Source organism: Jiangella sp. DSM 45060 (assembly GCF_900105175.1).
GTDB lineage: Bacteria > Actinomycetota > Actinomycetes > Jiangellales > Jiangellaceae > Jiangella.
In genome coordinates, this window is record NZ_LT629771.1 from 1306742 (window position 1) to 1537427 (window position 230686).

Genomic DNA, 230686 nt, shown 5'->3' on the forward strand with positions numbered 1-230686 from the left:
CAGCAGCGAGAGCGCCGCGGCCCGGCCGTAGTCGCCGGAGATGAACGCGTAGCGGTAGACGAGCATGAGGATGGTGACCGTGCGGTTCTCCGGGCCGCCGCCGGTCATGATGTACGGCTCGGTGAAGACCTGCATGGTCGAGATGACCTGGAGCAGCAGCAGGACGAGGATGACGCCGCGCAGCTGCGGCAGCGTGACGTGCCAGAGCCGGCGGAACAACCCCGCGCCGTCGGTCTCGGCGGCGTCGTAGAGATCGGTCTGCACGCTCATCAGCGTGGCCAGGTAGATGATCGTGGCCGTGCCGAACGTCGCCCACGTCACCTGCACGACGATGGCGGGCATGGCCAGGTCGCCGTCGTTGAGCCAGGCGATCGGGCCGAACCCGACCTTGCCCAGCAGCGAGTTGAAGAAGCCGTCCGCGCCGGGGTCGTAGAACGTCTTCCAGAGCAGCGTCGCGACCACCGGAGGCAGGATGACCGGCAGGTAGGCCAGCGCCGAGGCCAGCCCGCGGGTCCGGCGCAGCTCGGTGATCACGACGGCCAGCAGCAGCGGGAGCGGGAACCCGATGACCGCCGCGAGCAGGGCGTACCAGACCGTGTTGCGGGTGGCGGTGAGCAGCAGCGGGTCGTTCAGGACGGCCTGGAAGTTGTCCAGCCCGACCCACTCCGACGTCACGAAGTTGGTGCGCTGCAGGCTCAGCGCGAGCGAGCGCAGGATCGGCCACCAGGCGAAGAACCCGAAGCTGAGCAGCAGCGGCAGCACGAACAGCAGCCGGGACGGCCCGCCGTCGGTCAGCCAGCGGCGCACGGCCCCGGCCGGTGACGTGCGGCGCCCGCCCACGACGGGCCGGCGCGGGCCGGCGCCGGCGGGTTCGGCCGGCTCCGTCCCTCGCGGCGTCATGGCACCGGCGTCGGCGGGCGCACGCATGGCGGTCAGCCGGCGTCGAGCGCGGTCTGGGCGGACGCGTCCGCGTCGGACAGCAGCGCCTCGACGTCGGCGTCCTCGCGGGTCAGCACGGCCTGGACGACGGTGTCGAGCAGCGCGTACAGCTCCTGCGCCTTGACCGCCGGCTCCGTGACGAGCGGCAGCGCGTCGACCGACTCGAGATAGGCGGTGTAGTTCTCCCGCGGGACGTTGATCGAGTCGGCGATCCAGCCCAGGTACTGGTCGTAGGTCTCCCGGTCGACGACCGGCAGTTCCGGCTTGCCGACGGGGATGCCGTCGGCGGCCGACGCCGCGGCGTTGTCCTTGGCGATCTGCTCGTCGGTGTACTTCTCGAACCGCTGGAACTCGATCCAGCGGACGGCTGCCTCGATCTCGTCCTCGGACGCGTCGGGCTTGACGATGGCGACGGTGCCGCCGCTCAGGGTGCCGATGCCGTCGTCCTGCTGGGGGAGCGGCGCGACGCCGAACGCGGCCGGGTCCATGCCGTTGTTGGTGACCATCGTGTTGTAGGCATCGGCCCCGCCGACGTACATGCCGGCGCCGCCGCCGGCGAACAGCCGTGCGATGTCCTCGGCGTTGAGCAGGAAGTTGCTCCCCATGACGTTGTCGTCCCAGCGCAGCGTGCGCAGGAACTCCAGTGCCTCCACGGTGGCCGGGTTGTCGACGTCGGCCTCGGTACCGTCCTCGTTCACGATGGTGCCACCGAAGCCGTAGCTCATGGTGGTGAGCGACCAGCCGCCGTTGTTCTGCGTGGTCATCGCGGCGAAGCCCTGCGCGTCGGTGGCCGCCTCGATCGCCTGCGCGGCCGTGCGCACGTCGTCCCAGGTGCTCGGCGGGTCGTCGGGGTCGAGGCCGGCCTGCTCGAACAACTGGCGGTTGTAGATCAGCCCCATCGTGTAGGCGCCCCACGGGATGCCGTAGACGCGCTCGTCGTCCGTGACGATCTCGTTGACCACCGGGTTGATCGCCGACAGCGTCTCGCTCGACTCCAGGTGGTCGGTGAGGTCGGTGACCTGCTGGCGCGCGATGAGCCCGCGCATCTCGGTGAACGGCACGTTGAACACCGTGGGCAGCTGGCCGCCGGCGACCAGCGCGTTGAACGTGGTCGCGTCGAACGCGGTCTCCTCCGACTCGATGTCGATGTCGGGGTTGGCCGTCTCGAACTCCTCGACGCGGCGGTCCCACTCGGCCAGTTGCTCGGCCTTCTCCGCCGTCGGCATGCCGCCGACGGTCAGGACGACGGGGTCGTCGCCTGCGCCGTCGCCGCCGGTGCCGCCGCCGGAGTCGTCCGAACACGCGGTGAGGGTGAGCACGGCGGCGCCCGCCACGAGCACGGCCGCCGATCGGAGCTGGTGTCTCTTCATCGAAACTCCTTGCTGGGGACGAGAGTAGGGATGTGGCCGGGCCGGTGCGCCGAATGGATCGGGGCCCAGCCGAGGAGCTCACGGGCCCGGGTCGTGTCGACCAGGGCGGTCCGGTCGGGGAACTGCGCACGCGTCGGCACGTGCGGCGCGAACCGGGTCAGCAGCTCGTGGGTGGGGATGTCGGGCAGGACGTCGTCGGCGGACAGCAGTACCACGTGGGCACCGGTCAGCGGCGCGTCGAGGGCGGCGAGGAAGGCCTGGACGACGTCGTCGAGCACGATGTAGGACCAGCCCTCCCTGGCGACGCGGACCTCGGCGCCGGCGCCGGCCGTCAGCTTGGCCGACGCCTCCACGGCCTCCTCCATGGTGCGCACGTGGGCCAGCCGGAACGCGACCACGTCGATGCCCCAGCGGCTGTGCGCCATCCGTGCGGTGTGCTCGTCGGTGAACTTGGCCAGCGAGTACGGGTCGTCGTGCAGGACCGGCAACTCCTCGTCGAGGGGGAAGTAGGCCGGCCAGACGTCGTGCCGGTTCATCGGCACGCCGAACGCGTTGATGCTGCTGGCGATGGCCGCCCGGCGGATCCCGCGCCGGCCGGCCTGGTCGAGCACGTTGAACGTCGCGGTCGTGTTGACGCGGAACACCTCGTACGGCGTGCCGAGATTGGGGTGCGGGATCGCCGCCGTGTGCACGACCGCCGCGACGTCGTCGAGCGCCTCGGCGACGGCGTCGATGTCGCAGGCGTCGCCGGTGACGAGCCGGTCGGCGGCGCTCGGGCCGGTCCACTCCAGCGCGAGGCCGGTGACGGGACGTCCGGCGGCCGCCAGCGCGCTGGTGACCGCCCGGCCGATCCGCCCGTCGGCTCCGGTCACCAGCACGCGACCGGCGCCGTCGGATGTGCTCTGTGTCGACTGGCCCACGAACGAGTCTCCCGCTTCCTCGACCAATGCGAAACCGCTTTCGCATTGGGCATACAAGAGCAGACCTCGCGGGTGGTTGTCAAGGAGCTCCGGGCGGACTGTCCCGGTGACCGAGGAGCGGGGCGCGGCGTCAGGCGGTGGCGGTGCTGGGACCCTCGACGAGCACCGGGGTGACGACGCGGCGCTGGGGGTTGGCAGGCTCGGGTGCGTGGGTGTCGTCGGCGTCCTCGCCGAGGGCGAGTCGTCGCGCCGCGGCCGCGCCGAGCCGCTCCAGTCGCAGGTCGACGCTGGTCAGCCGCCGCGTGCCTTGGTCGAGCATGACGCCCTCCCAGTTGTCGACGCCGACGATGGCGATGTCGTCGGGCACGCGCACGCCGTGGGCCTCGAGCACGCGAAGGGCGCCGAAGGCGATGCTGTCGTTGCCGCAGAAGATCGCATCGAGCTGCACTCCGGCCGTGATCAGCTGCTCGGTGCCGGTCGCTCCCCAGTCCTGTGACCAGCCGCCGTACAGCGGCGGGTGTGCCGTCCGGAGCCCGGCCGCGGCCAGCGTCTCGGCCATGCCGGTCTCGCGGCCGCGCACGGACAGGCTGTCGCGGCCGCCGGTGACGTGGGCGATCCGCCGCCGCCCGGTGGCCAGCAGATGCTCGACCGCCAGCCGGCCGGCGCCGGCGCTGTCGATCTGGAAGACCGGATCGGCGGGGTCGTCGCTGTCGGTGAAGGCGTACACGACCGGCGAGTCGAACCGGTCGGTGACCGACCGGGAGACCAGCTCGTTGTTGGTGCCGACGACCAGCACGCCCTCGGCCTTGCGGGCCTGCAGCCGGCGCACGTCCTCGTCGCGCCAGCGGCCGCCGCGCACGTCGGCGTCGAAGACCAGGGTGGCGTGGCCCAGCAGGCCCAGTTCCTTGATCGCCCCGATCAGCACCGGGCGGGTGAACGGGGTCTGCGCGCGGTGCGTGAAGACGCCGATGGTCCGGCTGCGCCCGCTGGCGAAGGACTGGGCCAGTGCGTTGGGCGTGTAGTCGAGCCGGTCGGCGGTCGCCCGTACCCGCTCGCGGGTCGCCTCGGAGATGCGCCGGTCGCCGCGCAGCGCCTTCGAGGCGGTCGCCACCGACACCCCGGCGAGTACGGCGACGTCGCGGAGGGTGACCGGTGCTGCTGCGCGCATGACGGGAAGCATACGGCCCTTGACCCGGCTGGGCGCATGGCTGTATCAATGCCCACAGATGTGCGAAACCGGTTAACCAACGTCAACGGAGACACGGGAGTAGACATGCGCGTACCCCGCTTCGCGACCCTCCTCGCGGCGGCGCTGCTCGCCGCGCCCCTCATCGGCTCCGCGCCACCGCAAGCCGCCGCGGCGCCCGAAACCGCCTCCGCCGCTGACGCGCAGACGGAGGTCGTCGGCGACTTCGAGGTCGAGACCGCGCCGTGGTCGCCGGTCCAGTCCGGCACCGGCTCGGTCAGTACGCTGACCCGGACGACCGCTCAGCACCGCAGCGGCGGCGCGAGCGCCGAGTGGGACGCCGCGGTGCCGGCGGCCACCGGCGGCGCGCTCGCGGCGATCGGCCGCGACCTCGTCAACCTGGACGCCCAGGAGTTGCGGTTCTCGGTGCTGACCGAGTCGGTGGACGAGATCGTCCTGCGACTGCGCGACGTCACGGGCCAGACCCACCAGCAGGTCGTCGCGGTCACGCCGTCGGCGACGCAGTGGACCGACATCAGCATCACCGACTTCGCCGGAGGCACGAACAACAGCCACTTCGGCGGCGCGAACGACGGCCTCTGGCACGGGCCCATGACCCGCATCAGTCTGGTGCTCACGCACAGCCAGCTGGGCGACCAGCCCGGGACGGTCTACGTCGACGACGTCGCCGTGGACATCCCGCCGCCGGAGTTCCTGGTCAGCCCGACCGTCCTGGGCAACGTCTTCGACGAGGGGCAGCCGGTCACCGTCGGCTTCGCGACCGCCGCCGAGTCGCTGTCCTGGCAGGTCTACAACCACGACGGCGCGCGGGTGCGGACCGGATCGGGAGCGGTGGCCGACCTCGGCGACGCGTTCACCGTCGGCACCCTGCCGGTCGGCTGGTACGAGGTCGACATCACCGTGACCCGGCCCGACGGCACGTCGTTCGCCGCCGGCACCGATGTCGCCGTCCTGCCCGTCGCCGACCCGGTCAAGGACCCGCGCCGCGGCGTGGGCACTCACTTCGGTTCGTCCGGGCCCCGGCAGTGGTCGCCCGAGATCATCCCGCTGATCGCGCGGGCCGGCTTCGGCTTCGCCCGCGACGGCGCGTCGTGGCAGCAGGTGGAGACCACGAAGGGCCAGTACACGTTCCCCCAGAAGGTGCTCGACTACAAGGCGGCGTTCGAGGCCAACGGCCTGGACTTCCTCAGCCTGCTCGCCTACGGCAACACGCTGTACTTCCCCAACGAGGTGCCGACCGACCAGGCCGGCCGGGACGCGTACGCGGACTACGCGGCCGCCTCGGTGGCCCAGTTCGGCACCGAGGACACGGTCTACGAGGTGTGGAACGAGTGGAACTGGCGCAAGCTCGACGTCGAGCCGTTCGGCACCGCCGAGAGCTACGTCGAGCTGCTGCGCACCACCCATGACCGGGTCAGGGCGGAGCATCCGGACGCCTACCTGATGGGCCCGGCGATGACGGTGGCGCCGACGGACTGGGCCGACTGGGTCGACGACTTCATCGCCGCGGGCGGCCTGCAGTACATCGACGCGTTCTCGATCCACCCGTACAGCCAGGTCGGCGGGCCGGAGCTGACGGACGACCTGTTGACCATCGTCCGCGACAAGCTCGACGCCGCCGGCCGCGCCGACCTGCCGATCGTCGTCAGCGAGCAGGGCTGGAACACGTCGACGGGCACGCATCACGTCAGCGAGGACGTCCAGTCGGCGAACCTCGTGCGGGGCCAGCTGCTGGCACTCGGCGAAGGGGTCGAGCAGTACGCGATCTACGACTTCAAGGACGACGGCCTCGACCCGGTCGAACCGGAGCACCACTTCGGCATCATCGGCAACGACCAGGACCCGCGCGGCGCCTACCGGCCCAAGCCGGCCTACGTCGCCCAGGCGCTGATGTCGCGGCGGATCAACGGCAAGCCGGTCCAGGGCTGGAGCCAGCTCGGCGACGGCGTGCACGACGTGCGCTTCACCGCGGGCAACGCCGAGACCGTCCACGCCGTCTGGGCCGCCGCCGAGCCGGCCGTCGTGGCGTTCTCGACGAACGGGCCGGTCGACGTGCACGGCATCTACGGCTCGTACCAGGAGCTGGTCCCGGACGCGACCGGACGGGTCTACGTCACGGTGGGCGGCGACCCGGTCTTCGTCACGGGGCCGATCACGGCGGCCGACGTGTCGGCGGCGCACGCGCTCTCGGTGACCGAGGCGTTCGCCGGGACCGAGACCACCGGCACCTGGACGATCGACCGCACCGGCTCCGACACCGGCTTCGAGGGTTCCATCTCCGTGGACGGCGTGACGACGCAGGCCAGCGTCGCGGCCGGCGAGCGCGCGGAGATCCCGGTGGAGTTGCCGCCGGCCACCCGGGTCGGGACGCGGACCTGGCGGGCCACCGTCAGCGACGCGGACGGCGTGGTCGCGCAGCTCAGCACGGATGCCGCCGCCGAGGCGGCGGTCGAGGCCAGCGGCGTGCACGCCATCACCGCCGATGGTGACGACGTGCTGCGGCTGCGGGCCACGAACAACACCGACCAGCCGGTGACCGTCGGCGAGCTGCACTGGACCGCCGGGACCGAGTCAGGCGCCGCGCTGGCCGGGCAGCAGCTGGCCGCCGGCGAGTCGCGGGCGGTGGACGTGCCGGTCGACCTGGTCGGTCAGGTGGAGTGGAATGCGCTGCTGCAGGCCCCGACCGGCGACAGCACCGCCGAGGGCACACTGCGCCCGACCGGCGAGCTGCACGCGGCGCCGTCGGCACCGGTCGAGCTCGACGGCGAGGTCGAGGCCGTCGTCGGCGCCCTGACCCCGGCCGAGCTGCCCGAGCCCGACATCGACGACTGGGGTGGTGCGGCGGACCTGTCCGGGCGGCTGTGGTGGACCCACGACGCCGACACTCTCTATCTCACGGCCGAGGTCGCCGACGACGTCGCGTCCCAGACCGCGACCGGCGCGGACATCTGGCGGGGCGACTCGGTGCAGGTGGGCATCGTCGCCGGGGCGCCGGGGGAGGAGCCGCGCTCGCACGAGGTCGGCGTCGCGCTCACCGACGCCGGCGAGGTGGAGGTCTGGCGCTGGGGGCCGCGCGACCTCGGCGCCGACCTCGCCGGGGTACGTGGCGCCGCGGCCCGCGACGACGCCGCCGGGACGACCACGTACGAGCTGGCGATCCCGTTCGCCTCGCTGCCCGCGGCCCGCGACGACGGCATCGTGTCCGCGACCGTCGTCGTCAACGACGACGACGGCGCCGGCCGGCGGGGCTGGTCGACCTGGGGCGAGGGCGTCGCGGAGTCCAAGAACCCCGCGAAGTACAACGCGCTGCTGCTGGCCGGTCCCGTGCCGACCGGCCTGACGGCCGACCCCGGCACGCTGGAGCTGCCGATCGGCATCGCCGGCGCGGTGACGGTGGCCGAGCAGCTCAGCGACGGCACGACGCGCGCCGTCACGGGCTCCGTCGCCTGGTCGTCGTCGGACCCGGGGGTCGCCGCGGTGGCGGCGGACGGGCGGGTCACCGCGGTGGCGGCCGGCAGCGCCGTCGTCACGGCGACGTCGGACGCGGGCGCCCTGGAGATCCCAGTCACCGTCACCGACGCGACCCTGCGCTCGGTTTCCGTGACGCCGGATCGACGGCGGGTGCCGAAGGGCGCCGAGCTCACGTTCGCGGCCGCCGGCCTCTTCTCCGACGGCAGCACGCACGACCTCAGCGGCCAGGTGGCCTGGACGTCGTCGTCGAGCCGGGTCGCGACCGTCGACGCCGCCGGTGTCGCGACCGCGGTGGCGCCCGGGGCGACCACGATCGGCGCCGAGCTGGGCTCCGTCAGCGCGTCGACGACGCTGGTGGTCACGCCGCGATGACGCTGATCACCGAGATCGAGCCGCTGCCGGTCACGGCCGGCGGCGGCTCGTTCTTCCTCGTCGTCGTGCACACCGACGAAGGGCTGTACGGGCTGGGCGAGATCGGCATGCGGTCCCGCCCGGCCACCGTCGCCGGCGCCGTCCGCGACGTCGCCGAGCTGGTGGCGGGCGCGGACGCGAGCCGGATCGAGCACCTGTGGCAGACCCTCTACCGCGGCGGGTTCTTCCCGGCCGACCGCGACGTCGGGGCCGTGCTGGCGGCGCTGGACCTGGCGCTGTGGGACCTGCGCGGCAAGGCGCTGGGCGTGCCGGTGTACGACCTGCTCGGCGGGCGGGCCCGCGACTTCGTCCCGGCCTACGTCCACCTTCGTGGCGGCGACCCGCGCTCGACCGTCGAGGCGGCTCGGCGGCTGGTGGAGGAGGGCTGGACGCACCTGCGTCTCGGCCTCGGCGACCAACCCGGATCGCAGGCGTTCGAACCCCGCCGGGCCGTGCGCCGCACTCTCGACCTGGTGGCGGCGCTGCGCGCCGACCTCGGCGACGACATCGAGCTCATCGTCGACGTCCACACCCGCCTCGACCCGGCCGAGGCCGTCCTGTTCTGCGACGAGGTCCGGGCGGCCCGGCCGCTGTTCGTCGAGGACCCGCTGCGCAGCGAGAACCTGGACGCGTACCGGTCGCTGCGGGCCCGGACGACGGTGCCGCTGGCCGCCGGCGAGCAGCTGACCACGAAGTGGGCGTTCCGCCCGCTGCTCGAGGACGACCTCATCGACCACGCCCGCATCGACGTCGCGAACACCGGCATCACCGAGGGCCGCAAGATCGCCGCGATGGCCGAGGCCCACTACATCAACGTGGCCACGCACAACCCGCTCGGCCCCGTCTGCACCGCGGCCTCGACCCACCTCGGCCTCAGCCTGCCCAACGTCAGCGTCCAGGAGCAGCCCCGCCCCCACGGCTGGGACGACGCCGTCATCCTGGCCGCCCCGACGGTCTCCGCCGGCGCCGTCACCCCCGCCGACCTCCCCGGCCTCGGCGTCGACATCGACCTCACCGCCGCCCGCTCGGCGGCATCGTCCGTGCGGTTCGCGCCGCCGCCACGGTTCCACCGTCCGGACGGCGCGGTGACCAACTGGTGATGCTCACGCCCGTGGCGCCGCCGCGGGTGGTCGGGGGCGACCGAGTGCGGATTCCGCTGCGGCGGCGAGGTCGGTGGTCAGCGCCGCGACGTCGGTGATCGCGCGCCCGACCACGACGTTGGTGGCGCCGGCCGCGAACCCTGCGTGCACGTCCTCGGACGTGGCGTAGCGGCCTTCGGCGAGAATCCGTCGTTGCGGGTGTGCCTTGGCGAGGTCAGCCACCGCGGCGACGTTCGGCCCGCCACGGCGGCGGTCACCCGGACCCGGTGGCACGAGCGTCGTGCCGAGCCAGTCGGCGCCGGCGGTCTCGCGGGCGAACACCCGACCCCACCGCTCGAGCGGTCTGCCGACGCGTGGCTGTTCGACTCCTCTCAGGGCGACCGCGGCGTGCCGTCGCTGGCAGCGCCGTTGCCCATGTCGTCACGAGTATTGCATATGTCGCAACCAATCACAACGTTATAAATGTCCGGCCCGGATCTATTGACACCTTGGCGACGGCGCCGCCAGCATGGGCCCGCGGGCGAATTTGCCGACGTTGTAAATCAGCGAGAGGGGCTTCGCACGTCGCCGCAGCCCGCCCGAACAGCCCGAGGGTGATCGGCTCTCTCGGCGGTCGCGTCCACCGTCGCCGGCACGGCGCCGGGCGTCCGTGGACTCAGGACAGAGAGGATCAATGGTGATGGCATCTCGCCAGAGACGAACGCACCGCATGGGGATCCGCCGGCGTTTGGCGGCGCTCCTCGTCGTTGCGGCCACTGCAATGGGCGCCTTGGTGGCCGCACCACAGACGGTGGCGGCGGAGGCGCCGTGGGTCGCTGTCGATGACGACGGCTTCGTCACGTTCACGATCTCCCCCGACGAGGCTGAGGAGGCGTTCGGCGATTTCACGCAGCTCGTGGTCGAGGGGAACTTCGGCCCGTCGGCCAACTGGGCCCAGTGGGGCCTCGCCCAGCGCGGGGGCAACTGGACGTCCGTGATGGGCCCGCTCGAGCCCGGCCTGTACTACTACCAGTTCACCGCCGACGACACGAACGTGGCGAAGGACCCGACGAACCCCACGAGCGTCGCGTCGGAACCGGAGTGGAGCACGTTCTTCGTACCCGGTGACTCCGCGGACCTCCTGGCCGACGTGCCCGAGGGCGCCGGCGGAACCGTCGAGACGATGACGTATCGCAGCACGGTGACCCGGGGGGAGCGGTCCGCGCTCGTATGGACGCCGCCGGGCTACGACGCCGGCCGCAAGGAGCCGTACCCGGTGCTGTACCTGCAGCACGGCGGCGGGCAGGGCTACCGCGACTGGGTCGAGGTGGGCCGAGCCAAGCAGATCCTCGACAACCTCACGCTGCGGGGCGAGTTGGACCCGATGGTCGTCGTGATGGGCGACGGCAACGTGCCGGACTTCCAGAAGGAGCTGCTGCGCAACATCGTGCGGGAGGCCCGCCACGACTACAACATCTCGCACAGCCCGTCGCAGCAGGCGCTCGCCGGGCTCTCGATGGGTGGCTCCCAGACGTTGAGCACCCTGTTCGAGCACCCTGGCGAGTTCGCGTACCTCGGCGTGTTCGCCGGCGCCCGCGAGGCTCCCCGCCTCGACGCCCGGAAGATCAACGAGGGCACCGAGCTGCTGCGCCTGTACACCGGCAATGTCACCGACGGCGCGTACAACCGCACCCACCGCCTCATGCAGCAGCTCGACGCGGCCGGCGTCGAGTACCAGTTCGATGGCGTCAACCCCAACCGCGGCCACAACTGGAACGCGTGGCAGGAGAACCTGATCGACTTCGCCCCCCGCCTGTTCCAGGACGTCGAGGACGACGGCCCCAGCCCCGGTCACCTGCCGCTGGAGGGCGAGTTCACCCTGCCGCCGACCGGCACCACGCCGACGCCGTGGATCACCGAGGACCGGTTCGTCACCTTCGAGACGACCACGGACTTCAAGGACGCGGAGCACGTCACCGTGTGGGGCAACTGGGCGCCCGGCGGCAGCTGGATCCGCGTCGAGATGTCCCGCGTCGGCGACCGGTGGCGCGCCACCATCGGCCCGCTGAAGCCCGGCTTCCACCACTACCGGCTCATCGTCGACCGCGTGTCCACGAAGGACACGTCGAACCCGACCCGGGTGACCTCGGAGCCGACCTGGAGCACGTTCTTCATCCCCGGTGAGGAGGCGCGCCTCCTGGCCGACGTCCCCGAGGGGCAGGGTGGCACCGTCGAGACGATGACGTACCAGAGCACCGTCGCCGGCGCGGAGCGCAAGGCGTACGTGTGGACGCCGCCGGGTTACGACCCCGATCGCGCCGAGCCCTACCCCGTCTTCTACCTCCAGCACGGCGGTGGCCAGAACTACACCGACTGGATCGAGATGGGCCGGGCCAAGCAGATCCTCGACAACCACTTCCTCGACGGCAACCTCGAGCCGATGGTGGTGGTGATGGGCAACGGCAACTCGACGAACTTCACCCGCGAGCTGCTCGAGAACATCGTCCCCGTGTCGCTCGAGCGGTACAACGTGTCCGACGACCCGGCACGGCGCGCCCTCGCCGGTCTGTCGATGGGCGGCGGGCAGACCTTCACCCTGCTCAAGACGCATCCGGGGGAGTTCGCCTACATCGGGACGTTCTCGGCCGGGTTCGGCAGCGCGACGGGGGTCGACGCCCAGGCGATCAACGACGGGACCACGCTGCTCAAGGTGTACGTCGGTGACCCGACGGACTTCGTGTACCCCGGGTTCATGAACTCGCTCACGACCATGGACCAGCTGGGGATCGACTACGTGTACGACGGGCCGACGCCTGGACCGCACGGCTGGGACGCCTGGCAGCGGAACCTCATCGACTTCGCGCCGCTGCTGTTCCGGCAGGAGTGAGAAGTGTCGCGGGCGCCGGCCCTCCGCAGCAGGTGCCGGCGCCCGCGATCACCCGGGCCGGCCGGACCCGGTGGACTCGCGGGCGACGATCCGGAAGTCGGGCTTGACGAGGATGGGCGGAGGGTGTTCGCCGTCCTTCTCGTTGATGCGCTCGACGAGCAGCTCGACCGCGGTCTCGGCGATCTCCGTGCGGCCGGGGTCGACGCTGGACAGGGAGGGGATGGAGAACCGGGCTTCGTCGATGTCGTCGAACCCGATGACGGCGACGTCGTCGGGGACCCGGCGGCCGGCGTCGCCGAGAGCGCGCAGGGCGCCGAGAGCGAGGGTGTCGTTGAGCGCGAACAGGCCGTCGAACGCGACGCCGGACGCGATGAGCTCTCGCATGGCTTCCGCACCGTTCTCGCGGTGCCACGGCGCCACGGCGCGGACGAGCTGCGGATCGAGGGGGATGCCGGCCGCCTCGAGCGCGGCCTTGTAGCCGCGCACTCGCAGGTCGGACGAGCGGATCTCCTCGCGCTGATCCGGATGTGCGCCGATGAGCGCGATGCGGCGCCGGCCGATCCCGAGCAGATGCTCGACGGCGGCCTGAGCGGAGCTCACGTTGTGCATCGTCACGTGGTCCGTGGGGCCACCGAAGATCCGTTCGCCGAGCAACACGAAGGGGAACCTGGGGTGGATGAGATGCAGGTCGTCCTGGCCGAGGCGTTCCGGGCTGAAGAGCAGCCCGTCGGTGAGGCGCAGGCGCCCGGCGCCCGTGACCGCGGCGATCTCACGCTCGCGGTCGCCGCTGGTCTGCTCGACGAGGACGCCGAGGTCGTGCTTCTCGGCCGCACGGATGATCGCGTCGGCCAACTCGGCGAAGTAGTTCTGCCGCAGCTCCGGTACCGACAGCCCGATGACACCTGTGCGGCCGGACCGCAGCCCGCGCGCCGACAGGTTCGGCCGGTAGCCGAGCTCCTCGATGGCGGAGAGTACTCGCATGCGCGTCGACGGCCGGACGTGAGGGAAGTCGTTGATCACGTTCGAGACGGTCTTGATGGAGACTCCGGCCACCCGCGCGACGTCGTGCATCGTCGGGGCCACGCATTGCCTCCTCGCTCCGGCGGCGCGCCCACGCCGCCCCTGCATTGTAGGGGCCTACCCGCCCTCCGACGTGGCGGACAAGGGCTGGTCACATCGGTCTTGACAGCGGCGGCACCCGTTGCCATAGTCAGCTTTATCGCTAAATATACAACGTTATAAATACCTCGCGGTAACCGGGCCCGGCGCGGGTGGGCAGCAGTAGCACCTCGCCCTCGACCCCGGCCTCACCTGCACGGCGACGCGCCGATCTCGGCGTCCTACGCATCCCGAAGGGAACACGCAATGAAGCGGAAGCCATTCCTTGCCGCGGCGGCGACGCTCGTCCTCGCCGGCACGCTCGTCGCCTGCTCGTCCGGTGATGACGGCGCCACCAGCAGCGGTGGTGACGGCGGTGGCGGCGGGTCCGACGCCAGCTGCACGAACACCATTCCCAAGACCGACCTGCCCGTCGTGACGCTCTGGGCCTGGTACCCGAACATGGAGCTGGTCGTCGACAACTTCAACGAGCAGAACGACGACGTCCAGGTCTGCTGGACCAACGTCGGCGAGGGCGGTGACGAGTACGAGAAGTTCCAGACCGCCATCGCCGCCGGCACCGGCGCGCCCGACGTCGTCATGATCGAGGCCGACCGGATCCCGACCTTCCAGGTGCAGGACGCGCTGGTCGACATCAGCGACTACGGCTTCGAGGACGTTCGCGAGAACTACAGCGAGGGCGCCTGGCAGGACGTCTCGGTCGGCGACGCGGTTTACGGCGTGCCGGTCGACGGCGGCCCGATGGGGATGATCTACCGCAAGGACATCTTCGAGCAGTACGGCATCACGCCGCCCACCACCTGGGCGGAGTACGAGCAGGCGGCGCAGACGGTGCGCGACGCCGGCGGCCCGCTCTTCGGCGACCTCGGCGCCAATGTGCCGGCGGTGATGATGGCGCTGCAGATCCAGAACGGCGCCGACCCGTTCACCTACGACACCGACAACCCGGAGAACATCGGCATCGCGCTGAACGACGATGCGTCCAAGGAGGTGCTGGACTACTGGGGCGGCCTGGCCGAGAAGGGCCTCGTCGGCACACAGGACCAGTTCACGCCGGAGTACATCGCCGGTGTCATCAACGGCGACTACGCCACGTACATCTCCGCGGCCTGGGCACCGGGCTACCTCACCGGTGCCGGTGTCGGCGAGGGCGCGGACTCCGGCCAGTTCGCCGTCGCGCCGCTGCCGCAGTGGGACCCGGCCAACCCGGTGCAGGTCAACTGGGGCGGGTCGGCGTTCTCGGTGACCAGCCAGGCCTCGGACCCGGAGCTGGCGGCGCAGGCGGCCTTCGGCCTCTACGCCGACGAGGCGTCGCTCACCGACGGCTGGACCAACCAGGTCATCTTCCCGCTGAACCTCAACGCGCTCGAGGACCCGGCCTTCGCCGACCTCGCGGTGGAGTTCTTCGGCGGCCAGCAGGCGAACAAGGAGGTCTACGTCCCGGCGGCGAACGCCTACGAGGGCTTCACCTACAGCCCGCTGCAGCAGTACTACTACGACGCGATGACCGAGCAGCTCGCAGCGATCAACGAGGGCTCCATCACCGGCTCGGAGGCCGCGGACCGGCTGCAGGACGACGTCGCCGGCTACGCCGAGGAACAGGGGTTCACGGTTCAGTGACCTGACGAGCGGGGCCGGCGCGTCGCCGGACCGCCGGCCCCGTCCTCGACCTCACCCACCGACCTCGGAGCACGCGAATGACCCTGCAGACCGCGCCGACCGCGCCGCCGCGAGCCGACCAGCCCGTACCGAGGAAGGCCAAGGCGCCGCTGCGCGAGCAGCTGATCGGATGGCTCTTCATCGGGCCCTTCGGCGTCGTCTTCCTGGCCCTCCTCGTCGCACCCCTCGGCTACGCGCTCTACCTCAGCCTGTTCCGGAAGGCGATGATCGGCGGGACCAGCTTCGTCCTCCTGGACAACTACACCAAGGCGTTCACCGACCCGAGCTTCCTCGACGGCGCGTGGTTCGTCATCCGGTTCTCGCTCGTCCTGATCCCGGTGCAGATGCTGATCTCACTGGCGATGGCGCTCATCCTCGACATGGTCACCTCGCGGTTCGCGCGGTTCTCGCGGCTGATGATCTTCCTGCCGTACGCGATCCCCGCGGTCATCGGCGCGCTCATGTGGGGGTTCCTTTACAGCAAGAATTTCGGCCCGCTGGGTGACGTCTTCGGCCTGTTCGGCGCCACGGCGCCGGACTTCCTCAGCCGGGACCTGATCTTCTACGGGCTGCTCAACATCGTCACCTGGCAGTGGGCCGGGTATTACATGATCATCCTGTACGCCGCGCTGCAGGGCATCGACCCGACGCTGTACGAGGCCGCGCGCATCGACGGCGCCAGCACCTGGCAGATCACGCTGCGGATCAAGATCCCGCTGATCACCCCGGCGCTGCTGCTCATCCTGGTGTTCGCGCTGATCGGGACGCTGCAGTTCTTCAACGAGCCGAAGATCCTGCGTGACCTCGCCGCCGGCGCGATCGGGCCGGACTTCACGCCGAACATGTACGCCTACCAGCAGGCGTTCGGCCTGGCGAACTTCAACTACGGATCGGCGATCTCGTTCGCCCTCGGCGCCGTCGTCTTCGTCTGCGTCTACATCTTCCTGTTCGCGACCCGCAAGCGGGGGAGCTTCCTCTCATGACCGTGACCATCGACGCCGCCTCGCGACGCCGGCGGCCGCAGCGCCACCTGCCGCTGCAGATCCTCCTCGGCTTCCTGCTCGTCTACTTCCTCATCCCCTTCTGGTGGGTCGTCGTCAACAGCTCGAAGGACGCCGCCGGGCTCTTCGGCGGCGGCAACGCGCTCTGGTTCGCCGACGACGTCGACTTCATCGGCAACCTGCGGGAGCTGTTCACCTACAGCGACGGCATCTACACCCGCTGGCTGCTCAACTCCACGCTCTACGCCGTCGTCGGCGGTGTCGGCGCCACAGCGCTCGCGGTCCTCGCCGGCTACGGCTTCGCGAAGTACCGCTTCGCCGGCCGCCGGTTCAGCTTCGCCGTCCTGCTGGGCGCGGTGATGGTGCCCGCCACCGCGCTGGTGATCCCGACGTTCATCATGTTCTCCCGGCTCGGCCTGACGAACACGATCTGGGCGGTGATCCTGCCGTCGCTGCTCAATCCGTTCGGCGTGTACCTGATGCACGTCTACGTGCGCGACGCCGTCCCCGACGAGCTGCTGGACGCTGCTCGCGTCGACGGCGCGGGCGAGCTGCGCTTGTTCCTGCAGGTCGCGCTCCCGATGATGCGACCGGCGATGGTGACCGTCCTGCTGCTCTCGATCGTGGCCACCTGGAACAACTACTTCCTGCCGCTGGCGATGCTGTCGGACAACGACCTGTATCCCGTGACGGTCGGCATTGGGCAGTGGCAGGGCATCGCCTCGGCCAACAACTCCGGCGGCACGTCGCTGTGGAGCATCATCATCATGGGGTCCCTCGTCTCGGTCATCCCGCTGATCATCGCCTTCCTCACGCTGCAGCGGCATTGGCGCGGAGGCCTGGCCATCGGCAGCTTGAAGTAGGCCGGCGCTCCGTCGTTGCCCGTCGACCGATAAGAGGATCATGAACCGCGCTCACCTGACCATCGACCCCTACTTCACCGTCGGGCCGGTCAACCGCCGGCTCTTCGGCTCCTTCGTCGAACACCTCGGCCGCTGCGTCTACGACGGCATCTACGAACCCGGCCATCCCACCGCGGACCACCAGGGATACCGCGAGGACGTCATCGCGCTGGTCCGAGAGCTCGGCGTGACGACCGTCCGCTATCCGGGCGGCAACTTCGTCTCCGGCTACCGGTGGGAGGACGGCATCGGCCCCAGGGCACAGCGTCCGCGGCGTCTCGACCTGGCCTGGCACTCGACCGAGACGAACGAGGTCGGCCTCGACGAGTTCGCCGGCTGGCTGCGCAAGGTCGGCAGCGAGCTCATGTACGCCGTCAACCTGGGAACGCGTGGTGTCCACGCCGCCCTGGACGTCCTGGAGTACGCCAACGTCCCGTCGGGCACCCACTTCTCCGACCTGCGCATCGCGAACGGCACCCCGGCGCCGCACGACATCAGGATGTGGTGCCTGGGCAACGAGATGGACGGCCTGTGGCAGCTCGGGCACGGCACCGCGGAGGAGTACGCGAGCATCGCCGCCAAGACCGCCCGCGCCATGCGGCAGATCGACCCCGGCCTCGAACTGGTCGTCTGCGGCAGCTCGAGCGCGCAGATGGCGACGTTCGGCGGCTGGGAGCGGACGGTGCTCGAGGCGACCTACGACCACGTCGACTACATCTCCTGCCACGCCTACTACGAGCCGAAGGACGGCGACACCGCCAGCTTCCTCGCCTCCGCGGCGAACATGGACCGGTTCATCGAGTCGGTCGCGGCGACGGCCGACCACGTCAAGGCCGAACGCCGCAGCACGAAGACCATGTACATCTCCTTCGACGAGTGGAACGTCTGGTACCAGTCGCGCTACCGGGGCGAGCGCCACACCCGCATCGACGACTGGCCGGTCGCGCCCCGGCTGCTGGAGAACACCTACTCGGTCATGGACGCTGTCGTCGTCGGCAACCTGCTGATCTCGCTGATCAGGCACGCCGACCGCGTCACCTCGGCGAGCCTCGCCCAACTGGTCAACGTCATCGCGCCGATCATGACCGAGCCCGGTGGCCCGGCCTGGCGGCAGACCACGTTCTTCCCGTTCGCCCTCACCTCCCGCCTGGCGCGCGGCGAAGCGCTCGAGGTCAAGCTCGACAGCGCGACCTACACCTCGGCCCGGCACGGCGAGGTCACGGTGATCGACGCCGTCGCGACCCACGATGCTGCCGGCGGGGCGACCGCGGTCTTCCTCGTCAACCGCGACCAGGAGGCGGCGGCCGAGATCGAGATCGACGTCCGCATGCTCGGCCGGGTCGAGGTCGGCGACGCATGGACGTTGAGCGACAAGGATCCGCACGCCGCGAACACCCTGGAGCAGCAGGACCGGGTGCGCCCGGTGGTCAATCCCACGGCAGCGCTGAGCGACGGCACCGTGACGATCTCGCTGCCGCCCGTCTCCTGGACCGCACTCACCCTCGGATGAACGGAGTCACCATGCTCAGAGTCGACGGGAGCCGGATCGTCGCCGGCGACCAGCCGGTGGTGTTGCGAGGCGTCGGCCTCGGCGGCTGGATGAACATGGAGAACTTCATCACCGGTTATCCCGGTACGGAGTCGCAGCAGCGCAAGGCGCTGCGCCGGGTGCTCGGCGCCGACGGCTACACGCGGTTCTTCCAGCGGTTCCTCGACGTCTTCTTCACCGAGGACGACGCGGCCCTGCTCGCCGGACTCGGCCTCAACTCGGTGCGCATCCCCTTCAACTACCGGCACTTCGAGGACGACGCGGCGCCGTTCGAGCTCGAGCCCGAGGGCTTCGCCTTGCTCGACCGCGTGGTCGACGCCTGCGCGCGCCACGGCATCTACACGATCCTCGACCTGCACGCGGTGCCCGGCGCCCAGAACCAGCACTGGCACAGTGACAACCCCACCCAGTGGGCGCACTTCTGGACCCACCGGCAGTTCCAGGACCGGGTGGTGCACCTCTGGGAGCGGCTCGCCGACCACTACAAGGACAACCCCTGGGTCGCGGGATACAACCCGGTCAACGAACCGGCCGACGTCGAGGGCACGACCATCGGGCCGTTCTACCGCCGCCTCGAGGCCGCCATCCGCGCCGTCGACCCGGACCACATCCTCTTCCTCGACGGCAACCGCTACTCGACCCAGTTCGACCAGCTCGGCGACCCGCTGCCGAACTGCGTGTACACCGCCCACGACTACGCCAGGCCGGGGTTCGTCGACGGTGGCCCCTACCCGGGCGTCAGCAGGGGAGAGTACGTCGACCGCGACCGGGTGGAGGAGACCTTCCTCGTCCGCACCGAGTACATGCGTCAGACCGGCACGCCGATCTGGGTCGGCGAGTTCGGCCCCGTCTACACCAGCGACCCGGCGCGCGACGAGCAACGCTACCGGCTGCTCGAGGACCAGCTGGAGATCTACGCCCGCCACGAGGCGAGCTGGGCGCTCTGGACGTACAAGGACGTCGGCCTGCAGGGCCTGGTGACGGTCGATCCCGCCTCGCCGTACGCGCGGCGGGTGGAGCCGGTCATGGAGAAGAAGGCGCGTCTCGGCGTCGACTCGTGGGGCTCGACGGACGCGGGCATCCGTGACGTCATGCAGCCCATCGAGGACCTGTTCGAGCGCGAGTTCCCCGACTTCCAGCCGTACCCGTGGGGCGCGGCGCGGTGGATCCACGGGCACGTGCGCCACGTCATGCTCGCCGAGGCCATGGTGGGCGACTTCGCGAAGGCGTTCGAGGGCGTCACCCCGGACGAGGCGGAACGGCTCGCGGACTCCTTCGCGCTCGGCCAGTGCCACGTGCGCAAGAATCTCGCCGAGATCCTCCGTCAGGCGTCGGCCGCGGGGAGCCGGACCCGGTGACGCGCGACGACGCTCGCCGCAGCCGCAGTTGGTTCGGCGCGGCCGGCCGGTCGGGGATGATCTACCGGTCCTGGATGCGCAACCAGGGATTCGGCGCCGAGATGTTCGACGGGCGCCCGGTCATCGGCATCGCGTCGACGTGGTCGGAGCTGGCGCCGTGCAACGCGCACCTGGACCGCGTCGCCGAGGCGGTGAAGCGCGGCGTGTGGCAGGCCGGCGGGTTCCCGCTGGTGTTCCCGGTGATGGCGACCGGCGAGACGCTGCTGCGGCCGACGGCGATGTTCTACCGCAACCTGCTGGCCCTGCAGGCCGAGGAGTTGATCCGGGCGAACCCGCTCGACGGCGTCGTGCTGCTGTCCGGCTGCGACAAGACCACGCCGGGACTGCTGATGGGCGCGGCCAGCGTCGACCTGCCGGCCGTCATGGTGACCGGCGGCCCCATGCTCAACGGCAAGTTCCGCGGTCAGGACGTCGGCTCCGGCACGCACGTGTGGAGGTTCGAGGAGGAGCTGAAAGCCGGCCGGATGACCCAGGAGGAGGTCTTCGCCGCCGAGGGCTGCATGGCCCGGTCCAACGGGCACTGCATGACCATGGGGACGGCGTCGACGATGGCCTGCGTGGCCGAGGCGCTGGGCATGCAGCTGCCCGGGTCCGCGACCTGGCCGGCGGTGGACATGCGCCGGTTCGAGGTGGCCCAGGAGGCCGGACGGCGCATCGTCGCGATGGTCGAGGAGGACCTGCGGCCCAGCACGGTCATGACGCGGGCCGCGTTCGAGAACGCGATCCGGGCCAACGCGGCCATCGGCGGGTCGACGAACGCGATCATCCACCTGCTGGCGATCGCCGGCCGGCTGGGCGTCGAGCTGGCGCTGGACGACTTCGACGAGCTGGCCCGGCCGGTGCCCACCGTCGTCGACCTGATGCCGTCGGGCCGGTTCCTGATGGAGGACTTCTGCTACGCCGGCGGGCTGCCGGTGGTGCTGCGCGACCTGGACGAGGCCGGGCTGCTCGACGGCGACGCGCTGACCGTCACCGGACGGTCCATCGGGGCGAATGTGGCCGCGGCGCAGTGCTGGAATCGCGAGGTGATCCGGCCCATGAGTGAGCCGCTGCAGCCGGCGGGATCCGGCACCGCGGTGCTGCGCGGCAACCTCGCGCCCGGCGGCGCCGTGGTGAAGCAGTCGGCCGCGTCGCCGGAGCTGCTGCGGCACACCGGGCGCGCCGTCGTGTTCGACACGCCGGAGGCGTACCACGAGGTGTGCGACGACCCCGAGCTGGACGTCGCGGCCGACGACGTCATCGTCATCCGCGGCGCCGGCCCGCGCGGCTACCCCGGCATGCCCGAGGTGGCCAACGTCCCGATCCCGGCGAAGCTGCTGCGCGCCGGCGTCACCGACATGGTGCGCGTCTGCGACGGCCGGATGAGCGGCACCGGCTACGGCACCGTCGTGCTGCACGTCACGCCCGAGTCGGCGGCCGGCGGGCCGCTGGCGTTCGTGCGCACCGGCGACACCGTCACGCTCGACGTCGCGGCACGCACGCTCACCCTGGACGTCGACGACGACGAGCTCGATCGCCGGCGGGCGGCGTGGAAGCCACCGGCGCCGGCGCACGCCACGGGCTACGGCTGGCTGTACACCCAGCACGTGCTGCAGGCCGACCACGGCGCCGACTTCGATTTTCTCGTCGGCTCCCGCGGCGCCGCCGTGCCACGCGAATCACACTGAGAACCCGACGGGTCGTCGGGACCCGGCCGGAGAGGCGATGATGGTTCCGTGGTGCGCATGACGGATGTGGCGGACGCGGCCGGGGTGTCGGCCATGACGGTGTCGAACGTGATCAACGGCCGGCCCGGAGTGAGCGCGGACACCCGGCTGCGCGTGTTGCGGACGATCTCGAAGCTCGGCTACCAGGTGAACCACGCCGCACGTCACCTGCGGGCCGGCCGCACCGGCGCCGTCGGGCTGATCGTCCCGGACATCGACCGGCCCTACTACGCGCAACTCGCCAGCCGGCTCGCCAAGGGCGTGGAGAAGAGCGGCCTGCACCTCGTCGTCGAGCGCACCGGGGGCGACGCCGAGCGCGAGCTCGAGGCCATCTCGTTCGGCCGGCTGCGCATGTACGACGGCGTCGTCATCAGCCCGCTGCGGGTCGAGGCCGCCGACCTGGATCAGCTGCGGTTCGAGACCCCCGTCGTGTTCATCGGCGAGCGGCCGGTTCCGGCCACCTTCGACCACGTCATGATGGACAACGTGGGCGGTGCCCGGCAGGCCACGGAGCACCTGCTGAGGACGGGCTCGCGGCGCATCGCCATCATCGGCGGCCGGCACGACGACCACGTCGACGACATGCCGTCGCTGCGCACCCGGGGCTATCGCCAGGCCCACGCCGAGCTCGGCGTCGACGTCGACGAGCGGCTGGTGGTCGAGGTCGAGTCGTTCGACCCCGGCTCGGGATTCCACGCCGTCGAGCAGCTGCACGAGGCCGGTGTCTCCTTCGACGGCGTGTTCGCGCTCACCGACGCCGCCGCGATGGGCGTGTTGAGAGCCCTGGCGGACCTCCGGGTCGACGTGCCGGGCGACGTCCAGGTGATCGGGTTCGACAACGGCGCCGAGACCGAGTTCCTGGTGCCCCGGCTGTCGTCCGTCGAGCCGGGCAACGACACCATGGCCGACCGCGTCCTGGAACTGCTGCAGCGCCGGGTCAGCGCGTCCGGCGACGACAACGCGACGCCGGACGCGACGACGACCGTCGTGACCGCGCGACTGGAGCTGCGCGAGACGACCCGCTGAGCTCAGAGCAGGCCGCGGCGCGCGAGGTTGCCCATGAGCGCACGGACGCCGAAGTCCCACGGCGCGCAGTCCTCGGCGTGCTGGACCCGGTTGACCAGCGTGCCCAGCGCCGGCGAGCTGATCTCGACGACGTCGCCGCGTTTGTGGGTGAAGCCCTCGCCGGGACGGTCGCGGTCCTGGATGGGCGCGAACATGGTGCCGAGCATCAGGACCGCGCCGTCGGGATAGTGGTGATGACGACCGACCAGCTGGCGCACCAGCGCCTCCGGCTCGCGCGACATCCGCGACATCTCCGAGACCGCCTCGAGACGGAAACCGTCCTCGCCGTCGATGGCGAGACCCACCTCGAGCTCGCGCACGCGGTCCAGGCCGAACCGCTGATCGAAGAGGCGGATGAACGGGCCCAGCGCGCAGGACGCGTTGTTGTCCTTCGCCTTCGGCAGCAGGAGTGCCGACCTGCCCTCCACATCGCGCAGGTTCACGTCGTTGCCGAGGGTCGCTCCGACGATCCGGCCACTCGACTGGACGATGAGCGCCACCTCGGGCTCGGGATTGTTCCAGGTCGACGCGGCGAGCACGCCGACGGGCACGGCGGTGCCCACCGCGGACAGGACCTGGCCCTTCGTGAAGATCTCCGCGTCGGGCCCGATCCCGACCTCCAGATACTGGCTCCAGGCGCCCTCGGCCACCAGGAGCTCCTTCAGGCGCGATGCCTCCTCCGACCCCGGCGTCAGGTCGTGGAAGTCGTCGCCGACGTCGGCGAGCATCCGGTGGCGGATCTCGGCGGCGAGTGCGAGATCGCCGCGTGCTCGTTCCTCGATGACGCGCTCGATCATCGACACCGCGAACGTCACGCCCGCGGCCTTCAACGCCTGCAGGTCCACGGGCGCGAGCAGCCAGGGCCGGGTGGTGTCGCGTACCGCGGCCCCGGTGTTGGCCAGCACCTCCGCGACGCCCGCGACCGGCCTGCCGCCGAGGCCGGCGACGGCCGCGGCCGGGTCGGGCAGCTCGCAGAGGTCACTGACCGTCGGGAACCGGTCGCTGACGTCGAGGAGCTCGCCGTCGCGGACGATCACGGGCGACGGCCCTCCGGCGGCGGGGTCCCAGATCCGGCCGATCAGGACACTCTCGGCAACGTCGTCCGGCAGTGCGTCGGCGGCGGTTCCGTACCAGGCGCCGGCCGTTTCGGACGCGTGCAGGGTCATTCGTCGGCTCCCAGGTTGAAGAAGGAACGCTCGTCGTGGGGCCGGATGTCGTAGACGGCGTCGTCGAACAAGCGCATGGGGTGCGGGGTGAACGGATGGCGGGCGATCTCGTCCAGGTCGAGCTCGACGCCGAGCCCCACGCCGGCGGGGACGAGCAGATCGCCGTCAGCGGTCAGGATGAGGCGTTCGTCGGTGATGTCCGGGCGCCAGGGCACGTCGGTCGCCATGATCTCGAGGTAGCGGAAATTGGGCAGGGTGGCGCCCAGTTGCAGGGTCGCCGCCGTGCTCAGCGGCCCGCTCGGGTTGTGCGGCGCGAAGCCCACGTAGCTGGTGGCGGCGAGGGTGGAGATGAATGCCAGCTCGGCGAGCCCGCCCGCGTGGGTCACGTCGGGCTGCACGAAGTCGACCGCCTGGCGGGCGAGGGCGGGGACGAAGGCCTGGCGCCCGAACCAGCGCTCGCCGGCCGCGATCGGCACGGGCGACGCCCGGCGCACGTCGACGAGGGCGTCGAGGTTGTCCGGCGGGCACGGCTCCTCGAACCAGACGGGGTCGAACTGCGCGATCTCGCGGGCGACCTTGATCGCGTGGTGCACGTCGAAGCGGCCGTGGCCCTCGATGAACAGCTCGACGTCGGGGCCGACGGCCGAGCGCACGGCGTCGATCTGGGCCAGCACGCGGTCCAGCTGCCGGGAGTTGATGACGAGGTCGTAGTTCTCGAACGGATCCCACTTGAGTCCGCGGAACCCGGTGGCGACGGTGCGCGCGGCCGCGGCCGCGTAGTCCTCCGGCGTCGCGGCGCCGGAGAACCAGCCGTTGGCGTAGGCACGTACGCGATCGCGGGTGCTCCCGCCGAAGAGCCGGGAGACCGGTACGCCGAGGTCGCGGGCGGTGATGTCCCAGAGTGCCATCTCCAGCGAGCTCAGCGCCGTCATGATGACCGGGCCGCCGCGCCAGTACCAGTCGCGGGCGAGTTCGTGGATCGTGCCGGAGATGCGCGTGGGGTCGAGGCCGGTCACGGCCTCGGCGAGTTCGGCGATCGCGCCCTGGACGGCTCGCTCCTTGCCCTCGAGCGTCGCCTCGCCGAGCCCGGTGATGCCCTCGTCGGTCGACACTCGCACGATGACGAGGTTGGTGCGGTAGAAGTCGACGACGATGGTGTCGACCGAAGTGATCTTCATATCAACCCTTGACTGCGCCGGCGGTCATGCCGGCGACGACGTACTTCTGCGCGAACAGGTAGAACGCGACGGCGGGCAGCGTGAACATGAAGGCCACCGCCATCACCGTCTGGACCGGGGTCCCGACCTCGCCGATGAAGCTCGCGATGCCCACCGAGGCCGGCTGGGTCTCCGGCGCGTAGATGAACGTCACCGCGAACACGTACTCGTTCCAGGCGTGGAAGAACGCGATGACCGCGGCGGCCGCGATCGACGGCCCGATCAGGGGGACGTTGATGCGCACCAGCATGGTGAGCGGTCGCGCGCCGTCGACCCGGCCGGCCTCTTCGAGCTCGCGCGGGATGCCGTCGATCGCGCCCTTGAGGATGAGCGCGACGATCGGCAGCACGAAGGCCGAGTTGGCCAGGATCAGCCCGGTGAGGGAGTCGAGCAGGTCGAAGCGGTTGAAGAGCGAGAACAGCGGCACCACCATGAGCGCCTCGGGGAGCATCTGGGTGAGCAGCAGCACGACCGCCATCAGGGTCTTGCCGCGGAACGAGAACCGCGAGAGCGCGTACCCGAGCGGGATGCCCAGGCCGATCGACAGCACGGTCGTGCCGAGGGAGATCACCAGGCTGTTGCGCAGCCAGCCCAGGGCGTCGCCGTCGGCCAGCGCGTCGACGAAGACCCCGAACTGGGAGAAGTCGGGAAGCAGCCGGGCGTCGGAGGCGAACAGGTCGGCGTTGCTGGACAGCGCGGTGACGAACATCCAGTACAGGGGGAAGACCGCGATCCCCATGACCATGAGCACGGCGACGATGCGCAGCGTCAGGCCGATCCGCAACCGGCTCATCGCAGGCCCTCCTTCTCGGCGGCGCGGGTGACGAGCCTGCTGCCCGCGATGACGATCAGGGAGATGACGACGCCGACCATGCCGATGGCCGCCGCCGTGCCGAGCTGCTTGGAGTCGAACGCCTGCGCGTAGAGGTCGATGACCAGCGTCTCCGTCGAGCCCACCGGGCCGCCCTTGGTCATCAGCCAGATGAGCTCGAAGCGCCGGATCGACCAGATCGTCATCAGCAGCGCGAGCAGACCGACCGTCGGCTTGATGACCTGCCAGGTGACGGCGCGGAAGGTCCACCACCGCCCCGCGCCGTCCATCGTGGCCGCCTCGGTGAGATCCCGCGGGACCGCCTGGAGCGCGGAGAGCAGCACCACCGACGTGAGGGGGAAGAGCTGCCAGACGGTCGTCAGAAGGATCGCCGGGAGTGCGTAGGTCGAGCTGTCGAGGATCGCGCCGCCCGGAACGCCCAGCCCGACGGCGTCGAGGAACCGGTTCACGATGCCGTACTGGGGGTTGAGCATCCAGGTCGCGATCAGGGCGACCGCGATGCCGGGCGCGGCCCACGGCACGGTCACGAGAGCACGGACGACGCCCCGGCCGCGGAAGCTCCGGTTGAGGAGCAGCGCGACGAGCAGGCCGGCGCCCACGGAGCCGACCACGCACGCCACGACGTAGACGAACGTCGTGCGGAGCGTGCGGTGGAAGTCCTCGTCGGCGAAGATGTGGGCGTAGTTCTCCAGCCCCACCCAGGTGCTGTTCGTGGGATTGAGCAGCGATGTCCGGGTGAAGCTCAGGAAGATCTCCTGAGCGAGCGGAACACCCTGGAAGAGAACGATGAAGACGGCGGCGGGAGCGAGGAACAGATACGGCGTCCACCGGCTGCCGAGCGGGCTGCGCCGGCGTCCGGTCTCGGTGCGAGGCGCTCTCGTCTGCTCGAGCACGGTCATCGAGTGGTGTCCTTCGTGGCGGTGGGCCGGTGCCGGGCGAGCGCGTCCCGCCCGGCACCGTCGGGTCAGCCGACCAGGTCGGTCGCCTGCTCCTGGGCGGTGTCCAAGGCGGTCTGCAGATCGACGTTGCCCTGGAGGGCGGCGATGACGTTCTGCACGACGATCTTGCGGATGTCCGGGGTCTGGGCCTCGAAGCCGAGCACGATCTGCGGGAGGCTGGAGTCGGTGAGCTCGTCGAAGGCGGGCAGGAACGGCATGGCCTGCAGCGACTCCGCGCTGCGCTCGGTCGCCGTCGCGACGCTGCTCGCGCCGAGGATCTCCTGCAGCGCCACCTGGTTCTCGTCCTCCAGCGCCCACCGGATGAAGGTGGCCGCCTCGTCCTTCGCCTCGCTCGCCTCGTTGATCACGATGGGCGCGAGGATCGTGCCCTGGCTGCGTTCCGGGAAGGGGATGGGCGCGACGCTGAAGTTCAGGCCGGGGCTCTCGGCGAGCAGGTGCGTCGCGTAGCCGCCGTTGTTCAGCTCCATGGCGACCTTGCCCTCGGCGAACATGCGGCGGAAGGTCGCCGCGTCGGCGCCGCGCGGAATGACGTTCGCGTCGTAGAGGTCCTTGTAGGCCTGCAGGCCCTCGAGGTTCTCCGGTGCGTTGATGGTGAGGTTCTCGCCGTCGGACCAGGCGCCGCCGAAGCCGTAGACGTAGTTGAAGATGTCCTGCCAGACGCCGGCCTCCTCGGCCTCCGTCTGACGGAAGGCCAGCCCGAAGACGTCGCCACTGGTCAGCGACTGTGCGGTGGCGAAGAAGTCGTCGTAGGTCGTCGGCGGCTCGGGGATGAGGTCGGCGTTGTAGAACATCGCGTAGTTCGACGCCTCGAAGATGATGCCGTGGCGCACGTCGTCGTGGACCATGAACCGGTCGGGCTGTTCGAGCAGCTCGTATTCGCCGGCGTCGATGAGGTCGTCGAGGGGAGCGATCAGGCCGGCGTCCGCGGCGGCCTCGAACTCGGGCATGTCGAAGCGGACGAGGTCGGGCCCTTCGCCGCCGCCCATCTGGGTCAGCACCGTCTGCCCGAAGGTCGGGTAGGGGACGGAGGCGGCCTCGACCTTGATCTCGTCCTGGCTCGCGTTGAACTCGTCGAGCCATTCCTGCAGGTGCGGCCCGCGGCCGGGGTCGCCGAAGGTCGAGGCGGCGAAGGTGAGCGTCGTGACGCCGCCGTCCGAGCCGGAGTCGGAGCCGGAGTCGGAGCCGCAGCCGGTCGAGACGGCAAGGCCGGCGACGGCGGCCGCGGCGACCATGGCGCGGCGAACGCGAGGTGTCCTCATCGGGTGCTCCTCAAGGAATCGGGACTCTGCTTGAACGTTAAAGGTCTGCAACGATCGTAGGAACATATGCAACGCTGTCAAATCACGGTTGCGCATCGCTCTATTCACGTTGCGTATAGTGCAATCTGGAGGTGGTCGTGTCTCAGACGGTCCAGCGCGCGATCGAGCTCGTCAGGAGGGCCGCGGAGCATCCGCTCAGCCTCGCCGACGCCTCGGAGGTGCTCGGCGTGCACAAGTCGACGGCCCTCCGGATTCTCCAGACGCTCGAGGCGGCGCGGTTCGTCCGGAAGACCGGTGCGGGGACGTACGTGGTCGGTAGCGGTCTCATCGAGCTGTCCGAGCTGGCGCTCGGCTCGATGGACCTGCGCGAGTTCGCCTCCGCGCACCTGCGCCGGCTCCAGCGCGAGACCGGCCACACCGTGCACCTGGCGCAGCTGACCGGCGACGAGATCATCTACATCGACAAGGTCGACAGCCCGGCCTTCGATGCCGTCAAGCTGCCCTCGCGGGTCGGCCGGGCCGTCTCGATCTACGCCAGCGCCGTGGGCAAGGTGATCCTGGCGCACCTGCCGCGTGACGAGCGCGACCGCCTGCTCTCGCACGTCACGTTCGAGCGCTACACCGACACCACCTTCGCCGACCGTGCGTCGCTCGAGCTCGAGCTCATCGGGGTGCGCGAGCGGGGCTGGGCCGCCGACAACGGTGAGCACGACGCCTACGTGATGTGCGTGGCGGCGCCGATCAGGGACACCCGCGGCCGGGTCGTCGCCGCGGTGTCGATCACGGCGATCGAGGTGATCGCCACGTTGCCGCAGCTGGAGGCGCGCCTTCCGCTGCTGCTCGACACCGCGGCGACGATCTCGGCCGAGCTGGGCTACGCGGCGAGCGCGGTGCCGGCCGGCTGATCCGCACCTGGGCGGCGCCTCGCATCGCGAGAGCGCCGTCCCAGGGCGGTCCGGACGGTGGTCAGCCGAGGTCGACCGGTGCGCTCCTCGACCCGTTGAACAGGTCGTCGCCCCGGTAGTCGGCCGTCACCGGCTGGTCGAGCAGTGCGGCGTCGACCGGCCGGTGGAACCGGGCGACGCCGTCGCGGACCCTGGCGGAACCGAGGTACTGGTCACCCGCGTAGAAGTCCACCGTGCCCGACGGCTCGGTGACGCTGGTCGTCACGGGATCGACCGTGGCGACGGCGGTGAGGCGCACGTTGTGCGAGCGCCCGACCGGTTCGGCGTCGACGGCCAGTTCCGTCGTGGTCGCGCGGAACGCGAGGTCGCGCACGTAGTGGTTGAGCAACGGCCGCCAGACGTGCCAGGTGTGCACGCCCGGCACGTTGTACTCGTCGAGGACGACGCCGGCCGCCCGCAACGCGGCGGCGTTGCGCTGCGAGTTCTCGGCGATGTTGCCCAGGCGGTCCTGGAGTCCCGTGCCGATCATGATGCCGCCGGCCACGTCCTTCATGCGGTCGATCTGTTCCTGGCCGGCCTGGGGTCCGCCCGCGCTCCAGGCGGCGTGGTACCCGAACAGCTCCGTGTGGTCGTACATCAGTGTGTAGGCGCGGCTCCCGCCGGCGGAGAATCCGCCGAAGGCGCGGTCCTGCGCCCTGGTGGAGACGTTGTAGTTCTGCTCGACGAACGGGAAGACGTTGTTCCTGAGCTCGTCGACGTAGCCCTGGTTGCCACCCGGCAGGCCGTTGAAGTCGGTGGACACGATCACCATCGGCTGGACGGCGCCGTCCTGGATCGCGTTCTCCAGGATGTGGTGGGCGACCCCCTGCATCGTCCAGGCGGTCGAGTGGTCGCCGCCGCCGTGGCTCAGGTACAGCGTCGGGTACGGCGTCGCCCGGTCCGGGTCGTAGCCGTGCGGCAGGTACACGACGATGTCGTGGACGCCGGCCGGGTTGGTGGACAGCGGCGACGGGTAGCGCCGCGTCTCCAGGGTGCCGGCCTGGTGCGGCCGCGGCGGCGCCTGGTAGTCGGTGTCGTAGGTCGGGAACTTCTTGCTCTCCGGGACGTAGACGGTGCTGCGCACCGCTCCTGGCGCGCCGGGGTACTGCGGCTGGATCTGCCACGGGTTCGCCGGGTCGTCGTGCAACGTGCAGCCCGTGGCCAGCAGGTTGGTGCAGTCGTGCGTGAAGGCGTAGCGGAAGCTGCCCGCCGGCAGCGGCACGGTGATGGACCAGACGCCGTCATCGCCGCGTTCCATCGGCAGGATCTGCCACGGTGTCGCCGCGATGTCGCCGGGCAGCCACTCCGACGGCGGCCGGCCGTCGCCACAGTCCTGACAGGTCACCCTCTCGGGGCGGGAGTAGAACCAGTCGCCGTAGATGTGCACCGACTCGACGCCCTCGGGCGCCTCGTATCTGAAGGTGACGGCGTGCCCGGTCGGCGGCTGATCCGTGCGGACGACCTGCGGGCCGAGCGGTTCGGGCGGCGCGGCGGACGCGGATGGTGCTGCCGCGCCGGCCGTCATCGCCGCGGCGGCCGTCAGGCCCGCGAGCAGCGAGCGTAACCGTCGCCGGCCGGGCGGAGCTTCCGGTGAACGGTGGAGACGTGCGAGGTGCATGTAACTCTCCCTCCGTTGGGCGAGTCGATCGGACCGTTGACGGCCGATCGATTACATCGTTGGAACCCTCGTGGAGGCGGCGGCGTCATGTCAAGGGTGAATTGCATATTCCGAGAAGATTGGTTGCGATATCTGCAATACCGCCTAGGTCACTCCTGCCAGAACGCCTGACGGGCGACGGCGCCGCCGACGGTGCGGCGGTACCGGCCGGGGGACTGCCCGGTGTGCTTCTTGAAGACGACGCTCATGTACTCGGAGTGGCTGAAGTTCAGTCGTTCGGCGATCTGCTGCAGGGTCCAGTCCGTCGAGGAGAGCAGCTCGGCGACGTGGGCGAGGCGGACCCGGATGATCTCGCCGTGCACCGTGCGCCCCAGGGTCGCGGCGAAGCGGTAGTCGAGGGCGCGACGAGACAGGCCGACGTGGCGCAGGACGGCGGTGACGGCGAGGTTCTGGTCGGACCGGGCCCGGATGAACCGCAGTGCCTCGGAGACGAGCGGGTCGTCGACGGCGAGGATGTCGGAGGACTGGCGGGCGACGATGCGGGTCGGCTCGATGAGGCGCAGGCCCGGTTCGAGTGACCGGCCGTGCATCATCAGGTCGAGCAGGTGCGCCGCCAGGTACCCGGACGCGGTCGTGTTGGGCTCGATGCTCGACAGCGGGGGCGTGGTGAGGTTGCCGATCAGCTCGTCGTTGTCGACGCCGAGGACGGCGACGGCGTCGGGGACGGCGAGGCCGGCGATCTTGCAGGCCTCCAGGACCTCCTGGCCGGCGATGTCGTAGCAGGCGAGGACGCCGACGGGCTTGGGCAGCCCAGTGAGCCAGGTGGCGAGGCGCTCGCGGTCGGCGGCGCGCATGCCCGACGACTTCATCCGGAACTCGTGCGGGGTCGCGCCGTGCTGCCGGACGTGCCCGGCGAACCACTCGCTGCGGGTGATCGACCACGCGAAGCGCTCGTCGCCGCAGAAGGCGAAGTGGCGCAGCCCGCGTTCGGCGAAGTGCCCGACCGCCCAGCGGGCGATGGTGCCGTCGTCGGTCTCGACGCCGGGCAGCTCAGGGACCAGCCGGGCCGCGCTGAGGTCGACCGTCGGCAGGCCGAGCCGCCGGATGAACCGGGCGGTGCCCTCGTTCTCGATGCGGGCCAGGACGCCGTCGCCGTGCCAGCCCTCCAGCCAGGAGAAGTCGGTCTCGTGCCGGCTGTGCTCGGCGAGGTAGAGCGACCAGTGCGGGTGCTCCTCGACGTACTTCTTCACGCCGACGAGCAGACCGCGGGCGTAGGCGTTCGAGGTCTCGACCAGCAGCGCGACGTGCCGTGTCCCCGACATGTAAGAAATCTAAGGTCTGCTGCTGGATTGCGCATGGTTTGTCCCGTTGGGTCCTCCGTAGCCTTCACGACACAGGAGGTCAACGATGACGCAGAGAGTACGCGTGGCCATCGCCGGACTGGGATTCGGATCGGAGTTCATCCCGATTTACCAGGCCCATCCGGATGCCGAACTCGTCGCCGTGTGTCAACGCACCGAATCCGCTCTTCACGAGACCGCCGATCGATTCGGCGTTCCCGGACGCTACACCGACATCGCCGCGATGCTCGACGACCCGGACATCGACGCGGTGCACATCAACACCCCGATCCCGGACCACGCCGGCCAGACCGTCGCCGCGCTCCGAGCCGGCAAGCACGTCGCCTGCACCGTGCCGATGGCCACCACGCTCGAGGAGTGCCGGTCGATCGTCGAAGCGGTCCGGGAGTCCGGCAAGAACTACATGATGATGGAGACCGTCGTGTACTCGCGCGAGTTCCTGCACGTCAGGGAGCTCGCCGAGAACGGAACGCTGGGCCGCGTCCAGTTCCTGCGCGGGGCGCACCACCAGGAGATGGCCGGCTGGCCCGGCTACTGGGAGGGTCTGCCGCCCATGCACTACGCGACGCACGCGGTCAGCCCGGTGCTCTCGCTGGCCGGCGCGCTGGCCGAGAGCGTCGTCTGCGTCGGTTCCGGCCGCATCTCGCCCGAGCTGACCGCGAAGTACGGGTCGCCGTTCGCGGTGGAGAGCGCGCTCATCACCTTGCGCGACTCGCCGATCAGTGCGGAGATCGCCCGCTCGTTGTTCGAAACGGCCCGCGAATACGTCGAGAGTTTCACCGTCTTCGGTGAGCTCGCGACCTTCGAATGGGAACAGACGCAGGGCTCCGGTCATGTCCTGCACGTCGGAGAGATTCCGAAGACCGTCGAGATCCCGGATTTCGCCCACCGGCTGCCGCCGGAGATCGCGCCCTTCACGACCCGCGGCGTCTACGACGCCGAGAACGAGCACCTGTCCTTCGTCCAGGGCAGCGGCCACGGCGGATCGCACCCGCACCTGGCCCACGAGTTCGTCCGCAGCATCGTCGAGGGCCGGGCGCCCGCGATCAACGAGGTCACCGCGGCGAACTGGACCTCCGTCGGCATCTGCGCCCACGAGTCGGCCATGAACGGCGGCGCCCGGGTGGCCATCCCCGACTACACCGCCTGACCCACCTCGCGGCCGGCGCCCGACGTCACGCCGGCCGGTCACCACACGCACAGGTCGTCCCACGACGCTGCGCCGCTCGGCGCTGACCTGCGGAGGTACCGATGACACCTGCCCTGATCGACGCGGACCGGGGCGCGCCGGCGAGCCGGGCGGCGCAGCTGCGCCGGCCCGCGGTCTGGGTCGCCGCCGCCGTCGCGGTGGCCGTGGCCGCCTGGGTGCTGTTCCTCGCGGACGGCACGCCCGCCGGCGCCGCGGTCGACGACCCCGGGAAGTTCCTGGTCACGATCCTGGACGGGGTGACCTTCGCCGGGCTGTTGTTCGTCGCGGCGTCGGGGTTCACGCTGATCTTCGGGCTCATGCGCACGGTGAACATGGCGCACGGCTCGTTGTTCCTGCTGGCCGCCTACGTCGCCATCCGCGTGCAGGAGGCGATGGTCGGGCGGTCGCGCAACCTCGACCCGTCCGACGTCGGCCTGCTCGACTGGGTGGTCCCGATGCTGGCCGGCGCCGGTGTCGCCGCCGTGCTCGGCCTGCTGATCCAGCAGCTGTTCCTGCAGTGGAACGAGGGCCAGGAGCTGCGCCAGACGCTGCTGACGCTGGCCATCACGGTGGTGCTCGCCGACCAGATGCTGCGGGAGTTCGGCGGGCTGGCCCAGCGGGTGGTCTGGCCGGGCGCCGTGACGCGCTTCCTCACCGTCGGCGGCGAGCGGTACGCGGTCACGCGGCTGCTGCTGCTCGGCATCGCCCTGCTGGTCGGCCTGCTGCTGTGGCTGTGGCTGACCCGCACCGGCGTGGGTCTGATCATCCGGGCGGGCGTCGACGACCGGCAGATGGTGCGCGGCCTGGGGATCGACATCCGCCGGGTGTTCGCGCTCACCTTCCTCGTCGGCTCGTTCCTGGCCGGCCTGGGCGGAGTCCTCGGCGCGTCGTTCGCCGGCGCCGCGCCGGGCACGGACGGCAGCTGGCTGCTGAACGCGCTCGTCGTCGTGATCATCGGCGGGCTCGGCTCGCTCAAGGGCGCCGCGGCCGGCTCGCTGCTGTACGGCATGGTCGTCGCGTTGTCGCCCGCCTACCTGCCGAGTCAATACACCTACTACGCGATCATCATGACGTTCGGTCTCCTGGCGCTCGTGCTGGCCGTGCGTCCCTACGGGCTGTTCGGGAGGCCGGCATGAACCCGCGCGTACGGCTGCGGGGCGAGCCACTCGTCCTGGCCGCCCTGGTCCTGCTGCTGGCCGTCCTGCCCGCCCTGGCCACCGCGTTCTTCGTCAACTTCGTCATGACCCAGACGCTGATCCTGGGGCTGGCCGCGGCGACCATCGTGTTCCTCGCCAAGTACGGCGGCATGACCTCGCTGGCGCAGCTGCTGATGTTCGGGATCGCCGGCTTCATGTTCGGCAACGCCGCGCTGGACGGCGGCGCCCGCGGCCTGAACCTCGGCTGGCACCCATGGGCCGCCGTGCTTTTCGCGGTCGTCGTCACGACGCTGGCGGCGTTCGTCCTCGGCGCGATCGCGAGCCGGACGACTGGCATCTACTTCCTGATGCTGACGCTGGTGTACGGGGTCATCGGCTACTTCGTCTTCGCCCAGATCGTCGAGATCTCCGGGCCCGGCGGCATCACCAGCATCCAGCGGCCGGACCTCCTCGGCCCGCCGGTCCGGCTCTACTACGCCGGCCTGCTGCTGTCCGTCGTGGTCTACGTCGGCTTCCGGGCGATCCGGCGGACGGCGTTCGGGCTGGCGCTGCAGGGGGTGCGCGACGACCCGGTCCGGATGGCGTCGCTGGGGTTCGACGTGCCGCTGCACCGGACGCTGGCGTTCACCCTGGCCGGCTTCGTCGCCGGCCTGGCCGGACTGCTCAACGTGTGGTGGAACGGGCAGGTCGACCCCGCGTCCATCTCGATCGGGCCGACGCTGATCCTGCTGATCATCGCCGTCATCGGCGGCATCTCGTCACTGGAGGGCGCCTGGCTCGGCGCGTTCGTCTACGTCCTGGTCTTCACCTACCTGCGCGACCTCCCGCTCGTCGACCGCATCGGCATCACGGAGGCGCGGTTCAACACCGTCATCGGCGTCATCGTCCTGGTGATCATGGTCCTCTCGCCCGAGGGCCTGACCGGGATCGTCCGCCGGCTACCCGTACGCACCCAGAAGGAACTCGGAGGGACACGAGCATGAGCAGACAGAGGAGACGGGCATCGCTGGCGCTGTCCGTGACGGCCGGCCTGGCCCTGCTGGCCGCCGGCTGCGGCGGCGGGGACGACGACTCGACCGGGCTGCCCGCCGACGAGCAGTCCGCCGCCGGCGGTGGCGACGGCTCGCCGTCCGGCGACGGTATCCGGCTGGGCATTCTCGGCCAGTGCGAGGGCCCGTTCGGCGGCTTCCACGAGGACGTCGTCGCGGGCACCACGCTGGCCCTGGCCCGGTTCGCCGGTGCGACGCCCAACTCGGCGACCAGCGCGCTGGAGGGGTTCAGCGGCGCCGAGGTGGCCGGGACGCCGATCGAGCTGGTCGGCGTCGGCTGCGGCGACGACACCGCCGATCGCATCGTGCAGGAGGTGCGCCGGCTGGTCGAGCAGCTCGGCGCGAACGTCATCATCGGGCCGCTCTCCGGCGACGAGGGCATCGCGATCGCCGAGTACGCGAAGGCGAACCCCGAGCTGACGGTGTTCGCCGGCATCTCCGGGTCGCAGGAGCAGACGCTGCAGGTGCAGGCGCCGAACTACTTCCGCTTCTACGGCGACGGCGCGATCTGGAGCGCCGGGCTCGGCGACCTGCTGCACCACCAGGAAGGCTGGGACACCGTCGCCGTCATCGCCGACGACTACAGCTTCGGGCACACGTCGGCGGCCGGCTTCGTCGCGGACTTCTGCGCGGCCGGCGGGGAGGTCACGCACCGCGTCTTCCCCCCGCTGGGCACCACCGACTACTCGTCCTACGTCGCGCAGCTGCCGAACCCGGACGAGGTCGACGGCTACTTCTGGGCCGTCGGAGGCACCGGCACCCAGGCCGCGCTGGAGGCGTTCGTCAACGGCAAGGGCGACCTCACCGGCGACCAGCACGCGGGCAACCTGTTCTTCAACCCCGACCTCGCGCAGGCTCTCGGCACGGACATCGCCGGGGCGTACGTCGGCGGCTTCGCCACGCTGCCGGCCGACGTCGAGACGCCGGAGATCGAGGAGTACCTGGCCGCCGCGGACGAGACCTGGGAGACGATCCCGGGCTCGCTGAGCGGCAACGAGCCCGCGCCGCCGTCGGTGGCCGCCGAGTTCGGCTTCTTCTACGGCTACTACACGGCCGGCGTCGCGCTGGTCGAGGCGCTGGAGGCGGTCGGCGGCGACATCTCCGACCTCGACGCCTTCCACGCGGCGATCTCGGGCCTCACCCTGGAGCTGCCCTACGGCGACATCAGCCTGGACGAGAACCGCAGCGGCATCGTCGACGTCGGCCTGTCACGTCTCGTGCTCGACGACTCCGGCGAGGTCGTGCAGGAGACCGTGGCCATCGTCCCCGGCGTCGACCAGACCTTCGGCGGCACGTTCAGCCCCGACACCCCCTCGCCCGGCCGCGACTTCCCGGCGTGCGAGGAGCGTGAGCTGCCCTGGGAGGGCAACGCCATCCCGGTCGTCGACGGCGTCCCGCAGAGCTAGGGGACCGTCATGACGTCCGTCGTCCAGGTCAGCGGCGTCACGGTGGCGTTCGGAGGTCTGCGCGCCCTGCGCGGTGTCGATCTCGACATCGCGCAGGGCGAGCGACTGGCCGTCATCGGGCCGAACGGCGCGGGCAAGACCACGCTGTTCAACGTCATCGCCGGCGACATCGCCCCGACCACGGGCGCGGTGATCATCAGGGGACAGGACTGCACCTACCGGCCGTCGCGGCACCGGCCCCGCCTCGGCCTCGCGCGGACCTACCAGAAGGCACGCGCGTTCGCCGGGCTGACGGTGCGCGAGAACGTCTATCTCGCGCTCGCCGGCCACCGGGGCCGGCACCGGGCGCTCTGGCAGTCGCGCGCCGATCGCGCCATGCGGGCCGAGGCCGCCGAGGTGGCCGAGCGGGTGTGGCTGTCGCGGCAGGTCGACGCCGTGGCGGGCGAGCTCGCCCACGGCCAGCGCCGGCAGCTCGAACTGGCGATGGCGATCGCCACGGAACCGGACGTGCTGCTGCTCGACGAACCGGCCTCGGGCCTGTCCCGCGGCGAGCGGGAGCGCCTCGTCGAGCTGCTCGAGTCCTTCGACGAACGGCTGACCCTGCTGCTCATCGAGCACGACATGGACGTCGCGTTCCGCATCGCGCAGCGGGTCGTCGTGATGGCCGACGGCGAGCAGGTCACGGCCGGGACGCCCGAGCAGGTCCGCACGGACCCCCACGTCCACCAGATCTATCTCGGGACGGAGGCGGTGGCATGACGAACGACGACACGCTGCTCGACGTGCGCGACCTCCGCTCCGGCTACGGATCGTCGCTGGTCCTGGACGGTCTCGGCTTCAGCATGGGCGTCGAGGCGGTCGCCATCGTCGGACGCAACGGCATGGGCAAGACCACCTTGTGCGACACGCTGGTCGGCTTCGTTCCCCCGTCGGGCGGTGAGATCCGGCTGGCCGGCCGGAGACTCGACGGCTTGGCGCCGGAGGCGATCGCGATCGCCGGTCTCGCCTACGTCCCGCAGGGCCGCAGGCTGTTCCCGTCGCTCACCGTCGACGAGCACCTGGCCATGCTGGCCCGCAGAGCCCGGGGCAGACGGTGGACACCCGCAGCCGTCTACGAGCTGTTCCCCCGGTTGGCGCAGCGGCGGCGCCATGGCGGCGCCGAGCTGTCCGGCGGCGAGCAGCAGATGCTCGCCGTCGGCCGGGCGCTGCTGCTGAACGCGCCCCTGGTGGTGATGGACGAGCCGTCCGAAGGGCTCGCCCCGACGATCGTCGACGTGCTGGTGGACGCGGTCCATCACCTCGTGGCCGAGAACGTGGCCGTTCTCGTCGTCGAGCAGAACCTGCGCGCGGCGGTGCGGATGGCGGACCGGCAGCTGGTCATGGTCTCGGGCCGGATCGAAGCGGAGTTCACCGGTGACGAGCTGCTGGCCCGGCCGGACCTGCAGCACCGTTACCTCGGCGTCGGCGCGACGACAGGAGAGTACGCATGACGAAGAAGGACCGGGCGCTGGGCGCCAACACCTGGATCTGGACCTCGCCGCTGACCGACCAGCGCCTGGCCGAGCTGGCGCCACGGATCCGCGAGTGGGGCTTCGACGTGATCGAGCTGCCGGTCGAGAACGCCGGCGACTGGGATCCCGGCCGGGCGGCGACGCTGCTCGACGGGCTCGGCCTGTCGGCCACCGTCGTCGTCGCCATGGCGCCGGGACGGGAGCTGGTCGGCGCCGACCGGGAGACGATCGAGACGACGCGCGACTTCCTGCGGCACGTGGTCGACGTGGCGGCGGCCGTCTCGTCGCCGGTGATCGCCGGCCCGATCTACACGTCGGTCGGGCGGACGTGGCGCCTCGACGACGCGGAGCGGCGCGGCTGCTACGCGCAGTTGCGCGACAGTCTCGCACCGGTGGTCCAGCACGCGATGGACGCCGGCGTGACCGTCGCCGTCGAGCCGCTCAACCGGTTCGAGACCAGCCTGCTCAACACCGTCGACCAGGCGCTGGAGGCGCTGGACGGCCTGCCCGCCGAGGGCTGCGGCCTGGGCCTCGACACGTTCCACCTGAACATCGAGGAACGCAGCATCACCGAGGCGATCCGCCGGGCCGCCGGCCGGATCGCGCACGTGCAGGTCTGTGCGAACGACCGCGGCGCGCCGGGCGCGGACCACCTGAACTGGCCCGGCATCCTGGGCGCCCTGGACGCGGCCGGCTATCGGGGCCCGCTCGTGATCGAGTCGTTCACCGCCGACAACGCGACGATCGCCACCGCCGCGTCGATCTGGCGGCCGTTGGCGAAGACGCAGGACGCCATCGCGGTCGACGGGCTCGCGTTCCTCTCCGGTGTCGTGCGGGGAGGGGGTGTGTCCGCACCGATCTGAGCATGTCGGGCTGTCCCCATCCGCAACGAAGCGACGGTGAGAGGTCAATGCGACGACTTTATCGTTACATCCCATTCGCGCTGCTGACGGCCTTACTGGCCTCCCTGCTCCCGGGCCTGGCCATCAGTTCCGCGCACGTCCCCGAGGACGAGTACCAGGTCCTGTTCTTCCACAAGACGACCGGCTTCCGGCACGACTCCATCCCGGCTGCTCTCAACGCGGTCGAGGAACTCGGCGCGGAGCACGGCTTCACCGTGACCGAGACGCAGGACGCGTCGATCTTCACCGAGGACGGGCTGGCCGAGTTCGAGGCCATCGTCTTCTACACCGACGGCGAGAACACCCTCGACGCCGCCCAGCGCCAGGCGTTCGAGCGCTACATCCACAACGGCGGCGGGTTCGCGGGCCTGCACTCGACGTCGAACATGGACAAGACCGACTGGCCCTGGTGGTCGGACCTCATGGGCGGCGCGTTCTTCCGCAACCACCCCTCGGGCGCGGACCAGTTCCAGGACGCCACGGTCCGGATCGAGGACGCCACGCACCCGTCGACGGCCGGTCTGCCGGCGGAGTGGGTCCGCGAGGACGAGTGGTACAACTTCACCGCCAACCCGCGCGAGAAGGTGCACGTCCTGGCCACGCTCGACGAGTCGACCTACAACCCGGGATCCGGCGCCATGGGTGCGGACCACCCGATCACCTGGTGCGCCAACTTCGACGGCGGCCGCACCTGGTACACCGCGCTGGGCCACAGCTCGGCGTATTACGACGAACCGCTGATGCGCGAGCACCTCCTCGGCGGCATCGAGTGGGCCGCCGGAGCCGCCGAGGGCGACTGCGGCGAACCGCGCGACGGCATTCCCACCGAGGCCTCCTTCGAGAAGATCGCCCTCGACGACAACACCGCCAACCCGATGGAGCTCGCCGTCGCGCCCGACGGCCGGGTGTTCTACGTCGAACTGGGCGGCGCGGTGAAGATCTACGAACCCGAGACCGGCGCCGTGAAGGTCGCCGCGCAGATCCCGGTGCACCGCGGCAACGAGAACGGGTTGCTGGGCATCGCCCTCGACCCCGACTTCGAGACCAACCAGTGGCTCTACCTCTTCTACAGCGCGCCCTCGCCGGAGGTGCAGCACGTCTCCCGGTTCACCGTCGACGGCGACGAGCTCGACCTGGCGTCGGAGTCGGTGCTGCTCGAGATCCCGCACCAGCGGGAGGTCTGCTGCCACTCCGCCGGCTCGATGACGTTCGGGCCGGACGGCAACCTCTACATCTCCACCGGTGACGACACCGCCCACTTCGCCTCGCAGGGCTTCGCCCCCATCGACGGGCGCATCTACGACAACCAGGTGAGCGAGGACGCCAAGCGTTCCTACGACGCCCGGCGGACCTCGGGCAACACCAACGACCTGCGCGGCAAGATCATCCGGATCACCCCCGAGGACGACGGCACCTACTCGATCCCCGAGGGGAACCTGTTCCCGCCCGAGACCTCGGATCCGGACCTCACCCGGCCGGAGATCTACACGATGGGCCATCGCAACCCGTTCCGGATCGCCGTCGACGACGAGACGGGCTGGATCTACGCCGGCGAGGTCGGGCCGGACGCCGGCAGCGACAACCCGAACCGCGGCCCGCGCGGGTACGACGAGTGGAACCAGATCCGGGAAGCCGGCAATTACGGCTGGCCCTACTGCATCGGGAACAACCAGGCCTATCGGGAGTGGGACTTCGCGACCAGCACCCCGGGCGAGTTCTTCGACTGTGAGAACGGCCCGGCCAACGACTCGCCGTTCAACACGGGCCTGGACGTCGTGCCTCCGGCCAAGGACGCGTTCATCTGGTACCCGTACGGCGAGTCGCCGCAGTTCCCGGAGCTCCCCACGGGCGGCGGCCGCACGGCGTACGCCGGCGACGTCTACCACTACGAGGAGGGCCTGCTCGGCGACGGACAGTTCCCCGAGTACTACGACGGCGCCGTGTTCGTCATGGAGTGGTCGCGCAAGTGGATCGGCGCGCTGCGACTGGACGACAACGGCGCCTACGAGAGCTTCGAGCAGTTCATGCCGAGCACGCTGTTCCGCAGTCCGCACGACATGGAGTTCGGGCCGGACGGCGCGATGTACCTCATCGAGTGGGGCATGGACTTCAACTACGCCGGAGGCAACGTCAACCCCGACTCCGGGCTGTACAAGATCAACTACACCGAGGGCGCCCGCACCCCGGTCGCCGAGGCCAGTGCCGACAAGGACTCCGGGCCCACGCCGCTGGAGGTCACGTTCTCGAGCGAGGGCAGCAACGACCCGGACGGCGACGAGCTGACCTTCACCTGGGACTTCGGCGACGGCACCACCTCCGAGGAGCCGAACCCGACGCACACCTTCACCGAGCCCGGCGAGTACACGGTACGGCTGACCGCCACCGACCCCTCCGGACGTTCCGGCAACTCCAACCTGACCATCACCGCCGGCAACACCCGGCCCGAGGTGACGATCGAGCTGCCGGCGCACGGCCAGGTCTTCGACTGGGGCGACGAGATCCCGTACCGCGTCACCGTCGACGACGCCGAGGACGGGTCCGGGCCGGCGATCGACTGTGAGCGCGTCACCGTCCAGCAGGGGCTCTACCACGACGAGGGCGGCAACGCTCACGTCCACCCGGGCCAGCCGCAGACCGGCTGCGAGGGCGTCATCGTCACCCAGGAGGACGCGGAGCACGGCGACGCCGCGGACATCTCTCTCACGGTGACGGCCAGCTACACCGACGACGGCGGCGAGACCGGCGCGCCGGCGCTGACCGGCGGCGTCACGCATCTGCTGCAGCAGCGGCGCAAGGAGACGGAGCACTTCGCCGCGGCCGAAGGCATCGAGGCCGACGAGGCCGGCGACGAGGAGACCGGCGGCGGCGAGGCCATCAGCGGCCAGAACGGCGCCTGGGCCTCGTACGAGCCGTACAACCTCGCGGGCATCGGCGAGATGACCCTGCGGGTGGCGACGGCCGACGACACCACGGTCGAGGTGCGGCGCGACGGGCCGGATGGCGAGCTGCTGGGCACGGCCGCGATCGAGGGCAACGCCGAGATCGGCCGCACCGCCGGTCCGGAGGGCTTCCACAGCGCCGTCCGGCTCGGTGGCTCGAGCCAGCTCGAGTCCGTCGAGCTGCCCGACGGAGTGGTCAGCGGTCTGGAGGACTTCACCGCCTCGGCCTGGGTGAACTGGTCCGGAGGCCAGTCGTGGGCGCGGATCTTCGACTTCGGCTCCGGGACGGGCACCTACATGTTCCTCACCCCGGCCGCCGGAGGGACGAACAACCTCAGGTACGCCATCACGACCGGTTCCGGAGAGCAGATCATCAACGGGTCGCAGCCGCTGCCCAGCGATGGCTGGCACCATGTCGCCGTCACGCTCGCCGGCACCACCGGCACGTTGTACCTCGACGGCACGCCCATCGGGACCAACGCCAACATGACCCTCGACCCGTCCGACCTGGGGGAGACCACCCAGAACTGGATCGGCGACTCCCAGTACTCGGCGGACCCGCTGCTCAACGGTGCTGTCGACGACGTCAACCTCTTCGGCCGTGCGCTGTCCCAGAGCGAGATCCAGGCGCTGGTGGCGGCTCCGGGCGGCGGCGACGGAGGCGACGTCGCCTGGTACCGGTTCGACGAGGACGGCGGCACCACCGCCACGGACTCGTCCGGCCAGGGCAACGACGCGACGATCGTGATCGCCGACGACGCCGCGACCTGGCAGAACGTGACCGTCGACCTGAGCCCGGCCGAGGGCACGTTCCCGCTGTACCTCGTCTTCCCCGAGGGCCCGGTGCGGGTCAACTGGATGGAGCTCGCCGCCGGCGACGGCGGACCGGGCACCTGTCCGGCTCCGGATCAGCGTGAGACCGTGGTCGTCGGCGACGTCGACAGCGGCGTCACCAACCACGGCGTCGACGGCGGCTGCACCGTCAACGACCTGATCCTGGACGAGGAGCCATGGGCGGTGCGCGGCGAGTTCATCCGGCACGTTCGCGACGTGACCGGCCAACTCGTCGACCACGGTGTACTCAGCACGCGCGAGGCGCTGGCCGTGAACCTCGCCGCCGGCCGCAGTGACGTCGGCAAGGGCTGAGCCGGCTCGCTCCTGACAGAGGTGGCCCGGGGGACGCTGCGCGCCCCCGGGCCACCCTTCGTCACCGCCAGGCCACGCGCAGTGCCGTCGTCGCGGCGAAGGGGTCGTGGCCGCGGTGGGTGAGGAGGATCCCCTCGCCCTCAGGGGTGGCGGTGCGCACGGGGTCGCCGTCGCTGACCCAGCGGTTCCAGGCCGTGGCGAAGGCGCGCACCCGGCGCACGTTGGCGCCCAGAATCGACGGCACCGCGTGGTAGACCACCGGGTTCGGCGGGGCCTGGCCCGCGAGCCAGGCGCGGCCGGCCCGGCGCAGCGCCTCGGGCCGGTCCGGGATCGCCTCGACGAGGTAGCGCGGCACCACGTGGCGGGGCGAGACCAGCGGCGCGAGCAGCTCGTCCAGCGCGGCGACGAACAGGGCGGACGTCTCGGCGCTGACGTCGGCGAGGACCAGGCGATACGTGCCGTCGGGCTCGACGGCGGCGGTCACCGCGGCGGCGCCGGCCTCGGACAGGTCCGCCTCGTGCAGGGCGTCGGCGACGGCGCAGGCGAAGGCCAGCGGGTCCGGCCCGGGCGCCAGCCCGGCGAGGTCCCGTCCGGCGCGCAGCTGGGCGGCACGGACACGGCGGACCCGCGTCGCGCCGGCGGCCGCGCCGAGCGCCAGCGTCACGGCGGCCGGCCACCAGAGCGCCGCCACCGTCAGCACGGCCGTCAGCAGCGCCGTCAGCGCGACCGCGGCCCGCCACAGCGCCCGCCGGCCGTACGGCCGGGCGGGTGGCGGACCGGCGCCGCGCGCGGCCGGGACCAGAGGGGGCGGCCGGTGGGCCGGCCCGGCCACCATCCGGGCGACGCCGGTGTGCTGCGGCGTCACCCGGATGGTGTGCACCAGCTCGTCGCGGTACGGCGTGCCGACCTGCCACAGCGCCCGCACCCGCGCGCGGTCCTCGGCCCGGGCCAGCATCAGGGCGTTCTCGGCGGGGAACTCGGCGACCGGCGGCGGCGCGTAGGGCGAGAGCCGGGGGTCGACGTGGCCGACGCCGGCGGCGATCTCGCCGGAGTCGGTGACGGCGAAGTAGCCGTCGTGCTTGCGGACGAACCGGTCCCAGCTGCTCGTGCCGCCGGGATGCTCCTCGGAGACGCACACGACGCTCCAGGTGTGCGCGACCTTCTCGGGCCAGTCCGGGTCGACGCGCAGGGCCCGGCCGCGGGTCTGCACCACCGCGGCCGGGGTGGTGGCGGTCGTCAGGTCGACGAGCGTGTTGACGCCCCTGGCGTCCCAGCCCTCGCCGAGCAGCGCCCGCGTGCCGACCAGCGCTCGCGTCGCGCCGGTCTCGTAGAAGCGGGTGACCAGCGGCACCCAGTGCCGCGACCGCCAGCGGCCGGTGACGTCGACCGTCCCCGTGGCATGCTCCGGGACGTCGTCGAGGTCGAGGCCGGGCGCGTGCTCGCGGACGAACGACACCAGCTTGCGGGCCGTGGTCGCGTCAGTGGCCACCGCACGACCCGTGACCAGCACCGCGTTGAGCCCGGCGGTGCGTGGGTCGGACAGCAGCCGGGCGAGCACCAGCCGCGCCGACCCCGCGTCGGCGTCGAGGACGCCCCGCAGGCGGGCCGGTAGCGTGGCCGCGGCCCGCTCGTGGTCGCACAGCACCAGGGCCCGCAGCCGATCGCCGAGGTTCGCCGTCTCGGCGGCCAGGATCTCCACCGTGGCGTCGGTGGTCGCCTCGCTGCGGGCCAGCACCCGGTCGACGGGGGAGCGGCCGCGGCGGACGCCGCGCTTCGTGAGCTGGTACCCGATCCCCGGCAGAGCGCCCCTGATCGCCTCGACGGCGGCACGGTCGCGTGGGTCGTCCGAGGTCAGCAGCGCCGCCGATACCCAGTCGTGCAGCAGCGTCACCCAGTCCTGCGCGGTCGGGTCGTGCCGGTGCTCCTCGCGGACGACGGCGCCGTCGGGCAGGGCGAGCAGGCCGGCGTGGTGGAAGCGCAGCGCGGCCGCCGCCACCTCCGGCGCCTCGCCCTCGAGCCGGGACCACGCGAGCGGCGGCGCGGCGCCGGCGCCGGTCCGCCGCGCCACGAATCGCTCGTCCAGCCAGCTCAGCAGGCTGACACTGGCGAAGTCCGGTGCGAGCAGGTCGTTCTGGAGCTCCGCGAACCGCTCGGCCTCCGTGGCCAGCCATTGCGACTCCGTCGGCGACGGCGATGTGAACCAGGCCAGCTCGGCGAACGGCGCGAGATGCCCCTCCCGTACCACCGACGGGATCGACGTGCTGTAGAGCGGCGACCCGAACAGCCGGTCGACCAGGTCGGCCTGGCCGGCGGTCAGGGTGCTCGGCGGCGTCCCCGTCAGGCCGATGACGTGCGCCTCGGGCAGGTCGTCGAGCAGTTCGGCCAGCAGCCGGCCCCACACCTCGAGCAGGTGGTGACACTCGTCGAGGACGAGGGTGATCGGCCCGGCCGTCTCGAGCGCCTCGACCAGCGCGCGGCCGTTCTCGTGCAGGCGGCCGCGCAGGCCGCCCGTGCGCTCGTGCCCCTCCTCGTCGACCTCCGCGTCGGGGTCGAAGCTGGCCAGCGCCTGGTACGTCAGAGCCGTGACGGGCCGGCCCAGGTCGCGGCCGGTGCCCGCCGGGATGTGCGCCGGGGTGAACTCGCGCCACGCCGCGACCCACTGTCCCTGGATGGCCGTGTTCGGCCCGAACACCACCACCGGCTGCCCGAGGCGGCGGGCCGCCTCCAACCCGACGAGGGTCTTGCCGGCGCCCGGAGGCAGCACCACCCACGCCCGCCGCCGGCCCGCCGCGAACGCCTCGCCGAGCGCGTCGAGGGCCAGCCGCTGGTGCCGCCGGAACGGCCGCGGATACCCCGCCGCCGCCCACCCCTCCTCGTCGCGCATCGGCTCATCATGCCCGAGGACGCGAAGCGGCCGGCCGCGATTACGACTTCAGGCCGCCGGCCGTCAGACCCGCGACCACGTGCCGTTGCGCGAAGAAGAACACCAGCAGCACCGGGATGACCGAGAGCGTGGTCGCCGCCATCTGCACGCCCCAGAGCGGCCCCGCGAACGGGTCCTCGTAGTGCGTCAGGGCGACCGGCACGGTCAGCAGCGACGTGTCGCGGATGTAGACGAGTGGCTCGAGGAACTGGTTCCAGCTGTACCAGCAGCACAGGACGACGACGGCCGCGATCGAGGGACGGACGAGCGGCAGGTAGACCTGCAGCATGGTCCGCCACCGGCCCGAGCCGTCGAGCGTGGCCGCCTCCTCGAACTCCCGGGGGAGCGTGAGGAACGCCTGCCGCATCACGAACGTCGCGATCGGTGACGTCGTGAGGATCGCCGTGAAGACGACCAGCGGGAGGAGCGTGTTCGTCCAGCCCAGGTCGGACGCCAGCCGGAACAGGGGGATGATCGTCGCTTCCGGCGGGATGAAGATGCCGCTGAGCAGGATCACGAACGCCACACCGGCGCCGAGCGGCCGGACCCGGGCCAGCGCGTAGCCCGCCAGCACCGACAACACCAGCGTGACAGCGCAGACCGCCACCATGACGATCACGGAGTTCAGGAACTGCCGGCCGAACGGCTGCAGCTCGAACACCCGGGCGAAGTTGTCCCAGCGGACGTCGTCGGGGATCACCGACGGCGGATACCGCAGGATCTCGTTCGGCGACTTGAGCGATCCGCTGATCATCCAGAGGACGGGCGCGATGAACACGAGCGCGACGACGCTCAGCACCAGGTATCTCAGCCCGGTCCGCGCCCGGCGGGCGACGGCGGGATCAGTCCGACTCATGGAACACCACCCGCTTCCGCAGCTGCCAGATCACGCCGGTCAGCACCAGGATGATCGCGAACAGGAGCACCGACAGCGCGCTGGCGTAGCCGACGTCGTTGAGTTCGAAGGCCTGCTTGTAGATCTCGAACGACAGCACCGTGCTCTGCACGCCCGGGCCGCCCTCAGTCAACAGCAGCACGACCTCGAACACCTTGAACGAGCCGACGATCATGAGCATGAAGACCATGAGGATCGACGGCGAGATCTGCGGCACCACGACGTGCCGGAAGACGCCCTGCCGGGAGGCGCCGTCGATCCGGGCCGCGTCGACCAACTCGTCGGGCACGGCCTGGAGCGCCGCGAGGAAGATCATCATGTTGATGCCCACGTTCTTCATGAGCTGGATGACCGCGAACACGGCGAGGGTGAGCCAGCCACCGCGCAGCCACGCGAACGGACCGAGCCCGGCCACGCCCACGACGGCGTCGAGCAGCCCCTGCGGCTGCACGATGAAGCTCCACACCAGAGTCCAGGCCACCATCGTCACGAGCGCGGGAACGAAGATCATCGACCGGAAGAACCCGATGCCGCGCAGCTTCTGGTTGACCAGCATCGCCAGACCCAGCGAGACCACGGTGCCCGTGACGCTCAGGACGCAGACGAAGAACAGCGTGTTCGGCAGGATCGTCCGCATGTCCGGTTCGTCGAGGATCCGGGCATAGTTCTCCAGGCCCACGAACGTCTGACGGCCGGCCAGCACGTTGACCTCGTTGAGGCTCAGCCAGATCACCCAGCCGAGCGCGAGCACCCCGACCGCCGTGAACCCGACGAACTGCGGCGCCAGCAGCAGGTACCCGAAGCCGTTGCGGCCGCCGTCGCCGCGGAACGGCCGCCGTCCGCGTGCCGCCATCACTCTCCGGCGAGCAGCGGGTCGATGGCGTCGCACACCTCGGCGAGCGCCGCGGGCAGGTCGGCGGCCGGCTGCCAGACGTGCTCGTCGAGGCTGGAGTCGAGCGCGTCGGCCACGCCGGAGTTGTCGACGGCGACGGGGAAGATCTGCCCGGTGCTCTTCGTCGCCTCGATGATCGGCTGCACGACCTCCTCGGTCAGGATGGCTGACTCGCCGACCAGGACGCTCGGCTCCAGCAGGCTGGTGCGGGCCGGCGGCCAGAACTGGGCGAGGCTCGCCGCGTTCTCCTCGTTGGTCAGGAAGGCCAGGAACTCCTGGGCGGCTTCCTGGTGCCGGCTCGCCGACAGCACGGTGATCGCGGCCTGCCCGAGCGCCTGCACCTCTCCGGCCGGGCCGCCGGGCGTGGGCACGATGCCCCAGGCGAACGCCGCGTCCTCGAGCAGCGCGTTGCTGCTGAGGAACGCCGTCGTGGCGCCGGCCTGGCCGCTCCAGAAGTCGGCCTGCTCGCCCGGCACCGGCGACGAACCGTCGGTGTAGACCATGCCGTGGAACAGCGACATCGCCTCGACGAACTCGGGACTGTCCGCCGTGCATTCGGACGCGTCGTCGCTCCAGGGCGACGCGCCGTACGCGAAGAGGATCGGCAGCAGGCGGGTCCAGTTCTTGAACTCGAAATCGTTCACGACGTAGCCGGGCACGCCCGTGGCGTCGGCGAGCTCCTTCGACACCCGGCGGAACGACTCCCAGGTCCAGTCGCCGGCGGCGATCAGCTCGTCGGGGCTGGTCACGCCGGCCTGGGCGTAGAGGTCCTTGTTGTAGTACATGACCAGCGGGCCGGTCGAGAACGGCACGCCGTATTGGGCGTCGTCGACCCGCCACCGCTCGTGCAGGGCGGGCACGAGGTCGTCGTAGTCGTAGCCCTCGGTGTTCTGGAGGACGTCCGAGACGTCGACGAGCGCGCCGGCCTCGATGTACTCCAGGCTGCTCTCGACCGGAAGCCAGGTGAGGTCGGGGGAGTCGTCCGCGGAGATCCGGGTGGTCAGGACCGAGTCGAGCTGGTCGAGCGTCAGGCTCTCGAACTCGATCTCGGTGACGCCCGGGTGCTGCTCCATGAACGCGTCGCCGATCTCCTCGAACAGCGCGAGTTGATCCGGGTTCGACGTCCACATGGTCATGGTCAGCCGCACATCGGCGTCGTCGGACGACGAGTCCGAGGAGCAGCCGGCCGTCACGAGCACAGCGACGGCTGCGGCGCTGACCACCGTCAGGGATCTGGTGCGCACGAAGTCCTCCAGGATGTCGACGCGGGCTCCTGTGCCCGCCGCGATGTCGTCGTACGGTATAACGGTTTACCGAAGCAAGCAATCGGTCTAAGGTCAACGCTTGCAGGTGCGTCTGCCTTGTCACGTCGTTGTTGCTAGAAACGATTTACCAGGAGCTGGGATGAACCGGGTCATCGCCCATGATCGGCAACTCGAGCGGTTCCGGCCGCTGTCGCGCATCATCACGTTCGACGACTTCGACACAGGGTTCAACGGCTGGATGGACCTCACGCCGAACTACGTCGAGGAGAACTACGAGTCGTTCCCCAGCGCCGTCGACCTGTCGAGCTGGGCGCCCTCGATGCTGAGCTCGGCGTCGATGCGCTTCGCCGCCTCGCACGGCTCCATGGACGGCACCTACTCGCTCAAGCTGACCACGCGGCCGGTGTCCGCGCCGCACACCGAGCCGCCCGCCGACGGCAGCATGGGCGTCGTGCTGAAGCGGCTGTCGCGGTTCGGCGATCCGACGCTGATCCAGATCGAAGCCTGGTACGCGTACACGCCGGAGCAGGACCGCGAGGGGCACGGTGAGGAGGACATCCGCGCGTTCGGGTTCTACTTCGACATCCAGGACGGCGAGCACCGCTACATGCCCGGGGTGCGCTACGTGAACTCCCTCGGCGGCAGGCTGGTGAAGCGCTGGCAGTACTGGAAGGCGAGCGAGGGCGTCACGCACGAGGACTGGAACTTCGGGGTCGAGGGCGGGTGGTGCAAGCCCGGGATCGACAACCTCTGGTACGGCCGCCGGCACGAGGACGGATCGTCCGACGGGTACCAGTGGGTGCCGGGCGGCGACCAGGACCTGCTGTACAACGAGAGCCCGGACAAGATCAACTGGCTCTACTTCCGGCTCACCGTCGACGTCGCGAAGCGGGAGTACGTCGAGCTCCAGAGCATGGACCAGGTGTTCGACCTGCGCGGCATCCAGCCGACCCTGGCCGACCGGTACCGCGCCATCGACAACCTGATCAACCCGATCTTCTACGTCGAGACCGACGCCGACCGGTCGGTCCACCTCTTCCTCGACTCGGTCGTCTACTCGACCGAGTGACCCCGCCCCCTCTCACGGAAAGCGCTTCGATGCAGACGACCCACACCTCCGTGCTCGCCCGCCGGGTGCGCATCTCCTCCGACTTCCACACCATTCCCTACGAGGCGGGCTGGGCCACCGAGGCCGTCGTGTTCGTGCAGGCCGAGGGCGAGCACCCGCCGCTCACCGCGAGCACCGAGATCTCTCCCGACGGCATCACCTGGGTGCGGCGCGGTGAGCCGCGGGTGCTCGGCGCGGACGACGCCGTCGTCGACCTTCCGCTCGTGGCCTTCGGCAACTGGCTCCGCATCGCGATCACCGGTGCGACCGAGTCGAGTCAGGCACGGGTTCTCGTGCACGTCTCGCTCAAGGGGTAGCCGGTCCCGTACGGTGCTCTGGCCGATCAGCAGCCCGGAGGCAGCATGAGGAAGAAGGCGGCACGCATCACCGAGGTGGCGAGACTGGCCGGCGTCTCGCCCGGGCTGGTGTCGCGCATCATCAACAACGACGCGACCCTCAAGGTCCGCGCCGAGACCCGCGCCCGGGTCATGGACGCGATCGACAAGCTCGACTACGCCCCGGACTCCACGGCGCGGGCCCTGCGCAGCGCGCGGACCGGCCTGCTCGGCTTCGCGCTGCACCACGTCAACGACCCGGTCTACACCGACATGGTCGACGCCGCGCAGGTCGCGGCGACCAGCCGCAACCACTCGATCATGCTGCTGAACACGACGGAGTTGCTGGAGCGTGGCGACGCCTTCCGCGAGATCGTGCACGGACGCCGGGTGGACGGGCTGCTGATCCAGAGCGGCTTCGGCGACGCCGACGCCGACCTTCGCGCGCTCGCCGGGACGGTGCCGTCGATCCTCTTCAACGGCGCTCCGATGCCCGGCACCCGGACGCTCCGGCTCGACGACGGGGCGGCGGCCGCGGCGGCGACCGAGCACCTCGTCGCGCTGGGTCATCGCGACATCGCGTTCGTGGGCGCCGACGGCGCCGCGGCCGCCCGGCGCCTCGACGCCTATCGGGCAGCGATGGAACGCGCCGGGCTCGCGCCGCTGCCGCCGTTGCACGGCGGCTGGAGCCCGGACGAGGCCAAGGCCGCGGTGACGCGGTACCTCGCGGACCGGCCGAGCGCCACGGCCTTCGTGGTCGTCACGACGACCACGGCCATCGGCGTGCACTCCGCGATCGCCACCGCGGGCCTGCGCATCCCCGACGACATCGCACTGATCAGCGTCCACGACGCCTGGTTCGCGCCGCACCTGAACCCGCCCCTCACGGTCGTCGCGCTCCCGTTCGGCACGCTGGGCACGCGCGCCGTCGACCTGCTCATCCGCCAGATCCACGAACCGACGACCGGCGAGACGATCATCGCCGACGATCCGCCGCGCCTGATCGAGCGCGGCTCCACCGCACCTCCGCGCAGCCGGGAGACCCTGCCGTGATCGACCTGACCACCACCGGGCCCGGACGCAACTGGGCCGGCAACGTCGGCTACCGCGCGGCCCGGATCCTGACGCCGAGCGACACCGCGGAGGTCGCCGAGGTCGTCGCCTCGGCGCCCCCCGGCTCGGTGAAGGCGCTGGGCACGCGGCACTCGTTCAACCTCATGGCCGACACCTCCGGGACGCTGATCTCGACCGCGGGCCTGGGCGGCGCGGCGGACCTGGAGCTCGACGAGACCGCGGGCACCGCGACGGTCGCGGCGGGGGTGCGCTACGGCGACCTGAGCCGGGAACTCGCCCGGCGCGGCTGGTCGCTGCCGAACCTGGCGTCGCTGCCCCACATCAGCGTGGCCGGGGCGGTGGCCACGGGCACGCACGGCTCGGGCGACCGCAACCGGACGCTGGCGGCCACCGTCACGGCGATCGAGCTCGTCGACGGCACGGGAATCGTGACGACGCTGCGCCGGGGCAACCCGGACTTCGACGGTGTGGTCGTCTCGATCGGCGCACTCGGCGTCGTGACCCGGGTGACGCTCGAGGTCGAGCCGGCGTACGAGGTGGCCCAGACGGTGTACGAGCGGCTGCCGTTCGACGCCGTGCTGGCCGACTTCGACGCCGTGACGTCGCTCGGCTACAGCACCAGCCTGTTCACGACCTGGCACGACCCCGGCGTCGTCGACCAGTTCTGGCTCAAGCGCCGCGTGGACCGCGACCCCGAGGCCCCGGCGGACGTCCTCGGGGCGCGACCGGCGACGACGAAGCGGCATCCGATCACGGCGGCACTGGCCGAACCCTGCACCGACCAGCACGACGTCCCCGGTGCTCCGGGCGACCGACTGCCGCACTTCCGGCTGGAGTTCACCCCGTCCAGCGGCGCCGAGCTCCAGTCCGAGTACCTCGTCGCCCGGCCGCGTGCGACGGCCGCTCTCGCCGAGCTCCGCGCGATGGCGCATCGCCTCGCACCACTGGTCCAGGTGAGCGAGATCCGGACGATGGCCGCCGACGATCTCTGGCTGAGCCCGGCCTACGGGACCGACGCGGTCGGCATCCACTTCACCTGGGTGCCGGACCAGCCGGCCGTCGACGCGCTGCTGCCGGAGATCGAGGACCGCCTGGGCGGTCTCGCACCGCGGCCGCACTGGGGCAAGCGGTTCGCGATGGGCGCCGCGACGCTCGCCGAACGGTTCCCGCGGCACGGCGATTTCCGCCGGCTCGCCGACCGGTTCGATCCCGGGCGCCGCTTCCGCAACGACTACCTGGACGCGGTGCTCGGCTGAGCGCCGTCCGGTCAGAGCTGCCAGCCGCCGGAGACGGCGACGAGCCCGGCCTCGCCGTGCGGGCTGTAGCGGGCGACCACGCCGAGGTCGAGATCGCCGAGCTGTGCCGGCACGCGGTCGGCGCGCACCCACTCGGTGCCGGTCGCGGCGCCGGCCTCGGCCTCGAACGTGGCGACGGTCTCGGCCGGCAGCGCGAGCTGGTCGAGCACGGACCCGAGGAGTTCGACGGTCTCGTCGAGCGGTCTCGTGCCGGTCTTCACGTCGATGCTGACGGTGTCGTCGGTCGCGCGGAACGCGAGGTACCGGGCCGGCAGGCGCAGCTCGACCCCGTCGGGCAGCTGGAGCAGGATCGGTCGTTCGGGCCGCGTCTCGTAGACCGCCACCTCGTCGCCGACGATCCCGACGTCCTCGGGCGCGGGTGTGGAGCGCAGGTCCCAGACCTCGGTGCCGTCGGAGTCGGTGGCCGCCGGCGGCAGCGCGACGTCGTCGTCATCCCGCGTGATCGAGACGTCGCAACCGCTCAGCGGCAGCACCAGCGTGAGCAGGGAGATCCCGAGCGCCGCCGCGCGGGTCATGGGGCGTTCCCGAGGCCGTGGATCATCCTCCGGCCAGTCTGCCACCTGGCGGCGTGCGGCGGACGGTCATGATGGGGGCGTGTCCGAGCTGCTGTCCGTCGCGGGCGTCGAGCGGGATCGTCTGGTGGGTCTGGCGTATCGCCTGCTCGGGACCATCGCTGACGCCGAGGACGCCGTGCAGGAGGCGTTCGTGCGCTGGTACCGGCTCGACGAGCGGGCCCGGGCGGACGTGGCGAACCCCGTGGGGTGGTTCGCGAAGACGACGAGCCGGGTCTGCCTGGACGTGTTGAAGAGCGCGTCCCGGCGCCACGACCACTACGTCGGCCCGTGGCTGCCCGAGCCGATCCCCGGCGACCGCTTCCGCGTCACGGCGCCGCTCGGCGCGCGCGACCCCGCGGAGCATGCGGTCGCGGCGGAGTCGGTGAGCATGGCGCTGCTGGTCGTGATGGAGTCGATGACGCCGGCCGAGCGGGTCGCGTTCGTGCTGCGTGACGTGTTCGACTACCCCGTCGCGGACATCGCGGACGTGCTCGACCGGTCGCCCGGCGCCGTCCGGCAGCTCGCGTCGTCCGCCCGTGCACGGATCGGCGCGAGCGCCGCCGCGCCGAGTGCCCGCGGGGCGAGCGCGCGTCTCACGGAGGCGTTCCGGCACGCCGCGAACACCGGCGACGTGGCGGCCCTGGTGCGTCTGCTCGACCCCGGTGTGACGCTGCGCTCCGACGGCGGCGGCGTCGCCCGAGCCGCGCTGAACCCCGTGCACAGTCCGGACAAGGTCGCCCGCTTCATCGTGGGCGTCCTCGCCCGGCAGGCGCCGGCCGCGCTCGCGGTCCGGGTGGCCGGCGATGGTGTGGTGCTGACGTTCGAGCGCGACGGAACCGTCACCGGCGTCGTCGAACTGGTGACGCAGGCCGGGGTCGTGCGGGACGTGCTGATCCAGTGGAACCCGCACAAGCTGACCCTGTGGCGTGGCGACGACGCGCCGGCCTGACGCGGCCGGGGTGTGCGTCGTCTACGTGGTGAACCCGTCGACCAGGAGGACACCCCACCATGAAGGCCATCACCGTCACCGATCCGGACGCCGGCACCGCCGGCATGACGCTGACCGAGCAGCCCGAACCCCACCTGTCGGAGAACGACGTCATCGTCCGCGTCCACGCGTCCGGATTCACTCCGGGCGAGCTGACCTGGCCGGCGACGTGGATCGACCGCGCCGGCCGGGACCGCACGCCGAGCATCCCCGGACACGAGCTCGCCGGCGTCGTCACCGAGCTCGGGCTCGGTACCACCGGCCTCACCGTCGGACAGCGGGTGTTCGGCCTCGCCGACTGGACCCGCAACGGCACCCTCGCCGAGTTCGTGGCCGTCGAGGCCCGCAACCTCGCCCCGCTCCCGGCCGACATCGACTTCGTCACCGCCGCGAGCCTGCCGATCTCGGGCCTCACCGCCTGGCAGGGGCTGTTCGACCACGGCCGGCTCCGGTCCGGTGAGAGCGTGCTGGTGCACGGCGCGGCCGGCGGAGTCGGCTCCGTCGTGACGCAGCTCGCGCGCGAGGCCGGCGCCTACGTCATCGGCACCGGCCGGGCCGCGGACCGGGAGACCGCGCTCGGGTTCGGCGCGAACGAGTTCGTCGACCTGGGCGCCGACGACCTCGCCTCGGCCGGACCGGTGCAGCTCGTGTTCGACGTCATCGGCGGCGACATCGGGGACCGCTCCGTCGACCTCGTCCGGGCCGGCGGCACGCTCGTCACCATCGCCGCACCACCCACCCGGCAGCCCGACGGCGGCCGCTCGGTGTTCTTCGTCGTGGAGGCCGACCGCGACCAGCTCACGCAGCTCGCCGCGCGCGTCCGCGACGGCCGGCTGCGCACGAGCATCGGCGCCGTCCGGCCGCTCGGCGACGCCGTCGCGGCACTCAACCCTGTCGAACGACCCAAGGGCAAGACCATCATCACCCCCTGGCCGTAGGCGCGCCGGTCACGACGCACTGTCGGAGCGCGGCGGCGGGCAGGTGCCGCCGGGCTCCACCGTCAGCTCGTAGTGCCAGATCTCGTTGGCGAAGGTCTGACACAGTCCGTACTCGGAGCCGTACCGGCTCATCCAGTACGCGGCGTCGGTCGGCCCGACGTCCACGGCGTCGCCGGTGACGTGCGCGGACTCGTCAGGGGTCGAGACCCAGCGCAGCGCCTCCTCACGGCTGCCGTGCTCCTCGATCGCCTCGTCGAGCAGCCGGCTCTGGTAGTCGGCGTCGCGCCAGCCGCTGTTGATCTGGACCGTGATGCCGTCCTCGGCAGCGTCGTCAGTGGCGTCCTCCAGGGCGGCGAGGAGGTCCGGGTCGAGGTTGGCGACGGCCGGCTCGTCGGTGTCCTCGACGGTCACGACCCGCTCTCCGACGTCCCCGTCCGCGGCGACGTCGCGGCTGCGTCCGGGCTCGTCCGGGGCCGGGGCGGCGAGCAGCTCGGGCGCCGCGAGGCGCTCGGACGCCGCGGGTTCGGCGGGGTCGCCGCCGCAGGCGGAGACGGTGAGCAGGCACGCGACAGCGATGAGGGCGACCCGGGGGCCGTTGAAGTGCATCGTCATGCTCTGGACGCTACGAATGGCCGCCGGCCCGGGTCCTCCGTCGCAGGTGCCGGCGCACGGTCCCCGAGGACAAGAATCCTCGGCTCGAAGGACGAGTCCAGTCTCGGCCATCCCGGCTGGAGCGCCGGCGGGTGGGCCGGCCTGGACGCCACCTCGGTACTGTGGTTGCGCATGACCGGCACCGAGATCGCGATCACCGCGGACCTGGTCCGCGACCTGCTGCGGGAGCAGCACCCTGACCTCGCGGGGCTGGCCATCCGCGAGGTGGCGGGCGGCTGGGGCAACCAGATGTGGCGTCTCGGCGACGAGTTGGTCGTGCGCATGCAGCGGATGGACCCCACGCCGGAGCTCCAGCTCAAGGAGCGGCGCTGGCTGCCCGTGCTGGCCCCGCGACTGCCGCTCCCGGTGCCGGTCCCGGTGCGGTTCGGCGAACCGTCCGAGCGCTTCCCCAAGCACTGGACCGTGATGACGTGGGTCTCGGGCGAGCCGCTCGACCACGGCTCGATCAGCCGCGGCGCCCACGCGGCCGACACGCTGGCGGGATTCCTCCGGGCGCTGCACGTGCCGGCGCCCGCCGAGGCGCCGGGGCCGACGGACCGGGGCGCGCATCCCCGCGACTGCACGGACGGCTTCGAGAACTTCCTCCAGGCCGTCGGCCTCGACGACATCGCCGCCGACGTCCGCGCCGTCTGGGCCGATGCCGCCGGGGCCGGGGCGTGGGAGGGCCCGCCGGTGTGGGTGCACGGCGACCTCCATCCCGCGAACGTCGTCGTCTCGGAGGGGACGCTCTCGGGCATCGTCGACTTCGGTGACCTGTTCGCCGGCGACCCGGCGTGGGACCTCGCCGCCGCATGGGTGCTGCTGCCCGCGGGGACGGCCGCACGGTTCTTCGACGGGTACGCGCGGGCAGACGACGCGGCGATCCGGCGCGCCCGCGGGCTGGCCGCTCTCAAGAGCCTCTTCCTCGTGCTCATGGGGCAGAACGGCGACCGCGGTCTCCCCGGCGGCAAGCCGCACTGGGGACCCGTGGGCCGGGCGGCACTCGATCGCGTGCTGACGGGTGCGTGACGCACCCCCCCCGGTCGCTAGGGCGCCGGCCGCAGCGACCGGGCGATCAGCACGAGCGCACCCTCGATCGCGCCGTCAGCCGCACCGAGCCGCTTCTGCTCGAGGTAGACCTCCGGCGCGAGCGGGGCGAGGAGCGCTTCGGTGACGGCCTCGACGTCCGTGCGGCCGGCCTCGCGGACGAGGTGCCGGACGTGCGCTCGCCAGACCCCGTAGGCGCCGGTCTCGAACCGCGCCCGGCCGACCTCGCTGGCGAGCAGGAGCGGCGCATGGCGCCGCAGCAACCCGAGCATCGCGCGATAGAACGCGGTGAGCCGGTCGGCCGGATCGGCGCCCGGGCCGAGCGGCGGAGGCCCCGAGATGACCCCGGCCTGCAGCTCACGCTCGTGCTCGTCGAGCAACGCCTCTCCGAGCGCCCCGATGGACGCGTACCTGCGGTATAGCGTGGCGCGTCCGACCCCGGCGGCGCGGGCGACGTCGTCCATCGTGACGGACCGCGGATCGTGCTGGGCGAAGAGCTGGGCCGCAGCGTCGAGCACGCGCCGCCGGTTGCGTGCCGCGTCGGCCCGCTCCGGCGGGCGGACGGCGTCGGCCGCGCCGAGCAGATCGCGATGCGTCACCCGCCCATCGTAGCAACTGGACATAGTGTCCAGTTGTGTTATCGTCGTGTCTGAATCCGGACACGGTGACCACTTAGGGGTGGCTGATGCAGCTGAGCGCGTGGTCGTGGCTCCTGCTCGCGGGGGTGATCGAGATCGCCTTCTCGCAGAGCATCAAACCGACGGACGGCTTCACCCGCCCGGCGCCGACGCTGCTCTGCGTCGTCCTCGGGGCCGCCGCCGTCATGGCGCTGTCACGGGCGATGCAGGCCGTGTCGGTCGGCACGGCGTATGCGGTGTTCACCGGCATCGGCGCCGTCGGAGCGGTCACGCTCGGCATCCTCATCAGCCGCGACCCGCTGACGCCGGGTCGGCTCGCCGGTCTCGTCCTGATCATCGCCGGAGTACTCGTCTGCCACGTCACCGAGCCCGCGGCGAACGGATCGTGAACCGGCCTTTCCCGCCCGGCGGCGTGGGTGTTCGGCAGCCTCGCGCCGCCGGAACTGCTCGCCGGCGGGGCGCCGCTGGCGGAGCGGCTCGGCTTCGCCGAACTCTCGAACTCGCCGGCAGCGCCCGCATGTACCCGGGCCGCACCTCGGCGACGCGCACGCTCGGCAACACCGGCTGGCTCGATCAGCTGGGCCTGCTGCCGCGGCGGCCGCTGACTGCGCGCCGGCGGACTGCCGTGACGTGTGAGCGCTCCTCGCCGGCGAGGTGGTGACGAGCGACGGCGGACATCGCCACCGGGACGTCCAGCTCGGCGTTCCTCCGGCGCAGGTGCCACCGCTCTGGCTCGGTGCGGTCAACCGTGCGGCGCTGCGCGCGGCGAGCGCGATCGCCGACGGCGTGCTGCTGTCCGTGCTGACCGGGCCGGCCTGCCTGCGATGGGCGCGCGGGCGGATCCGCGCCGGCGCCGATCCTGCCGGCCGGCCGGCGCCGCCCGTCGTCGCCTTCGCTCTCACCTCCGTGCACCGCGACCCCGCCGTCGCCCGGGCCGGCGTCCGCGACGCCGTCGCGTTCTTCGCGGCCGCCGAGGCGCACACCGCGCTGATCGGGCGAATCGCCGTTCGGCCGCGACGACGTGTCCGCCCTCCTGGCCGGCGACCCCAGCCGTACGGTGGCGATGGTCGACGAGCCGGTGGTGGCGGGGAGCCCGGAGCAGGTCGTCGGCCGCCCCGACGCCCTCCTCGATGCCGGGGTCGACCGGATCGGGATCTGGCCGTTCCCCAGTGAGAGCTTCGCCGGCCAGCTGACCACCCTGGCCGACGACGTCCTGCCGCACCTGTGCCGGCGCTGACGGTCGTCCGGAGCACTATTGCGCTCGCGCACTGTGCATCATATGCTCACGATTGAGAAGACGTTTTCGATATTTCGAAACGTCAACTCTCTCCGCGTTCGCCAAGCGTGTCGTTGCCGGTACTCGTGCCTCGCAAGGAGCTGCTGATGTCGAACCTGTCCCGTCGGGGATTCCTGCAGATGAGCGGTGCTGCCGTCGGCGGCACGGTGGTCGGCGGTCCGGCGCTCGCCGCGCCCGCCGCCCACGCCGCCGGCACGCCGTCCGCCCCGGTCGCCTCGCCTGCCCTGACGCCGGCGGCGAGCCGGCCGGGAGTGGAGCCCGACGCCGCCACGGCCGCGACCTGGTGGCCGCCGCAGCGTCAGGTCTGGACGCCGATCGGCTGGAAGGGGCACCTGTTCCGGTTCAACGTGTTCTACAACGGCATGCTCATGTGCGAGCCGGGACCGGCCTGGATGACCAAGGACAACGTCGCGGGCTACCAGGGGCGGGGCATGCAGCTGCAGTTCCTGCCGCCGGACTTCCACGGCAACATCGCGAGCCCGCCCACCCATCGCCGGTACCTGTGGCAGGACGACCTCGGCATCGGCGAGCAGCGATGGAACGCCGACTCGGCCGCGCCGTTGCTGGAGACGTACTGGCGGCTGCCGCAGGGCGTCGTCGTCCGGCAGTCGGTCTTCGGCCACCTCGGTGGCGGCGGCGACTACCAGCAGGAGAGCGACCCGCTGTACGCCTGGGTCCGCCTCGACGTGGTGCACGTCGACGAGGTCCGGGCACCTCAGACGCTGCCGTTCGTGGTGCGGATGGCGCGGCGGCACCTGCAGTTCCGGGACGGCTACGCCGACGAGAACGGCGTGACCCTCGAGTACGAGCCGGACAACGCCGCGATGCCGGGGCGGATGCGCGTCGCTCCCGGGTTCGGCGTCGGGCCGAACCGGTCGGTGCAGGTCGAGCACCTGGACGGCACGGTCCGGATGGGCACCGTCCCGCTGCCGGCCGACCGGTCGTCTTCACCGAGACCGCCACGCCGCGGGTGTACGACCTGACGATCACCCTCGACGTGCAACCGGGCGCGCATGCCGATCTCCTCGTCGCGATGCTGCCGCAGAGCCGCACCGAGTTCCGCCGTGAGCTCGGGCTCGGGTGGGACGGCGCGCTGGCCGAGGCCGAGGCGTACTGGACGTCGACGGCCGACGCGGCGGCCGCGACGATCCACACCCCGGAGCCGTTCGTCGACGAGGCGCTGCGGCGCTTCGTCGAGCTGACCGAGATCGTCGGCGAGACCAGCCCGGAGAGTGGCAAGCGGACCCTCCTGACCGGCTCGTTCGGGTACGACGTGCTCTGGGCGACGCCGACATCGATGGTCCATCACATGCTGCTGGACCCGCTCGGCCAGCACCAGATCTCCCGCCGGCACCTGCAGATCTACCGCGACACCCAGGGCACCCGGATCGCGCCCGGCCAGGCGTACCAGGACTACGGCCTGCATCCGGGGTACCTCGGGTCGCCCTCGCACCTGCAGGCGTTCGACTGGCTCTCCGACCACGGCGCGATCCTGCAGAACATCGCGTACCACGCGCTGATGACCGGCGATCGGGACTTCATCGACGAGTGGATCGACATCGTGGTGAAGGCGTGCGAGTTCATCCGCGACGCCTGCGAGACGATCCCGCACGACGGCGTCCAGGGCCTGATGCCGGCCGCCCACTCCAGCGACGAGCTGCTCGACACCCAGGCCACGTGGTCGCTCGGCTGGAACTACAAGGGCCTGGCGACGGCGGTCAAGCTGCTCGAGCGGGTGGGGCACCCTCGGGCGGACGAGTTCGACGCGGCGAGGGAGCGGTTCCGCACCGCCATGGTGGACGCGTACCGGGAGCTCGCGCGGAACGCCGCCACCTGGACCCATCCCGACGGCTCCGCGCAGCCGGTGCCGGTGGCCGACTACACCGACCGGCCGTTCCACATCTTCCAGGACGCCTTCCTCCTCGACATCGGCCCGCTGTTCTTCGTCTGGGCCGGGGTGTTCCCGGCGGACGACCCGCTGATGACGTCGCACCTGGACTACTTCCGGTCCGGCCCGAACGCGGAACTGTGGGACGTCCGCTCCAACCCCATTCACCGGGCCTGGCTCATCCGCGAGGTGTCCACCTGCGAGCCCTGCTACAGCTGGAACGTCTCGCACGCCTGGCAGGCCGGTGACCGGGACCGCTATCTCGAGGGCGTGTACAGCCTGCTGAACGCCGGTGTCTCGCCGCAGACGTTCATCTCCAACGAGCACAGGCACGGCATGTCCGGCAACCTGTCGACGTCGGCGCTGATCGTCTGGCACCTGCTCAAGGCGGTGATCGACGCCGAGCTGACCGACGGGCAGGTCCACTTGCTCCGGCTCTGCCCGCTGAGCTGGCTGTCCGAGACGGACCAGACGGTGTTCGAGCGGGTGGCGACCGAGCACGGCCCGGTCGATCTGCGGTTCAAGCTCGCCGACGGCGGGGCCCGCCTGGACGTCGAGTTCGAGGGGCACTGGCACGCCGACGCCCCCGAGGTACTGCTGCACCTGCCTCCGCTGGACGGGCTGCGCACCGTCCGCGTCAACGGCGACGACATGCCCGCCGCCGATTCGCCCATCGCGCTGTAGACCACAACTCACACGGAGGGTGTTCATGCCTGGTAGAACCCCGCGCACACTCATCGCCGGCGCCGTGTCCGTCCTGACGATGCCGCTGGTCGCGGTGGCGGTCTCGACGGCCGAGCCGATCGGCGTCGAACCCGGCGACCTCGTGCTCCGGACGGCGGACGGGCGCCTGGTCCACTACTCGCACACCGCCTCCGCCGGCACGCCGTGGCCGGAGGCGAGCGGCGCCACCGTGGGCACCGGCTGGGGCGGCGCGGACTCGCTCGCCGTCGCCGACGTGAACCTCGACGGCGAGCCCGACCTGTTCGACCGCATCGGCGACTCCGTCGGGTACCACCCGAACCGGGGCGACCTCGACCCGGTCTGGGACCTGGGGGAGCGGGTCCTGGGCATGACCGGCTGGGCCGGCACGCCGCAGGTCGTCCTGGACGACTTCAACCGGGACGGCGGGCCCGACCTGATGGCCCGCCAGCCCGCGGGGAACCTGCGGATCTGGGAGCACGACGGCTCCACCAGCGCCAGCCCGTGGCTGACCCGGCCGGCGTACGACGTCGCCTACGGCCTGGACCGGGCCGATACGGTCGCGTTCGGCGAGGTCACCCGGGACGGCTTCCGGGACCTCGTGATCCGCGAGGACGACGGCACGCTGTGGATCGTCCCGCACCCGGGCGAGACCGCGCAGCCGGCCGTCCGCTCGACCGGCGCCGACACGGCGGTCCCCGAGGTGGTCTGGGACCTCGACGAGCTGCGGGCGCGGGCCGCGGCCGAGACCAGCGGGCTGCGGGCGGCCAGCGCCGAGGTCGATCCGACCCTCCCGTACGAACTGGGCTTCGCCTGGGCCGACTACGCGGCGCTGAGGGTGGCCGACGTCAACGGCGACAGCCTCGGCGACCTGCTCGCCCTCGACGACGACGGCCGGCTCTCGATCTACCCGCACAACGGCGCGACCGTGGGCCAGAAGCCGTGGACGACCCGCGTCGACGGCGGGTCCTGGTGGGGGCCGGGCAGCCTGCTCGCCGGCACCGACGCGCCGGTGACCCAGGCGCCCCCGGACCCGCCGGACCCCCAGCCCGAGCCCGACCCGGAACCGGTGCGCATGGGTGACGCGGTCGCGCTGGACCGGGACGGCCGGCTGTGGCGGCTCTGGCACACCGGCGACCGGGACCGCCCGTGGACGCGCTCGGCGGCGAACGTCGTCGGCTCCGACTGGAGCGGCGCCGACGTGTTCGCCCTCGACGACATCGACCTCGACGGCGAGATCGACCTGTTCTTCCGCGACCCGGCCGGCACCGGCAGCGTCTGGTACCACCCGCACCAGGGCGTCGCCGCATCGCCGTGGGACATCAGCGCCAAGATCTTCGGGATGAGCGGCTGGAACAACGCCGCCGAGGTGCTGCTCGAGGACGTCGACCGGGACGACCGCCCGGACCTGCTGTCGCGGATGCCGGATGGCAACCTGAGGGTCTGGTTCCACGACGGGCAGACCGGCATCAGCCCGTGGCTGGCGCCGGGCGCATGGACCGACGTCGCCGTCGGCCTGCAGACCACCGACCTCGTCCGGTGGGCCGAGATGACCGGCGACGACGCGCGCGACCTCGTCATCCGCGAGGCCGACGGCTCGGTGTGGGTGCTGCCCAACCCGGGCGCCCGCATCGGGCCGGGCACGCCGCCGGTCTGGACCTGGGACCTGGCCGCGGCCCGGGCGGGCACGGACCCGACGCGCCCCTACGAGCTCGGGACCGCCTGGGCCGGCGCCGGGACGCTGGACGTGCAGGACGCGGACGGCGACGGCCGGTCCGACCTGCTGGTCGTCGGCGCCGACGGCGGCCTGACCATCTACTACCACGACGGCTCGCCCGCCGGTGAGAACCCGTGGACCACCCCGACCGCCGCCGGCAGCCGGTGGGACGACTACGAGCTGATCGGCTTCAGCTCGCTGCCCGCCGAACCCGAGCCGGAGCCGGCCGGCGCCGTCCGGTACGACCCGGTCGGCACGAACACCGTCCAGACGATCACGGCCACCGGCTTCGAGCCCGGTGAGCGGGTGACGCACGTCTTCGACGGGCGGCCGCAGAACGCCGTCCTGGCGAACCCGGCCGGCGAGGTCGTGTTCGCCCTCAAGGCGCCCGCTCGCGCCGGCACGTACGAGTCCGAGCTCGCGGCCGCGTCCGGCACCGTGCTGCGTCTGAGTTTCCAGGTCGCCCGGGGCGCACCCGGCGGCGGCTCGGCCGACCTCGTCGCCTGGCGCGAGGAGTGGTCCCCGCAACGACCCTGACCCGCCCCGTCCGCGCCATCCGAAGGAGTCGCGATGTCCCGTCGGCTGCGTCGAACCGCCCTCACCTGTGTCGCCGTTCTCGCCTCGATGACGGCCGGGCTGGCCCCGGCCGCCGCCGTTCCACCGGAGGTGCCCAAGCACCTCATCGCGCAGGACTTCCCGGATCCGGACCTCGTGCGGGTCGGGAGCACCTGGTACGCGTACGCGACCAACAACTTCGCCCACGTGCCGGTGGCGAGCGCGCCGACGATCGACGGGCCGTGGTCGGTCCGCGGCGACGCGATGCCCGGCGGCCCGTCGCCGAGCTGGGCGACGGCCGGCCGGACCTGGGCGCCGGACGTCCATCTCAACGGCGACGGCACCCTCACCATGACCTACACCGCCTGGCACACGGCGTCGGGGCGCCAGTGCATCGGCGTGGCCACCGCGACGAACGCCCTCGGACCGTTCACGCCGGCCACGTCGCCGCTGATCTGCCCGACGAGCAGCGGCGGGGCCATCGACGCGAACACCTTCGTCGCCGCCGACGGCACCCGGTACCTGCTGTGGAAGAACGACGGCAACGCGATCGGGCAGTCGAGCACGCTGTGGCTGGTCCGGACGACGAACAACGGCACGGCGCTCGTCGGCGGCTCGACGGCCCTCGTCTCGGTGCCGGCAGGGCAGGTGATCGAGGCCCCTGACCTGGTGCAGCGGGGCGGCGTGTTCGTGCTGTTCTATTCGCGCGGGGACTACGGCGGGTGCGGCTACTACACCTCCTACGCGACCGCCACCGCTCTCGGCGGCCCGTGGACGCACGCCGGACAAGCACTGATGACGCAGGGGAACACCGGCATCTGCGGCCCGGGCGGCGCCGACGTCGTCACCGCGGCCGACGGCCTCACCGGCGGCGACAAGGTGGTGTTCCACGGCTGGGTGGGCGGCGCGCGGCACCTGTACTCCGTCGACCTGTCCTGGGTGGGCAACGTGCCGGTGCAGGGCGGCCGGCGTGCGGTGTCGCTGGACGGCGACGGCCGCGCCGAGCTCGCGGTCGTCCAGGCGAGCGGCGAGATCAGGGCGTGGCACAACGACCTCGGCTTCGCCACGACGCCGTACGGCGACTCGGCGATCATCGGCACCGGAGTCACCGATCCCGCGCGGGTCCGGTTCGCCGACCTCGACGACGACGGCCGGGCCGAGCAGATCCACCTCCAGCCCAACGGCGACATCCAGGCGTGGCACAACGACCTCGGCTTCGGCACCATGCCCTACGGCGACTCCGTGATCATCGCGACCGGGTTCACCGACCCGGCGCGGGTCCGGTTCGCCGACCTCGACGACGACGGCCGGGCCGAGCTGATCAACGTCCAGGCCAACGGCGAGGTGCAGGCCTGGCACAACGACGGCGCCTTCTCGGCCATGCCCTACGGCGCCTCGCGCATCGTCGCCACCGGGTTCACGCCCTCGCGGACCGCCTTCGCCGACATCGACGGCGACGGACGCGACGAGATCATCGCCGTCCAGGCGAACGGCGAGGTGCAGGCGTGGCACAACGACGCCGGGTTCGCCACCATGCCGTACGGAGCGTCGGTGATCATCGCCGACGGCTTCACCGATCCGGCCAGGCTCCGCTTCGCCGACCTCGACGGGGACGGCCGGGCCGAGATCGCCGCGATCCAGGCCGACGGCCAGATCCGGGCCTGGCACAACGACGCGGGCTTCGTCACCCGACCGTACGGCGACTCGCTCATCGTCGGCGCTGGGTTCACCGACCCGGGCCGGGCGATCTTCATCTGACGGTCGTGGCGGGGCGGGTGCCGAGGGCCTGGGCGAGCACCCGGTGAACGTGGCCGGCGTCGCCGGGGGCGTTGTCGATCAGGATGGCGGTGCACAGGCCGTCGGAGGCGGCGACGAGGGCGGCGATCGCCCGCGGGTCGCCGGTGAGGGTGGCGGCGAGTTCGGCGACGTCCTCGCGCCACTGCCGGGCGACCGGCGCCAACGCGGGCCGGCGCGCGGCGAGGGTGGACAGCTCGCGTTCGGCCAGGGCGCGTTCGCGTCCCGGCCCGCCGGACTCGGCGATCAGCTCGGCGAGGCCGCGCAGCTTGTCGCCGGGGCCGTCGATGATCTGCCGGATGCGGACGGTGTAGGCGTCGGCGACGCTGGACAGGGCGGCGACGAGGAGGTCGTCGAGGGTGGCGAAGTAGTAGGTGCTCAGGCTGGTGGGGATGCCTGCCTGCTTGGCGACGGTGCGGTGGGTGACGCCGGCCGCACCGTCGCGGGTGACCACGGCCAGGGTGGCGGCGATGATCTCGGCCCGGCGCTTGGCGCCGCGGGCCCGCCGGCCGTCGGCGGGGTGCTCGTCGCCGTCCGTCATGCCGCCTCCTCCCGTTCGCCACAGGCTACTGGCCGAGTGGGCGGGCTCGGCGCAGCGCCACGAAGCACAGCACGGACGCCGCGACGATGGCCGCGCCCGCGACGGCCGAGGCGAGGTTCACCCCGGTGGTGAATGCGTCCTGCGCGTCGCGCACGACCTCGGCGGGCACCCGGTCCGCGACCGACAGCGCACCGGCGAGGCTGTCGGTGACCAGGGCGCCGTCCTCGGGCGCGACCCCGGTGGGCGCGGCCACGCGGGTGGTGTAGACGACGGTGGCGAGGCTGCCCAGCAGGGTGACCCCGAGGGCGATCCCGAGTTCCTGGACCGTCTCGGAGAGCGCGGCGGCCGAACCGGACCGCGCCGCCGGTGCGGCGCCGACGACCATGTCGGTGCCGAGCGCGGCGATCGCCCCCAGGCCGAGGTAGACGAACGCGAACCCGGCCACCACGGCCGCGGCGTCGTCCGTCCCGGCCGTCGCCAGCAGCGCGTACCCGATCACCGACAGCGCGAGCGTCACCCCCATGACCACGCCCGGGCGGACCCTGCGGGCGACCAGCGGAGCGCCGACGGCCGCGGCGAACATCGCCAGCGCCGGCGGGCCCATCCACAGTCCCGCGGTGAACGGGGACATGCCCTCGACGAGCTGGAGGTACTGGGTGACCAGGTACATCGTGCCGCCGACACCGACGAGCCCGATCAGCAACACCGTCAGCGCCGCGGAGAAGGCCCGATCGGCGAACAGCGTGACGTCCAGCAGCGGGGAGACCAGCCGCCGCTGCCGGCGCACGAACGTCACGCCGGCCACGGCCCCGGCCGCGAGGAGGAACGCCGTGCTCGTGTCCACCCCATGGGTGGCGGCGTGCTTGACGGCGTAGACGCCGGGCAGGATCGCCGCCAGGGACAGGGCGACGCTGACGAGGTCCAGCCGCCCGGCCCGCGCGTCGGCGAACTCCGGCAGCAGCGCCTTCGCCGCGACCAGGACCACGGCGGCGACGGGGACCGCGACCAGGAACGCCGCGCCCCACCAGAACCGGTCGACCAGCGCCCCGCCGAGCACCGGCCCGGCCGCCATGCCGAGCGCGAACATCGTCGCCCACACCCCGATCGCCACCGCGCGTTGCCGCACGTCGGTGAACATGTTCGAGATCAGCGACAGGGTCGACGGCATCAGCGTCGCTCCCGCGATCCCCAGCAGAGCGCGCGCCACGATGAGCAGCTCGGCGCTGGGGGCGAACGCCGCCACCACCGACACGACCGCGAACGCTTTCATGCCGATCAGCAGCAGGCGGCGCCGGCCGATCCGGTCGCCCAGCGTGCCCATGGTGATGAGAAGCCCGGCGACGAGGAAGCCGTACGCGTCCATGATCCACAACGCCTGCGCCGCCGACGGATCGAGATCGGCGGCCATGCTCGGCAACGCCAGGTACAGGACCGTGAGGTCCAGGCCCAGCAGCACCGTCGGCAGCGCCAGCAGCCCCAGGCCCGCCCACTCGCGCGCACCGGCTCGTCGGGTGGCGACCTCGGTCACGTGACCTCCCCGGATAGATTCTTGAACGATAGTACAAGTAGAACTATCGTTCAAGAAACTCGTGCCGGGGTGACGTCACGCTCGGGTCGTCTGCTGCCGGAGGGCGCTAGCGCAGGTGGGCCGCCAGCTGGGCGGCGTCGGGCTGGGCGGCCTGGGCGCCCAGCGCCTGGGTGGCCAGCGCGCCGGCGACGACGGCGGACGCCATGGCCTCGCGCAGGCTCCGGCCGCCGAGGACGGCCTGGCAGAGCGCGCCGGCGAAGGCGTCGCCGGCACCGGTCGGGTCGACGGCGGTCACCGGCACCGCGGGCTCGTGATGGACGATCTCGTCGTCGCGCATCAGCGTGGCGCCGCGCTCGCCCAGGGTCACGACGACGTCCACCCCGAGTCGGAGCCGCCGCCGGCGCAGCTCGGCCAGCCCGGCCTCGTTGGTGACGACGGCGCGCAGCCGGGGCAGGCAGGCGGCCAGCCCCGGGGTGTCGAGCATCCAGTGCTCCAGGCCCAGCATCGTCCGCTCGGCCAGGCCGGCCTCGACGAGCGCGGGCACCGCCTCCGGCGCGTAGTTGACGTACACCAGATCGGCGCCGGCCGCCGCATCGACCGGGACCGGCGCCTGGCCGGTGACGCCGCGGTCGACGTAGAGCGTGCGGCGGGCCGCGTCGTGCACGATGGTCACGACGGTGGATCTGCCGGGGAGCTGCCGCACGGCGGTGGTGTCGACCCCGAGCCCGCCCAGCCGGTCCAGCAGCCAGCCGCCCCACGGGTCGGTGCCGACGTCGCCGACGAGCGCGGCCCGGCCGCCGAGCTTGGCGATCTGGGCCGCGACGTTCGCCGCCGTCCCGCCCAGCTCCCACGTTGACGACGCCACCGGGACCTTCTCGTCCTGGGCCCGGGCGTGGTCGGTGACGATGGTGTAGTCGACGGCGATGTCGCCGACGACGGCGATCACCGGAGTCATCGGCCCGCCGCTCCCGAGAGCAGCTCCATCGCCGTCGCGCAGGCCAGCCGGACGCTGATGCCGGACAGGTCGTAGATCGGGGCGATCTCGACGAGGTCCATCGCGATCGGTTTCGCCCGGCCCAGCGCCCGGGCGATGGTGAGGGTCTCGCGGGACGTGAAGCCGCCCGGCTCCGGGGTGCCGGTGCCGGGGAAGGCCGACGCGTCCACCGAGTCGAGGTCGAAGCTCACGTACAGCCCGTCGACGCCGTCCAGCGCACGCTCGATGGCCTGGTCGATGGCCCGCTCGACCCCGAGCTCCAGGATCTCCTCCATGCCGTACCAGCGGATGCCCTGCTCTGCCGCCGCCTCGACCTGGTCGCGCGGGTTCAGCCAGCCGTGCACACCGAAGACGACGACGTTGGCGGGGTCGACGTTCTCGATCTCCGCGGCTCGCATGGTCGGACACCCGCTGGTCAGTGTCTCGCCGCCCCAGCCGTAGGCGGTGTCCAGGTGCGCGTCGATGCTGAGGTAGCCCATCTTCTTCACCGTGCGGGCCGCGCCCCGGGCGGCGCCGATGGCCAGCGCGTGGTTCCCGCCGACGGAGACCGGCAGCACGCCCTGGGACCGGACGCGGTACACGTGGTCCTCGATGAGGTCCATGGTGCGGGCCGCGTTCGGCGGCATCACCGGCACGTCGCCGACGTCGACCGTGGGCAGCTCCTCCCAGAGGTCGAACCCGCGCTGCGCGTCGTAGCCGAAGAACCAGCTGGACGCGTCGCGAAACGCCCGCGGCCCCATGTTGGCGCCGTTGCGGCCCGCGTTGCCCTCGTCCCACGGGATCCCGGTGATCGCGGCCTTGGCGTCACCCAGGTCGTCGACGGTCGCCATCGGGCGGCCGAAGAACGTGGCGACGCCGGCCTGGATGACCCGGAGCTCTTCCATCTGACTTCCTTCCGCACTGTGCGTGCCGGCGCTACTTGCCGACGCCCATGGTGAGGCCACGGACCAGGTGACGCTGCAGGTAGATGGCGATGATCATGCCGGGCACGGCCGCGATCATCGCGGCGGCGGCCATCCAGCCCCACCGTACCTGGTCGAAGCCGATGGCCTGCAGGATGCCGACCGTCACCGGCCGGGTGTTCGGCCCGGACAGCACGAGGCCCATCAGCAGGTTGTTCCAGCTGAACACGAACGCCAGGATGCCGGCGCTGGCGATGCCCGGCCGGATGATCGGCGCCACGACGGACAGCAGCACCCGCCACTGCCCGCAGCCGTCGATCTCGGCGGCCTCCTCGACCTCGACCGGGACGTCGGCGAGGAACGTCCGCACGATCCAGATCACCAGCGGGATGGTGATCAGCTGGTGCGCCAGGATCAGCCCGAGGTAGCTGTCGTACAGGCGGATCTGCTGGAAGATCGCGTACAGCGGGATGATCACCGCCAGCTCGGGGGCGAAGCGCAGCGACAGGAACGTGAAGGCCAGGTTGTCGCCGCCGGTGATCCGGTTCCGGCTCAGCGCGTACGCCGCCGGCACGCCGACCAGCAGCGACAGCAGCACCGCACCGCCGGACACGATGATCGAGTTGAGCAGGTAGCCGCTGAACTCGCCGGACGTCGACTCGATGCCTCCGCCGCCGCCGAACAGCACCTCGCGGTAGTTCTCCAGCGTCGGGCCGAAGAGGAACTTCGGCGGGTAGTCGATGACGTCGCCGTAGCCCTTGAACGACATCAGCAGCACCCAGACCAGCGGGAACAGCAGGAAGACCGTCAGGGCCGCGAAGGCGATGGTGAAACCGGCCTTGGAGCCGGCAGCTCGCATGGTCATGTCACTCCACCGCGTTGACAGTTCGGCGCCACAGCCGGAGCAGGAAGAAGCTCACGCCGTAGACGATGATCCACAGGACGAAGATGATGGCCATCGCCATGGCCGGGCTGGAGAAGCGGAACGCCTCCTCGTAGCCCTGCACGTGCAGCAGCCGGGTGGAGTTCAGCGGCCCGCCCCGGGTCACCGGCCAGATGAAGTCGAACTGCTTGAGCGAGTCGGCCACCCGGAACAGCGCGACGAGCACGATGTACGGCGCCAGCCACGGCAGGCTGATGTACCGGAACGCCTGCCACCGGGAGGCGCCGTCGACCGTCGCCGCCTCCCGCAGGTAGTCGGGCATCGACTGCAGCCCGGCCAGCATGATCAGCGCGCTGAACGGGGTGAACGCCCAGGTGTCGATGAGGACGACGGACAACAGCGCCGTGGACGGGTCGGTCAGCCACGGGATGTCGCCCACGCCGGCGAAGGCGAGCAGGTAGTTCAACACCCCGGCGCTGGGCTGCATCATGGTCTTCCACATCAGCCCGGCGACGATCGGCGGGATGAGCAGCGGCAGCACCAGGATGTTGCGGCCGATGCGGCGGATCATGGTCGACCGCTCGAGCAGCACCGCGATCCCGAGCCCGAGCGGCAGCTGCACCGCGAGCACCACGACGACGTAGAGCAGCGTCAGCAGCAGCCCGGTGCGGAACCGTTCGTTGGAGAACAGCGCGATGTAGTTGTCCAGCCCGATGAACGACGGGTTGGTGATGTAGGCCTTCTCGTTGGTGAAGCTCTTGACGACGCCCTGCACGAACGGCACGAGGATGCCGATGACCAGCAGGAACGCCGGGGCCAGCATGAGCAGGTGGACCCGCGCGGTCCGCCTGCGCCGCGGGCCGGCGCGGCCCGGGCGGCCGGAGCCGGCCGGCGCGCCGGACCCGTTCCGGCGGCGCACGGTCACCGGGGTGTTGGTGCTCACGTTCACTCCCTTGGGTTCGTGGCCCCAGGTGTCACTGGGCGAGGAATCCGGCGATCTCGTCGCGGGCGGACTCCAGGTTCTGCTTCGTGTTGCCGTCGAAGAACGACTTCTGGATCGCTTCCGCCCAGATGTCCAGCGCGCGGGTCAGCTCGGGATGCGGCGGGAACCGGATCTCGGCGATCTCGGCGGTCTCCTCCAGCACCTGGCGGTACTCGCCCGCCGTCGTGCCCCACGAGTCGACCAGGCCGGCCAGCTCCTCGTTCTCCCACGCCGACGCCCGCACCGGGTTCATGTTGCCGGCCAGGTTGGTCTGGACGAGCACGTCCGGGCTGGTCAGCCACTGCAGGAAGGTCCAGGCGGCGCCCTTCTCCTCCGACGCCGACGCCATGCTGAGCTGCCAGATCCAGGCGCTGGCGAACCGGCCCTCCGGGCCCTCGGGCACCAGGGCGTAGCCGACGTCGTCGGCGATGTTCGACTCCGCCGCGTCCTCGTAGGTGGGGGCGAACAGGTCGGCCTCGTTGAGGGCCATGGCGAACCGGCCGCTGGCCATCCCCTGCAGCACCTCGTACCAGGTGAACGCCGACGCGTCCTGCGGCGAGCCCTTCTTGACGATGTCGATGAACAGGTCGGTGACCTCGGCCGCGGTGTCGGTGGCGATCGCCACCTCGCCGTCGTCGTCCAGCAGCCGCACCCCGTAGGCCTGGGCCATGCTGGCGAAGGTCAGGTAGGGCAGGTCCCAGTACTTGTCGAACCGCGTGACGATGGGGAAGACGCCGCTCGTGGACTCCGCGGCGGCCAGCTGCTCGGTCGCGGCGAGGACGTCCTCGTAGGTCTGCGGCACCTGCACGCCCGCGGCCTCGAACACGCTCGGCCGGTAGGTGAGGTTGTACGACTCGAAGTTGATCGGCAGCGCCCACAGCTCGCCCTCGCCCAGGCCGGTCAGCAGCTCCCGGTTCCACCGGCCCGCGTCGAGCACGCCGGGGACGAAGTCGTCGACGTCGTACTCCGGCATGGTCACGGCCGGGTTGTCCACGTAGCCGTCCAGCGGCTCCAGCCAGCCGGCGGCCGCGTACTGCCAGTTGTGCAGCGGGTCGGTCATGAAGACGTCGTAGTTGCCGACGCCGGACGAGAGGTCGGCCTGCAGCTTGTCGAAGCCCTGCTGCTCGTTGAGGACCTCGACGTTGACGGTGATGCCGGTCTCCTCCTCGAACTGCTCGAGCAGCGGCTGCACCGACGCGACGAACGGGTGCTCGATCAGCATCAGGTTGATCTCGCTGCCCTCGAAGGCCCGCGGATCGTAGTCCTGACCGGCGTTGAGCTCCGCGCCGGCCGAGCCGTCCGTTTCGTTCGACGGCGACGCGGGGCCGCAGGCGCCGAGCACCAGCGCCGCCGTCAGCGTGGCGGCCGCGGTCGCGGCGAACCTTCTGACCTTCATGGGTCTACCTCCTGGCAGGACGAACACGGAGATGCATCAGGACTGGGACGGCTTCGGGAGGGTGGCCACGCCGGTCAGCCGGCGGGCGACCCCTTCGATGTCGAGCTGGTTGGCGTCGAGCACGGCCTGGTAGGCGTCGCGCGGGACCTGCCCGAACCCGGACAGGGCGCCGGCGATCGATCCGGCCATGCAGGCGACGGTGTCGGTGTCGTCGCCCGCGTTGGCCGCCGCCACCACCGTCAGCCACGGGTCGCCGGCCGCCGCGACGACGAAGCCGATGGCCGCGGGCACCGCCTCGGCGGCGTGCAGGCCGGTGCCGACGTAGTCGGCGATGCGTGCCACCGCCTGGTCGAGGTCGTCGCTGGCGATGGCGATCTTGACGGCCAGTTCGATGCGCGCCTCGACGCTGGCGCCGGCGGAGTCCCGGCCGTCGCGGCCGCCGATCTGCGCGCCCAGCCGGGCGCCGGCCCGGGCCGCACGGACGACGTCGACGAGGGTCGCGTCGTCGGCGAGGGCGATGGAGACGGCGGCGGCGATCGCGCCCGCGCCGGCGACGCCGATGTTCGTGAAGTGGCTGGGCCGGCAGGTGATCGCGGCGGCCTCCACGGCGGCGCGGAGGTTGCCCGGGTTGACCAGGCCGGCCGGCGCGACCCGCATGGCGCCGCCGTTGCTGGTGCCCATGGTGGTCTCGCGGCCCGCGGCGCCGATGGTCTCCGGGTCGGCGCCGCCCCGCAGCGCCTCGACCGAGCGCCGGGTGCTCGGCCCGGCGAAGTGCGGGAAGTAGTCCGGGTTCTCCGACCAGCCGAGGATCATCCGCGCGACGGCGGCAGCGGTCACCGAACCGCCGCCCTTGATGAACTCCTCCGCCAGCAGCAGCATCTGGCTGGAGTCGTCGGTGATCTGCGCGGGCTTGCGGCCCTTGGCGTACGGGGAGTCGGCCGGCGGCTCGTTGAACGCCTCGACCCGTCCGCCCCAGAGGTCACGGATCTCCCGGATGCTGCGCTGCTCCGTCGGGGCGCCGAGAGCGTCGCCGATGACGGCGGTGGCGAGCGAGCCGTGCACCCTGTCCTGCAGCTGGGAGAACTCCCACTCGCGATCGAGGCCGGGGGTGGGGACAGACGGCTGGGCCATACGGGATCCTCTTTCTGCGAACCGGTTGCCGGCGTATCGGACCTGGAGGGAGCCGATGGCCGGGACCGTAGCAACTTGTAGGTACATGTGCAAGACTTGTTGTGACAAGTGGAGGTGGCATGAGGCCGGCGTATCAACGGGTGGCAGACTCGCTCCGGGCCGACATCGAGGCCGGCCGCTGGCAGCCGTCGACCAAGCTGCCGAGCGAGCACACGCTCGCGCAGACGTTCGAGGTGTCCCGGACGACCATCCGGCAGGCGCTGGATGTCCTGGAGTCGGCCAACGTCATCCGGCGCCAGCAGGGCAAGGGCACCTTCGTCGCCGCTCAGGGCGTGTCCCATGTGCTCGGCGACCTCAAGAGCTTCACCGACACGCTGCGCGAACTGGGCAAGCAGCCCGGCATCCGGGACGTGTCGGTCGCGATCGACGACGACCCTCCGGCCGACGCGGCGACGTTCCTGCGCGGCTCCCGCATCTGGTGCGTCGAGCGCGTCCGCACCGCCGACGGCCGGGCGTTCTGCCGCATGCAGTCCTGGCTGCCCGACGCCCTCGCCGCCGGCATCGCCGAGGACGAGCTGCTGGCCCGGCAGTCGCTGTACGCGCTGCTCGCCGACCTGGCCGACGAGCGGCCGGCCGAGGCGACCGAGGTGATCCGGGCCGAGGCGGCCAGTGCCGAGGACTCCGTCGCGCTCGGGGTGCCGAAGGACACGCCGCTGCTCAGCATCTACCGGTGGACCAGCAACCACCGCGGGGCGCCGATCGAGTTCGTCCGCTCGGCCTCACCGGGCGACCGCTACGAGTACGTCATCCGCCTCAAGCAGTGAACCGCCGGCGCTCGACATCGCGGGCGCCGTGCTGTTCGCTGGGGCGATGAAGGCCGTCGCCGCGTTCACCCTCCTGGCCGTCGCGTGCCTCGCCGGCTGCGGCACGACGGCCGCCGACGCTCGTGCCGGTGCGTCCGCCACCGGCGCCTGCCCGTCGGTGCACGACCAGCCGATGCCGGACGACTGCGTGGGCTACGACCCCGACGCCGGCATGCGCGCCAACGACGCCTACCGGGAACGCAGCGTGGTGCCTCCGGGCGGGCGGGGCGAGGCGGTCGAGCACCGCGAGCGCATCGTGGCCGCCCTCACCGAGGCCGTCGCCGCCGGCCCGCTGACGGCGGACGACGCTCGCGCCGTCCTCGAGCCGCTCGGCTACGGCGTCCAGGCCCACGGCTCGTCCGAGGTGTCCATGGGCGGCCTGGCCATCGGCGTCGACGTCGGCTCCGCCTGCGTCTACGGCGAGATCCGCGACACCGAGGTCACCCTCGCCATCGGCGGCGGCATCGTCGACGGCGGCTGCCTGCCGGCCCTCGGGAACTGACGGCCGCCGGCTCTCGGGAACGGGCGTCCGGCGAGCTAGATTAAGGAGGACCGTCCTGTAGGTCCGGGAGGTCGGTTCGATGGCGTGGATCGTGTGGCTGGTGGTGGCCGCGGCGCTGGGCGTGGCCGAGTTCTTCACGCTCACCTTCGCCCTCGGCCTGCTCGCCGGCGCGGCGCTCATCGCGGCCGTGGTGGCCGGGCTGGGTGGCGTCTGGGTGCTGCAGATCGCGGCGTTCGCGATCGCGGGCGCGGCCGGCCTGGTGGTCATGCGCCCGATCGCGCGGCAGCACATGAGCCATCCGCCATTGACGAGCGAGGGCGCCGACGCGCTGGTGGGCAAGAAGGCCGTCGTGATCGAGGAGGTCACCGCCGATCACGGGCTGATCAAGCTGTCCGGCGAGACGTGGTCCGCGCGGACGCTGGACGACGACCACGTGATCCCGGTGGGCGCGCTCGTCGACGTCATGGAGATCGAGGGCGCCACGGCCATCGTCTACCCCCGGGAACTGCTCCCCTGACCAGACGACGGAGGAGACATGGAACTACTGGTCCTCATCATCGTCCTCGCCGCCGTGGTGATCTTCGGGGTCGCCTCGACGGTCCGCGTCGTGCCGCAGGCCCGCCGCTACAACGTCGAGAGGTTCGGCCGCTACCGCACCACGCTGCAGCCGGGCCTGAACTTCATCATCCCGATGGTCGACCGCATCAACACCAAGCTGGACGTCCGCGAGCACGTTTTCACCTCGCAGCCGCAGCCGGTCATCACCGAGGACAACCTGGTGGTGAACATCGACACCGTCCTCTACTACCAGATCACCGACCCGCGCGCGGCCGCGTACGAGGTGGCCAACTACCTGCAGGCCATCGACCAGTTGACGGTCACGACGCTGCGCAACGTCATCGGCAGCATGGACCTCGAGAAGACGCTCACCTCCCGCGAGGTCATCAACGCGCAGTTGCGCACCGTGCTCGACGAGGCGACGGGGAAGTGGGGCATCCGGGTGAACCGGGTCGAGATCAAGGCGATCGATCCGCCGGCCACCATCAAGGAGGCCATGGAGAAGCAGATGCGGGCCGAGCGCGACAAGCGCGCCGTGATCCTGCACGCCGAGGGGGAGCGGCAGTCGAAGATCCTCACCGCCGAGGGCACCCGGCAACAGGAGATCCTGGAGGCGCAGGGCAACCAGCAGGCGATGATCCTGCGCGCTGACGGCGAGGCACGCGCCATCGAGCGGGTCTTCCAGGCGGTGCACCAGAACAACGCCGACCCGAAGGTGCTCGCGTACAAGTACCTCGAGACGCTGCCGCACCTGGCCGACGGCGACAACAACACGTTCTGGGTCATCCCCGGCGAGCTCACCGAGGCGATCCGGTCGGTCACCAGCGCCTTCGGCGACTACTCCAGCACCGCCACGCCACCGGCCGCCGACGATGAGCGGCGGGGCGAGCTCGACCACGACGGCCACCGCGAGCTGACCGCCGGCGACCGGTTGCCCACCGACGCCGCGGCCGCTGCCGACCAGGTGGCCCAGCTGGCCGAGGCGGCGGTCGAGGACGCCAAGGCCGAGGCCGTCGCCGTCGAGAGCGGCAACGGCACGGTGAGCGAGCCGAAGCCCCGATAGGACGCCTACGCCGGAGGCGCGGCGAGCACGGCGGTCGTCGCGAGCGTGGTGAACTCCATGGTGAACGCCCCGCCGAGGTCGTCGATGGCGCCCCCGACGGCGTCGAGGATCTCGGCCGACTGATCGGGCCGCAGCGGCGTGAGGCCGCCGGTGGTGCGCATCAGGTCGAGCCAGCGGTCGCGCGGGTAGGTGTGCCGCCAGTCGAACCGCCACTGCTCCGGCTCGTCGAACCGCCCGGCCTCGCGCAGCCGGTCGGCGACGGCGGCGTAGCCCGCCTGGTACGTCTCCAGCGGACGGCGGGCGGGTTGGCCGCCGAGAGGTGAGTCCGGCGCGACCCGGCGGTAGGCGGCCGCGAACGCCTCGGCCACCGGGCCGGGCGGTTCGAAGACGTGGCCGAAGATCGCCAGTCGTCCGCCGGGACGCAGCACCCGCGCCGCCTTGGCCGCGCCCGCGGCGGGATCGACCCAGTGCCACGACTGGGCGGCGACGACGGCGTCGAAGGTCCGGCCCCGCGGGTCCCAGGCCTCGAACGTCGCCACCTCGACGGGCAGGTCGCGGGCGCGCGCGAAGCCGGCCATGCGCGCGTCCGGCTCGACCCCGGTGACGACGCAGCCGGCGGCCTGGAACTGCCGGGCGGCGATGCCGGTGCCGCAGCCGACGTCGAGCACGTCGAGGCCGCTGCGCCCGCCGGTGATCCGCGTCACCAGGGCGTCGGGATAGCGCGGCCGGGCCTGGTCGTAGCGCTGCGGGTCGGCGCCGAAGGACTCGGCCATCCGCCGCGCCTCGTGCGGGCCGCCGGGTAGAGTGGGCATGCGGCCACTTTAGTGGGCAGTTGCCCACTCGGCAACGGGAGCGAGACGGGAGAGGATGGGCGGGTGCCGACCGGAGTGCATCTGCGCGACGCGCGCCAGCAGCTGTTCGACGCCGCCGAGCGGGTGCTGTTGCGCGACGGGCCGAGCGGGCTGACGAGCCGGGCCGTCACCGACGAAGCGGGCTGCGCGAAGGGCGTGCTGCATCGCCACTTCACCGACTTCGACCAGTTCCTCGCCGAGCTCGTGCTCGACCGCGCGGCGCGGCTCGACGCGCAGGCCGGCGCGCTGCGCGAGGCGGCCGGCTCCGGCGCCGTCGTGGGCAACCTCACCGCGGCGCTGACGAGCCTGTTCGGACCGGTCCCGGTGGCGATCATCCCGCTCGTCACCTTCCGCGACGAGCTGCGGGTCCGGCTGCGCCAGGCGCGGCCCGGCGGCGGCATCGCGATCCTCGCCGAGGTGGCGTCCGCGGTGTCGGCCTACCTGGCCGCCGAGCGCGACCTCGGCCGCATCGCGTCCGACGCCGACCTCGACTCGCTGACGCTCTCGCTGGTCGGCGGCGGGCATCTCCTGGTGTCCGGCCGCGACGCGGAGCCCGCGGCCGTCGGCCAGCTGGTGGCGACGGTGCTCGCCCACGTCCTGCGCGGCGACGCCGGCGCTTAGCCGGAGCACCTTCGCCGCGGCGGAGGCCGCGGTTCCGTGGTCCGAGGGTTGGCATTGCAACCGCTTGCACCTATGCTGACGGCACACGCGCTCGACCCACCCGGACCGACGATCGACGAGGTGTCGCATGAAGACGCTGCCCGAGCTCCATCGAGCTCTTGCCACGCCGAGCGCGGCGCTGGTCGAGGACCTGCGCGACGTCCGGGGCGACGTCGTCGTGCTCGGCGCGGCCGGGAAGCTCGGGCCCAGCCTCGTCATGCTCGCGCTGCGCGCCCTGACCGAGGCCGGTTCCTCGGCGACGGTGCACGCCGTCTCGCGCTTCGGCGACGCCGCGGTGGCCGGCGAGCTGCGGGCCGCCGGCGCGAACGTCATCGCCGCCGACGTCTCCGATGACGCCGCCCTGGCCGCGCTGCCCGACGCGGAGAACGTGATCTTCCTCGTCGGGGCGAAGTTCGGCACGCAGGGCAACGAGGCCGCCATGTGGGCGACCAACGCCTACCTGCCCGGACGGGTGGCCGAGCGGTACCGGTCGGCGCGGATCGTCGCGCTGTCCACCGGCAACGTGTACCCGCTGGTGGCCACGGCGTCGGGCGGCGCCAGCGAGGCCGACCCGGTGGGTCCGGTGGGCGAGTACGCGATGTCGTGTCTCGGGCGCGAACGCGTCCTCGCGCACGCCGCCCGCGAGCACGGCACGCCGCTGGCGCTGATCCGGCTCAACTACGCGGTCGAGCCGCGCTACGGCATCCTCGTCGACCTCGGCCGGCAGATCCTCGCCGGCGAGCCGGTCGACGTCACCACCGGGCACGTCAACCTCGTCTGGCAGGGCTACGCGAACGAGGTGATCCTGCGGGCGCTGCGGCATGCCGCCACCCCCGAGTTCGTCCTCAATCTCACCGGCCCCGAGACGCTGTCCACCCGCCGGCTGGCCGAGAAGCTCGGCGCGGCGCTGGGCCGCGAGGTCGCCGTCACCGGGCAGGAGGCGCCGACGGCGCTGCTGGCCGACGCCGCCCGGTGCCACGCGCTGTTCGGCTACCCGGCGCGCAGCCCCGACGACCTGGTGCGCGACGTGGCCGAGTGGCTGCTCGCCGGCGGAACGGTGCTCGACAGGCCCACGAAATTCCAGGTCAGGGACGGGAGATTCTGATGGCACCGCTGGAGACCTTCGCTGCCGGGACGGTGATCCCGGCCATGCCGCTGGCGCTCACCGAGGAGTTGTCGTTCGACGAGCGGCGGCAGCGTGCGCTGGTGCGCTACTACCTCGCCGCGGGCGCCGGCGGGCTGGCCGCGGCCGTGCACTCGACCCAGTTCGCGATCCACACGACGCACGCCGATCTGCTGCGGCCGGTCCTCGAGCTGGTGGCCGACACCGCCCGGAAGGAGGGCTCGCCGGACCTCGTGCTGGTGGCCGGGGTGGTCGGCGAGACCGATCAGGCGGTCGCCGAGGCGGAGCTCGCGGCCTCGCTCGGCTACGACGCGGTGCTCCTCGCCCCGTACGGCGTCGGCGACCGGAGCGAGGACGCGCTCCTCGACCGCGCCCGGAAGGTGGGCGACGTGCTGCCCGTCATCGGGTTCGCGCTGCAGCCCGCGGTCGGCGGCCGGCGGCACTCGCGCGGCTACTGGACCCGGCTGGCCGACATCCCCAGCGTCCTCGGCGTCAAGGCGGCGCCGTTCGACCGGTACGCGACGCTCGACATCGTGAGCGGCCTCGCCGCCTCGTCCAGGCGCGACGCGGTCACGCTCTACACCGGCAACGACGACCACATCGTCGGTGACCTCGTCGCGTCGTTCGCGCACGCCGACGGCAGCAGCACCCGCTTCGCCGGCGGGCTGCTCGGCCAGTGGTCGGTCTGGACCCGGGGCGCCGTCGAGACGCTGGAGCTGGCCCGGCTCGCGCGCGACGGCGACCACGCGGCGCGGCTGGCCCTCGACGGCATCGACGGACCGCTGACCGACGCCAACGGCGCCATCTTCGACGCCGCCGGCGGCTTCGCCGGGTGTATCCCGGGTATCCACGAGGTACTACGCCGGCAGGGACTGCTGGCCGGCACCTGGTGCCTGGACCCGCATGAACGGCTCTCACCCGGCCAGCTCGACGAGATCGACCGGATCTGGGCCGCTCATCCGCAGTTGCGCGACGACGACTTCGTCGCCGCGCACCTCGACGAGTGGCTCGCCTGATCCGCCCGCGTCCCCCGCATCGAGAGAGACACGAGGAACCCGCTCCATGACGACGATCCCCGCCACCGACGGCGTCCCCGTCACCATCTCCGGCTCCGCCGAGGAAGCCGGCGCCTCCGCGGCGCGCGCGGCCGCCGATGCCATCGTCGCCGCGATCGCGGACTCGGGCCGGGCCCGGGTGATCTTCGCCAGCGCGCCGTCGCAGGAGGCGATGCTGAGCGGGCTGGCCGGCGACGACCGGATCGACTGGTCGCGCGTGCACGGCCTGCACATGGACGAGTACATCGGCATCGACCCGGCCGACCCGCGGGCGTTCGGCGCCTGGCTGGCCGAGCGGCTCCCGGTGGACCGGTTCGCGTCGTTCGCCCGCATCGACCCGTCCGGTGACGCCGAGGCGGAGGCGGACCGCTACGAGGCGGTGCTGCGGGCCGAGCCCGTCGACCTGACCTGCCTGGGCTTCGGCGTCAACGGGCACATCGCGTTCAACGAGCCCGGCACCGACCTCGACGACACCCGGTTCGTCCGGACCGTCGAGCTGGCCCCTGCGTCGCGCCGGCAGCAGGTGGCCGAAGGGCTGTTCGGGCAGGTCGACGACGTGCCCGGGCGGGCGATCACGCTGACCGTACCGGCGCTGCTGAGCGCCCGCACCCTGGTCGCGACCGTGCTCGGGCGGCCGAAGGCGGCCGCGGTGGCGGCGGCGCTGACCGGCCCGATCTCCGCGGCGTGCCCGGCCAGCGCGATCCGCCGGCACCCGGCCGCGACGGTGCATCTGGACGCCGCTGCCGCCAGCGGGATCGACTGACCCGATGGCGCCGCCGTCCGGTCTTCTGCCCGGGCTCGTCGACCTGCAGGTCAACGGCTTCCGCGGCATCGACCTCAACCGCGACGACATCGCCGCCGACGACGTCGTCGCGCTCACCCGTGAGCTCTGGACGGCCGGCGTCACCCGGTACCTGCCCACGCTGATCACCGGGAGCGAGGCGCGGCTGGCGGCGGCCATGCGCGCCGTCGCCGCCGCCCGCCGGGCCGGCCCGCTGATCGCGCACAGCATTGCCGGCATCCACGTCGAGGGCCCGCACCTCTCCGCGGCCGACGGTGCCCGCGGCGCGCACGACCCGGCCTGGATCCGGCCGCCGGACACCGCCGAGCTGGACCGGTGGATCGACGCGAGCGAGGGCCTGGTGCGCGTCGTCACGCTCGCGCCGGAGTGGGACGGCGCCGCCGCCTACATCGCGCACGCCGTGCGTCGCGGTGTCGCTGTCTCCCTCGGCCACGCCGCGCCCAACGCCGCCGACGTCCGGGCCGCGGCCGGCCACGGCGCCACGCTCAGCACTCACCTCGGCAACGGGTGCGCGCCGGTCCTGCCGCGGCACCCCAACCACCTCTGGGCCCAGCTGGCCGAGGACCGGCTGACGGCGATGTTCATCGCCGACGGTCACCACCTGCCCGCCGACGCACTCACCGCGATGATCCGGGCGAAGACGCCCGAGCGGTCGGTGCTGGTCAGCGACGCCGCGCCGCTGGCCGGCGCGCCGCCGGGCACGTACGAGACGAGCGTCGGCGGACGGGTCACCGTCGAGCCGGGCGGCGCGCTGCGCCTGGCCGGGACGTCGCTGCTGGCCGGGTCGGGCGCGAGCCTGCTCGACTGCGTCCGCTGGGCCACCGAGCAGCTGCCGTTCGAGCCCGCCACCCTGTGGGCCATGGCGAGCACGACGCCGGCCCGCCTGCTCGGCGGGCCGGCCGCGGGCGACCGCGTGCTGGTCGAGGCCGACGCCGAGGCGTGGGTGGCGGTCCGCACCGAGGTGGCCGGCACGGTCGTGCACGCCTGAGGGTGGGGACGCCGGTGGGTGGGGGACGCCGGCCCCGCCCGCCTCGCTCGTTCCTCGCTCGGACGCCCGCAGCCTACCCCTGCCGGCGTCCCCCACCCACCGGCTCCGCCCGCCGGCGTCACCAGTCGTGGACGGTGCCGTCGGCGAGCCGGTTGTAGGGGAGGTAGGCCTGTTCGTAGGGGTAGCGGCCCGCTTCGTCGGTGTCGAGGGTGACGCCGAGGCCGGGCTGGTCGCCGGGGTGCAGGTAGCCGTCCTTCCAGGTGAAGGTCTGGTGGAAGACCTCGTTCGTGCGCGACCCGTGTTGCATGTATTCCTGGATGCCGAAGTTGTGGATCGCCAGGCCCAGGTGCAGGGCGGCGGCCATGCCGACGGGGGAGATGTCGGTGGGGCCGTGGATGCCGGACTTGATCTGGTACTGCGCGGCGAAGTCGAGGATCTTGCGCAGGTGGGTGATGCCGCCGGTGTGGGTGACGGCGGAGCGGACGTAGTCGATGAGCTGTTCGGTGATCAGGGTCTGGTAGTCCCACACGGTGTTGAAGATCTCGCCGATGGCCAGTGGGGTGGTGGTGTGCTGGCGGACCAGGCGTAGTCCCTGCTGGTTCTCGGCGGGGGTGCAGTCCTCGAGCCAGAACAGGTCGTAGGGCTCGAGCGTCTGGCCGAGTTTCGCGGCTTGGATCGGGGTGAGGCGGTGGTGGGCGTCGTGCAGCAGCGGCAGCTCGGGGCCGAACTCGTTCCGGACGGCGTCGAATACGCCGGGGAGGTGGCGCAGGTAGGCGCGGGTGTCCCAGTCCTCCTCGGCCGGGCGGGCTCCGCGTTGGGCGGGTTCGTGGTCGTAGCGCACGCCGGTGCTGTTCGAGGCGATGCCGTAGATCGCCTTCAGCCCGGGGACGCCGGTCTGCACGCGGATCGCGCGGTAGCCCTGGTCGAGGTGGTCGCGGATGCTGTCGAACAGCTCGGGCAGGTCGCGGCCGGAGGCGTGGCCGTAGGCGAGCAGCCCGTCGCGGGAGGCGCCGCCGAGGAGCTGGTAGAGCGGCATCCCGGCGGCCTGGGCCTTGAGGTCCCACAGCGCGACGTCGACGGCGGCGACGGCGGCCATGGTGACGGGGCCGCGGCGCCAGTAGGCGCTGCGGTAGAGGAACTGCCAGGTGTCCTCGACGCGGTGCGCGTCGCGGCCGATCAGCAGCGGCACCACGTGATCGCGCAGGTACGCCACGACGGCCAGCTCGCGCCCGTTCAACGTCGCGTCGCCCAGCCCGACCAGCCCGTCGGCGGTCGTCAGCCGCAACGTCACGAAGTTCCGGTCCGGGCTCGTGACGACGACCTCGGCCTGTTCGATGCTCATGGGTCTCCCTCGTGTGGTCAGATCGTCATCGCGGAGAAGCCGCCGTCGACCCGGACGAGCGCTCCGGTGACGAAGCCCGACGCGCGGCCGGAGGCCAGCCAGAGCAGGACGCCGTCGAGCTCCTCCGGCTCACCGAGCCTAGCCATTGGCGTGTGGCCGACGATCGAGTCGATCCGCTCCCGCGTCAGCACGGCCCGGTTCTGCTCGGCCGGGAAGAACCCCGGCACGATCGCGTTGACGCGGATGCCGTCCGGCGCCAGCTCGCGGGCCAGGTACTGGGTGAGGTTGCCGACGCCCGCCTTCGCGACCCCGTAGCCGAGGACGCGGCTCAGCGGCGGGCCGGACGACGCGGACGAGACGGTGATGATCGAGGCGCCGCCGGGCCGGCCGGCCATGAGCGGCGCGAACGCCTGGCAGAGCCGGAAGACCGACCCGAGGTTGACGTCGAGCAGCCGCGACCACTCGGCGTCGTCGATCTCGGCGAACGGGGTCGTGCTGTTGACGCCGGGCGCGGCCACGAGGACGTCGAGGCGCCCGACCCGGGCCGCGGCGTCCCGCACCGAGGCCCGGTCGGTCGCGTCCACGGCGACGAACGCCGCCCTGCCGCCGGCGTCGCGGATGCCCTCGACGACGGCCTCGCCGCGCTCGGCGGACCGGCCCAGCACCGTCACCTCGGCGCCGGCCGCGGCCAGGCAGGCCGCGAACCGGCCGCCGAGCACGCCGGTCCCGCCGACCACCGCGGCCCGCGAGCCGGTGAGGTCGAACAGCTCGGCCGGCGGGCGGACCGGCCTCATGGGATCGTCAACCGGCCGGTCCGCGCCGCCGGGTCCCAGCACCCGAACGACCGGAGCAGCGTGCGCGCCATCGCCCGATGACCGTGCGCGTTGGGATGGCAGCCGTGGCCGAGCCAGTGGAACCACGGGCCGGCGTCGGTGGCCGCCCACTCCGCATGATGGTCGACCAGCGGCACGTCCGCCTCCTTCGCGACCGCGCGGATCACATCGGCGTAGGCGTCGAGGTGGGCCACGACGTGCTCCGGCGCCGTGGGCGGCGTGCCGTTCGGCGTCTGCGCCACGATGGTCGCGGACGAGTCCGCGCGGATGCGGCCGATCAGCTCGTGGTACCGGTCGCGGAACTCGCCGACGCCGTCGGCGCCGCCGCGGGTGTCGTTGAGCCCCGTCCCGATGACGACGAGGTCCGGCTGGAACCGCAGCGCGATGTCGTCGAGGGAGCCGAGCAGGTCGCCCACCCGCCAGCCGCTCACGCCGGTGTTGACGACGGCGTCGCGGACCCGGCCGAGCTCGCGCAGCCGCTCGTGGACCAGCTCGGCGAAGCCGCGCGCGCCCCACGTGTGCCAGCTCGCGGCCGTGACGCTGTCGCCGATGAACGACCACACCAAGGGCCGGTCGCCGCCGGCGAGGGCGGCGAGGCGGGGGTCCGCCACCGTGCCGCTCATCGGGGCCGCACCGGGCGGCCGGTGCGCGCGGACGCGTAGGCGGCCTCGATGAACGCGACCGCCGCGCGGGCCTGCGCGGACGTCACCAGTGGCGGGGCGCCATGGCGGATCGCGGCGACGAAGTCGGACAGCTGGGCCAGCTGCTGGTCGACCGGGTCGAACTCGGGGACCTCGCGGCCGTCGCGCGTCACGAAGTGCGTGATCTTCTCCGCGAGCGTGACGACGGTGCCGCCGTCGCCGGTCACCGCGACCCGCAGCGGCAGGTCGCCGTACGCCGTCGTGGTGGCGAGGAACGTGAGCAGCGCGCCGCCGGCGAAACGTGCCGTGATCGTGATGGCGTCCTCGACCTCGATGCGCTCGTGGGCGAGCAGCCCGCTGTGGGCGTACACCTCCTCGACGTCGCCGAGCAGCCAGAGCGCGAGGTCGACCAGGTGCACGCCCTGGTTCATCAGCGCGCCGCCGCCGTCCAGCGCCCAGGTGCCGCGCCACGCGCCGGAGTCGTAGTACTCCTGCGTGCGCCAGAGCGCGATCTCGATGTTCGCGGTGGTGACGCGTCCCAGACCGCCCGCGGCGATGGTGCGGTGCAGGAACTGGTTCTCCGCGGCGAAGCGGCGCTGGCTCACGACGCTGAGGACTTTGCCGGACCGCTTCTCCGCGTCGATGATGCGGTCGGCCGCGTCGACGCTCACCTCGAGCGGCTTCTCCAGCAGGACGTGCTTGCCCGCGTCGAGCGCGGCGACGGCGACGTCGGCGTGCAGGCCGGAGGGGACGCAGACGACGACGGCGTCGACGTCGTCGCGGGCCAGCAGTTGCTCGGCCGACGGCGCGGCCTCGGCGCCGTACTCGGCGGCGACGGCGCGGGCGGCGTCCGGGTCGGCGTCGGCGACGGCGGCGAGCTCGGCCGGCGAGGCGGGCGACAGCAGCCGCTCGACATGGGCGCGGCCGATCACGCCGACGCCGATGACGCCGACGCGCGGCAGGACGGACGAGGTCATGGGCGCTCCGTCCGGTTCTCCAGCGCCTCGACGATCGCGCTCATCACGACGACGGGGGACAGCAGCTGCTCGCGGCCGGACTGCGTCCGGCCGGTCTCGACGGCCGTGACGAAGCGGGTCAGCGCCGGTGCGTTGTAGTCGCGGTCGAGGGTGAGCTCGCGGGCGACGACGCCGTCGACTCCGGTCGCGGTGGCGTGGAACGGCACCCGGTGGTCGTCGTCCGGGACGACGAACGTGAGGACGACCGCCACGCCGGCGATCCGCAGCAGGGCGACCGTGGTGTCGCCGTCGCGCGTCACGCTCGCCGCCACCGAGCCGGGCTCGACGACCGGGTTGCCGAGGATCTCCAGAGCCGCCTCGACATGGTGGATGCCGTAGAAGAACAGGCCCGAGTACTCGCTGTCCGGGTCGCCCGGCCCGACGATGCTCAGCTGCCGCAGCGCGCCCCGGCCGGCCTCGTCGACGAGGTCGGGGAGCTGCGGGACGAACCGCAGCGCGGAGCAGGACACCAGCACGGCCGACGTCTTCTCCGCCGCGTCGAGCATCGCCACGGCGTCGTCGACCGTGGTCGCGAACGGCTTGTCGACCAGCACGGGCAGGCCGGCGGCGAGCAGCGGCTCGGCCTGCTCGCGGTGCCGGGCGCCGTCGCGGGTGGAGATGATCGCGGCGTCGACGAGCTGTACGAGGTCGGCGGCATCGTCGACCAGCTGCTCGATGCCGCCCTGGGCGCGCAGTGTCTCGTTGCGCGCGGTGCTGCCGCCGGCGAGGGCGACGGCCCGGAACCCGGGGTGGCGCTGCTCGCTGTTGAGGAAGCGGAGGAAGTGATCGGTGTGGGAGTTCTCGGTGCCGATGAAGCCGATACGTCTCACGGTCGGGTGGCTCCCTGCGTCGGGTCGGGGGGTGCGGCCAGCTTGCCTTGCAAGCGGTTGCAGGTCAAGTCTCGCGGCCCGTAGAGTGGCCCCGAATCCGGCCCCGGCCAGCACGTCGGACCGTCCGCGCGGAAGAGGAGCGACCGTGGCAGCAGCGACACTCGGCGTCGGCATCGTCGGCCTGGGCAGCATCGGGGTGACCCACGCGCGAGCCCTGCGCGACGTCGAGGGGGTCGAGGTCCGCGCCGTCAGCGGCGGACGGCCGGACGCGGCAGCGGCGGCCGGGTGGCCGGAGGCCGTCAGGCTGTCGCCGGACGCGGTCCTGCGCCACCCGGGCGTCGACGTCGTCGCCGTGTGCGCGCCGACGCAGTGGCACGCCCCGCTCTCCGTGGCCGCCGTCGAGGCCGGTCGGCACGTGGTCGTCGAGAAGCCGCTGACCACCACCGTGGCCGACGCCGTCCGGCTGGCCGCGCTGCAGCGTGAGCGCGGGCGGCTGGTGGCCATGGTCGCGCAGCGCCGCTTCGAACCCGAGTACGCCGCCCTGAAATCACTGGCCGACGCCGGGCGGCTGGGCGCGATCCGGCTGGGCGCCACCCACGTGCATTGGCACCGCGACGACGCCTACTACGCGGCGGCGCCGTGGCGGACGTCCATGGCCGGTGGCGGCGGTTCACTGCTGAACCAGGGCGTGCACAACGTCGACCTACTGCGCTGGCTGTGCGGGCCGGTCGAGGAGATCACGGCCCAGTACGCGACGCTCGGCCGCGACATGGACGCCGAGGACACGACGGTCGCGACGCTGCGGTTCGCCTCGGGCGCGCTCGGGCTGGTCAGCACGTCTACGGCGACGCCGCCCGGTGCGCCGGCCACACTGGCCCTGCACGGCTCGTCCGGCGTCGTCGAGCTGGGCCAGGGCGAGGTGCTGCGATGGGACGTGCAGGGGGTGCCCGCGCCCTCGTCGGACGACCAGGTGGCCAGCGGCGCCGCCGACCCGCTGGCGATCGGCGCCGCCGGGCACGCCCGCATGTGGCGGGCGATCGTCGAGGCGATCGGGTCGGGGGAGCGCTACGGCGCCGACGCCGAGGACGCCGTCGACACCGTCCGCCTGCTCTGCGGCATCTACGAAGCGGCCCGGTCCGGCACGCGCGTGCGCCTGAAGGATCTCGCGTGACGTCTTCACCAGCGGGGTAGCGACCGCGGAGCGTTCGATCGCGAGCAGCCCTGCGCCTCCCGGGTCACGGAAGGCGCAGGGCTGCTCGCCGGTTCAGTTCAGCGTGAACTCGACGGTGGTGGTGTTGCCGGCGACGTCGTGGACCACCAGGACGTTCTCCCCGTGGATCGCGCCGAACCGCGGCGGCGCGATGAAGTTGACGTCGGACCACACGTTGTCGGTCAGGTCCTTCTCGGTGCCGTTCAACGTGACCTTGTCGATCTTCCCGGCATCATGCAGCTTGAAGCTGATCAGGTCGTACGTCTCGCCGGTGGCGACCGTGTACGAGGGTCCGCTCTTGATCGTCGCCCTCGGTGCCGTGCCGTCGATCGTGACCGTGAACGAACCCGTCCTCGACACGTTGCCAGCCAGGTCGTGCGCGTTGTACTTGACGGTGTACCGCCCGTCGGGCAACCGAACCGTGGCGGTGTGCGACGCGGACGTCGCGCCGTCGGCAGGGCTCTGCGTGCTTGTGACGAGCGAGCCGTCGCGATAGACGTTCGCCACGATCTTCTCCAGGCCGGCGTCGTCGGCCGCATCGACCTGAACGGCCAGCTCCCGGAACGGGCCACCGGTCGTGGGTGACGCCAACGACACCGTCGGCCGCACGTCGTCCTCCGGCGGGGGCGGGCTGTCGGGGGTGTACCGGAAGAGGTGCTGCGATCCGTAGTAGGCGAGGAAGTACAGGTTGCCCTCGTCATCGGCGTGCAGCCGGGAGCCCTTGCCGACGCCCACGTTGCTGACTTCGAGGGTCGCCGGGTCGATGCGCACCAACCGATTGCCCAGAGAGGCGTACATCCGGTGGTCCTTGCTGGAGTAGGAGAGGTATCCCCAGGACCAGTAGCTGCCGGTGCCGTATCCGCTCCCGAGGATCGTGACCTTCCGTTCCACCTGCCGGGTCGCTGGGTCGTAGATGAACAGGATGTCCTCGGCGACTCCCCAGATCTTGCCGTCAGGCCCGACCGTGAGGCCGGTGACGCCGCGTCGGTCCGGCACCGGGATGATCTCGCGGACCTTGGTGTCGGTCTTCGGGTCCCAGGTGATCAGGTACGCCTCGGTCTGTCCGCTGTCGGGGTGGCCGTTGCCGCCGTCGACGTTGGTGCCGAGGTAGACCATCCCGTCGCCGGGGTTGTACACGGCTGAGGACACACCCTGATCGACGGCGACTTCGGTGCGGTAGTGCTCGACCGTCGAGGTGGCGAAGTCCCATACCGAGATACCGCCCTGGTTGAGGCCGTACCCCGGAATCGAGCCCATGTAGGCCTTATCCTCGACCGGGTCGTAGGTCATGGTGATCGGCCGGTCGAAGCCCTGCGCCGTGCCGGTGAACAGGGTGCGCGGCGCCACCGACGGCGCCTTTGGATCGTAGACCTGGAACGAGCTGCCGGTGTAGGCGCCGAGATACATCAAGCCGTCGCGGACGATCGAGGACTCGTACTGCCGGGAGACCTGCAGGGTCGGGTACTCGATGCCGGTGCCGGTGGTGTCCACCCGGGCGAGTGAGCTCATGTAGCCGGCCGCCCACATCGTGTTGTCCGGGCCCGGCAGGACGGTCTCGAGCACCGTCGGCTGGGCGAAGGAGAACGGGTGCAGGGACGGACTGGCCGGAGTGTCCAGGTCCAGCGCGAAGGAGCCGGTGCCTGACAGTCCGAGCAACCGAGTCGAGTCGTCCGGGTCGGCGACCGCGTCACTGAGGTAGCTGCCGATGTCGGCACCGGTGGCGGCGACGCTCCGGCCGCTGAGGCTGTAGCTCCACAGCTGCTTTCCGTTGGAGAACAGCACCTTGTCGGCGTCGGTCGGGTGCGCGACGAAGGTGTGCCCCTGGACGCTGAGCCTCCCTCCTGCGTTGCCCCAGTACTCGGTGTTTCCGTCGAGGTCCATGACGAGGAGCTTCTTCGACGTGTAGCCGCGGGCGAACACTCGATCACCGATGACGGTCACCGAGGAGATGAAGCTCTCAGTCGAGATTCCGGGCTGCTCGAGCTCGTTGGTGATCCGGACAGCGGCACGGGTGTCGACGTCCAGCCTCCACACGGCAGGGTCGGCCGAGCCGGTCGAGACGAACAGATCGTTGCGTTCGGCATCGTAGGAGACGTAGCGGACATACTGGGACTGGGCGGGATCGGCCGGCCCCCAGGGTTGGTGACCCCAGTTCTCCAACGTGCCCGTGTCGGGATGGAACTGCCACAGGTCACCCTTCGGATAGGTCCCGATGAACACCGAATCGCCCGGCCCGCGCGAGATCTGCCATGGATAGGCGTTTTTCGGAGCGGCGGGATCGATCGGGCCGAGGTCCTCGACCGTCTTCGTGGCGGGGTCGTAACGGTGCAGGGCGTAGTCGTGGTACGTGGAGAAGTACACCCGGCCGTCCGCCGCCACCACCGAGCCCCAGGTGTTGTCGGCGCCAGGAATCGGGAAGGTGCGCAGGGTCTGCCCGGTCTCGAGGTCGAAGACGACGAACGTCCCGGGCTGGTCGGTGTCGCCGATGCCTTTGAACATCTGGTACCCGACCGCCCGGCCGTCCTCGATTCCCACGACGGGCACGCCGGGGATCTGCGACTTGACCGGGGCGCCCAGATAAGAGATCGCCGGGTCACCGTCGAGGATCTCCCGGACGACGGGGTCATTGCTGGCCGGCTGCCCGTCCGCGGCGGCGTGTGGTGCCGTCAGGAACGAGACGGACAGCGCCGCGGTGGCTAGGGCTGCTCGCCAGCGCAACCTTCGATTCATGGCGCAACTCCTCTGGTGCGACTCGACGGATGAGGTCGCGCACCATGCTGGCCAGCCGTGGAGAAGTCCTGCAAGATGTTCCAATTCTGTTACAACCCGGAGGGTGGGTCAGTGGACAAGCGTCCGAACCTGCGAGCGGTCGCCGCACGCGCCGGCGTCTCGGTGGCGACCGCGTCGCGCGCGCTGAACACCGGCCGTCCGGTCGCGTCCGCGACGCGGGAACGGGTGCTCGCCGCGGTCAAGGAGCTCGGCTACGCGGTGGACGCGCGCTCCTGGCGGCCTCGCCCGATGGTCGGGGTGATCGTTCCGGTGATGAGGCACCAGGTGATCGCCGAGATCGTCGCCGGAGTCGAGGAGGCTACGTCCGACGCGGGACGGTACTGCGTCTGCGCGGTCAGCCACGCCGACCCCGATCGTGAACTCGCCCAGCTGGCGGCGTTCGTCAACGACGACCGGATCGGCAGCGTCATCCTCGCCGGTGGCTTCCAGCTCACGGCCGACTACGCCCGCCGATTCATGCGGATCACCCGCGAATTCCGTGATCGGGGCAAGCCGCTGGTCCTGAGCGGCCGCGCGACCACCATGGAGCGTGACCTGGATGTGCCGGGCGTGGTGGTGCTCGACTACGACAACGTCGGCGGCGCGTCGGCGGCCGTGGGGCTGCTGGCCTCCCGTGGGCACCGGACGATCGCCCTCGTGCGTGGCCCCACCGGCAACACCACGAGTGACGCCCGCAGCGCCGGGTACCGCGAGGCACTCGACCACTTCGGTCTGCCCTTCGACGGCGGGTTGGTCCGGACCGGGGATCGGGAAGCGAGTCACGGCCACGCGGCGACCATCTCGCTGCTGGCCGAGCGTGCCGACGTCACGGCCATCTTCGCAGAGAGCGACGAGCTCGCCATGGGTGTCCTGCAGGCGGCGCATTCCATCGGGCGGCCCGTGCCCGACACGCTGTCGGTCGTGGGTTTCGACGACCAGCACAACGCCGGCTATCTCGTGCCGGCGCTCACCACCGTGCACATGCCGTTCGCCGAGCTCGGTCGGCGAGCGGCCCGGATCGCCCTGGGTGAAGAGGCGGTACGGCCGGGTGGAGCACGGCTGCTGATCGGGACCCACCTGATCATGCGCTCCTCGGTGGCCAGCCCGGGCCGGCGGTAACGCGCCTGCAAGCGGTTGCAAACACCGTCCGCAGCATCTACGCTGAGCCGCGATCGGGCGGAACGGCGACGGGAGACGCATGGTCATTCGGCAGACGGGCGCGGCTGTCCGGCTCGCGGTCCTCGGCGCCGCACATGGGCACGTCGGCTTCGCCCTGGACGAGGCCGCGCGGCGCGACGACGTCGTCCTGGTGGCGGCGGCCGAGTCGGACGCCGCGTCGCGGTCGGCCTTCCTGGCTGGCCTGGGCGACGTGCCGCTGTACGACGACGTCGCGACGCTGCTGGACCGGCACGAGGTGGACGTCGCCGTCGTCGCCGGGGTCTACGCCCAGCGCGGCGCCGCCGCCGTAGCGGCGCTGGAGGCAGGCGCTCACGTCCTGGCCGACAAGCCGCTCTGCACGTCGCTTGAGCAGCTCGACGCCGTCGCCGCCGCGGCGGCGCGGACCGGCCGGCACGTCTCGGTGATGTTCGAGAAGCGGTTCTACCCGGCGACGCTGGCCGCGCGCCGGCTGCTGGACGACGGCACGCTCGGGGACCTCGCCCTGGTCGCCAGCACAGGCCCGCACAAGCTGCGGCTGGCGGACCGGCCGCCGTGGTTCCTGCGCCGCGACGGCTACGGCGGCATCGCCGCCGACCTTCCCGTGCACGACATCGACCTCGTGCTCGCGCTGTCCGGTGCGACGTCGGGAACGGTGGCGGCGCTGACCGGCACCACCGGCGCCGCCGGTGGCGCTGATTTCGACGACCACGTGGCGGTGCTGCTGCGAGCGGGCTCCGCCGCGGCGACGCTCGAGGCGAGCTGGCTCTCGCCGGAGGCAGCCGACCTGCATGGTCACTATCGGATGCGGCTCACCGGCAGTCGCGGGACCGCCGAGCTGGACTGGGCCTATGGCACGGTGCAGGTGGCCACGCACGACCGTGCCCCGTGGTCCGAGCCCCTGCCGCCCGGCCGCCCGCCAGCCGCGTACTTCTTCGACGCCGTGGCCGCCGGCGCCGAGCCGGAGATCTCGACCGCCGCGAGCCTGCTCGCCACCCGCGTCGCGTTGCTCGCCCAGGCTAGTGCCGACTCCGGCGGTTCGCCGCTGCCGTGGTCGGCTGCGGGGCATGAGTGACGGCGGCCGGCGGTGCGGGGGAGGAGACCGCGCTCCGCGCCTGGTGGACGACCTGGCTCGGCGCGGTGCGCGATCCCGAGGGGACCTTCGCCGTCGACGCCCAAGTGCCGGACGCTTCCGGTGTGCGGCGCCACACCGTCCGTCTGACCTCCTACGGCTCGGTGCTGGAGGCGGCGCTCGTGGCGCCGGACCAGCCGGGCCGCCTGCCCGCGGTGGTGGTGCCGTTCTACGAGGTCGCGACGGTGCTGGGCGAGCGCACCGAGCGCACCCGCGGCTGGTCCGACGCCCGGCTGCGGTCGTACTCGTACGGCCGTCACCTGGTGGACCGCGGCTTCGCGGTGCTCGCCGTCCCGTGGTGGTTCGAGCGGGTGGCCGGTCCGGCGGACGCGACGGCGTCGCTGCACGAGCGCTACGGGCCGCCCGCGGCCCGGCACCGGGCGTCGCTGCCCATGACGGGTCTCGGCCGCGGCGTCGCCGACCTGCTGCTGGCCGTCGACGCGCTGACGTCGGTGCCGTGGATCGACCCCGCCCGCATCGGCGCCTTCGGGCATTCGCTCGGCGCCAAGCTCGTCCTGCACCTGGCCGCCCTCGACGTGCGCATCGGGGCGGCGGTCGCCCACGAGGCCGGTCTGGGCTTCGCCCACTCCAATTGGTCCGATCCCTGGTACCTCGGCGCGCACGTCCCTGCCGAACGGGACCAGGACCAGCTGCTGCGGCTGGTGGGGCGGCGGCCGTTCCTGCTGGCCGGCGGAGGCGACTCCGACGGCCGGCACAACGAGGACCTGGTCGGCCGGGCGGGAGCGGCTGGGGTGCGGACGCTCTACCACGACAACGGGCACGCCCCGCCCGATCACGTCCTGGCCGCCTGCTATGCCTGGCTGGCCGCGGAGCTCGATCGACCCGACCCATCACGGCAGAAGAGGAACGCACGCACATGACCGACCTGAAGGTCTACGTCGCCATCCGCCCGGACGAGTTCGACCGGCTGTACACGCCGGAGGCGCAGCAGCGACTTCGCTCGCTCGCGCAGATCGACGTCGCCGCCGGCGACGGCAGGGCGGTGCTGCCGGACGACGTCGCGAGCGGCTACGACGCCATCCTCACGTCCTGGAGCACCGCGCCGTTCCTGCCTGGAGTGGTGCGCGGCCCGCGGCTGCGCCTGGCGGCGCACACCGCCGGTTCCGTCCGCGGGCTGTTCCCGCGCACCACTCTCGAGAACGGGCTCCGGCTCACCCAGGGCGGCGCCGCCGCGATGGCGCCGGCGGTCGCCGAGCTGGCCATCACGCTGGTGCTCGCGCTGCTGCGCAACCTGCACCGCCACGACCGCGAGCTGTGGACGAACCGCGACTGGGCGGCGGCGCGCGAACCGGAGCTCGGCCGGTCGTTCGCGGCCCGCCGGGTGGGCGTCGTGGGCCTGAGCCGCGTCGGCCGCCACTTCGCGTCGATGGCGCGCGGACTGGGGGTGGCGACGGTCGCCGCGTTCGACCCGTACGCCGACCCCGCGTCGGCCGACGGCGTCGAGCTGGTGGGGCTCGACGAGCTCTTTGCGACGTGCGACGTCATCAGCGTCCACGCGCCGTCGACGGACGAGACCCGGCACCTGGTCGGCGCACGCCAGCTGGCGGCGCTGCCGGACGGCGCGGTCGTCGTCAACACCGCGCGCTCCTGGAGCGTCGACCAGGACGCGCTGCTGCGCGAGGTCGCGTCCGGCCGGCTCCTCGCCGGCCTCGACGTCTTCGACGAGGAGCCGCTGACGGCGGACAGTGGCTTCCTCGGGCTGCCGAACGTCATCGTCACCCCGCACGTCGCCGGCGGCACCGTCGAGGCCCGCCACCAGCAGGGCGACATCGTCGTCGACGAGCTCGGCCGCTTCGCCGCCGGTGCGCCGCTGCAGCACGAAGTGACCGTCGACGCCTACGACCGCCTCGCCTGACGTCACAGAGCGGTCTCGGCCGAATTCGAATGCTTGACGGGCCGCAACGGCCCGGCTAGGTTATTGCAACCGCTTGCAGTGGCGCCAGGCTCGGCCGGCCGCAGCGGCCCTCGAGGGCGTGCAAGCGGACACAGAACCCAGGCCCGGAAAGGGACATCATGGGAAAGACGAAGGTCACACGGTATGCGGCAGTGGTTGCCGGCCTGACGCTGTTCCTGGCCGGCTGCGGCGGCGACGACGCGAACGAGGCGGCGTCCGGCGACCCTGACTCGGTCGAGGGGAAGGTCGTCTTCTGGACCTATCCCATCGGCACGACCGGGGAAGACAGCTACTGGGCTCCAGTCGTCGACCGGTTCAACGAGGAGTACCCGGACGTCGAGGTCGAGGTCATCGTCCAGCCGTTCCAGGGCCGCGAGGAGCAGCTCACGACGTCGCTGGCCGGTGGTGAGGCGCCGGACGTCGTGTACTTCAACCCGGACTTCATTCCACGCTTCGTGGAGGAGGGATTCCTGGAGCCGGTCGCCGACGTGATCGAGGACGACGTCGACGACTTCCGGCAGGCGGGTCTGGACGCGATGACGTACGACGGTGAGCTCTACGGCGTGCCGTGGCTGATGGGCGTCAACTCGATGATCTGCATCACCACCGTCCTCGAGGCGGCCGGCGTTGAGTGCCCGAAAACGTGGGACGACGCTCTGGCCATCGCGCCGGCGGTCAAGGGTGCGGGGTACTACCTGACGCAGTACGAGGGCGCCATCGAGGTGACCCTCAACGGGACCTTCTACCAGCAGTTGCGCACAGCCGGTGGCGAGGTGCTGAACGAGGACATGACCGAGGCAGCGTTCAACGGGCCCGAGGGCGTCCGGGCGCTGGAGATCCTGCGTGAGCTCGCCGAGAACGAGTACGTGCCGCAGCAGAGCCTGACGGTGCTCGAGCCGTTCGAGCAGACCGCCGCGGGCCTCGGTGAGGTCGCGTTCATGCCGTACAGCGGGCTGGCGGCGGTGTCGAACATCGTCGACCCGGCCACTCTTGAGGTCGGTCCCCCCATCGAGGACGCCGCGCAGTCGACCAACGGCACGGTCGGCGGTCTGTCGATCTTCAACACCAGCGAGAACATCCCGGCCGCCAAAGCATGGATCGACTTCCTGACCTCCGAGGCGGAGATGGAGTCGTTCTTGACGACGGCGGGCGGCTACCACTCGCCTCGTGCGTCGATCACCGGCCTGTTCGCCGACAACCCGAAGCTCGCCGCGCAGGAGGAATACCTCGACCTCGTGTGGCCAGGGCTCTTGCACCCGCAGGCCCGGGAGATCATGGACCTGATCTCGCCGCACGTCCAAGCCGCGATCCTTGGCCGCGTCGAGCCGCAGGCCGCTCTCGACGCCGCCGCCGACGAGGTCAATGGCCTCCTGGACCGGGGCTGAGCGACGTCATCCTGTGCCGGGTGAGGTCACCGTGGCCTCACCCGGCACCCCAATTCACGAGGAGAGGCCGATGGCCGTAGCTGCGCAAGCGCCTCCGGAGCAGCGCCGGAAGGCCTGGTGGAAGTCGGACAAGGCGGTGATCGCCTACGTCTTCATCCTGCCGTACGTCGTCCTGTTCCTGGTCTTCCGTATCGCGCCGACGTTCTTCGCGATCTTCCTGAGCTTCACGGACTGGAAGATCTCCGGCGCGTACGAGATCATCGGCCTGGACAACTTCACCAGGCTGTTCCAGGACCCGGTCTTCTGGAACGCACTGCGGGTCACCGCGGTGTACACGGTCATCGCCATCCCGTTGACGGTGGGGATCTCGCTCGCGATGGCGGCGCTGTGCGACCGCAGCCTGCGTGGCATGAGCATCTATCGCTCGATCTTCTTCCTGCCCGTTGTCACCAGCGCGGTGATGTCCGGCATCATCTGGGTGTGGATCTTCGGTCAGGAAGGCCCGCTGAACTGGCTCCTCGGCCTGGTGGGACTCGGGCCGTTCGGCTGGCTCCAGAGTGACACCCTGGTGCTGCCGTCGCTGGCGATCGTGAGCGCCTGGCAGAACTTCGGCTACGACATGCTGATCCTGCTCGCCGGCATGCTGGCGATTCCGAAGGACTACTACGAGGCCGCGAGCCTCGACGGCGCCAACGCATGGCAGCGCTTCCGGCACGTGACCGTGCCTCTGCTCAAACCGGCCCTGTTCTTCGTGATCGTCCTGGAGATCATCAAATCGTTCCAGGTGTTCGACACGATCTTCGTCATGACCGGCGGCGGTCCGGTCCGTTCCAGCTACAGCCTGACCTACATGATCTACGACCAGGGCTTCGCCTACTTCGACTTCGGCTACGCCAGCGCAGCGGGCGTCGTGCTGCTGGTCATCACCTTGATCACCTCACTCGTGCAGCGCCGGATGATGGGGAGGAACAAGGCATGACGACGACAACGGCGCCACCCACCGGCGCGCCCCCGGCCGCGGACCGGAGCGCGGCTATGCCGCGTCGCCGGTCGCGGCGCAGGCGCCCCAGCCCGGTGCACCTCCTGCTGATTCTCGCCGCGGTGGCCACGGCCTTCCCGTTCTACGCGATGATCGCGATCTCCCTGCAGCCCGGCGAGGCCATCAGGCTGCCCGATTCGCTCATTCCGTCGGTCATCTCCTTCGACGGGTACCAGGCGGCTCTGAGCGGTTCGCGCATGGCGACGTGGGCGCTGAACTCGACGATCTACTCCGTCGTCTCCGTCGTGCTCGTGCTGGTCTGCGCCTCGATGGCCGGCTACGCGTTCGCCAAGAAGCGGTTCTTCGGCAAGGAGCTGATCTTCTGGTCGTTCGTGGCGATGCTGATGGTGCCGGGTCACCTGACGCTCATTCCGCAGTTCATCATCGTGTCGGAGATGGGCGGCCTGAACACGATGTGGGGACTCATCGCCCCGACCATCGCGAACGTCCAAGCGATGTTCCTCATGCGTCAGTTCATCCAGGACATCCCCGACGAGCTGATCGAGGCTGCCCGCATCGACGGCGCAGGCGAGTTCCGCATCTACTGGTCGATCGTCCTGCCACAGACCAAACCGATCATGGTCACGCTCGGCACGTTCGTGTTCCTGTGGCACTGGAACGACTTCCTCTGGCCGTTGGTGTCGCAGCGATCGCCGGAGCACTACACCTTGACGGTGGGCATGAACAGCCTCCTCGAAGAACAGGCGCCCCTCGCCACGACCATGGCCGGTGCGGTGATCATGTTCATCCCGACCCTGATCATCTTCGTCGTCCTCCAGCGCCACTTCGTCCGCGGCGTCGTCCTGAGCGGCCTGAAGTAGGCCGGATGGGTGAGGCGAATCGTTCGTGGTGAACCGGGTGACGGTGGCGACCGTGTCGGCGGAGCCGCTGCGGCTGGGCGCGGAGGTGCGGCCGGCCGACGCGGGTCAGCGGATGATCGCGCACTGGCGGGACCGGCTGGAGACGGTGCGGTACGCGCGGCCGGACCTCGTGGTGCTGCCCGAGCACTGCGACCGGCCGGCGGCGAGCTACCCGGCGGACCTGCTCGAGGAGTACTTCCAGGTCCGCGGCGACCGGGTCCGGGACGCGTTCGTCGAGCTGGCCGCGGAGATCGGCGCCAACATCGCCTACTCCGGTCTCCGGGTGACCCCCGACGGCCGGTTCAACTCGACGCAGCTCATCGACCGTCGCGGCGAGATCGCCGGCGTCTACGACAAGACCTTCCTGACCGATGGCGAGGCCGTCACGCTGACACCCGGCACCGGCGCTCGGGGCATCCAGCTCGACTTCGGTCTGGTCGCGCCGGCGATCTGCTTCGACCTGAACTTCGACGAGTTGCTACGTGACGTGGCCGGGCTGGGGCCGGACCTGGTGGCGTTCAGCTCGGCGTTCCACGGCGGCTCCCTCCAGACCCACTGGGCATATACGGCTCGGGCCCACTTCGCCGGCGCCGTCTACCCGCCGGCGAGGAGCGCGGTGCTGAGCCCGTTCGGCGAGGTGATCGCGTCCAGCACGAACTATCGCCATGAAGCCGTGGGGACGGTGAACCTCGACACGGTGCTGATCCATATCGACCACAACGGACCGAAGTTCGACGCGATCCGGCGCGAGTACGGGCCGGACGTCCGTATCCACGATCCCGGACTGATCGGCGTCGTGGCCCTGAGCTCGGAACGCGAGGGGCTGTCCGCCACAGACGTCATCGAGCGATTCGAGCTCGAACGGCTCGACGAGTACTTCGCCCGGGTGCGCGAGCGTCAGCCACGGCGCTCCGGGTCTCCCTTGACGCGTCGTTCGCCGGGTCGCTAGGTTTGCAACCGCTTGCACGACGATGACGATGGCGGTCCGTGCAGCAGGCGGTCCGGCGCGGAGCGAAGGAGAGAAGCGTGTCCACACCACCTACGGTGGCGGTCATCGGCGCCGGCGGCGTCGCACAGGTGCACGTGCCCGCGTGGCAGGAGCTCGGCGTGCGGCTGCGGGTGTTCTCCGAGCAGTACGGCGACGGGCTGCGGGACCGGTTGGGTCCGGACGTCATCGCGGGGAGCCTCGCCGAGGCGCTCGACGGCGCCGACGTCGTCGATGTCTGCACGCCGACGCACACGCACGCGGAGATCGTGCGGGCCGCTGCGGCCGCCGGCTGCGACGTCGTCTGCGAGAAGCCGCTGGCGCTGACCTCGGAGCTGGCGACGCAGCTGATCGCCGACTGCGAGAGCGCCGGCGTCGGGCTGTATCCGGCCCACGTCGTGCGGTACTTCCCGGAGTACGCCGTCATGCAGCGACATGTCGCCGCGGGTGGCGTGGGCCGCATCGCGGTGCAGCGGTTCTCGCGGTCCGGCGCGAGGCCGAGGGCGGCCTGGTTCGCCGACGCGGCGCTCAGCGGCGGCATCGTCATGGACCAGATGATCCACGACCTCGACCTCGCTCGCTGGACCGCCGGCCCCGTGCGGCAGGTCTTCGCCCGGTCCGTCGAGACCGACGAGGTGGTCAGCGCCCAGGTCGTCCTCACCCACGAGAACGAGGCCCTGAGCTACGTCAGCGGGGCGTGGATGCCGCCGGGCAGCAGGTTCCGCACCTGGTTCGAGGTGGCCGGTAGCGACGGCCTCGTCCATCATGACTCCGCCCGGCAGGCGTCGCTGACGTTCGACGGCGGTGCCGGCAACGACGGCCGGGGGCTGCTGCCGCCGCGGTCGTTCACCGAGAGCCCGTACACGACGGAGCTGCGGGAGTTCCTGGCCGCCTGCACCGGCGGACCGGCGCCCCGGGTCAGCGCCGCGGACGGACTCGAGGCCGTCCGCCTTGCCGAAGCAGCGAATCTTTCGATGCGCACCGGCACCGCGGTCCGCATCACCGCCGGCGACCACAGGAGCGTGGCATGAACCGCCCCCCACTGCGTATCGGCCTGTTGTCCTTCGCGCATCTGCACGCCGCCTCCTACGCCAGAGTGCTGGCCGGTATGCCCGACGTGGAGGTGCTGTCCACGGACCCCGGCCACGAGGCGCGTCCGGACGGCGAGATCGGCGGCGCGGCGGCCGCGGAACGCTTCGGCGTGCCGTACGCCGACGACATCGACGCGCTGCTGGCGTGGCGGCCCGACGCGGTGGTCGTGTGCTCCGAGAACGTCCGCCATCGCGAACACGTCGAGCTGCTCGCCGCGGCCGGTGTGCACGTGCTGTGCGAGAAGCCGCTGGCGACCTCCGTCGAGGACGCGACGGCGATGGTCAAGGCGTGCGAGGCCGCGGGCGTGCACCTGATGGTCGCCTTCCCGGTGCGGTTCTCCCCGGTGTTCGCCGCGCTGCGCCAGCGGCTCGACGACGGTCAGTTGGGCCGGATCTGCGCCGTGACCGGGACCAACAACGGCCGGGTGCCGGGTGGCCGGGCCTGGTTCACCTATCCGGACCTCGCCGGTGGAGGCGCGCTCACCGACCACACGGTGCACGTGGCCGATCTGATGGACGCGCTCCTCGGTGGCGCGCGGCCGCGCAGCGTCTACGCCCAGGCCAGCAACGTCCTGCACCCCGAACTCCGGGTCGAGACGGCCGGTCTGGTCTCCATCGAGTACCCGGGCGGTATCGTCGCCACCATCGACTGCAGCTGGTCCAAGCCGGACGGCTACCCGATCTGGGGCGGTCTCACGCTGCAGGTCGTGGGGACGGCGGGTGCGGCCGACCTGGACGCGTTCGCCCAACTGGTGACCGGCTTCTCCCAGTCGCGAGGCGCGGCTGTGAACCTCTCCTACGGAGTCGACGCCGACGCCCTGCTGCTGGCCGAGTTCGTCGACGCGATCCGCGAGGGCCGGACGCCGCAGCCCGACGGCTACGTGGGCCTGCGCACAGTGGAGATCGTCGAGGCGGCGTACGCGTCGGCTGGGTCCGGGGAGCCGGTCACCCTGTCGCCGTAGCCGAGCCGGCCGCCTTCCTGGACGAACAGCACACGGCGCCACGACGGCGAGCGGCTCCGACGGCGACAGCGCGAGGTTGCGCGCCCACGGTTCCCAGCCGGCGTCCGGGCACCACGTGGCAGGGGGCGTCGGCCCCGGCCGCTGCCGTTTCGGCTCCCTTGCCCGCACCGCGCCGTGGGGGTAGGTATGACCCGCCCCTTCAGGGAGGGTGCCCACACTACTGGTGGGCACCGACAACGTCGCTCGGCTCGGCTCGCGGTTCGCCTGGCTGGTACGGCGGCCGCAGTTCCTCGGTGGCCCTCTTCGAGCGTGCCGCCGGTGAGCTCGGCGCTCATGGCCGGGCGCAGCTGCGACGTCCGATACCAGCCGAGGACGCAGCTACCCGCTCGTCACCTGCCGGACTGCGTCGGTGACGAGCGGGTAGCAGTGCGCGTGCGGGTCGTTTCTCGAGGATCCGGCCGAGGGGCGGACCTGCTCAGCGGCTGGACCGGCTCACGGTTGTGCTCAGAGATTCGCGCACTGGCGGGTGGCGAGCCCGGTGACGGTGTTGGGGGTGCCGTCGTCGGTGGGAGGGGGCTCGTTGCCGACGCATACGAGAGCGCCGGTGATGGTGTTGCCGGCGACGACCGGGGGCTCGGCGGCGGTGTTGTCGACGAGCCGCACCGGTCCGGTGATGTCGTTGCCGCTGAGGGTGACGACCGAAGTGGTGCCGGTGATGCTGACGAGCCCGCCGATCGAGCTGTCCGTGATCGTGACGAGGGCCGCGGCATCGGCACGGACGGAGCCGGTCACCTCGGCATCGGTCACGACGAGGCCGGCGCCGGCGCCGACGGAGACCGGTCCCGCCACCGTGGCGCCGGTGACGCAGGTGGTGCCCTCGGTGACGGTGAGTGGCCCGTCGTGGCCGTCGGCGATGGTCGTGTCGCACACCACCGGATCCGGGACGTCGTACTCGTACACGTGGATGCCGCTGGAGAAGACGATGTCGCCGTCGGCGTCGACGTTGGCGTAGTTGCCGACGCCGTTCACGAGAAGGGTGTACTCCATGGTCTCGGGGTCGATGCGGAACAGCGAGTTGCGGTTGGTGCCGTAGACGTTGCCGTCGGCGCCGGTCCGCAGGTAGGCGTAGGCCCAGACGGTGCTGCTGCCGTAGCGGTGGCCCAGCAGCTTCTCGGAGTAGACGATCTGCTCCTGTGCGGGGTCGTACTTGAAGACGGTGTCTTCCGACACGCCCCAGATGAGCCCGTCCGGGCCGAGCATGAGGCCGGTGACGCCCTCGTCGCCGGCGACGGGCACGAAGTCGTGCACCTTCTGGCCGGTGTCGGGGTCGAAGACGACGAAGTGCGCCTCGGTCTGGGTCGACGGGGGCGCGCCGAGGCCGCCGTCGATCGTCGTGCCGGCATAGACCAGCCCGTCGTGGTAGAGCACCGAGATGACCGACTGGTCGGTGACCACCTCGGTGGTGTGGACGGTCTTCGTCCCGGTGCCGAAGTCGTACTGGGTGAGCGCGCCCTGATGGTGTCCGTAGTAGGCCACCGTGCCGACGAACACCCGGTCGTTCTGTTCGTCGTAGGCCATGCCGAACGGCCGGTCCTGGTTCTCGGCCTTGAGATCGAACAGCAGCTTCGGCGCCGCGCCCGAGGCCGGGTCGTACTCCAGCAGCTTCCCGTTCCCGTACGCGCCGAGCAGCATCTTCCCGTCGCGAACCGCGGAGGACTCGTACTGGCCGGACTGCAGCGTGTCACCGATCTCGCCGTCCGCCGAGAACGGCGTGAGGCCTGTCGGGTAGCCGGAGGCGTACAACGAGTCCGGCCCGGTGAGGATCTTCTGGACGAGCACCGGGTTCCGGTACTCGACGGGGTGCGCGGCCGAGGTGGCGGTCTGCGGGTTGTACAGCGTCGTGCCGTTGTTGGTCGCCGCGACCATGGTCCAGCCCGGCCAGGCCGGGTCGTCGAGCTGCGTCCACCACGAGTCGTTCAGCACTCCGTGATTGCGCACACCGAGATCCCGGACGCTTCGCGTGGCGGCGTCGTATTCGGCGAACGTCCCGCTCGCCGAGGAGAACACGTACCTGGCGGGTGCGCCGGGAACGGCGGCGACGTGGTAGCCGAAGGCTTCCCGGCCGGTCCCGGTCCAGTACTCCACCTCGTCGTCGGCGTTGATGACGAGCAGCTGGCTGGACCCGCCGCGGGCGAACAGCCGGCCATCGACGAACGTGAACGTGCTGATGAACGACTCGTCCATGGCGCCGGGCGTGGTCTCGTCGCTCAGCAGGGCCGTCTTCGTGCCGTCGGGCGCGACCTTGTAGAGCTGGGCGCGGTTGCCGCCGACGCCGACGTACAGGTTGCCCCGCTCCAGGTCGTAGGCCAGCGCCTTGATGTACGGCTGGCTGGGATCGACCGCGCCCAGGTTGGTGATCGAGTCGTCGGCGGGGTCGTAGCGGTAGAGATAGCCGTTCGGGTACGACCCCAGGTACATGCGCCCGTCCTCCGCGGCGGCGAGACTCCACACGTTCCCGTCGCGCGGCGACTCCGGATTCACCAGCCCGATCTTGCGCAGCTGGGTGGTCGCCGGGTCGTACACCCACAGGTTGTTGTCGGTCGTCGTGACGAAGTAGATCCGGCCGTCCGTCGATGCGCGCAGCTCCATGGAGAAGTCCGCCCCCGGCAGGCCGAAGGTCCGGACGATCTCGCCGGTCGTGGCGTCGGCGACGACGAACGTGGCCGGAGCCTCGGAGTCACCCGCGCCCCGGAAGATCGCGTAGAACCTGGGTGCGCCGTCCTCGAGCCCGATGAGGGTGTTCTGGACGTGGCGGCTGGTCACCGGGGTGCCGGTGTAGGACAGCCGCGGGTCCTGGGCGAGGACGTCCTCAGGTTCCGGGTTCGGTGGCAACGCGGGCGGCGCGGCCGTCGCCGCGGCGCCCGGGTCTGCGGCGCTCGCCCGGGGGAGGGCGAGCGCCGCACCCGCGAGCACCAGCATGACGGCGACCGCCAGGGCGAGCAGCCGCGTCGGCGGCCTGGACACAGAGGTTTCGTACATCGCTACCTCGCAGGTCATGGGTCGGGTGGGCTCGGGTTCAGAGGTCGGCGCACTGGCCGGTTCGGGGTCCGGTGACGGTGTTGGCGTCGCCGTCGCTGACGGGTGCCGGGTCGTTGCCGGAGCAGGCGAGCGGGCCGGTGATGGTGTTGCCGCCGACGACGGGTGGCGCGGTGGTGGTGTTGCCGGTGAGCTCGACCGGGCCGGTGATGTCGTTGCCGGTGACGGTGAGCGTGCCGGTGGTGCCGGTGACGTGGGTCGGGCCGCTGATGGTGCTGCCGGTGATGGTGACGGTGGCCGCCGTATGCGCCCGGACGGGTCCGGTCACCTCGGAGCCGGTCAGGACGAGGCCGGCGGCCGCGCCGACGGTGACCGGTCCCACCACCGTGGCGTCGGTGACGCACGTGGTGCCCTCGGTGACGGCCAGCGGGCCGGTTTGGGTGCCGGTGATCTCCTGGTCGCAGACGACGGGGCCGGGCACGTCGTACCTGAAGATGTTGATGCCGCTGGAGAACAGGATGTCGCCGTTGGCGTCGACGTTGGCGTAGTTGCCGACGCCGTTGACCAGCCGGGTGTACTCCATCGTCTCGGCGTCGATGCGGAACAGCGAGCCGCGGTTGGTGCCGTAGACGTTGCCGTCGGCGCCGGTCACGAGGTAGGCCCAGGCCCAGACGGTGCTGGTGCCGTACCGGTTGACCAGCAGTTTCTTGGAGAACACGATCTTCTGCTGCGCGGGGTCGTACTTGAAGACGGTGTCCTCCGACACGCCCCAGATGAGCCCGTCCGGGCCCACCATCAGTCCGGTGACGCCCTCGTCACCGGCGACGGGCACGAAGTCGTGCACCTTCTGGCCGGTGTCGGGGTCGAACACGACGAAGTGCGCCTCGGTCTGGCCGGACGGGGGAGCGCCCAGGCCGCCGTCGAGCGTCGTGCCGACGTACAGCAGCCCGTCGTGGTGCAGGACGGAGATGACCGACTGGTCGGCGACCACCTCCGCGGTGTAGACGCTCTTCTTCCGCGTGGCGAAGTCGTAGACGGCGAGTGCGCCTTGGTTGTTGCCGTAGTAGGGCACGGTGCCGACGAACAGCCGGTCGTTCTCCTCGTCGTAGTCCATGGCGAAGGGCCGGTCCTGGTCCTCGGCCTTGAGGTCGAACAGCTGGCGCGGCGCCGTGCCGGCGGCCGGGTCGTACTCCAGCACCCTGCCGTTGCCGTACGCGCCGAGCAGCATCTTCCCGTCCCGGACGGCCGACGACTCGTACTGACCGCTCTTGAGCGTCGCTCCGGCGTCGCCGGTGACGGAGTCGAACGGGGTGAGCCCCTCCATGTAGCCGGAGGCGTACATCGAGTCCGGCCCGGTGAGGATCTTCTGGATCGCCACCGGATTGCTGAACTCGATCTCGTGCGCGACCGATTCACCCGTGGTGAGGTTGATGCGCGCGACGCCCTCGCTGGTGGCAGCCACCATCGTCGGCCCCGGCCAGTCCGGGTCGCCGAGATCGGTCCAATAGGCATCGTTCAGGTAACCGTTGTTCGGGATGCCGAGGTCCCGCTTGGTCCCGGTGGCGGCGTCGTACTCCCAGAAGGTCGAGCCGTAGGTGAAGACGTACCTGCCGGGCGCGTCCGGGCGTTCGGACACGTGGTAGCCGAACATCTCCTTGCCCGAGTCCGTCCAGTACTCGACCTGGTCGTCGGCGCCGATCACGAGCAGCTGGCTGGACCCGCCGCGGGCGAACAGCCGGTCCCCGGTGAAGGTGAACGAGAACACGAACGACTCGTCCTGCAGCCCGGGCGCGTTCTCGTCGGTGATCAGAGCGGTCGTCGTGCCGTCGGACGAGACCTTGTAGATCTGCGCCCGGCTGCCGCCGACACCCACGTACAGGTTCTGCCGTTCGAGGTCGTACGCCATGGCGCGGATGTACGACTGGCTGGGGTCGACCTGACCGAGGTTCGTGACTGTGCCGTCCGCCGGGTCGTACAGGTAGAGGTGACCCTTGGGGTAGGTGCCGACGTACATCTTGCCGTCCTCGGCGGCGGCCAGCGACCAGACGTAGCCGTCCGTCGGGGTCTCCTCGTTGAGTGGGCCGAGGTTGGTGACGTCCTTCGTCACCGGGTCGTAGACCCAGAAGTTGTAGTCGTAGGTCGTGCCGAAATAGACCTTGCCGTCCGTCGCGGCTCGCACCTCGGTCGCGTGCGAAGCACCTGGCAGGTGAAGGGAGCGAACGAGCTCGCCGGTCAGGGCGTCGGAGACGACGAACGCCGCCGGGCTGTCGGTCTCGCCCGCACCCCGGTACACCCCGTAGACCACCTGCCGGCCGTCCTCCTCGCCCATCACCATGTTGGTGATGATCTTCGTCGTGACCGGTGCGCCGAGATGGGACAGCCGCGGGTTCTGCGCGACGACCTCGTCCGGGGCCGGGTTCGGTGGCAGGCGAGGAGGAGTGGCCGTGGCACCGGCGACCGGCTCGGTGGCCGCGCCGTTCAGCGGCTCGGCGGTGGCGGCGCCCGTCAGGACGAGCGCGCCGGTCGCCGCGAGAGCGAAGAGTCGCGTCCGGGCGCGGTTCAGGAGACGGTACATCGCTACCTCGCAGGTCATGGGTCGGGTGGGCTCGGGTTCAGAGGCCGGCGCACTGGCCGGTGCGGGGTCCGGTGACGTCGTTGGGGTCGCCGCCGTCGACGGGTGCGGGGTCGTTGCCGGTGCAGGCGAGCGGCCCGACGACGGTGTTGCCGCCGACGACCGGTGGCGCCGTGGTGGTGTTGCCGGTGAGGGCGACCGGCCCGGTGAGCCGGTTGCCGGTGAGGGTGAGCGTGCCCGTGGTGCCGGTGAGGTGGATCGCCCCGGTGATCCGGGAGTCGGTGATGACGACCGCGTCGGCGCCGGTGGCCGTGATGGGGCCGCTGACGGTGGCGCCGGTGACGCAGAGCGTGCCGTCGGTGACGACGAGCGGTCCGGCGTGGGTGCCGGTGATCTCCTGGTCACACACGATCGGTTCGGGGACGTCGTACTTGAACAGGTGGACGCCGGTGGAGAACAGGATGTCGCCGTTGGCGTCGACGTTGGCGTAGTTGCCGGCGCCGTTGACCAGGCGGGTGTACTCCATGGTGTCGGCGTCGATGCGGAACAGCGAGCCGCGGTTGGTGCCGTAGACGTTGCCGTCGGCGCCGGTCACGAGGTAGGCCCAGGCCCAGACGGTGCCGCTGCCGTAGCGGTGGCCCAGCAGCTTCTCGGAGTAGACGATCTGCTCCTGCGCGGGGTCGTACTTGAAGACCGTGTCCTCGGAGACGCCCCAGATCAGGCCGTCGGGGCCGACGGTGAGGCCGGTGACGCCCTCGTCGCCGGCGACCGGTACGAAGTCGTGCACCTTCTGGCCGGTGTCGGGGTCGAAGACGACGAAGTGCGCCTCGGTCTGGGTCGACGGGGGAGCGCCCAGCCCGCCGTCGAGCGTGGTGCCGACGTAGAGCAGGCCGTCGTGGTAGAGCACCGAGATCACCGACTGCTCCGACACGATCTGCGTGGTGAAGACGGTCTTCTCCTTGGTCGCGAAGTCGTACATCGCGACGGCGCCCTGATGGGTGCCGTAGTAGGGGACGGTGCCCATGAAGACGCGGTCGTTCTGCTCGTCGTAGTCCATGGCGAACGGCCGGTCCTGGTCCTCGGCCTTGAGGTCGAACAGCAGCTTCGGCGCCGCGCCCGAGGCCGGGTCGTACTCCAGCAGTTTCCCGTTGCCGTACGCGCCGAGCAGCATCGTCCCGTCGCGGACGGCTGACGACTCGTACTGGCCGGACTGCAGCGTCGCCCCGATCTCGCCGGTGACCGAGTCGAACGGCGTGAGCCCGATCATGTAGCCGGAGGCGTACATCGAGTCCGGCCCGGTCAGGATCTTCTGCACGGTCACCGGGTTGGCGAAGTCGACCGTGTGCAGCTCCGAGCGGCCGGTCGTCGGGTTCATCAGGACGCTGCCGCCCTGGGTGGCGGCGAGCATGCTGTAGCCCGGCCACTCGGGGTCGTCGAGCTCGATCCAGCGGCTGTCGTTGAGGTAGGTGTTCGTCTTGATGCCGAGGTCGCGCGTGGTCGCGGTGGCGGAGTCGTACTCCCAGAAGTTGGTGCCGTAGCCGAAGATGAACTTCCCGGGCGCGTCCGGGCGGGCGGAGACGTGATAGCCGAACGCCTCCTTGGCGCCGCCCTTCCAGTACTCCACCGTGTCGTCCGGCCGCATGACCAGCAGTTGGCTGGACACGGTGCGGGCGAACAGCCGGTCACCGGTGAAGGTGAACGTGTTGATGAACGTCTCGTCCATCAGGCCGGGCGCGTTCTCCTCGGTGATGAGGGCGGTCTTCGTCCCGTCGGCCGTGATCTTGTAGACCTGCGCCCGGGTGCCGCCGACGCCGACGTAGAGGGTGTCGCGGCCGAAGTCGTAGGCCAGCGCCCGCACGTACGCCTGAGTCGGGTCCACCGCGCCCAGGTTCGTGAACGACCCGTCGGCGGGGTCGTACTCGAACAGGTAGCCCTTCGGGTACGTGCCGATGAACATGGTGCCGCCGGGGCCGGCGGTCATCGTGATGGGGTAGCCGTCGCCGGGCTTGTCGGCGTTGATGAAGCCGAGATCGGTCACCTGCCGGGTGGCGGGGTCGTACTCCCACAGCTTGTAGTCGTGGTTGGTGCCGATGTAGACCTTGCCGTCGGTGGACGTGCGGATCTCGAAGTTCCCCTCGGCGCCGGGCAGCGGCAGCGCGCGGATGACCTCGCCGGTGTTGGCGTCCGCGACGACGAGCGTGCACGGGTTGTCGGTGTCGGCGTGGCCGCGGTAGGCGCCGTAGGTGACGGCCCTGCCGTCCTCCTCGCCGAGCACCGAGTTGGTGGTGATCTTGCTGGTCACGGGCGTGCCCAGGTAGCTGATCGCCGGGTCCTGGGCCAGCACGTCCTCAGGGGTCGGGCTGGACGGCAGGGGCGGAGGCGTCGCGGCGGCGGACGGCGGCCCGGCGAGTGCCGCGCCGGTCAGCGCGAGCCCCGCGGCGGTGACCAGGGACAGGATTCGGTGCATGGGCTACCTCGCTTGTCGTCGGGTCGGGAGGCGCGTGGTCAGAGGCCGGCGCACTGGCCGGCGCGGGGTCCGGTGACGGTGTTGGGGTCGCCGCCGTCGACCGGCGCGGGGTCGTTGCCGGTGCAGGCGAGGGCGCCCGTGATGGTGTTGCCGCCGACGACGGGTGGCGCCTCGGTGGTGTTGCCGGTGAGGGCGACCGGCCCGGTGAGCTGGTTGCCGGTCAGGGTGAGCGTGCCGGTGGTGCCGGTGACGTGGATCGGCCCGGTGATCCGGGAGTCGGTGATGACGACCGCGTCGGCGCCGCTGGCGGTGATGGGGCCGCTGACGGTGGCGTCGGTGACGCACAGCGTGCCCGCGGTGACGGCCACCGGCCCGGTGTGGGCGCCGGTGATCTCCTGGTCGCACCGGAGCGCGTCGGGGACGTCGTACTTGTACACGTCAACGCCGTGGGAGAAGAGGAGGTCGCCGTTCGCGTCGACGTTGGCGTAGTTGCCGACGCCGTTGACCAGCAGCGTGTACTCCATCGTCGCCGGGTCGATCCGGAACGCCGAGAACCGGTTCGTGCCGTAGACGTTGCCGTCGGCGCCGGTCACCAGGTAGGCGTAGGCCCAGACGGTGCTGGTGCCGTAGCGGTGGCGCAGCAGCTTCTCGGAGAAGACGATCTCCTCGGTCGCGGGGTCGTACGTGAAGACCGTGTCCTCCGACACGCCCCAGATCAGCCCGTCCGGGCCCGCCATCAAACCGGTCACGCCCTCGTCGCCGGCGACCGGGACGATGTCGTGCACCTTCTGGCCGGTCTCGGGGTCGAAGACGACGAAGTGGCCGTCGGTCTGGCCGGACGGCGGCGCGCCGAGGCTGCCGTCGACGGTCGTGCCGGCGTACACGAGCCCGTCGTGGTAGAGCACCGAGATCACCGACTGGTCGGTGACGATCTCGGTCGTGTAGACGCTCTTCTCGCCCGTGGCGAAGTCGTACTGGGTGAGCGCGCCCTGGTTGGAGCCGTAGTAGGCGACGGTGCCGACGAACAGCCGGTCGTTCTCCTCGTCGTAGTCCATGCCGAACGGCCGGTCCTGGTCCTCGGCCTTGAGGTCGAACAGCAGTCGCGGCGCGGCGTCGGCGGCCGGGTCGTACTCCAGCACCCGGCCGTTGCCGTACGCGCCGAGGAGCATGGTGTCGCCCCGGACCGCCGACGACTCGTACTGGCCCGACTGCAGCGTCTCGCCGGCCTCGCCGGTCACCGAGTCGAACGGCGCGAGCCCGACCATGTAGCCGGAGGCGTACATCGAGTCCGGCCCGGTGAGGATCTTCTGCACCGTGACGGGGTTGGCGAAGTCGATGGTGCGCGGCTCGGACCGGCCGGTCGCCGGGTTCATCAGCACGGTGCCGTCCTGGGTGGCGGCGAGCAGGCTGTAGCCGGGCCACTCGGGATCGTCCAGCTGCACCCACCGGCTGTCGTTGAGGTATCCGTTCGTCTCGATGCCCAGGTCGCGGGTGGTCGCGGTGGCCGAGTCGTACTCCCAGAACGTCCGGCCGAACGTGAAGACGTACGTCCCGGGGGCGTCCGGGCGGGCCGCGACGTGGTACCCGTGCGCCTCGTTGCCCTGGCCCTTCCAGTACTCCACCGTGTCGTCGGCCCGGATGACCAGCAGCTGGTTGGAGACCCGGGCGAAGAGGCGGTCGTCGACGAAGGTGAACGTGCTGACGAACGACTCGTCCATGGCGCCGGGCGTGGCCGCGTCGCTGAGCAGCTCCGTCGTGGTGCCGTCGGGCGCCACCTTGAAGATCTGGGCCCGGGTGCCGCCGGTGCCGACGTAGAGCGTGTCGCGCTCGAAGTCGTAGGCCAGGCCCTTGATGTAGGCCTGGGTCGGGTCGACCGCGCCGAGGTTGGCGATGGAGTCGTCGGCCGGGTCGTACCGGTACAGGTAGCCCTTGGGGTACGTGCCGATGAACATGGTGCCGTCGGGCCCGGCGGTCATGGTGAAGGCGTGGCCGTCCCTGGGATTCTCCGGGTTGAGCGGCCCGATGTCCCGGAGCTCCTTGGTGCCGGGGTCGTAGGACCACAGGTGGAAGTCGGGGGTGGTGGCGAAGTAGACGGTGCCGTCGGTCGAGGCCCGCGTCTCGAACGTCCCCTCGGCGCCGGCGGCCGGGAGGGCGCGGATGACCTCGCCGGTGTCGGCGTTCGCCACCACGAACGTCGCCGGGTGATCGGTGTCGGGGTGGCCACGGTAGACGCCGTACGTGACGGCCGTGCCGTCCTCCTCGCCGAACACCGCGTTCGTGGTGATCTTGCTGGTGACCGGCGTCCCCAGGTGCGAGATCGCCGGGTTCTGCGCGACGACGTCCGCCGGCGTGGGGTCGGTCAGCCGGGGCGGCTCGAGGGCACCGGCGGTGACTGTGACGGTGTCGAAGTAGCCGGCGCCGCGCGGGGTGGTGGCCGAGTAGAGCAGGACGGTGCCGGTGACCGCGCCCTCGGGGGCGGTGGCGGTGATCGACGTCGTCGTCCACGCGCCGCCGGTCTCGCCCTGCGGGGTGGCGACGTTCGTGAGGCGGGTGCCCTCGGCGTCGTAGAAGCGCAGGTAGACGGCGAGCTGGTCGCGGTCCACGCGGGTCATCGCCGCAGCCGTGTAGGCCCGCCGCACCTCGACGTCGAAGGGATCGCTCTCGATGGCGACGCCGTAGACGCCGGAGTCGTCGGTGATCGACAGGCTGTGGGTGCCCTCGTGCGCCGCGTCCTCGGTGACGGCGTACGAGGTGTCCGGCCGCGCCGAGCCCACCAGCTGCCAGCCCGGGATGACGCCGTCGGTGACAGGCTCCTCGAACGACGGGTTGGCCAGGACCGGATCCGCCGCCGTGGCGACCGGCGCGCCCGATGCCGGAACCGCCCCCGAGGCCAGCAGGGCGGTGGCGCCGAGAAGCGCGGCGGCGCGGGCCGTGAGGCGACCGCGCCGCCGCGGGCCGTGGTGTCCGTTCGCGTGCCGGGAAGTCATCGCGACTAGCTCCCTTTCCTTGCCGGAATGGAACCGAGCGCCGCGCATGCAAAGGGAGCGGCCAGAGCGGCCGACGAGTTGTGCAACCGGATGCATGCAAGCGGTTGCAAGGCAAGCTAGCGGTCCGGCCGCGAGCCGTCAAGAGGTCGTGGGCGCCGCCCGCGTCAGCTCGAAGTCGACGGTGAACGTGTACGACCAGGGCAGTCGCGCGTCGTCGATGCGCCAGCCGGCGAGTGCGTCGACACCGGCGGCCCAGGCGCGAAGGTCCCGGGTGATCCGGTCGTGGACCGCGGGCAACTCGTCGAGCGGCGGGTCGAGCAGCCCGCGGGCGGCGGCCTCGTCCTGGATGCGGCGCCGCACGACCGGCAGGTAGTGGGCGTCCTCGATGATCTTGCGGGCGAGGAACCGGCGACGTTCGGCGGCCGCGGCCTCGGTGCCGGCCAGGACGGCCGCGACGCCGGCGGAGAGGGTGGTGCCGATCGAGTTGCCGGCGGTGTTCCAGCCGCCGTAGGCGGCCAGGCGCCCCAGCACGCGCCGCGCGTCCAGCGCCTCGACCAGCCGCGGGTCGCCGCCGTTGGCGTAGTGCACGTCGGCCAGCGCCACCACGCGGCCGTCGTCGAGCAGCCGTTCGACGGCGTCGACGAGCGGGTCCACCGGCGCCGCGGCGGTGAGGTCCGGCGGCGAGGACACCCAGTCGCCGGGCTCGACCGCCGGCGGGTGGACGGCGAGCACCAGGTCCGCGTCAGCCGGATCGGCCACCTGGACGCCGCCGACGGCCCGGATCTGGTTCGCCAGGCCGATCCGCAGCGGCCGATCCTCGTACGGCGCGATGCGCTCGAGCCCGGCCTCGTCCGGGCAGACGACCGTGATGCGCGGCCGCACCCCGGCGGCGCTCGCCGCGACGCGTGCCACCAGGACGCTGGGCACTTCGTCGGCGCCCGGGTACATCAGCACGTCGGCGCCGAGGCGGTCCGCCCAGTGCCCGAGCAGGCGGCGCTCGGCCGCCGGCAGGCCGCGCGGCGCGGTGTCGTCCGAGGAGATCACCAGCGTGTCGAGGACGCCGTCCGCCGCCAGCTCCAGCGCGGCGAGGTTGACCGCGTGGTTGCGGGCGCGCCGCCGCACGAGGTCGCGCACGTACTCGTCGGGGACGCTCGCGCGGGCGGCGGCGACGGTCGCCTCGTCCGTCTCGCCGAGGGACGCCTCGTCCCACAGCCGGGAGAGCGTCCCGAGCCGGGCCCCGTGGGTGGCCCAGTACTCCGGTTCCTGCCGGGAGCGGGCGCGGTTGTCGTAGGTGGGCAGCCGCGTCACGACGCCGTAGGCGGTCACCGGCGTGCCGAGCTCGCGCAGCACGGAGAGTCGCGGGACGACGTCGGCCATCCGGTCCTCGGTGTTGCGCGACGGGATCAGCCCGCCGTGCACGAGCAGCTCGAGCGAGACCAGCACGTGGTCGACGTCCGGCGCGACGCCGCGCAGCCAGCCGGCGAGGCCGGCGGTGTCGGCGGGCGTCCGGAACGACGGCATCAACTCCTTCGGCGGGGTCAGGACGTCGACGCCGGCGCAGCGGCCGATCGTCGCCGCGTAGCCGCGGGTGTTCGGCCGCTCGTCGGGCGGGAGCAGGGCGATGCGGGTCACGTCGGGCACCTTCCGGAAGGGGTCAGTAGAGGCCGGGCTCGGCCGGAGCGGAGATCGTCACGGCGCCGTCGCGCACGGTCGTGAGGTCCGGCCGGTCGCCGCCGAGCCGCGCGTTGGCCGCCGGTGCGTACTGGCGGCTGTTGTACTCGAGGTGTGGTGACGGCAGGTCGAACAGGCTGACCAGCCGGGCCGAGTGCACCAGCGCCAGGTCGACCGCGGTGAGGTCCTGGACCGTCACGTAGAGGCCGGCCGCCTTGGCGGCGGCGTGCGCGAGCAGCGCCGCGCTGTGCCCCTTGCCCGCCTTGACGACGATTCCGCCCCAGCCGGCGTCGCGCAGAGCCGGCACGGTGTGCGGGTCGGTCAGCCCTTCGTCCATGACGACGGGGAGGCGGCGGCCGATGCGGGCCAGCGCGGCCGGGTCGGGCGTCGTGTCGCGCGGCACCGGCTGCTCGACGTAGGCGACGGCCCGGCCGGCCGCCGGATCGATCCGGTCGAGGTGGTCGAGTAGGTCCCCGACGTCGTCGGGCCGCTGGTAGCCCTCGTTCGGGTCGATCGCCAGCGCGAGGTCGAGGCCGAGGTCCCGGCCCAGCCGGTGCACGTCGGCCACCCGCCGGGCGTCCTTGGCGGCGTCGCGCGCGTGGACCTTGATCTTCACGTGCCGCACGCCGTCGGCCGTCAGCCACTCGCGCAGGGATCGCCGCCCGTCCGCGGCGTCGTCCGGTTCGAGCGGATCGGTCGCGCCGGCCAGGTGCTGGACCTCCAGCCGCGTCCGCCGGGCGGCGAGGAAGTCGCCCGGCCAGCGGCCGTCCAGGGCCGGGCCGAGCCGGACGCCGAGGTCGTCGCGCAGGTGCCGCCCGGTGTACATCGTGTGGGCGGGCAGCCCGGCGGCCCGGGCCCAGGCGTCGTGCAGCGCGTTGTCGACGGCGCCGAGCGACAGCAACGCGGCCAGCGGCGGCACCGGCTCACCGAGCCCGGCGGCCGCGGCGGCGGCAGCGGCGGCGTCGCCGACGGCCTCGTGGGCGTCGAGCCAGCGGCGGATCGGGTCGGCCGGCGGCAGGCCGCACGCCCCGTCGGCCAGCCGCCGGGTCAGGTCGCGCAGGACCGCGTCGCGCTGCTCGACCGTGAGGGCCGAGCGCGGCCAGGCCCAGGGGACGGAGAGGATCGACGCGCCGCGGCCCGTGGCCGTCGCGCCCGCGCGGTTGCGGACGTCCACCTCGACGACGGCCACCGTGAACCAGGCGATGGTCCGCCCGCTGATGACGAACGGGTGGGCGAGGTCGGTCTGCGTGAACGCCACCCGGGCGTCGAGCACCTCGACGTCGGTGTCGATCTCCGTCACGGCTGGGCCTCCAGTTCGACGAGCTGCAGCAGATTGCGGGCGATGTGGAACGGGTCCTTCACCGGCAGCGCCACGACCTCGTCGAGCGGCCGGCCGGCGCGGTCGCGGATCTGGATCCACTCCGCGCCGTCGGCGCCGCCGGGGAAGGTGTGCAGCGTGTAGCCCCAGATGCGGTCGAACCACTCGCGCGCGCCGCCGTCGTCGTAGCGGTGCGCGGCGAGCGCCGTGGTGTAGGCGGCCTCGGTGTGCACCCACCAGAGCTTGGTGTCCCAGGTGCGGGCGAGCAGCCGCTCGTACGGCGTGCCCGAGTCGCGGCCGCGGGGCGCGGCGGGGGCGGCGCGGTCGACGTAGCGGAACAGGCCGCCGTGGGTCTCGTCCCAGGCCGACGCGCACAGCGGCGCCACGCTGGCCAGCAGGTCCGGTACGACGTCGGGGCGGCCGATCAGCTCGGCCGTGTGCAGCGCGACCCAGAGGCCCTCCAGCGCGTGGCCGGGTACCCGGTGCCGGGCCACCAGCGTCTCGTCGAGGTCCGGGTCGTCGGGCCGCATCTCCACGAAGGTGCCGTCGGGCAGCCGGTGGGTGAGCATGACGTCCAGCGCGGCGCTCAGCCGGTCCCGGTCCGGCTCCGGCAGGGCGCCGAGCCGCTGCCGCGCCTCCGCGTGCACGAGCAGCGTGTTGAGCAGGATCATCCGCGGGCCGAACGCGACGAAACCGGGCGGGACGTCGTACGGCGGCGTCGGGGCGGTGCCGTCGCCGATGTCGTGCGCGGCCCGCGCCAGGATCGGCTCGGCGAGCTCCAGCCAGCCCGGCTCCGCGGTGACGGCGGCCAGCTCGGCCAGCCCCATGACCACGAAGCAGTCGGCGTACACACTGCGCGTCTCGCCGTTCGGCCCGGTCGCCGGCGTGCCGTCGGTGGCCGTGACGAAGTGGCACGCCGCGTCGTCGCGGATGGCGTGGCGGGCGAGGAACGCCGCGCCGGCCTCGGCGTGCCGGACGAGGGCGGCGGCGTCGACGTCGAGCCGGCCACGGTCGGCCAGCCCGGCCGCACGGGCGAGCAGCCAGACGAAGCGGCCCTGCGACCACGTGTACTTGTCGGTCGACGCCAGCGTGCGGCCGCGGTTGTCGAAACACGTGTGGAAACCGCCGTGCCCGGGGTCGATCCCGTGCTCCAGCCAGAACGGCAGGATGACCTTCTCCAGTTCGGTCCGCGCCTTGGATCGCATCGCTTTCCTCAGGTAGCAATCGCTTGCAGTGGATTTTCGCGGCTACAGTAGCGCGTGGGAAGGAGACCAGTGACAGGCGAACGATCGAAACGGGTGACGATCTACTCGATCGCCCAGGAATGCGGCGTCTCGGCGTCCACCGTGTCCCGGGCCTTCACCCGCCCCGACATCGTGAACGACGACGTCCGCGAGCGCATCCACGCCGTCGCGAGGCGCCTGGGCTACCAGCCGAACAAGGCCGCGCGCGGACTTGCCACCGGCCGCGCGGGCATGGTGGGCCTGCTCGTCCCCGACATCACCAACCCGTTCTTCCCGCCGCTCGTCCGCGCCATCCAGCAGGCCGCGTCGGTCCAGGACTGGTCCGTCCTGCTGCTCGACGCCGACGAGGTGGCGCACGAGGAGACCGAGCTCGTCGAGCAGGTCAAGGCCCAGGTCGACGGCCTGATCGTCGCGTCGCCGCGCTCGCCCGACGCCGACCTCGAGGCCACCCTCGGCGACCTCCCCGCCGTCATCGTCAACCGCGTCGTCCCCGGCCGCCCGAGCGTCGTCTGCGACAACTCGGCGGCGCTGACGGCCGCCGGGCAGCACCTGCACCAGCTCGGGCACCGGCGGTTCGCGCTGCTGCGCGGCCCCGAGGCGTCCTGGGCGGCGCGGCAGCGGGCCGAGGCCATCCGCGGCTGGGCGCTCGCGGCCGGGGTCGAGCTGGTCGAGCTCGGCGATTTCGCCGCGTCCTACGAGGGCGGCCGCGAGGCGGCGCCGGCGCTGCTCGGCAGCGACGCCACGGCGGCGTTCGCGTTCGACGACCTCATGGCCTGCGGCGTGCTCGCCGGCCTGGCCGAGGCCGGCCGCTCCGTCCCCGACGACCACAGCCTGGTCGGCTGCGACGACGTCCTCCTGGCCCAGACGGTGACCCCCAGCCTCACCACGGTCACCGCGCCGGTCGGCGAGCTCGGGTCGACGGCCATCGGCCTGCTCCGCGCCGCCATGCGCGGCGACGACGCCCGCGAGGTCCGCCTCGACGGCACGCTGTCGCTGCGCGCCTCCACCGGACCCGTCCCGGCCGGAGTCGCCAGCCGCTGACCGCGGTGTGTTCGTGCTGGTGAGACCCTCCCCCTCACCACCGGCGTTGTCAGCCGGGCCAGGATCCCCCGGGCCGAGGTTGGTCACGGGGACATGGCCGGCGTCGTGACCTGCTGCCTAGATTGACGAGCATGCCGGGCACCTCGGGCCCCGGAGCGCGAGGGGGAGCGGTGTGCGAATGGACTGGATGACAGGCGGCCAGGCGGCGGTGACGGCGCTGGCCGCCCACGGCGTCGAGGTGGTCTTCGGGATCCCCGGCAGCCACAACCTGGAGATCTACCGGCACCTGACGGCGGCCGGCATCCGGCACGTCGTCTGCCGGCACGAGCAAGGCGCCGGTTACGCGGCCGACGGGTACGCGCGGGTCGCCGGTCGGCCCGGGGTGATCGTCACGACCAGCGGGCCGGGCATCCTCAACGCGGCGGCAGCGCTGGCCAGCGCCTACGGCGACTCCGTGCCCGTGCTGGCCATCACGCCGGGGCCGCCGCGCGGTACCGAGCGGCTGGACCGCGGCTGGATGCACGAGGTGAAGGACCAGCGTGCCGCGCTGGACGCGATCGTCGACCGTGCCGTGCGCTGCGAGAGCCCGCAGGCGGTGGCCGACGCGGTCGGCGACGTCTTCGCCGGCTGGGCCGCCACCCGGACCCGCCCGGTCGTGCTGGAGATCCCGGTCGACGTGCTCGCCGAGGCCGGCCCGGTCGGCCCCATCGGCGTGCGGCCGGCGCCGGCCGCGCCGATCGCGCCGGACGACGCGCTGGTCCGGGCGGCCGGCGTGCTCGACGCCGCCGCGACACCGGTCGTCGTCGCCGGTGGCGGGGCGATCCGCGCCACGGCGTCGGTCCGCGCGCTGGCCGAGCGGCTGGGCGCGCCGGTCGTCGAGACCCAGCGCGGCAAGGGCGTCCTGCCGGCCGGCCACGAGCTCGCCGTCGGGCCGTCGCTGGGCACCACGGCCGGACGGGCGCTCGTGCGGGCCGCGGACGCCGTCCTCGTCGTCGGCACCGAGCTGAGCGACGCCGAGGCCGGCGGCGAGCCGCTGGCCTGCACCGGCACCGTCATCCGGGTGGACGTCAGCCCGGCCCAGCTGCACAAGAACCTGCCCGCCAACCTGCCGCTGCTGGGCGACGCCGGGCGGGTGCTGGACCGGCTGGCCGCGCTCGTCCAGCCGGCCGGCGACGACAGCGGCGCCACCCGCGCGCGCCAGGCCGCGGACGCCGTCGCCGCGGAGCTGGACGACGTGCTGGCGCCGCACCGCTGGATCCACGACGCGCTGGTGAAGGTGCTGCCGGCCGGCGCCGTGCTCACCGGCGACAGCTCACAGGTGACCTACAAGGGGACCATCCACCTGTGGCCCGCGCCGGCGCCGGACCGCGTCCTGGCGCCGTCCGGGTTCGCCACCCTCGGCTACGCCGTACCGGCCGCCGTCGGCGCGACCCTGGCCGGCCCCGGCGTGCCGGTCGTCGCCGTCCTCGGTGACGGCGCCCTGATGTTCAGCGTCCAGGAGCTGCGGACCGCCGCCGACCTCGGACGCCCGCTGCCGGTCGTCGTCGCCGACAACGGCGGCTACGCCGAGATCGCCGAGGAGATGGACGCCACGGGGATCCCGCGGCTCGGTGTCGACCTGCCACCGCCGGACTATCCGGCACTGGCCGCCGCCATGGGCGCGGCCTACGCGGCCGTGACGGACGTGGCGACGCTCGCCGACGCCCTCGCCGCCGCGCTCGACCATCCGGGGCCGACGTTGATCCTGGCCCGGTCCTGACAACCAGAGAATGAGGTCGATTGGCATGAAGAGCAGAAACCTGGCCGTCGCGAGCATCGCCGGCGCCGCCGCGCTGCTGCTGGCCGCCTGCGGAGGCGGTGGCGACACCGCGCAGACGGGCGGCGGTGACGGCGGCTCGGTCACGTTCGTCGCCTGGGGCGGCAACGCCCAGGAGGCCGCGACCAAGGGCTGGCTCGAGCCGTTCTCCGAGGAGACCGGCATCCAGGTGGTCCAGGACAGCCCCAACGACTACGCGAAGTTCCAGCAGATGGTCGAGAGCGGCAATGTCATCTGGGACGTCGTCCAGTCCGGCTCAGACATCGGCGTGGTCGACGACCCCAACGGCATCCTCACCGAGATCGACTGCACGGTGGTGCCCTGCGACGAGCTGAACGGCCTGTTCGGGGCGGAGAAGTACGGCATCCCGGCACTGGTGTTCAGCGTCGTGCTCGGCTACAACACCGAGGCGTTCGACGAGGCGCCGACGTCGTGGGCCGACTTCTTCGACGTCGAGGCGTTCCCCGGCAAGCGGGCCATCTACGCCAAGGACGCCTCCGGCGGCCTGCAGGGCCTGCTCGACCTCGCGCTCATCCAGGACGGCGTGCCCATCGACGAGCTGTACCCGCTGGACGTCGAGCGGGCACTGGCCAAGCTGGAGACGATCAAGGACCACCTGATCTTCTACAACGACTTCGCCGAGTGCACGAACCTGCTCGCGACCGGCGAGGCCGTCATGGCCAACTGCTACAACGGCCGCATCGCGCTGGCCGAGGAGGAGGGGCTGCCGGTCGGCCTCGTGTGGTCGAACCAGGTCCAGTACGCCGACTACATGGTCGTGCCGAAGGGCGCTCCGGCCGAGGAGAACGCCATGCGGCTGATCGCCTACATGGTCGACAAGGACACCAGCGCCCAGCTGGGCAACTTCATCGCCTACGGCTCGCCGAACCCGCAGGCGTCGCCGGACCCGGAGGTCGCGGACACGCTGCCGACGTCGAACGAGCTGTCCGGCGCCGACGCCCCGATCCGCATCGACGACGCGTGGTGGGTCGAGAACCTCGAGGCCGTCAACCAGCGCTGGGCGGAGTGGAAGGCCCAGTGACCTCGCCAGAGACGGGCCGGCGCCTGCGCCGGCCCGACTTCTGGACGCTGGCCGGCCTGCCCGGGCTGCTGTTCGTGCTGCTGGCCTTCGGCGTCCCGATGGTGACGATCGTCGTGCGCAGCCTCACCGACCCGTCGCCGGAGAACTTCCAGTTCCTCTTCACCGACGAGCTGTTCCGTCGCTCGCTGCTGCGCACGGTGTACGTGGCGCTGCTGGTGACGGGGCTCAGCGTGCTGCTGGGCTACCCGTACGCGTACGCGATGGCGCGCAGCGGGCCGGTGCTGCGGACGTGGCTGATGGGCGCGCTGCTGCTGTCGTTCTGGACCAGCCTGCTGGTGCGTACGTTCGCCTGGGGCGTCCTGCTCAGCAACACCGGCGTCGTCAACGACCTGCTGCTCGATCTCGGGATCATCGACCAGCCGCTGCCGCTGATCCGGAACCTGTTCGCCGTGCTGGTCGGCATGGTGCACGTGCTGGTGCCGTTCGCGATCCTGGCGATCTACGCGTCGCTGCGCGGCGTCGACGCCGAGCTGGAGCAGGCGGCGCAGGTCATGGGGGCGCGTCCGGCGCGGGCGTTCTGGCACGTGACGCTGCCGCTCTCGCTGCCCGGGGTGGCGGCCGGCGCGGTGCTGGTGTTCGTGCTCTCGCTCGGGTTCTACCTGACGCCGGCGCTGCTCGGCGGGCCGGCCGACATCCTCGTCAGCCAGTCGATCGTGCTGCAGGTGCAGCAGTACCTCGACCCCGGCGCCGGGTCGGCGATGGCCGTCGTGCTGCTCGCGCTCGTGCTGGCGTTCCTGGCCATCGCGTCGAAGGTGGTCGGCCTCGGGCGCATCCTCGGCGTGACCGGCAAGGAGGGGACGTCATGAGGGCCGGCCTGTTCGTGCGGGTGTTCGGCCTGGTGTTCGCCGCGATCCTGATCATCCCGACGGTGGTCGTGACCGCGACGGCGTTCACCGAGGGCAGCATCATCACGTTCCCGCCGCAGGGGATGTCGTGGCGATGGTTCGAGGAGGTGCTGACCGACCCGGCCTGGACCGGGGCGATCCGCACCAGCCTGATCGTCGGCGTGCTCGCCGCGGCCATCGCCGTCGTGGTGGGGACGTCGCTGGCGCTGGCCGCGGCGCGCAGCGGGCTGCTGCCGAGCAGCCTTGTCGTCGCCGTCGGCATGGCGCCGATGGTGGTGCCGCTGGTCGTCGTCGCCATCGGCGTCTACTTCGTGTACGTGCGCATCGGGCTGTACGGCGGCATCCTGTCGCTGGCCCTGGCACACGCGGTGCTGGGCGTCCCGTTCGTCCTCGTCAACGTGCTGGCGGCGCTGCGCTCGCTGGACCCGCACGTCGAGGAGGCGGCGCGGGCCTGCGGCGCCGGACCGGTGCGGACGCTGCTGCGCGTCACCGTCCCGCAGATCCTGCCGGCGGCGCTGATCGGCGGCCTGTTCGCCTTCATCACGTCGTGGGACGAGGTGGTCGTGGCGATCTTCCTCAACACGCCCACGCTGCGCACCCTGCCGGTCGTGATCTGGGGGCAGGTGCGCTCCGGCCTGGAGCCGTCCACGTCGGCCGTCGCCACCATCCTCACCGTCGTCTCGCTGGTCGTCTTCGCCCTCACGGCCGCCATCAGCTCTCGTCGATCCCGGAGTCGCCGTGTTCACTGACAAGTCCCCATCGAACGACGCGCCCGGTGCCGGCCTGTCCCTGGAGGGCATCGCCAAGCACTACGGCTCGGTCCGCGCCGTCGACGACGTCTCGCTGACCATCGAGCCCGGCCAGTTCGTCACGCTGCTCGGAGCCTCCGGCTCCGGCAAGACCACGCTGCTGCGCGTGATCGCCGGGTTCCTGGAGCCGTCCGCCGGCCGCGTGCTGATCGACGGCCGCGACGTCACCGCGGTGCCGGTGCACCGCCGCAACATCGGCATGGTGTTCCAGAGCTACGCGCTCTTCCCGCACCTGTCGGTCGCGCGGAACATCGCGTTCCCGCTGGCCATGCGCGGCATGCGTAAGCCGGAGCGGCGTGCGCTGGTGACGCAGGCGCTGGAGTCGGTGCACCTGCCCGGCTACGAGGACCGGATGCCGGCCCAGTTGTCCGGCGGGCAGCGGCAGCGGGTGGCGCTGGCCCGGGCGATCGTCTCGCGGCCCAGCCTGCTGCTGATGGACGAGCCGCTGGGCGCGCTGGACCGCCGGCTGCGCGAGGTCCTGCAGGTGGAAATCCTCAAGCTCAGCCGGGAGCTCGGGCTGACGGTCGTCAACGTCACGCACGACCAGGAGGAGGCGTTCACGATGAGCGACCGGATCGCCCTGCTGGCCGACGGCAAGCTGGTCCAGTACGCCTCGCCGGAGGAGATCTACACCCGCCCGGTCTCCGACGTCGCCGCCGGCTTCCTCGGCGAGTCCAACCTGCTGCGCGGCGTGCTGACCCGCACCGTGGACGGGCGGCTGACGCTGCCGGCCGAGGACGGCCACGTCGAGGTCGACGCCGCGACGGCGGTCCGGTCCGAGCCCGACGCCGGCGACGAGGTGGTCGTCGTGGTGCGGCCGTGGTCGGTCGGCGTCTCGCGGGCGGTGGGTGGCGGCGAGCCGGACGCCCCGTGCTGGCTGCGTGGCCGGCTGGGCGCCGTCATCTACGCCGGCGACTCGCAGAAGCTCATCGTCGAGCGTCCCGACGGCTCCGAGGTGGTCGTGCGTCGCTCGATGGACGGCCAGTTCGAGGCCGAGCCGGGAGAGGAGGTCCTGCTGACCTGGTCGTCCCGCGACGCCGTCGTCACCACGGCCGGCTGAGCCGCCGTACCCGTTCGTGTTCTCCAGAAAGGACATCCGTTCATGACGTTCACCAGCCGGCAGTCGTTGGCCGTCGAGCTCGTCGAGGACCTCGCCCCCGAGCTGTCCGAGTTCCACCGTCAGATCTGGTCGTACTCCGAGAGCGCCTGGCGCGAGTACCGGTCGGCCAAGCTGTACGTGGACCGGCTGCGGGCGGAGGGCTTCGAGGTCGAGGAGGGCTCCGGCGGCATGCCGACGGCGTTCCACGCGACGTGGGGGAGCGGCGGCCCGCAGGTGGCGGCCTACGCCGAGTACGACGCCACGCCCGGCTACAGCCAGGATGCCGTCGCCGAGCGGGGCCCGCAGCCGGGGCTGCACCACTGGGCGCCGGGCTTCACCGACGCGCACAGCGCCCTCGGCGTCGGCGCGCTGGCCGGCGCGATAGCGGCCAAGCGGGCGCTGGAGGAGACCGGCGGGCCCGGCACGATCCACCTGTTCGGCGAGCCGGCCGAGAAGGTCTGCGGGTCCAAGGCCGTGCACGCGGCGAAGGGCTACTACGACGACCTCGACGCGGCCATCAGCTACCACCCGTACTGGCACAACACCGCGCTGTGGGACATCACCAACTGCCTCTACTGGTCGGTGGTCTTCACGTTCGAGTGCGTGGAGGAGGAGCCGTGGGGCAAGGAGCTGTTCCGCAGCAACTCCGTCGGCAGCCACAACCTCGTGCGCTCGCCGGGGGCGCTGGACGCGCTCAGCCTCATGGTCACGACGACCAAGTACACCAAAGAGAACATGTTCCCGAGCACGGGCTCGTGGACGCTCAACGAGGCGGTGCTGGGGGCCAGCCACGCGACCGCCGACAACCTGCCGCCGCGCATCTCGCAGCTGCAGTTCAGCTGGCGCTCGCCGCTGTACGATATCCAGGAGCAGATCCAGGACATCCTCGTCCGCAACGCCCGCCACGTCGCCGCCATCACCAACACGCAGGTGTCCATGCGCTGGGTCACCCGGACCCGCCCTGGCCTGCCGAACCACGCGCTGACGACCGCGCTGTACGAGAACCTCACCGAGCTAGGCCCGACGACGTTCGGGCCGGACGCGCGGGCGTTCGCCGCGCAGCTGGAGAAGGCCGTCGGGCTGGAGCCGTCGGAGGCGCCGTTCCTGCCCGAGAACGAGGTGCTGATCAGCCCGCAGGAGACCGACCGCAGCATCCGCGAGCACCTCGTGCCCTGGCAGGACTGCACCGGCGCCGACGACTACACCGAGTACTCCTGGCACGCGCCGACGGTGCGCTTCTTCACGTCCAAGCCGTTCCTCGGCCAGCTCGGCATCGACCTGTGGCACTGGGCGAACAACGCGATGAACGGCTACCCGGCCGCCATCGACCCGTGCTGGATCAAGGGCGGCCAGACCATCGCCGCCACGGCGCTGCAGGTGATCGACGACGAGGCGATGCTGGCGGCGGCCAAGGACGAGTACGACCGGCGCCGCGGCCAGGCCGACCCGCGCCTGGTGAGCCCGCTGCTGCCGGCCGACTTCGCCGCGCCGCACGAGCTGCCCTGGCCGGAGTACATCCAGACCAGCCGCGGCTTCGAGTGGACCCTGCCGACCAGCCGCGACTACGGCGAGCGCATCGCGTGAGCGACCGGCGCCCGCCGGCGTGCGACCGGCGGCGTGCGCCGGTCGGCCGGTGTGCTCCGGCCGGTAGGCGGCGCCCGCCGGTCTACTGGAGGTGACCGGCGGGCGTCCGCCGCGGCTGCCGCTGTTCGGCTCGCTGGCGCTCGTGTGCGCGCTGGAGACGCTGTTCGCGGCGGCCGTCCCGGCGCTCTTGCTCACCCGGCTGGCCGGCGCGCAGTACCTGGTGGGCGTCGTCATAGGGGCGGCGCTCGGGCTCGGCCTGCTGGCCACGCCGGCGGCGACCGCGCGGCTGGGGCGCGGCGCCGGACGCGCGGTGGTGGCCTGGTGCGCGGCCGGCCTGCTGGTGTCCGGCGCGCTGTCGCTGACCCCGGCGGGGCTGCCGGTGGCCGCCGTCGTCGGGACCGCGCTGGTCTTCGGGGTGGCCCGGGCCGTCGCGATGCTCGCGCTGCTCACCGAGGTGGGCCGGCTCGGCCCGGCATCGCCCGGCCAGGGCCTCAACAGCGCCGCGCAACGGCTGGGGTCCGGCCTGGGTGGGCTGGCCGCCGGCTGGGTCGTCGCCGGTGAGCGGTACGCGGCGGGCGCGGCGCTGCTCGCCGCCGGCGCGGGCGTGGTCGTGCTGCTGAGCCGGTGGAGCACGTCCGGGCCGGCCGGTGCGCCTCCGGCGGTTTCCGTGCCGCTGCGGCGGCGCTTCGCCGAGACCGGCGCGCTGCTGCGCCGCGACCGCGCGGTGCAGGCGGCCAGCCTGGTCAACCTGCTCGTGTGGCTGTGCGTGATCGTCGGCAACTCGCTGGTGCCGGTCGCGCTGCTGGACCGCGGCTGGTCCGCCGGGTCGACCGGGGCCGGCATCGTCGTGCTGGTGCTGCTGCGCGACCTGACGTCCGCGGCGGCCGGCGCGACCTGCTGGCCGCTCGTGCGCCGGCTGCCGGTCGCCGCCATCGTCGCCGGGGCGACGGCGCTGCAGGTGGCCGCCGTGGTGGTGATGCTGGCCGGCGGGTTCGGCATCGCCGGCCTGGCCGCCGCGTCGGTGCTGTCGGGCGCCGCGGTCGCCGTCGGCATCGCCTGCGCGAACGTGGTCGCGACCAGCGCGTCGTGGGCGGCGCCGGAGCGGATCCCGGTGCGGCTGGCGGCGAGCCAGTACCTCACCGGCCTGCCGATCACGGCCGCGTCGATCCTCCTGGTGGTGGCGCTGGACGGCCTCGGCGCGACGACGGCACTGGTGCTGACGGCGGCGGCGACGGTGCTCGCCGGCGCGGCGGCCGCCGGGCGGCTGGTGGCCGGGGCTCGTCAGCCGCCCGCCTCGCCCGCCGGGTGAGTGGCCACCGCGAGCCACAGCTGCATCCGCCCCGCGGTGGCGGACAGGTCGAGGCCGGTGAGCCGCTCGATCTGCGCCACCCGGTATTTCACGGTGTTGCGGTGCACGACCAGCGTCTCGGCGGCGCGCGCGATGGAGAAGTCCTCGTCGATCAGCACCCGCACGGTCCCCATGAGGTTGGCCGGGGTGCGCTGGTCGGCCTCGATCAGCGGCTGCAGGCACTCCCGGGCCAGCTCCGCCATCGCCGGCTGCTCCTGCGCCATGAGCAGCCCGGACAGGCTCAGCGCGCGGCGCGGGTTGACGCCAGGGCCGCGGCTGAGGCCCTCGCGGGCCTCGAGGTAGCTGGTGCGCAGCCCGTCGGCGCCGGGCAGCGTGGTGCCGGCGCCGACGTGGGGCGTGCCGCCTAGGGCGACGAGGTGGGCGTGCAGCATGCGGGCGTACTCGTCCGGGTCGCCGCTCTCCGGCACCACCAGGCACAGCGCGCCGTCGACGTGGGCGGACAGGCCGACGTTCTCGGCGCGGTCGATGGGCAGCGGGAGCACCTGACGGGACAGGTCGCGCCGCGGGTCGGCGAACCGGCCCAGCACGACGGCGTGCGGCTCGGCGGCCACCACGCCGTGCCGGGCCAGCCGCCGCTCCGCCTCCGGCTGCGACAGCGCACGCCGGACGATGTCCTCGATGACCTGGCCGGCCAGCTCGCGCCGGCCGCTCAGCTCGGCCGCGTGCCGGGCCAGCTCCAGGCCGATCAGCCCGACGGCGAAGTGCAGCATGTCGGCGGAATCCGGCGGCTCGGGCGTGATCAGGTAGCCGGCCGGCACGCCGCCGGCCGTGATCGGCGTCCGGGTCTCGCCGCCGCGCGGCCGGGCACCCAGGTGGTGCGCGTCGTACGGGGTGGCGACGGCGTGCGCGGGCGGGTACTGCGCGATGATCCCGCCCTGCGGGTCGACGACGCGGACGTGCTGGCCGAGGCTGCGCGACAGCGCGGCGACGGTCGCCTGGACGCTGCCGGTCGACAGCACGGTCTCCAGCAGGACGGTCTGCGCCTGGGCCTGCCGGCTGGCGGTCAGGCAGTCGGCGCGGTGGATCACCTGGTCGGCGACGTACCGGCTGATGGCCGCGAACGGCGTGCCGGCGGCGACGGTGAGCACGGCCAGGCCGGCGTCGGCGGCGGCGGACACGACCGGGGGAGGCACGGCGCGGAGCGGGCCGTCCAGCCCGAAGCCGACGCACGAGGCGCCGGCGCTCCCGACGCGGTGGACGAAGGTGACCTGGTCGGCGACGGTGCGCAGCCGGCGGCCGCGGGTCAGCACCAGCGAGCCCCGCACCACGTGCGGCGTGGGGTCGGCCTGCTCGGTCTCGGTGACCCAGGTGACGCTCGCGTCGGTGTCGTCCGGGCCGAGCAGCCGCAGGCCTAGCCCGGCGGCGGCAAGGTCCGACGCGGTGCAGGAGCGGGTGTGCGGCGCCGCTGCGTGCGGCCGCGTCAGCGGGAGGGCGGAGATGGTCACGTCACTCCCGGCAGCTCGGAGCGGCCCGGCCCGGCGACCGCCGCGGCTCGGTACTCTCGGGCGTCGCGACGCCGGCGCCGGGCTGGATGCGGGTCACCGTCATGATGGCTGCCTCCTTGGGCCGATTGACATCGACCGACCTAATGGCACGGAGTATTGACGTCCTGACGCTAGGATGCAAGGGATGTTTGCTGATTTTCTTGAAGTGACACGTGATCATGCGTGGCGTGCCGAGGGGTGACTTCGCTCTGATGGACGAGAAGGACCACGAGATCTTCCAGTGCCTGCGTGACGACGGGCGCAGCCCCGCCGCGCGCATCGGCGAGGAGGTCGGGCTGTCGGCCGACGCCGTCCGTGCCCGCATCGCGAAGCTGACCGACGACGGCGTGCTGCGCATCATCGGCGTCGTCGATCCGAGCAGCCTGGGGTACTTCTGCCTCGGCACGCTCGGGCTGGACTACCGCGGCGACGTCGCCGAGCTGGTCGAGACGCTGCGGTCGCTGAGCTTCGTCACGTTCGTCGCCCTCACGCTCGGTGAGCACAACGTCATCTGTGAGATCGCCGCCACCGACGACGCCGAGCTGCTGGAGCACGCGACCTCGGTCGTCGGCCGGATCCCCGGTGTGCGCGGGCTGGAGATGTGGCGCCTGGTCGACGTCCTCAAGTGGGAGGGCGAGGGGCGGCCGGAGTCCACCCAGGCCGGCGCCCGGCGCAGCTACGACGGCCTCGACGGCGACCTGCTGCGGCTGCTGGTGCGCGACCCGCGGATGACGTTCCGCACCCTCGCCGAGCAGATCGGCCAGCCGTACTCGCTGGTGCGCCGGCGCGCCCAGACGCTGTTCGACGACGGCGTCATCCGGGCGTCCGCGGTGCTCGACCGAAGCTCCGCGCACGCCGGCACCATGGGCATGCTGGGCCTGACGCTCACCGGCCCGCACATCGGCGCGGCACTGGAGTTCGCTGTCGCGCAGCCGAAGATCAGCATCGCCGTACGCGCCGTCGGCCGCTTCTCGGCCACCCTCGAAGTGGTCTGCGACACCCCCGCTGAGCTGGTCGCACTCGCCGACCGGGTGAGCGAGCTGCCCGCGGTCAGCGCGGTGTCGACGTACCTCTACGCACGCAGCCCGGTGTTGCCGATGCCCTGGCTGTTCCGCCGAGCGCCCCAGGGCTGATCTTTTTCGGCACTCCGTGCCGAAACCTTGACGACCCGCTGGGGCTCTGGCAGCATCACCGGTCATGCGGTCAGACCAGCAGACCTTCAGGCCAGTGCGCGGCGTCCATCGGCGCTATCTGCAAGTGGCGTTCCAGATCCTCCAGGCCATCGGCTCCGGCCAGACGCCGCTCGGCTCGCGGCTGCCCTCCGACCGCGACCTCGCCGAGCTGATGGGCGTCAGCCGGCTGACCGTCCGGGAGGCGGTGCTGGCGCTCGAGGTCGTCGGCATCCTGCAGGTGCGCTCCGGCGACGGCACCTACGTCGCACACGACGGCACCCGCTCCTCGGCGATGGGCGAGCTGCTCACCGGCGCCTCGTTCCAGGTGCCGACGGCGGAAGTGCTCGAGGCGCGGCTCGCGGTCGAGCCGGTGGCGGTCGCGTTCACGGCGCAGCGGATCACCGAGGCGGAGGCGGCCGAGATCGAGGAGCTGATCGACCGCGCCGCCGGCCTGGCCGAGGACGTCGACGGTCTCGGTGACTTCGTCAGCCTCGGCCTGGAGTTCCACGCGCTGCTGCTCCAGCGCTGCCGCAACGCCCACCTCGCGGCGTTCACGACCGCGCTCGTCGACCTCGACGAGCACCCGCTGTGGACGCTGCTCAACGCCCAGGCCGTGCAGTCCGTCGAGGCCCGCCACCAGCAGGTCGACGAGCACCGCGAGATCCTGCGCGCCGTCCGCGAGCACGACGCCGACCGCGCGTCGGCGCTGATCACCACCCACCTGGAGCACCTGCGCGACCAGGTGTACCGGCTCAGCTCCACGTTCGCGCCACAGTCCCAGCCCCGCCAGTAGAAGAGAGGCAGACGCGATGACCCAGCAAGCCACGCCCGACCGGACGCTTCCGTTGCCGGGCGACACCCTGGTCGGCCTCTACCGCACGATGGCCCTGATCAGAGCGTTCGAAGAGCGCGTGCACGAGCTGTTCACCGAGGGTGAGCTGCCCGGCTTCCTGCACCTGTGCTCCGGCCAGGAGGCGGTCGCCGCCGGTGTGATCGCGCACCTGGAGCGCGCGGACATGATCACCTCGGCGCACCGCAACCACGGGCACGCGCTGGCCAAGGGCGTCGATGTGACGGCCATGATGATCGAGCTGTACGGCCGCGCCGGCGGCTCGAACTCCGGCAAGGGCGGCTCGATGCACCTCGCCGACCCCGCCGTCGGCCACCTCGCCAGCGGCGGCATCGTCGGGGCCAGCGCGCCGCTCGCGCTCGGCCCGGCGCAGGCGGCCAAGCTGGCCGGCACCGGAGCGGTCGCGGTCGCGTTCTTCGGCGACGGCGGGGCACAGCAGGGCACGGTGCTGGAGGCGATGAACCTCGCCGCCGTGTGGCGGCTGCCGGTCGTCTTCGTCTGCGAGAACAACCTGTTCGGCCAGGCCACCACCGTCGAGTACGCCTCCGCGGCCGCGCCGTTCGCGCGGGCCGAGGGGTTCGGCCTGCCATCCGAGCGGGTCGACGGGCAGGACGTGGTGGCGGTGCACCAGGCGGCCGGCCGCGCCGTCGAGCGCGCCCGCGCCGGCGACGGCCCGTCCTACCTGGAGTGCCTGACCTACAGCTACCACGGCGCCTGGGAGGGCGAGCCGAAGCGGTCCTACCGCCGGCCCGAGGTGGAGTCCGACTTCCGCCGCCGCGACCCGCTCCGGCTGCTCGACGACGTGCTCACCGCGGCCCAGCCTGACTGGCTCGACGTCCGGGACCGGGTCGACGACGAGGTCGCCGAGCAGGTGGACGGCGCCGTCGAGGCCGGTCGCGCCGCGCCCTACCCCGACCCGTCGACGGTGCTCACCGGCGTGTACGCCGACCCGAACGTCGTCATCGACCGCGACGGCCTGGCCGTCCGCTGATCGTCAGCAGAGAGGACCGAGGATGAAGACCCTGTCGTTCGCCGACGCGATCAACGAGGCGCTGCGGCTGGAGATGACCCGCGACCCGCGGGTGCTGGTGACCGGCGAGGACGTGTCCGGTGGCGCCACGATCCCGGGATTCGAGCGGGCCGACGCGTGGGGCGGCGTCTTCGGCGTCACCCGCGGCCTGGTCGCCGAGTTCGGCCGGGACCGCGTCATCGACACGCCGATCTCCGAGTCCGCGTTCATCGGCGCCGCCATCGGCGCCGCCGCCGCGGGCTACCGCACCGTGACCGAGCTGCAGTTCCTCGACTTCATGGGCGTCTGCCTGGACCAGATCATCAACCAGGCGGCGAAGCTGCGCTACGCCCGCGGCGACCGCGCGCCGGGCGTCCCCATCGTCATCCGCGCGATGATCGGCGCCGGCTCGCGCGCCGGCAGCACGCAGTCGCAGAGCCACTACTCGTCGGTCGCGCACTTCCCGGGCCTCAAGGTCGTCGTCCCGGCCACGCCGGCCGACGCCAAGGGCCTGATGATCGCGGCCATCCGCGACGAGGACCCGGTGCTGTTCCTGGAGAACAAGGCGCTCTACGAGACCAAGGGACCGGTGCCGGAGGGCGACGAGCCGGTGCCGATCGGCCGGGCCCGGGTGGCCCGCGAGGGCGGCGACGTCACGATCGTGACGATCGCCCGCATGCTCTCGGTCGCCGAGAAGGCGGCCAAGGAGCTGTCCGAGCGCGGCATCGAGGCCGAGATCATCGACGTGCGCACGGTGGCGCCGCTGGACCTCACCACGATCCTCGAGTCCGTCGAGCGCACCGGCCGGCTCGTCGTCGTCGACGAGGACACCCCGCGCTGCTCGGTCGCCTCCGACATCGTCGCGCTGGTCAGCAGCCGGGCGTTCGACTGGCTCACCGCCGCGCCGCGGATGGTCACCCCGCCGCACACCCCGGTGCCGTTCGCGCCGGTGCTGGAGGACGCCTACATCCCGAGTCCGGAACGCGTGGTCGAGGCGGTGCTGGCGACGGCCGGACAGGAGGTGGCGGCATGAGCGCGGACCAGGGCTTCGAGGCCGGTCGGCATGCCGGCAAGGTGGCGTTGATCAGCGGCGGAGCCCGCGGTCAGGGCCGCGAGATCGCCGTCAGGCTGGCCCGCGAGGGCGCCGACATCGCCATGTTCGACCTGTGCGAGCAGCCGGCGACGTCGCAGTACCCGGGCGCGACCACGGACGACCTGGCCGAGACGGTCGCGCTGGTCGAGGAGACCGGCCGGAAGGTGCTGTCCGCCGTCGTGGACGCCCGCGACCACGCCGCCGTCGACGCGTTCGTCGACGACGCCGTCGCGTGGGCCGGGAAGATCGACGTCGTCTGCGCCAACGCCGGCCTGGTGACGTGGGTGCCGTTCCTCGACCTCAGCCCGCAGCAGTGGGCCGACGTCATGGACATCAACGTCACCGGCGTGTTCAACACCGTCCAGCCGGTGCTGCGGCACATGGTCGCCCGGCAGCAGGGCAGCGTGGTGCTCACGTCGTCGGTCAACGGCGTCGAGCCCGGCGAGAGCATCGCCCACTACACCGCGTCCAAGCACGCGGTCCTCGGACTGACGAAGAACCTCGCCCTCGAGTTCGGCCCGGCCAACATCCGGGTGAACGCGGTCATGCCCAGCGCGGTCAACACCGTCATGGGCAACAACAGCACGAACCTGAAGTGGATCTTCGGACGCGACGACGCGACGGAGGACGACTACCTGGCCGCGACGCGGCAGTGGCACGTCCTCCGTAACCGGCCCGCGCTGCACCCGTCCGCGGTGGCCGACGTCGTGTCGTGGCTGTGCGGCCACGACGCCCGCTTCATCACCGGGACGGCGGTCCCCGTCGACGCCGGTCACCTGGTGCTCCCCGGCTTCAACCACAAGCCACTGTTCGACTGACGCGCGCCCGCGTCCGTCGGCCCGACCCGTGAGGAGGTGGTCCCGTGAACGACCACGGGATGATCTCGCGACGCAGTCTGCTCAAACTCGGCGGCGCCGCCGTCACCCTGCCCCTGCTCGGCACGGTGGCCTGCAGCCGCCGGCCGGCGCCGTCCGGAGCACCGTCCTCCGGCGGCGACGGCGCTCAGCTCACCATCGCCGTCAGCGCCCTGATGGCCTCGCTCGACCGTGAGTACGAGATCGGCGCGGCCTCGATGGAGGCGATGAACAACCTCTTCGAGCCGCTGGTCGAGTTCTCCCGCCGGCCGTTCGGCGACGGCGGCTCGCAGGTGCCGGACTTCGACTCCAGCACCTGGGAGCTGCGGCTGCTGGCCGAGGAGCCCGCCGTGTCCGACGACGGGCTCACCTGGACGCTGGTCTTCCGCGACGACGTCACCAGCCACTCCGGCAACCCGCTGACGGCGGAGGACTTCGCGTACGCGATCGAGCGGCACCAGCAGGTCTGGGTGCTCGGCTCGTTCTACAACTTCGTCGCCGGGCTGCTGCCGCGCGAGCGGATCAGCTGGAACGTCGTCGACGCGCAGACCCTCGAGGTCACGACCGAGCAGCCGAGCCCGCTGTTCAAGATCCTGCTGCAGAACAACTTCGCGTTCGGCCTGTTCGACGCCGTCGCCTCCCGGGCGGCGGGCACCGACGCCGACCCGTGGGCCACGGAGTGGATGAAGGCCAACGGCTCCGACGCCGGCCACGGCCCGTACACGATCACCAGCCACCAGCCGGGCCAGCAGACGGTGTTCACCGCCTTCGACGACTACCACGGCGGCGCGCCGGCGGTGAAGACCGTCGTGCACCGTCAGGTCGACTCGTCCAGCACCCGGGTGGCGCTGCTGAGGTCCGGTGAGGTCGACATCGTCCGCGACCTGCTGCCGACGGAGCTGAAGTCGCTGGAGGGGGCCGACGGCGTCGTCGTCGACAACTTCGACGAGTCGCTGTTCCTGCTGCTCTTCATGATGATGAACAACAACGTGGCGCCGTTCGACGACCCGCTCGTGCGGCAGGCCGTCGCCTACGCGATGCCCTACCAGCAGATCGTCGACGACGTGTACCAGGGCTACGCCTCGCCGTGGAAGGGCGTCATCAGCCGCGACTACCCGTACTTCGACCCCGACGCCTGGATCTACGGCGACGGCGCGAACCCGGACAAGGCGCGCGAGCTGCTGGCGCAGGCCGGCTACGCGAACGGGTTCAGCTGCGAGCTGCTGTGCAACTCCAGCGAGCCGGTCTCGGAGCAGGTCGCGATCCTGGCGCAGTCGGCGCTGAGCGAGATCGGCATCGACTTCCGGCTGAACAAGCTGTCCGCGGCGGCGTTCACCGAGCGGCTCACCGGCAAGCAGTACGAGGGTGCCGCCATCTGGCAGGACCTCGCCCTCACCCCGGACATCGGCTACAACTGCTTCCTCTACTACCGCTCGACGGCGTTCGCCAACGTCGCAGGGTACGCGTCGGACTCCACCGACCAGCTCATCGATGTGCTGCTCACGACGATGGACGGGCCTGAGCGCGAGGCGGTGGCGAAGGAGTTCCAGCGCCAGATCGTGGCGGACTCGCCGGCGGTCTTCCTGGCCCAGCCGCACTACGTCGTGGCCCGCCGCGACCACGTCAAGGGCATCACCGCCTACCCGTCGCGCACGATCCGGTTCGACGAGATCGAGCTGGCGCGATGAACGCGGCGCCATGAGCAGGCTGATCGGCCGGCGCCTGGCGCTGCTCGTCCCGCAGCTGCTGCTGATCTGCTTCGTCAGCTTCCTGCTGATCCAGCTGACCCCGGGCAGCCAGGCCCGGGCTCGGCTGGGCAGCAGCGCGTCGGACGAGGCGGTGGCGGCGCTGGAGGACGAGCTGGGGCTGAACGACCCGTGGCCGGCGCAGTTCGTCCGCTACCTCGGCGGGCTGCTGCGCGGCGACCTCGGCACGTCGTGGACGACCGGCCAGCCGGTGCTCGACGACATCGCCCGCCGGGCCCCGGCCACGCTGGAGCTGATCACCGTGTCGTTCGCGGTGATCATCGTGCTGGCGCTGCTGCTGGGGCTGGCCGGCGGGTTCGCCCGGAACCTGCTGGGCCGCATCGGCGACAAGATCAGCTACGTGTACTCGCTGATGGCGGGCGCGGTGCCGGACTTCTGGTTCGCCATGATCATGGTGTTCGTCTTCTACTACACGTTCCCGATCGCGGTCGCGCCGGTCGGCCAGTACGACGAGGCGTTCGGCTCACCGGACGTGATCACCGGCTCGGTGCTGATCGACACCGTCGTCACCGGCGACGTCGACGTGCTCGTGAGCCACCTCGACCACCTGATCCTGCCGGTGCTCACGCTGGTCTTCATCAACACCGCGCCGATCCTGCGGATGGTCCGCAGCAGCGTCGGCGAGGCGCTGACGTCGGGCTACATCACCCTCGCCCGCGCGAACGGGCTGCCGCAGCGGCGCATCGTCGGGTACGCGCTGCGCAGCGCGCTGCCGCCGATCGTCACGCTGGCCGGCGTCTGGTACACGATGCTGATCGCCGGCGCGGTGCTCACCGAGACCATCTTCAGCTGGGGTGGTGTCGGCCAGTACGCCGTCCAGGCGGTGCAGAGCGCCGACTGGGCCGCACTGCAGGGCGTCGTCCTGCTGGCCGCCCTGCTCTCGCTGCTCGTCTACCTGGCGATCGACCTCGTGCACGCCTGGATCGACCCGCGGGTCCGCGCCACCGGAGGGACCCGATGACCACCGTCGCCCCCACGCCCACGTCCACGCCGGCCCGGCGGCGCAACCCGCAGCTGCTGATCGGGCTGATCGCCGTCGCGGTGATCCTGCTGGTGGCGCTGCTCGCGCCGCTGCTGGCCACCCACGACCCGCTGCGGGTGTCGGGGCCGGTGCTGCAGCCGCCGTCGGGCGAGCACTGGCTCGGCACCGACCGGTCCGGCCTGGACATCTACTCCCGGGTCGTCTACGCGCCCCGCGTCGACCTGCTGCTGGCCGGCGTCGGCACGCTGCTGGCGGCGCTGCTCGGCGTGCCGCTGGGCGCGCTGGCCGGGTACGCGCCGGGCGTCGTCGGCGAGGCGATCAGCCGGACGCTCGACGTCGTGCAGGCGTTCCCGTTCTTCATCCTGGCGATGTGCCTGCTCGGGATCGTGGGCGGCTCGCTGCCGAACATCATCGCGGTGCTGGCGATCGTCAACGCCCCGATCTACGCCCGGCTCATGCACAGCCAGACCCGTACGCTGCGCGGCCGGATGTTCATCGACGCCGCCCGCGTCTCCGGCTGCCGGCCGCGCCAGGTGATCCTCGGCCACATCGTGCCGAACTCGCTGAGCCCGATCCTCGCGCAGATGTCGGTGACCCTCGGCATGTCGATCATCCTGGTCGCCGGTGTGAGCTTCGTCGGCGCGGGCGTCGAGCCGCCGACGGCGGAGTGGGGCGTGATGATCGGCGACGGCTCCGGCGGCATGTTCACCGGGCAGTGGTGGCCGGTGGTCTTCCCCGGCATCGCGCTGGCGCTGACCGTCGTCGCGTTCGCGCTCGTCTCCAACGGCATCACCGTCGCCAACCAGCAGAGGAGCCGTCGTGGCTGACACCCCTGTGCTCGACGTCGCCGGCCTGGAGGTCGGCAACGACGCGGACCGCCCGTTCACCCTCGGCCCGCTGGACCTCGCCCTGGCGGCGCGCGAGATCGTCGGCGTCGTCGGCGACTCCGGCGCCGGCAAGTCGCTGCTCGTCTCGACGCTCACCCAGACGCTGCGCCCGTCGGCCACCGTCGTCAGCGGGCAGGTGCGGTTCGAGGACGCCGACCTGCTGACGCTGGACCACCGGCGCCAGCAGCGCATCCGCGGCGCCCGGATCGGGTTCATCGGGTCGAACCCGCACGGGCTGCTGCACCCGATGCTGCCGGTCGGCCGGCAGGTGGCGAACGTGCTGCGGGCACACGAGGCGGTCTCCAGGACCGAGGCCCGGGCCCGGGTGCTGGACATGTTCAGCGCGGTCGGCATCCCGGACCCATCCCGCCGCCTGGACGCGTACCCGCACGAGCTCAGCGGCGGGATGGCGCAGCGCGTCGTCATCGCCGTCGGGCTGATCTGCGACCCGGACCTCATCGTCGCCGACGAGCCGACCGCCGGCCTGGACGTCACCATCCAGGCGCAGGTGCTGGAGCTGATCGAGGCGCTGGTGCGGTCGCGGGAGAACCGGGCGCTGCTGCTGGCCACCCGCGACCTCGGCATCGTCGCGCGGTTCTGCGACCGCGTCGTCGTCCTGGACGACGGCCGGGTGGCCGAGCAGGGCCCGGTGCGCGACCTGTTCCGCACACCGGAGGCCGCGATCAGCCGCGAGCTGCTCACCGCGGCGCGGGGATTCTAGGAGGCGGCGATGACCCACGACGAGACGGTGCTGGAGTGCGCCGAGCTGGTCCGGCACTTCCCGGTCAAGGGCAGCGACAAGGTCGTGCAGGCCGTCAACGACGTGTCGCTGACGTTCGGCGCGGGCGAGACGGTGGCGCTGGTCGGCGAGAGCGGCTCGGGCAAGACGACAGTCGGCCGGATGATCCTCGGCCTGCTGGCGCCGACGTCCGGGCGGATCGTCTACCAGGGCACGGCGCTGGACGAGATGGACCGCCGGCAGCGGCGCGACTACCGCGCCGGCGTCCAGGCGGTGTTCCAGGACCCCTACGACTCGCTCGACCCGCGCCGCCCGGTGCTGGCCAGCGTCCGCGAGCCGCTGCGGCGGCTGGAACTGGAGGAGTCGTCGCGCGACGGCACGCGGCGCGCGATGGCGGCGCTCGAGGCGGTGGGGCTGGCCGGCATCACGCCGAAGACCCGGCCGCACGACCTCAGCGGCAGCGCCTGCCAGCGGGTCGGGATCGCCCGCGCGCTGGTGACGCGGCCGCGGTTCATCGTGCTGGACGAGCCGACGTCGGCGCTCAGCCCGATCGCCCGGGCCGAGGTGATGCGGTCGCTGCACGACGTGCAGCAGTCCACCGGCGTCTCGTACCTGTTCATCACGCACGACCTCGCCGTCGTCGAGTCGCTGGCGCACCGGGTCGCGGTGATGTACCTCGGCCGCGTCGTCGAGGCGGCCGCCTCCGGCGACGTGTTCGCTCGCCGGCTGCACCCCTACACCGAGGCGCTGCTCGGCTCGGTGCTCTTCCCCGACCCGGACCGGCTGGACGGGTTCGGGGTGCTGCGCGGCGAGATCCCCAGCCCGATCGACCTGCCGCCTGGCTGCGCCTTCGCCTCGCGGTGTGCCATCGCCGGCGACGACTGCCGCACGGCGGTCCCGCCGCTCATCGACGACGCCGTCGCCGGGCACCACGTGGCCTGCATCCGTCAGCGGACCCGCAGCCGCGACCGGCAACTGACGTCCACCCTCAGGAAGGAGACCCCCTGATGACCGATCTCTCCGGCAAGGTCGCCCTGATCAGCGGCGCGGCCCGGGGCCAGGGGCGCTCGCACGCGCTGGCGCTCAGCCGCGCCGGCGCCCGGATCGTCGGCTTCGACCTCTGCGAGCAGATCCCCGCGACGAAGATCCCGATGTCGTCGCCGGCCGATCTGGAGGAGACGAGGAAGCTGGTCGAGGCCGCCGGAGGCGAGATGCTGGCCGTCCGGGCCGACGTCCGCGACTCTGCTCAGACCAGCGCCGTCGTCGACCAGGCGATGGACCGGTTCGGCCGTATCGACATCGTCGTCGCCAACGCCGGCATCGACTCCATCGACGCCACCATCGACATGCCCGACGAGGCCTGGGACGCCGTCATCGACGTCAATCTCACCGGCGTGTTCCGCACCATCCGCCCGGCGCTGCGGCCGATGATCGAGGCCGGCCGCGGCGGATCCATCATCGTCACGTCGTCCTGCGCGGGCCTCACGCCGTACCCCAACCACGTGCACTACGGCGCGGCGAAGTACGGCGTCATCGGCGTCACCCAGTGCCTGGCGCTGGAGCTGGCCGCGCACCGCATCCGCGTCAACGCGCTGGCGCCGTCGGCCGTCGGGACCGACCTCGCGCTCAACCCGGTGCTGTTCAAGCTGTTCACCGGGAAGGCGGACGCCACGGCCGAGGACGCCGCGCCGATCTTCCAGAGCCTCAACCTGATCGAGCGGCCGTGGCTGGAGCCGGAGGAGGTCAGCAACGCCGTGGTGTGGCTGTCCGGCGACGAGACCCGCGCGATCACCGGCATCGTGCTGCCGCTGGACCTCGGCTTCATGATCAAGGGCCCGTTCAACGCCCGCGACGCGGCCATGCGCCTGGACGGCAGCAGCTCCGAGGGACTGGTCTCGTGACCGACGCCTGGCGCGAGCGCTTCCTCGCCGTCTACGAGGCAGCCCGCGGCACCGGCGACGTCGAGGCCCTCTCCGGCCTGCTCGCCCCCGGCCTCCGGCTGGAGGACCCGCAGCTGCCCGGCGGGGTGGGGTCGAAGGCGGACCTGCTGCGGCTCACCGCCGACCTCGCGTCGCGGTGCGCCCGGCTGGCCGTCCGGCGGCACGGCCCGGTGTGCGTCAGCGCCGATGGCGGCGTGTTCACCCAGCGGTGGTTCGTCGAGGCCGACCTGGCCGGCGCCGGGACGGTGCACGTCGAGACGTTCGAGTCGTTCACCGTGACCGGCGGGCTGGTCAGCGCCGTGGCGATCTGTGTCCGGGACCTGAGGAGCAGCGATGTCCGTGCCGGAGTTTGACCTCGTCCTCACTGGCGGGACGGTGGCCAACGCCGACGGCGACTTCCGCGCCGACGTCGCCGTCGCCGGCGGGCGCGTCGCCGCCGTGTGGCCGGCCGGCGCCGCGCCGGCGTACACGGCCGGCGAGGTGCGCGACTGCACCGGCCAGTGGATCCTGCCCGGCGGCGTCGACCCGCACGTGCACGTCGGCATCACCTTCGGCGACGTCGTCACGTCCGAGGGGCACGAGGCCTGCACCCGCGCGGCGCTGGCCGGCGGCACCACGACGATCGTCGACTTCGCCATCCCGCGGCCCGGCCAGGACCCGCTCACGGCGGTGCTGGAGCGGCAGGAGGGGGCCCGCCGCGGCGCCGTCACCGACTACGCGCTGCACGGCTGCTTCACCGACGAGCACGTCGGGAACCTCGACCAGATCGACGAGCTGGTGCGGCTCGGCGTCCGCAGCATCAAGGTCTACACGACCTACCGCGACGAGCTGATGGCCGGCGACAAGCTCATCGCCGCGGTGATGAGCGCGCTGCGTCCGCACCAGGGCCTGACCTACGTGCACGCCGAGGACAACACGACCATCGAGCGGCTGCTGGCCGAGCTGGCCGACGCCGGGCCGATCCCGTACGAGAAGATCGTCGAGGCGCGGCCGGAGTCGGCGGAGGAGAAGGCCGTCGCCCACGTGCTGGCGCTGGCGCGGGAGCAGCGCGCGCCGGTCTACTTCGTGCACCAGTCCACGCCGGCCGCCACCGAGCTGACCCGCGCCGCGCGGGCCGCCGGCGTCCAGGCGTTCTCCGAGGTCTGCCCGCACTACCTGCTGCTGGACGAGTCCGCCTACGACGGCCGGTCGGGGGAGTGCTTCACCTGCTGCCCGCCGCTGCGGGCCCGCCCGACGGTCGACGCGCTGCTGGCGCGGACGCTCGCCGGGCAGGTGGACACCATCGCCAGCGACCACTGCGCGTTCCGGCGCGAGCACAAGTCGGCCAACGCGCACGAACTGCGGCAGATGCCGTTCGGGATGCCGGGCGTGCAGACCCGGCTGCCGGTCGTGCTGTCCGAGCTGGTCGTGCACCGGGGGCTGCCGGTGTCGGCCGCCGTCGAGCTGCTTTCCGCCGGGCCGGCCCGCCTCAGCGGCCTGTACCCGCGCAAGGGCGTCATACGGGCCGGGTCCGACGCCGACCTCGTGCTGTGGTCCCGCGACGGCGAGACGGAGATCTCCGCCGCCGGACTGGAGCAGGCCAGCGACTACACGCCGTTCGAGGGACTGCGGGTGCACGGCCGCATCACCGCGGTCGTCCGGGCCGGCGTCGTCGTCATCGGCGACGGCGCCGCCGCCGACCCGCCGGCCGGGCGGCTGCTGCCGTCCGGCCCGATCATCGTCGACTGAGAGAGGAGCGCCGTCCATGACGCGCGTCGTCGTCCTGGGTGACACTGCCGCGACCCGGTACTTCCTGCGGCAGGGGCTGAGCATCCAGCAGCTGGAGTTCGTCGGGCTGGCCACCGGGCCGGACCGGGAACGGCTGGCCTACGGTTTCGAGTACGGCTCGGCCGCGAGCCGGTTCAAGGGCACCGTCGAGGTCGGCGCCGACGCCGTGGTGCTGGCCGGACGGTACGGCCGCGGCGGGCTGCGGCACGACACCATCCCGTTCCTCGACGTTCTGGGCGCCGCCCCCGGTGAGCCGGTGGCGCCGGACGTCGTGGTGCTCGCGGCGGACTGGGACCGGCCGCTGCCGGAGTGGCTGACGTCGTCGGCGCCCCGGGTGGTCCGGTTCGGCCGGCCCACGCCGGTTGCGGCGGCGGTCGCGCCGGAGGCGGTCGTCGTGCCGGCGGCGGTGGGGTGGGTGGCGGGGGAGATCGCCGCGGCGGTTCGGCCGCTGTCGGCCGTCACCGCGGCCGCCGTCGTCGCCGTCGGAGCCGCTGATCCCGCGGGGGACCCGGACCGCGACTCGGCGCTGGCCGCGCGTGGTGGCGCCGCCGGGGCCGTCGTCTCCCCGTGGCCCGCCGCCGACGGAGTCGCGGGTGCGACCGTGGCCGACGGCGCGGTGCGGGCGGTCGCGACCGCCGTGCTCCACCTCGCCGTCGAGGAGCCGGTGGAGTCGGCCGCCGTGGTCCGCCGCATCACCTCCACCGCCCGCCGCACCCGCCTCGACGTCCGCTCCGGCCCGGCCGGCGGCGCCGACGCGCTCGGCTCGGCGGACGCGCTGGTCGACGCCTCCGCGGTGACGGCGTCCGGCCGGTCGGTGGTGGTCCCCTTCCACTGCGACGTGCTCACCCTGGAGGCGGCTCTGGCCTGCGACGTCGCCACCGGGGCGGCGACATGGACCTGACACCGGGCGACACCGAGAAGCTGCTGCTGGCCGTCGCCGGGATGGTGGCGCGGGACCGCCTCGAGCGCGGCGTCCGGCTGAACCGCCCGGAGGCGATCGCGTACCTGAGCTGCTGGGTGGTCGAGCGGGCCCGCGACGGCGCAAGCGTCACCGAGCTGATGAGCGCGGGCCGCCGGGTCCTGACCGCCGAGCAGGTGATGGACGGGGTCGCGGAGATGATCCACGACGTCCAGGTGGAGGCGACGTTCCCCGACGGCCGCAAGCTGGTCACGCTGCACCACCCGATCGGCGGGACCGGCGACGACGCCGTGGCGCCGGGCGCGGTGCGCACCGGGCCCGGCACGGTCGTGCTCAACGGCGACCGTGGCGACGCCGAGCGGCTCACGCTGACCGTCGTCAACACCGGCGACCGCCCGGTGCAGGTCGGCTCGCACCTGCACCTCCCGGACGCGAACGAGGCGCTGGCGTTCGACCGTGACCGGGCCCGCGGGTTCCGGCTCGACGTGCCCGCGGGCACGTCGCTGCGGTTCGAGCCGGGCGTCTCCCGGACGGTGGACCTGGTCGCGCTGCGGGGGCGGCGGCACGTCCCCGGCATCCGGCGCCGCGATCGCCCGGCCGGACGGGCTGGATGATGGCCGAGCTGAGCCGGGCCGCGTACGCGGCCATGTACGGCCCGACCACCGGCGACCAGGTGCGGCTGGCCGACACCGACCTGTGGCTGGAGGTCGAGCGCGACCTCACGGCCGGCGGCGAGGAGGCCGTGTTCGGCGGCGGCAAGTCGGTCCGGGAGTCGATGGCGCAGGGCACGACGACGCGGGCCGGCGGCGCGCCGGACACCGTCATCACCAACGCCCTGATCCTGGACTGGTGGGGGATCGTGAAGGCCGACGTCGGCCTGCGCGACGGGCGCATCGTCGCCATCGGCCGGTCCGGCAACCCCGACATCGCCGACGGCGTCGACCCGGGCCTGCGGATCGGCCCGTCGACGGACGTGATCTCCGGCGAGGGCCGCATCCTCACCGCCGGCGGCATCGACCCGCACGTCCATCTGCTCTCCCCGTCGCAGCTGCACGAGGCGCTGGCCACCGGCGTCACCACGATCGCCGGCGGCGGCACCGGGCCGAGCGAGGGCTCGCGGGCCACCACTGTCACACCGGGCGCGTGGCACCTGGCCGCGCTGCACCGCGCCCTCGACGACGTGCCGTTGAACGTCCTGCTGCTGGGGAAGGGCAACACCGTCAGCGACGACGGGCTGGCCGAACAGGTGCTGGCCGGCGCGGCCGGGTTCAAGGTGCACGAGGACTGGGGCTCCACCCCGGCAGCGATCGACGCGGCGCTACGGGCGGCCGACGCCTGGGGCGTGCAGGTGGCGCTGCACTCGGACAGCCTCAACGAGGCGGGCTTCGTCGACTCGACCATCGCGGCGATCGACGGCCGCTCGATCCACGCCTTCCACGTCGAGGGCGCGGGCGGCGGGCACGCGCCGGACATCCTGACCCTCGCCGGACTGCCGCACGTGATCCCCGGGTCGACCAACCCGACGCTGCCGCACACCGTCAACACCGTCGCCGAGCACCTCGACATGCTGATGGTCTGCCACCACCTCAACCCGGCGATCCCGGAGGACCTCGCGTTCGCCGAGTCGCGGATCCGGGCCACCACCATCGCGGCCGAGGACGTGCTGCACGACATCGGCGCGATCTCGATCACGTCGTCCGATGCCCAGGCGATGGGCCGGATCGGCGAGGTCGTCACCCGGACCTGGCAGGTCGCCCACGCGATGAAGGCGCGGCGCAGCCGGCTGGGCGCGGGCCCGGCCGACAACGAGCGGGCCAGGCGCTACGTCGCCAAGTACACGATCAACCCGGCGATCGCGCACGGCATCGACCACCTGGTCGGATCGGTCGAGGTGGGCAAGCTGGCCGACCTCGTGCTGTGGGAGCCCGCGCTGTTCGCCGTCCGCCCGGCGCTGGTGATCAAGGGCGGCGCCATCGCCTGGGCCGCGCTCGGCGACCCGAACGCGTCGATCCCGACGCCGCAGCCGGTGCTGCTGCGCCCGTCGTTCGGCGACGCGATCGGGTCGCGGCTGGCGGTCTCGTTCGTGGCGCCGGCCGCGCTCGACGACGGGCTCGCCGAGCGGCTGGAGCTGCGCCGCGAGCTGCACGCCGTCCGGCCCACCCGCGACGTCGGCAAGGAACAGATGATCCACAACTCGGCGCTGCCGCGGATCGACATCGACCCGGAGACGTTCGCCATCGACGTCGACGGCGAGCGGATCGAGCCGGCGCCGGCCGACCGGCTGCCGCTGGCCCAGCTCTACTCCCTGTTCTGACATGGCCGGGGCGGGGACGGCCGAGCTGTTCGTGCTGCTGCTCGTCGACGCCCGGCTGCCGACCGGCGCGCACGCGCACTCGGCCGGACTGGAGCCGCTGCTGCTGGCGAGCCCCGACGGACTGACCACCGACGAGCTGGCCGCCTTCGCCGCCGACCGGCTGCGCACCGTCGCGGCGGTCGAGGCCGCGACGGCGGTGCTGGCGACGCGGGGTGACGACGTCGCCGGCCTGGTCGACGCGTGGGCGGCTCGCACGCCGAGCCCCGCCGTCCGCGACGCGTCGGTCCGGCTCGGCCGGGGCTACCTGCGGCTGGCCCGCCGGCTGTGGCCGGACGCCGTCGACGACACGCTGGACGGGGCGCCGCGTGCCGTCGTCGCCGGGGTCATGGCCGGCCTCGCCGGCGTCGAGCCGCTGAGTCTGGCCCGCGCCCTGCTGTTCGAGGACGTCCAGTCCGTGGCATCGGCCGCGCTGAAGCTGTTGCCGGGCGATCCGGTCGAGACCGTCGCGTGGACGGCCGGCCTGCATGCCCGCATCGACGAGGTGGCCCGCCGCTGCGCCGCCGTCACATCCACCGAGGACCTGCCCAGTGCCGGCGCGCCCCGCGCGGACGAGCTGGCCGAGCGGCACCGGTCCTGGCAGAGGAGGCTCTTCCATGCCTGACATCCCACCGAGAGCGGTCCGCCTCGGCGTCGCCGGACCCGTCGGGACCGGCAAGACCTCGCTGATCGCCCTGCTGTGCCGCGAGCTGGCGGCGCACCTGGCGATGGCGGTCGTCACCAACGACATCTACACCGACGAGGACGCCCGGATGCTGCGTGCCGCCGGGGTGATCGCCGCCGACCGCGTCGTCGCCGTGCAGACCGGGGCCTGCCCGCACACGGCGATCCGCGACGACGTCACGGCGAACCTGCTCGCCGTCGAGGAGCTGGAGCAGCGGTTCGCGCCGCTGGAGCTGGTGCTGGTCGAGTCCGGCGGCGACAACCTCACCGCGACGTTCTCGCCCGCGCTGGCCGACGCGCAGATCTTCGTCCTCGACACGGCCGGCGGCGGCGACGTCGCCCGCAAGGGCGGACCGGGCATCGAGCGGGCCGACCTGCTCGTGGTGAACAAGACCGACCTCGCCCCGCATGTGGGCGTGGACGTCGCGGCCATGCTCGCCGACGCGGCCGCCGCGAGGGCCGGCGCGCCGGTGCATGGGCTGTCCCGCGACGATACGGAGTCCGTCACGGCCCTGGTCGAGTGGGTCCGGACGCTGGTGGCGCGGGTCCGCTCCGGCGCGCACGAGCCGGTGGACCCGGGACCGATGGCGCCGCACGCGCACGTCGACGGCACCGTCCATGCGCATTGACCTGAGCCGGTCCGGCGGGCGACGCCGCCTCGACCTCGAGGCCGGCGCGCTGCGGCCGTTCGTGCTGCCCGACGACGACGGCGTCACGCGCGTCGCACTGGTCCCGGCGGTGGCCATGCTGCTGGCGGGCGACGACGTGCGCATCCACGTGCGCGTCGGGGCCGGCTGCCGGCTGCGGATCGTGGAGCCGGCCGGGACCGTCGCCTATGCCATGCGCGGCGGCTCGGCGGCGCGGTCGATCGTGGCCGAGGTAGGCCCGGACGCGACGCTGGTCTGGGAGGCGCAGCCGCTGGTGGTCGCCGACGGCGCGCGGGTCGCGCTGGACGCCGTCGTCGACGTCGCGGCCGGCGGCCGGGCGCTGCTGCGCGAGCCGCTGCTGTTCGGGCGGTCCGGCGAGGTCGGCGGCGACGTCGTGACGCGCTGCCGGGCCCGGGTGGCGGACCGGCCCGCGCTGGTCGAGGAGCTGGACCTGAGCCGGCCGGCCCGCGCGTCGCCGATCGTGCTCGGCGGCCGGCGCTGCATGGACACGATGACGGCGCTGGGCTGGCGGCTGCCCGGGACCGGCCCATCGGTGCTGCAGCTGCACGGCGAGGGCAGCGTCCGCCGCGTGCTCGCCGGGGACCTGCCCCAGAGCCCGCTGCCGGCGGCGTTCGCCGCCGCGTCAGAGCGGCTGCTGGCCCGTCAGATTAAGTTGCAGTAACGCTTGAATTAAAGTGCAACGCACCCCTGTACAACACCAGATTCGCCGCTACAGTAACCATGTAGTTCTAGTGGAGGAGGCCGGGTGTACACGGTGACCGAGGCGGCCCAGCTCGTCGGTGTCAGCAGCGGCACGCTCCGGCTGTGGGAGGCGCAGGGGCTGGTCCAGCCGCAGCGCGGTCCGGGCGGCCGGCGCCGCTACAGCGAGGCCGACCTCGAGCGGCTGCGCAAGATCCAGTGGTGGCGCCGGGTCCGCGGGCTCAACGCGCCGGCCATCCGGCGGGAGCTGGAGCGCGAGGAGTACGAGCGCCTCGGCGACGCCCAGCCGACGCCCCCGGCGCGGCCGGGGCAGGACCTCCAGCTGCGCACGTCGCGCCGCCGGGCCGGGCTGACGCTCAAGCAGCTCAGCGAGCGCTCCGGGCTGAGTGTGTCGTTCCTCAGCGCGGTCGAGCGGGGGGTGAGCGCGCCCTCGCCGACGGCGGCGGCCCGGCTGACGGCGGCGCTGCACGGCGACGTCCGCGTCGATGCGCAGCAGGAGTCGCCGGTGCACCGTCTCGGCTCGGGCAAGCGCGTCGACATCGCGCCCGGCATCACCTACGAGTGGCTCTCCGGCCACCAGGGCCTGCTCGAGCCGCAGCTGGCCGTCGTCCAGCCCGGCGCGCACAGCGACAACACGTACCAGCACGACGGCGAGGAGTTCCTCGTCGTCCTGTCCGGCAGCTTCGAGCTCACCCTGGGCGAGGCCGTGCGGGTGCTCACGCCGCGCGACTCCGTCCACTTCGACAGCCAGGTGCCGCACTCGTGGGCCAACCGCGGCGACGTCGAGGCGGAGGTGCTCTGGATCACCACCGAGCGGGGTGTCTGGCAGGCCGGTTCCAGCAGCCACGCACCGCGGAAGGACTGATGACGTGAGGACTCGTGACCTGGTCGGGTACGGACGCCGGCTGCCGGTGGGGCGTTGGCCCAACGGCGCGCGGCTGGCCGTCTCGCTCGTGCTCAACTACGAGGAGGGCTCCGAGCGCAGCTTCGCCATGGGCGACCCCGACCAGGAGACCGGCACCGAGTGGGGGCAGTACCCGTACCCCGCCGACATCGCGAACCTCGCGATGGAGTCGATGTACGAGTACGGCTCGCGGGTCGGCGTCTGGCGCGTCTTCGACGTCGCCGACTCCTTCGAGGTGCCGCTGACGATCTTCGCCTGCGCCCAGGCGTTCGAGCTCAACCCCGACGTCGCCGCGTACGTCCGCGACAGCGCGCACGAGGTGTGCAGCCACGGGTACCGCTGGGAGGAGGTCTTCCGGCTGACGGCGCAGGAGGAGGCCGAGCACATCCGGCTCGCCGTCGCCAGCCTGGAGAAGACCGTCGGCCGCCGCCCGGCCGGCTGGTACTGCCGCTACGGCCCGAGCACCCGCACCCGCGAGCTGCTGGTCGCCGAGGGCGGCTTCCGCTACGACAGCGACTCCTACGCCGACGACGTGCCGTACTTCGTGCTGGCCGGCGGCGAGCGCCGGCTGGTCGTGCCGTACTCGCCCGACGTCAACGACTTCCGGTTCTGGCAGGCCAACGGGCCGGCCACCGCGGCGCTGCTGACGGAGTACCTCACCGACAGCTTCGACGAGCTGTACCGCGAGTCCGAGCGCACGCCGCGCATGCTCTCGTTCGGCCTGCACCCGCGCATCATCGGCCGGCCCGGGCGCATCCGTGCGCTGCGCGACTTCATCGAGTACGCGCTCGGCCACGACGGCGTCTGGTTCGCGACCCGCGAGGAGATCGCCGACGCCTGGCTGCGGCGCGACGCGACGGACTTCGACGAGCAGGGCGTCCCGTGACGGCCCTGCCGGCGCCGGACCCGTCCGCCGCGCCCGTCCAGCAGGCCGTGCTCGCCGCCGAGCCGGCGCCGTCCGGCCACCCCGGATACGGGCTGCACGCCGGCGTCACGCACCTGCTTCCTGGTGGCTCGACGCCGCTGATCAGGCACGACGTCGCCGAGTTCGTGCTGGTGCACGACGGCGTCCTCGACGCCGAGCTGGACGGCGACGTCCGCCGGGTCGGGCGCGGCGACCACTTCACCGTCCCGGCCGGCTGCTGGCACGGCTTCACCAACCCCGGCATGGAGCCGGCCTCGATGATCTTCGCCTTCGGCGGCGAGCCGGGACCGGTGACCGTGCGACGCGACCGTCCGGCCCGTGAAGGGAGCCTGCCATGACCGGCACGACGAACAGCCCCGCCACGACCCCACCGGTGACGGCGGTCGAGGACGGCCGGCCGTTGATCGAGGCCGGCGGCGTCGACATGGCGTTCCGGACCGGCCGCGGCCGCCGGGCCGAGGAGCACCGGGTGCTCGAGGACGTGAGCTTCGGCATCCGTGCCGGCGAGTTCGTGTCCGTCATCGGACCGTCCGGCGGCGGCAAGACCACCCTGCTCAGCCTGATCGCCGGTCTCGCCACGCCCACCGGCGGGCGCATCGTCGCCGGCGGGCGGACGGTCACCGGTCCGGGCGCCGACCGCGGGGTCGTGTTCCAGCAGGACGCGATCCTGCCGTGGCGCACCGTGCGCCGCAACGTCGAGTACGGCCTCGAGCGGGCCGGCCTGCCGCGCGCCGAGCGGGCCGAGCGCGCGGCAGAGTTCATCGAGCTGGTCGGGCTGACGAAGTTCGCCGACTACCTGCCCAAGCAGCTGTCCGGCGGCATGAAGAAGCGGGTGGCGATCGCCGCCGTGCTGGCCAACGACCCGGCCGTGCTGCTGATGGACGAGCCGTTCGGCGCGCTCGACTACTCGACCCGCGTGCACCTGCAGGACGAGCTGCTGCGGATCTGGGAGCGGCGCCGCGTCACCACGGTGTTCGTCACCCACGACATCGAGGAGGCGCTCTACCTCTCCGACCGCATCCTGGTGCTGGCCGGCGGGCGTCTGGCCGAGGACTTCGCCGTCCCGTTCGGCCGCCCGCGCGACCCGGAACTGCGCATGGGCGCCCAGATCCAGCAGGCCCGGAGCCACCTCTGGGGCTACCTGTGAGGGTGCACCGGCTCGCCGTCAGCGCCCTGGGCTGCCTCGCGCTGGTCGCCGCGTGGGAGGTCGGCGCCTACGTGGTCGGCGGGCGCAGCGCCAACCCGGACATCGTCTGGCCGCACCTGTCCGACGTGCTCGGCGAGGCGCTGCCCGCGCTGGCCGGTGTCGACACCACCGGCGGCCAGCAACTGACCGGCGTCGCGGAGCCCAGCCTGAGCGGCGCGGCCCGCGTGCTCGGTGAGCAGGCGCTGGTCACGACGCTGCGGGTGGTCGGCGGGACCGCGCTGGGCATGGTCGCCGGCGTCGCGCTCGGATTCCTGCTCGCCACGACGGGCTGGTTCCGGCGCGCGTTCTCGCCGGTGCTGCAGACGCTGCGGCAGGTCCCGCTGTTCGCGCTCACCCTGCTCTTCGTCATCTGGTTCGGCGGCACGACCACCGGGATCGTGGTCTTCGTCGCGTTCGGGACCGGGCTGATGATGATGGTCGCGACGCAGGAGGCCATCGCGTCCGTCCCCGCCGTCCACGTCACCTACGCACGCACCCTCGGCGCCACCCGCGCCGACGTGCTGCGCACCGTCGTGGCTCCGGCCATCGTCCCGCAGCTGGCGGCGACCACCCTCGTCGTCGTCGGGCTGGCCTGGGCCATGGTCATGGCCGCCGAGTTCCTCGGCACCCAGCAGGGTCTCGGGCGGCTCATCCTCTTCTTCCAGATGTTCCAGCTGACCGACCGGATGGTCGTGGTCGCGGGCGTCCTGACCGTGCTCGCGGTCGCCTCCCAGCTGGTCCTGACGCAGGTTCTCGCCCGGCTTACCCGCTGGGTCCCGCGCGAGAACGGCTGACCCTCCGACAGACAGGAGTTCACCGATGATCTCCAGGCGCACCGCGGCACTGGCCGCGCTCGCCGGATTGTCGTTCGGCGCGCTGGGCGCGTGCGGCGACGACTCGTCCGGCGACGGCACCGCCCCCGCTCTGGACGAGAGCCTGACCAACGTCGGCGTCGGCGCGTGGGACGGTGTTCTCGGCGTCGACCTCACCGACGCCGACCCCGCCGTCCCCGACGTCGAGGTCCGGCTGGCGCAGGCCCCGTTCTGGGACCACAGCACCGAGCAGATCGGCATCGAGCTGGGCTACTTCACCGACGCCGGCATCACCGTGACGCCGCAGCCGTCGGGGACCATCCTCGGGATGGACCAGATCGCGCCCCAGCTGCTGGCCGGGCAGATCGACGTCGGCACGATGGTCCCGCAGATCTGGACGTCATCGCTGGACCAGGGCGTCACCGCGCGGGTGTTCACGTCGCGCGACATCTTCATGGGGCACGCGTTCCTGGCCGCTCCGGGCACCGGGGCGCGCTCCGTCGGCGACTTCATGGACGACGGCATGAGCTGGGACGACGCCGTCGTCGCCGCGCTCGAGCAGATCGTCGGCCAGACGGTGTACGTCACCGACGAGGCCAGCCCGCGCTCCTTCCGCGAGGTGGCGCTGGAGGCGGCCGGGCTGACCACGGACGACTTCGAGTCCAACGTGCTCGACGACACCACCATGCAGCAGCTGGCCATCAGCGGCCGGGCCGACTTCGTCGCGCCGGCGTCCGGGCCGAACATCGTCTCGCTCATCGCCGAGGGCTGGATCCCGCTGGTCAGCACCAGCGACATCGTCGAGCACGGCAACGCCGAGCAGCTGCTCACCGTCGTCGTCAACACCGGCCTGGCGGCCGAGGTCTCCTGGCTGCAGGCGAACCCGGAGACGGCGCTGCGGCTGGCGTCGGTCGGCTACCGCATCGTCGACCTCAAGAAGACCGACCCCGAGGCGGCCGCGGGCATCCAGATCCCGTTCATCAACAGCATCGCCGGGACGTCGTTCACCATGGCCGACGCGGAGACGCTGGACCAGCGGATCGACCCGTTCTACTCGTTCGAGGAGCAGGCCGAGTTCTTCCAGGACGAGTCGTCGCCGTTCTACTGGTCCAAGCCGATCGACGCGACGGTCGAGAGCCTGCGCGACGCGGGCCTGCTCACCGGCGAGCACGAGGCGTCGGACGTCTCGTGGGCCGACAGCACCTGGCTGACGCTGGACTCGCTGCGCGAGCAGAGCGGCGAGCTCATCGACGAGCTGACGGCGGCGGGCGGGCTCACCGGCCAGGCGGCCGAGCAGCTCGCCCGGGCGGAGGAGTTCTTCGCCGCCCGCAACTATCTCGACGCGTTCCGCTTCGCCAACGCCGCGAAGCTCAACGCCTGACCCGGGAGCGCGCGGTGTCCATCGTGGTGTCCGGGACGCGGCGGGCCGGCGGCCGGCTGGCCGGCCTGGCCGGTGCGCTGCTGCTGCTCGCGCTCTGGGCGTGGCTGAGCACGCGGACGGTGCCGACGCGGCTGCCGGGGCCCGACGCCGTCCTGCGGGTGATGGCCGAGAGCCTGACGTCGTCGCCGGTCATCGCGGCGCAGGGCGGCGGCTCCGGCGGGTTCCTCCCGCACATCTGGGCGACGCTCTGGCACACCGTGGTCGCGGTGGCCGCCGGTGCGCTCCTGGGCTGTGCGCTCGGCTGGGCGCTGGCCACCGTGCAGGGCGTGCGGTGGCTCCTGCAGCCGCCGCTGGAGATCCTGCGGCTGGTGCCCAGCCTGGTCGCGGTGCCGTTCTTCGTGCTGTGGTTCGGCATCGGGCCGGTGCCGCAGTTCGCCCTGATCGTCGGCTACACGGTGCTGGTCATGCAGGTCGCGGCGTACACCGCGGTCCGCGACTTCCCGCCGCACGTCCGCGACTACGCGCGGACCATGGGCGCGAACCGGTGGGCCGTAGCGCGCACCGTCCTGCTGCCCGGTGCGCTGCCCGGCCTGCTGGGCTCGCTGCGGGTGACCCTGCAGCTGGCCTGGGGCCTGGCCGTCGTGGCGGAGCTGCTGGGCGCGCAGGTCGGCGTGGGCCGGGTGATGTCGTCGGCGGCGCGGCTGTTCCGCACCGACTACGTGATGGCCGGGCTGGTCTGGATCTCCGTGATCGCGATGGTCACCGACGCGGTGTTCCGCTGGGCGATCCGGCGTACGACCGCCTGGAGCAGGGACTGACGTTCGGCGGGGGATCCCGCCGAGGAAAAGAGGTAGAGGTGACGATCGACGACGACCGGCGCCGTGGCGTCCTGGCGACCATGATCGCCGCGCGCGCGTTCGAGGACGGGCTCGGCGCCGAGTTCGCGAAGCAGCGCGCCCACGCCAAGGGCGCCTTCGGCGGGCGCAACGGTGCCTTCGAGGACCACAGCCTGGAGTTCCGCATCCCCATCCAGGGCAACATCGAGCTGTCCACCGGACAGGAGGCGGGGCCGGCCGCGCTGTGCAGCTGGCTCACCGCCGACGACTACGCGGCCGGGACGCACCGGTCGCACTCGCTGGCGGTCGCCAAGGGCGTGGCGTGGCGGCCGATGCTGGCCGAGATCTACGGTCGCGCCACCGGGCTGTGCGGTGGCCGCGGCGGCGACTTCATGCTCAACGACCCGTCGGTGAACTTCGAGAACAGCGCGATCATGGCGCAGCTGACCGCCGTCGCCCTGGGGCACGCGTTCGCGCACCGGCGCAGCGGCACCGGCGGGGTGGCCGCGGCGGTCATCGGCGACGGCGCCAGCAACCAGGGCGTCGTGCACGAGTCGATGAACCTCGCCGCGCTCTGGCGGCTGCCGGTGCTGTTCGTCATCGAGGACAACGGCTACGCCATCAGCACGCCGCGGCGCCGGTCGAGCCCGGTCGGCGACCTCAGCGTCCGGGCCACGGCCTACGGCATGCCCGGCGCCTCGGTCGACGACTCCGACGTCGACGCGCTGATCGAGACGTTCGGCACGGCGGTGGCCCGGGCCCGCGCCGGCGACGGGCCCAGCCTCGTCGTCGTCCGCACCCACCGGCTGCGCGGCGCGTTCGAGGGCGACAACCAGTCGTACCGCCCGGCCGGCGAGCTCGACGACGAGACCGCGGCGGACAGCCTGCCGGCCTACGCGGCGCGGCTGCTGGCCGCGGGCGTCGTCACCGAGGAGTGGCTGGACGAGACCCGGGCCGCGGCGGCCGCCGCCTTCGACGACGCGCTGCGGTTCGCCGAGTCGTCGCCGTTCCCCGATGCCGAGCACGCGCTGGAAGGACTGTTCGCATGAAGGGCAGGCAGCTCACCTTCACCGAGGCGATGGTCGAGGCGCTGGAGTTCGCCTTCGCCGAGGACGACGGCGTCTTCCTGATGGGCGAGGACGTCGGCGTCATGGGCGGGGTGGCGGGCCAGACCCGCGGCCTGCACGCCCGCTACGGCGACGAGCGCATCCTCGACACCCCGATCTCCGAGGCGGCCTTCTTCGGGCTGGCCGCGGGCGCCGCCCAGCGCGGGCTGCGGCCGGTGGTCGAACTGATGCGGGTCGACTTCGCCGGCGTCGTGATGGACCAGATCTACAACTACATCGCCAAGATCGGCTACTGCACCGGCGGCCGGCGCCGGGTGCCGATGACGATCATGACGCAGGTCGGCAACCCGCTGCGGCAGGGCGCGGTGCACGCGCAGACGCTCTACGGCACCTTCGCGCACATCCCCGGCCTGCGCCTCGTCGCGCCCGCGACCAGCCATGACGCGAAGGGGCTGCTGCGGGCGGCGATCCGCTGCGACGACCCGGTCGTGTTCTTCTTCCACTCCAGCCTGCTGGCCATCCCCTATGGCGTGGGCGTCGAGGAGTGGACCGCGGTGCCGGTGGCCGAGGACGACTACGAGATCCCGCTCGGCGTCGCGCGCACCATCCGCCTGGGCGACGACGTCACCGTCGTGTCGATGTCGCACACGGTGCACGACTGCCTCCGGGCCGCCCGGCGGCTGGCCGGCGACGGCATCTCCTGCGACGTCGTCGACCTGCGCACCATCGTCCCGCTCGACGTCGACCACATCGTCGCCTCGGTGCGGCGCACCGGCCGGCTGCTGGTCGTCGACGAGGACTACGCCTTCGCCGGGCTGAGCGCACAGATCGTCGCGTCCGTCCTGGAAGCGGGCGTGTCACTGGCCGTGCCGCCGGCGCGGGTCGCCCGGGCGCACGTGCCGATCCCGTACTCACTGCCGCTGGACGACGCCGTTCGACCGGGCGTCGCCCGTATCGAGGCCGCCGCCCGAGCGCTGGTGGCCTGACCCCGTCAACCCGAGGAGAGAGATGAGCCTGTCCGGCAAGACCTTCCTGATCACCGGGGGAGCCCGCGGCCAGGGCCGCGCGATCGCCCTGAAGGCGGCGTCACTCGGCGCGCGGGTCGCCGTCGTCGACGTCTGCCACGACGTCGACACCGTCCCGTACGCGCTGGGCACGAAGGACGACCTCGCCGAGACGAAGCGGCTGGTGGAGGAGCTCGGCTCGTCCTGCCTGACGCTGGCCGGCGACGTCCGTTCCCAGGACGACATGGACCGCGCGGTCGCCGCCACCGTCGAGGAGTACGGCGCCGTCGACGTGTTCTGCGCCAGCGCCGGCGTGCACAGCTTCGTGCCGTTCTGGGAGATGACCGCGGAGCAGTGGCACACCGTGCTCGACATCAACCTCACCGGCGTCTGGCACGGCGCCCGGGCGGTCGCGCCGCGGATGATCGAGCGGTCCAGCGGCGCGATCATCATCACGTCGTCGGTCATGGGCCACGAGACCGGCAAGGACCTCGCCCACTACGCGGCGTCCAAGCACGGCGTGCTCGGGCTGATGAAGAGCATCGCCTACGAGCTGGGCCGCTACGGCATCCGCTGCAACGCCGTCCTGCCCAGCGTCGTGCACACCGCGATGGGGGAGAACCCGGAGACCCGCAAGTGGATCTTCGGCCGCGACGACGCCACCACCCAGGACTACATCGAGGCGACGAAGCACTGGCACCTGCTGCCGGGCCGGCCCGGCCTGCCGCCGAGCGCGATCGCCGACGCGATCGTCTGGCTGGCGTCGGACGAGGCCCGCTACATCACCGGCGTGGAGCTGCCGGTGGACGCCGGGCACCTGCAGCTGCAGGGCTTCAACCACGAGGTCGTCGAGCGCGACGGGGAGCCGGTCGGGCCATGGTACTGAGCACTGACGGCTGGGTCGTGGTGGTCAGCGGGGCGGCCCGCGGCCAGGGCCTGAGCCACGCGAAGGCGTTCGCCGCCGACGGCGCGCACGTCGTCCTGCTGGACGCGCCGTCGGGGCTGACCACCGTCCCGTACCCCCTCGCGAACGAGGACGACCTCGCCGCGGCGCACGCGGAGGTCGACGCGGCCGGGCCGGGCACCGTCCTCAGCTACGCCGCCGACGTCCGCGACGCCGGCCGGGTCGCCGAAGTGCTGGCCGACGCCGCCGGCCGCCTCGGCGGCATCGACGTCGCCGTCGCCAACGCGGGGATCTTCAGTTTCGCGCCGTCCACCTGGGAGCTGTCGCCCGAGACGTGGAAGGAATGCAGCGACACCATCCTCTACGGCTCGTGGACGCTGGCCCGGGCGGCGATCCCGCACATGCTCGGCCGCGCCGGCGCCAACCTCGTCTTCGTGGGGTCGGTGTCGGCGCACAAGGGCATCGCCGCCACCGGCCACTACGTCGCCGCCAAGCACGGCGTCGTCGGGCTGATGAAGACGCTCGCGATCGAGTTGGCCCCGGAGGGCATCAGGTCGAACATGATCTCGCCGACGGCGGCCGACACCACGATGGCGACCAACCCGGCGATGGCCGAGTGCGTCCGCTACCAGGAGGGCCGCGGCTCGAACATGTCGAACCTGCTGCCGGTCGGCCTGATCGAACCGCGCGACGTCACCGACGCCGTGCTCTGGATCAGCTCCGACCACGCGCGCTACGTCACCGGTGAGGTCCTCAAGGTCGACGCCGGCTTCACCGTCCGCTGACGCGCCGGCCGGCTGGGCGTTCGCCCCGACGTCCAGCCGGCCGGGCCCCGGTAGGGTGGATCGATGCTCGACGCCTCACTGCTTCCGCTCCAGACCGGCCGCGCTCGCCTGCGCGCGCTCCACCCCGACGACGCTCCCGCCTTCGCCGAGGGCACCGACGACCCGGACGTCCGGACGTACGGGCACCTGCCCGAGCCGCAGTACACGCCCGACTCGGTCGTCGCCATGATCGACAGGGAGGCGCGTCCCGGCCTGGAGCGCGGCGATCTGGCGGTGCTCGCCATCGCCGACGTCCACGACGAGTTCACCGGGAGCCTCGTGCTGTTCGGCGTCACCGACCGCGAGGCCGAGGTCGGGTTCTGGGTGCACCCGAAGCGGCGCGGTGGCGGCGTGGCCGTGGCCGCCCTCGACCTGGCCGCTCGGTTCGCCGGCCGCAGCGGGCTCGTCCGGCTCACGGCGCGCACCGCGACCGGGAACGCCGCCTCCCAGCGGGTGCTCACCAGAGCGGGCTTCACCGAGATGGGCGAGGACACCGGTGTCGCGCCCTCGGGCCGGAAGGTCCGCTTCCTCCGCTACCAGCGCGAGATCTAGCCGCCCTTCCCGCCCGCGTTCGCCCAGGACGGCGACGACCTGACGAGGTCGCGCAGCTCCGCGAGGCTCTCGCCGATGACGTGCAGTGGCGGAGCCTCGCGCAGGACGAGGTCGATGTCCTTGATGCCGGAGGCGGTGCCGATGGCGACGACGGCGCCGTCGGACGGGAGGCGCCGGGCGGCGGCGAGGGCCACCGCGGACGACGCCTCGAGGAAGAGGCCCTGGGCGGCCGCGCGGCGCTGCTCGGCGAGGAAGTCGGCCTCGTCGACGGCGGCGGCCGAGCCGGAGTTCCAGAGCGCCTGCAGCCCCTGCCAGTTCGCGACGTCGCTGCCGGTCCCGGCCAGCAGGTCGGCCCGCGACGTCGGCACCACGACGGCGCCGAGGGTGTCGCCGAGGTCGCGGGCCACTTCGTACGCCACGCTCTTCAACCCCTCGACGGCGTACGGGTGGCCGCCGGCGCCGGCGGCGAGGATCTGGGCATGGATGACCGGCGGCAGGCTCGACGTCGTCACGACGATGCAGCGCAGCCCCGCCCGGGCCGCATAGGCCGCGGCCGAGGCGCCGGCGTTGCCGCTGGACGCGGCGATGACCGTCGTGCTGCTGCTGGCGCGGGCCGTCGCGACGGCGGCCGCCATGTAGCGGTCCTTGTGCGTGTGGGTGGGTTGGCGCCCTCGTTCTTCACCCGGACGCCGGCGGGGTCGTCCAGTCCGCGAGGTCGCGGCCGGGCGCGAACGGCTTGAGATCGAACGTCGTCGACCCGTCCAGCAGCAGCTCCGTGCCGGCCTCGCCGAAGGCGGGCGCGTACTTGAAGCCCAGCCCGGAGAACCCGCCGAGCAGTACGACGCGGTCGGTCCCGGCGGCGAAGCCCGCGATGGGCCGGTTGTCCGACGTGTAGCCGTCCATGTGCGCCGAGACGCGGACGGGGTCGGGGTGCAGGCCCGGCAGGCACCGCGCGACGATGGCGTCGAGCGTCCTGACCTCGTCGACGCCGACCGTCCGCTCGAGCAGGTCGGGGTCGGGGACCACCTCTTTGAACGGGCCCGTCGGGCCGACCTTGACCGTGGCGCCGTCCAGGCTCGGGAAGGCGTAGAAGCCGTCGTCCTCGGGCCGCAAGGCGATGGGGAACCGCTCAGGCGTATACGCGGCCGGATCGTCGGCGGCGTACCAGACCTGGATCGGCCGGCGGACCTGGATCTTGCCGGCCAGCTGGGGGGCGAGGCGGTCGACCCACGGCCCGCCGGCCACGATGACCCGGCCGTAGCGGAAGGTCCGGTCCTCGGTCACGACGCTGACGCCGTCGCCGTCGATCTCGACGCGCAGCACCGGTGTGTACGTGTGGACGACGGCGCCGAGCTCGCGCGCCCGCTGAGCCGCCGAGAGGACCGCCAGCTCGGGACGCAGGTAGCCCGCGTTCGGGTCGAGGATGCCGATGTCGCCGGGCCACAGCCGGTGCTGCGGGTAGCGCGCGGCGACGTCGCCGGTGTCGAGGAGCTCGTGCTCGAGCCCGTAGGCGCGGACGGACTCGAGGACGTTGACGATGTGCTCCGCGTTCGCCGGGCCGAGCACCAGCTCGCCGTTGAGACGCAGCAGCTCACGGCCGGTCTGCGCCTCCAGCTCGCGCCACAGCGCCAGGGCGGCCGAGCCGAACGGCACGTAGACGGGCTCGCGTGGGCTGGTGCTGCGGAACATGCGGGTCTCGCCGCCCATCGCGCTGCGGTCGTGCGGCACGCCGAACTGGTCGAAGCCGTGGACGGTGACGCCCCGGCCGGCCAGGCGCCACAGCGCCATGCTGCCGATCGACCCGACGCCGATGACCGCCGCTTCCGCGTCGTGCTGGCTCATGCGTGATCGTCCTCCTGGGTGATGGGGTGGTGCGGCGGTGGCGCCGCCGCCTCGACGCCTAGCGGCGTGGCGACGTCCGGCCGGGATCGAGCAGTTCGCGGGGGAGTGCTTCGCGCCACCACTGCTCGATCCGGCCGGGCGTCCATCCGCGCTCGTCGGTGAGAGTGGTGTAGGCGTCGATGTTGCAGAGGGCGGCGTAGATGTCGACCGCGGTGGGCAGGTCGATGCCGTCGCGCAGCGATCCCGGCGGCCACGACTCGAACACCTGCCGCCGGGTGCGGTCCGCGGCCTTGCGGCCGTTGGTGTAGAGGGCGGCGAGCTCGGGCTCGCTGCGCCCGGCGTCGCGGATCATGACGATGATGTCGCCGGCGCGTTCGTAGAGGCGGCGGTCGAAGGACGCCATGGCGGCGAGCTGGTCCGCCGGGTCGGCGGCGGGGTCCTCCAGCTCCGCCAGCTGCTGCGCGGGATCGGCCGAGAGGCCGGCGGCGTCGACGAGCGCGCGGGTGAGGCCGGTCTTGTTCTGGTAGGCGGCGTAGACCGTCGGCACCGAGACGCCGGCCTCGCGGGCGACGTCACGGACCGTGGTGGCGGCCCAGCCCTGCGCGAGGAAGAGCCGGCGCGCCGCCCGGGCGATCTCGGCCCGCGTCTGCAGCGCCTGCGTCTCGCGTCGCAGCGAGTCGTAGCGGCGTTTCTTGGGCTCCTCGGGCATACCCACCCCCATTGACTTTACGTATCTTCTAATGAATATAGTGCGTTCATGACAGGCTGTTGCTCCATCGTGCACCACTGCGACGTGTCATGACCCGCGAGCGGTCGGGGCCGGTGCTCGCCACGCTGTGCGTGGCCTTCCTCATGACGATGCTCGACACCACCATCGTCACCATCGCGCTCCCGGACATCCAGCACCGGCTCGACGCGTCGCTGACGCAGGCGCTGTGGGTGGTGAACGGCTACACGCTGGTCTTCGCGGCGCTGCTGCTGACCTTCGGCCGGCTCGGTGACCGGTACACGCCGCGGACGGTGTTCCTCGCCGGCCTGGCGACGTTCACCGTCGCGTCCGCGTGGTGCGGCCTGGCGCAGGACCCCGTCCAGCTGATCGCGGCCCGCGGGCTGCAGGGCGCCGGCGCCGCGATGCTGATGCCGCAGACGCTGACGCTGATCACGACGACGTTCCCCGCCGAGCGGCGCGGCTTCGCCTTCGGCGTGTGGAGCGGGGTCGCCGGGCTGGCGACGGTCGCCGGCCCGGCCGCGGGCGGGCTGCTGGTCGACACACTCACCTGGCGGTCGGTCTTCCTGCTCAACCTCCCGCTCGGGCTGATCGCGCTCGCGGCCGGGCACGCGCTGATCCCCAGGCAGGCGCCACGGCGGGACCACGCGTCCGGCCTCGACGTCGTCGGCATGCTGCTGTCGACCGGCGGCCTGTTCCTCGCCGTGTTCGCCCTGCTCGAGAAGGAGTGGTACGCCGGCGTCCTGGGCCTCGTCCTGCTGGCCGGGTTCGCGCTGCACCAGCGCAGGAGGCAGACCGGCTCGCCGCTGGTGCCGTTCGAGCTGTTCGGCCGGCGGAACTTCACCCTCATGAACGCGGTGCTGATGGCGGCCCTGTTCGCCACCGTCGCGCTGCTGCTGATCTATACGCTCTACCTGCAGTCGGTGCGGGACCTGACGCCGGCCGAGGCGGGACTGATCCTCGCGCCGCCGGCCGTGGCGACGCTGCTCATCTCGCCGGTCATGGGCCGCCTCGCCGACCGGGTCGACCCCCGACTCGTCTTCCCGCCCGGGCTCGCGCTGTTCGCCGCGGGCCTTCTCCTGCTCCTCGCCGCGTCCGGCGACGACACCGACGTGCTCTGGCTGCTGCCGGGCATGCTCCTCTGCGGCGTCGGCGCGGGCATCGTGTTCGCGCCCGCCAACGCGCTCGCCCTGCGCGACGTCCCGCCCGCCCTGGCCGGCGCCGCCGCCGGCGTGATCAGCACCCTGCGCCAGGTCGGCACCCTGCTCGGCGCGGCCGTCATCGGCGCCGTCCTGCGGGCCGGCAGCGCCGACGGCTACACCGACGCGATGCCGGCCGCGATCTGGACCGTCGTCGGCGTCCTCGTGCTCACCGCGATCGTCACCGTCCGCACCCGTCCGCGGTGACGACGTGGGCGGCGGCGCCGGCGACGAGCAGGCCTCGTCATGGTGCCGGCGACCCCCGGTCCGTCGTGGCCGCGTCGAGCGCCGCACGCAGCGCCGCCACCTCGGCGTCGTTCATCGTCCCGACCAAGCGAAGCAACGCCCCGGTGCGGTCCGTCGTCGTGGTCAGCGCCGCCCCGAGCAGGGCGGCCGTGTAGTCGTCCCGCGTCCGGCTGGGCACGTACCGATGCGCCTTGCCGTCGCGCGCCCGCCCGAGCCAGCCCTTGCGGTACAGGATGTCGACGACCGTCTGGACGGTCGTGTAGGCCCGCTCCGGCTGCTGGGGCAGCTGCTCCTTGATCTCGCGGATGGTGATCGGTTCCGCGGCGGACCAGACGACCTTCATGATCGCCGCCTCCAGTGCGCCGAACGGCCGCATCCCGCCTCCCCTCATCGCCTGGGCGGCATGGTAGTAGTCACCGCGAAGCGGCGCGTCTCCCATGAGTCGTCCAGGAGGCGCGTTCGACCTCCGCGACGTACTGCTCCCGGTCGAAGTGCAGGTCTGGCAGGTCCCACGGCGTGCCCTCGTGCTGAGCGGCGGACGGTTCGACCGGACCGATGAAGACGCCCACATAGTCGCGGAAGTCGATCCACGAGACGCCGGTGCCGTCCGGCGACGCGACGATGACCGGAGCGATCACGCCGCACCCCGCGATCCCGCACGAACACCGGTACACCGCAACGCGTCGTCCGATGCCGTCAGCCGGCAGCAGTGGAGAGCGGGGCCCGAGGACGTCCGCCGGGTCGAAGCCGCGCCACCCCGGGGCGGTGTCGGCGAACGGGTCCGTGCCGTCGATCAGGACCTGGACCACGGGCCGGTCCGGGCGATCGTCGAGGACCTGGAATCGAAGGGAGAGGACCGAGCGACCGTGTCGTGCGGTCTGGCGTGCGTGGGTCATCTGGGCGACGTTTCATCGGTACGCCGGGACCATCGTCGTGCCGGCGCCGAGGCCGACCGGGTGGCCTCAGCATAGGCGATTCGCATCGGCCGTTCCGCGAGCCGGCGTCGTCGCGTGACCCGGTCACGCTGGTGAGCGACCTCGGCATGGAGCCGACCGCCCGGCCGCTGCGGCAGCACGCGCGACGGCTGTACGACATCATCTGCGGTCGCACTGGCCGGGACCACCTGACGACGCGGCCACCTCCTCATCTACTATCCGTGTTAGTAGCTGAGGAGGTGGTCGTGGCGAAGACCGGCCCGCGCGGCCAGGCGAAACGAGAGCGACGCGAGCGGCGCCAGGTGGACCGCGTCGGCTGTCCGGTGAGCGCATGAACGGCGCGCGTACCTGGTACGACGTGTGGCAGCGCAAGGGCGAGCGCTTCGCCGCGTCCGGCCGTGTCGTGCCCGGCAGGGCCGAGCTGGCCGCGCTGTCCGGCTACGACTCGCTGACCTCGGCGCTCGACCTCGGCGAGTTCGACCGGCAGCGCGACCACATCGCCGCCTCGCTGGGGATCGGCGCGAACGACACCGTCTACGAGGTCGGCTGCGGCGCCGGCGCGCTGCTGCACGCCCTGGAGCCGCTCTGCGCCGGGGTCGGCGGCTCCGACTACGCGCCGGCGCTCGTCGACGTCGCGCGCGGCGTCCTCGACTCCGGCGACGTCGAGGTGCGCGAGGCGAGCGAGGTGCGGCCGCTGCCGCGGTACGACGTCGTCGTCAGCAACGGCGTCTTCATCTACTTCCCGGACGCCGAGTACGCCCGGGACGTCGTCGTGCTGATGGCGGCCAAGGCCCGGCGCGCTGTCGGCGTTTTCGACGTCAACGACCTGGCCAGACGTGAAGAGCACCAGGCGGCGCGCCGGGCGGCGTACGGTGCGGACGCGGCGACGGGCGGGCTGCGGCAGCTCTACCTCGACCGGGCCTTCTTCACCTCGCTGGCCGCCACCCTCGGTCTCAGCTGCGTCATCCGCGACTCGGTGATGACGGGCTCGGTGAACGGCCGCTTCCGCTACAACGTCGTCATGTCCCGTCGGGGCGGCTCGTCACGAACGTGAGCGCGGCCCGGGCCTGCTCCAGCACGTCCGCGACGGGGCGCTCGAGGAGCGGCTCGTCGGCGGTCACCCAGGCGTCGGTGACGGCGTACCAGTCGACCGGTGTGGTGGGCGCACCGGTGAGCGCGTTGCGCAGCTGTTCGAACCAGAGCGCCCAGCGCTGCCGGTAGTAGCCGCCGACGAGCCCGGACCAGTCCCGGTTGCCGTACTCCGTGAGCATGGTCGACTCCCGGGCGCCCCACGACGTGAGCAGCCGCTTGCCCCACTCGACCAGCTCCGCCCGTTCCCGCGCCGTCGCGCCGAGGGCGCGGGCCCCGGCCAGCCAAGTCTCGAGCCTGAACGCCGGATGCGCGTCCAGCGTCGCGTCCTGCAGGTCGACGAGCTCGAGGAAGGTGGCGGTCGCGGCGTCGAAGGCGGCGACGTCCCCGGCCTCGTGGGCCGCGCCGATCCGGGCGAGGACGAGCCGGGCGTGGTCGGCGAGCACCTGGCGCGCGACGTCGACGAGGTCGTAGTCGAGCGACGGCGAGCGCCCGGCCTCGGCCGCCGCGATCAGCCCGGCCAGCGCGGGACGCAGCGCGCCGGCCGGGTAGGGGAGCACTCGCGGTCCCACCATGCTGGCCTGGTTCGCGCCGAGGCTCGGGACGGCCGCCACGACGGAGTCGGTGCCGGCGTAGACCATGAACGCGTCGAAGCCGTCGCCGGCCTCCTCCAGCGGCGCACCGAAGACGGCCGGCGGCCGCGCGTCGTCGAGGGTGGCGAGGTCGACGGCCTCCCCGGCGGCGACGAGGGCGGACTCCTTCGGCGTCGGCGCCGTCTCGGCGATCCGCCACGGGCCGTACGCGTGCGCGCGCAGCACCCGCCAGGCGTCGGCGGCCGCCTCCGACGTCTGCCCGTAGCGCGCCTCGATCCACTCCTCGATCCACGCGTCGAGGCCGATCGGCGCCGTCGTCCAGGCGAGGTCGTGGAAGAGATCCCAGACGACGGGGTTGTTCGCGACGCCCTCGGCCATGTCGGTGAGCCCGACGAGGTTGCCGACCGCCTCGGTCCCGCCGAACAGCGTCGACGGCGTCGCCGCGATCGCCTCGAGGTCGCCGTAGAGGCCGGTGCGCCCGCCGTAGTTCGGCAGGATGCCGTACGCCCACGGCGTCCCGTCGTAGCCGTTCATCGTCCGCCAGTGCTCGCCGACCAGGTCGAGGACGAGCAGGCGACTGGCGTCGAGCGCGTCGAGCAGCTCCGGCCGCGGGTTCCCGCCCCAGCCCTGCACCACCCACGTGTAGCCGGCGTCGGCCGAGCGCATCGCGTCCTCGACGCCCTTGGCCGCGGCGGCCAGCGTGGTGTCGCCGATCTTGCCGCCTTCGTGCAGGAGGTCGACCGCCCACCAGCCGGAGAGCCCGAAGAGCTCCCGCTGGACCTGGTAGAAGACCTCCGCGGTCTTCGCGTACTCCGCGGTGTCGGTGCGCAGCCAGTCGGGCCGGCGCGGTCCGGCGAGGTCGATGAACCACAGCCCCTGGGGGACGATGGCCGCACCGGCGTTCCGCTCGGCGAAGCCCGGCGGGACGGTGCCGCTGAAGCCGGGCAGGATCGGGGTGATCTCCAGCTCGGCCATGCGGGCGAACACCTGGCGGGCCAGCTCCACCCGCCGCTCGACGATCCCCCGGGTGGTGCCGTTGCCGAAGTGCTCGATGTTGTTCAGCCACTGCCAGGCCTGGTGCGACGGCGGCACGATCCACCGCAGCAGCTCGGACTCGGTGTAGCCGAACTGCTGGAACGCCTGCAGCCAGACCGCCTCCTGGCCGAGGGTGACGTGCGCAGCGTTGATCCCGCTCGCGGCCAGCAGATCCAGCTCCTGCTCCCATTCGTCCCAGCCGAAGAACGGGGTGGTGTAGCCGCCGACGGTGAGGTTGTAGGCGACCCGCCGCTGGTAGGGCGACGAGGCGGCGACGCTCGCCCCGTCGGGCAGCTCGGCCGGCCGGCGGACGCCGGAGCGCGAGACGCTGCCGACGCGGGTGCGCCGCGCGAACTGGGCGTACGCGGCCAGCGCGACCCCCGGGGTGGTGGCGTCGATCCGCAGCGTGCCGTCCGACGTCGTCGCCTCGAAGGCGTCGGCATCCGCCGTGCCGGCCGGGCGGACGGTGACGTCGATGCGGTCGGCGGGCAGGCCGCTGAGGCGCCGGATTCCGGCGAGGGCGGCGGCGGCTCGGTGGTCGGTCATGCTTCTTTCCTCCAGTGGGTCGGCGTCATTTCATGCCGGACACGGCGAGACCGTCGATCACCCGGCGCTGCATGACCAGGAAGACGATCAGGATGGGGGCGCACGCGAGCAGCGCCGCCGCCATCAGGACGGGGTAGTCGGTCACGAACTGCCCCTGCAGCGTCGCGAGGCCGACGGACAGCGGCTGCGTGCCCGGTTCGGTCGCAACGATGAGCGGCCAGAGCAGGTCGTTCCACGACACGAGCACACCGACCACGGCCAGGGCGGACAGGCCGGGCCGGGCCAGCGGCAGCATCACCTTCCAGAAGACCTGGAACGGGTTCGCGCCGTCGAGCCGCGCGGCCTCCTCCAGCTCGTCGGGCAGCCCGAGGAAGAACTGCCGCATGAGGAAGGCGGAGAACGCCGTGAAGATGCCCGGCGCCACGATCCCCGCGACGGTGTTCAGCCAGCCGAGCCCTTCGATGATCTGGTACTGCGAGATGAGGAAGACCTGCGGCGGAACCATCATGATGGCGAGCACGAGCGCGAACATCGCGCCACGACCCGGGAATCGCATCCGGGCGAAGGCGTAGCCGGCCAGCGCTCCGAGCACGAGATGCCCGAGCACCCTGATGACCGTGACGGTCACCGAGACGGTGAGCTGGGAGGCGAACGAGAGCTCGGCGAAGACCTCCGAGTAGTTCTCGAAGTGCAACGACGACGGCCACAGCTTCGGCGGGATCGACGTCACCTCGGCGTTCGTCGAGAGCGAGGTGACGATCTGCCAGGCGAACGGGAAGAGCATCACGATGCTGCCGATGACCAGGACGAGGTGGGCGAAGCCGTTCCGGCCGGTCCGGCGCGCATGAGTGGGAGCGAGCTCAGGCATAGTGGACCCACCTCCGCTGCAGCCGGAACTGGATCGCCGTGACGATCGCGATGATCAGCAGGATGACGAACGCGATCACCGCTCCGTACCCGCGGTTGTTCTGCACGAACGACTCGTCGTAGAAGAGGTAGACCAGCGACTTGGTGTCCGCGATGACCGGGCTGTTGCCGAGGATGGCGTAGATCAGGTCGAACAGCTGGAAGCCGCCGATCACGTTCATGACGAGCACGAAGAAGATGGACGGGGTCAGCAGCGGGACAGTGATGCGGACGAACTGCGCCCACCGGCCGGCTCCGTCGAGCGACGCCGCCTCGTACAGCTCGGGCGGGATCGAGCGCAGGCCGGCCGAGAGGATGATGATGTTGAACCCCACCGACATCCAGAGGCCCACGATGGCGACGGCGACGAGCGCGAATCCCTGCGTCGAGAGCCAGTAGGGCCCGTCGATGCCGAACAGCCCGAGAAAGGCGTTGATCACGCCGTAGTCGCCGTTGAACATGAGCCGCCACACCAGAGCGATGGCCACCGGCATGGCCAGGTACGGCAGGAAGAACATCGTGCGGTACACCATCGTCCCGCGCAGCGTCGGCCGGTTCAGCAGCGCGGCGAGGCCGACGGCGATGGGCACGCCGAGCAGCACCACGAGGACGTAGACGACGGTGTTGAGCAGGGCGCGCAGGAACTCGTCGTCGTCGAGGAGCGAGCGCCAGTTGTCGGCGCCGACGAAGGTCGTCCCCCCGAACGGTCCCCAGTCGGTGAGGCTGAAGTACGCGGTCTGGACGATGGGGAACAAGTAGAAGACCACGATGCCGGCGAAGAACGGCCCGGCGAACAGCAGCGGCCACCACCCCGAGTCCGACCGGCGGCGCCGGCCGCCGGCGTTCGGCGCACCCGCCCGGCCGGCCGCAGTACTGGTCGTGGCCGGCGGATGGTCGTGCGTGGTGAGGCTCATTCGGACGCCACCGCCCTGTCGATCAGGTCGCTCAGCTGTCGAGTCGCCTCCTCGGCGGTGATCTCGCCCGCGAGCGCCTGTCCGGCGATCACCGCCTCCTCGGAGAACCACGCCTCTGAGTTCCTCGTGGTGGGGTACGGGAAGGAGTAGTCGATCGCGTCCACGAAGGTCTGCAGGCCGAGGTCCGGGTGGCTCTGGACAAACGCGTCGCTCGTCCCCTCGTAGGCGGAGAGGATGATGCCGCTCTCCGCCTGGATCCGCTGGGCCTCCTCGCCGGCGAAGAAGGCCTGGAACGCCTGCGCGGCGGCCAGGTTGTCCGACTGTGCGCTGACGACGTTCGCCAACGCGTGGCTGACGGTCGCCTTGCGCTCGGCCTGGGGCAGCGGCACCGCGACGAAGTCGGCGGCGTTGGGCGAGGACGCGACCAGGGCGATGCTCGCGCCACCGACCGAGGGGAACATCGCGGCCTTGCCGCTCAGGAACCACTGGTCGGCCAACGTCTCCGACAGCTGCTGCATCGTCGGCGACGACCCGTCCGCGACGATGTCGGCCCAGATCTGCAGGCCTTCGGCGCCTCCCGGCTCCTCCCAGCCGCTCTGGCCGTCGTCGGTGACCACCGAGCCGCCGTAGGCGAAGACGGAGCTCCAGTAGGTCGTCTGGCCGGCCGGATAGAACGCGGTGCCGTAGATGCCCTGGTCGCCCAGGGCGTCGTGGATGGCCTTGGACGTGGCCCGGAAGTCGTCGTAGGTCCAGTCCGGCGACGGGAGTGGAACCCCGGCCTGCTCGAACAGCGCCTTGTTGATCCACACGGCGTTCGTGTCCACGTCCTTCGGAACCGCGTACTGCGCCCCGTCGACCTGGAAGAACTCGGTGAGGTGGTCCGGGTACTTCGACAGGTCGATGGCGCCGGACTCGACCAGGTCGTCGATCGGAGCCAGCTGGTCGTTGGCCGCGTAGAGCTCGAAGTACGCCATGTCCATCCAGAACACGTCGGGAAGGGTGTCCGACGACGCCTCGGTCTGGAGGGTGGTCCAGTACTGTGCGAACGGCCGGACGATCGGGGTGACCGTCACGTCCGGGTACTCCTCCTGGAACGCCTCGATGATCGCGTCGAGCGTCGGCTCCAGGTTCGGGTCCCAGTGCGCGTAGGTGATCTCTCCCGACACCTCGCCGGGATCCGCGGTGGCCGATCCATCGCTGCCGGAGCAGGCGGCGACTCCGAGCACCATGCCTGACGTGATGGCGATGCCTGCGACGAGCTTGTTCATCAGAACTCCTCCTCGAGCGCTGATCAATGGATGGAAACCGCGGCTACGGGGTGGTCGCGATGCCGAACAGGGGATGTTCCGGGGTGCTCGACGGCAGCTCGTGGAATCCGAGGCGGTTGTAGAACGCGCGGGCGCCGACGTTGCTCGGGTCGATGCCGAGGTGCAGGGCGGGTACGCCGCGGGCCGCGAGCGCCGCCCGGAACTCGTCGACGAGGCGCCGGCCGAACCCCTGCCCCCGCAGCTCGGGCAGCAGGTTCATGTGCAGTTGCGCGGGGTAGGCGTCGAGCTCGGGAATGCCCCGCATCACCTCGGGCCGCCCTCCCACCTCCACCAGCAGCGCCTCGCTGATCTGAGGCGTGTGTGCCGTGGGAGCGCCCGGTGCGGGATGCCTCGCGGCGAAGCCGGGCGCCCACTCGCGCCGCCACCACTCGATGAACGCGGCGGTGTCCGCGACGCCGACCAGGTAGCCGGCCGCCCGCTCGCCGTCGTCGACGACGAGGGCGAGGTCGGGGGCGTACTCCAGATACGGCAGCACGGCCACGTCGGGCACGAGCGTGTCGTCCGAGTACCACCCGGTCGCGTCGCCGCCGGCCGCCCCGGTGCGCAGGCACACGCGGGCGACGTCGTCGCGGTCGGTCGGGCGGTACGGGCGGGTCTGCGCGCTCATCGGACTGCTCCGTTCTCGGTCGCCGGGCCGGGACGCAGGTGCAGCTCGCGCCCGCCGATGACCCACTCGGTGAGGAAGATCGATCCGTCCGGGCCGGTCGCGACGCCGTGCGGGCTGTTCAGCAGGCCGTCGCGCAGCGGCGGGCGCACCATCGCGCCGTCGGACTGGTGGTTCGGCCAGCCCGGCCGCTTCTCGCCGTCCGGGAACGGCACCAGCACGTCGAGCAGGCCACGATCGAGGTCGACGCTGTGCAGCGCGCCGTCGAGGTCGGTGACGACGAGCCGCTCGCCCAGCGCCGCGAGGCCGCTCGGGCTGCGCAGGTCCGGATGGGTGAACGCGTCCACGAAGTGCCCGTCCAGGTCGAGGCGGACCAGCCGGCTGTTGCCGCGGTCGGCGACGACCAGCTCGGCGCCACTCGCGCCGGCGAGGAGGAGCACACCGTGCGGGCACCGGAACCGCGCTCCGCCGGCGCCCTGCACGGTCGTCACCGCACCGTCACGGAACAGGTGCACCAGGCTCTCCCCGTAGCCGTCGGCCACCACGACCAGCGACTCGGTGCCGTCGACTGCGATGGAGGTCGGATACCAGCCGTGCTGCGCGTAGTGAGGGTGGTCCGGGCGGACGAGGTCGGTGAAGGTACCCGAGGCGAGGTCCAGCACGCCCGCACGTCCCTCGCGCACCTCCGGCTCGTACGCCGGCGGCCGCTGCTTCCAGCCGGGGTCGACCAGCCACAGCCGGTCACCGCTCGGGCCGAGGGTGATGTCGTGCACCTCGAGCAGCGGGACGGGGATCCGCTCGACGTGCTCGGTCGGCAGGTGCCGGGCGATGATCGCGCCGCCGGCCGGGTCGGTCCAGTACACCGTCCCGCCGGCGTCGGCGGCGATGCCGGCGTGCGACCACTCGGCGCTGTCCCGTCCGCTCGGCGACAGCGTCGCCCAGCTCAGACTATTACCACGCGACATGGACCCTCCCCGGCGAATAGGTGGGCAGCGGACCGGCGAACGGCAGCGGCTCCAACTGCTCGGCATCGACCAGCCGCAACGACGGCAGCCGGTCCAGCAGCTGGGTGATCGCCTCGGCGATGACGACGCGGGCGAGCTGCTGGCCGATGCAGCCGTGGATGCCGTGACCGAACGCGATGTGCCCGTAGGCGTCGCGGGTGACGTCGAAGGTGTCCGGGTCGGCGAACCGGTCGCCGTCGCGGTTCGGCGCGACCGTCGACACCCAGACCGACTCGCCCGCACGGAAGTCGATCCCCTGCAGGGTCACGTCCTCGGCGACGGTGCGCGGATGTGCCGAGACGAACATCGCGTGGAACCGGACGAACTCCTCGACGGCCGGGCGGATCAGCGAGGGGTCGCGCCGCAGCACCTCCAGCTGCTCGGGGTTCGTGAGCAGCGAGACCGTGGTCGTCGGGATCATGAAGGCGATCGCGTCGCGTCCGGAGCCCATGAGCACCGCGGTGATCCCGAGGCGTTCCGCGTCGGTGAGCTCCGAGCGCAGGATGTCGCTGATGGTGTCCTCGCCGAGGTCGTCGCGCTTGAGCTCGAGCATCGCGCGGGCGAACTCGACCATCTCGCCCGGCCGCAGCTCCTCGGCGGCGAAGATGTCGGCGAACTCACCGGACCTGTGCTCCGGGATGCCCAGCACCCGGCAGTGGGCGAACACGGAGACGGGGACACCGAAGTCCCAGAACAGGTCGGCGGTGCTCCCGGCGGCGACGATCTCGTCGAGCCGTCGTTCGATGAAGGCGCGCAGGGCCGGCAGCCGGCCGCGCACCGAACGGACGGAGAACCGGCCGACGACGGTCCGGCGGATCCTGGTGTGCTGGGGCGGGTCGAGGCTGAGGACGTTGCCCGCCATGAAGGCGTGCACCAGGTCGCTGTCGGGCATCACGTGGTCGGAGAACACGTGATGCCCGACCGGGTGTCGTTGGTGAGTCATGCTGAAGCGGGTGTCCTCGAGGACCTGCCGGGCGAGGTCGTACCCGGTGACGAACCACCCGACGTTCCCGTCGTCGGCCGTCAGCCGGGTCGCGGGCGCCTCCGCCCGCCACGCCGCGAACCGAGGCGACGGACGGAACGGCGTGCCGTCGGTGGGCATGACGGCCGCGTGGTAGGGGCACCCCGTGCTCTGGGTCTGTGGTGCGGTACTCATGGGACGAGCTGCCTTTCTGCCGAGGTGGAGGTGAACCGGGCGCGCACGTCGCGGAAGGCGCGTGGCAGGTTCCAGCCGACGACGCCCACGGGGACGTCGTCGCGGGCGGCGAGCGCGACGAAGCGGCCGTCCGCCGCGTCGCCCGCGACCACCGCGAGGGAGTTCGCGCCGTCGAAGCGCCCGTAGGCCTGGATGCGCGTGCCGTGCAGTTCGGACCAGAAGAACGGCACGATGCCGGGCGCCGTGGCGACGCCGGTGGCGATCGTGGCGGCCACGGCGTGCGCCTGCTCGATCGCGTGCTGCTGGTGCTCGACCCGGGTCGACGTGCCGCCGGACGCGTCCGCCCAGCGCGCGACGTCGCCGACGGCGTAGACGTCCGGGGCCGCCCGGCCGGCCGGGTCGCAGACGACCCCGTCGCCGATCCGCAGCGCCGACCCGGCCAGCCAGCCGACGTTCGGCCGGCTCCCGGTCGCCGTCACGACGACGTCGGCGGCCAGCTCGGATCCGTCCGACAGCACGGCGCCGTCGCCGCGCAGCACGACGACGTCGAGGCCGAGCCGCAACCGCACGCCGTTCGCCCGGTGCAGGCGCACCACCTGGGGCGAGAGCAACGATCCGACCGTGCCGAACCGCAGCTCCCGGTGCCGGCCGGCGAGCGTCACCGCCAGTCCGCGCTTCGACAGGCCCGCGGCGATCTCGGCGCCGAGGATGCCGGCGCCGATCACCAGCGCACGGGATGCGCCGTCGAGGGCGCCGGTGAGCGCGGTCGCGTCGTCGAGGGTGCGCAGCGTGTGCACGCCGGCGACCGCGGGCCGGCGGGCGGAGACGCCGGTGGCGATCACCAGCGAGTCGTAGGGCAGCTCGCCGTCCGCGGTCAGCAGGAGCCGCCGGCCGGTGTCGAGACCGGTGGCGCGCGTGCCGAGGATGAGCTCGACCCCGTCGGTGGTGGTCGTGGCCGACGCGTCCGCGGGCGCCCACTGACCCGTCAGGACCTGCTTGGACAGCGGCGGGCGGGTGTAGGGGTGGTGCGGTTCCTCCCCGACGACGGTGATCGCCCCGTCGTAGCCGGCGCGGCGCAACGACTCCGCCGTCGTGATGCCGGCGATCGAGGCGCCGACGATCACGGTTCCGGGCCGCGTGGTCATGCGGCGCTCACTCCGTCAGCGCGATCGCCCGGGCGGGGCACAGCGCCGCCGCCCGCCGGGCCGCGTCCTCGAGCTCGGGCGCGACGTGGTCGGCGAGGACGACGACGATGCCGTCGTCGTCCTGGTCGAACAGGTCCTCCGCGACGAGGGCGCACTGACCGGAGCCCACACAGGCCGGCTCGTTCACGTCGATCCTCATGGAGCCCGCCTCACTGTTTCGATGGAGAAGACCATGGGTTCAGCGTCGGGGATCGGCGGCGGGCGCAACAACGCCGTGCTCGCTCGGAACTGGTACGATTTTTGCCCACGAGGAGGATGCGATGCCGGTCGCGTACGAGCATCTCGAGCCGCTCTACCCGCTCGGATGGCGCTATTTCCGGTTCAAGTCGCCCGTTCTACCGCCACGGATGCACGCGCATCCGGAATTCGAGCTGGTGCAGATCGTCAGCGGCGTGGGCACCCGTCTCATCGGCGATTCGATCGAGGAGTACCAGCCGGGCGATCTCGTCCTCATCGGCCCGCAGCTCGCCCACACCTACGCGTCGATCCCCGACGGCGGCATGAGCGAGGCGATCGTCGTCCACTTCGCGAAGTCGTTCCTCGGTGAGACGTTCTTCGACCTGCCGGCCTTCGCCAGCGTCAGCACCATGCTGGCGGCGTCGGCCAACGGCCTGCGGTTCGCCCAGCCGCCGGACACGCTGGCGACGCTCGGCGAGCTCGCGGCGGCGGAGAAGACGGTCGCGCTGCTGCACCTGCTCGTCACGCTCAGCCGTCAGCCCTACACCTCGCTCACGACCGGCCAGTCGTCGTCCGGCGCCGACAGCTCGAGCGCCCGGCGCATCGAGGCCATCGTGGCCCACGTGCACGAGCACTACCGCTCCGCCATCACCCTGCAGGACGTCGCCGTCGCGGTGCACATGAACGCGAGCGCCGCGAGCCGCCTCTTCGCCCGGTCGACCGGCCAGACCCTCACCCGCTACATCACGGTCGTGCGCCTCAACGCCGCGTGCCGCCTGCTGCGCGACACCGACCTGCCGATCGCCACCATCGCGTCCGACAGCGGGTTCGGCAACCTCTCGAACTTCAACCGCAGGTTCCGCCAGGTGAAGCAGACGACGCCGAAGCAGTACCGCGCCCTCGTCCGCTCCGGCCGGGTGGACATGACGAGCCGCGAGTACCTGCCGAACGTGAAGCTGAGCCGCGACCTCTTGTTCGGCTGAGCGTCACCCCGGCTGCGGCGGACGCGCGACCAGGTCGCGCAGTGTGGCGATGTCCCGGACGTCCTTCGCCCGCCACCGTCCGCCGTTTCGCAGCGTGGGGAACTGCAGTTTCATGGCCAGCATCCCGGGTGCGCTCATCGCCGGGACGGGACGGCCGCCGAGGTGGCCGGGGGCCTCGCCGAATGAGCCGGCCGGGAACACCCAGTCGGACCAGCGGCCGCGCGGGCGGAACGTGCCGTCGGCATGGGCGTCGAAGCAGGCGGTGCTGAAGGTGATTCCGTCCCAGCTGAACTCGTGCGACTCCTCGGGTGGCTGGGTGTCAAGGACGACGGCGCCGGCGTCGGCGAGCGCCGCGGCGCCGCGCTCACCGTCCGGCCGCTCGACCCAGAACTCGACGACGCCGTGGATGCTCGCCACCTGGGCGAGAACGTGCTCGTCCGGCATCGTCCGGGTCAGTCAGGCGCCTCGGCGCGTTCCGGCGCCAGGGCGATGGGCAGCGGCGGCGCGGTGAGGTGGACCCGGACGGTGTTGCGGTCGCGCTTCGCCTCGTACAGGGCGGAGTCGGCGGCGGCGACGAGGTCGTCGACGGTGGTGGAGGCGTCGGGGACGTGGTGGACGCCGCCGACGGAGGCGGTGATGGTCACCGTCTCGGTGGCCTCGCCGACCGGGGCGTCGAGGACGATGCCCTGGATGCGCAGCCGGACGCGTTCGGCGATGCGCCGCAGGCTCTGGTCGCTGTCGATGTCGGCGACGACGATGGCGAACTCCTCGCCGCCCCAGCGGCCGCACGCGTCGAGCTCGCGGACCTCGCCGCGCAGCTCGTCGGCGACGGCGCGGAGGACGCGGTCGCCGAACAGGTGGCCGTAGGTGTCGTTGATCTTCTTGAAGTGGTCGAGGTCGATCATGAGCAGGCCGAGCCCGGTGCCGGCCTCTTGGGCGCGGACCAGCAGCTGCTCGGCGTGGTGGTGCCAGCGCGCGGACGTCGCCAGGCCGGTCTTGGCGTCGATGCTGGCCGCCTTCTCGAGGCCGGTGACCAGGCTGCCGCGGTGCAGCGCCACGATGACGACCAGGACGGCCGGCAGCGCCACCGGCGTGGTGACGATGGTGATGGCGACGAGCACGCCGAGCGCGGCCGCGCCCGCTTCGAGGATCTGCCCGGAGAGGTCGGAGAACAGCTCGCGGGCCGACGTCGTGGGATTGTGGGAGGCGATGGCGGCCACGATGAGGCCGAAGTTGACCGCCCAGGCGACGGCGGCGGCGAGGGCGATGACGCCGAACTCGACGGCCGTGGCCGGCAGGCCGGGGTAGCCGTTCAGGCCGGTGGCCAGGATGAGGACGGCGAGACTGGTGCCGAGCAGGATGGTTGACGTCGTGTAGACGGCGCGGTACGGCGGCGTCCGGCGGCGCTTGACACGGTCCCAGAGCAGCACGTTCGTCAGCACCACCATGCTCAGGGCGAGCGCCGGCGGCAGCACGATGGTGGTGGCCATGACCCACACGGCGGCGGAGTCGATGTGCGCGACGGCGGGTGAGTGCGCCACCGCTCGTCGTTGCTCGACGTGCCGGGTCAGCTCGGTGGCCGCCCAGGCGCATCCGGCCAGCACACCGAACCGGACCAGGTCGTTCTGCCCGATGGACACCGGCACCAGGACGACGGTCACGGCGGCGACGGCGACGGCCAGCGCGTTGACCACCATGATCAGGATCTGGCTCGGCCGGGGCGTGCGCCACAGCGCCCAGCCCCGGAGCCACGATCGCAATCGGTGCACGATTCCTCCGCCCGGCGGGCTCCGTCAGCCCCATGTGAGGACGTGCGGCACAGTATAACCATGACGTAGGACGCAAAATAGACATGGATGGCGCACCAGCCGTAACCGCTCTTGACGACCACAGGTGGGAGCGAAGGTGGGACAACCGACCAGCACGCGTCACCGCGCGACGGGTTCCGCCGCGGCCCGGCCGGCCGCCGGCCGGTCTCGACGAACGAGGGGAGGCCTCGCCATGCGTGGAAACAGCTGGGACTGACGAAACGGGCGGCGATCCCGATCCAACTGACGGCGAAGACGGAGGTGAGCACGGTGCGCGGTAACTCCTGGGACTGACCTCAGGCGAGCGACCCCCGACCGGACGACGCGAAGAGAGAGGTGACGACGATGCGCGGCAACAGCTGGGACTGACCTCAGGCGAGCGACCCCCGACCGGACGACGCGAAGAGAGAGGTGACGACGATGCGCGGCAACTCCTGGGACTGACCGAAACGAGCACCCCACCCCCACGACGCACAGGGAGAGGTGACCACGATGCGCGGCAACTCCTGGGACTGACCCCGCCCGACGGTCCCGCCGACGTGAATCGGCTACGGCGCCAGTGGCTCCGGACCGGCCGCGGCCGCACGCCGCCACCGGTGGACGGCGACGGCGGTCACCACCGTGCCTGCCGCGGCGGCCACGCCGACGATCACGGCGGCATCGGCGAATTGCGCCAGCAGACCTGCGGCGACGATCGCCAGGCCTTGGGCTGCCCGCAGCGCGGCGACGGCGACCCCGATCGCCTGCCCACGGCTCTGCGCGGGCGCCAGGCGCACATAGGTCGACTGGGCGACGATGTCATGCGCCGACAGCACCCCGCTCAGCGTCCAGAGGACCACCGTCACGGCGAGGCCGGGCGCCCATCCGGTGGGCAGCAGGATCAGGCTGCTGCCGATGGCCATCGGCCCGAGCAGCGCCAGCCGCCGCCGCGGGCCGAGGAAGCGCAGCCCGATCATGCCGAGCACGGTTCCGACCGGGTTGGCCGCCAGTAGCCAGGCCACCGCCGCGGTGCCGCCACCCAGCTCGTCGCCGAACGGCACCGCCAGACCCTCGGGGACGGCGTAGAAGCCGGCGCAGCAGGCGACGGCCAGCAGTGTGCGCAGACGCGCGTCACCGGCGACGACGGCCCATCCGGCCCGTACCGTCGCCCAGTAGCCGAGCTCCGGCGGCCCGGTCGCGGCGCCCCGCGGTCCCGCGCCGAGGGCCGGCCGGTAGAGGTCGATGCCCAGTCGGATGATCGCCGCCGACGCCACGAACGTGACGACGTCGACGAGCAGGGCCGCGCTCGTGCCGAACTCGGCCACCAGGGCGGCGCCGGCGCCGAACCCGATCGCGAACGACGCCTGTGACGTCATCGACACCAGGGCGAACCCGGCGGTGAGCTGGTCGCCCGGCAGCATGTCGGCGAGCACCGACTGCCGCGCGCTGGCGAACGGGCTCGCCACGGCCTGGACGACGAACAGCAGCGCGGCCTGGGCCAGCAGCGGCATCCCGGGGACCGCCATGAGCGCCACCAGCGCGGCCCGGGCGAGGTCGGTGTGAACCATGACGCTGCGCCGCGGGAACCGGTCCGCCAGCCCGGCCAGGGTGGCGCCGCCGAGGAAGTCGGGCAGGTAGGTCAGCGCGTAGGTCAACGCGGTGAGCCCGGCCGAGTTCGTCCGCTCGTAGACCAGCACGGTCAGGGCCACCCGCGCCAGCTGGTCCCCGACGACGGAGAACACGTGCGCCAGCCACAGCCGGCGGAACTGCGGCACGGCGAGCACCTGGGCGAAAGAGGCCGGCGAGTCGGACATCGTGCCCAAGAGTGTGCCCGACCACGCCTTTGCGCGCAGTCAGGGGTGGTTGTCGCGTCGGCTACACCTCCGGCGGCGGCACCAGTGCTGGCGCGGGCGGCGGCGCGACGACGGAGACCGCGCGGCCCGGCGCGGCCAGCCGCCGGCCGATCGCCGTCACCGCCGCCGACACCACCGCCGCGCCGTCGGACGGCCGGTGCCAGCAGGTGACCGACAGCGTGGTCCGGCGCGGTTCGACGGCGCGGACCAGGACCCGTGGCGGCGGGTCGGCGAGCACCCCCGGCGTCTGCGCCAGCAGGCCGGCGATCAGCTCCGCCGTCCCTTCCTCCGCGTCACCGCCGATCCGTACCTGCAGCTCGGAGGCGTTGCGGCCGGTCGCGCTGTGGTTGACGAACGGGTTGTCGAGGAGCTTCTGGTTGGGCAGGTGCACGACCCGCCCGTCCGTCGTCTCGATGATGACGGACCTGCTGTTGAGCTCGCGGACGCGGCCGGTGTACCCGAGCGCCTCGATCGTGTCGTCGATCCGGACCGGCCGGCGGGTCTGGATGACGATGCCGGCGGCGACGTTGTCGGCGATGCCGCGCAGGGCCAGGAAGGCGACCACCGCCAGCAGGATCGCCACCGCCAGCACCGGCTGGATCGAGGCGCCGAGCAGGCTCAGTGCGATCCCCACGCCGAGGAAGATGACGACGTAGCCGGTGAGCCGGACGCCCGCGCGCCGCAGATCGTCCGGCACCCGCACGCCGGCGAGGATGCGGTCGGCCGCACGGCGCGCGTACCGGGCGCAGAGCCACGCCGCCACGATGACGGCGAGGGCCAGGACCACGTCCCAGGCGGTGAACGACATGCCGGAGAGGAAGTCCCTCATGCGCCTGCGTCGCCTTCGTCCCGATTCGCGCGGTTCGCATCCCTGGTCACGGCGCCTCCTCGGCTGGTCCGTGTCGCCAGGCTGCGTCAGGCGGGCCGGTCCGCACGTCACCCCGGCGGGGTGAGGGCCGCGGCGCCGGGCTCGCCGATGCTGTGAGATACCCCGACGTCGAATCGGCCGCCCGCCGAGGAAGCGCAGACACCATGTCGAACGAGCTGGACAGCACGGTTCGCCCGGCCGGCCGCCCGTCGCTGGTCTTCGTCGCCGCGGCGACGGCGGTCGCGCTCGGTGTGCTCGCGCTGGCGGCGGCGACGTGGATGGTGCGCGGCGTGCTCATCACCGTGGCGGCCGCCCTGCTGCTCGCCGCGGGCCTGGAGCCGCAGGTCCGGGCCGTGCAGCGGCGGGTCGGCCGGCGCGGGACCGCCGTGCTCGTCGTCGTCGCCGCGATCCTCGCCGGGCTCGTGCTGTTCGTGACGCTGGCGCTGCGCCCGGCCGTCGACCAGGCCGCGGAGCTCGTCGACGACCTGCCCGAGCTGCTCGACCGGCTGTCCGAGCGGTTCGGCGGCTCGGCCCTCGCCGACCACCTCGCCAGCCCGGAGTTCGAGCAGCAGGTGCGCGGGGCCCTCGACGACGTCGTGGCGTTCGCCGCGAACTCGCTGGGCGCGGCGTTCGGGGTCCTGGGCAGCGTCGTCGGCGTCGTCCTCACCGGCTTCACCGTCGCCGCGACGACGGTCTACGCGATGCTGGCGCTACCGCGGATCAGGGCGTTCGCCGGCCGAGCGGCGGGCGACCCGGAACGCGTCGCCGTCGTGGCCGAGGTGTTCCGCCGGGTCGGTGGCTACGTGACCGGCCAGCTGGGCATCTGCGCGTGCGCCGGCATCTCGTCGGCGATCTTCTTCGTGATCGTCGGCGTGCCGTACGCGGCGCTGCTGGCGCTGGTCGTCGCGGTCCTCGACGCGGTGCCCCAGGTCGGCGCCACCCTGGCGGCCGTCGTCGCGGTGCTCGTCGCGCTGACCGTCGGCTTCGGCACAGCCGTCGCCGTGGCGGTGTTCTTCATCGCCTACCAGCAGCTGGAGAACTTCGTCATCGCCCCGCGGGTGTTCGCGTCGGCGGTGTCGCTGACGCCGATGACGGTGTTCCTCGCGGTGCTCGCCGGCGGCGCGCTGGCCGGGTTCGTCGGCGCGATCCTCGCCCTCCCGGTCACGGCCGCCGCGACCGTCGTGCTCCGCTACGTCTTCCGGCGCCGGCTCGGCGAGGAGCCTCCCGTCGAGGTGGGCGACGAGGTCCGCCTGAACCGCCATCGTGGCTGATGGCGCCGCGGTCACCGCCGTCACCCGGCTGATGGGGGGCGTCGTCAGCGCCTGACGCCCGTCACGAACGCGGCGAGGTCGGCGGCGACGCGCTCCGGCCGCTCCCAGAGCACGAGGTGGCCGGTGCCCTCGTACGTCACCAGGCGGCTGCCCTCGATCGCGGCCGCCAGCTCGCGGCCCTGGCCGGCGGGCAGCACGTCCTCCTCGGCGCCCCACAGGATGAGTGTGGGGACGGTGATCGGGCCGCGCCGGATCGGCGGCACGGCGCTGACCAGGCCTTCCGCGACCGCGCGCCAGACTCGCCGGGGGATGGTCTGCGCGGCGGCCAGCTGGTCGTCGAGGAACCCGGCCGGTACGGGGACGTGCAGTGGGAGGGCGCCGGTGAGGACCTCGACGTCGGCGCGGGTCACCGGGTCGTGCATCGACGCCAGCAGCCCGGCGAGCGCGGCCGGCAGCGGCCGCCGCAGATCGCTGGGCGCCCCGATCAGCGCCAGGCCGCGTACCCGGCCGGGGTGGCCGGCCGCGACCTCCTGCGCGACGTACCCGCCGCTGGACGTCCCGGCCAGCCAGCAGGCGTCCAGCTCCAGTGCGTCGAGCAGCGCGACGACGTCCGCCGCGGCGTCGGCCAGGGCATAGCCGCCGGCCGGCTTCGTGCTGTCGCCGGTGCCGCGCTGGTCGGGGACGACGAGACGCAGCGAGCGGGGGAGCAGCGGCACGAGACGGTCGAACACCCGGTGCGTCTCGCCCCACGCGTGCAGCAGCAGCACAGGCTCGCCGTCGCCGTCGCCGTCGCCGTACAGGTGGACGGCCAGCTCGGCGCCGGTCGCGAGCGCGATCCGCATGCTGCCATCATGCGCCCGCCCGGCGCCCGTCACCGCCCATCCGCGGATCGTGGGAGGGGTCGGGGTACATCGCCGGGGGTCCGTGGACGGCGGCCTCGGGGCGCAGCTCGAAGTGCCACGGCTCGTTGCGGTAGATCTGGCACAGCCCGTAGCGGGCGCCGTGCTCGGACAGCCACGCCCTGGCCGCCCGCCCGAGATCGATCGCGACGCCCGCCACGTGCGGCGACGTGTCGGGCGTGGCGACCCAGCGGGCGGCCGCCTCGGCCGAGCCGTGCTCCGCGACCGCCCGGCGCAGCAGCCGCTCCTGGTACTCCGGCGACCGCCAGCCGCTGTTGACGGTGAACCGGACGCCGTCGCGCGCGGCATCCGCCGCCGCCCGGCGCAGGGCCCGGAGCAGCTCGGGGTCGAGGTTCGCGACGCCGGGATACCGGTCGTCGAACACCGTCACGCCGCTGGGGAGGGCGCCGGCGTCGGCGGGCCGGGTCGTCGTCAGGGCCGGTTCGGTGGAGGTCATGGCCCCAGTCAAGGCAGCGCGGTGTTGCCGGCGCGTATGCGGTTTTCCATACGCGGGCGATAGCACCCGGCTCATAGCATCGGGACCATGCGTGTGCTGGTGGTCGAGGACGAACCCTTCCTGGCGGAGGCCATCCGCGACGGTCTGCGGCTCGAGGCCATCGCCGCCGACCTCGCCGGAGAGGGCGACGCCGCGCTGGAACTGCTCAGCGTCAACGCCTACGACATCGCCGTCCTCGACCGCGACATCCCCGGGCCGTCCGGCGACGAGATCGCCCGCCGCATCGTCGCGTCCGGCAGCGGCATGCCGATCCTCATGCTCACCGCCGCCGACCGGCTCGACGACAAGGCCTCCGGGTTCGAGCTCGGCGCCGACGACTACCTCACCAAACCGTTCGAGCTGCAGGAACTCGTGCTCAGGCTCAGGGCGCTGGACCGCCGGCGCGCGTACAACCGGCCGCCGGTGCGCGAGCTCGCCGGCCTGCGGCTGGACCCCTTTCGCCGCGAGGTCTACCGCGACGGCCGCTACGTCGCGCTGACCAGGAAGCAGTTCGCCGTGCTCGAGGTGCTCGTCGGCGCCGAGGGCGGCGTCGTCAGCGCCGAGCAGTTGCTGGAGCGGGCCTGGGACGAGAACGCCGACCCGTTCACGAACGCCGTGCGCATCACGGTGTCGGCGCTGCGCAAGCGGCTCGGCGAGCCCTGGCTGATCGCCACCGTGCCCGGCGTCGGCTACCGCATCGACGCCGGCGACCGCGACGGGCGTGGCTAGGCCGCCCGGCCTGAGCGTGCGCGTCAGGCTCACGCTCAGCTACGCCGGCTTCCTCATGATCGCCGGTGTGCTGCTGCTCGCCGCGTCGTGGGTGTACCTCATGCGCGACGCGCCCCTGCGCACCCTCGTCCCCGACTTCTCCAACCTCCCGCTCGCCCTCAACCCGCGCAACCGCGGCCCGGCCGTCTTCGGCCCGGTGGCGGCCGCGATGCTGCTGTTCCTGCTGGTGTTCGGGCTGGTCGGCGGCTGGATCCTGGCCGGTCGCATGCTGGCCCCGCTGACCCGCATCACCGACGCCACCCGCAAGGCGGCGACGGGGTCGCTCGCGCACCGCATCGAGCTGGAGGGCCGCAACGACGAGTTCCGCGAGCTGGCCGACGCGTTCGACCGCATGCTCGAGCGGCTCGAGGCGCACGTCGCCGAGCAGCAACGCTTCGCCGCCAACGCCTCGCACGAGCTGCGCACCCCGCTGGCGGTCAGTCAGATCCTGCTCGACGTCGCGCGCAGCGACCCCGACCACGACACCGACCGGCTGGTCGAGCGCCTGCACGCCGTCAACCTCCGCGCCATCGACCTCACCGAGGCGCTGATCCTGTTCAGCCGGGCCGGCCAGCGCTCCTTCGCCCGCGAGCGGGTCGACCTGTCGCTGCTCGCGGAGGAGGCGGCCGAATCGCTGCTGCCGCTCGCCGAGGAGCGCGGCCGCACCATCGAGACGTCCGGCGACGTCGCGGCCGCCGTCGGCTCGCACCCGCTGCTGCTGCAGCTGACCACGAACCTCGTGCACAACGCGATCGTGCACAACCTTCCCGACGACGGCACGGTGTGGATCACGACCGGCGCGCACGACGGCGCCGTCACGCTCACCGTCGAGAACACCGGCGCGCCGCTCTCGCCGCGGCAGGTCTCGACGCTCACCGAACCGTTCCAGCGCGGCGTCGACCGCGTCCGCGGCGACCACGAGGGCGCGGGCCTCGGCCTGGCCATCGTCACGAGCATCGCCCAGGCACACGACGGCACCCTCACCCTCACCCCGCGCGACACCGGAGGACTGCGTGTCACGGTGCGGCTGCCCGCCGCACCGCCGGACGCCGGCTGACTTCAGGTGATGGGGAAGTCGAAGTAGGTGTCGGGGTAGGGCTCGTCGCGCAGCGTGTAGTGCCACCACTCGACGTCGTAGCGGACGAAGCCGCTGGCCTCCATGACGGAGCAGAGGTAGCGGCGGTTCCGCGCCTCGGCCGGCGTGATGCCCGTGGCGCCGTGGTGGGAGACCGAGTCCATCAGGTCGTGGTCGCCGCCCATGGGGGCGAGCTCACCGGTGGCCAGCTGGTACAGCGTGAGGTCGACGCTGCTGCCGCGACTGTGGCCGGACCGCGCCGACACGTAGCCCTGCTCGACCATCTCGGGACGGTCGAGGTTCGGGTAGTGCCGCAGCTTCGTCCGTCCGTCCTCGGGCTGCTTCGCCCAGCGCAGGAAGCTGTCGACGGCCCGCTGTGGGCGGTAGGCGTCCCAGAGGACCAGGCCGAAGCCGAGCGCCTCGGCCCGGACCCGGGCCCGGGCCAGCGCCGCGCACAGCGCCGTCGTGCCGACGATGCGGTTGGCCAGGTAGCCGTCCACCGGTTTGCCGGTGAAGTTGTCCCAGGTGGCGTACTTGGCGTCCCAGCGGATGCCGGGCACGTGCTCGTCCACGACGACGAAGTCAGCGGGCATCGGCGTGGTCCTCCAGCGCCAGCGACACGACGCGGTCGAGCACGTCGGCGAGCGGCCGTCCAGCGGCCGCCATCATCCGCGGGTAGCGGCTGTACGACGTCATGCCGGGGAACGTGTTGACCTCGTTGAGGACCACCGTCCCGTCGTCGCGGAGGAACAGGTCCACCCGCGCGAGCCCGCGGCAGCCGAGGGCGCGGTAGATGGCCTTGGCGGTCTCCTGGACGAGCGTGCGCGACGCCGCCGGGATGTCGGCGGGCACGATCGGGGTCGAGTTGTCGGACCCGGACTCGGGCGTGCTCTCCTGGTGGATCCGGAAGAAGCCGTGGGACAGCGCGATGTGGTCGACCTCGCCCACCGTGAGGTCGGCCCCGTTCCCGAGGACGGCGCAGCCGATCTCGCTGCCGGCGACGGCCTCCTCGATCACCACCTTCGAGTCGTACCGCCGCGCCGCCTCCACCGCGCCGGCCAGGTCCGCCTCGCTCGTCACCTTGCTGACCCCGAACGACGACCCGGACCGGGCCGGCTTCACGAAGACGGGGTAGCCGAACTCGCCGCCGTCGGGCTTCTCGTCCGCCAGGACGGTCCAGAACCTGGGCGTCGCGATGCCCGCGCTCGCGGCGACGACGTAGGCGAGGGACTTGTCCATGCAGACGGCGGAGCTCTGGACGTCGCAGCCGGCGTAGGGGAGGCCGGCGAGCTCCAGCAGGCCCTGCATCGCGCCGTCCTCGCCGAGCTTGCCGTGCAGCACCGGCAGCACGACGTCCAGGCGGATGGTCTCGTAGCGTCCCTCGTCCAGGACGAGCAGCCCGTGGACGCCGCGGTCCGGCGACAGCACCGCCGGGCGCGCCCCGTCCTCCCAGCCTTCGGCGGGCCCGTCGCAGAGCGTCCAGGCGCCGGTCGTCGTGATGCCGATCCAATACGTTTCGTACCGGCGCGGATCGAGATTCGCCGCAACTTCCCGGGCGGACTTGACAGAGATCGGGTGCTCCTCGGACACGCCACCGAACACGACGCCGACCTTCAACCTATTCATGCCGTTCCCCACTCTCGAAGTTCACGCAGTTGCTGAGACTGTTCTCGACCGTGTCGCTCAGGGCGCGGTCGGTGTAGTAGGCGGTGTGCGGGCTGATCAGCACGTTCGGCAGCTCCTGCAGCCGCTGCCAGGTCTTGCTCTCGATCGGGCGGTGCCGGCGGTCGGCGTAGAAGATGCCTTCCTCGCCCTCGAGGACGTCCAGCGCCGCGCCGCCCAGCCGGCCGCTCTCCAGCGCTCGCAGCAGCGCCTCGGTGTCGACCAGCGGGCCGCGTCCGGTGTTGACGACGATCGCGCCGTCCTTCAGCAGCTCGATCCGCCGCTCGTCCAGCAGGTGATGGGTGTCCGCGGTGAGCGGGGTGTGCAGCGTGACGACGTCGCTGTGCCGCAGCAACCGGTCGAGCGGGACGTCGGCGGGCCCGCGGTCGCGGGCCAGCACCCGGCAGCCGAAGCCCCGCAGCCGGTCGACGACCGCGGCGCCGATGCGTCCCGTCCCGACCACCCCGACGGTGAGGTCGCGCAGCTCCCGCCCGCGCACGTCGTTGAGCCGGTAGTCGTGGGCGTCGGCGCGGCGCAGGACCGACTTGGCGCCGCGCACCGCCATCAGCATGAGCATCAGCGTGTAGTCGGCGACGCTGTCGGGGGAGTAGGCGACGTTGCCGACGGCGATGCCCACGCTCCGCGCGTAGCCGACGTCGATGTGGTCGTAGCCGATGCTCCGGGTGGAGACGTACCGCACGCCGGCCCGGCCGAGCGCGCGCAGCGTGGCGTTGGTGACGCGGTGCTGGTGGCCGACGCTGACGCAGCGGTTGCCGCGGGCCAGGCCGGCGGTGGCCTCGGCGGGCGGTTCCGCCGTGATCGTCGGCACGACGCCGAAGCCCGGCGCCAGCCGCCGGAACAGCGCGGCCTCGTCCGGGCCGCAGCCGTAGACCGTGATGCCCGTCCGGGCCGGTTCGCGCTGGCTCACGCCGTCAAGTCAAGGCGGAGCCGTGTTGCCGTCGCGTATGGGGAATTCGATACGTCCGCGATATGTGCCGAGGCTCAGGACAGCGGTGCGCCGGCGGTGGCGTCGTAGCGCTTGATGTCGACGCGGGTGGGCCTCGCGGACTTCGGGCCCCTGGCCCGCCGGCGCCAGGCGTTCAGCGCGTCGGCGTCGCGCCACACCTCGACCACGTTCACCCGCTCGGGGTCGACGGAGTCGGCCGTGATGGCGACGTGGAGGCAGCCGTCGGTGGCGCGGGCGCGCGCGACGAGGCCGCGGAACGCCGCGACGAAGGCGTCGCGCTCGTCGGCGTCGACCAGTTCGTGTCCGGCGATGATGATCATGTCCACTCCTCCGGGGTCGTCACGCCTTGACGTAGCCGCGTGCTTCGGCGATGCGGCCGGCGCGGATACGCAGCAGGTTCACGCCGCGGACGCGGTCCTGCTCGCCGTCGCCCCACTGCAGCAGCCACGGCTGGACGGCGAGGTCGCCGTGGATCTCGGCCGGTTCCGGTGTGAACCGCAGCGCAGGGTTCGACGCCAGCTCGGACCACCGCGCGAGGCACGCCGCGCCGCCCTCGCGCCGCACGCCGTCGGGTGCGGGGCCGGAGTCCTCGATGACGCAGTCGTCGGCGATCAGGCCGGTGAGGAGTGCGGGGTCGTGTGCGCGGAAGGCCTCGTTGTACCGGTCGAGGACCTGGCGGGTGGTGCGTTCGGCGCTCGTTCCCGGGGCCTCGGGGGCCAGCGGGACCCCGCCGGTCTTGCTGTAGGCGAGCGCCTCGACGATCAGGCCGTCGCGCACCCGCAGCAGCGTGACGCCGCGGACCGATTCGGCCGGGCCGGCGCCGAAGCGGTAGCGCCAGCGGATGGTCGCCCGCTCGCCGGCGACGGCGACGTCCTCGGGCTCGAATCGGGTGGTGCGGTCGGAGGCGAGCTCGCGCCAGAACGCCAGGCAGGCCTCGCGTCCCACGTAGCGGGCGCCGTCGGGAGCCGGCTGGATGGCGTCCATCACGCAGTCGTCGCCGACCAGCTCGGTGAGCGCCTCGGCGTCGTGGTCCAGGAAGGCCTTGGTGAAGCGGTCGACGGCGTCGGCCGTCGTGCGCGTCGTGGTCGGCATGGTGGGCTCCCAGTCGGTAGATAGACCATTCGGTCTACGAACCATATAGACCGGTCGATCTACTCGTCAAGTAGAGTGGGCTCCGTGACCACACGCACGATGCCGGGACCGCGTGAGCGCCTGCTGGCCGCGGCCAAGGAGCTGACCTACGAGCAGGGCGTCTCCGTGGGCGTCGACGCCCTGCTCAAACGGGCGAACGTGGCCCGGCGTTCGCTCTACGAGCACTTCGGCGGCAAGGACGGGCTGATCACCGAGGTGCTGCGAGTGAGCGCCGACGAGGACGAGGCCGCGTACCGGCAGGCCATGCTGGCCGCGGGCGACGACCCGCGCGGCCGCCTGCTGGCGATCTTCGACTGGCTCGACGGCGTCATCGCCGGCCCCGACTTCCGCGGTTGCCGGTACCTCGCGGCCGAACTCGCCCTGGCTCCGGACCACCCGGCGCACGCGGTGACGCTGCGGTACCGCGAGCGGGTGCACGACCTCCTGGCGACCGAGCTGCGCGCCCTCGGCCACCCGCGGCCGGACCCGGCGGCCGCCCAGCTGCTCCTCCTCATCGACGGCGCCCTCGCCGTCGGCGCCACCCGGTCGAGTACCCACCCGGCCGCCGCCGCCCGCCAACTCGCCGAGCACGTCATCGGCGGCTGACGCCCGGTCAGCGTCGGCGCCTCGTGCGGGCCGCCTACGCCTGCGCGGATGCCGCCGGCCGCCGTCTCGTCCGCCGTGTAGCCGGGGTCTTGACGGGGCGGGAAGACATGCGCGAATCTGAGCGACATCTCTCCTATTCGGTCAGGAGTATGCAGATGCGCTCTCGCCTTCTCGCTCTGTCGGGTACGGCCGCTCTGATCGCCGCGTTGCTGGCGGCCGCGCCGGCCAGCAGCCAGGAACCGGCCGGCGCGGACGCCGACGCCGGCGCCGTCGTCTGGCTGCCGACCGGCTCGTTCGCCAGCTCCTCGCTCGTCCGGGTCGGCCGCGACGCGGCGCCGGGGACCGCCCTCGACGGCGACCGGGTGCTGCGGCTCGAGACCCCGGCCGGCGGACGCGGGTCGGCGCAGCTCGCGGTGCACGCACCGGCCGGGCTGGACGACCTGACGGTGTCGGTGGGCGCGCCACGGTCCCGGCACGGCGGCACGCTGCCGGCCGGCGCCGTCCAGGTGCGCTACCCGGAGTTCATCCCGTTCGACTCCGGCGGCGTCATCGCCGACCCGCTGCGCGAGGTCCCCGCCGTCGACGTCGACAGCGGCACGAACCAGCCGGTGTGGTTCAGCGTCGACGTCCCGGCCGACGCGGCGCCCGGCGTCTACACCGCGGCGGTGGAGATCGGCGCGGCCACGGGCGGCATCGGCACGTGGACGCTGCAGGTCGTCGTCGCCGACGTCGCCCTCGACGCGATGGCGGACCGGCCGTTCATCCTGGACCTCTGGGCGCATCCCGACGCGGTCGCCGACCAGACCGGCACCGAGCTGTGGAGCGAGGAGCACTGGGCGGCCATGCGGCCGTACCTGAGCGACCTCGCCGAGCACGGGCAGCGCGTCGTCAACGTCGCCGTCACCGAGGACCCCTGGATGGTGACCCACGACGGCGAGTGGCGGCCGCAGACGTGGAGCCGCTTCGCGTCGACGGTCGAGTGGCGGTGGGACGGCGAGCGCTTCGACTTCGACTTCGCCGTCTTCGACCGCTACGTCGAGGAGTCGCGGGCGGCCGGCATCGGCGAGCGGATCCACGCCTTCGCGATGCTCCAGTTCGACCACCGCGAGCGGTTCGTCTACACCGACACCCGCACCGGCGAGCGGGTGGTCGAGGAGGTCGACCTCGGCGACCCGCGCTACCGCGAGGGCTGGGGCCAGTTCCTCGGCGCGTTCTCCGAGCACCTGACCGAGAAGGGCTGGTTCGACGACGCCTCGCTCGGCTTCGACGAGCGGCCGGCCAACGAGATGGCGATGGTCTTCGACGTGCTCGAGGACGAGGCGCCGCAGTGGCTGGGCAAGATCGCCGTGGCCGCGAACAGCCTCGACGTGCAGGACTACGCCGACTACGTCAGCTACAACTACTCGTTCCTCGACAGCGTGCCCGACGAGGACATCGCCCGGCGCAAGGCCGAGGGCAAGCCGACGCTGTTCTACACCTACATGAACCCGCTGCGGCCCAACACCGTCACCGCGTCGCCGCCGGTCTCGGCCCGCGTGCTCGGCTGGGTGGTCGCGCAGCGCGACCTCGACGGCTTCCTGCGGTGGACGTACAACTCGTGGCCGCAGGACGTGTACGACGACCCCAGCTTCCGGTACGGCCAGGGCGACGAGTACATCGTCTACCCCGGCGCCGACGGGCCGGTGTCGTCGATCCGCTGGGAGGCGTTCGCCGACGGCCTCGACGACGCCGAGCTGCTGCGGCTCTACGCCGAGAAGCACGGCCGCGACGACGCCGTCTTCACCGAGGTCCTCGACGCGATCGACCCGCGGGCCGAGAGCACGCCGGCGGCGTGGTCGGCCATGCTGCTGGGCCGGCGCGCCGTGCTGGACGGGCTGCGGCCGGACGGCGGGCTCGAGGTCACCGTGTCGAGGACAGACGCCGAGGTGACGCCCGGCGACGTCGTCGACGTGACCGTGACCGCCGTGGCCACCGGCGACCGGCCGGTGCCGGCGCCGCGGCTGGACCTGCCCGCTCAGCCGGGGTGGTCCGCGCGCGTGGTGTCCGGGCCGCGGCCGGGTGCGCTGCTGCCGGGCGAGCAGGCGACGTGGGAGCTCGAGGTGAGCGTGCACGACGACGCCGGCGCCTACCTCTACCTCGGCGGCGCGGTGACGGACCCGGCCGGCCGGTTCCTGGCCGGGTTCGCGACCGACGTCACCGTCCGGCCGCCGGTCGAGCTGACCGCGCCGCCGGCCGCCGCGCCGGCCAGCTCGCCCGACGCGACCAGCCCGGTGACCATCGCGGTGCCCGTCGCCAACGCGTCGAGCCGCGAGCAGACGGTCGAGCTGGCGGTCGCCGGCCTGGGCTTCTGGCAGGTCGTCACGGCGCCGGCGCCGGTGACGCTGCCGCCCGGCGGCACGGCCGACCTCTCGGTGCAGCTCAGTCCGGGCGGCCGGGCGGGCTGGACCACCGTCGACGTCGAGGTGCGCCACGGCGGCGCCGCGGTCGGCGGCGGGCGGGTCGACATCGTCTCAGGTGGCCGGCACGTGTCCGATTGGGACTGGGTGTCCGAGGCCAACGGCTGGGGCCCGGCCGAACGCGACGCCAGCAACGGCGAGGACCAGCCCGGCGACGGCGCCCGGATGACGATCGGCGGCCGCCAGTACGGCAAGGGCATCGGCGCCCACGCGGCCTCCCGGATCGTCCTCGACCTCGCCGGGCGGTGCAGCCGGTTCCAGACCGACATCGGCGTCGACGACGAGGTCGCCGGCGGCAGCGTCCGGTTCCGGGTGGATGGCGACGGCCGCGAGCTCTACGCCTCCCCGGTCATGACCGGCTCGGCCGCCGCCCGCTGGGTCGACGTCGACGTGACCGGCGTGCGGACGCTGGCGCTCGTCGTCGACGACGCGGGCAACGGCAACGGGCAGGACCACGCCGACTGGGCCGGCGCCTGGCTGCGCTGCGCACCGGACTGAGGGGTGCGGTCAGGCCGGCGCGGGCGTGATGGTGGCGGCCGCGCCGGCCAGCGCCGCCAGTAGGGCCGCGGTGGCGGGCGGGTCGGGCGGCTCGCCGTAGGTGGCGGCGTAGATGTGCTGACGCGAGCCGGGCAGCTCGCTGGCCTCGATGCCGTCGGCGCGGTGGGCGCGCAGGGCCAGCCCGGGGCTGGTCGTGACGCCCAGGCCGGCGACGACGAGGGCCTGCATGACGACCATGTCGTCGGAGGTGTAGCCGATGCGCGGCTCGAATCCCTCGTCGGCGCAGATGGACAGCAGGTGGATGCGGCAGCGGTCGCAGCCGGCGATCCAGGTGGCGTCGCGCAGCGACGAGAGCGTCTGCCCGGGCTTGGTCGACAGCAGGTACAGCGGGTCGTCGAGCAGGTGGTGCAGGCGGACGTTCGGCGGCTCGGGCTCGGTGTCGTCGTAGCGGAAGATGATCGCGACGTCGATGGCGCCGGTGCGCAGCAGCTCCAGCGCCTCCGGCGGCTGGGTGTCGGTGAGGCCGATGCGCAGGCCGGGATGCTGGTCGGCCAGCGCCGCCACGGCCCGCGGGATGAGTGAGCCGATGACGGACGAGAAGCTGGCCAGGCGCACCCGCCCGGCGCTCAGCCCGACGTGCGCGGACAGCTCGGCGTCGGCGGCGTCGATGCGCCCGAGGATCTCCGCGGCCCGCGACGCCAGCAACCGGCCGGCCGGTGTGAGCCGGACCCCGCGGCCGGCGCGTTGCAGCAGCTGCGCGCCGGTCTCGGCCTCCAGCCGGGCGAGGTGGTGGCTGACCGTCGGCTGCGTGTAGTGCAGTTCCTTCGCCACGGCCGTGACCGAGCCGAGCCGTGCCAGCGCGTCGATGACCCGCAGCCGGGTGACGTCGAGCATGCATCGATCCCTTCGATGAGAGAGCGAGACCATTGACATTAGACGGATGAGTCGAGTCGGCGCACCCTCGGTCCATGGCACTCACTCGCGTTCACAACTTCGCCATCTCCCTCGACGGCTACGGCACCGGTGAGGGGCAGAGCGCCGACGCGCACTTCGGCCACGCCGGCGACCGGCTGCACCAGTGGATGTTCGCCACCCGCTGGTGGGACCCGGCCGGCAGCGGCGGCGTCGACGACGCGTTCGTCCAGCGGCACGACCCCGGCATCGGCGCCGAGATCATCGAGATGGAGGGCGGCACCACCTTCCACTTCCTCGACGCGACACCGGACGAGGCGCTGGCGGCGGCCCGCGAGGCCGCAGACGGCAAGGACGTGCGCATCGGCGGCGGCCCGACGGTGGTCAACGAGTTCCTCGCCGCCGGGCTGATCGACCACCTGCACGTGGTGGTCGTCCCGATCCTGCTCGGTCGCGGTGTGCGTCTCTGGGACGGGTTGGAGGGCCTGGAGAAGGACTACCGGGTCGAGGCCACCTCGTCATCGAGCAACGTCACGCACGTGACGTTCACCCGCGCCGCCTCCTGAGCGGGCGGCTCAGCCGGCGGTGGACTGCCGCACGACGAGCTCGGGCTGGAAGACGATCTGCTGGTGTTCGTGGTCGGGGCGGCCCGACGAGTGGTCGAGCAGCAGCCGGGCGGCCTCGTAGCCCAGGCGCCGGGTCGGCTGCCGGACCGAGCTCAGCGGCACGATCCAGTCGGCGGCGAAGTCGACGTCGTCGTAGCCGATGAGGGCGAGGTCGTCGGGCACCCGCACGCCGTGCCGGGCCAGCGCGCGGTAGGCGCCGAAGGCGAGCACGTCGTTGGCGCAGAAGACGGCGGTGGGCCGGCGCCGTCGCTGCAGCAGCCGGTCGATCGCGGCCGAGCCGGACCGGATGTCCATGCCCTCGTTGTGGCTGACGACGATCGCTTCGGCCGGGTCGAGCCCGAACCGGGTGACGGCCTGGCGGGCGCCGTCGAGACGGTCGGAGTGCTGCCGGACCGACGTCGGCCCGGCGACGTAGGCGACGTGGCGGTGGCCGAGCTCGAGCAGGTGCGTCATCGCCATGTCGCCGCCCTGGACGTCGTCGACGGCGACGGAGCACTCGCGGCTCGACCCCTGCCGGTCCAGGTAGACGAACGGGATGTCGTGCTCGGCGAGGATGCGGTGCGCCGAGCGGGTGCCGCGCGACGGCGTGATGAGCACGCCGCGGACCCGCTCGGACGCGAGCGTGCGCAGGTGCCGCTCCTCGCGGTCGACGGAGTCGTCGGAGTTACACAGGATGACGGCGTGATCGGCCTCGGTGGCGGCGTCCTCGACGCCGCGGGAGGCCTCGGTGAAGAACGGGTTGGAGACGTCGATGACGACCAGCCCGATGACGCGGCTCATCGCGCCGCCGAGCTGCCGGGCGTGCTGGTTGGCGACGTAGCCGAGCGCGGCGATGGCGGCGAGCACGCGTTCGCGGGTCTTGTGCGACACGATCTCGGGACGGTTCAGCGTGTTCGACACCGTGCCCTGGGACACGCCGGCGCGCGCCGCGACGTCGGCGATGCTCACCATGTTCGGTTCCCTGCCACGCTGCACAGCGGCTCGCCCTTCGTTCCGCGGCCCGTCCCGGCGTCACACCCGGTGAGCAGGCCGGTGGTACTCGTTCCGGCCGGGCCCTGTACGGCGAGGAACGCCGCGGAGAAGCCGCCGGCCGGGACGTCCGCTCTCACAGTAGTGCCGTCGATCATCGCGGCGGAGCGTTGCCACCGACGCGACGTCCACGCGCCGGTGTCGCCGGTGTGGTGCAGCTCGGCGCCGAGGACGGGCGCCGCCGCGCCGAGCTCGGCCCGCACCCCTCCGGCGGTGACGGAAGTGGCGCCGACGGCGGGCAGCGCGGGCCCGCGGCCGAGGACCGACGCGGCGAACGCGAACGGCTCGGTGAGCCGCCGGGCCGGCTCGTGGCCGTGCTCGAGCCCGGGCACGATCCGCCGGGTGACCGGGCCCGCGGGCAGCGCGGAGGTGGCGTCGAACGCTTCGAGGGGGAAGCACGGGTCGGCGGTCCCGGTCAGCCAGAGCGATGGCGCCGCGATGCGCGGCGCGTGACGGGCGAGGTCGAACGCGTCGGTCCAGTGCTGCGACGCCGCCGCCGGCAGGTCGCGCAGCAGCGCGCTCCACGCGCTGTCGCGGGCGAGGTGGCCCGCGGCGTACACGCCGGCCGCGTAGCGCAGCCGCGGATCCGCCGCGGCCAGCAGGAACGCCAGGTAGCCGCCCCAGGAGACGCCGCACACGCCGACGGCGCGCGGGTCCACCCCGGGCAGCGCGCGCAGCAGGCTCACCGCGTCGGCGGCCGCCTCGGCGGCCTGGGCGAGCCAGGTGTGCCCGGCGCCGTCGGCGACCGCGGCGAAGATGTCGTCGTGGTCGAGCCGGGCCGGGCGCCGGCCACCGTCGGCGGCGCGGGGCGCGCCGAGGTCGAGCGCGAGCGCGACGTGTCCGCGTGCGGCCCAGTCGAGCGCCCACCGCGGTTCGGCCCGGCCGCCGCCACCGTGCAGCAGCACGACGGCGGGAGCGGCGGGCCCGTCCGGCCGCGCCAGCACGCCGGCCACGTCGCGCTCCGGGCCGAGGCCGTCCGGGCAGCGGAGCACGACCCGCGTCATATCGCCGGGGAAGCCGGGGGAGCCGGCGGCGACGGCCGGCGGCCGGTCCCGCCCGGCCCGGGCGCGCACGTCGTCGATCCAGCGCACGGTCAGGCCGCCGCGCCGAGCAGGGCCGCGAACCGCTCCCGCGCCGCCGCGACGGCGGGGTCGGCGCGCGGCTCGTACCGCACGGTCGGCGACGACGCGGCGCTCAGGGCGCGCACGGCCGCCAGCTCGCCGGCGGTGCGCCCGCCGCGCGCCTGGACCAGCAGGTTGCCCAGCGCGGTCGCCTCGGCCGGGCCCGCGACGACGGGCCGGCCGGCGGCGTCGGCGGTGAGCCGGCACAGCAGCGTGTTGTTCGCGCCCCCGCCGACGAGGTGGACCACGTCGGCGGGCGAGCCGGACAGCCGGCCGGCCTGGTCGGCGTAGTGGGCGAAGGCCAGCGCGAGGCTGTCGACGACGCAGCGCACGATCTGTGCCCGGGTGACGGGGACCGGCTGGCCGGTGCGCCGGCAGAACCGCGCGACCTTCGCGGGCATGTCGCCCGGCCGGGTCAGCTCGGGCGCGTCCGGATCGACGAGGCTGACGTATCCCGGCTGTTCGGCCGCCGCGGCCAGCAGTTCGGTGAGGTCGGGCCGCTCGCCACCGTGCGACCAGGCGCGCAGGCACTCGGACAGGATCCACAGCGCGGTGACGTTCTTCTGGTAGCGCACGGCGCCGCCGGCGCCCAGCTCGTTGGTGAACCCCGCGACGCGGCTGGCCTCGGTCCGGATCGGCCGGTCCACCTCGACGCCGACCAGCGCCCAGGTGCCGCACGAGACGTACGCGAAACCGGGGCCGGCCGCCGGGATCGCGGCGACGGCGGAGGCGGTGTCGTGGGCGGCGACCGCCGTCACCGGCACGGGGGCGTCGAGGCCGAGCTCGTCGACGACGCCGGCCCGCAGCTCGCCGACGACGTCGCCCGGGCCGAGCGGGTCGGGGAACAGCGCCCGCGGCAGGCCGTGCGCGGCGATGGCCTCGTCCGACCAGTGCCCGGCCGGGTCGAACAGCTGCGACGTGCTGGCCAGCGTCCGCTCGGCGGCGAGCCGCCCGGTCAGCAGGTGGGCCAGCAGGTCGGCGACGAAGCCGAGCCGGGCGGACGGGTCCAGCGTGCCGGCACGCTGCTCGGCGACCAGCTGCGTGAGCGTGTTGATCTCCTGGTTCGGGACCCCGGTGCGGCGGTACAGGGCGGCCTCGTCGAGCTCGGCGGCGAGGCCGCGGGTGCGGGCGTCGCGGTAGTGGTAGGGCAGCCCGAGCAGCCGCCCGCCGGGGCCGACCAGCCCGTAGTCGACGCCCCACGAGTCGACGCCGATGCCGCGCACCTCGCCGGCGTCGGCCACCGCCTGCCGGATGCCGTCGAGGACGCCGCGGTAGATCGCCGGGAGGTTCCAGTGCAGGCCGTCGGGCCAGGCCAGCGGCTCGTTCGCGAACCGGGCGACCGTGGCCGTGCGCACCGACCGCTCGCCGACGCGGCCCAGGATGACGCGCCCGCTGGTGGCGCCGAGGTCGATCGCCAGGTACGTGTCCGTGCTCAAGAGTCCTCACCCATCGGGAATCCGGTGCCGTGAGTCTTCGGCAGCCGCCGTCCGGCGGGCAAGGAGCTGGCCGAACCTGGACACCGGACCGGCGCGGCGAGTCCGACACCGGTCACAACGGTGGACCCACGGCGCCGCAGCGATCAGGCTCGGACGCACGTCCACCTGTGAGGAGAGCAACGTGACCGTCGTGAACCGTCTCCGCGTCGAGTACCGCGACGCGCCGCCGGCCGTCGAGACCGAACGGCCGCGGCTGAGCTGGCAGCTGAGCAGCACCGGCCGCGGGGTGCGCCAGGCCGCCTACCGCGTCACCGTGTCGTCCGGGCCGGGGACCGACGGTGCGCCGCTCTGGGACTCGGGCCTGGTGGCCTCGGCCGAGACGGTCGGCATCGAGTACGCGGGCCCCGCGCTGGAGCCGCTGAGCAGCTACACGTGGAGCGTCGTCGTGACACTGGACAGCGGCGAGGAGGTGCGCTCGGACCCGGCGACGTTCGACACCGCCCCGGACGCCGGCGCCTGGGACGCCGCCCAGTGGATCACGCTGCCGCGGACGAAGTACTACCACGACGACCACCGCCCGGCGCCGTACCTGCGGCGCACGCTCGACGTCGACCGGCCGGTGCGCCGCGCCCGCGTCTACGCGACCGCCGGCGGCGTGTTCCGGCTGTGGCTCAACGGGTCACCGGTCGGCGCCGCCACGCTGGCGCCGGGCTGGACCGACTACCGCTTCCGGGTGCCGTACCACGTGTACGACGTCACCGACGCGCTCGGCGAGACGAACGTGCTGGGCGCCGTGCTGTCCGACGGCTGGTACAGCGGCAACGTCGGGCCGTTCCACAAGCGCGAGTTCTGGGGCGAGGTGCCGGTGTTCCGCGCGCTGGTCGTGCTCGACCACGCCGACGGCTCCCGCACGGTCACCGGCACCGACGGGAGCTGGGAGGGCTCGTTCGGGCCGATCCAGGCGTCGGACCTGCTGCAGGGCGAGTACTACGACGCGCGCCTCGACCTGGGCGACTGGTGCGGCCCGGCGGGGACGGCCGGCGACTGGCGGCCGGCAGCCGTCGAGAAGGGCCCGGCGGGCCGGCTGGTCGCGGCGTTGATCGACCCGGCCGGGCCGTACACCGAGCTCGCGCCGGTCGCCGTCACCGAGCCCGTGCCGGGGTCGTACGTCGTCGACCTGGGCCAGAATCTGGCCGGCTGGATCAGGCTGCGCGCCGGCGGGCCGGCCGGCACCATCGTCCGCGTCCGGCACGCCGAGGTGCTCAACCCCGACGGCACCCTCTACACCGACAACCTGCGTGGCGCCCGGGCGACGGACACCTACGTGCTGTCCGGCGGCGATGACGTGCTCGAGCCGTCCTTCACCTTCCACGGCTTCCGCTACGCGGAGGTCACCGGCCTCCCCGGCCCGCTCGTCGCCGACGCCGTCACGGGCGTCGCGCTGTCGTCGCTGACGGGGTTCACCGGCGGCATCGAGACCGGGAACGCACTGGTCGACCAGCTGCAGCACAACATCCAGTGGGGCATGCTGAGCAACTTCATCGAGGTGCCCACCGACTGCCCGCAGCGCGACGAGCGCCTGGGCTGGACCGGCGACGCGCAGATCTTCACCCCGACGGCGCTGTTCAACGCCGACCTCGCCGGCTTCATGACCAAGTGGATGGACGACATCGACGACACCCGCATGGAGAACGGCGCGCTGCCCGACATCGCGCCGTGCGTGGTGCTGGAGTGGGCCCGCGAGGGCTCGCCCGGCTACGCCGACGCCGGTGTCGTCGTGCCGTGGGCGACGTACCACGAGTACGCCGACCGCCGCCTCGTCGAACGGCACCTCGACGCCGGGCTGGCCTGGCTGGAGTACATCCGCTCGCGCAACCCGGGCCTGGTCTGGCGCGAGGGCCGCAACAACGACTACGGCGACTGGCTGGCCCCGGTCGAGACGCCCAAGGACCTCGTGGCGACGGCGTACTTCGCCCGGTCCGCGGCGCTGGTCGCCGAGCAGGCGGAGGTGGCCGGACGCGCCGACGACGCCGTGGCGGCGCGGTCGCTGGCCGACGCGGTGGCAGCCGCCTTCCGCGAGGCGTTCGTCCAGCCCGACGGCACGATCCCGGCCGGCACCCAGACCGCGTACGTCCTGGCGCTGGCGTTCGGCCTGCTGCTGCCGGAGCAGCGGGACACCGCGGCGAAGGCGCTGGCCGAGGACGTGGAGCAGCGCGGCCACGTGACCACCGGCTTCCTCGCCGTCAGCCACCTGCTGCCCACTCTGACCGCCATCGGGCGCACCGACCTCGCCTACCGGCTGCTGCTCAACGAGGACTACCCGTCGTGGGGCCACCACATCAAGCACGGCGCCACGACGATCTGGGAGCGCTGGGACGGCTGGCGGCCGGAGACCGGCTTCCAGGACCCGTGGATGAACTCGTTCAACCACTTCGCGCTGGGCTCGGTCGGGGAGTGGGTCTACCGGCACGTCGGCGGCATCGCGCCGGCCGCGCCCGGGTACGCCCGCGTGCGCGTCGCGCCGCTGCCGGGCGCCGGCATCGACCACGCCCACACCTGGCACGACACCGTGCACGGCCGGGTCGACGTGCGGTGGTCGGTGACGGGCCGCGAGGTCACGCTCGACGTCGAGGTGCCCGCGAACGTGACCGCCGAGGTCGTCGTCCCGGGCCTGGCGGTGACGGAGGGCGGCGTGCCCGTCGCGGACGCACCGGGCGTCACGTCCGTGGTCGAGGACGGCGCGAGCACCCGGCTCGTGACCGGTTCCGGCCGCTACGAGTTCCGCGCGGCGACGCCGCACTGACCACGCGTCCGGGGTCCTGACCGGGTTCGGACAGGACCCCGGCGCAGCTCTTGACCGGCCCCGAACACCCCCGTAACGTGCACGCAACACCGAAATTGAAGCGCTTCAAAACGGAGGTGGTTCGCATGGCCGAGGTCGCCATCGCCGACCGGCGGTCGTCGTGGCCGCACCCGACCGCGTCGTCCCGGGCCGCCGCCGACCGCCGCGGCGGGATGCGGCTGGTCCGCCCGTGGCCCACGATCTCGGGCGCCGATCTGGAGCTGCTGGCGCTGCTCGCCACCGGCATGCCGGCTCCGCGAGTGGCCCGCACGCTGGCGGTCAGCGACCGCACCATCCGCCGGCGGGTCCGGTCGATCTGCGAGCTGATCGGGGTGGACACCGCGATCGAGGCCGTGGCCTGGGCCGCCCGCCGCCAGCTCATCTGACGCCGTCACACACGACACGAGGAGACACGATGACCGACGCCGAGCACATCGTCGATCGGCTGAGCCGCCAGCACATCGAGACCCAGTCCTGGGGCTACGTGAGCACCGGGACGCGGTTCAAGGTCTATGACACGCCGGGCACCGCGCGCGACGTGCGCGAGAAGATCGACGATGCCGCTCTCGTCCACCGTCTCACCGGCGTCGCGCCGACCGTCGCCCTGCACATCCCCTGGGACCGGGTCGACGACTACGCCGAGCTGGCCCGCTACGCCCAGGACCAGGGAGTGCGGATCGGCTCGATCAGCCCGAACCTGTTCCAGGACGACGCCTACCGGCTCGGCTCGCTGACCAACGAGGACGCGACGGTGCGCAAGCAGGCCGTCGCCCACGTCCGCGAGTGCGCCGCCATCCTCCGCGAGGTGGGCTCGGACCGGCTGTCGATGTGGGTGGCCGACGGCACCAACTACCCGGGGCAGGGCAACTTCCGGCGGCGCCGCCGGCACCTGGAGGACGGCCTGCGCGAGGCGTACGAGGCGCTGCCCGAGCAGGCCGAGATGATCCTCGAGTACAAGTTCTTCGAGCCGGCGTTCTACCACACCGACATCGCCGACTGGGGTCAGTCGCTCACCCTGTGCGAGACCCTCGGCGAGCGCGCGCGGGTGCTGGTCGACATCGGGCACCACGCGCTGGGCGTCAACATCGAGCACATCGTGGCCACGCTGCTGGACCGCGGCCGACTCGGCGGGTTCGACCTCAACAGCAAGAAGTACGGCGACGACGACCTGTTCGTCGGCGCGATCAACCCGCAGGAGACCTTCCTCATCGCGCTGGAGCTGGTCAGCGCCGAGGACGACGCGGACGAGGCGGTCGCCGCGGGGGCCCGGTCCATCCTCTACAAGATCGACCAGTGCGCGATGATCGAGGACAAGATCCCGGCGATGATCCGCAGCGTCACGGCCATGCAGACGGCGTTCGCGAAGGCGCTGCTGGTCGACCGCGACGAGCTGGACCGGCGCCGGGCCGAGGGCGACGTCGTCGGCGCGAACGAGGTCGTCAACGACGCCTTCGAGACCGACGTCCGGCCGCTGCTGGCGCGGGTGCGCGAGCGCCTCGGCGTGCCGGCCGACCCGCTCGGCGCCTACCGCGCGTCCGGCGAGCAGGAGCGGCGCAACGCCGAGCGCGTCGGGACACCGGCCGGATGGTGAGCGACGCCGATCCGGTCGCGGAGCTGGCCGGCCTCTGCCGGGCGCTGGGCGACCCCGCCGCGGGCCTCGTGGTGGCGGGCGAGGGCAACGCCTCGGGCCCCGGGCCGGACGGCACCATCCACGTCACCGCGAGCGGGAGCCGGCTGGCCGAGGCCGACGAGCGGTCGCTGGTGCGGATCCGGCCGGACGCGCTGGTCGCGGCGCTGGACCGCGACGGGAGCGACGAGGAGTGGCTGACGGCGCTGCTGGCCAGCCGCGTCGACGACACCGCGGCGCGGCCGACGGTCGAGGCCGGGCTGCACGCCGTCGTCGCCGCCGCGATGGGGCCGGTCTACGTGGCGCACACCCATCCGGTGCACGTGCTCGCGCTGCTGTGCGGCGAGCGCGGCGCCGACCTCGCGACCCAGCGGCTGTACCCCGACCACGTCGTCATGCTCGGCGAGGCGGCGTGCTGGCTCCCGTACGTCGATCCCGGGCAGGAGCTGGCCCGGGCGGCCGGCGTGGAGCTGCATCGGTTCCGGGCGAGCACCGGTCGCTGGCCGCGGCTGCTGTTCGCCGGCCACCACGGGGTCTTCGCCTTCGGCGCCACGCCGAGGCAGGCCCTCGACACGACGATCATGACCGAGAAGATCGCGCGGATCACCATCGCGGCCGCGTCGATCGGTGGCGTCACACCGCTGGCGCCGTCCGAGGTGGAGCGGATCGGGTCTCGCGAGGACGAGGCCTACCGCCGCCGTCTGCTGAGCACGTCCTGACGCCGGCTCGTGCCGGCCCCGACGAAGGAGCAGCAAGCATGGGCAGAGCGATGACAGCCGGCCGCGCGCTGGCGGCGGCCCTGGCCGCGGTGACGCTGGCGGTGGCCGGCGTTCCGGCGACGGCGAGCGGCGCCGCCCCGGCCGCCGCGCCGCGCGCCTGCGCGGAACCGGCCGACGGCATCACCGAGGTGAGCGTCGGCGCCGACACCATCACCGTCACCGGGTCGGTGCCGGAACGGTGCCCGCAGTCGGTCGAGATCCACGCGGTGGCCCCGGCCGCCGACGCCACCGCCGCGGACGCGCCGGCCGCGGCCAGCGCGCTGGAGGTCGTCCGGCCGGCCCGCGACGGCAGCTTCAGCGCCACCGTCGAGCGCACGGCCGGCGGCGTGGACCTGCTGTACAGCGGCTTCACCGCCGTCGGCGTCCGCGGCGACGTCCGCACCGCGCTCGGCGGCGTCCACTACGCCGACGACTGGGCCTTCGACGCGCCGAACTCCGCGCCGCGCCCGGAGCCGACCACGCAGAAGGGCGTGGCGGTGACGATGACCAGCGACGCCGAGGTGGTCGGAGCGGGGCACGCGGCCGTCACCGTCGGCGTCAACTACCTGATGAAGGCCGGGCCGGGCGCGCCGGGCGAGACCGTCGAGTTCGAGTACGGCGGCGAGACCTACTACTTCGACAAGTCCTACATCGACTGGCTGGACCACACCATCAAGCCGCTGTCCGACAACGAGATGCTCGTCTACCTCGTGCTGGTGCTGGTCTACGACCAGGAGCCGAACTCGTCGTTCCCGATCCTGGTGCACCCGGACGCGCCCACCGGCGCGCCCGCCGCGTTCATGACGTACGCGTTCAACACCGTCACGCCGGAGGGGATCGCGCACTACACCGCGGCGATGGAGTTCCTGGCCGCCCGGTACACCCGCGACGATGAGGCCTACGGCCGGGCGATGGACTACATCGTCGGCAACGAGATCGACTCCGCCGGCATCTGGCAGCAGATGGGCGAGAAGACGCTGCCGGAGTTCCTGGAGCACTACGAGCCGGCGCTGCGGATCGGGTACAACGCGGCCCGCAAGTACCACGCCGACGCGCGCGTCTACACCTCGCTGGACCACTTCTGGACGACCAACGCGAACCCGTCCGACCCGCTGCGGTTCTACGACGGGCGCGACGTGCTCGACGGCCTGGCGGCGCTGACGAAGGACCGCGGCGACTTCCCGTGGGACCTCGCCTACCACCCCTACCCGGCGAACATGCTGGACCCGCGGGTCTGGGACGACCCCGTCACCGACGACGCGGACACGCCGAAGATCACCTTCAAGAACATCGCCACGCTGCCCGCGTACCTCGACCGCCCGGAGCTGCACTACGACGGCGAGCCGCGGCGGGTCATCCTGTCCGAGCAGGGCTGCCAGAGCCCGACCAACGGCGCCGCCGACCAGGAGCTGCAGGCGGCCTGCTTCGCCTACGCGTACTACAAGATCCTCGCCGCCGACGGCATCGACGCGTTCATCTGGGACCCGCAGGTGGACAACCGGCAGGCCGGCGGCCTGCGGATCGGCCTCTGGACGTGGGACGAGAACCGCACTGACTTCCCGGCGTCGCCCGGTGAGAAGAAGCAGATCTACGACGTCTTCGCGCACATCGACACGCCGGAGTCGCTGCAGCGGACCGAGTTCGCCAAGGACGTCATCGGCATCGACGACTGGACCGACGTCATCCCGGGCTTCGACCCGTCGATGATCGACCAGCGCCGCACCACCCAGCAGGTCGGTGCGAGCGGCCACGCCGGCCTCTCCGGTGCCGTCGCGGTGTCCGGCTTCGAGGACGGCGCCGGCGGCTGGCAGGCGTCGGACCACGTCGGCCGGGTCGAGGCGGTCGCCGACGACGCCGCGGCCGAGGGCGGTCACGTGCTGCGCGCCTTCTTCGACGACCCCGACGTCGTCCAGTCCAACGGGACGAACTCCAAGACCTGGCGCGGGGTCGACGTCCCGCTCGCCGCGCCGCTGGACGCGTCCGCGACGCCGCACCTGGCCCTGCAGGTCCGCATCCCGGAGCCGGAGCCGGGCGCGTTCTCGCCGGTCAACCGGTTCTCGGTACAGGTCCGCGCGTACGGCGCCGACGGCACGGTGGCGTCCGGCGTCGTCGCGGCCGAGGCGGACGGGACGTGGCAGCGGGTCCAGCTGGATCTGTCGTCGTGGCCCGGCCGCGACGAGATCACCCGGATCAAGGTCTGGGCCAAGGGCAGCAGCGGTGACGACTGGGCCGGCACGTTCGACGTCGACGACGTCGTGCTCGCGGCCGACGCCGATGACGCCGGCGTGCGGCCCAACCTGGACCTGCGGGCCCGCGCCGCCGACCGCGGCGGTCCCGGCTCGGAGGTCACCGTCGACGTCGTCAACAACGGCACGGCGGCGCTGGCCGGCGACCTCGTCGTCGGCAGCTGCGACGGCATCACGACGGCCGAGCCGAGCCTGCCGGTCGACGGGCTGGCCGCTGCCGGCGGCGCGACGACCGTCACCGCCACGCTGGAGACGATCGCGCCGGCCGACCCGGACCATCCGCTGTTGTGCCTCACGCTCGGCGAGCACCGCTACGCCGTGACGATCGAGGTGCCGCCCCCGCCGCCGACGCTGCTCTACGACTTCGAGGACGGCACCCAGGGGTGGACCGCCGGCCAGAACATCGTGTCCGTGGCGACGGCGTCGTCGTTCCCGAACGGCCCGCAGCGCCCGCACGGCGGCACGTACGCCCTCGACGCGGTCATGGCCGACGGCGACGTCTCGCAGCCCAAGACGCTGTCCGTGCGGCCGGAGACGCCGCTCGACCTCGGCGCGGCCGACGAGGTCTACGCGTGGGTCGACGCCTACGGCGGCGTGCCCGGCGCGACCGGCTACGAGGCGACGCTGACGCTGCACAGCGGCGACGAGTCGATCTCGCAGGCGCTGCCCACGTTCGTGCCGGACTCCTGGAACCGCATCGCCGTCGACGTGTCCGCCTGGCCGTACCGCGACGCCGTCACCGGCATCGACGTCTCGTACCGGGTGCTGGGCACCGACTTCGACTGGGTCGGCGGCCCGCGCCTGCAGGTGGACGACGTCGGGATCACCGAGAACGCGGCCTCGCGGCCGGCCTGGCGGGCCGCCTGGGGCGCGTCGATCGGCGGCCACTTCGGCGGCGACAGCCGCCCGGACGCCACGTACCGGCAGACGATGGAGCTGTCCACCGGTGGCAACGCCGTGCGGGTCCGCTTCGTCAACCCGTTCTCCGACCAGGACCTCGTGTTCGACGCCGCCACGGTGGGCGTGCGCTCCGGCACCGGCGCGGACGTCGCCGGCGCGCCGCGGCCGCTGAGCGTCCTCGGGTCGAGCGAGATCCGGGTGCGGCCGGGCGAGACGGTCTACACCGACCCCGTGGCGCTACCGGTCGCCGCCGGCGACGACCTCGTCGTCAGCACCCACGCCACTCAGTCGCTGCCGCTGCTGTCGCACGACTGGGCGCTGAAGACCCAGTACGCGACGGCGGAGGGGGCCGGCGACCACACCGGCGACGCCGGCGGCGCGGCCTTCGCGCCGGTGAGCACCAGCACCTACTGGCTGGACGCGGTCGACGTGCTGGGCACGCAGGCGCGGGGAACGGTCGTGGCGCTCGGCGACTCCATCACCGACGGCGCCGGCGCCGACCTCGACGCGGACAACCGCTGGCCGGACGTGCTGGCCGACCGGCTGAACGCGCTGGCGCCGGACGACCCCCGGCGGCGCACGGTGGTCAACGCGGGGATCGGCGGCAACACGCTGAACTCCGTCGAGAACCCCCAGGTCGGCGTCAACGGCCTGGCCCGGCTGGACCGCGACGTGCTCACCCAGACCGGCGTGACCGACGTCGTGGTGTTCCATGGCACCAACGACATCTACGTCGGCGAGTCCGCGGCGGACGTCATCGCGTCGCTGCAGACCGCGGCCCAGCGCATCCACGACGCGGGCGCGCGGGCCGTCGTCGCCACGCTCATCCCGCGCGGCAACGGCGTGGGCTGGACCCCCGACCGGGAGGAGCGACGGCTCGCCGTGAACGAGTGGATCCGTTCGAACACCGTGTTCGACGCGGTGATCGACTTCGACGTCGTCGTCGACGACCCCGCCGCCCCCGGCCACATCCGGGCGGACTACGACGCCGACGGCACCCATCCCAACGCGGCCGGGTACGCGGCGATGGCCGCGGCCATCGACCTCGACCTCTTCGCCGCGCCGAGCGCGCAGCAGACAGGAGCCCTTCGATGACATCCCTGATGAGCGGGAGAACAGCGGTCCGAGCCGGCGTGCTCGTCGTCGCCGCGGCGCTGACGGCGAGCGCGTGCGGCGGCGACGACGGCGGCGGCGAGAGCGGCGGCCAGGTGACCATCGCGATCGCCGGGCCCAACCAGTGGACCACCGACCCGGACACCTTCGGCCCGGCCTGGGAGGACCTCGTCGCCCGGTTCGAGGAGGAGGAGCCCGGCATCAACGTCGAGACGAACGTGCTGCCGGCCGACTTCGGCGACACTCTCTCCACCCAGCTGGCCGCGGGCACGGCGCCGGAGCTGATCTTCCGCAGCGTCTCGCACACGGCCGACCAGGTCGTCGCGCTGGACGACTACCTGCAGCAGCCCAACCCGTACGTGGAGGGCAACGAGCGCTGGATCGACCTGTTCAACCAGGACTACTTCGGCCCCGACGCGGTCAGCGCGCGCAACGCGGCCGGCAACTACGAGTTCATCCCGTTCAACCTGGTGATCCTCGGGCTCTTCTACAACGCCGACGCGCTGGCCGACGCCGGGCTGGACGGTCCGCCGGAGACGTTCGGCGAGCTCATCTCCGCCTGCGGCGACCTCCGCGCCGCCGGGTACGACCCGTTCGCGATCACGTCCGGCTTCCTCAACCAGGGCTGGACCGTGCAGAACATCAGCTCGATGCTGATGGCGCACTACGCCGACGACTGGAACAAGTACGGCCCCGACAACGAGCCCGGCACGTCGGCCACCGTCTCGATCAAGAGCATGGCCCGCGCGATCCTCACCGGCGAGCTCGACCCGACGACGATCCCGGAGGTCGGCGAGACGCTGCGGCTGACCAAGGAGTTCTACGACGAGTGCGCCACCGAGAACTGGTCCGGCATCACCACCGGCGGCGGCTTCGAGGACCTGCTGTCCGGCAAGGCCGCGATGGCGTACGCGTCGAACTTCTACGCCCCGCTGCTCGACGACGTCGACTTCGAGTGGGGCGCCATGCCGTTCCCGGACCTGACGGAGCAGGACTCGCCGCTGAGCACCGGCGAGCCCGCGCGGCACGGCGCCAACACCGAGGGCACCAGCTACATGATCCCGTCGACCACGACCGGCGAGGAGCTGGAGGCGGCCGTCAAGTTCCTCCAGTTCATCACCAGCCCCGAGGGCGGCCAGCCGTGGCTGGACGGGTCCGGCGGCATCCCGTCGCTGGAGGGCGCCACCCCCGCTCCCGGGCTGGAGCCGCTGATGACCGGCGTCTGGGCCGAGCCGCTGCCGGTGCAGTCGCTGTCGTCGCTGGTGCCCAAGGCCAAGTTCTGGACGCCGATCTACGACGGCTACCTGCTGGAGTCCACCTCGCTGGAGGACACCCTGGCCGGGCTGCGCGAGGACTGGATCCAGTGGGCGAACGAGCAGGTCGAGGACGGCGGCTGGACCGACGACTGGACGCAGGGCTGACGTGAGGACCGTCCACGCGGCCCGGACGGAGCAGCGGCGCGGCGGCGTGCCCTGGTTCGCCTACGTGGCGCTGGTGCCGCTGCTCGTCGTCCTGGCGCTGTTCCAGTACTACCCGGCGGTCAGCGGCATCGCGCGCTCGTTCTGGGACTGGAACCCCGGCCAGGTGTCGACGTTCGTGGGGCTGGACAACTACGCGACGATGCTCGGCGACGAGATCTGGTGGCGCTCGTTCCGCAACCTCGGCTACATCTTCGTGTTCGGCGTGGTGGCGTGGGTGATCCCGCTGATCGCGGCGGAACTGCTGATCACGCTGCGCGGCGAGCGGGAGCAGTTCGTGTTCCGCACGCTGCTCATCGTGCCGATGGCGTTCCCCGGCGTGGTGACGGCCCTGGTGTGGTCGTTCATGTACCACCCGAACAACGGCGTGATCAACCGGGCGCTGACCGCGGTCGGGTTGGGCGGGTGGGCGCAGAACTGGGTGGGCGACCCGTCGTTCGCGCTGTGGTCGCTGCTGTTCGTGGGCTTCCCGTTCATCGCCGGGCTGCCGTTCCTGATCTTCTACTCGACGCTGCGCAACGTCCCTCGCGAGATCTTCGAGGCCGCGGCGCTGGACGGGGTGGGGCGGGTCCGCCGGTTCTGGGCGGTCGACCTGCCGCTGATGGCCCGTCAGGTGCGGCTGCTGTTCTTCCTGGCGGTCATCGGGACGCTGCAGTACGGCTTCATGGCCTACATCGTCACCGCGGGCGGGCCGGACGACGCCACGATGGTGCCGGTCCTGCGGATGATCAACGTCGCCTTCCAGGGCCAGGACTGGGGCTACGCGGCCACGCTGTCGACGACGTTGTTCCTGGTGACGCTGGTACTGAGCGCGGTGGTCATGTTCGTGCGCCGCTCGGAGCCGTCCACGAACGTGAAGGGCCTGTGATGAGCACAGTCGTCGAGACCAGGACCGAGACCGTCACGGCGCCGCCGGCGGGGCGGCGGCCCCGCCGGCGCGGCCGCCAGTGGGGGATCAAGACGGCGCTGAGCGTGCTGGTGGCGGTGAGCCTGTTCCCGTACCTGTTCATGCTGAGCACGTCGCTCAAGGACAACCTGCAGTTCGCCGAGAGCTACTGGGCGCCGGTGCTGCCGCTGCACTGGGAGAACTACGCCACCGCCTGGCGGCAGATCCAGCCGTACATGGTGGCGTCCATCGTGGTGGCCGCGGCGTCGATCGTCGCGATCGTGCTGCTGTCGCTGCTGGCCGGGTTCGTGCTGGCGCGGTACCGGTTCCCCGGCCGCGGCTTCTTCTTCGCCGCGATCGCGGTGCTGATGATGGTGCCGAGCATCTCCAGCCTGATCCCGCTGTTCGTGATGATGCGCGACTTCGACCTGCTCAACACCTACCCGGTGCTGATCATCCCGCACGTGGCCGGCGGGGTGGTGCTCGGGACGATCCTGATGAAGACCTTCATCGAGGGCATTCCGCAGGAGCTGTTCGACGCCGCGCGGGTCGACGGCGCAGGTGCGCCCCGGCTGTTCCTCTCGATCGCGCTGCCGCTGTCGATGCCCGTCATCGGCACCGTCGGGCTGATCACCATCAACGGGGTGTGGAACGACTTCTTCTGGCCGCTGCTCACCATCACCGAGAACGAGCTGCGGACGGTGTCGGTCGGGCTGATGTTCTTCCAGGGCCAGGCCGGCACCGACTACGGCCCGATGTTCGCCGGCTACCTGCTCGCCAGCCTCCCGCTGCTCCTGCTGTTCACGTTCTTGTCCAAGTACTTCCTCGCCGGGGTCCAGGGTGGACTGCCCGGCTCGCACTGACCGAGAGGCATCGATGAGCAACGCTGTCGTGACGGAGTTGATCGAGCGCAGCAACCGGCTGGGTTCGGATCCGCGGAACACGAATTTTGCGGGTGGGAACACGTCGGCGAAGGGTGTCGGGGTGGATCCGGTGACCGGTGGTGCGGTGGAGTTGTTGTGGGTGAAGGGCTCCGGTGGTGATCTGGGCACGCTGACGGAGTCCGGGCTGGCCGTCCTGCGGCTGGACCGCATGCGCGCGCTCGTCGACGTCTACCCCGGGGTGGAGCGGGAGGACGAGCTGGTCGGCGCGTTCGATTTCTGCTTGCACGGCAAGGGCGGCGCGGCCCCGTCGATCGATACCGCGATGCATGGGCTGGTGGACGCGGCGCACGTGGATCATCTGCACCCCGATTCCGGGATCGCGTTGGCCACCGCGGCCGACGGGGAGGCGTTGACGAAGCAGTGTTTCGGCGATCGGGTGGTGTGGGTGCCGTGGCGGCGGCCCGGGTTCCAGCTCGGGCTGGATATCGCCGCGATCAAGGCCGCGCACCCGGACGCGGTGGGGTGTGTGCTGGGTGGGCACGGGATCACCGCGTGGGGCGCCACCAGCGAGGAGTGTGAGGCGAATTCGTTGTGGATGATCCGGACGGCGGAGTCGTTCCTGGTCGAGCGCGGCCGGGCCGACCCGTTCGGGCCGCTGGTCGACGGGTTCGCGGCGTTGCCCGAGGGTGAGCGGCGGGCCCGGGCGGCGGCGCTGGCGCCGGTGATCCGGGGGCTGGCGTCGACGGACAAGGCGCAGGTGGGGCACTTCACCGACACCGACGTGGTGCTGGACTTCCTGGCCCGGGACAAGCACCCCGCGCTGGCGGCGTTGGGCACGTCGTGTCCGGACCATTTCCTGCGCACCAAGGTCCGCCCGCTGGTGCTCGACCTCCCGCCCACCGCACCCCTGGACGAGGTGGTGGAACGGTTGCGGGTGCTGCATGCGGCCTACCGCGACGAGTACGCCGCCTACTATCAGCGCCACGCCACCGCGGACAGTCCGGCGATGCGGGGTGCGGACCCGGCGATCGTGCTGATCCCCGGGGTGGGGATGTTCTCGTTCGGCAAGGACAAGCAGACCGCCCGGGTGGCCGGCGAGTTCTACGTCAACGCGATCAACGTGATGCGCGGCGCCGAAGCGGTCTCCACGTACCAGCCGATCGCGGAGTCGGAGAAGTTCCGGATCGAGTACTGGGCGCTGGAAGAGGCCAAACTCCAGCGCATGCCCAAGCCCAAGCCGCTGGCCACGCGGGTGGCGCTGGTCACCGGCGCGGGGTCCGGGATCGGGAAGGCCATCGCGCAGCGCCTGGCCGCCGAGGGCGCCTGCGTCGTCGTCGCCGACCTCAACGCCGACGCGGCCGCCGAGGTCGCCGCGGGGATCGGGACCAGCGACACCGCGGTGGCGGTGACGGTGGACGTCACCAGCGAGGAACAGATCGCCGCCGCGTTCCGGCAGGCGGTGCTGGCGTTCGGCGGGGTCGACCTGGTCGTCAACAACGCCGGCCTGTCCATCTCCAAACCCCTGCTGGACACCACCGCGGCGGAGTGGGACCTGCAGCACGACGTGATGGCCCGCGGCTCGTTCCTCGTCTCCCGCGAAGCCGCCCGCGTCATGACCGGGCAGGGCCTGGGCGGCGACATCGTCTACATCGCCAGTAAGAACGGCGTGTTCGCCGGGCCCAACAACATCGCCTACGGCGCCACCAAAGCCGACCAGGCCCACCAGGTCCGCCTGCTCGCCGCCGAACTCGGCGAGCACGGCATCCGCGTCAACGGCATCAACCCCGACGGCGTCGTCCAAGGCTCCGGCATCTTCGCCGCCGGCTGGGGCGCCCAACGCGCCGCCGTCTACGGCGTCGCCGAGGACCAACTCGGCGCCTTCTACGCCCAACGCACCCTGCTCAAGCGCGAGGTCCTCCCCGAACACGTCGCCAACGCCGTCTACGCCCTCACCGCCGGCGACCTCTCCCACACCACCGGCCTGCACATCCCCGTCGACGCCGGCGTCGCCGCCGCCTTCCTCCGATGAGCGGCGAGCGCATCGTCGCCGTCCGGACCTACCTGGACGAGGAGCGGCCGCAGCCGCGGGAGGAGGCGTCCGGCGAGCGGCCGGTGCACTGGCTGCAGGGCAAGGTCGCCAACCCGATGACGAAGTACGCGGAGTTCCGGGACAACCGGTCGGCGGCGATCGGGCCGCTGGCGAACGAGCGAGTCCTCGTCGAGGTCGAGAGCGCCGACGGCAACGTCGGCTACGCCACGACGTCAGGCGGCCTGCCGACGGCGGCGATCGTCGAGCAGCACCTCGAGTACCTGGTGGTGGGGGAGCGGGCGTCCGCGCACAGCCGCATCTGGGACCGGATGTTCAACAGCACGCTGCTCTACGGCCGCAAGGGCCTCGTGCTGCACGCGATCTCCGCCGTGGACATCGCGATCTGGGACCTGCACGGCCGGATCACCGGGCTGCCGGTGCACGCGCTGCTCGGCGGCACGATCCGCGACGCGGTCCGCGTCTACGCGACCGGCCCGGAACCGTCCACCGCCCGCGATCTCGGCTTCGCCGGCGCCAAGCTGCCGTTGACGTACGCGCCGTGCGAGGGCGAGGCCGGGTTCCGGGCCAACGTCGAGATCGCCGCCCGGGCACGTGCGGCGCTGCCCGACGACTTCCCGATCATGTACGACTGCTGGATGTCGCTGGACGTCGACTACGCCGTCCGGCTCGCGCACGCGGTGGCCGAGCTCGGCGTCGCGTGGATCGAGGAGCCGCTGCCGCCCGACGACTACGCCGGGCTGCGCCGCCTGCGCGACCGGATGCCGCCGTCCATGCGGCTCGCGACCGGCGAGCACGAGTACACCGCCAAGGGCTTCCGCCTACTCTGCGAGGCCGGCGTCGACGTCGTCCAGCCGGACCCGGCCTGGTGCGGCGGCCTGACCGAGCTGCTGCGGATCTCGGCGGTCGCCCAGACCTTCGGCGTCACCGTCATCCCGCACGTCGGCGGCATGCCGGCCTACCACTTCGTCGCGACCCGCCCCGACGGCGACCTCGCCGAGTTCCCGGTGCTGTCGCACGACGGCGGCACCGTCACCGGCCAGCACGCACCGCTGTTCTCCGGCGAGGTGCTGCCCGTGGACGGCTGGATCGCGCCGAACGACGAGCCCGGGTTCGGCCTCACCCTCGACGACGCCGTGCCGCTGCGGCGAGCCCTGCCCGTACGCGGATGATCGACCACGCGAGGAGCGCACCGGCCACCGCGCCGATCGTGTTCATCTCCCAGTCGGTCGTGTCGCAGGCCCGGCCGATGGCGGGGACCAGCGCCTGAACCGTCTCGATCAGCACCGACCCGGCCGACGCCGCCGCGGCGACCAGCACCGGTCGCCGCGTCAGCAGGGTGGCGAAGTACGCGACGGGCAGCAGCAGGGCGATGTTCGCCAGCGTCTCGACGCCGCCCAGCGAGGGCCAGGCGAACTGGACGGCGCAGGTCCGCTCGGGCTGCGCACCAGCCGGCGTCAGCGTCAGCGCCAGGGCCGCGAGCACCGCGGCCGCGGCCAGCCAGCGGGTGACCTGCTCGCCGCGGTCACCGGCCCGGAGCAGAACGGTGCCCAGCAGCACGCAGCCGGCCAGCAGGAGCGCGAAGACGATCGGCACCGCCCACGAGTGCTCCACCAGGAACGTCGAGATCACGCTGCGGAGTATGCCCGACGCACGAGCCGATGAAGGTCACCTCGCGAGCGGCAGACACGTCCGTAGAGCCGGATCAGGCGAGCGTCGTCCAGGGGACGCGCCGGCGCAGGTCGGTCATCAGGTCCGCGAGCGCCATCGCGCCCTCCGGCGTGAGCGGCCCCGGCAGCACCGCCATCAGCTCGGCCGGCTCGAACACGACGATCGCGGCGGCGGCGCGGGGGTCGGCGGCCAGCCAGGTGGTCAGTGGCGGGCGCAGCACGAGCCGGGCGAAAGTCGGGGGCGCTGGTGCTGACGTGGAAGACGGCGTCGAAGCGCGGGTCGCCCACCTCGACGTCGCGCCGCAGCGCCGTCGCCCAGGACAGCCGCTGCGATGCCAGGCGCAGCTCCGGGCCGGGCACCGGGCGCGGCACCAGCAGCACGGTGTACTCCGGCGTGCGCGTCGACACCTCGAACGTCTCGGCGTGCTGCCGCGGCGGCGGGCGGCGCACCTGGAACGCCTGGAACGGCACGTCGCGCAGGGTGCCGTCGAGGTGGAAGTCCACGTACACCAGCGGGTCGCCGACGATGTCGTAGATGCTCGGCGCCCGGGCCGGCAGGTTCGGCTCGGTGCGGCCGAACCGCATGCCGTTGACGGCGGCGAAGTCGGCCATGACGGTGGCCGTGGCCGCCAGCCGGCGCCGCTTCCGCCGCCGGATCGGGACCAGGACCGCCAGCGCGACCAGGAACGCGACCAGCACCAGCAGCAGCGCGACCGCCCCGCCGGTGCTCATCGGCCCGCCGCCGGGGTCACCGCGACGGCGGCGGGCTGGTGGGCGAGCACCGGGTCAGCCTAGGCGCCGCGCGCCTCCTGGTAGGCGCGGCGCGCCTCGGGGGAGCTGTGATGGTGGGTCAGCTCGTGCGCCTCGGGTGGGGTGACGCCGTCGTAGGCGGGGTGGATGTGCACGCTGACGTCGTTGAGGTGAGCGATGGTGTGCAGCAGCTCGTGGTGCGCCTCCTCGGCCAGCTGGTGCCCGTCGGCGACGGTGAGGGTGGCGTCGACGCCGAGGGTGACCTGGGCCTCGAGGCGGTGGCCGCTCCAGCGGGCGCGGATCGCGTCGACGTACTGGACGCCGGGCACGGCGGAGGCCACTCCGTGGATCTGGTCGACGAGGCCGGGCTCGACGCCGTCCATGAGGCGGCGGATGACCGACTTGCAGGACTCGACCAGGATCCACAGGATCGCGACCGCGATGATCAGCCCGATGATCGCGTCGGCCTGGCGGAAGCCGAGCCAGACGCCGATGACGCCGAGCACGACGGCGATGGAGGTGAAGCCGTCGGCGCGGGCGTGGTTGCCCTCGGCGATGAGGGCGGCGGAGCCGATCTTGCGGCCGATGCGGATGCGGTAGATCGCCACCAGCTCGTTGCCCAGTGCGCCGACGATGCCTGCGGCGAACACCCAGCCGAGGTTCGTCAGCTCGCGCGGGTTCACCAGCGCGTCGACGGACTCCCAGATGATCAGGGCGGCGGACAGCGCGATGACGGCGGCGATGAGCAGGCCGACCAGGTCCTCGGCGCGGCGGTAGCCGAACGGGTATTTCTTGGTGGGCGCACGCCGGCCCAGCCGGAACGCGATCACCAGCGGGATGGTCGTGACGAGGTGGCCGAGGTTGTGCAGGGTGTCGGCGAGCAGCGCGATCGACCCGCTGATGGCGACGATGACGATCTGCAGCACGGCGGTGGCGCCCATGCCGCCGAGACCGATCCAGGCGGCGCGGATGCCCTCCCTGCTGGCCTCCTCGGCGGTCTGGATGGCCTCGGTGTGGTCGTGTGCGTGCGGCTTGAACAGGTGGGTGACGCGGTCGCGCAGGCGGACCCCGTCGTGTCCGTGGCCATGCCCATGACCGTGCCCATGTCCGTGGCCGTGTCCGTGCTCGTCGTTCATCGCTTCGACGCTCCCCAGGAGTCGGCTCTGTGATACATCACAGGAGACGTTACTTGAAACATCACACCGGCGGAAGGTCCTGGACGGAAGTGCCGCGGACGGAGTCAGGAGGAAGGAGCGAGGCGGGTGGCGAGGACGAGCGCCGCGTGCGCGCCCAGCCGCCCGGTGCCGGTCGACCAGGAGCTGCCGACGAGGTCGCGGATCTTGTCCATCCGGTAGTAGAGCGTGGTCCGGTGGATGTGCAGCGCGGCGACGGTGGCCGCGGCGTCGCCGCCGGAGTCGAGGTAGGTGAGCAGCGTGGTGGCGAGCAGCCGATGCTCCGGGCGCAGCAGCGGCGCCAGCGGCGGGTGCAGCTCGAGCGCGGTCTCGGGCGTCCACGGCAGCCCGAAGAGCAGCTGCCAGGCGCCCAGCTCGGACCAGCAGGCGAACCCGTCGAACTCGCCGACCCGCTGGGCGACGTCGGCGGCGTAGGCGGCGCGGGCGAACGACGCGGCCGGCGACTCGCCCGGCAGCTGGTCGGCGAGGCCGACGGCGAGGGCGGGCTCGGCCGCGCGGGCGGTGCTCCAGAACCGCTCGCGCCAGGCGGCCGACGGCGGGCGCGGGCCGGCCCGGCTGACCACGGCGAGGTACCCGCCGACCGGCGCGACCAGCGCCGGCCCGATCAGCTGGCGCAGCGCGACGGACCGGGTGACGGCGTGCCGGGCGGCCTCGGCGGTGTCGTCGTCGCCGTCGCGGAACCGGATGGCCGCGATGCGCAGTGACGCGCCGGCGCCGAGGCGGTCCGGCCCGGTGACGGCGGCGAGGGCGGCGTCGCGGCGGTCGCGGTCGTCGCCGAACAGGCCGGCCAGCAGCGGGGTGTCCTGCGCCTGCAGGTCGTCGAGCTCGGCGGCGTTGTGGCGCAGCAGCTCGGTGATCGCCCGGGCGCCCTTGGTGGCCATGGTCAGCTCGGACGGCGTGACCGGCGGGTCGGCGTCGATCAGCCAGAGGAAGCCGTAGAGGTCCGAGCCGTCGCGCAGCGGCACCGCGATGCGCGGCAGCGTGCGCAGCTCGGCGCTGTCGGGGATGTGGACGGGGTCGACGGCGTGGTCGATGCCGAACGTGCGCACGTGCGCGACGATCGCGGCGTCGGCCCGGCGGGCGAGGACGCTGTCGATGCGGGGCGGGTCGATGGCGCCGTAGTGGGCGCTGGCCGCCAGCAGCTGGATGGCGACGTCGTCGACCGCCACCGAGCGCTGCAGCTCGGTGGCGAGGTCGTCGACGAGCTGCTGCAGCTCATCGAGCATGCGTGCCTCGCGGACTCGACATCTGTCGAGTCTAAGGCCGGGAGATTGCGACGTTCGGGTGCGGACCGGACGGATTCCGGCGTCCTAGGTTGTCCGGCACGACAGTCCGGCAGCGACGCCGGCGACCGACGGGAGACGCCGATGGCGGACCGGTACCGGGTGATCGTGGTGGGATGCGGCGCGATCGGCGCCGCCACCGCCTACTGGCTGAGCCGGCGTCTCGGTGCCGAGGTCCTGGTGCTGGAGCAGTTCGACCTCGGCCACTCGCGGGGCGCGTCGGAGGACCACTCGCGGGTCATCCGGCACACGTACACCCGCACCGCCTACACGACGCTCACCCCGGCGGCGTACCAGAGCTGGAGCATCGTCGAGCAGGCGACCGGGCTGCGGCTGGTGCAGCGGACCGGCGGGCTGATCCTGGCGTCGGAGGACGCCCCGTCGATCTCGTTCGTCGACGACACCGTCGCCGCGATGGCCGCGACGAACCTCCCGCACGAGGAGCTGGGCGCCGCCGACGTCATGCGTCGCTGGCCGCAGTGGCGGCTGGAGCCGCACCACCGCGGCGTGCTGGACCCGGAGGCGGGGGTGCTCGACATCCGCCAGGCCACCGCCGCGCACGTCGCGCTCAGCCGCGACAACGGCGTGACGATCGTGCCGAACGCGCCGGTGACGGGCCTGACCGAGACGGCGGGCGGCGTCGAGGTCGCCATCGCCGACGGCCGCCGCTTCGCCGCCGACCGGCTGGTGCTCAGCGGCGGCGCCTGGAACCCGGAGCTGCTGGAGCTGCTGGGCACCCGGCTGCCGATCACGCTCACCGAGGAACAGGTGACGTACTTCGCGACCCCCAAGGTGCGCGAGTTCACCCCGGACCGCTTCCCGGTGTTCGGCTTCATCGACGACGACAGCCGGCTCTACTACGGGCTGCCGGTATACGGCGAGGTGGCGGTGAAGGCCGGGCTGGACGGCGTCGGGCCGGAGGTCACCAGCGAGACGCGGACGTACCGGACCGACCCGGGCCGGGTCGACGAGGTCCGCCGGTTCCTGGGCCGGCACCTGCCGGCCGCCGTCGGGCCGGAGCTGTACTCGCGGGTCTGCTGCTACGACTTCCCGCCGGACCGCGACTTCATCGCCGACTACGTCCCCGGCCACGAGCGCGTGCTGGTCTGCGCGGGCGCCGGTCACGCGGGCAAGTTCGCCGGGCTGCTCGGCCGGGTGCTCACCGAGCTGGCGCTCGACGGCGTCAGCCGGTTCCCGGTCGAGGCCTTCCGGGCCGACCGACCGGCCCTCTACTCTTCGGCCCCAATGCAGGTCAGCCGCTCCAATTCGATGTGAGAGCCGGATGAAGGCGAGGGACCGATGAGCGTTGTGCCAAGACGACGGCGGCGAATGGGCCGGGTGCCGCGCCGGATCCTGCACATGCTGGTGACGCTGTGGGTGGCGAGCCTGCTGGTGTGGTCGCTGCTCGCGCTGGCGCCCGGCGACCCGGCCCGGCGGGTGCTGAACGGGCGCGGCGTCGTGGACCCGACCGACGCGCAGCTCGCGGCCGAACGGCTGGCCCTCGGCCTGGACCGGCCGGCGTGGGAGCGGTACCTGGACTGGCTCGGCGGCGCGGTGCGCGGCGACTTCGGGCAGTCCTGGCGGACCGGGCGGCCGATCAGCGACGAGCTGGCCGTCTACCTCCCCGCGACGATCAACCTCACGCTCGCGGCCCTGCTGATCGCGCTGGCGGTCGCGCTGCCGCTGGGCCTGCTCGGCGCGGCGACGGCGGGCCGCTGGCCGGACGCCGTCATCCGGGTCGTGACGCTGGTGATGGTGTCGACGCCGGCGTTCGTCATCGGCGTCGTGCTGCTCTACGTCGTGGTGCTGCGCTGGGGCGCCGGCAACGTCGTCGCGGACGGCACATGGTCGAACGCGTGGCTGCCGGCGATCACGCTGGCGGCGTGGCCCGCGGCGTCGTGGGCGCGCATCCTGCGGGCCGGCCTGCTGGAATCGATGTCGGCCACCTACCTGCACGTGTCCGAGGCGCGCGGCGCCGGGCGGCTGCGGCTGCTCGTGACGCACGCGCTGCCCAACGCGTCGGTGCCGTTCCTGGCGGTGTTCGGGGTCAGCGTCGGCTGGCTGCTGGCCGGAGCGCCGGTGGTCGAGACGGTGTTCACCTGGCCGGGCATCGGCCGCTACACCGTCGAGTCGATCATCGCCCGCGACGTGCCAGTCGTGCAGGCGTTCACGATGCTGGCCGTGCTGCTGTTCGTGCTGAGCAGCCTCGCCGTCGACCTCCTCTCGACGGCGATCGACCCGCGGCTGCGCGAACGCGGCCGGCCGGGCGGATCGATGGCGGGGGAGGCGGCGCGATGACCGCGGCACCCGTCCTCGTCGCCCGCTCCGCCCGGGCCGGCAGCCAGCCGGTCGGCGTCTGGGCCAGCCTGCTGCGGCACCCGTCCGGGCGGGCCGGGCTCGCCATCGCGGCGCTGCTGGCGCTGGTCGCCCTCGTCGGCCCGTGGCTCACCGCCGACCCGAACCAGACCAGCTACGACACCCAGCTCGCCCCGCCCAGCTCGGAGCACCTGCTCGGCACCGACCAGGCCGGGCGCGACCAGCTGGCCCGGGTCGTGGCCGGCGCGCAGACGACGCTCGGCGCGGCGCTCGCGGTGTTCGTGCTGGTCGGCGTGATCGGGGTGGTGGTCGGGATGGTGGCCGCGCTGGCCGGCGGCTGGGTCGACACCGTCATCTCCCGCATCGTCGACCTGCTGCTGGGCCTGCCGTCGCTGGTGCTGGCGCTGGCGATCGTCGGCACCCTCGGCCCGAGCCTGCGCAACGTCATCATCGCGCTCACCGTCAGCGGGTGGGCCTACCTGGCCCGGCTGGCCCGCAGCCACGCGCTCGGCGCGCACGACCGTCCGGACGTCGTCGCCGCGCGGATGGCCGGCGTCGGCCGGGTCCGGATCGCCGTCGGGCACGTGCTGCCGGGCGTGACCGTGCAGGTCGCGATCGCGGCGACGATGGAGCTCAGCGCGATCATCCTCGGGCTGTCGGCGCTGTCGTTCCTCGGCCTCGGGGTGCAGCCGCCGACCGCCGAATGGGGCCAGATGCTGGCCGAGAGCCGCTTCGCGCTCACCCAGATGCCGACGCTCGCGCTCGGGCCCGGCCTCGCCGTGATGCTCGCCGTCGGCGCGGCCGTGCTGATCAGCGAGGCGTTGCGCGATGTCGTCGACCCGGCTTGGAGGCGCGGATGAACGAGACCGACGGCGTCGTGACGGCGCCCGTGCTGTCCGTCGACGGCCTGGACGTCACCTACGCGAACGGCGCCCGCGCCGTCCGGGAGCTGAGCCTGGACCTCGGCGACGGCGAGTGCCTGGCGCTGGTGGGGGAGTCCGGCTGCGGCAAGACCACCGTCGCCCGGGCGCTGCTCGGCCTGCTGCCGCGGCGCACCCGGGTAGCCGGGTCGGTCCGCATCCGCGGCACCGAGGTGGTCGGCGCCTCGAGCCGGCGGCTGCGGCGGCTGCGCGGCACCGACGTCGCCTACGTCGCCCAGGACCCGTACGCCGCCTGCGACCCGCTGCGCACCGTCGCCCACCACGTCGAAGAGGGCTGGCGGGCGAAGGGGCAGCGGCCACCGGACGGGCAGGTGACGGCGCGGCTGGCCGAGCTGGGCATCGAGGACGCGCAGCACCGGGCCCGGCTGCGCCCGCACCAGTGGTCCGGCGGCATGCTGCAGCGCGCCACCATCGCCGGCGCGACGGTGCACGGCCCCGCCCTGACCGTCGCCGACGAGGCCACCAGCGCGCTCGACGCCGACCTCAGCGACGGCGTGCTGTCCGCGCTGCGGGCCGCGTCGAACGCGCTGCTGCTGGTCAGTCACGACCTCGCGCTGGTCGCCAAGCACGCCGACCGGGTCGCCGTCATGTACCACGGGCGGGTCGTCGAGACCGGCCGCACCGGCGACGTCATCGGTGCGCCGCGGCACCCGTACACGCGGGCGCTGCTGCTGGCCGCCCCGCGGCCGGGCGCCGGCCTGCCGCGCGAGCTGCCCGGCACGCCACCGTCGCTGGCCGACCGGCTGCCCGGTTGCTCGTTCGCGCCGCGCTGCGCCCACTCCGGTGACCAGTGCCGGGAGCTGCTGCCGCTGCTCACCGACGGCGTCGCCTGCCACGCGGTGGAGCGGTCGTGACGGCCCCGGTCGTCGAGGGCAGCGGGCTCTCGGTCACCTACGGCCAGCGCGGCCACGTCCACCACGCCGTCGTCGACCTGACCGTGGCGGTGCGCCCGGGCGAGATCGTCGGCGTCACCGGGGCGTCGGGCTGCGGGAAGTCGACGACGCTGCGGCTGCTGGCCGGGCTCGAGCAGCCGCACGCGGGCACCGTCCGGCTCGGCGGCGCCGACATCTGGGCCGATGGACGCGCGCCGCGGCCGCCGCGGCCCGGATACGTGATGCCGGTCTTCCAGGATCCCGTGGCGAGCCTCGACCGGCGCTGGCCGATCTGGCGCTCCGTCACCGAGCCGCTCACCGTCGGGCGGCCGCGGATGTCCAAGCAGGAACGCATGGCCGCCGCGCGGGAGCACCTCGCCCGGCTGAGTCTCGACCACCTCGACGTGCGCTGCCTGCCGACGCAGTTGTCGGGCGGGCAGTGCCAGCGGGTGGCCATCGCCCGTGCCCTCGTGGCCGGTCCGGCGCTCGTCGTCGCCGACGAGCCGACCGCCAGCCTCGACGTCACCACCGCGGCCGGCGTCACCCGGGTGCTCCGGGAGGCCGCCGACCAGGGCACGGCGCTCGTGATCGTGAGTCACGACCAGGACCGCCTGAGCGTCCTGGCCGACCGGATCCTGCGGATGAACCGCGGCCGCGTCGTCGCAGAAGAGGTGCTGCGGCCGCTCGTCCACGCGCGAAGGGGCACCGATGAGTAGACGAGTTGGACGGCGGGCGCTGGCGGCAGTCGCGGCCCTCGCCGTGACGGTCCTGTCCGGATGCGCCGTCGAAGGCCAGGCCACCGATCCCGCAGGCGAGACCGACCGGCCGCTGCGGATCGCCACGACCTGGGCGATCGGGTCGCTGGACCCGATCACCGAGGCGTACTGGGCGCCCGAGTTCGGCTACGGCGAGCTGCTGATGCGCCCGACCGCCGACGGCGTCGTCGAGCCGTGGCTGCTGGAGTCGGCGGAGCCGGTCACGCCCACCGAGTGGGAGCTGGTGCTGCGCGACGGCGTGACGTTCCAGAACGGCAGCCCGTGTGACGCGGACGCCGTCGCCGCCGCGATCAACCACCAACTGGCGAACAACCCGGTGCTGCCGCCGATCGTGCCCGGCGCGACGGCCGCGGCCACCGGGCCGGACACCGTCGTGCTGACCACCTCGACGCCGGTGTCGTTCCTGCCCGCGCTGCTGGCGCAGGAGGACATGTTCCCGATCTACGACGTCGCCGCGTACGAGTCGGCGGCGGGCGACCCGCAGGCGCTGGTCGGGCTGGGCATGCACACCGGCCCGTACCGGGTGACCGAACTGACGTCGTCCGGCATGGTGCTGGAGCGCTACGACGACTACTGGCAGGGCGAGCCCGCGCTGCCGGGCGTCGAGGTGTCGTTCATCTCCGACGCGCAGGCGCGGGTGCTGGCCGTGCAGTCCGGCGAGGTCGACGTCGCGCTCTACCCGCCCACGGAGTCGGCCGGCACGCTGGAGAACTCGTCCGCCGCCCACTTCGTCACCGGCGACGGCACGCTCGGCCCGCGGCTGATCCTCAACGTGCAGCGCAGCCCGATGGACGAGCCGGCCGTGCGGCAGGCGCTGAGCGCGGCCATCGACTACGAGACGATGGCGAACACCGTCATGAACGGCTTCCATGACGTCGCCGAGGGCATGTACCCGATGCAGCTGCCGTACGCCGTGTCGAACCAGGCGTACGACCCGGACCGGGCCGGCCGGTTGCTGGACGAGGCCGGCTGGGTGCGCGGCGCGGACGGCATGCGGGCCCGCGACGGCGTGCCGCTGCAGCTGACGCTCTACACCTACCGCGCCGACCCGGACCTGCCGGCGATCGCCGTCGCGCTGCGCTCGCAACTGGAGGAGTCGGGCATCGGCATCCAGATCGAGGAGCTGGACGACATCTCCTCGATCTACGACGGCGACACCGGCTGGCACATCGCGCTGTTCCGGACCGGCTACTACGGCACCAGCGGCGCCGTCGTCGGGGTGATCCACGACTACCTCACCTCCGACGGCTCGCGGAACGCTGGCGGCATCGCCGACCCCGAGCTGGACACGCTCGCCGACCAGCTGGCGCTGGCGTTCGAAGAGGAGGAGCAGTACGACCTGCTCCGGCAGATCCAGGACATCGTCATGGCCCGGCAGGCGTACGCGATCGTCGTCTCGGTGAAGCGCGCGTCCGCGGTGGTCTCCGACACCTGGCGGGACTACGAGCCGTCGGCCGTCTACCTGCACCTGGACTGGAGGACGCAGCCATGACCGTCACCGACGCCGGACTGGACCGCGCGATCGGCACCGTCCTGGACCACTGCTTCGCCGTCCGGCCGGGCGAGCACGTGCTGGTGGTCGGCGACGCCGCGACCCGCGACCTCGCCGAGGCGATCTGGCAGGGCAGCCGGGCGCGCGACGCCGAGGCCGTGCTGCTGCTGATCGAGGAGCGCCTCGACGGCGAGCCGGCCCGGCCGGTCGCGGGCGCGATGGCCGCGGCGGACGTCTTCATCGTCGCGACCCGGCAGTCGCTGTCGCACATGAACGCCCGCAAGGAGGCGACGGCGCGGGGCGCGCGCGGCGCGACGCTGCCCGGCGTGACCTCGGCGATGCTGACCCGGGCGATGGCGGTGGACCTGCCGGCGCTGCGGGCCCGCGGCAGCGCCGCCGCGCGGCTGTTCACCCAGGCCGGCACGGCCCACCTGACCTGCCCGAACGGGACGGACATGTGGTTCCGGATCGGCGGGCGGGAGGGCATCGCCGACGACGGCGACCTGACCGCGCCGCAGGCGTTCGGCAACCTGCCGTGCGGCGAGGCGGCGATCTCGCCGGAGACCGGGCACGGCCGCATCGCCGCCAGCAGCGTGACGCCGGCCGGCATCCTGCCCGAGCCGATGCTGCTCACCGTCGAGGACGGGCAGCTCACCGACGCGACCGGCCCACACGGCGGCGCGTTCCTGGAGCTGCTGCGCTCGCACGGACGGGCCGGCACCAACCTGGCCGAGCTGGGCGTCGGCACCAACGACGGCGCCGCCTTCACCGGCAACGTCCTGGAGGACGAGAAGGTGCTGGGCACCGCGCACGTGGCGTTCGGCGCGAGCGACGCGTTCGGCGGCACGGTCTACGTGCCGATCCACCGCGACGTGGTCATCGTCGACCCGACCCTGGACGTCGACGGCCACCGCGTCCTCGACGCCGGCCAGTGGCTGCTCGACACCGCCCCGACGAGCGCTGGAGGCGCCCGATGACCGACGACCTCGTCTGCCCGCGGTGCGCCGCGCCCGGCTCCGGCACCAGCGGCTGCCAGCACTGCGCCGCTGACGGCCGTCACGTGAACCTCCTCTCGCCGCTGGCCGACCTCGCCGGGCGTGACCTGCGCACGTTCCGCGGTGGGCCGTGGGGCTGGCCGGACACCCTGCCGCTGTCCGGCGTCGCCACCCCGGTCACGCTGGGGGAGGGGAACACGCCGTGCTTCCCGCTGGCCCCGTCCGGGCGGATCTGGCTGAAGAACGAGGGCGCGAACCCGACGTGGTCGCACAAGGACCGCGCCATGAGCGCCGCGACCGCCAAGGCGGCCGAGGCCGGCGCCGCCACGGTGGTGGCGCCGTCCAGCGGCAACGCCGGGCTGGCGGCCGCCGCCTACGCGGCCCGGGCCGGGCTGCGCGCCGTCGTCCCGACCTACGGGCCGCTGCCGCCGGCCTTCCAGGCGCTGCTCGAGCACTTCGGCGCCGTCCTCATCGCCGCCGACGGTTTCGAGGGGCGCTCCGCGATGACCAGGATCGGCATCGACGAGCTGGGCTGGTACCCGGTGACGTTCACCGACCCGCGGGTCGGCGGCAACCCGTACGGCAACGCCGGCTACAAGAGCCTCGCCTACGAGCTGGCCCGCGACCTCGGCGACGACCTCGCCGCCGTCGTCGTGCCGACCAGCCGCGCCGACCTCATGTCCGGCATCGCCCGCGGCTTCGAGGAGCTCGCCGCGGCCGGGCTGATCGCGCGGCGGCCGGCCATGGTCGCGGCCGAGGCGAGCACCGGCGCCGCGTTCAGCGCCGCGCTCGCTCTGGACGACCCGGCCGAGCAGGACCTCGTCACCGTCGAGCGGCAGGAGTCCGCGGCGTTCTCGATCGGCAGCGACAGCGCGCACTGGCAGGGGCTCTGGGCGCTGCGCACCTCCGGCGGCTGGGCCGTCGCCGTCGACGAGCCCGTCTACCTGGCCGAACAGGTCCGCCTCGGCCGCGAGACCGGCCTCGCCGTCGAGGCCGCGGCCGCCGTCGCGGTCGCCGCGGCGCGCGAGGTGGCGCGGCGGGCCGACGGCGTCGTCGTCGCCGTCTCGACCTCGATCGCGGTGAAGGACCCGGCCGTCATGGCCGCCGCCCGTCCCGCGCCCGTCCGACTGCCCGCCGACGCCCGCGCGCTCGCCGCCCACGTCGAGCGTGCGCGGCCCGCCGTCACAGCCCCAGGTTCGCCGACCCGGTGACGGTGGCCGGCGAGAAGCCGGTGATCAGCGCCTCGATGACGCGGCGGCGGCTCTGCTCGATCTGCTCGGCGCTGAGCTGGCGGGCGCGCTCGGCGTCGCCGGCGACGATGGCGTCGTACAGCTCGAGGTGCTCGTGCATCTGCTCGCTGCTGGTGTCCTCCCTCGTCAGGCTGAGGAAGAACAGCCGCTGCATCTCCTCCAGCAGGGTGCGGATCGACCTGGCCAGCCGGTGGTTGCCCGCGGCCTCGGCCAGCCGGACGTGGAACTCGCGGTTGTCGACGATGAACCGCTCGTAGCTCTCCGGGTCGGTGTGGTCGTACTCGGCGTGGGCGAGGTAGTGCATGGCCGTGATGGCCTGCCGCGGCGCCCGAGTGGCGGCCAGCTCGCAGGCCGCGGGCTCGAGCAGCAGCCGCAGCTCGAACACCTCGTTGACGTCGGTGATCTTCAGGTCCGTCACCCGGTAGCCCTTGCGCGGGCGGACCTCGACGAAGCCGTCCTGCACCAGCCGGCCGAGCGCGCCGCGCACCGGCGTGCGGCCGACCCCCAGCTGCGCGGCCAGCAGCGCCTCGCGCAGTTCGCTCCCGGGAGCCAGCGCGCAGGTGAGGATCGCGCGCTTCAGACGCTCGTACGCCAGGTCTGTGGCGGTGGCTCCGGCCGCCCCCTCGGGTGTGTGTGTCAACCGCGTTACCTCTCCTCGCGGCTCTTGCCACGGTGATGCATCACTCGTATGTTACCTGACACATCACAATCGGAAGGGGCCAGAAATGCGCATCCACCCGAGGCTGACGACCCGCGATCTTCCACCCGTTGCTGCTCTTCGGCGCAAGGCTACTTGATGACCGCCTCGGCGCCCGCCGGCGCCGAGCTGCTGGCCATCCGCGATCTGCGGGTCACCTTCCGCGCGGGCCGCGCCGTGGGCCGCGACGTCCACGCCGTCCGCGGCGCCGACCTCTCCGTCGCGGAGGGTGAGACGCTCGCCGTCGTCGGTGAGTCGGGCTCGGGCAAGAGCGTCACGATGATGGCGGCGCTCGGATTGCTGCCGGAGAACGCGGAGGTGGCGGGGTCGATCCGGCTGCGCGGCCGCGAGCTGCTGGCGATGGACGAGCGCGCGCTGCGGTCCGTGCGCGGCGCCGAGATCGGGGTGATCTTTCAGGACCCGATGTCGTCGCTGAACCCCGTACACACCGTCAGCCGGCAGATCTCCGAGGCGATCCGCGCCCACGCCGACGTCTCCCGTGGCGCGGCGCACGCCCGGGCCGTCGAGCTGCTCGGCGAGGTCGGCATCCCCGACCCCCGCACCCGCGCCGACGACTACCCGCACCAGTTCTCCGGCGGCATGCGCCAGCGGGTCATGATCGCGATGGCGCTGGCCTGCGGACCCCGGGTGCTGGTCGCCGACGAGCCCACCACCGCCCTCGACGTCACCGTCCAGGCCCAGATCGTCGACCTCGTGGACCGGATCCGCCGCGACCGCGGCATGGCCGTCATCTGGATCAGCCACGACCTCGGCGTCGTCGCCCAGCTCGCCGACCGCGTCACCGTCATGTACGCCGGCCGGGTCGTCGAGCAGGCCCCGTGCGCCGACCTCTTCACCGCCGCCGTCCACCCCTACACGGCCGGCCTGCTGCGCGCGATGCCGCGGCTGGACGCGCCGGCGGGGTCGCAGCTGGAGGTGATTCCGGGCGGCCTGCCGGACCCGGAGACCCAGCCCGAGGGCTGTGTGTTCGCCCCGCGCTGCGACCACGCCCACGACCCGTGCGCCGCCGCCCGCCCGGCCCTGCTGCCGCTCGCGGCGGGCGGCGGCCACGCTGTGTCCTGCCACCGCTCCGGCGAGCTGAGCGCTGGTGGTGGCGGACTGAGCGCTGGTGGTGGCGGACCGCGCGCCGTGGTAGCTGGACCCCTCCCGGCCCGGGTGGGGCCCACCCTACGGGCGGGCACCGACAACGTTCGCGCGCGCGACGCGTCCGCGGCCGACGCACCCGCGGCCGACGCGCCCGCGCCCGCGGCCGCCGGACTGCCCGCCGACGCCGCGGCGCCATCGCCGGTCGTCGTCGCGCTCGAGGACCTGCGGGTGCACTACCGGGGCCGGAGCTCGTGGCGCCGCCCCGCCGCACCCGTCCGGGCCGTCGACGGGGTCTCGCTGGAGCTGGAGCGGGGCCGGACGCTCGGGCTGGTGGGTGAGAGCGGGTCGGGCAAGTCGACGCTGGCGCGGGCGCTGCTGGGGCTCGAGCAGCCCAGCGGCGGCACCGTCGCGTTCGGCGGCCGCGTGCTGGACTCGATGAGCGCCGCCGGGCTGCGCGAGCTGCGCCGCACCGCGCAGATGGTGTTCCAGGATCCCGCCGCGTCGATGAACCCGGCGCTGCGGGTCGAGGACGTCGTCGCGGAACCGCTGCGGATCAACCGCCGCGGCACCGCCGCCGAGCAGCGGGCCCGCGCCGCCGAGCTGCTGGAGGTCGTCGAGCTGCCGCGCGAGCTGGGCCGGCGCTACCCGCACCAGCTCAGCGGCGGACAGCGACAACGCGTCGCCATCGCCCGCGGCCTCGCCCTGGACCCCGAGGTGCTGGTCTGCGACGAGCCCGTCTCCGCCCTCGACGTCTCGGTGCAGGCGCAGATCATCACGCTGCTGTCGCGGCTGCAGGTCGAGCTGGGCCTGTCGCTGCTGGTGATCTCGCACGACCTGGCCGTCATCCGCACCATCGCGCACCGGGTCGCCGTCATGTACCTCGGCCAGATCGTCGAGCTGGGCGGCCGCGACGACGTCTTCGGCCGGCCGCGGCACCCGTACACGCGCGGCCTGCTCGACGCCGTCCCGGTCCCCGATCCGCACCGGCGGTCCCGGCCGGCACCCCTGGCCGGCGACCCCCCGAGCCCGGTGGCGCCCCCGCCGGGCTGCCGGTTCCACGAACGCTGCGCGTTCGCCCGGCCCGGGCTCTGCGACACGACTCCGCCACCGCTGGAGGAGCAGCGCCCCGGCCACTGGACGGCCTGCCATCTCGCCGACGAGATCGCCGCGTCGCCCGCCCCCGATCCGGCCCAGCCGGCGACGGTCTGACCGCCGCCGACGCCACCGAACGCCCCCGGAGGTCGCCATGTCCCACCGTCGCATCAGCAGAGCCGCGGCACCCGCCGCCGCGCTCGCCGCCGTTCTGGCGCTCGGAGCATGCGGCTCCGACGGCGGGACCGAGGACGCCGGGCCGGCCGGCGGGGGCGGCGCCACCACCGCCGAGTCGCTGCGCATCGGGATCATGTCCGAGGAGGGCAACCTGACGCCGCACACGTACGCGACCGGCTTCCCGGGCCTGAACCTCACGATGCTCAGCTACGACTCGCTCATGCAGGTCGACGAGCTCGGCCAGCCGCAGCCGTGGCTGGCCGAGACGGTCGAGGGCTCGGCGGACGGCCTCACCTACACGGTCGGGCTGGCCGACGGCGTCAGCTGGCACGACGGCGAGCCGCTCACCGCCGAGGACGTCGCGTTCAGCGTCGGCTACTACCAGGCCGGCCCGCCCGGGCGGTTCGCCACCGCGCTCGGCAACGTGACGCAGGCCGTCGCGCAGGACGAGTCGACCGTCGTGCTGACGCTGGCCGCGCCGGACCCGTCGTTCGAGCTGCGCACCCTCGCCGACGTGCCGATCCTGCCCGAGCACGTGTGGTCCGCGGTCGCCGATCCGGACGTCGCGCCGTTCGACGAGTCCACGAACGTCGGCTCCGGGCCGTACCGGCTGGTGGAGTCCGAACCGGGCGTCAGCTACTCGTTCGAGGCGAACCCGGAGTACTTCCGCGGCGAGCCGAAGGTGGACGAACTGGTCGTCGTCCAGTTCGCCGACGAGGCCGGCGCCACCGCGGCGCTGCGGTCGGGTGAGATCGACACGATGATGCGGTCGATCTCGCCGGAGCAGATCGACGTGCTGCGCGGCACCGGCACCCTGGACGTCGTCGAGGCGCCGGAGTACACGACGACGCTGCTGGTGTTCAACACCGCCGTGCCGCCGTTCGACCAGGCCGAGTTCCGCCGCGCCGTCGGGCTGGCCGTCGACCGGCAGCGGCTGGTCGACGACGTGTTCCTCGGCGCCGCCGTGGTCGGCAACGCCGGCTGGGTGCACCCCGACTCGCCTTGGTACGACGACTCCGTCGAGACCGTCCACGACCCGGACGAGGCGGCCGGGCTGCTCGACGGCCTCGGGCTGACCGACTCCGACGACGACGGCATCCGCGAGCTCGACGGCGCGCCGCTCTCGTTCGAGCTGCTGGTCGCGTCGAACAACGCGCTGCGGATGCGGCTGGCCGAGCTGATCGGCGAGCAGCTCGGCGAGGTCGGCATCGGCGTCAGCGTCAGCTCGGTCGAGATGCAGACGCTGGACGACGCGGTCTGGCCCGGCTACGACGTCGCGCAGGGCCGCAGCTACGAGCTGGCGATGTGGGGCTGGTCGTCGGCCAGCCAGGCCGACATCGGCCAGATGGCGTCGCTGGTGGCCACCGACCCGGTGCTCGGCAACCTCAACATCACCGGCTACTCCGACCCGGAGACCGACGCGCTCGCCGCCCAGCTGGACACCGAGCTGGACCCGGCCGCCCGCGAGGGGATCGCCGACCAGCTGCAGCAGCGGATCGCCGAGGAGGTCCCGTTCGTGTCGCTGCTGCACCCGAACGGCGCCTACGGCTACAACCCGTCGGTCTTCGGTGACTGGGTGCCGATCACGGGCAGCGGCCCGATGACGAAGCTGTCCTTCATCCCCGACGACGGCCAGCCCTGACGATGCGCGCCCGGCGCCTGGGCCTCGCCCGCCTCGGCCAGTACGCCGTCGTGCTGGTCGTCGCCGTCTCCCTGAACTTCGCCCTGCCGCGGCTCATGCCGGGCTCACCGCTCGCGCTGATCGCCGGCGTCGAGGTGGGGGAGATGACGGCGGAGGAGCGGGCCGCCGTGACCGCCGACGCCGGCCTGGACGAACCGCTGGCCGTCCAGTACCTCAGCTACTGGAAGAGCATCCTCACGCTGGACTTCGGCTACTCGTTCCGGCAGGGCACGCCGATCGAGGAGCTGGTGCTCGACCGGGTGCCGTGGACGCTGCTGCTGACGCTCACCGCGCTGGTGGTGTCGGCGGTCATCGGCATCGCGCTGGGGGCGTTCGCGGCCTGGCGGCGCGGCGGCAAATGGGACGTGTCGTCGCTGGCGGTGATGATCGCGCTGGAGTCGACGCCGCAGTTCTGGCTCGGCATGCTGTTCATCGCGCTGTTCTCGGTGTCGCTGGGCTGGCTGCCGTCGTTCGGCGCCACCACGGCCGGCGCCGACCTCACCGGCTTCGCCTGGCTCGCCGACGTCGCCGAGCACGCCGTTCTGCCGGTGGTGACGCTGTCGATCCTCAGCATCCCCGCCGTCTACCTGTCGATGCGGTACTCGACGCTGTCCGTGCTCGGCGAGGACTACATCCGCACCGCGCAGGCGAAGGGGCTGCGGCCGCGCGCCGTCATGCTGCACCACGTGGTGCGCACGGCGCTGCTGCCGGTGACGACGGTGCTGGCGCTGCGGCTGGGCTGGGCGTTCGGCGGCACCGTCGTCATCGAGACGGTCTTCTCCTATCCAGGGCTGGGACGGCTGATGTACGACGCCGTCTCGGCCCGCGACTACCCGGTCATGCAGGCGACGTTCCTGGTGTTCACGATCGCGGTGCTGCTGGCCAACCTGCTCGCCGACTCGCTCTACCCCCGCCTCGACCCGAGGACCCGCGTATGACCACCACCGTGTCCGCCGATCCGCAGCCCGGCCCGTCCGGTCCCGCACCCGTCGTGCGGCGCGGCCGGCGGCTGCGCGACCACACGACCGCCCTCGGCGCCGTCGGCGGCGTCATCGTGCTGGCGCTGGTCACCGTCGCCGTGCTCGCGCCGGTGCTGGCGCCGTACGACCCGGCCGAACGCGCCGGGACGCCGTTCTCGCCGCCGTCGCCGGACCACCTGCTCGGCACCAACGACGTCGGGCAGGACCTGCTCAGCGAGATGATCTACGGCACCCGGGTGTCGCTCACCGTCGGCGTCGTGGCCGCCGCGGCCGCCATGCTCATCGGCACCGTCGTCGGGCTGATCGGCGGGTACTTCCCGCGGCTCGGAGCCGTCGCCATGCGCGGCGTCGACGTGGTGCTGATCCTGCCGTTCCTGCCGCTGCTCATCGTGCTGGCCGCGTACATGGGGCGCAGCATCGTCAACACCGTCATCATCATCGCGATCCTCATCTGGGCGCCCACCGCCCGGGTGATCCGCTCGCAGGTGCTGTCGCTGGCCGGCCGCGACTACATCGTCGCCGCCCGCTCGATGGGGGCCGGCCACGCCTACGTCCTCTGGCGGCACGTGCTGCCGAAGACCATGCTGCTGGCCATCGGCGAGTTCGTCGCCGCGACCAGCGGCGCGATCCTGCTGGAGTCGTCGCTGAGCTTCCTCGGCCTCGGCGACCCGCTGCAGGAGAGCTGGGGCTCCACCCTCTACTGGGCGCAGGCGCGCGGCGCGTTCCTCACCCCGGCGTGGAAGTGGTGGGTGCTCCCGCCCGGCCTGCTGATCATGTGCTCCGCCCTCGGATTCGCCCTGCTCGGCTACGCCCTCGAGCAGCGCATCAACCCCCGCCTGCGCCGATCGTGACGGCGCCGGCACCGACAGAAGGGACCGCTCCATGACGAACGTCCTCATGCTCGCGAGCTACGGCCTGGAGATCGTCGAGTGCGGCGGCGCGATCGCCAAGGCGGTGGCCGCCGGCGAGACCGTCAACGCGGCCGTCCTCATGTGCCGTGAGGAGAGCCGGCCCCAGGTGTCGCGGGCGGCGGACATCCTCGGCGTGACCGGCGACGTCGACTTCCTCGACGTGTCCTTCGGCGAGGTGGACCTCGCGTCGTCGACCAAGGTCAAGGTGGTGGAGCTGATCCGCCGCACCAGGCCCGACGTCATCATCATGCAGGACCCGCAGCACGCCCAGCACGACCTCGACCCTGACCGCCGCGTCATCGCCCTCCTCTTCGCCGAGGCCCTCGCCGTCGCCGGCCGCGACTGGCGGGTCGAGGAGTGCGGCGGCCACGACCCCCACCCGATCCCGACCATCTACTACATGACGCCCGAGCACCCCAACTGCGTCGTCGAGATCGGCGACGTGCTGGACAAGAAGCTCAAGGCGCTGCAGGAGCTGTCGTCACAGAACACCTTCAGCGCGCAGCACTGGCTGGAGCACACCACGCCGGAGATCCTGCGCTCGGTCATCCCCGCCTGGACCGACGCCGAACTGGAGACGCTCGGCGCGGAGGGGCAGCGGGCGTTCTTCACCGCGCTGGCGCTGACCAACG

At 72.4% G+C, this 230686-nt stretch carries 200 protein-coding genes and 1 pseudogene (2 of these 201 cut by a window edge); 124 read left to right on the forward strand and 77 right to left on the reverse strand.

Annotated features, from left to right (window positions below; translation table 11 throughout):
* From BLU82_RS05825 to BLU82_RS05840, 4 genes are all read right to left on the reverse strand, one after another.
* On the reverse strand, positions 1-927 hold the 5' portion of the coding sequence (locus BLU82_RS05825) for a carbohydrate ABC transporter permease (protein WP_197682760.1). It extends 69 nt beyond the left edge of the window; the window shows 927 of its 996 coding nt (coding positions 1-927); the start codon lies at positions 925-927; its stop codon lies off the left edge, out of view.
* Between the two features lie 5 nt (positions 928-932).
* Positions 933-2309, reverse strand: a complete 1377-nt coding sequence (locus tag BLU82_RS05830) for an ABC transporter substrate-binding protein (protein ID WP_092616963.1) — start codon at positions 2307-2309, stop codon at positions 933-935.
* Positions 2306-3187, reverse strand: coding sequence for an NAD(P)-dependent oxidoreductase (locus BLU82_RS05835; protein WP_197682761.1), 882 nt, complete (start codon positions 3185-3187; stop codon positions 2306-2308). The genes BLU82_RS05830 and BLU82_RS05835 overlap by 4 nt, the downstream gene beginning before the upstream one ends.
* 172 nt (positions 3188-3359) lie before the next feature.
* A complete protein-coding gene (locus BLU82_RS05840; RefSeq protein WP_092625499.1) occupies positions 3360-4397 on the reverse strand; it encodes a LacI family DNA-binding transcriptional regulator in 1038 nt (345 codons plus the stop codon).
* A 105-nt stretch (positions 4398-4502) separates the two neighbouring features.
* Here BLU82_RS05840 and BLU82_RS05845 point away from each other — a divergent pair, with 105 nt between their 5' ends.
* Both BLU82_RS05845 and BLU82_RS05850 read left to right on the forward strand, forming a co-directional pair.
* Entirely contained in the window at positions 4503-8279 is a 3777-nt protein-coding gene (locus BLU82_RS05845) for an Ig-like domain-containing protein (protein ID WP_157740616.1), read from the forward strand.
* Entirely contained in the window at positions 8276-9418 is a 1143-nt protein-coding gene (locus BLU82_RS05850; protein WP_092616974.1) for a mandelate racemase/muconate lactonizing enzyme family protein, read from the forward strand. Before BLU82_RS05845 ends, BLU82_RS05850 begins: the two co-directional genes overlap by 4 nt.
* 3 nt (positions 9419-9421) lie before the next feature.
* Here BLU82_RS05850 and BLU82_RS05855 read toward each other — a convergent pair whose 3' ends face one another.
* Entirely contained in the window at positions 9422-9739 is a 318-nt protein-coding gene (locus tag BLU82_RS05855; RefSeq protein WP_157740618.1) for a hypothetical protein, read from the reverse strand.
* Positions 9740-10190: 451 nt separating this feature from the next.
* Between BLU82_RS05855 and BLU82_RS05860 the strand changes: the two genes are divergently transcribed.
* Entirely contained in the window at positions 10191-12284 is a 2094-nt protein-coding gene (locus BLU82_RS05860; RefSeq protein ID WP_197682762.1) for an alpha/beta hydrolase-fold protein, read from the forward strand.
* A gap of 48 nt (positions 12285-12332) precedes the next feature.
* On the opposite strand, the gene BLU82_RS05865 is transcribed toward BLU82_RS05860, so the two are convergent.
* Positions 12333-13367: a LacI family DNA-binding transcriptional regulator gene (locus BLU82_RS05865; RefSeq protein WP_092616983.1), complete on the reverse strand. Its 1035-nt coding sequence runs from the start codon at positions 13365-13367 to the stop codon at positions 12333-12335.
* Between the two features lie 282 nt (positions 13368-13649).
* Here BLU82_RS05865 and BLU82_RS05870 point away from each other — a divergent pair, with 282 nt between their 5' ends.
* The 7 genes from BLU82_RS05870 (at position 13650) to BLU82_RS05900 (ending at position 22664) form a co-directional block, all read left to right on the forward strand.
* Positions 13650-15023 carry an ABC transporter substrate-binding protein gene (locus BLU82_RS05870; protein WP_092616986.1) on the forward strand — a complete coding sequence of 458 codons (1374 nt, stop codon included), beginning with the start codon at positions 13650-13652 and terminating at the stop codon, positions 15021-15023.
* 77 nt (positions 15024-15100) lie between these two features.
* Positions 15101-16045, forward strand: coding sequence for a carbohydrate ABC transporter permease (locus BLU82_RS05875; protein WP_092616989.1), 945 nt, complete (start codon positions 15101-15103; stop codon positions 16043-16045).
* The gene (locus tag BLU82_RS05880) at positions 16042-16926 is read left to right on the forward strand and encodes a carbohydrate ABC transporter permease (RefSeq protein ID WP_092616993.1); all 885 of its coding nucleotides are present in this window, start codon (positions 16042-16044) and stop codon (positions 16924-16926) included. Before BLU82_RS05875 ends, BLU82_RS05880 begins: the two co-directional genes overlap by 4 nt.
* Positions 16927-16966: 40 nt before the next feature.
* Positions 16967-18475, forward strand: a complete 1509-nt coding sequence (locus tag BLU82_RS05885) for an alpha-N-arabinofuranosidase (protein WP_092616996.1) — start codon at positions 16967-16969, stop codon at positions 18473-18475.
* An 11-nt stretch (positions 18476-18486) separates the two neighbouring features.
* Positions 18487-19872 carry a glycoside hydrolase family 5 protein gene (locus BLU82_RS05890; RefSeq protein ID WP_092625501.1) on the forward strand — a complete coding sequence of 462 codons (1386 nt, stop codon included), beginning with the start codon at positions 18487-18489 and terminating at the stop codon, positions 19870-19872.
* Complete coding sequence (locus tag BLU82_RS05895; RefSeq protein WP_092617000.1) at positions 19869-21599, forward strand: IlvD/Edd family dehydratase; 1731 nt, start codon at positions 19869-19871, stop codon at positions 21597-21599. The genes BLU82_RS05890 and BLU82_RS05895 overlap by 4 nt, the downstream gene beginning before the upstream one ends.
* A 57-nt stretch (positions 21600-21656) precedes the next feature.
* The gene (locus tag BLU82_RS05900; RefSeq protein WP_092617003.1) at positions 21657-22664 is read left to right on the forward strand and encodes a LacI family DNA-binding transcriptional regulator; all 1008 of its coding nucleotides are present in this window, start codon (positions 21657-21659) and stop codon (positions 22662-22664) included.
* 2 nt (positions 22665-22666) lie between these two features.
* Here BLU82_RS05900 and BLU82_RS05905 read toward each other — a convergent pair whose 3' ends face one another.
* The 5 genes from BLU82_RS05905 to BLU82_RS05925 form a co-directional block, all read right to left on the reverse strand.
* A complete protein-coding gene (locus BLU82_RS05905; protein ID WP_092617006.1) occupies positions 22667-23869 on the reverse strand; it encodes a fumarylacetoacetate hydrolase family protein in 1203 nt (400 codons plus the stop codon).
* Positions 23866-25047, reverse strand: a complete 1182-nt coding sequence (locus tag BLU82_RS05910; protein WP_092617009.1) for a mandelate racemase/muconate lactonizing enzyme family protein — start codon at positions 25045-25047, stop codon at positions 23866-23868. The genes BLU82_RS05905 and BLU82_RS05910 overlap by 4 nt, the downstream gene beginning before the upstream one ends.
* 1 nt (position 25048) lies before the next feature.
* Positions 25049-25879 carry a carbohydrate ABC transporter permease gene (locus tag BLU82_RS05915; RefSeq protein WP_092617012.1) on the reverse strand — a complete coding sequence of 277 codons (831 nt, stop codon included), beginning with the start codon at positions 25877-25879 and terminating at the stop codon, positions 25049-25051.
* Complete coding sequence (locus tag BLU82_RS05920) at positions 25876-26817, reverse strand: carbohydrate ABC transporter permease (RefSeq protein ID WP_092617015.1); 942 nt, start codon at positions 26815-26817, stop codon at positions 25876-25878. The genes BLU82_RS05915 and BLU82_RS05920 overlap by 4 nt, the downstream gene beginning before the upstream one ends.
* A 65-nt stretch (positions 26818-26882) precedes the next feature.
* The gene (locus BLU82_RS05925; protein WP_157740620.1) at positions 26883-28136 is read right to left on the reverse strand and encodes a sugar ABC transporter substrate-binding protein; all 1254 of its coding nucleotides are present in this window, start codon (positions 28134-28136) and stop codon (positions 26883-26885) included.
* A gap of 137 nt (positions 28137-28273) precedes the next feature.
* On the opposite strand from BLU82_RS05925, the gene BLU82_RS05930 reads away from it, so the two are divergent.
* Positions 28274-29041, forward strand: a complete 768-nt coding sequence (locus tag BLU82_RS05930) for an IclR family transcriptional regulator (RefSeq protein ID WP_157740622.1) — start codon at positions 28274-28276, stop codon at positions 29039-29041.
* 61 nt (positions 29042-29102) lie between these two features.
* Here the strand turns inward: BLU82_RS05930 and BLU82_RS05935 are convergent, their stop codons facing one another.
* Both BLU82_RS05935 and BLU82_RS05940 read right to left on the reverse strand, forming a co-directional pair.
* Complete coding sequence (locus tag BLU82_RS05935) at positions 29103-30698, reverse strand: alpha/beta hydrolase-fold protein (protein WP_092617024.1); 1596 nt, start codon at positions 30696-30698, stop codon at positions 29103-29105.
* A 149-nt stretch (positions 30699-30847) separates the two neighbouring features.
* Complete coding sequence (locus BLU82_RS05940; RefSeq protein WP_092617027.1) at positions 30848-32020, reverse strand: DNA-binding transcriptional regulator; 1173 nt, start codon at positions 32018-32020, stop codon at positions 30848-30850.
* An 85-nt stretch (positions 32021-32105) separates the two neighbouring features.
* Between BLU82_RS05940 and BLU82_RS05945 the strand changes: the two genes are divergently transcribed.
* The 8 genes from BLU82_RS05945 (at position 32106) to BLU82_RS05980 (ending at position 43358) form a co-directional block, all read left to right on the forward strand.
* Entirely contained in the window at positions 32106-33209 is a 1104-nt protein-coding gene (locus BLU82_RS05945) for a Gfo/Idh/MocA family protein (protein ID WP_092617030.1), read from the forward strand.
* 101 nt (positions 33210-33310) lie between these two features.
* Positions 33311-34384: a branched-chain amino acid ABC transporter permease gene (locus BLU82_RS05950; RefSeq protein ID WP_092617033.1), complete on the forward strand. Its 1074-nt coding sequence runs from the start codon at positions 33311-33313 to the stop codon at positions 34382-34384.
* Positions 34381-35388, forward strand: coding sequence for a branched-chain amino acid ABC transporter permease (locus tag BLU82_RS05955; protein WP_092617036.1), 1008 nt, complete (start codon positions 34381-34383; stop codon positions 35386-35388). Before BLU82_RS05950 ends, BLU82_RS05955 begins: the two co-directional genes overlap by 4 nt.
* On the forward strand, positions 35385-36860 hold the full coding sequence (locus BLU82_RS05960) for an ABC transporter substrate-binding protein (RefSeq protein WP_157740624.1): 1476 nt from the start codon (positions 35385-35387) through the stop codon (positions 36858-36860). Before BLU82_RS05955 ends, BLU82_RS05960 begins: the two co-directional genes overlap by 4 nt.
* Positions 36861-36869: 9 nt before the next feature.
* A complete protein-coding gene (locus BLU82_RS05965; RefSeq protein WP_092617042.1) occupies positions 36870-37619 on the forward strand; it encodes an ABC transporter ATP-binding protein in 750 nt (249 codons plus the stop codon).
* Entirely contained in the window at positions 37616-38350 is a 735-nt protein-coding gene (locus tag BLU82_RS05970) for an ABC transporter ATP-binding protein (RefSeq protein WP_092617045.1), read from the forward strand. The genes BLU82_RS05965 and BLU82_RS05970 overlap by 4 nt, the downstream gene beginning before the upstream one ends.
* Entirely contained in the window at positions 38347-39234 is an 888-nt protein-coding gene (locus tag BLU82_RS05975; RefSeq protein WP_092617048.1) for a sugar phosphate isomerase/epimerase, read from the forward strand. The genes BLU82_RS05970 and BLU82_RS05975 overlap by 4 nt, the downstream gene beginning before the upstream one ends.
* Positions 39235-39281: 47 nt before the next feature.
* Positions 39282-43358, forward strand: coding sequence for a ThuA domain-containing protein (locus BLU82_RS05980; protein ID WP_172885544.1), 4077 nt, complete (start codon positions 39282-39284; stop codon positions 43356-43358).
* 61 nt (positions 43359-43419) lie between these two features.
* Here BLU82_RS05980 and BLU82_RS05985 read toward each other — a convergent pair whose 3' ends face one another.
* The 4 genes from BLU82_RS05985 to BLU82_RS06000 are packed head-to-tail and all read right to left on the reverse strand — an operon-like array spanning position 43420 to position 49312.
* On the reverse strand, positions 43420-46242 hold the full coding sequence (locus BLU82_RS05985) for a DEAD/DEAH box helicase family protein (protein WP_092617054.1): 2823 nt from the start codon (positions 46240-46242) through the stop codon (positions 43420-43422).
* 40 nt (positions 46243-46282) lie between these two features.
* Positions 46283-47137 (reverse strand): carbohydrate ABC transporter permease, encoded by an 855-nt coding sequence (locus BLU82_RS05990; protein WP_092617057.1) that lies wholly within the window; start codon positions 47135-47137, stop codon positions 46283-46285.
* On the reverse strand, positions 47124-48029 hold the full coding sequence (locus BLU82_RS05995; RefSeq protein ID WP_092617060.1) for a carbohydrate ABC transporter permease: 906 nt from the start codon (positions 48027-48029) through the stop codon (positions 47124-47126). Before BLU82_RS05995 ends, BLU82_RS05990 begins: the two co-directional genes overlap by 14 nt.
* On the reverse strand, positions 48029-49312 hold the full coding sequence (locus BLU82_RS06000; protein WP_157740626.1) for a sugar ABC transporter substrate-binding protein: 1284 nt from the start codon (positions 49310-49312) through the stop codon (positions 48029-48031). Before BLU82_RS06000 ends, BLU82_RS05995 begins: the two co-directional genes overlap by 1 nt.
* A gap of 160 nt (positions 49313-49472) precedes the next feature.
* On the opposite strand from BLU82_RS06000, the gene BLU82_RS06005 reads away from it, so the two are divergent.
* The 4 genes from BLU82_RS06005 to BLU82_RS06020 are packed head-to-tail and all read left to right on the forward strand — an operon-like array spanning position 49473 to position 53106.
* Positions 49473-50402: a DUF6772 family protein gene (locus BLU82_RS06005; protein WP_092617066.1), complete on the forward strand. Its 930-nt coding sequence runs from the start codon at positions 49473-49475 to the stop codon at positions 50400-50402.
* Positions 50403-50431: 29 nt separating this feature from the next.
* Positions 50432-50758 (forward strand): DUF6385 domain-containing protein, encoded by a 327-nt coding sequence (locus tag BLU82_RS06010; RefSeq protein ID WP_092617071.1) that lies wholly within the window; start codon positions 50432-50434, stop codon positions 50756-50758.
* Positions 50759-50803: 45 nt separating this feature from the next.
* Entirely contained in the window at positions 50804-51829 is a 1026-nt protein-coding gene (locus tag BLU82_RS06015; protein ID WP_092617074.1) for a LacI family DNA-binding transcriptional regulator, read from the forward strand.
* The gene (locus tag BLU82_RS06020) at positions 51826-53106 is read left to right on the forward strand and encodes an FAD-binding protein (RefSeq protein ID WP_231947721.1); all 1281 of its coding nucleotides are present in this window, start codon (positions 51826-51828) and stop codon (positions 53104-53106) included. Before BLU82_RS06015 ends, BLU82_RS06020 begins: the two co-directional genes overlap by 4 nt.
* A gap of 11 nt (positions 53107-53117) precedes the next feature.
* On the opposite strand, the gene BLU82_RS06025 is transcribed toward BLU82_RS06020, so the two are convergent.
* Positions 53118-53681 (reverse strand): hypothetical protein, encoded by a 564-nt coding sequence (locus BLU82_RS06025; RefSeq protein ID WP_092617077.1) that lies wholly within the window; start codon positions 53679-53681, stop codon positions 53118-53120.
* Positions 53682-53760: 79 nt separating this feature from the next.
* On the opposite strand from BLU82_RS06025, the gene BLU82_RS06030 reads away from it, so the two are divergent.
* Complete coding sequence (locus BLU82_RS06030; protein ID WP_197682763.1) at positions 53761-54669, forward strand: sigma-70 family RNA polymerase sigma factor; 909 nt, start codon at positions 53761-53763, stop codon at positions 54667-54669.
* Positions 54670-54728: 59 nt separating this feature from the next.
* Positions 54729-55646, forward strand: coding sequence for an NADP-dependent oxidoreductase (locus BLU82_RS06035; RefSeq protein WP_092617083.1), 918 nt, complete (start codon positions 54729-54731; stop codon positions 55644-55646).
* A gap of 9 nt (positions 55647-55655) precedes the next feature.
* On the opposite strand, the gene BLU82_RS06040 is transcribed toward BLU82_RS06035, so the two are convergent.
* Positions 55656-56258 carry a M15 family metallopeptidase gene (locus BLU82_RS06040; RefSeq protein WP_197682764.1) on the reverse strand — a complete coding sequence of 201 codons (603 nt, stop codon included), beginning with the start codon at positions 56256-56258 and terminating at the stop codon, positions 55656-55658.
* A 171-nt stretch (positions 56259-56429) separates the two neighbouring features.
* On the opposite strand from BLU82_RS06040, the gene BLU82_RS06045 reads away from it, so the two are divergent.
* Positions 56430-57326, forward strand: coding sequence for a phosphotransferase (locus BLU82_RS06045; RefSeq protein ID WP_092617086.1), 897 nt, complete (start codon positions 56430-56432; stop codon positions 57324-57326).
* Between the two features lie 17 nt (positions 57327-57343).
* Here BLU82_RS06045 and BLU82_RS06050 read toward each other — a convergent pair whose 3' ends face one another.
* Positions 57344-57943, reverse strand: a complete 600-nt coding sequence (locus tag BLU82_RS06050; protein WP_231947722.1) for a TetR/AcrR family transcriptional regulator — start codon at positions 57941-57943, stop codon at positions 57344-57346.
* Positions 57944-58029: 86 nt separating this feature from the next.
* Here BLU82_RS06050 and BLU82_RS06055 point away from each other — a divergent pair, with 86 nt between their 5' ends.
* The 7 genes and pseudogenes from BLU82_RS06055 (at position 58030) to BLU82_RS06080 (ending at position 65899) form a co-directional block, all read left to right on the forward strand.
* Positions 58030-58371 carry a multidrug efflux SMR transporter gene (locus tag BLU82_RS06055; RefSeq protein ID WP_092617091.1) on the forward strand — a complete coding sequence of 114 codons (342 nt, stop codon included), beginning with the start codon at positions 58030-58032 and terminating at the stop codon, positions 58369-58371.
* A gap of 259 nt (positions 58372-58630) precedes the next feature.
* Positions 58631-58975 (forward strand): annotated as a pseudogene (locus tag BLU82_RS36260) (LLM class flavin-dependent oxidoreductase); the annotation flags it as partial.
* A gap of 28 nt (positions 58976-59003) precedes the next feature.
* The gene (locus BLU82_RS35515) at positions 59004-59219 is read left to right on the forward strand and encodes a hypothetical protein (RefSeq protein ID WP_231947723.1); all 216 of its coding nucleotides are present in this window, start codon (positions 59004-59006) and stop codon (positions 59217-59219) included.
* 146 nt (positions 59220-59365) lie between these two features.
* Entirely contained in the window at positions 59366-60262 is an 897-nt protein-coding gene (locus tag BLU82_RS06065) for a twin-arginine translocation signal domain-containing protein (RefSeq protein WP_092617097.1), read from the forward strand.
* On the forward strand, positions 60250-61851 hold the full coding sequence (locus tag BLU82_RS06070) for a hypothetical protein (RefSeq protein WP_092617101.1): 1602 nt from the start codon (positions 60250-60252) through the stop codon (positions 61849-61851). The genes BLU82_RS06065 and BLU82_RS06070 overlap by 13 nt, the downstream gene beginning before the upstream one ends.
* A 25-nt stretch (positions 61852-61876) precedes the next feature.
* Positions 61877-64123 carry a hypothetical protein gene (locus BLU82_RS06075; RefSeq protein ID WP_157740630.1) on the forward strand — a complete coding sequence of 749 codons (2247 nt, stop codon included), beginning with the start codon at positions 61877-61879 and terminating at the stop codon, positions 64121-64123.
* Positions 64124-64156: 33 nt separating this feature from the next.
* Positions 64157-65899: a family 43 glycosylhydrolase gene (locus tag BLU82_RS06080; protein WP_092617109.1), complete on the forward strand. Its 1743-nt coding sequence runs from the start codon at positions 64157-64159 to the stop codon at positions 65897-65899.
* On the opposite strand, the gene BLU82_RS06085 is transcribed toward BLU82_RS06080, so the two are convergent.
* From BLU82_RS06085 to BLU82_RS06120, 8 genes are all read right to left on the reverse strand, one after another.
* The gene (locus tag BLU82_RS06085; RefSeq protein WP_092617112.1) at positions 65892-66476 is read right to left on the reverse strand and encodes a TetR/AcrR family transcriptional regulator; all 585 of its coding nucleotides are present in this window, start codon (positions 66474-66476) and stop codon (positions 65892-65894) included. The two genes, BLU82_RS06080 and BLU82_RS06085, sit on opposite strands and share 8 nt — an antisense overlap.
* Positions 66477-66501: 25 nt before the next feature.
* Positions 66502-68004, reverse strand: coding sequence for an MFS transporter (locus BLU82_RS06090; protein ID WP_092617115.1), 1503 nt, complete (start codon positions 68002-68004; stop codon positions 66502-66504).
* Positions 68005-68110: 106 nt separating this feature from the next.
* Positions 68111-68959 carry a carbohydrate kinase family protein gene (locus BLU82_RS06095; protein ID WP_092617118.1) on the reverse strand — a complete coding sequence of 283 codons (849 nt, stop codon included), beginning with the start codon at positions 68957-68959 and terminating at the stop codon, positions 68111-68113.
* Positions 68956-69882: an agmatinase family protein gene (locus BLU82_RS06100; RefSeq protein ID WP_092617121.1), complete on the reverse strand. Its 927-nt coding sequence runs from the start codon at positions 69880-69882 to the stop codon at positions 68956-68958. Before BLU82_RS06100 ends, BLU82_RS06095 begins: the two co-directional genes overlap by 4 nt.
* Positions 69883-69913: 31 nt before the next feature.
* Positions 69914-70765, reverse strand: a complete 852-nt coding sequence (locus tag BLU82_RS06105; protein WP_092617124.1) for a carbohydrate ABC transporter permease — start codon at positions 70763-70765, stop codon at positions 69914-69916.
* Between the two features lies 1 nt (position 70766).
* Positions 70767-71726, reverse strand: coding sequence for a carbohydrate ABC transporter permease (locus tag BLU82_RS06110; protein WP_157740632.1), 960 nt, complete (start codon positions 71724-71726; stop codon positions 70767-70769).
* Positions 71727-71757: 31 nt separating this feature from the next.
* Positions 71758-73161, reverse strand: a complete 1404-nt coding sequence (locus tag BLU82_RS06115; protein ID WP_092617130.1) for an ABC transporter substrate-binding protein — start codon at positions 73159-73161, stop codon at positions 71758-71760.
* A 36-nt stretch (positions 73162-73197) separates the two neighbouring features.
* On the reverse strand, positions 73198-74292 hold the full coding sequence (locus BLU82_RS06120; protein ID WP_157740634.1) for an ADP-ribosylglycohydrolase family protein: 1095 nt from the start codon (positions 74290-74292) through the stop codon (positions 73198-73200).
* A gap of 140 nt (positions 74293-74432) precedes the next feature.
* Here BLU82_RS06120 and BLU82_RS06125 point away from each other — a divergent pair, with 140 nt between their 5' ends.
* From BLU82_RS06125 to BLU82_RS06140, 4 genes are all read left to right on the forward strand, one after another.
* Positions 74433-75116 carry a GntR family transcriptional regulator gene (locus tag BLU82_RS06125; RefSeq protein WP_172885545.1) on the forward strand — a complete coding sequence of 228 codons (684 nt, stop codon included), beginning with the start codon at positions 74433-74435 and terminating at the stop codon, positions 75114-75116.
* 46 nt (positions 75117-75162) lie between these two features.
* A complete protein-coding gene (locus BLU82_RS06130) occupies positions 75163-75657 on the forward strand; it encodes a hypothetical protein (protein WP_092617139.1) in 495 nt (164 codons plus the stop codon).
* Between the two features lie 79 nt (positions 75658-75736).
* Positions 75737-76174 carry an NfeD family protein gene (locus BLU82_RS06135; RefSeq protein WP_092617142.1) on the forward strand — a complete coding sequence of 146 codons (438 nt, stop codon included), beginning with the start codon at positions 75737-75739 and terminating at the stop codon, positions 76172-76174.
* An 18-nt stretch (positions 76175-76192) separates the two neighbouring features.
* Positions 76193-77278 carry an SPFH domain-containing protein gene (locus BLU82_RS06140; RefSeq protein ID WP_092617145.1) on the forward strand — a complete coding sequence of 362 codons (1086 nt, stop codon included), beginning with the start codon at positions 76193-76195 and terminating at the stop codon, positions 77276-77278.
* Between the two features lie 5 nt (positions 77279-77283).
* Here the strand turns inward: BLU82_RS06140 and BLU82_RS06145 are convergent, their stop codons facing one another.
* Positions 77284-78090: a class I SAM-dependent methyltransferase gene (locus BLU82_RS06145; protein ID WP_092617147.1), complete on the reverse strand. Its 807-nt coding sequence runs from the start codon at positions 78088-78090 to the stop codon at positions 77284-77286.
* Between the two features lie 63 nt (positions 78091-78153).
* On the opposite strand from BLU82_RS06145, the gene BLU82_RS06150 reads away from it, so the two are divergent.
* From BLU82_RS06150 to BLU82_RS06170, 5 genes are all read left to right on the forward strand, one after another.
* Positions 78154-78750: a TetR/AcrR family transcriptional regulator gene (locus BLU82_RS06150; RefSeq protein WP_092617149.1), complete on the forward strand. Its 597-nt coding sequence runs from the start codon at positions 78154-78156 to the stop codon at positions 78748-78750.
* 127 nt (positions 78751-78877) lie between these two features.
* Positions 78878-79894, forward strand: coding sequence for an NAD(P)-dependent oxidoreductase (locus tag BLU82_RS06155; protein ID WP_092617152.1), 1017 nt, complete (start codon positions 78878-78880; stop codon positions 79892-79894).
* Positions 79894-80928: a dihydrodipicolinate synthase family protein gene (locus BLU82_RS06160; RefSeq protein WP_092617155.1), complete on the forward strand. Its 1035-nt coding sequence runs from the start codon at positions 79894-79896 to the stop codon at positions 80926-80928. The genes BLU82_RS06155 and BLU82_RS06160 overlap by 1 nt, the downstream gene beginning before the upstream one ends.
* A gap of 46 nt (positions 80929-80974) precedes the next feature.
* Positions 80975-81730, forward strand: coding sequence for a 6-phosphogluconolactonase (locus BLU82_RS06165; RefSeq protein WP_157740636.1), 756 nt, complete (start codon positions 80975-80977; stop codon positions 81728-81730).
* A gap of 4 nt (positions 81731-81734) precedes the next feature.
* Positions 81735-82757 (forward strand): N-acetylglucosamine-6-phosphate deacetylase, encoded by a 1023-nt coding sequence (locus BLU82_RS06170; protein ID WP_092617161.1) that lies wholly within the window; start codon positions 81735-81737, stop codon positions 82755-82757.
* Positions 82758-82875: 118 nt separating this feature from the next.
* Here BLU82_RS06170 and manD read toward each other — a convergent pair whose 3' ends face one another.
* From manD to BLU82_RS34025, 5 genes are read right to left on the reverse strand one after another with little or no spacing between them, the layout of a single operon-like run.
* Positions 82876-84099: a D-mannonate dehydratase ManD gene (gene manD / locus BLU82_RS06175; protein ID WP_092617164.1), complete on the reverse strand. Its 1224-nt coding sequence runs from the start codon at positions 84097-84099 to the stop codon at positions 82876-82878.
* Between the two features lie 17 nt (positions 84100-84116).
* Positions 84117-84893 (reverse strand): SDR family oxidoreductase, encoded by a 777-nt coding sequence (locus tag BLU82_RS06180; protein ID WP_092617167.1) that lies wholly within the window; start codon positions 84891-84893, stop codon positions 84117-84119.
* Positions 84890-85555, reverse strand: a complete 666-nt coding sequence (locus tag BLU82_RS06185) for a GDSL-type esterase/lipase family protein (protein ID WP_092617171.1) — start codon at positions 85553-85555, stop codon at positions 84890-84892. The genes BLU82_RS06180 and BLU82_RS06185 overlap by 4 nt, the downstream gene beginning before the upstream one ends.
* The gene (locus BLU82_RS06190) at positions 85552-86550 is read right to left on the reverse strand and encodes a Gfo/Idh/MocA family protein (protein WP_092617174.1); all 999 of its coding nucleotides are present in this window, start codon (positions 86548-86550) and stop codon (positions 85552-85554) included. The genes BLU82_RS06185 and BLU82_RS06190 overlap by 4 nt, the downstream gene beginning before the upstream one ends.
* Positions 86547-87419, reverse strand: coding sequence for a Gfo/Idh/MocA family protein (locus BLU82_RS34025; protein WP_157740638.1), 873 nt, complete (start codon positions 87417-87419; stop codon positions 86547-86549). The genes BLU82_RS06190 and BLU82_RS34025 overlap by 4 nt, the downstream gene beginning before the upstream one ends.
* 145 nt (positions 87420-87564) lie before the next feature.
* Here BLU82_RS34025 and BLU82_RS06200 point away from each other — a divergent pair, with 145 nt between their 5' ends.
* A complete protein-coding gene (locus BLU82_RS06200; RefSeq protein WP_197682765.1) occupies positions 87565-88590 on the forward strand; it encodes a Gfo/Idh/MocA family protein in 1026 nt (341 codons plus the stop codon).
* A gap of 93 nt (positions 88591-88683) precedes the next feature.
* Here the strand turns inward: BLU82_RS06200 and BLU82_RS06205 are convergent, their stop codons facing one another.
* On the reverse strand, positions 88684-91359 hold the full coding sequence (locus tag BLU82_RS06205; protein WP_157740640.1) for a PQQ-binding-like beta-propeller repeat protein: 2676 nt from the start codon (positions 91357-91359) through the stop codon (positions 88684-88686).
* A 75-nt stretch (positions 91360-91434) separates the two neighbouring features.
* Between BLU82_RS06205 and BLU82_RS06210 the strand changes: the two genes are divergently transcribed.
* The 10 genes from BLU82_RS06210 to BLU82_RS06250 all read left to right on the forward strand — a co-directional run bounded on the left by BLU82_RS06210 (position 91435) and on the right by BLU82_RS06250 (position 101922).
* Positions 91435-92517 (forward strand): LacI family DNA-binding transcriptional regulator, encoded by a 1083-nt coding sequence (locus tag BLU82_RS06210; protein WP_255367114.1) that lies wholly within the window; start codon positions 91435-91437, stop codon positions 92515-92517.
* A 79-nt stretch (positions 92518-92596) separates the two neighbouring features.
* Positions 92597-93628 carry a Gfo/Idh/MocA family protein gene (locus BLU82_RS06215; RefSeq protein ID WP_092617187.1) on the forward strand — a complete coding sequence of 344 codons (1032 nt, stop codon included), beginning with the start codon at positions 92597-92599 and terminating at the stop codon, positions 93626-93628.
* Positions 93625-94566 (forward strand): acetylxylan esterase, encoded by a 942-nt coding sequence (locus BLU82_RS34030; protein ID WP_157740642.1) that lies wholly within the window; start codon positions 93625-93627, stop codon positions 94564-94566. Before BLU82_RS06215 ends, BLU82_RS34030 begins: the two co-directional genes overlap by 4 nt.
* Positions 94563-95561: a hydroxyacid dehydrogenase gene (locus BLU82_RS34035; protein WP_157740644.1), complete on the forward strand. Its 999-nt coding sequence runs from the start codon at positions 94563-94565 to the stop codon at positions 95559-95561. Before BLU82_RS34030 ends, BLU82_RS34035 begins: the two co-directional genes overlap by 4 nt.
* A 191-nt stretch (positions 95562-95752) precedes the next feature.
* Positions 95753-96985, forward strand: a complete 1233-nt coding sequence (locus tag BLU82_RS06225; protein WP_157740646.1) for an ABC transporter substrate-binding protein — start codon at positions 95753-95755, stop codon at positions 96983-96985.
* Entirely contained in the window at positions 96963-97964 is a 1002-nt protein-coding gene (locus BLU82_RS06230) for a carbohydrate ABC transporter permease (RefSeq protein WP_197682766.1), read from the forward strand. Before BLU82_RS06225 ends, BLU82_RS06230 begins: the two co-directional genes overlap by 23 nt.
* Entirely contained in the window at positions 97961-98845 is an 885-nt protein-coding gene (locus BLU82_RS06235; RefSeq protein WP_092617196.1) for a carbohydrate ABC transporter permease, read from the forward strand. Before BLU82_RS06230 ends, BLU82_RS06235 begins: the two co-directional genes overlap by 4 nt.
* Before the next feature lie 37 nt (positions 98846-98882).
* Positions 98883-99833 (forward strand): carbon-nitrogen hydrolase family protein, encoded by a 951-nt coding sequence (locus tag BLU82_RS06240; protein ID WP_157740648.1) that lies wholly within the window; start codon positions 98883-98885, stop codon positions 99831-99833.
* 77 nt (positions 99834-99910) lie between these two features.
* Positions 99911-100900, forward strand: coding sequence for a Gfo/Idh/MocA family protein (locus BLU82_RS06245; RefSeq protein ID WP_092617202.1), 990 nt, complete (start codon positions 99911-99913; stop codon positions 100898-100900).
* Positions 100897-101922 (forward strand): Gfo/Idh/MocA family protein, encoded by a 1026-nt coding sequence (locus BLU82_RS06250; RefSeq protein WP_092617205.1) that lies wholly within the window; start codon positions 100897-100899, stop codon positions 101920-101922. Before BLU82_RS06245 ends, BLU82_RS06250 begins: the two co-directional genes overlap by 4 nt.
* Positions 101923-102426: 504 nt before the next feature.
* Here the strand turns inward: BLU82_RS06250 and BLU82_RS06255 are convergent.
* The 7 genes from BLU82_RS06255 to BLU82_RS06285 form a co-directional block, all read right to left on the reverse strand.
* Positions 102427-104946 carry a PQQ-binding-like beta-propeller repeat protein gene (locus BLU82_RS06255; RefSeq protein ID WP_092617208.1) on the reverse strand — a complete coding sequence of 840 codons (2520 nt, stop codon included), beginning with the start codon at positions 104944-104946 and terminating at the stop codon, positions 102427-102429.
* A gap of 52 nt (positions 104947-104998) precedes the next feature.
* The gene (locus tag BLU82_RS06260) at positions 104999-107533 is read right to left on the reverse strand and encodes a PQQ-binding-like beta-propeller repeat protein (protein WP_092617211.1); all 2535 of its coding nucleotides are present in this window, start codon (positions 107531-107533) and stop codon (positions 104999-105001) included.
* A 37-nt stretch (positions 107534-107570) separates the two neighbouring features.
* On the reverse strand, positions 107571-109997 hold the full coding sequence (locus BLU82_RS06265) for a hypothetical protein (protein ID WP_092617215.1): 2427 nt from the start codon (positions 109995-109997) through the stop codon (positions 107571-107573).
* 38 nt (positions 109998-110035) lie between these two features.
* Positions 110036-112984 carry a hypothetical protein gene (locus BLU82_RS06270; RefSeq protein WP_092617218.1) on the reverse strand — a complete coding sequence of 983 codons (2949 nt, stop codon included), beginning with the start codon at positions 112982-112984 and terminating at the stop codon, positions 110036-110038.
* Between the two features lie 138 nt (positions 112985-113122).
* Positions 113123-114616 carry a DUF4127 family protein gene (locus BLU82_RS06275; RefSeq protein WP_157740650.1) on the reverse strand — a complete coding sequence of 498 codons (1494 nt, stop codon included), beginning with the start codon at positions 114614-114616 and terminating at the stop codon, positions 113123-113125.
* A 22-nt stretch (positions 114617-114638) separates the two neighbouring features.
* The gene (locus tag BLU82_RS06280; RefSeq protein WP_092617225.1) at positions 114639-115955 is read right to left on the reverse strand and encodes an enolase C-terminal domain-like protein; all 1317 of its coding nucleotides are present in this window, start codon (positions 115953-115955) and stop codon (positions 114639-114641) included.
* Positions 115952-117178: an AGE family epimerase/isomerase gene (locus BLU82_RS06285; RefSeq protein ID WP_092617228.1), complete on the reverse strand. Its 1227-nt coding sequence runs from the start codon at positions 117176-117178 to the stop codon at positions 115952-115954. The genes BLU82_RS06280 and BLU82_RS06285 overlap by 4 nt, the downstream gene beginning before the upstream one ends.
* A 93-nt stretch (positions 117179-117271) precedes the next feature.
* Here BLU82_RS06285 and BLU82_RS06290 point away from each other — a divergent pair, with 93 nt between their 5' ends.
* From BLU82_RS06290 to BLU82_RS06325, 8 genes are all read left to right on the forward strand, one after another.
* Positions 117272-118258: a LacI family DNA-binding transcriptional regulator gene (locus tag BLU82_RS06290; RefSeq protein ID WP_172885547.1), complete on the forward strand. Its 987-nt coding sequence runs from the start codon at positions 117272-117274 to the stop codon at positions 118256-118258.
* Between the two features lie 178 nt (positions 118259-118436).
* Positions 118437-120017 (forward strand): thiamine pyrophosphate-binding protein, encoded by a 1581-nt coding sequence (locus BLU82_RS06295; RefSeq protein ID WP_092617234.1) that lies wholly within the window; start codon positions 118437-118439, stop codon positions 120015-120017.
* Positions 120018-120042: 25 nt separating this feature from the next.
* Entirely contained in the window at positions 120043-121116 is a 1074-nt protein-coding gene (locus BLU82_RS06300) for an ABC transporter substrate-binding protein (protein ID WP_157740652.1), read from the forward strand.
* Positions 121113-121982 carry an ABC transporter permease gene (locus BLU82_RS06305; protein ID WP_092617240.1) on the forward strand — a complete coding sequence of 290 codons (870 nt, stop codon included), beginning with the start codon at positions 121113-121115 and terminating at the stop codon, positions 121980-121982. The genes BLU82_RS06300 and BLU82_RS06305 overlap by 4 nt, the downstream gene beginning before the upstream one ends.
* Positions 121979-122770: an ABC transporter permease gene (locus tag BLU82_RS06310; RefSeq protein WP_092617243.1), complete on the forward strand. Its 792-nt coding sequence runs from the start codon at positions 121979-121981 to the stop codon at positions 122768-122770. Before BLU82_RS06305 ends, BLU82_RS06310 begins: the two co-directional genes overlap by 4 nt.
* Complete coding sequence (locus BLU82_RS06315) at positions 122760-123890, forward strand: ABC transporter ATP-binding protein (RefSeq protein WP_197682768.1); 1131 nt, start codon at positions 122760-122762, stop codon at positions 123888-123890. Before BLU82_RS06310 ends, BLU82_RS06315 begins: the two co-directional genes overlap by 11 nt.
* Before the next feature lie 42 nt (positions 123891-123932).
* Positions 123933-125513, forward strand: a complete 1581-nt coding sequence (locus BLU82_RS06320) for a hypothetical protein (RefSeq protein ID WP_092617246.1) — start codon at positions 123933-123935, stop codon at positions 125511-125513.
* Between the two features lie 91 nt (positions 125514-125604).
* Positions 125605-126822 (forward strand): hypothetical protein, encoded by a 1218-nt coding sequence (locus BLU82_RS06325; protein ID WP_092617249.1) that lies wholly within the window; start codon positions 125605-125607, stop codon positions 126820-126822.
* On the opposite strand, the gene BLU82_RS06330 is transcribed toward BLU82_RS06325, so the two are convergent.
* Positions 126795-128327, reverse strand: a complete 1533-nt coding sequence (locus BLU82_RS06330) for a PucR family transcriptional regulator (protein WP_092617252.1) — start codon at positions 128325-128327, stop codon at positions 126795-126797. The genes BLU82_RS06325 and BLU82_RS06330 overlap by 28 nt on opposite strands.
* Positions 128328-128554: 227 nt before the next feature.
* On the opposite strand from BLU82_RS06330, the gene BLU82_RS06335 reads away from it, so the two are divergent.
* From BLU82_RS06335 to BLU82_RS06485, 31 genes are all read left to right on the forward strand, one after another.
* Entirely contained in the window at positions 128555-129499 is a 945-nt protein-coding gene (locus BLU82_RS06335) for an Lrp/AsnC family transcriptional regulator (RefSeq protein ID WP_172885548.1), read from the forward strand.
* A gap of 94 nt (positions 129500-129593) precedes the next feature.
* Positions 129594-130331 carry a FadR/GntR family transcriptional regulator gene (locus tag BLU82_RS06340; RefSeq protein ID WP_172885549.1) on the forward strand — a complete coding sequence of 246 codons (738 nt, stop codon included), beginning with the start codon at positions 129594-129596 and terminating at the stop codon, positions 130329-130331.
* Positions 130332-130347: 16 nt separating this feature from the next.
* Positions 130348-131379 (forward strand): thiamine pyrophosphate-dependent dehydrogenase E1 component subunit alpha, encoded by a 1032-nt coding sequence (locus BLU82_RS06345; RefSeq protein ID WP_092617262.1) that lies wholly within the window; start codon positions 130348-130350, stop codon positions 131377-131379.
* A 22-nt stretch (positions 131380-131401) separates the two neighbouring features.
* Positions 131402-132430, forward strand: a complete 1029-nt coding sequence (locus tag BLU82_RS06350; RefSeq protein WP_092617265.1) for an alpha-ketoacid dehydrogenase subunit beta — start codon at positions 131402-131404, stop codon at positions 132428-132430.
* Positions 132427-133308 carry a mycofactocin-coupled SDR family oxidoreductase gene (locus BLU82_RS06355; RefSeq protein ID WP_092617270.1) on the forward strand — a complete coding sequence of 294 codons (882 nt, stop codon included), beginning with the start codon at positions 132427-132429 and terminating at the stop codon, positions 133306-133308. Before BLU82_RS06350 ends, BLU82_RS06355 begins: the two co-directional genes overlap by 4 nt.
* 44 nt (positions 133309-133352) lie before the next feature.
* A complete protein-coding gene (locus tag BLU82_RS06360; RefSeq protein ID WP_092617273.1) occupies positions 133353-135032 on the forward strand; it encodes an ABC transporter substrate-binding protein in 1680 nt (559 codons plus the stop codon).
* A gap of 10 nt (positions 135033-135042) precedes the next feature.
* Positions 135043-136071, forward strand: a complete 1029-nt coding sequence (locus BLU82_RS06365; RefSeq protein WP_157740654.1) for an ABC transporter permease — start codon at positions 135043-135045, stop codon at positions 136069-136071.
* Positions 136068-136919: an ABC transporter permease gene (locus BLU82_RS06370; RefSeq protein ID WP_092617276.1), complete on the forward strand. Its 852-nt coding sequence runs from the start codon at positions 136068-136070 to the stop codon at positions 136917-136919. Before BLU82_RS06365 ends, BLU82_RS06370 begins: the two co-directional genes overlap by 4 nt.
* Positions 136912-137700 (forward strand): ABC transporter ATP-binding protein, encoded by a 789-nt coding sequence (locus tag BLU82_RS06375; RefSeq protein ID WP_092617279.1) that lies wholly within the window; start codon positions 136912-136914, stop codon positions 137698-137700. Before BLU82_RS06370 ends, BLU82_RS06375 begins: the two co-directional genes overlap by 8 nt.
* Positions 137701-137709: 9 nt before the next feature.
* Positions 137710-138726, forward strand: a complete 1017-nt coding sequence (locus tag BLU82_RS06380; protein ID WP_092617282.1) for an ABC transporter ATP-binding protein — start codon at positions 137710-137712, stop codon at positions 138724-138726.
* Entirely contained in the window at positions 138726-139619 is an 894-nt protein-coding gene (locus BLU82_RS06385; RefSeq protein ID WP_092617285.1) for a mycofactocin-coupled SDR family oxidoreductase, read from the forward strand. The genes BLU82_RS06380 and BLU82_RS06385 overlap by 1 nt, the downstream gene beginning before the upstream one ends.
* Positions 139616-140011, forward strand: a complete 396-nt coding sequence (locus BLU82_RS06390; RefSeq protein WP_092617288.1) for a hypothetical protein — start codon at positions 139616-139618, stop codon at positions 140009-140011. Before BLU82_RS06385 ends, BLU82_RS06390 begins: the two co-directional genes overlap by 4 nt.
* Positions 139998-141386 carry a dihydroorotase family protein gene (locus BLU82_RS06395; protein ID WP_157740656.1) on the forward strand — a complete coding sequence of 463 codons (1389 nt, stop codon included), beginning with the start codon at positions 139998-140000 and terminating at the stop codon, positions 141384-141386. Before BLU82_RS06390 ends, BLU82_RS06395 begins: the two co-directional genes overlap by 14 nt.
* Positions 141387-141402: 16 nt before the next feature.
* Positions 141403-142326 (forward strand): hypothetical protein, encoded by a 924-nt coding sequence (locus tag BLU82_RS06400; RefSeq protein WP_092617294.1) that lies wholly within the window; start codon positions 141403-141405, stop codon positions 142324-142326.
* Positions 142317-142958 (forward strand): urease subunit gamma, encoded by a 642-nt coding sequence (locus BLU82_RS06405; protein WP_092617297.1) that lies wholly within the window; start codon positions 142317-142319, stop codon positions 142956-142958. The genes BLU82_RS06400 and BLU82_RS06405 overlap by 10 nt, the downstream gene beginning before the upstream one ends.
* Entirely contained in the window at positions 142958-144658 is a 1701-nt protein-coding gene (locus tag BLU82_RS06410) for an urease subunit alpha (protein WP_092617300.1), read from the forward strand. Before BLU82_RS06405 ends, BLU82_RS06410 begins: the two co-directional genes overlap by 1 nt.
* Before the next feature lies 1 nt (position 144659).
* Entirely contained in the window at positions 144660-145319 is a 660-nt protein-coding gene (locus BLU82_RS06415; RefSeq protein ID WP_092617303.1) for an urease accessory protein UreF, read from the forward strand.
* Entirely contained in the window at positions 145312-146007 is a 696-nt protein-coding gene (gene ureG / locus BLU82_RS06420; RefSeq protein WP_092617307.1) for an urease accessory protein UreG, read from the forward strand. Before BLU82_RS06415 ends, ureG begins: the two co-directional genes overlap by 8 nt.
* Entirely contained in the window at positions 145997-146707 is a 711-nt protein-coding gene (locus BLU82_RS06425) for an urease accessory protein UreD (protein ID WP_092617310.1), read from the forward strand. Before ureG ends, BLU82_RS06425 begins: the two co-directional genes overlap by 11 nt.
* An 84-nt stretch (positions 146708-146791) precedes the next feature.
* A complete protein-coding gene (locus BLU82_RS06430) occupies positions 146792-147610 on the forward strand; it encodes a MerR family transcriptional regulator (RefSeq protein WP_092617313.1) in 819 nt (272 codons plus the stop codon).
* A 4-nt stretch (positions 147611-147614) separates the two neighbouring features.
* Positions 147615-148535: a polysaccharide deacetylase family protein gene (locus BLU82_RS06435; protein ID WP_092617316.1), complete on the forward strand. Its 921-nt coding sequence runs from the start codon at positions 147615-147617 to the stop codon at positions 148533-148535.
* Positions 148532-148912: a cupin domain-containing protein gene (locus tag BLU82_RS06440; protein ID WP_157740658.1), complete on the forward strand. Its 381-nt coding sequence runs from the start codon at positions 148532-148534 to the stop codon at positions 148910-148912. Before BLU82_RS06435 ends, BLU82_RS06440 begins: the two co-directional genes overlap by 4 nt.
* On the forward strand, positions 148909-149721 hold the full coding sequence (locus BLU82_RS06445) for an ABC transporter ATP-binding protein (protein WP_197682770.1): 813 nt from the start codon (positions 148909-148911) through the stop codon (positions 149719-149721). The genes BLU82_RS06440 and BLU82_RS06445 overlap by 4 nt, the downstream gene beginning before the upstream one ends.
* Positions 149718-150554, forward strand: coding sequence for an ABC transporter permease (locus BLU82_RS06450; RefSeq protein ID WP_157740660.1), 837 nt, complete (start codon positions 149718-149720; stop codon positions 150552-150554). The genes BLU82_RS06445 and BLU82_RS06450 overlap by 4 nt, the downstream gene beginning before the upstream one ends.
* A 25-nt stretch (positions 150555-150579) precedes the next feature.
* Entirely contained in the window at positions 150580-151953 is a 1374-nt protein-coding gene (locus tag BLU82_RS06455; protein WP_092617322.1) for an ABC transporter substrate-binding protein, read from the forward strand.
* 14 nt (positions 151954-151967) lie between these two features.
* On the forward strand, positions 151968-152771 hold the full coding sequence (locus BLU82_RS06460) for an ABC transporter permease (protein ID WP_092617325.1): 804 nt from the start codon (positions 151968-151970) through the stop codon (positions 152769-152771).
* Positions 152772-152809: 38 nt separating this feature from the next.
* Entirely contained in the window at positions 152810-153838 is a 1029-nt protein-coding gene (locus BLU82_RS06465) for a thiamine pyrophosphate-dependent dehydrogenase E1 component subunit alpha (RefSeq protein WP_092617328.1), read from the forward strand.
* Positions 153835-154842: an alpha-ketoacid dehydrogenase subunit beta gene (locus BLU82_RS06470; RefSeq protein WP_092617331.1), complete on the forward strand. Its 1008-nt coding sequence runs from the start codon at positions 153835-153837 to the stop codon at positions 154840-154842. Before BLU82_RS06465 ends, BLU82_RS06470 begins: the two co-directional genes overlap by 4 nt.
* A gap of 22 nt (positions 154843-154864) precedes the next feature.
* Positions 154865-155746, forward strand: a complete 882-nt coding sequence (locus BLU82_RS06475; protein WP_092617334.1) for a mycofactocin-coupled SDR family oxidoreductase — start codon at positions 154865-154867, stop codon at positions 155744-155746.
* A complete protein-coding gene (locus tag BLU82_RS06480) occupies positions 155737-156549 on the forward strand; it encodes an SDR family oxidoreductase (protein ID WP_092617337.1) in 813 nt (270 codons plus the stop codon). Before BLU82_RS06475 ends, BLU82_RS06480 begins: the two co-directional genes overlap by 10 nt.
* Positions 156550-156612: 63 nt before the next feature.
* Complete coding sequence (locus BLU82_RS06485; RefSeq protein ID WP_092617340.1) at positions 156613-157140, forward strand: GNAT family N-acetyltransferase; 528 nt, start codon at positions 156613-156615, stop codon at positions 157138-157140.
* Here the strand turns inward: BLU82_RS06485 and BLU82_RS06490 are convergent.
* Genes BLU82_RS06490 through BLU82_RS06500 form a run of 3 tightly spaced genes read right to left on the reverse strand, consistent with a single transcriptional unit; the run spans position 157137 to position 159691 of the window.
* Positions 157137-157883, reverse strand: a complete 747-nt coding sequence (locus BLU82_RS06490) for a pyridoxal-phosphate dependent enzyme (protein ID WP_255367115.1) — start codon at positions 157881-157883, stop codon at positions 157137-157139. The two genes, BLU82_RS06485 and BLU82_RS06490, sit on opposite strands and share 4 nt — an antisense overlap.
* On the reverse strand, positions 157819-158982 hold the full coding sequence (gene solA, locus BLU82_RS06495; protein WP_092617346.1) for an N-methyl-L-tryptophan oxidase: 1164 nt from the start codon (positions 158980-158982) through the stop codon (positions 157819-157821). The genes BLU82_RS06490 and solA (BLU82_RS06495) overlap by 65 nt, the downstream gene beginning before the upstream one ends.
* 58 nt (positions 158983-159040) lie before the next feature.
* Complete coding sequence (locus BLU82_RS06500; protein ID WP_092617349.1) at positions 159041-159691, reverse strand: TetR/AcrR family transcriptional regulator; 651 nt, start codon at positions 159689-159691, stop codon at positions 159041-159043.
* Positions 159692-159780: 89 nt separating this feature from the next.
* Between BLU82_RS06500 and BLU82_RS06505 the strand changes: the two genes are divergently transcribed.
* Entirely contained in the window at positions 159781-161115 is a 1335-nt protein-coding gene (locus BLU82_RS06505) for an MFS transporter (protein ID WP_092617352.1), read from the forward strand.
* 37 nt (positions 161116-161152) lie between these two features.
* On the opposite strand, the gene BLU82_RS06510 is transcribed toward BLU82_RS06505, so the two are convergent.
* Entirely contained in the window at positions 161153-161530 is a 378-nt protein-coding gene (locus BLU82_RS06510; RefSeq protein WP_092617355.1) for a BlaI/MecI/CopY family transcriptional regulator, read from the reverse strand.
* Positions 161531-161567: 37 nt separating this feature from the next.
* Positions 161568-161792: a hypothetical protein gene (locus BLU82_RS34040; RefSeq protein WP_157740662.1), complete on the reverse strand. Its 225-nt coding sequence runs from the start codon at positions 161790-161792 to the stop codon at positions 161568-161570.
* Between the two features lie 628 nt (positions 161793-162420).
* Between BLU82_RS34040 and BLU82_RS06520 the strand changes: the two genes are divergently transcribed.
* Positions 162421-163143 (forward strand): trans-aconitate 2-methyltransferase, encoded by a 723-nt coding sequence (locus tag BLU82_RS06520; RefSeq protein ID WP_092617361.1) that lies wholly within the window; start codon positions 162421-162423, stop codon positions 163141-163143.
* Here the strand turns inward: BLU82_RS06520 and BLU82_RS06525 are convergent.
* The 9 genes from BLU82_RS06525 to BLU82_RS06565 are packed head-to-tail and all read right to left on the reverse strand — an operon-like array spanning position 163109 to position 172608.
* Complete coding sequence (locus tag BLU82_RS06525) at positions 163109-165352, reverse strand: alpha-N-acetylglucosaminidase (RefSeq protein WP_092617364.1); 2244 nt, start codon at positions 165350-165352, stop codon at positions 163109-163111. The genes BLU82_RS06520 and BLU82_RS06525 overlap by 35 nt on opposite strands.
* Before the next feature lie 25 nt (positions 165353-165377).
* Complete coding sequence (locus BLU82_RS06530; RefSeq protein WP_092617367.1) at positions 165378-166220, reverse strand: carbohydrate ABC transporter permease; 843 nt, start codon at positions 166218-166220, stop codon at positions 165378-165380.
* Complete coding sequence (locus BLU82_RS06535) at positions 166213-167172, reverse strand: carbohydrate ABC transporter permease (RefSeq protein ID WP_092617370.1); 960 nt, start codon at positions 167170-167172, stop codon at positions 166213-166215. The genes BLU82_RS06530 and BLU82_RS06535 overlap by 8 nt, the downstream gene beginning before the upstream one ends.
* The gene (locus BLU82_RS06540) at positions 167169-168440 is read right to left on the reverse strand and encodes a sugar ABC transporter substrate-binding protein (protein WP_092617373.1); all 1272 of its coding nucleotides are present in this window, start codon (positions 168438-168440) and stop codon (positions 167169-167171) included. The genes BLU82_RS06535 and BLU82_RS06540 overlap by 4 nt, the downstream gene beginning before the upstream one ends.
* Before the next feature lie 43 nt (positions 168441-168483).
* Positions 168484-169107, reverse strand: coding sequence for a GNAT family N-acetyltransferase (locus BLU82_RS06545; protein ID WP_092617401.1), 624 nt, complete (start codon positions 169105-169107; stop codon positions 168484-168486).
* The gene (locus BLU82_RS06550) at positions 169104-170069 is read right to left on the reverse strand and encodes a hypothetical protein (RefSeq protein ID WP_092617405.1); all 966 of its coding nucleotides are present in this window, start codon (positions 170067-170069) and stop codon (positions 169104-169106) included. The genes BLU82_RS06545 and BLU82_RS06550 overlap by 4 nt, the downstream gene beginning before the upstream one ends.
* A complete protein-coding gene (locus tag BLU82_RS06555; protein ID WP_092617408.1) occupies positions 170056-171264 on the reverse strand; it encodes a cytochrome P450 in 1209 nt (402 codons plus the stop codon). The genes BLU82_RS06550 and BLU82_RS06555 overlap by 14 nt, the downstream gene beginning before the upstream one ends.
* Entirely contained in the window at positions 171261-172409 is a 1149-nt protein-coding gene (locus BLU82_RS06560; RefSeq protein ID WP_092617411.1) for an NAD(P)/FAD-dependent oxidoreductase, read from the reverse strand. Before BLU82_RS06560 ends, BLU82_RS06555 begins: the two co-directional genes overlap by 4 nt.
* 7 nt (positions 172410-172416) lie before the next feature.
* Positions 172417-172608: a ferredoxin gene (locus tag BLU82_RS06565; protein ID WP_092617414.1), complete on the reverse strand. Its 192-nt coding sequence runs from the start codon at positions 172606-172608 to the stop codon at positions 172417-172419.
* A gap of 121 nt (positions 172609-172729) precedes the next feature.
* Between BLU82_RS06565 and BLU82_RS06570 the strand changes: the two genes are divergently transcribed.
* Positions 172730-173629: an AraC family transcriptional regulator gene (locus BLU82_RS06570; RefSeq protein ID WP_172885550.1), complete on the forward strand. Its 900-nt coding sequence runs from the start codon at positions 172730-172732 to the stop codon at positions 173627-173629.
* Positions 173630-173632: 3 nt separating this feature from the next.
* Here the strand turns inward: BLU82_RS06570 and BLU82_RS06575 are convergent, their stop codons facing one another.
* The 4 genes from BLU82_RS06575 to BLU82_RS06590 all read right to left on the reverse strand — a co-directional run bounded on the left by BLU82_RS06575 (position 173633) and on the right by BLU82_RS06590 (position 178098).
* On the reverse strand, positions 173633-174073 hold the full coding sequence (locus BLU82_RS06575; protein ID WP_092617420.1) for a hypothetical protein: 441 nt from the start codon (positions 174071-174073) through the stop codon (positions 173633-173635).
* 8 nt (positions 174074-174081) lie between these two features.
* Positions 174082-175398 carry a diguanylate cyclase gene (locus tag BLU82_RS06580; RefSeq protein ID WP_157740664.1) on the reverse strand — a complete coding sequence of 439 codons (1317 nt, stop codon included), beginning with the start codon at positions 175396-175398 and terminating at the stop codon, positions 174082-174084.
* Between the two features lie 587 nt (positions 175399-175985).
* On the reverse strand, positions 175986-177230 hold the full coding sequence (locus BLU82_RS06585) for an MFS transporter (RefSeq protein ID WP_092617427.1): 1245 nt from the start codon (positions 177228-177230) through the stop codon (positions 175986-175988).
* 61 nt (positions 177231-177291) lie between these two features.
* Positions 177292-178098: a mechanosensitive ion channel family protein gene (locus tag BLU82_RS06590; protein WP_092617430.1), complete on the reverse strand. Its 807-nt coding sequence runs from the start codon at positions 178096-178098 to the stop codon at positions 177292-177294.
* A 203-nt stretch (positions 178099-178301) separates the two neighbouring features.
* On the opposite strand from BLU82_RS06590, the gene BLU82_RS06595 reads away from it, so the two are divergent.
* Positions 178302-179408, forward strand: coding sequence for an AI-2E family transporter (locus BLU82_RS06595; protein ID WP_092617433.1), 1107 nt, complete (start codon positions 178302-178304; stop codon positions 179406-179408).
* 44 nt (positions 179409-179452) lie between these two features.
* On the opposite strand, the gene BLU82_RS06600 is transcribed toward BLU82_RS06595, so the two are convergent.
* Together BLU82_RS06600 and BLU82_RS06605 are read right to left on the reverse strand one after the other, a co-directional pair.
* Positions 179453-180250 (reverse strand): alpha/beta fold hydrolase, encoded by a 798-nt coding sequence (locus tag BLU82_RS06600; protein ID WP_157740666.1) that lies wholly within the window; start codon positions 180248-180250, stop codon positions 179453-179455.
* Positions 180251-180257: 7 nt separating this feature from the next.
* Entirely contained in the window at positions 180258-180764 is a 507-nt protein-coding gene (locus BLU82_RS06605; RefSeq protein WP_197682771.1) for a D-alanyl-D-alanine carboxypeptidase family protein, read from the reverse strand.
* Positions 180765-180851: 87 nt separating this feature from the next.
* On the opposite strand from BLU82_RS06605, the gene BLU82_RS06610 reads away from it, so the two are divergent.
* Together BLU82_RS06610 and BLU82_RS06615 are read left to right on the forward strand one after the other, a co-directional pair.
* Entirely contained in the window at positions 180852-181532 is a 681-nt protein-coding gene (locus BLU82_RS06610) for a response regulator transcription factor (RefSeq protein WP_092617442.1), read from the forward strand.
* The gene (locus BLU82_RS06615; RefSeq protein ID WP_092617445.1) at positions 181525-182628 is read left to right on the forward strand and encodes a HAMP domain-containing sensor histidine kinase; all 1104 of its coding nucleotides are present in this window, start codon (positions 181525-181527) and stop codon (positions 182626-182628) included. Before BLU82_RS06610 ends, BLU82_RS06615 begins: the two co-directional genes overlap by 8 nt.
* 2 nt (positions 182629-182630) lie before the next feature.
* Here the strand turns inward: BLU82_RS06615 and vanX are convergent, their stop codons facing one another.
* The 5 genes from vanX to BLU82_RS06640 form a co-directional block, all read right to left on the reverse strand.
* A complete protein-coding gene (vanX, locus tag BLU82_RS06620; RefSeq protein WP_092617448.1) occupies positions 182631-183239 on the reverse strand; it encodes a D-Ala-D-Ala dipeptidase VanX in 609 nt (202 codons plus the stop codon).
* Positions 183229-184272: a D-alanine--(R)-lactate ligase gene (gene vanA, locus BLU82_RS06625; RefSeq protein WP_092625519.1), complete on the reverse strand. Its 1044-nt coding sequence runs from the start codon at positions 184270-184272 to the stop codon at positions 183229-183231. The genes vanX and vanA overlap by 11 nt, the downstream gene beginning before the upstream one ends.
* Positions 184265-185236, reverse strand: coding sequence for a D-isomer specific 2-hydroxyacid dehydrogenase family protein (locus BLU82_RS06630; protein ID WP_197682772.1), 972 nt, complete (start codon positions 185234-185236; stop codon positions 184265-184267). Before BLU82_RS06630 ends, vanA begins: the two co-directional genes overlap by 8 nt.
* Before the next feature lie 74 nt (positions 185237-185310).
* Positions 185311-185595, reverse strand: coding sequence for a putative quinol monooxygenase (locus BLU82_RS06635; RefSeq protein WP_092625523.1), 285 nt, complete (start codon positions 185593-185595; stop codon positions 185311-185313).
* A gap of 19 nt (positions 185596-185614) precedes the next feature.
* Positions 185615-186367 carry a nuclear transport factor 2 family protein gene (locus BLU82_RS06640; RefSeq protein ID WP_092617451.1) on the reverse strand — a complete coding sequence of 251 codons (753 nt, stop codon included), beginning with the start codon at positions 186365-186367 and terminating at the stop codon, positions 185615-185617.
* Positions 186368-186451: 84 nt separating this feature from the next.
* On the opposite strand from BLU82_RS06640, the gene BLU82_RS06645 reads away from it, so the two are divergent.
* Together BLU82_RS06645 and BLU82_RS06655 are read left to right on the forward strand one after the other, a co-directional pair.
* A complete protein-coding gene (locus BLU82_RS06645) occupies positions 186452-187012 on the forward strand; it encodes a TetR/AcrR family transcriptional regulator (protein ID WP_197682773.1) in 561 nt (186 codons plus the stop codon).
* Positions 187013-187167: 155 nt separating this feature from the next.
* Entirely contained in the window at positions 187168-189966 is a 2799-nt protein-coding gene (locus BLU82_RS06655; RefSeq protein ID WP_157740668.1) for a glycoside hydrolase domain-containing protein, read from the forward strand.
* 9 nt (positions 189967-189975) lie between these two features.
* Here BLU82_RS06655 and BLU82_RS06660 read toward each other — a convergent pair whose 3' ends face one another.
* On the reverse strand, positions 189976-190860 hold the full coding sequence (locus BLU82_RS06660; protein WP_092617459.1) for a LysR family transcriptional regulator: 885 nt from the start codon (positions 190858-190860) through the stop codon (positions 189976-189978).
* A 74-nt stretch (positions 190861-190934) separates the two neighbouring features.
* Between BLU82_RS06660 and BLU82_RS06665 the strand changes: the two genes are divergently transcribed.
* A complete protein-coding gene (locus BLU82_RS06665; protein WP_092617461.1) occupies positions 190935-191444 on the forward strand; it encodes a dihydrofolate reductase family protein in 510 nt (169 codons plus the stop codon).
* Between the two features lie 9 nt (positions 191445-191453).
* On the opposite strand, the gene BLU82_RS06670 is transcribed toward BLU82_RS06665, so the two are convergent.
* From BLU82_RS06670 to BLU82_RS06680, 3 genes are read right to left on the reverse strand one after another with little or no spacing between them, the layout of a single operon-like run.
* Positions 191454-192455 carry a LacI family DNA-binding transcriptional regulator gene (locus BLU82_RS06670; protein ID WP_092617465.1) on the reverse strand — a complete coding sequence of 334 codons (1002 nt, stop codon included), beginning with the start codon at positions 192453-192455 and terminating at the stop codon, positions 191454-191456.
* Complete coding sequence (locus BLU82_RS06675; RefSeq protein ID WP_092617468.1) at positions 192449-193624, reverse strand: S9 family peptidase; 1176 nt, start codon at positions 193622-193624, stop codon at positions 192449-192451. Before BLU82_RS06675 ends, BLU82_RS06670 begins: the two co-directional genes overlap by 7 nt.
* A 2-nt stretch (positions 193625-193626) precedes the next feature.
* Complete coding sequence (locus BLU82_RS06680) at positions 193627-195090, reverse strand: rhamnulokinase family protein (protein ID WP_092617471.1); 1464 nt, start codon at positions 195088-195090, stop codon at positions 193627-193629.
* A 181-nt stretch (positions 195091-195271) separates the two neighbouring features.
* Here BLU82_RS06680 and BLU82_RS06685 point away from each other — a divergent pair, with 181 nt between their 5' ends.
* From BLU82_RS06685 to rhmD, 10 genes are all read left to right on the forward strand, one after another.
* Positions 195272-197893, forward strand: a complete 2622-nt coding sequence (locus BLU82_RS06685) for a family 78 glycoside hydrolase catalytic domain (RefSeq protein ID WP_172885551.1) — start codon at positions 195272-195274, stop codon at positions 197891-197893.
* 125 nt (positions 197894-198018) lie between these two features.
* Complete coding sequence (locus tag BLU82_RS06690) at positions 198019-198318, forward strand: hypothetical protein (protein WP_197682774.1); 300 nt, start codon at positions 198019-198021, stop codon at positions 198316-198318.
* A 29-nt stretch (positions 198319-198347) separates the two neighbouring features.
* Positions 198348-199523, forward strand: coding sequence for an L-rhamnose isomerase (gene rhaI, locus BLU82_RS06695; RefSeq protein WP_092617478.1), 1176 nt, complete (start codon positions 198348-198350; stop codon positions 199521-199523).
* Positions 199517-200278: a class II aldolase/adducin family protein gene (locus tag BLU82_RS06700; RefSeq protein ID WP_092617481.1), complete on the forward strand. Its 762-nt coding sequence runs from the start codon at positions 199517-199519 to the stop codon at positions 200276-200278. Before rhaI ends, BLU82_RS06700 begins: the two co-directional genes overlap by 7 nt.
* 38 nt (positions 200279-200316) lie before the next feature.
* Positions 200317-204558, forward strand: coding sequence for a DUF5722 domain-containing protein (locus BLU82_RS06705; protein ID WP_157740670.1), 4242 nt, complete (start codon positions 200317-200319; stop codon positions 204556-204558).
* On the forward strand, positions 204555-205997 hold the full coding sequence (locus BLU82_RS06710) for an ABC transporter substrate-binding protein (RefSeq protein ID WP_092617488.1): 1443 nt from the start codon (positions 204555-204557) through the stop codon (positions 205995-205997). The genes BLU82_RS06705 and BLU82_RS06710 overlap by 4 nt, the downstream gene beginning before the upstream one ends.
* A 1-nt stretch (position 205998) precedes the next feature.
* Positions 205999-206922, forward strand: a complete 924-nt coding sequence (locus BLU82_RS06715; protein ID WP_092617491.1) for a carbohydrate ABC transporter permease — start codon at positions 205999-206001, stop codon at positions 206920-206922.
* The gene (locus BLU82_RS06720) at positions 206922-207803 is read left to right on the forward strand and encodes a carbohydrate ABC transporter permease (RefSeq protein ID WP_092617494.1); all 882 of its coding nucleotides are present in this window, start codon (positions 206922-206924) and stop codon (positions 207801-207803) included. Before BLU82_RS06715 ends, BLU82_RS06720 begins: the two co-directional genes overlap by 1 nt.
* A 13-nt stretch (positions 207804-207816) precedes the next feature.
* Positions 207817-209853 carry a bifunctional aldolase/short-chain dehydrogenase gene (locus BLU82_RS06725; protein ID WP_092617497.1) on the forward strand — a complete coding sequence of 679 codons (2037 nt, stop codon included), beginning with the start codon at positions 207817-207819 and terminating at the stop codon, positions 209851-209853.
* Positions 209850-211043, forward strand: a complete 1194-nt coding sequence (rhmD, locus tag BLU82_RS06730) for an L-rhamnonate dehydratase (RefSeq protein WP_092617499.1) — start codon at positions 209850-209852, stop codon at positions 211041-211043. Before BLU82_RS06725 ends, rhmD begins: the two co-directional genes overlap by 4 nt.
* On the opposite strand, the gene BLU82_RS06735 is transcribed toward rhmD, so the two are convergent.
* The 4 genes from BLU82_RS06735 to BLU82_RS06750 all read right to left on the reverse strand — a co-directional run bounded on the left by BLU82_RS06735 (position 210991) and on the right by BLU82_RS06750 (position 214710).
* The gene (locus tag BLU82_RS06735; protein WP_092617503.1) at positions 210991-211503 is read right to left on the reverse strand and encodes a VanZ family protein; all 513 of its coding nucleotides are present in this window, start codon (positions 211501-211503) and stop codon (positions 210991-210993) included. The two genes, rhmD and BLU82_RS06735, sit on opposite strands and share 53 nt — an antisense overlap.
* The gene (locus BLU82_RS06740; RefSeq protein ID WP_092617507.1) at positions 211500-212273 is read right to left on the reverse strand and encodes a hypothetical protein; all 774 of its coding nucleotides are present in this window, start codon (positions 212271-212273) and stop codon (positions 211500-211502) included. Before BLU82_RS06740 ends, BLU82_RS06735 begins: the two co-directional genes overlap by 4 nt.
* A gap of 59 nt (positions 212274-212332) precedes the next feature.
* The gene (locus BLU82_RS06745; protein ID WP_092617510.1) at positions 212333-213427 is read right to left on the reverse strand and encodes a cation diffusion facilitator family transporter; all 1095 of its coding nucleotides are present in this window, start codon (positions 213425-213427) and stop codon (positions 212333-212335) included.
* Between the two features lie 104 nt (positions 213428-213531).
* Positions 213532-214710: a helix-turn-helix domain-containing protein gene (locus BLU82_RS06750; RefSeq protein WP_092617513.1), complete on the reverse strand. Its 1179-nt coding sequence runs from the start codon at positions 214708-214710 to the stop codon at positions 213532-213534.
* Positions 214711-214851: 141 nt separating this feature from the next.
* On the opposite strand from BLU82_RS06750, the gene solA (BLU82_RS06755) reads away from it, so the two are divergent.
* Genes solA (BLU82_RS06755) through BLU82_RS06790 form a run of 8 tightly spaced genes read left to right on the forward strand, consistent with a single transcriptional unit; the run spans position 214852 to position 223370 of the window.
* Entirely contained in the window at positions 214852-216042 is a 1191-nt protein-coding gene (gene solA / locus BLU82_RS06755) for an N-methyl-L-tryptophan oxidase (protein ID WP_092617516.1), read from the forward strand.
* A gap of 24 nt (positions 216043-216066) precedes the next feature.
* Positions 216067-217065, forward strand: coding sequence for an ABC transporter permease (locus BLU82_RS06760; protein WP_197682775.1), 999 nt, complete (start codon positions 216067-216069; stop codon positions 217063-217065).
* Positions 217062-217943, forward strand: coding sequence for an ABC transporter permease (locus tag BLU82_RS06765; protein ID WP_092617522.1), 882 nt, complete (start codon positions 217062-217064; stop codon positions 217941-217943). The genes BLU82_RS06760 and BLU82_RS06765 overlap by 4 nt, the downstream gene beginning before the upstream one ends.
* On the forward strand, positions 217940-218878 hold the full coding sequence (locus BLU82_RS06770; protein ID WP_092617525.1) for an ABC transporter ATP-binding protein: 939 nt from the start codon (positions 217940-217942) through the stop codon (positions 218876-218878). Before BLU82_RS06765 ends, BLU82_RS06770 begins: the two co-directional genes overlap by 4 nt.
* Complete coding sequence (locus BLU82_RS06775) at positions 218875-219612, forward strand: dipeptide/oligopeptide/nickel ABC transporter ATP-binding protein (protein ID WP_157740672.1); 738 nt, start codon at positions 218875-218877, stop codon at positions 219610-219612. Before BLU82_RS06770 ends, BLU82_RS06775 begins: the two co-directional genes overlap by 4 nt.
* The gene (locus tag BLU82_RS06780; RefSeq protein ID WP_092617531.1) at positions 219605-221164 is read left to right on the forward strand and encodes an ABC transporter substrate-binding protein; all 1560 of its coding nucleotides are present in this window, start codon (positions 219605-219607) and stop codon (positions 221162-221164) included. The genes BLU82_RS06775 and BLU82_RS06780 overlap by 8 nt, the downstream gene beginning before the upstream one ends.
* Positions 221161-222141, forward strand: coding sequence for an aminopeptidase (locus BLU82_RS06785; protein ID WP_092617534.1), 981 nt, complete (start codon positions 221161-221163; stop codon positions 222139-222141). The genes BLU82_RS06780 and BLU82_RS06785 overlap by 4 nt, the downstream gene beginning before the upstream one ends.
* A complete protein-coding gene (locus BLU82_RS06790) occupies positions 222138-223370 on the forward strand; it encodes a pyridoxal-phosphate dependent enzyme (RefSeq protein WP_092617537.1) in 1233 nt (410 codons plus the stop codon). The genes BLU82_RS06785 and BLU82_RS06790 overlap by 4 nt, the downstream gene beginning before the upstream one ends.
* Here the strand turns inward: BLU82_RS06790 and BLU82_RS06795 are convergent.
* Positions 223342-224049 (reverse strand): GntR family transcriptional regulator, encoded by a 708-nt coding sequence (locus BLU82_RS06795; protein WP_092617540.1) that lies wholly within the window; start codon positions 224047-224049, stop codon positions 223342-223344. The two genes, BLU82_RS06790 and BLU82_RS06795, sit on opposite strands and share 29 nt — an antisense overlap.
* Positions 224050-224205: 156 nt before the next feature.
* On the opposite strand from BLU82_RS06795, the gene BLU82_RS06800 reads away from it, so the two are divergent.
* The 5 genes in view from BLU82_RS06800 to BLU82_RS06820 are tightly spaced (at most 37 nt apart) and all read left to right on the forward strand, a layout consistent with a single transcriptional unit that may run on beyond the window.
* Positions 224206-226422, forward strand: coding sequence for an ABC transporter ATP-binding protein (locus BLU82_RS06800; RefSeq protein WP_172885552.1), 2217 nt, complete (start codon positions 224206-224208; stop codon positions 226420-226422).
* A 37-nt stretch (positions 226423-226459) separates the two neighbouring features.
* Positions 226460-228124, forward strand: coding sequence for an ABC transporter substrate-binding protein (locus BLU82_RS06805; RefSeq protein ID WP_092617546.1), 1665 nt, complete (start codon positions 226460-226462; stop codon positions 228122-228124).
* 2 nt (positions 228125-228126) lie between these two features.
* The gene (locus tag BLU82_RS06810; RefSeq protein ID WP_092617549.1) at positions 228127-229101 is read left to right on the forward strand and encodes an ABC transporter permease; all 975 of its coding nucleotides are present in this window, start codon (positions 228127-228129) and stop codon (positions 229099-229101) included.
* Positions 229098-229994, forward strand: coding sequence for an ABC transporter permease (locus tag BLU82_RS06815; protein ID WP_092617552.1), 897 nt, complete (start codon positions 229098-229100; stop codon positions 229992-229994). Before BLU82_RS06810 ends, BLU82_RS06815 begins: the two co-directional genes overlap by 4 nt.
* A 31-nt stretch (positions 229995-230025) precedes the next feature.
* Positions 230026-230686, forward strand: the 5' portion of a protein-coding gene (locus tag BLU82_RS06820) for a PIG-L deacetylase family protein (RefSeq protein WP_092617555.1). It continues 83 nt past the right edge of the window; only the first 661 of its 744 coding nucleotides appear in the window; it begins with the start codon at positions 230026-230028; its stop codon lies beyond the right edge, outside the window.

Bases quoted from the DNA above. Each gene is read 5' to 3' on its own strand.
- BLU82_RS05830 (WP_092616963.1), bottom strand. From the start codon at position 2,309: ATGAAGAGACACCAGCTCCGATCGGCGGCCGTGCTCGTGGCGGGCGCC.
- BLU82_RS05840 (WP_092625499.1), bottom strand. From the start codon at position 4,397: ATGCGCGCAGCAGCACCGGTCACCCTCCGCGACGTCGCCGTACTCGCC.
- BLU82_RS05845 (WP_157740616.1), top strand. From the start codon at position 4,503: ATGCGCGTACCCCGCTTCGCGACCCTCCTCGCGGCGGCGCTGCTCGCC.
- BLU82_RS05850 (WP_092616974.1), top strand. From the start codon at position 8,276: ATGACGCTGATCACCGAGATCGAGCCGCTGCCGGTCACGGCCGGCGGC.
- BLU82_RS05870 (WP_092616986.1), top strand. From the start codon at position 13,650: ATGAAGCGGAAGCCATTCCTTGCCGCGGCGGCGACGCTCGTCCTCGCC.
- BLU82_RS05875 (WP_092616989.1), top strand. From the start codon at position 15,101: ATGACCCTGCAGACCGCGCCGACCGCGCCGCCGCGAGCCGACCAGCCC.
- BLU82_RS05880 (WP_092616993.1), top strand. From the start codon at position 16,042: ATGACCGTGACCATCGACGCCGCCTCGCGACGCCGGCGGCCGCAGCGC.
- BLU82_RS05885 (WP_092616996.1), top strand. From the start codon at position 16,967: ATGAACCGCGCTCACCTGACCATCGACCCCTACTTCACCGTCGGGCCG.
- BLU82_RS05890 (WP_092625501.1), top strand. From the start codon at position 18,487: ATGCTCAGAGTCGACGGGAGCCGGATCGTCGCCGGCGACCAGCCGGTG.
- BLU82_RS05900 (WP_092617003.1), top strand. From the start codon at position 21,657: ATGACGGATGTGGCGGACGCGGCCGGGGTGTCGGCCATGACGGTGTCG.
- BLU82_RS05905 (WP_092617006.1), bottom strand. From the start codon at position 23,869: ATGACCCTGCACGCGTCCGAAACGGCCGGCGCCTGGTACGGAACCGCC.
- BLU82_RS05910 (WP_092617009.1), bottom strand. From the start codon at position 25,047: ATGAAGATCACTTCGGTCGACACCATCGTCGTCGACTTCTACCGCACC.
- BLU82_RS05915 (WP_092617012.1), bottom strand. From the start codon at position 25,879: ATGAGCCGGTTGCGGATCGGCCTGACGCTGCGCATCGTCGCCGTGCTC.
- BLU82_RS05920 (WP_092617015.1), bottom strand. From the start codon at position 26,817: ATGACCGTGCTCGAGCAGACGAGAGCGCCTCGCACCGAGACCGGACGC.
- BLU82_RS05925 (WP_157740620.1), bottom strand. From the start codon at position 28,136: ATGAGGACACCTCGCGTTCGCCGCGCCATGGTCGCCGCGGCCGCCGTC.
- BLU82_RS05935 (WP_092617024.1), bottom strand. From the start codon at position 30,698: ATGCACCTCGCACGTCTCCACCGTTCACCGGAAGCTCCGCCCGGCCGG.
- BLU82_RS05940 (WP_092617027.1), bottom strand. From the start codon at position 32,020: ATGTCGGGGACACGGCACGTCGCGCTGCTGGTCGAGACCTCGAACGCC.
- BLU82_RS05945 (WP_092617030.1), top strand. From the start codon at position 32,106: ATGACGCAGAGAGTACGCGTGGCCATCGCCGGACTGGGATTCGGATCG.
- BLU82_RS05950 (WP_092617033.1), top strand. From the start codon at position 33,311: ATGACACCTGCCCTGATCGACGCGGACCGGGGCGCGCCGGCGAGCCGG.
- BLU82_RS05955 (WP_092617036.1), top strand. From the start codon at position 34,381: ATGAACCCGCGCGTACGGCTGCGGGGCGAGCCACTCGTCCTGGCCGCC.
- BLU82_RS05960 (WP_157740624.1), top strand. From the start codon at position 35,385: ATGAGCAGACAGAGGAGACGGGCATCGCTGGCGCTGTCCGTGACGGCC.
- BLU82_RS05965 (WP_092617042.1), top strand. From the start codon at position 36,870: ATGACGTCCGTCGTCCAGGTCAGCGGCGTCACGGTGGCGTTCGGAGGT.
- BLU82_RS05970 (WP_092617045.1), top strand. From the start codon at position 37,616: ATGACGAACGACGACACGCTGCTCGACGTGCGCGACCTCCGCTCCGGC.
- BLU82_RS05975 (WP_092617048.1), top strand. From the start codon at position 38,347: ATGACGAAGAAGGACCGGGCGCTGGGCGCCAACACCTGGATCTGGACC.
- BLU82_RS05980 (WP_172885544.1), top strand. From the start codon at position 39,282: ATGCGACGACTTTATCGTTACATCCCATTCGCGCTGCTGACGGCCTTA.
- BLU82_RS05985 (WP_092617054.1), bottom strand. From the start codon at position 46,242: ATGCGCGACGAGGAGGGGTGGGCGGCGGCGGGGTATCCGCGGCCGTTC.
- BLU82_RS05990 (WP_092617057.1), bottom strand. From the start codon at position 47,137: ATGAGTCGGACTGATCCCGCCGTCGCCCGCCGGGCGCGGACCGGGCTG.
- BLU82_RS05995 (WP_092617060.1), bottom strand. From the start codon at position 48,029: ATGGCGGCACGCGGACGGCGGCCGTTCCGCGGCGACGGCGGCCGCAAC.
- BLU82_RS06005 (WP_092617066.1), top strand. From the start codon at position 49,473: ATGAACCGGGTCATCGCCCATGATCGGCAACTCGAGCGGTTCCGGCCG.
- BLU82_RS06010 (WP_092617071.1), top strand. From the start codon at position 50,432: ATGCAGACGACCCACACCTCCGTGCTCGCCCGCCGGGTGCGCATCTCC.
- BLU82_RS06015 (WP_092617074.1), top strand. From the start codon at position 50,804: ATGAGGAAGAAGGCGGCACGCATCACCGAGGTGGCGAGACTGGCCGGC.
- BLU82_RS06025 (WP_092617077.1), bottom strand. From the start codon at position 53,681: ATGACCCGCGCGGCGGCGCTCGGGATCTCCCTGCTCACGCTGGTGCTG.
- BLU82_RS06035 (WP_092617083.1), top strand. From the start codon at position 54,729: ATGAAGGCCATCACCGTCACCGATCCGGACGCCGGCACCGCCGGCATG.
- BLU82_RS06040 (WP_197682764.1), bottom strand. From the start codon at position 56,258: ATGACGATGCACTTCAACGGCCCCCGGGTCGCCCTCATCGCTGTCGCG.
- BLU82_RS06045 (WP_092617086.1), top strand. From the start codon at position 56,430: ATGACCGGCACCGAGATCGCGATCACCGCGGACCTGGTCCGCGACCTG.
- BLU82_RS06055 (WP_092617091.1), top strand. From the start codon at position 58,030: ATGCAGCTGAGCGCGTGGTCGTGGCTCCTGCTCGCGGGGGTGATCGAG.
- BLU82_RS06065 (WP_092617097.1), top strand. From the start codon at position 59,366: ATGTCGAACCTGTCCCGTCGGGGATTCCTGCAGATGAGCGGTGCTGCC.
- BLU82_RS06075 (WP_157740630.1), top strand. From the start codon at position 61,877: ATGCCTGGTAGAACCCCGCGCACACTCATCGCCGGCGCCGTGTCCGTC.
- BLU82_RS06080 (WP_092617109.1), top strand. From the start codon at position 64,157: ATGTCCCGTCGGCTGCGTCGAACCGCCCTCACCTGTGTCGCCGTTCTC.
- BLU82_RS06085 (WP_092617112.1), bottom strand. From the start codon at position 66,476: ATGACGGACGGCGACGAGCACCCCGCCGACGGCCGGCGGGCCCGCGGC.
- BLU82_RS06095 (WP_092617118.1), bottom strand. From the start codon at position 68,959: ATGACTCCGGTGATCGCCGTCGTCGGCGACATCGCCGTCGACTACACC.
- BLU82_RS06100 (WP_092617121.1), bottom strand. From the start codon at position 69,882: ATGGAAGAGCTCCGGGTCATCCAGGCCGGCGTCGCCACGTTCTTCGGC.
- BLU82_RS06105 (WP_092617124.1), bottom strand. From the start codon at position 70,765: ATGACCATGCGAGCTGCCGGCTCCAAGGCCGGTTTCACCATCGCCTTC.
- BLU82_RS06115 (WP_092617130.1), bottom strand. From the start codon at position 73,161: ATGAAGGTCAGAAGGTTCGCCGCGACCGCGGCCGCCACGCTGACGGCG.
- BLU82_RS06120 (WP_157740634.1), bottom strand. From the start codon at position 74,292: ATGGCCCAGCCGTCTGTCCCCACCCCCGGCCTCGATCGCGAGTGGGAG.
- BLU82_RS06130 (WP_092617139.1), top strand. From the start codon at position 75,163: ATGAAGGCCGTCGCCGCGTTCACCCTCCTGGCCGTCGCGTGCCTCGCC.
- BLU82_RS06135 (WP_092617142.1), top strand. From the start codon at position 75,737: ATGGCGTGGATCGTGTGGCTGGTGGTGGCCGCGGCGCTGGGCGTGGCC.
- BLU82_RS06140 (WP_092617145.1), top strand. From the start codon at position 76,193: ATGGAACTACTGGTCCTCATCATCGTCCTCGCCGCCGTGGTGATCTTC.
- BLU82_RS06145 (WP_092617147.1), bottom strand. From the start codon at position 78,090: ATGCCCACTCTACCCGGCGGCCCGCACGAGGCGCGGCGGATGGCCGAG.
- BLU82_RS06155 (WP_092617152.1), top strand. From the start codon at position 78,878: ATGAAGACGCTGCCCGAGCTCCATCGAGCTCTTGCCACGCCGAGCGCG.
- BLU82_RS06160 (WP_092617155.1), top strand. From the start codon at position 79,894: ATGGCACCGCTGGAGACCTTCGCTGCCGGGACGGTGATCCCGGCCATG.
- BLU82_RS06165 (WP_157740636.1), top strand. From the start codon at position 80,975: ATGACGACGATCCCCGCCACCGACGGCGTCCCCGTCACCATCTCCGGC.
- BLU82_RS06170 (WP_092617161.1), top strand. From the start codon at position 81,735: ATGGCGCCGCCGTCCGGTCTTCTGCCCGGGCTCGTCGACCTGCAGGTC.
- manD (WP_092617164.1), bottom strand. From the start codon at position 84,099: ATGAGCATCGAACAGGCCGAGGTCGTCGTCACGAGCCCGGACCGGAAC.
- BLU82_RS06180 (WP_092617167.1), bottom strand. From the start codon at position 84,893: ATGAGGCCGGTCCGCCCGCCGGCCGAGCTGTTCGACCTCACCGGCTCG.
- BLU82_RS06185 (WP_092617171.1), bottom strand. From the start codon at position 85,555: ATGAGCGGCACGGTGGCGGACCCCCGCCTCGCCGCCCTCGCCGGCGGC.
- BLU82_RS06190 (WP_092617174.1), bottom strand. From the start codon at position 86,550: ATGACCTCGTCCGTCCTGCCGCGCGTCGGCGTCATCGGCGTCGGCGTG.
- BLU82_RS06205 (WP_157740640.1), bottom strand. From the start codon at position 91,359: ATGAATCGAAGGTTGCGCTGGCGAGCAGCCCTAGCCACCGCGGCGCTG.
- BLU82_RS06210 (WP_255367114.1), top strand. From the start codon at position 91,435: ATGTTCCAATTCTGTTACAACCCGGAGGGTGGGTCAGTGGACAAGCGT.
- BLU82_RS06215 (WP_092617187.1), top strand. From the start codon at position 92,597: ATGGTCATTCGGCAGACGGGCGCGGCTGTCCGGCTCGCGGTCCTCGGC.
- BLU82_RS34035 (WP_157740644.1), top strand. From the start codon at position 94,563: ATGACCGACCTGAAGGTCTACGTCGCCATCCGCCCGGACGAGTTCGAC.
- BLU82_RS06230 (WP_197682766.1), top strand. From the start codon at position 96,963: ATGGCCTCCTGGACCGGGGCTGAGCGACGTCATCCTGTGCCGGGTGAG.
- BLU82_RS06235 (WP_092617196.1), top strand. From the start codon at position 97,961: ATGACGACGACAACGGCGCCACCCACCGGCGCGCCCCCGGCCGCGGAC.
- BLU82_RS06250 (WP_092617205.1), top strand. From the start codon at position 100,897: ATGAACCGCCCCCCACTGCGTATCGGCCTGTTGTCCTTCGCGCATCTG.
- BLU82_RS06260 (WP_092617211.1), bottom strand. From the start codon at position 107,533: ATGTACCGTCTCCTGAACCGCGCCCGGACGCGACTCTTCGCTCTCGCG.
- BLU82_RS06265 (WP_092617215.1), bottom strand. From the start codon at position 109,997: ATGCACCGAATCCTGTCCCTGGTCACCGCCGCGGGGCTCGCGCTGACC.
- BLU82_RS06270 (WP_092617218.1), bottom strand. From the start codon at position 112,984: ATGACTTCCCGGCACGCGAACGGACACCACGGCCCGCGGCGGCGCGGT.
- BLU82_RS06285 (WP_092617228.1), bottom strand. From the start codon at position 117,178: ATGCGATCCAAGGCGCGGACCGAACTGGAGAAGGTCATCCTGCCGTTC.
- BLU82_RS06295 (WP_092617234.1), top strand. From the start codon at position 118,437: ATGGACTGGATGACAGGCGGCCAGGCGGCGGTGACGGCGCTGGCCGCC.
- BLU82_RS06300 (WP_157740652.1), top strand. From the start codon at position 120,043: ATGAAGAGCAGAAACCTGGCCGTCGCGAGCATCGCCGGCGCCGCCGCG.
- BLU82_RS06310 (WP_092617243.1), top strand. From the start codon at position 121,979: ATGAGGGCCGGCCTGTTCGTGCGGGTGTTCGGCCTGGTGTTCGCCGCG.
- BLU82_RS06320 (WP_092617246.1), top strand. From the start codon at position 123,933: ATGACGTTCACCAGCCGGCAGTCGTTGGCCGTCGAGCTCGTCGAGGAC.
- BLU82_RS06345 (WP_092617262.1), top strand. From the start codon at position 130,348: ATGACCCAGCAAGCCACGCCCGACCGGACGCTTCCGTTGCCGGGCGAC.
- BLU82_RS06350 (WP_092617265.1), top strand. From the start codon at position 131,402: ATGAAGACCCTGTCGTTCGCCGACGCGATCAACGAGGCGCTGCGGCTG.
- BLU82_RS06355 (WP_092617270.1), top strand. From the start codon at position 132,427: ATGAGCGCGGACCAGGGCTTCGAGGCCGGTCGGCATGCCGGCAAGGTG.
- BLU82_RS06365 (WP_157740654.1), top strand. From the start codon at position 135,043: ATGAGCAGGCTGATCGGCCGGCGCCTGGCGCTGCTCGTCCCGCAGCTG.
- BLU82_RS06370 (WP_092617276.1), top strand. From the start codon at position 136,068: ATGACCACCGTCGCCCCCACGCCCACGTCCACGCCGGCCCGGCGGCGC.
- BLU82_RS06380 (WP_092617282.1), top strand. From the start codon at position 137,710: ATGACCCACGACGAGACGGTGCTGGAGTGCGCCGAGCTGGTCCGGCAC.
- BLU82_RS06385 (WP_092617285.1), top strand. From the start codon at position 138,726: ATGACCGATCTCTCCGGCAAGGTCGCCCTGATCAGCGGCGCGGCCCGG.
- BLU82_RS06400 (WP_092617294.1), top strand. From the start codon at position 141,403: ATGACGCGCGTCGTCGTCCTGGGTGACACTGCCGCGACCCGGTACTTC.
- BLU82_RS06405 (WP_092617297.1), top strand. From the start codon at position 142,317: ATGGACCTGACACCGGGCGACACCGAGAAGCTGCTGCTGGCCGTCGCC.
- BLU82_RS06410 (WP_092617300.1), top strand. From the start codon at position 142,958: ATGGCCGAGCTGAGCCGGGCCGCGTACGCGGCCATGTACGGCCCGACC.
- BLU82_RS06415 (WP_092617303.1), top strand. From the start codon at position 144,660: ATGGCCGGGGCGGGGACGGCCGAGCTGTTCGTGCTGCTGCTCGTCGAC.
- ureG (WP_092617307.1), top strand. From the start codon at position 145,312: ATGCCTGACATCCCACCGAGAGCGGTCCGCCTCGGCGTCGCCGGACCC.
- BLU82_RS06425 (WP_092617310.1), top strand. From the start codon at position 145,997: ATGCGCATTGACCTGAGCCGGTCCGGCGGGCGACGCCGCCTCGACCTC.
- BLU82_RS06445 (WP_197682770.1), top strand. From the start codon at position 148,909: ATGACCGGCACGACGAACAGCCCCGCCACGACCCCACCGGTGACGGCG.
- BLU82_RS06455 (WP_092617322.1), top strand. From the start codon at position 150,580: ATGATCTCCAGGCGCACCGCGGCACTGGCCGCGCTCGCCGGATTGTCG.
- BLU82_RS06470 (WP_092617331.1), top strand. From the start codon at position 153,835: ATGAAGGGCAGGCAGCTCACCTTCACCGAGGCGATGGTCGAGGCGCTG.
- BLU82_RS06475 (WP_092617334.1), top strand. From the start codon at position 154,865: ATGAGCCTGTCCGGCAAGACCTTCCTGATCACCGGGGGAGCCCGCGGC.
- BLU82_RS06480 (WP_092617337.1), top strand. From the start codon at position 155,737: ATGGTACTGAGCACTGACGGCTGGGTCGTGGTGGTCAGCGGGGCGGCC.
- BLU82_RS06485 (WP_092617340.1), top strand. From the start codon at position 156,613: ATGCTCGACGCCTCACTGCTTCCGCTCCAGACCGGCCGCGCTCGCCTG.
- solA (WP_092617346.1), bottom strand. From the start codon at position 158,982: ATGAGCCAGCACGACGCGGAAGCGGCGGTCATCGGCGTCGGGTCGATC.
- BLU82_RS06500 (WP_092617349.1), bottom strand. From the start codon at position 159,691: ATGCCCGAGGAGCCCAAGAAACGCCGCTACGACTCGCTGCGACGCGAG.
- BLU82_RS06505 (WP_092617352.1), top strand. From the start codon at position 159,781: ATGACCCGCGAGCGGTCGGGGCCGGTGCTCGCCACGCTGTGCGTGGCC.
- BLU82_RS06510 (WP_092617355.1), bottom strand. From the start codon at position 161,530: ATGCGGCCGTTCGGCGCACTGGAGGCGGCGATCATGAAGGTCGTCTGG.
- BLU82_RS06520 (WP_092617361.1), top strand. From the start codon at position 162,421: ATGAACGGCGCGCGTACCTGGTACGACGTGTGGCAGCGCAAGGGCGAG.
- BLU82_RS06525 (WP_092617364.1), bottom strand. From the start codon at position 165,352: ATGACCGACCACCGAGCCGCCGCCGCCCTCGCCGGAATCCGGCGCCTC.
- BLU82_RS06530 (WP_092617367.1), bottom strand. From the start codon at position 166,220: ATGCCTGAGCTCGCTCCCACTCATGCGCGCCGGACCGGCCGGAACGGC.
- BLU82_RS06535 (WP_092617370.1), bottom strand. From the start codon at position 167,172: ATGAGCCTCACCACGCACGACCATCCGCCGGCCACGACCAGTACTGCG.
- BLU82_RS06540 (WP_092617373.1), bottom strand. From the start codon at position 168,440: ATGAACAAGCTCGTCGCAGGCATCGCCATCACGTCAGGCATGGTGCTC.
- BLU82_RS06545 (WP_092617401.1), bottom strand. From the start codon at position 169,107: ATGAGCGCGCAGACCCGCCCGTACCGCCCGACCGACCGCGACGACGTC.
- BLU82_RS06550 (WP_092617405.1), bottom strand. From the start codon at position 170,069: ATGTCGCGTGGTAATAGTCTGAGCTGGGCGACGCTGTCGCCGAGCGGA.
- BLU82_RS06555 (WP_092617408.1), bottom strand. From the start codon at position 171,264: ATGAGTACCGCACCACAGACCCAGAGCACGGGGTGCCCCTACCACGCG.
- BLU82_RS06560 (WP_092617411.1), bottom strand. From the start codon at position 172,409: ATGACCACGCGGCCCGGAACCGTGATCGTCGGCGCCTCGATCGCCGGC.
- BLU82_RS06565 (WP_092617414.1), bottom strand. From the start codon at position 172,608: ATGAGGATCGACGTGAACGAGCCGGCCTGTGTGGGCTCCGGTCAGTGC.
- BLU82_RS06570 (WP_172885550.1), top strand. From the start codon at position 172,730: ATGCCGGTCGCGTACGAGCATCTCGAGCCGCTCTACCCGCTCGGATGG.
- BLU82_RS06575 (WP_092617420.1), bottom strand. From the start codon at position 174,073: ATGCCGGACGAGCACGTTCTCGCCCAGGTGGCGAGCATCCACGGCGTC.
- BLU82_RS06585 (WP_092617427.1), bottom strand. From the start codon at position 177,230: ATGTCCGACTCGCCGGCCTCTTTCGCCCAGGTGCTCGCCGTGCCGCAG.
- BLU82_RS06590 (WP_092617430.1), bottom strand. From the start codon at position 178,098: ATGAGGGACTTCCTCTCCGGCATGTCGTTCACCGCCTGGGACGTGGTC.
- BLU82_RS06595 (WP_092617433.1), top strand. From the start codon at position 178,302: ATGTCGAACGAGCTGGACAGCACGGTTCGCCCGGCCGGCCGCCCGTCG.
- BLU82_RS06600 (WP_157740666.1), bottom strand. From the start codon at position 180,250: ATGCGGATCGCGCTCGCGACCGGCGCCGAGCTGGCCGTCCACCTGTAC.
- BLU82_RS06605 (WP_197682771.1), bottom strand. From the start codon at position 180,764: ATGACCTCCACCGAACCGGCCCTGACGACGACCCGGCCCGCCGACGCC.
- BLU82_RS06610 (WP_092617442.1), top strand. From the start codon at position 180,852: ATGCGTGTGCTGGTGGTCGAGGACGAACCCTTCCTGGCGGAGGCCATC.
- vanX (WP_092617448.1), bottom strand. From the start codon at position 183,239: ATGCCCGCTGACTTCGTCGTCGTGGACGAGCACGTGCCCGGCATCCGC.
- vanA (WP_092625519.1), bottom strand. From the start codon at position 184,272: ATGAATAGGTTGAAGGTCGGCGTCGTGTTCGGTGGCGTGTCCGAGGAG.
- BLU82_RS06635 (WP_092625523.1), bottom strand. From the start codon at position 185,595: ATGATCATCATCGCCGGACACGAACTGGTCGACGCCGACGAGCGCGAC.
- BLU82_RS06640 (WP_092617451.1), bottom strand. From the start codon at position 186,367: ATGCCGACCACGACGCGCACGACGGCCGACGCCGTCGACCGCTTCACC.
- BLU82_RS06655 (WP_157740668.1), top strand. From the start codon at position 187,168: ATGCGCTCTCGCCTTCTCGCTCTGTCGGGTACGGCCGCTCTGATCGCC.
- BLU82_RS06660 (WP_092617459.1), bottom strand. From the start codon at position 190,860: ATGCTCGACGTCACCCGGCTGCGGGTCATCGACGCGCTGGCACGGCTC.
- BLU82_RS06665 (WP_092617461.1), top strand. From the start codon at position 190,935: ATGGCACTCACTCGCGTTCACAACTTCGCCATCTCCCTCGACGGCTAC.
- BLU82_RS06670 (WP_092617465.1), bottom strand. From the start codon at position 192,455: ATGGTGAGCATCGCCGACGTCGCGGCGCGCGCCGGCGTGTCCCAGGGC.
- BLU82_RS06690 (WP_197682774.1), top strand. From the start codon at position 198,019: ATGGCCGAGGTCGCCATCGCCGACCGGCGGTCGTCGTGGCCGCACCCG.
- rhaI (WP_092617478.1), top strand. From the start codon at position 198,348: ATGACCGACGCCGAGCACATCGTCGATCGGCTGAGCCGCCAGCACATC.
- BLU82_RS06700 (WP_092617481.1), top strand. From the start codon at position 199,517: ATGGTGAGCGACGCCGATCCGGTCGCGGAGCTGGCCGGCCTCTGCCGG.
- BLU82_RS06705 (WP_157740670.1), top strand. From the start codon at position 200,317: ATGGGCAGAGCGATGACAGCCGGCCGCGCGCTGGCGGCGGCCCTGGCC.
- BLU82_RS06710 (WP_092617488.1), top strand. From the start codon at position 204,555: ATGACATCCCTGATGAGCGGGAGAACAGCGGTCCGAGCCGGCGTGCTC.
- BLU82_RS06720 (WP_092617494.1), top strand. From the start codon at position 206,922: ATGAGCACAGTCGTCGAGACCAGGACCGAGACCGTCACGGCGCCGCCG.
- BLU82_RS06725 (WP_092617497.1), top strand. From the start codon at position 207,817: ATGAGCAACGCTGTCGTGACGGAGTTGATCGAGCGCAGCAACCGGCTG.
- rhmD (WP_092617499.1), top strand. From the start codon at position 209,850: ATGAGCGGCGAGCGCATCGTCGCCGTCCGGACCTACCTGGACGAGGAG.
- BLU82_RS06740 (WP_092617507.1), bottom strand. From the start codon at position 212,273: ATGAGCACCGGCGGGGCGGTCGCGCTGCTGCTGGTGCTGGTCGCGTTC.
- BLU82_RS06745 (WP_092617510.1), bottom strand. From the start codon at position 213,427: ATGAACGACGAGCACGGACACGGCCACGGACATGGGCACGGTCATGGG.
- BLU82_RS06750 (WP_092617513.1), bottom strand. From the start codon at position 214,710: ATGCTCGATGAGCTGCAGCAGCTCGTCGACGACCTCGCCACCGAGCTG.
- solA (WP_092617516.1), top strand. From the start codon at position 214,852: ATGGCGGACCGGTACCGGGTGATCGTGGTGGGATGCGGCGCGATCGGC.
- BLU82_RS06760 (WP_197682775.1), top strand. From the start codon at position 216,067: ATGAGCGTTGTGCCAAGACGACGGCGGCGAATGGGCCGGGTGCCGCGC.
- BLU82_RS06765 (WP_092617522.1), top strand. From the start codon at position 217,062: ATGACCGCGGCACCCGTCCTCGTCGCCCGCTCCGCCCGGGCCGGCAGC.
- BLU82_RS06770 (WP_092617525.1), top strand. From the start codon at position 217,940: ATGAACGAGACCGACGGCGTCGTGACGGCGCCCGTGCTGTCCGTCGAC.
- BLU82_RS06780 (WP_092617531.1), top strand. From the start codon at position 219,605: ATGAGTAGACGAGTTGGACGGCGGGCGCTGGCGGCAGTCGCGGCCCTC.
- BLU82_RS06785 (WP_092617534.1), top strand. From the start codon at position 221,161: ATGACCGTCACCGACGCCGGACTGGACCGCGCGATCGGCACCGTCCTG.
- BLU82_RS06790 (WP_092617537.1), top strand. From the start codon at position 222,138: ATGACCGACGACCTCGTCTGCCCGCGGTGCGCCGCGCCCGGCTCCGGC.
- BLU82_RS06800 (WP_172885552.1), top strand. From the start codon at position 224,206: ATGACCGCCTCGGCGCCCGCCGGCGCCGAGCTGCTGGCCATCCGCGAT.
- BLU82_RS06805 (WP_092617546.1), top strand. From the start codon at position 226,460: ATGTCCCACCGTCGCATCAGCAGAGCCGCGGCACCCGCCGCCGCGCTC.
- BLU82_RS06810 (WP_092617549.1), top strand. From the start codon at position 228,127: ATGCGCGCCCGGCGCCTGGGCCTCGCCCGCCTCGGCCAGTACGCCGTC.
- BLU82_RS06815 (WP_092617552.1), top strand. From the start codon at position 229,098: ATGACCACCACCGTGTCCGCCGATCCGCAGCCCGGCCCGTCCGGTCCC.